General features: G+C 70.1%; 219 protein-coding genes, 4 tRNA genes and 6 pseudogenes (2 of these 229 cut by a window edge). 115 read left to right on the top strand and 114 right to left on the bottom strand.

Going from position 1 to position 229,408, the window contains the following annotated elements; translation table 11 throughout:
* A protein-coding gene (locus F4559_RS32670) for a TM0106 family RecB-like putative nuclease (RefSeq protein ID WP_184674922.1) crosses the window boundary here: on the top strand, window positions 1–169 show its final stretch. 1,469 nt of this gene lie to the left of the window's left edge; only the last 169 of its 1,638 coding nucleotides appear in the window; its start codon lies beyond the left edge, outside the window; it ends in the stop codon at window positions 167–169.
* A 64-nt stretch (window positions 170–233) separates the two neighbouring features.
* On the top strand, window positions 234–527 hold the full coding sequence (locus F4559_RS32675; protein ID WP_184674923.1) for a hypothetical protein: 294 nt from the start codon (window positions 234–236) through the stop codon (window positions 525–527).
* 159 nt (window positions 528–686) lie between these two features.
* Here F4559_RS32675 and F4559_RS32680 read toward each other — a convergent pair whose 3' ends face one another.
* From F4559_RS32680 to F4559_RS32690, 3 genes are all read right to left on the bottom strand, one after another.
* Entirely contained in the window at window positions 687–995 is a 309-nt protein-coding gene (locus F4559_RS32680) for a hypothetical protein (protein ID WP_184674924.1), read from the bottom strand.
* Window positions 992–1,288: a hypothetical protein gene (locus tag F4559_RS32685; RefSeq protein WP_184674925.1), complete on the bottom strand. Its 297-nt coding sequence runs from the start codon at window positions 1,286–1,288 to the stop codon at window positions 992–994. Before F4559_RS32685 ends, F4559_RS32680 begins: the two co-directional genes overlap by 4 nt.
* 313 nt (window positions 1,289–1,601) lie before the next feature.
* Window positions 1,602–2,351, bottom strand: a complete 750-nt coding sequence (locus F4559_RS32690) for an SDR family NAD(P)-dependent oxidoreductase (protein ID WP_184674926.1) — start codon at window positions 2,349–2,351, stop codon at window positions 1,602–1,604.
* A gap of 289 nt (window positions 2,352–2,640) precedes the next feature.
* Between F4559_RS32690 and F4559_RS32695 the strand changes: the two genes are divergently transcribed.
* The 6 genes from F4559_RS32695 (at window position 2,641) to F4559_RS32720 (ending at window position 8,652) form a co-directional block, all read left to right on the top strand.
* Complete coding sequence (locus F4559_RS32695) at window positions 2,641–3,933, top strand: UDP-glucose dehydrogenase family protein (protein ID WP_184674927.1); 1,293 nt, start codon at window positions 2,641–2,643, stop codon at window positions 3,931–3,933.
* 42 nt (window positions 3,934–3,975) lie between these two features.
* Window positions 3,976–5,760 carry a gamma-glutamyltransferase family protein gene (locus F4559_RS32700; protein ID WP_184674928.1) on the top strand — a complete coding sequence of 595 codons (1,785 nt, stop codon included), beginning with the start codon at window positions 3,976–3,978 and terminating at the stop codon, window positions 5,758–5,760.
* A 64-nt stretch (window positions 5,761–5,824) separates the two neighbouring features.
* Window positions 5,825–6,358, top strand: a complete 534-nt coding sequence (locus F4559_RS32705) for a hypothetical protein (protein ID WP_184674929.1) — start codon at window positions 5,825–5,827, stop codon at window positions 6,356–6,358.
* Window positions 6,359–6,386: 28 nt separating this feature from the next.
* The gene (locus F4559_RS32710; protein WP_184674930.1) at window positions 6,387–7,100 is read left to right on the top strand and encodes a YcnI family copper-binding membrane protein; all 714 of its coding nucleotides are present in this window, start codon (window positions 6,387–6,389) and stop codon (window positions 7,098–7,100) included.
* Complete coding sequence (locus F4559_RS32715; protein ID WP_184674931.1) at window positions 7,097–7,633, top strand: copper resistance CopC family protein; 537 nt, start codon at window positions 7,097–7,099, stop codon at window positions 7,631–7,633. The genes F4559_RS32710 and F4559_RS32715 overlap by 4 nt, the downstream gene beginning before the upstream one ends.
* Window positions 7,630–8,652 (top strand): CopD family protein, encoded by a 1,023-nt coding sequence (locus F4559_RS32720; protein ID WP_184674932.1) that lies wholly within the window; start codon window positions 7,630–7,632, stop codon window positions 8,650–8,652. Before F4559_RS32715 ends, F4559_RS32720 begins: the two co-directional genes overlap by 4 nt.
* A 71-nt stretch (window positions 8,653–8,723) precedes the next feature.
* Here the strand turns inward: F4559_RS32720 and F4559_RS32725 are convergent, their stop codons facing one another.
* The 3 genes from F4559_RS32725 to F4559_RS32735 all read right to left on the bottom strand — a co-directional run bounded on the left by F4559_RS32725 (window position 8,724) and on the right by F4559_RS32735 (window position 11,344).
* Entirely contained in the window at window positions 8,724–9,008 is a 285-nt protein-coding gene (locus F4559_RS32725; protein WP_312865933.1) for a hypothetical protein, read from the bottom strand.
* A gap of 105 nt (window positions 9,009–9,113) precedes the next feature.
* Window positions 9,114–10,022 carry an aminoglycoside phosphotransferase family protein gene (locus F4559_RS32730; protein ID WP_221447447.1) on the bottom strand — a complete coding sequence of 303 codons (909 nt, stop codon included), beginning with the start codon at window positions 10,020–10,022 and terminating at the stop codon, window positions 9,114–9,116.
* Entirely contained in the window at window positions 10,019–11,344 is a 1,326-nt protein-coding gene (locus F4559_RS32735) for a helix-turn-helix domain-containing protein (RefSeq protein WP_246446700.1), read from the bottom strand. The genes F4559_RS32730 and F4559_RS32735 overlap by 4 nt, the downstream gene beginning before the upstream one ends.
* Before the next feature lie 278 nt (window positions 11,345–11,622).
* Between F4559_RS32735 and F4559_RS32740 the strand changes: the two genes are divergently transcribed.
* From F4559_RS32740 to F4559_RS32750, 3 genes are all read left to right on the top strand, one after another.
* Window positions 11,623–11,943 (top strand): hypothetical protein, encoded by a 321-nt coding sequence (locus F4559_RS32740; RefSeq protein ID WP_184676571.1) that lies wholly within the window; start codon window positions 11,623–11,625, stop codon window positions 11,941–11,943.
* A gap of 13 nt (window positions 11,944–11,956) precedes the next feature.
* Window positions 11,957–12,322, top strand: coding sequence for a hypothetical protein (locus F4559_RS32745; RefSeq protein ID WP_184674934.1), 366 nt, complete (start codon window positions 11,957–11,959; stop codon window positions 12,320–12,322).
* A 493-nt stretch (window positions 12,323–12,815) separates the two neighbouring features.
* Window positions 12,816–13,430: a TetR/AcrR family transcriptional regulator gene (locus F4559_RS32750; RefSeq protein ID WP_312865934.1), complete on the top strand. Its 615-nt coding sequence runs from the start codon at window positions 12,816–12,818 to the stop codon at window positions 13,428–13,430.
* 3 nt (window positions 13,431–13,433) lie between these two features.
* On the opposite strand, the gene F4559_RS32755 is transcribed toward F4559_RS32750, so the two are convergent.
* Window positions 13,434–14,621: an alanine racemase gene (locus F4559_RS32755; protein WP_184674935.1), complete on the bottom strand. Its 1,188-nt coding sequence runs from the start codon at window positions 14,619–14,621 to the stop codon at window positions 13,434–13,436.
* A gap of 66 nt (window positions 14,622–14,687) precedes the next feature.
* Between F4559_RS32755 and F4559_RS32760 the strand changes: the two genes are divergently transcribed.
* The gene (locus F4559_RS32760; protein WP_184674936.1) at window positions 14,688–15,956 is read left to right on the top strand and encodes a D-arabinono-1,4-lactone oxidase; all 1,269 of its coding nucleotides are present in this window, start codon (window positions 14,688–14,690) and stop codon (window positions 15,954–15,956) included.
* Here the strand turns inward: F4559_RS32760 and F4559_RS32765 are convergent, their stop codons facing one another.
* Both F4559_RS32765 and F4559_RS32770 read right to left on the bottom strand, forming a co-directional pair.
* Complete coding sequence (locus F4559_RS32765) at window positions 15,957–16,571, bottom strand: hypothetical protein (RefSeq protein WP_184674937.1); 615 nt, start codon at window positions 16,569–16,571, stop codon at window positions 15,957–15,959.
* Between the two features lie 913 nt (window positions 16,572–17,484).
* Window positions 17,485–17,567: transfer RNA gene (locus tag F4559_RS32770), tRNA-Leu, on the bottom strand.
* 117 nt (window positions 17,568–17,684) lie between these two features.
* Here F4559_RS32770 and F4559_RS32775 point away from each other — a divergent pair.
* From F4559_RS32775 to pknB, 7 genes are all read left to right on the top strand, one after another.
* Window positions 17,685–18,890: an FHA domain-containing protein gene (locus F4559_RS32775; RefSeq protein ID WP_184674938.1), complete on the top strand. Its 1,206-nt coding sequence runs from the start codon at window positions 17,685–17,687 to the stop codon at window positions 18,888–18,890.
* Window positions 18,891–18,933: 43 nt separating this feature from the next.
* Entirely contained in the window at window positions 18,934–19,398 is a 465-nt protein-coding gene (locus tag F4559_RS32780) for an FHA domain-containing protein FhaB/FipA (RefSeq protein ID WP_184674939.1), read from the top strand.
* Window positions 19,395–20,792, top strand: a complete 1,398-nt coding sequence (locus F4559_RS32785) for a PP2C family protein-serine/threonine phosphatase (protein ID WP_184674940.1) — start codon at window positions 19,395–19,397, stop codon at window positions 20,790–20,792. Before F4559_RS32780 ends, F4559_RS32785 begins: the two co-directional genes overlap by 4 nt.
* A gap of 5 nt (window positions 20,793–20,797) precedes the next feature.
* Window positions 20,798–22,264, top strand: a complete 1,467-nt coding sequence (locus F4559_RS32790; RefSeq protein WP_184674941.1) for an FtsW/RodA/SpoVE family cell cycle protein — start codon at window positions 20,798–20,800, stop codon at window positions 22,262–22,264.
* Window positions 22,261–23,727 carry a peptidoglycan D,D-transpeptidase FtsI family protein gene (locus F4559_RS32795; protein ID WP_184674942.1) on the top strand — a complete coding sequence of 489 codons (1,467 nt, stop codon included), beginning with the start codon at window positions 22,261–22,263 and terminating at the stop codon, window positions 23,725–23,727. Before F4559_RS32790 ends, F4559_RS32795 begins: the two co-directional genes overlap by 4 nt.
* Window positions 23,727–25,082 (top strand): protein kinase domain-containing protein, encoded by a 1,356-nt coding sequence (locus F4559_RS32800; protein ID WP_246445379.1) that lies wholly within the window; start codon window positions 23,727–23,729, stop codon window positions 25,080–25,082. The genes F4559_RS32795 and F4559_RS32800 overlap by 1 nt, the downstream gene beginning before the upstream one ends.
* A 72-nt stretch (window positions 25,083–25,154) precedes the next feature.
* Window positions 25,155–27,152, top strand: a complete 1,998-nt coding sequence (gene pknB / locus F4559_RS32810; RefSeq protein WP_184674944.1) for a Stk1 family PASTA domain-containing Ser/Thr kinase — start codon at window positions 25,155–25,157, stop codon at window positions 27,150–27,152.
* Between the two features lie 136 nt (window positions 27,153–27,288).
* On the opposite strand, the gene F4559_RS32815 is transcribed toward pknB, so the two are convergent.
* Window positions 27,289–27,927 carry an aminodeoxychorismate/anthranilate synthase component II gene (locus F4559_RS32815; RefSeq protein ID WP_184674945.1) on the bottom strand — a complete coding sequence of 213 codons (639 nt, stop codon included), beginning with the start codon at window positions 27,925–27,927 and terminating at the stop codon, window positions 27,289–27,291.
* 65 nt (window positions 27,928–27,992) lie between these two features.
* Between F4559_RS32815 and F4559_RS32820 the strand changes: the two genes are divergently transcribed.
* Entirely contained in the window at window positions 27,993–29,330 is a 1,338-nt protein-coding gene (locus F4559_RS32820) for an FAD-dependent oxidoreductase (protein ID WP_184674946.1), read from the top strand.
* Between the two features lie 127 nt (window positions 29,331–29,457).
* Here F4559_RS32820 and F4559_RS32825 read toward each other — a convergent pair whose 3' ends face one another.
* The 3 genes from F4559_RS32825 to F4559_RS32835 are packed head-to-tail and all read right to left on the bottom strand — an operon-like array spanning window position 29,458 to window position 31,165.
* The gene (locus F4559_RS32825; protein WP_184674947.1) at window positions 29,458–29,847 is read right to left on the bottom strand and encodes a hypothetical protein; all 390 of its coding nucleotides are present in this window, start codon (window positions 29,845–29,847) and stop codon (window positions 29,458–29,460) included.
* 26 nt (window positions 29,848–29,873) lie between these two features.
* Entirely contained in the window at window positions 29,874–30,029 is a 156-nt protein-coding gene (locus F4559_RS32830; protein WP_184674948.1) for a hypothetical protein, read from the bottom strand.
* A complete protein-coding gene (locus F4559_RS32835; RefSeq protein ID WP_312865935.1) occupies window positions 30,029–31,165 on the bottom strand; it encodes a class E sortase in 1,137 nt (378 codons plus the stop codon). Before F4559_RS32835 ends, F4559_RS32830 begins: the two co-directional genes overlap by 1 nt.
* Window positions 31,166–31,302: 137 nt before the next feature.
* On the opposite strand from F4559_RS32835, the gene crgA reads away from it, so the two are divergent.
* Both crgA and F4559_RS32845 read left to right on the top strand, forming a co-directional pair.
* Complete coding sequence (gene crgA / locus F4559_RS32840; RefSeq protein WP_184674949.1) at window positions 31,303–31,569, top strand: cell division protein CrgA; 267 nt, start codon at window positions 31,303–31,305, stop codon at window positions 31,567–31,569.
* A 215-nt stretch (window positions 31,570–31,784) separates the two neighbouring features.
* On the top strand, window positions 31,785–32,192 hold the full coding sequence (locus tag F4559_RS32845; RefSeq protein WP_184674950.1) for a PH domain-containing protein: 408 nt from the start codon (window positions 31,785–31,787) through the stop codon (window positions 32,190–32,192).
* A gap of 7 nt (window positions 32,193–32,199) precedes the next feature.
* Here the strand turns inward: F4559_RS32845 and F4559_RS32850 are convergent, their stop codons facing one another.
* The gene (locus tag F4559_RS32850) at window positions 32,200–33,075 is read right to left on the bottom strand and encodes a rhomboid family intramembrane serine protease (RefSeq protein WP_312865936.1); all 876 of its coding nucleotides are present in this window, start codon (window positions 33,073–33,075) and stop codon (window positions 32,200–32,202) included.
* A gap of 8 nt (window positions 33,076–33,083) precedes the next feature.
* A complete protein-coding gene (locus F4559_RS32855; protein ID WP_312865937.1) occupies window positions 33,084–33,632 on the bottom strand; it encodes a peptidylprolyl isomerase in 549 nt (182 codons plus the stop codon).
* A gap of 94 nt (window positions 33,633–33,726) precedes the next feature.
* Between F4559_RS32855 and F4559_RS32860 the strand changes: the two genes are divergently transcribed.
* On the top strand, window positions 33,727–34,338 hold the full coding sequence (locus F4559_RS32860; protein WP_184674952.1) for a hypothetical protein: 612 nt from the start codon (window positions 33,727–33,729) through the stop codon (window positions 34,336–34,338).
* Window positions 34,339–34,380: 42 nt separating this feature from the next.
* Here F4559_RS32860 and F4559_RS32865 read toward each other — a convergent pair whose 3' ends face one another.
* On the bottom strand, window positions 34,381–34,938 hold the full coding sequence (locus F4559_RS32865) for a DUF2020 domain-containing protein (protein WP_246445381.1): 558 nt from the start codon (window positions 34,936–34,938) through the stop codon (window positions 34,381–34,383).
* Window positions 34,939–35,057: 119 nt separating this feature from the next.
* On the opposite strand from F4559_RS32865, the gene F4559_RS32870 reads away from it, so the two are divergent.
* Window positions 35,058–35,480, top strand: a complete 423-nt coding sequence (locus F4559_RS32870) for a DoxX family protein (protein WP_184674953.1) — start codon at window positions 35,058–35,060, stop codon at window positions 35,478–35,480.
* 362 nt (window positions 35,481–35,842) lie between these two features.
* Here the strand turns inward: F4559_RS32870 and F4559_RS32875 are convergent.
* The 11 genes and pseudogenes from F4559_RS32875 to dnaA form a co-directional block, all read right to left on the bottom strand.
* Window positions 35,843–35,915, bottom strand: a tRNA-Ala gene (locus F4559_RS32875).
* A gap of 43 nt (window positions 35,916–35,958) precedes the next feature.
* Window positions 35,959–36,075 (bottom strand): annotated as a pseudogene (locus F4559_RS34650) (DLW-39 family protein); the annotation flags it as partial.
* Window positions 36,076–36,109: 34 nt separating this feature from the next.
* A tRNA-Ile gene (locus F4559_RS32880) sits at window positions 36,110–36,183 on the bottom strand.
* Window positions 36,184–36,238: 55 nt separating this feature from the next.
* Window positions 36,239–37,087 carry a DUF3566 domain-containing protein gene (locus tag F4559_RS36650; RefSeq protein WP_184674954.1) on the bottom strand — a complete coding sequence of 283 codons (849 nt, stop codon included), beginning with the start codon at window positions 37,085–37,087 and terminating at the stop codon, window positions 36,239–36,241.
* Window positions 37,088–37,114: 27 nt separating this feature from the next.
* Window positions 37,115–40,636 (bottom strand): intein-containing DNA gyrase subunit A, encoded by a 3,522-nt coding sequence (gene gyrA, locus F4559_RS32890; RefSeq protein WP_184674955.1) that lies wholly within the window; start codon window positions 40,634–40,636, stop codon window positions 37,115–37,117.
* Between the two features lie 28 nt (window positions 40,637–40,664).
* Entirely contained in the window at window positions 40,665–42,635 is a 1,971-nt protein-coding gene (gene gyrB / locus F4559_RS32895) for a DNA topoisomerase (ATP-hydrolyzing) subunit B (protein WP_184674956.1), read from the bottom strand.
* Between the two features lie 237 nt (window positions 42,636–42,872).
* The gene (locus F4559_RS32900; RefSeq protein ID WP_221447449.1) at window positions 42,873–43,373 is read right to left on the bottom strand and encodes a DciA family protein; all 501 of its coding nucleotides are present in this window, start codon (window positions 43,371–43,373) and stop codon (window positions 42,873–42,875) included.
* A 118-nt stretch (window positions 43,374–43,491) separates the two neighbouring features.
* The gene (gene recF / locus F4559_RS32905) at window positions 43,492–44,607 is read right to left on the bottom strand and encodes a DNA replication/repair protein RecF (RefSeq protein ID WP_184674958.1); all 1,116 of its coding nucleotides are present in this window, start codon (window positions 44,605–44,607) and stop codon (window positions 43,492–43,494) included.
* Between the two features lie 4 nt (window positions 44,608–44,611).
* Window positions 44,612–45,526, bottom strand: a complete 915-nt coding sequence (gnd, locus tag F4559_RS32910) for a phosphogluconate dehydrogenase (NAD(+)-dependent, decarboxylating) (RefSeq protein WP_184674959.1) — start codon at window positions 45,524–45,526, stop codon at window positions 44,612–44,614.
* A 32-nt stretch (window positions 45,527–45,558) separates the two neighbouring features.
* Window positions 45,559–46,695, bottom strand: coding sequence for a DNA polymerase III subunit beta (gene dnaN / locus F4559_RS32915; RefSeq protein ID WP_184674960.1), 1,137 nt, complete (start codon window positions 46,693–46,695; stop codon window positions 45,559–45,561).
* A gap of 723 nt (window positions 46,696–47,418) precedes the next feature.
* Complete coding sequence (gene dnaA / locus F4559_RS32920; RefSeq protein ID WP_184674961.1) at window positions 47,419–48,990, bottom strand: chromosomal replication initiator protein DnaA; 1,572 nt, start codon at window positions 48,988–48,990, stop codon at window positions 47,419–47,421.
* Between the two features lie 457 nt (window positions 48,991–49,447).
* On the opposite strand from dnaA, the gene rpmH reads away from it, so the two are divergent.
* The 9 genes from rpmH to F4559_RS32965 all read left to right on the top strand — a co-directional run bounded on the left by rpmH (window position 49,448) and on the right by F4559_RS32965 (window position 55,121).
* Entirely contained in the window at window positions 49,448–49,591 is a 144-nt protein-coding gene (gene rpmH / locus F4559_RS32925) for a 50S ribosomal protein L34 (protein ID WP_081915316.1), read from the top strand.
* Between the two features lie 12 nt (window positions 49,592–49,603).
* Window positions 49,604–49,957 carry a ribonuclease P protein component gene (gene rnpA, locus F4559_RS32930; RefSeq protein ID WP_184674962.1) on the top strand — a complete coding sequence of 118 codons (354 nt, stop codon included), beginning with the start codon at window positions 49,604–49,606 and terminating at the stop codon, window positions 49,955–49,957.
* Complete coding sequence (gene yidD, locus F4559_RS32935; protein ID WP_184674963.1) at window positions 49,954–50,226, top strand: membrane protein insertion efficiency factor YidD; 273 nt, start codon at window positions 49,954–49,956, stop codon at window positions 50,224–50,226. Before rnpA ends, yidD begins: the two co-directional genes overlap by 4 nt.
* Window positions 50,227–50,229: 3 nt before the next feature.
* On the top strand, window positions 50,230–51,285 hold the full coding sequence (yidC, locus tag F4559_RS32940) for a membrane protein insertase YidC (RefSeq protein ID WP_184674964.1): 1,056 nt from the start codon (window positions 50,230–50,232) through the stop codon (window positions 51,283–51,285).
* Between the two features lie 18 nt (window positions 51,286–51,303).
* Window positions 51,304–51,843, top strand: a complete 540-nt coding sequence (locus F4559_RS32945; protein WP_184674965.1) for a Jag family protein — start codon at window positions 51,304–51,306, stop codon at window positions 51,841–51,843.
* A gap of 112 nt (window positions 51,844–51,955) precedes the next feature.
* Complete coding sequence (locus tag F4559_RS32950) at window positions 51,956–52,411, top strand: NUDIX hydrolase (protein ID WP_184674966.1); 456 nt, start codon at window positions 51,956–51,958, stop codon at window positions 52,409–52,411.
* A 117-nt stretch (window positions 52,412–52,528) separates the two neighbouring features.
* On the top strand, window positions 52,529–53,206 hold the full coding sequence (gene rsmG / locus F4559_RS32955) for a 16S rRNA (guanine(527)-N(7))-methyltransferase RsmG (RefSeq protein ID WP_184674967.1): 678 nt from the start codon (window positions 52,529–52,531) through the stop codon (window positions 53,204–53,206).
* A 74-nt stretch (window positions 53,207–53,280) separates the two neighbouring features.
* Entirely contained in the window at window positions 53,281–54,153 is an 873-nt protein-coding gene (locus F4559_RS32960) for a ParA family protein (protein ID WP_312865941.1), read from the top strand.
* Window positions 54,150–55,121 (top strand): ParB/RepB/Spo0J family partition protein, encoded by a 972-nt coding sequence (locus tag F4559_RS32965; protein WP_184674969.1) that lies wholly within the window; start codon window positions 54,150–54,152, stop codon window positions 55,119–55,121. The genes F4559_RS32960 and F4559_RS32965 overlap by 4 nt, the downstream gene beginning before the upstream one ends.
* 46 nt (window positions 55,122–55,167) lie before the next feature.
* On the opposite strand, the gene F4559_RS32970 is transcribed toward F4559_RS32965, so the two are convergent.
* Window positions 55,168–56,058 (bottom strand): LysR family transcriptional regulator, encoded by an 891-nt coding sequence (locus F4559_RS32970; RefSeq protein WP_184674970.1) that lies wholly within the window; start codon window positions 56,056–56,058, stop codon window positions 55,168–55,170.
* A 93-nt stretch (window positions 56,059–56,151) separates the two neighbouring features.
* Here F4559_RS32970 and F4559_RS32975 point away from each other — a divergent pair, with 93 nt between their 5' ends.
* Window positions 56,152–57,342, top strand: coding sequence for an MFS transporter (locus F4559_RS32975; RefSeq protein WP_312865942.1), 1,191 nt, complete (start codon window positions 56,152–56,154; stop codon window positions 57,340–57,342).
* On the opposite strand, the gene F4559_RS32980 is transcribed toward F4559_RS32975, so the two are convergent.
* Entirely contained in the window at window positions 57,317–58,276 is a 960-nt protein-coding gene (locus F4559_RS32980) for a D-alanine--D-alanine ligase family protein (protein ID WP_184674972.1), read from the bottom strand. The two genes, F4559_RS32975 and F4559_RS32980, sit on opposite strands and share 26 nt — an antisense overlap.
* A gap of 14 nt (window positions 58,277–58,290) precedes the next feature.
* Entirely contained in the window at window positions 58,291–59,607 is a 1,317-nt protein-coding gene (locus F4559_RS32985) for an aminotransferase-like domain-containing protein (protein WP_184674973.1), read from the bottom strand.
* Window positions 59,608–59,746: 139 nt separating this feature from the next.
* On the opposite strand from F4559_RS32985, the gene F4559_RS32990 reads away from it, so the two are divergent.
* Entirely contained in the window at window positions 59,747–60,379 is a 633-nt protein-coding gene (locus tag F4559_RS32990; RefSeq protein ID WP_184674974.1) for a GNAT family N-acetyltransferase, read from the top strand.
* Between the two features lies 1 nt (window position 60,380).
* Here F4559_RS32990 and F4559_RS32995 read toward each other — a convergent pair whose 3' ends face one another.
* The 15 genes and pseudogenes from F4559_RS32995 to F4559_RS33065 all read right to left on the bottom strand — a co-directional run bounded on the left by F4559_RS32995 (window position 60,381) and on the right by F4559_RS33065 (window position 75,008).
* Window positions 60,381–60,761, bottom strand: coding sequence for an Imm1 family immunity protein (locus F4559_RS32995; protein ID WP_184674975.1), 381 nt, complete (start codon window positions 60,759–60,761; stop codon window positions 60,381–60,383).
* Window positions 60,762–60,855: 94 nt separating this feature from the next.
* Window positions 60,856–61,452: pseudogene (locus tag F4559_RS36870) on the bottom strand (DddA-like double-stranded DNA deaminase toxin); the annotation flags it as partial.
* Between the two features lie 6 nt (window positions 61,453–61,458).
* The gene (locus F4559_RS33005) at window positions 61,459–61,686 is read right to left on the bottom strand and encodes a DUF397 domain-containing protein (protein ID WP_184674976.1); all 228 of its coding nucleotides are present in this window, start codon (window positions 61,684–61,686) and stop codon (window positions 61,459–61,461) included.
* Window positions 61,664–62,563, bottom strand: a complete 900-nt coding sequence (locus F4559_RS33010; protein WP_184674977.1) for a helix-turn-helix domain-containing protein — start codon at window positions 62,561–62,563, stop codon at window positions 61,664–61,666. The genes F4559_RS33005 and F4559_RS33010 overlap by 23 nt, the downstream gene beginning before the upstream one ends.
* A 95-nt stretch (window positions 62,564–62,658) precedes the next feature.
* Complete coding sequence (locus F4559_RS33015; protein ID WP_184674978.1) at window positions 62,659–63,288, bottom strand: RloB family protein; 630 nt, start codon at window positions 63,286–63,288, stop codon at window positions 62,659–62,661.
* Window positions 63,289–63,290: 2 nt separating this feature from the next.
* Window positions 63,291–64,517, bottom strand: a complete 1,227-nt coding sequence (locus F4559_RS33020) for an AAA family ATPase (RefSeq protein WP_184674979.1) — start codon at window positions 64,515–64,517, stop codon at window positions 63,291–63,293.
* A gap of 81 nt (window positions 64,518–64,598) precedes the next feature.
* Window positions 64,599–65,741: an N-acetylmuramoyl-L-alanine amidase gene (locus F4559_RS33025; RefSeq protein ID WP_184674980.1), complete on the bottom strand. Its 1,143-nt coding sequence runs from the start codon at window positions 65,739–65,741 to the stop codon at window positions 64,599–64,601.
* Window positions 65,742–65,910: 169 nt separating this feature from the next.
* Window positions 65,911–66,237, bottom strand: coding sequence for a thioredoxin (gene trxA, locus F4559_RS33030; RefSeq protein ID WP_184674981.1), 327 nt, complete (start codon window positions 66,235–66,237; stop codon window positions 65,911–65,913).
* Between the two features lie 29 nt (window positions 66,238–66,266).
* Window positions 66,267–67,238 (bottom strand): thioredoxin-disulfide reductase, encoded by a 972-nt coding sequence (gene trxB / locus F4559_RS33035; protein WP_184674982.1) that lies wholly within the window; start codon window positions 67,236–67,238, stop codon window positions 66,267–66,269.
* 117 nt (window positions 67,239–67,355) lie between these two features.
* Complete coding sequence (locus tag F4559_RS33040; RefSeq protein WP_184674983.1) at window positions 67,356–68,129, bottom strand: RsmA family anti-sigma factor; 774 nt, start codon at window positions 68,127–68,129, stop codon at window positions 67,356–67,358.
* On the bottom strand, window positions 68,126–68,743 hold the full coding sequence (gene sigM / locus F4559_RS33045; RefSeq protein WP_184674984.1) for an RNA polymerase sigma factor SigM: 618 nt from the start codon (window positions 68,741–68,743) through the stop codon (window positions 68,126–68,128). The genes F4559_RS33040 and sigM overlap by 4 nt, the downstream gene beginning before the upstream one ends.
* Window positions 68,744–69,027: 284 nt before the next feature.
* Entirely contained in the window at window positions 69,028–70,548 is a 1,521-nt protein-coding gene (locus tag F4559_RS33050; protein ID WP_184674985.1) for a protein kinase family protein, read from the bottom strand.
* A gap of 37 nt (window positions 70,549–70,585) precedes the next feature.
* Complete coding sequence (murJ, locus tag F4559_RS33055) at window positions 70,586–72,220, bottom strand: murein biosynthesis integral membrane protein MurJ (protein ID WP_281386422.1); 1,635 nt, start codon at window positions 72,218–72,220, stop codon at window positions 70,586–70,588.
* Window positions 72,217–74,487: a DUF6049 family protein gene (locus tag F4559_RS33060; RefSeq protein ID WP_184674986.1), complete on the bottom strand. Its 2,271-nt coding sequence runs from the start codon at window positions 74,485–74,487 to the stop codon at window positions 72,217–72,219. The genes murJ and F4559_RS33060 overlap by 4 nt, the downstream gene beginning before the upstream one ends.
* Window positions 74,484–75,008 (bottom strand): NUDIX hydrolase, encoded by a 525-nt coding sequence (locus F4559_RS33065; RefSeq protein WP_184674987.1) that lies wholly within the window; start codon window positions 75,006–75,008, stop codon window positions 74,484–74,486. The genes F4559_RS33060 and F4559_RS33065 overlap by 4 nt, the downstream gene beginning before the upstream one ends.
* 132 nt (window positions 75,009–75,140) lie before the next feature.
* On the opposite strand from F4559_RS33065, the gene F4559_RS33070 reads away from it, so the two are divergent.
* On the top strand, window positions 75,141–76,538 hold the full coding sequence (locus tag F4559_RS33070; protein ID WP_184674988.1) for a CCA tRNA nucleotidyltransferase: 1,398 nt from the start codon (window positions 75,141–75,143) through the stop codon (window positions 76,536–76,538).
* 96 nt (window positions 76,539–76,634) lie between these two features.
* Entirely contained in the window at window positions 76,635–76,907 is a 273-nt protein-coding gene (locus tag F4559_RS33075; RefSeq protein WP_184674989.1) for a response regulator transcription factor, read from the top strand.
* Here F4559_RS33075 and F4559_RS33080 read toward each other — a convergent pair.
* Window positions 76,878–78,197 (bottom strand): MFS transporter, encoded by a 1,320-nt coding sequence (locus F4559_RS33080; RefSeq protein WP_312865944.1) that lies wholly within the window; start codon window positions 78,195–78,197, stop codon window positions 76,878–76,880. The two genes, F4559_RS33075 and F4559_RS33080, sit on opposite strands and share 30 nt — an antisense overlap.
* Before the next feature lie 233 nt (window positions 78,198–78,430).
* On the opposite strand from F4559_RS33080, the pseudogene F4559_RS33085 reads away from it, so the two are divergent.
* Window positions 78,431–79,009, top strand: a pseudogene (locus tag F4559_RS33085) (YqgE/AlgH family protein); the annotation flags it as partial.
* On the opposite strand, the gene F4559_RS33090 reads toward F4559_RS33085, so the two are convergent.
* Complete coding sequence (locus tag F4559_RS33090) at window positions 79,006–79,407, bottom strand: SdpI family protein (protein WP_312865945.1); 402 nt, start codon at window positions 79,405–79,407, stop codon at window positions 79,006–79,008. The pseudogene F4559_RS33085 and the gene F4559_RS33090 sit on opposite strands and share 4 nt — an antisense overlap.
* A gap of 99 nt (window positions 79,408–79,506) precedes the next feature.
* Between F4559_RS33090 and F4559_RS33095 the strand changes: the two genes are divergently transcribed.
* Window positions 79,507–80,613 carry an esterase-like activity of phytase family protein gene (locus tag F4559_RS33095; protein ID WP_184674991.1) on the top strand — a complete coding sequence of 369 codons (1,107 nt, stop codon included), beginning with the start codon at window positions 79,507–79,509 and terminating at the stop codon, window positions 80,611–80,613.
* Between the two features lie 142 nt (window positions 80,614–80,755).
* The gene (gene leuS / locus F4559_RS33100) at window positions 80,756–83,524 is read left to right on the top strand and encodes a leucine--tRNA ligase (RefSeq protein WP_184674992.1); all 2,769 of its coding nucleotides are present in this window, start codon (window positions 80,756–80,758) and stop codon (window positions 83,522–83,524) included.
* Between the two features lie 39 nt (window positions 83,525–83,563).
* On the opposite strand, the gene F4559_RS33105 is transcribed toward leuS, so the two are convergent.
* From F4559_RS33105 to F4559_RS33120, 4 genes are all read right to left on the bottom strand, one after another.
* Complete coding sequence (locus tag F4559_RS33105; protein WP_184674993.1) at window positions 83,564–84,148, bottom strand: hypothetical protein; 585 nt, start codon at window positions 84,146–84,148, stop codon at window positions 83,564–83,566.
* Window positions 84,149–84,363: 215 nt separating this feature from the next.
* Complete coding sequence (locus F4559_RS33110; protein WP_184674994.1) at window positions 84,364–84,675, bottom strand: hypothetical protein; 312 nt, start codon at window positions 84,673–84,675, stop codon at window positions 84,364–84,366.
* A 7-nt stretch (window positions 84,676–84,682) separates the two neighbouring features.
* Window positions 84,683–85,324, bottom strand: coding sequence for an EndoU domain-containing protein (locus F4559_RS33115; RefSeq protein ID WP_184674995.1), 642 nt, complete (start codon window positions 85,322–85,324; stop codon window positions 84,683–84,685).
* Window positions 85,321–86,058: a TetR/AcrR family transcriptional regulator gene (locus tag F4559_RS33120; RefSeq protein WP_184674996.1), complete on the bottom strand. Its 738-nt coding sequence runs from the start codon at window positions 86,056–86,058 to the stop codon at window positions 85,321–85,323. The genes F4559_RS33115 and F4559_RS33120 overlap by 4 nt, the downstream gene beginning before the upstream one ends.
* Window positions 86,059–86,176: 118 nt before the next feature.
* Here F4559_RS33120 and F4559_RS33125 point away from each other — a divergent pair, with 118 nt between their 5' ends.
* Entirely contained in the window at window positions 86,177–88,279 is a 2,103-nt protein-coding gene (locus F4559_RS33125; protein WP_184674997.1) for an MMPL family transporter, read from the top strand.
* 150 nt (window positions 88,280–88,429) lie between these two features.
* Here F4559_RS33125 and F4559_RS33130 read toward each other — a convergent pair whose 3' ends face one another.
* Window positions 88,430–90,556, bottom strand: coding sequence for a DUF2339 domain-containing protein (locus F4559_RS33130; RefSeq protein ID WP_184674998.1), 2,127 nt, complete (start codon window positions 90,554–90,556; stop codon window positions 88,430–88,432).
* 99 nt (window positions 90,557–90,655) lie between these two features.
* On the opposite strand from F4559_RS33130, the gene F4559_RS33135 reads away from it, so the two are divergent.
* On the top strand, window positions 90,656–91,522 hold the full coding sequence (locus F4559_RS33135) for a ribokinase (protein ID WP_376774728.1): 867 nt from the start codon (window positions 90,656–90,658) through the stop codon (window positions 91,520–91,522).
* Here F4559_RS33135 and ptsP read toward each other — a convergent pair.
* The 8 genes from ptsP to macS form a co-directional block, all read right to left on the bottom strand.
* Window positions 91,470–93,101, bottom strand: a complete 1,632-nt coding sequence (ptsP, locus tag F4559_RS33140) for a phosphoenolpyruvate--protein phosphotransferase (RefSeq protein ID WP_184675000.1) — start codon at window positions 93,099–93,101, stop codon at window positions 91,470–91,472. The genes F4559_RS33135 and ptsP overlap by 53 nt on opposite strands.
* Before the next feature lie 388 nt (window positions 93,102–93,489).
* Window positions 93,490–94,356: a LysR family transcriptional regulator gene (locus F4559_RS33145; protein ID WP_184675001.1), complete on the bottom strand. Its 867-nt coding sequence runs from the start codon at window positions 94,354–94,356 to the stop codon at window positions 93,490–93,492.
* Window positions 94,357–94,364: 8 nt separating this feature from the next.
* Window positions 94,365–95,543, bottom strand: coding sequence for a glycine C-acetyltransferase (kbl, locus tag F4559_RS33150; RefSeq protein ID WP_184675002.1), 1,179 nt, complete (start codon window positions 95,541–95,543; stop codon window positions 94,365–94,367).
* Window positions 95,544–96,578, bottom strand: coding sequence for an L-threonine 3-dehydrogenase (gene tdh, locus F4559_RS33155; RefSeq protein ID WP_184675003.1), 1,035 nt, complete (start codon window positions 96,576–96,578; stop codon window positions 95,544–95,546).
* A 36-nt stretch (window positions 96,579–96,614) separates the two neighbouring features.
* On the bottom strand, window positions 96,615–98,078 hold the full coding sequence (locus tag F4559_RS33160) for an SDR family oxidoreductase (RefSeq protein ID WP_184675004.1): 1,464 nt from the start codon (window positions 98,076–98,078) through the stop codon (window positions 96,615–96,617).
* A gap of 58 nt (window positions 98,079–98,136) precedes the next feature.
* Window positions 98,137–98,718: a DUF1707 SHOCT-like domain-containing protein gene (locus F4559_RS33165; RefSeq protein WP_184675005.1), complete on the bottom strand. Its 582-nt coding sequence runs from the start codon at window positions 98,716–98,718 to the stop codon at window positions 98,137–98,139.
* Window positions 98,719–98,723: 5 nt separating this feature from the next.
* On the bottom strand, window positions 98,724–99,374 hold the full coding sequence (locus tag F4559_RS33170) for a response regulator (protein ID WP_184675006.1): 651 nt from the start codon (window positions 99,372–99,374) through the stop codon (window positions 98,724–98,726).
* A complete protein-coding gene (gene macS, locus F4559_RS33175; RefSeq protein ID WP_184675007.1) occupies window positions 99,371–100,513 on the bottom strand; it encodes a MacS family sensor histidine kinase in 1,143 nt (380 codons plus the stop codon). Before macS ends, F4559_RS33170 begins: the two co-directional genes overlap by 4 nt.
* A gap of 169 nt (window positions 100,514–100,682) precedes the next feature.
* Here macS and F4559_RS33180 point away from each other — a divergent pair, with 169 nt between their 5' ends.
* Window positions 100,683–101,879, top strand: a complete 1,197-nt coding sequence (locus tag F4559_RS33180; protein ID WP_184675008.1) for a GGDEF domain-containing protein — start codon at window positions 100,683–100,685, stop codon at window positions 101,877–101,879.
* 4 nt (window positions 101,880–101,883) lie between these two features.
* Here F4559_RS33180 and F4559_RS33185 read toward each other — a convergent pair whose 3' ends face one another.
* On the bottom strand, window positions 101,884–103,035 hold the full coding sequence (locus F4559_RS33185; protein WP_312865946.1) for an AI-2E family transporter: 1,152 nt from the start codon (window positions 103,033–103,035) through the stop codon (window positions 101,884–101,886).
* A gap of 90 nt (window positions 103,036–103,125) precedes the next feature.
* On the opposite strand from F4559_RS33185, the gene F4559_RS33190 reads away from it, so the two are divergent.
* The 3 genes from F4559_RS33190 (at window position 103,126) to F4559_RS33200 (ending at window position 109,412) form a co-directional block, all read left to right on the top strand.
* Entirely contained in the window at window positions 103,126–105,267 is a 2,142-nt protein-coding gene (locus F4559_RS33190; RefSeq protein ID WP_184675010.1) for a translocation/assembly module TamB domain-containing protein, read from the top strand.
* A gap of 176 nt (window positions 105,268–105,443) precedes the next feature.
* Entirely contained in the window at window positions 105,444–106,223 is a 780-nt protein-coding gene (locus F4559_RS33195; RefSeq protein WP_184675011.1) for a hypothetical protein, read from the top strand.
* Window positions 106,224–106,427: 204 nt separating this feature from the next.
* Entirely contained in the window at window positions 106,428–109,412 is a 2,985-nt protein-coding gene (locus F4559_RS33200) for a beta strand repeat-containing protein (RefSeq protein ID WP_184675012.1), read from the top strand.
* A gap of 182 nt (window positions 109,413–109,594) precedes the next feature.
* Here the strand turns inward: F4559_RS33200 and F4559_RS33205 are convergent, their stop codons facing one another.
* Window positions 109,595–110,434, bottom strand: a complete 840-nt coding sequence (locus tag F4559_RS33205) for an exonuclease domain-containing protein (RefSeq protein ID WP_246445383.1) — start codon at window positions 110,432–110,434, stop codon at window positions 109,595–109,597.
* Between the two features lie 19 nt (window positions 110,435–110,453).
* Window positions 110,454–111,011, bottom strand: a complete 558-nt coding sequence (locus F4559_RS33210) for a TetR/AcrR family transcriptional regulator (RefSeq protein WP_184675014.1) — start codon at window positions 111,009–111,011, stop codon at window positions 110,454–110,456.
* Between the two features lie 286 nt (window positions 111,012–111,297).
* Here F4559_RS33210 and F4559_RS33215 point away from each other — a divergent pair, with 286 nt between their 5' ends.
* Window positions 111,298–111,696: a hypothetical protein gene (locus F4559_RS33215; RefSeq protein WP_184675015.1), complete on the top strand. Its 399-nt coding sequence runs from the start codon at window positions 111,298–111,300 to the stop codon at window positions 111,694–111,696.
* Between the two features lie 97 nt (window positions 111,697–111,793).
* On the opposite strand, the gene F4559_RS33220 is transcribed toward F4559_RS33215, so the two are convergent.
* Window positions 111,794–112,474 (bottom strand): TetR/AcrR family transcriptional regulator, encoded by a 681-nt coding sequence (locus tag F4559_RS33220; protein WP_184675016.1) that lies wholly within the window; start codon window positions 112,472–112,474, stop codon window positions 111,794–111,796.
* A 40-nt stretch (window positions 112,475–112,514) separates the two neighbouring features.
* Here F4559_RS33220 and F4559_RS33225 point away from each other — a divergent pair, with 40 nt between their 5' ends.
* The gene (locus F4559_RS33225) at window positions 112,515–113,648 is read left to right on the top strand and encodes an FAD-dependent oxidoreductase (RefSeq protein WP_184675017.1); all 1,134 of its coding nucleotides are present in this window, start codon (window positions 112,515–112,517) and stop codon (window positions 113,646–113,648) included.
* A gap of 3 nt (window positions 113,649–113,651) precedes the next feature.
* On the opposite strand, the gene F4559_RS33230 is transcribed toward F4559_RS33225, so the two are convergent.
* Window positions 113,652–114,587: an alpha/beta fold hydrolase gene (locus F4559_RS33230; RefSeq protein ID WP_184675018.1), complete on the bottom strand. Its 936-nt coding sequence runs from the start codon at window positions 114,585–114,587 to the stop codon at window positions 113,652–113,654.
* A 63-nt stretch (window positions 114,588–114,650) separates the two neighbouring features.
* On the opposite strand from F4559_RS33230, the gene F4559_RS33235 reads away from it, so the two are divergent.
* Window positions 114,651–115,598: a helix-turn-helix transcriptional regulator gene (locus tag F4559_RS33235; RefSeq protein ID WP_312865947.1), complete on the top strand. Its 948-nt coding sequence runs from the start codon at window positions 114,651–114,653 to the stop codon at window positions 115,596–115,598.
* 31 nt (window positions 115,599–115,629) lie between these two features.
* On the opposite strand, the gene F4559_RS33240 is transcribed toward F4559_RS33235, so the two are convergent.
* From F4559_RS33240 to F4559_RS33270, 7 genes are all read right to left on the bottom strand, one after another.
* Window positions 115,630–117,057 (bottom strand): HEAT repeat domain-containing protein, encoded by a 1,428-nt coding sequence (locus F4559_RS33240; RefSeq protein ID WP_184675020.1) that lies wholly within the window; start codon window positions 117,055–117,057, stop codon window positions 115,630–115,632.
* A gap of 41 nt (window positions 117,058–117,098) precedes the next feature.
* Window positions 117,099–118,460, bottom strand: a complete 1,362-nt coding sequence (gene dnaB, locus F4559_RS33245) for a replicative DNA helicase (protein WP_425567935.1) — start codon at window positions 118,458–118,460, stop codon at window positions 117,099–117,101.
* A gap of 414 nt (window positions 118,461–118,874) precedes the next feature.
* Window positions 118,875–119,330, bottom strand: a complete 456-nt coding sequence (gene rplI, locus F4559_RS33250; RefSeq protein WP_184675021.1) for a 50S ribosomal protein L9 — start codon at window positions 119,328–119,330, stop codon at window positions 118,875–118,877.
* Window positions 119,331–119,346: 16 nt separating this feature from the next.
* Window positions 119,347–119,586: a 30S ribosomal protein S18 gene (gene rpsR, locus F4559_RS33255; protein WP_184675022.1), complete on the bottom strand. Its 240-nt coding sequence runs from the start codon at window positions 119,584–119,586 to the stop codon at window positions 119,347–119,349.
* Between the two features lie 48 nt (window positions 119,587–119,634).
* A complete protein-coding gene (locus F4559_RS33260) occupies window positions 119,635–120,135 on the bottom strand; it encodes a single-stranded DNA-binding protein (RefSeq protein WP_184675023.1) in 501 nt (166 codons plus the stop codon).
* Window positions 120,136–120,146: 11 nt separating this feature from the next.
* Window positions 120,147–120,467 carry a 30S ribosomal protein S6 gene (rpsF, locus tag F4559_RS33265; RefSeq protein WP_184675024.1) on the bottom strand — a complete coding sequence of 107 codons (321 nt, stop codon included), beginning with the start codon at window positions 120,465–120,467 and terminating at the stop codon, window positions 120,147–120,149.
* A 114-nt stretch (window positions 120,468–120,581) separates the two neighbouring features.
* Entirely contained in the window at window positions 120,582–121,403 is an 822-nt protein-coding gene (locus F4559_RS33270; protein WP_184675025.1) for a hypothetical protein, read from the bottom strand.
* Between the two features lie 111 nt (window positions 121,404–121,514).
* Between F4559_RS33270 and F4559_RS33275 the strand changes: the two genes are divergently transcribed.
* Both F4559_RS33275 and F4559_RS33280 read left to right on the top strand, forming a co-directional pair.
* Window positions 121,515–122,279 carry a deoxyribonuclease IV gene (locus F4559_RS33275; protein WP_184675026.1) on the top strand — a complete coding sequence of 255 codons (765 nt, stop codon included), beginning with the start codon at window positions 121,515–121,517 and terminating at the stop codon, window positions 122,277–122,279.
* Entirely contained in the window at window positions 122,276–123,694 is a 1,419-nt protein-coding gene (locus F4559_RS33280; protein ID WP_246445384.1) for a glycosyltransferase family 87 protein, read from the top strand. Before F4559_RS33275 ends, F4559_RS33280 begins: the two co-directional genes overlap by 4 nt.
* Before the next feature lie 25 nt (window positions 123,695–123,719).
* On the opposite strand, the gene F4559_RS33285 is transcribed toward F4559_RS33280, so the two are convergent.
* The 3 genes from F4559_RS33285 to F4559_RS33295 all read right to left on the bottom strand — a co-directional run bounded on the left by F4559_RS33285 (window position 123,720) and on the right by F4559_RS33295 (window position 128,782).
* Window positions 123,720–125,273 carry a glycosyltransferase family 87 protein gene (locus F4559_RS33285; protein WP_312865948.1) on the bottom strand — a complete coding sequence of 518 codons (1,554 nt, stop codon included), beginning with the start codon at window positions 125,271–125,273 and terminating at the stop codon, window positions 123,720–123,722.
* 94 nt (window positions 125,274–125,367) lie between these two features.
* Entirely contained in the window at window positions 125,368–128,283 is a 2,916-nt protein-coding gene (locus F4559_RS33290; protein ID WP_312865949.1) for a transglycosylase domain-containing protein, read from the bottom strand.
* Between the two features lie 94 nt (window positions 128,284–128,377).
* Window positions 128,378–128,782, bottom strand: coding sequence for a DUF5318 domain-containing protein (locus F4559_RS33295; RefSeq protein ID WP_184675027.1), 405 nt, complete (start codon window positions 128,780–128,782; stop codon window positions 128,378–128,380).
* Window positions 128,783–128,947: 165 nt separating this feature from the next.
* Here F4559_RS33295 and F4559_RS33300 point away from each other — a divergent pair, with 165 nt between their 5' ends.
* From F4559_RS33300 to F4559_RS33315, 4 genes are all read left to right on the top strand, one after another.
* Window positions 128,948–129,490 (top strand): PadR family transcriptional regulator, encoded by a 543-nt coding sequence (locus F4559_RS33300; RefSeq protein WP_184675028.1) that lies wholly within the window; start codon window positions 128,948–128,950, stop codon window positions 129,488–129,490.
* 41 nt (window positions 129,491–129,531) lie between these two features.
* Window positions 129,532–130,623, top strand: coding sequence for an inositol-3-phosphate synthase (locus F4559_RS33305; RefSeq protein ID WP_184675029.1), 1,092 nt, complete (start codon window positions 129,532–129,534; stop codon window positions 130,621–130,623).
* A 203-nt stretch (window positions 130,624–130,826) separates the two neighbouring features.
* A complete protein-coding gene (locus F4559_RS33310; RefSeq protein WP_345017845.1) occupies window positions 130,827–132,926 on the top strand; it encodes a PhoX family protein in 2,100 nt (699 codons plus the stop codon).
* 216 nt (window positions 132,927–133,142) lie between these two features.
* Complete coding sequence (locus tag F4559_RS33315) at window positions 133,143–133,829, top strand: SDR family oxidoreductase (RefSeq protein ID WP_184675031.1); 687 nt, start codon at window positions 133,143–133,145, stop codon at window positions 133,827–133,829.
* Here F4559_RS33315 and F4559_RS33320 read toward each other — a convergent pair.
* The 9 genes from F4559_RS33320 to F4559_RS33360 form a co-directional block, all read right to left on the bottom strand.
* Window positions 133,823–134,242: a pyridoxamine 5'-phosphate oxidase family protein gene (locus F4559_RS33320; protein WP_184675032.1), complete on the bottom strand. Its 420-nt coding sequence runs from the start codon at window positions 134,240–134,242 to the stop codon at window positions 133,823–133,825. The two genes, F4559_RS33315 and F4559_RS33320, sit on opposite strands and share 7 nt — an antisense overlap.
* A gap of 26 nt (window positions 134,243–134,268) precedes the next feature.
* Entirely contained in the window at window positions 134,269–135,570 is a 1,302-nt protein-coding gene (locus F4559_RS33325; protein ID WP_184675033.1) for an amidohydrolase family protein, read from the bottom strand.
* A gap of 189 nt (window positions 135,571–135,759) precedes the next feature.
* Window positions 135,760–136,923, bottom strand: a complete 1,164-nt coding sequence (locus F4559_RS33330) for a sensor histidine kinase (protein WP_184675034.1) — start codon at window positions 136,921–136,923, stop codon at window positions 135,760–135,762.
* Window positions 136,924–137,246: 323 nt separating this feature from the next.
* Complete coding sequence (gene trmB, locus F4559_RS33335; protein ID WP_221448732.1) at window positions 137,247–137,885, bottom strand: tRNA (guanosine(46)-N7)-methyltransferase TrmB; 639 nt, start codon at window positions 137,883–137,885, stop codon at window positions 137,247–137,249.
* Window positions 137,886–137,976: 91 nt separating this feature from the next.
* Complete coding sequence (locus F4559_RS33340) at window positions 137,977–138,558, bottom strand: hypothetical protein (protein ID WP_184675036.1); 582 nt, start codon at window positions 138,556–138,558, stop codon at window positions 137,977–137,979.
* A gap of 331 nt (window positions 138,559–138,889) precedes the next feature.
* Window positions 138,890–139,792, bottom strand: a complete 903-nt coding sequence (locus tag F4559_RS33345) for an ABC transporter ATP-binding protein (RefSeq protein ID WP_184675037.1) — start codon at window positions 139,790–139,792, stop codon at window positions 138,890–138,892.
* Window positions 139,793–139,917: 125 nt separating this feature from the next.
* Window positions 139,918–140,697, bottom strand: coding sequence for a hypothetical protein (locus tag F4559_RS33350; RefSeq protein ID WP_184675038.1), 780 nt, complete (start codon window positions 140,695–140,697; stop codon window positions 139,918–139,920).
* 2 nt (window positions 140,698–140,699) lie between these two features.
* Window positions 140,700–141,614 carry an ABC transporter ATP-binding protein gene (locus F4559_RS33355; RefSeq protein ID WP_184675039.1) on the bottom strand — a complete coding sequence of 305 codons (915 nt, stop codon included), beginning with the start codon at window positions 141,612–141,614 and terminating at the stop codon, window positions 140,700–140,702.
* Window positions 141,615–141,744: 130 nt separating this feature from the next.
* Window positions 141,745–142,539, bottom strand: a complete 795-nt coding sequence (locus F4559_RS33360; RefSeq protein ID WP_184675040.1) for an HAD family hydrolase — start codon at window positions 142,537–142,539, stop codon at window positions 141,745–141,747.
* Window positions 142,540–142,589: 50 nt separating this feature from the next.
* On the opposite strand from F4559_RS33360, the gene F4559_RS33365 reads away from it, so the two are divergent.
* On the top strand, window positions 142,590–143,159 hold the full coding sequence (locus F4559_RS33365) for a TetR/AcrR family transcriptional regulator (protein WP_184675041.1): 570 nt from the start codon (window positions 142,590–142,592) through the stop codon (window positions 143,157–143,159).
* Window positions 143,159–144,064, top strand: coding sequence for an SDR family oxidoreductase (locus tag F4559_RS33370; protein WP_184676514.1), 906 nt, complete (start codon window positions 143,159–143,161; stop codon window positions 144,062–144,064). Before F4559_RS33365 ends, F4559_RS33370 begins: the two co-directional genes overlap by 1 nt.
* Window positions 144,065–144,108: 44 nt before the next feature.
* Here F4559_RS33370 and F4559_RS33375 read toward each other — a convergent pair whose 3' ends face one another.
* From F4559_RS33375 to F4559_RS33385, 3 genes are all read right to left on the bottom strand, one after another.
* The gene (locus F4559_RS33375) at window positions 144,109–144,765 is read right to left on the bottom strand and encodes a response regulator (RefSeq protein WP_184675042.1); all 657 of its coding nucleotides are present in this window, start codon (window positions 144,763–144,765) and stop codon (window positions 144,109–144,111) included.
* Window positions 144,766–144,860: 95 nt separating this feature from the next.
* Window positions 144,861–146,018: a sensor histidine kinase gene (locus F4559_RS33380; protein ID WP_184676516.1), complete on the bottom strand. Its 1,158-nt coding sequence runs from the start codon at window positions 146,016–146,018 to the stop codon at window positions 144,861–144,863.
* Between the two features lie 95 nt (window positions 146,019–146,113).
* Window positions 146,114–146,566 (bottom strand): hypothetical protein, encoded by a 453-nt coding sequence (locus F4559_RS33385; protein ID WP_184675043.1) that lies wholly within the window; start codon window positions 146,564–146,566, stop codon window positions 146,114–146,116.
* Window positions 146,567–146,651: 85 nt separating this feature from the next.
* Here F4559_RS33385 and F4559_RS33390 point away from each other — a divergent pair, with 85 nt between their 5' ends.
* The 10 genes from F4559_RS33390 (at window position 146,652) to F4559_RS33430 (ending at window position 155,821) form a co-directional block, all read left to right on the top strand.
* On the top strand, window positions 146,652–148,166 hold the full coding sequence (locus tag F4559_RS33390) for a dynamin family protein (protein WP_312865950.1): 1,515 nt from the start codon (window positions 146,652–146,654) through the stop codon (window positions 148,164–148,166).
* Window positions 148,139–148,534, top strand: a complete 396-nt coding sequence (gene grpE / locus F4559_RS33395) for a nucleotide exchange factor GrpE (protein WP_246446724.1) — start codon at window positions 148,139–148,141, stop codon at window positions 148,532–148,534. The genes F4559_RS33390 and grpE (F4559_RS33395) overlap by 28 nt, the downstream gene beginning before the upstream one ends.
* Window positions 148,531–150,348, top strand: coding sequence for a dynamin family protein (locus tag F4559_RS33400; protein ID WP_184675046.1), 1,818 nt, complete (start codon window positions 148,531–148,533; stop codon window positions 150,346–150,348). Before grpE (F4559_RS33395) ends, F4559_RS33400 begins: the two co-directional genes overlap by 4 nt.
* A 73-nt stretch (window positions 150,349–150,421) precedes the next feature.
* On the top strand, window positions 150,422–150,865 hold the full coding sequence (locus F4559_RS33405) for a hypothetical protein (protein WP_184675047.1): 444 nt from the start codon (window positions 150,422–150,424) through the stop codon (window positions 150,863–150,865).
* A gap of 10 nt (window positions 150,866–150,875) precedes the next feature.
* Window positions 150,876–153,359: a M48 family metalloprotease gene (locus F4559_RS33410; RefSeq protein ID WP_184675048.1), complete on the top strand. Its 2,484-nt coding sequence runs from the start codon at window positions 150,876–150,878 to the stop codon at window positions 153,357–153,359.
* A 102-nt stretch (window positions 153,360–153,461) separates the two neighbouring features.
* Window positions 153,462–154,154 carry a pyridoxamine 5'-phosphate oxidase family protein gene (locus F4559_RS33415; protein WP_184675049.1) on the top strand — a complete coding sequence of 231 codons (693 nt, stop codon included), beginning with the start codon at window positions 153,462–153,464 and terminating at the stop codon, window positions 154,152–154,154.
* A gap of 160 nt (window positions 154,155–154,314) precedes the next feature.
* On the top strand, window positions 154,315–154,437 hold the full coding sequence (locus F4559_RS34655) for a helix-turn-helix domain-containing protein (RefSeq protein WP_221447452.1): 123 nt from the start codon (window positions 154,315–154,317) through the stop codon (window positions 154,435–154,437).
* 131 nt (window positions 154,438–154,568) lie between these two features.
* A complete protein-coding gene (locus F4559_RS33420; RefSeq protein WP_184675050.1) occupies window positions 154,569–155,045 on the top strand; it encodes a hypothetical protein in 477 nt (158 codons plus the stop codon).
* A 1-nt stretch (window position 155,046) separates the two neighbouring features.
* A complete protein-coding gene (locus F4559_RS33425; RefSeq protein ID WP_184675051.1) occupies window positions 155,047–155,499 on the top strand; it encodes a hypothetical protein in 453 nt (150 codons plus the stop codon).
* A 1-nt stretch (window position 155,500) separates the two neighbouring features.
* Complete coding sequence (locus F4559_RS33430) at window positions 155,501–155,821, top strand: winged helix-turn-helix domain-containing protein (protein WP_312865951.1); 321 nt, start codon at window positions 155,501–155,503, stop codon at window positions 155,819–155,821.
* On the opposite strand, the gene F4559_RS33435 is transcribed toward F4559_RS33430, so the two are convergent.
* Together F4559_RS33435 and F4559_RS33440 are read right to left on the bottom strand one after the other, a co-directional pair.
* Window positions 155,803–156,051, bottom strand: a complete 249-nt coding sequence (locus F4559_RS33435; RefSeq protein WP_184675053.1) for a DUF397 domain-containing protein — start codon at window positions 156,049–156,051, stop codon at window positions 155,803–155,805. The genes F4559_RS33430 and F4559_RS33435 overlap by 19 nt on opposite strands.
* On the bottom strand, window positions 156,048–156,914 hold the full coding sequence (locus F4559_RS33440; protein ID WP_184675054.1) for a helix-turn-helix domain-containing protein: 867 nt from the start codon (window positions 156,912–156,914) through the stop codon (window positions 156,048–156,050). The genes F4559_RS33435 and F4559_RS33440 overlap by 4 nt, the downstream gene beginning before the upstream one ends.
* A gap of 100 nt (window positions 156,915–157,014) precedes the next feature.
* Between F4559_RS33440 and F4559_RS33445 the strand changes: the two genes are divergently transcribed.
* From F4559_RS33445 to F4559_RS33470, 6 genes are all read left to right on the top strand, one after another.
* Window positions 157,015–157,299, top strand: a complete 285-nt coding sequence (locus tag F4559_RS33445; protein ID WP_184675055.1) for a hypothetical protein — start codon at window positions 157,015–157,017, stop codon at window positions 157,297–157,299.
* Between the two features lie 314 nt (window positions 157,300–157,613).
* Window positions 157,614–159,425: a phosphoenolpyruvate carboxykinase (GTP) gene (locus F4559_RS33450; protein ID WP_184675056.1), complete on the top strand. Its 1,812-nt coding sequence runs from the start codon at window positions 157,614–157,616 to the stop codon at window positions 159,423–159,425.
* Between the two features lie 96 nt (window positions 159,426–159,521).
* Window positions 159,522–160,670, top strand: a complete 1,149-nt coding sequence (locus F4559_RS33455; protein ID WP_184675057.1) for a GmrSD restriction endonuclease domain-containing protein — start codon at window positions 159,522–159,524, stop codon at window positions 160,668–160,670.
* Window positions 160,667–161,782, top strand: coding sequence for an AAA family ATPase (locus tag F4559_RS33460; protein WP_184675058.1), 1,116 nt, complete (start codon window positions 160,667–160,669; stop codon window positions 161,780–161,782). Before F4559_RS33455 ends, F4559_RS33460 begins: the two co-directional genes overlap by 4 nt.
* Window positions 161,760–162,722, top strand: a complete 963-nt coding sequence (locus tag F4559_RS33465; RefSeq protein WP_184675059.1) for a hypothetical protein — start codon at window positions 161,760–161,762, stop codon at window positions 162,720–162,722. Before F4559_RS33460 ends, F4559_RS33465 begins: the two co-directional genes overlap by 23 nt.
* Before the next feature lie 68 nt (window positions 162,723–162,790).
* Window positions 162,791–163,204, top strand: coding sequence for a hypothetical protein (locus tag F4559_RS33470; RefSeq protein WP_184675060.1), 414 nt, complete (start codon window positions 162,791–162,793; stop codon window positions 163,202–163,204).
* Between the two features lie 51 nt (window positions 163,205–163,255).
* On the opposite strand, the gene F4559_RS33475 is transcribed toward F4559_RS33470, so the two are convergent.
* A complete protein-coding gene (locus F4559_RS33475) occupies window positions 163,256–164,083 on the bottom strand; it encodes a septum formation family protein (protein WP_312865952.1) in 828 nt (275 codons plus the stop codon).
* 101 nt (window positions 164,084–164,184) lie between these two features.
* Between F4559_RS33475 and F4559_RS33480 the strand changes: the two genes are divergently transcribed.
* The 3 genes from F4559_RS33480 to mctP are packed head-to-tail and all read left to right on the top strand — an operon-like array spanning window position 164,185 to window position 166,751.
* Window positions 164,185–164,781: a GntR family transcriptional regulator gene (locus F4559_RS33480; RefSeq protein WP_184675061.1), complete on the top strand. Its 597-nt coding sequence runs from the start codon at window positions 164,185–164,187 to the stop codon at window positions 164,779–164,781.
* Between the two features lie 60 nt (window positions 164,782–164,841).
* Window positions 164,842–165,108, top strand: coding sequence for a DUF3311 domain-containing protein (locus F4559_RS33485; protein WP_184675062.1), 267 nt, complete (start codon window positions 164,842–164,844; stop codon window positions 165,106–165,108).
* Between the two features lie 2 nt (window positions 165,109–165,110).
* Window positions 165,111–166,751, top strand: coding sequence for a monocarboxylate uptake permease MctP (gene mctP / locus F4559_RS33490; protein WP_184675063.1), 1,641 nt, complete (start codon window positions 165,111–165,113; stop codon window positions 166,749–166,751).
* Here the strand turns inward: mctP and F4559_RS33495 are convergent.
* The 6 genes from F4559_RS33495 to F4559_RS33520 all read right to left on the bottom strand — a co-directional run bounded on the left by F4559_RS33495 (window position 166,726) and on the right by F4559_RS33520 (window position 173,940).
* Window positions 166,726–167,637, bottom strand: coding sequence for an ROK family protein (locus F4559_RS33495; protein ID WP_184675064.1), 912 nt, complete (start codon window positions 167,635–167,637; stop codon window positions 166,726–166,728). The two genes, mctP and F4559_RS33495, sit on opposite strands and share 26 nt — an antisense overlap.
* Entirely contained in the window at window positions 167,634–169,775 is a 2,142-nt protein-coding gene (locus tag F4559_RS33500; RefSeq protein ID WP_184675065.1) for a translocation/assembly module TamB domain-containing protein, read from the bottom strand. Before F4559_RS33500 ends, F4559_RS33495 begins: the two co-directional genes overlap by 4 nt.
* Before the next feature lie 39 nt (window positions 169,776–169,814).
* On the bottom strand, window positions 169,815–170,579 hold the full coding sequence (locus F4559_RS33505; protein ID WP_184675066.1) for an amino acid ABC transporter ATP-binding protein: 765 nt from the start codon (window positions 170,577–170,579) through the stop codon (window positions 169,815–169,817).
* Window positions 170,576–171,385, bottom strand: a complete 810-nt coding sequence (locus F4559_RS33510; protein ID WP_184675067.1) for an amino acid ABC transporter permease — start codon at window positions 171,383–171,385, stop codon at window positions 170,576–170,578. Before F4559_RS33510 ends, F4559_RS33505 begins: the two co-directional genes overlap by 4 nt.
* 65 nt (window positions 171,386–171,450) lie before the next feature.
* A complete protein-coding gene (locus F4559_RS33515) occupies window positions 171,451–172,269 on the bottom strand; it encodes an ABC transporter substrate-binding protein (protein ID WP_184675068.1) in 819 nt (272 codons plus the stop codon).
* 258 nt (window positions 172,270–172,527) lie between these two features.
* On the bottom strand, window positions 172,528–173,940 hold the full coding sequence (locus F4559_RS33520; protein ID WP_184675069.1) for a M20/M25/M40 family metallo-hydrolase: 1,413 nt from the start codon (window positions 173,938–173,940) through the stop codon (window positions 172,528–172,530).
* 635 nt (window positions 173,941–174,575) lie between these two features.
* Between F4559_RS33520 and pdhA the strand changes: the two genes are divergently transcribed.
* The 5 genes from pdhA to F4559_RS33545 all read left to right on the top strand — a co-directional run bounded on the left by pdhA (window position 174,576) and on the right by F4559_RS33545 (window position 180,348).
* Complete coding sequence (gene pdhA, locus F4559_RS33525; protein WP_184675070.1) at window positions 174,576–175,769, top strand: pyruvate dehydrogenase (acetyl-transferring) E1 component subunit alpha; 1,194 nt, start codon at window positions 174,576–174,578, stop codon at window positions 175,767–175,769.
* Window positions 175,769–176,791, top strand: coding sequence for an alpha-ketoacid dehydrogenase subunit beta (locus F4559_RS33530; RefSeq protein ID WP_184675071.1), 1,023 nt, complete (start codon window positions 175,769–175,771; stop codon window positions 176,789–176,791). The genes pdhA and F4559_RS33530 overlap by 1 nt, the downstream gene beginning before the upstream one ends.
* Before the next feature lie 11 nt (window positions 176,792–176,802).
* A complete protein-coding gene (locus tag F4559_RS33535) occupies window positions 176,803–178,176 on the top strand; it encodes a dihydrolipoamide acetyltransferase family protein (protein ID WP_184675072.1) in 1,374 nt (457 codons plus the stop codon).
* Window positions 178,177–178,471: 295 nt separating this feature from the next.
* Window positions 178,472–179,374 (top strand): helix-turn-helix domain-containing protein, encoded by a 903-nt coding sequence (locus F4559_RS33540; RefSeq protein WP_184675073.1) that lies wholly within the window; start codon window positions 178,472–178,474, stop codon window positions 179,372–179,374.
* Between the two features lie 74 nt (window positions 179,375–179,448).
* A complete protein-coding gene (locus tag F4559_RS33545) occupies window positions 179,449–180,348 on the top strand; it encodes a toll/interleukin-1 receptor domain-containing protein (protein ID WP_184675074.1) in 900 nt (299 codons plus the stop codon).
* A 45-nt stretch (window positions 180,349–180,393) separates the two neighbouring features.
* On the opposite strand, the gene F4559_RS33550 is transcribed toward F4559_RS33545, so the two are convergent.
* Window positions 180,394–181,029 carry a RhiA family protein gene (locus F4559_RS33550; protein ID WP_184675075.1) on the bottom strand — a complete coding sequence of 212 codons (636 nt, stop codon included), beginning with the start codon at window positions 181,027–181,029 and terminating at the stop codon, window positions 180,394–180,396.
* A gap of 351 nt (window positions 181,030–181,380) precedes the next feature.
* Between F4559_RS33550 and F4559_RS33555 the strand changes: the two genes are divergently transcribed.
* The 7 genes from F4559_RS33555 (at window position 181,381) to F4559_RS33585 (ending at window position 188,603) form a co-directional block, all read left to right on the top strand.
* The gene (locus F4559_RS33555; RefSeq protein ID WP_184675076.1) at window positions 181,381–183,282 is read left to right on the top strand and encodes an FAD/NAD(P)-binding protein; all 1,902 of its coding nucleotides are present in this window, start codon (window positions 181,381–181,383) and stop codon (window positions 183,280–183,282) included.
* Between the two features lies 1 nt (window position 183,283).
* A complete protein-coding gene (locus tag F4559_RS33560) occupies window positions 183,284–184,948 on the top strand; it encodes an AMP-binding protein (RefSeq protein WP_184675077.1) in 1,665 nt (554 codons plus the stop codon).
* Window positions 184,949–184,970: 22 nt separating this feature from the next.
* Window positions 184,971–185,381 carry a cupin domain-containing protein gene (locus tag F4559_RS33565; protein WP_184675078.1) on the top strand — a complete coding sequence of 137 codons (411 nt, stop codon included), beginning with the start codon at window positions 184,971–184,973 and terminating at the stop codon, window positions 185,379–185,381.
* Window positions 185,382–185,468: 87 nt separating this feature from the next.
* Window positions 185,469–186,749: an MFS transporter gene (locus tag F4559_RS33570; protein ID WP_184675079.1), complete on the top strand. Its 1,281-nt coding sequence runs from the start codon at window positions 185,469–185,471 to the stop codon at window positions 186,747–186,749.
* The gene (locus F4559_RS33575) at window positions 186,746–187,264 is read left to right on the top strand and encodes a CGNR zinc finger domain-containing protein (RefSeq protein WP_184675080.1); all 519 of its coding nucleotides are present in this window, start codon (window positions 186,746–186,748) and stop codon (window positions 187,262–187,264) included. The genes F4559_RS33570 and F4559_RS33575 overlap by 4 nt, the downstream gene beginning before the upstream one ends.
* A complete protein-coding gene (locus F4559_RS33580; RefSeq protein ID WP_184675081.1) occupies window positions 187,261–187,611 on the top strand; it encodes a PIN domain-containing protein in 351 nt (116 codons plus the stop codon). The genes F4559_RS33575 and F4559_RS33580 overlap by 4 nt, the downstream gene beginning before the upstream one ends.
* Window positions 187,612–187,700: 89 nt before the next feature.
* Entirely contained in the window at window positions 187,701–188,603 is a 903-nt protein-coding gene (locus F4559_RS33585) for a LysR family transcriptional regulator (protein ID WP_184675082.1), read from the top strand.
* A 15-nt stretch (window positions 188,604–188,618) separates the two neighbouring features.
* Here F4559_RS33585 and F4559_RS33590 read toward each other — a convergent pair whose 3' ends face one another.
* Window positions 188,619–189,233 carry an SIMPL domain-containing protein gene (locus F4559_RS33590; protein WP_184675083.1) on the bottom strand — a complete coding sequence of 205 codons (615 nt, stop codon included), beginning with the start codon at window positions 189,231–189,233 and terminating at the stop codon, window positions 188,619–188,621.
* Window positions 189,234–189,357: 124 nt separating this feature from the next.
* Here F4559_RS33590 and F4559_RS33595 point away from each other — a divergent pair, with 124 nt between their 5' ends.
* The 4 genes from F4559_RS33595 to F4559_RS33610 all read left to right on the top strand — a co-directional run bounded on the left by F4559_RS33595 (window position 189,358) and on the right by F4559_RS33610 (window position 192,070).
* Window positions 189,358–190,551: an ATP-binding protein gene (locus F4559_RS33595; protein ID WP_184675084.1), complete on the top strand. Its 1,194-nt coding sequence runs from the start codon at window positions 189,358–189,360 to the stop codon at window positions 190,549–190,551.
* A 168-nt stretch (window positions 190,552–190,719) separates the two neighbouring features.
* Window positions 190,720–190,866, top strand: coding sequence for a hypothetical protein (locus F4559_RS33600; protein WP_221447454.1), 147 nt, complete (start codon window positions 190,720–190,722; stop codon window positions 190,864–190,866).
* 398 nt (window positions 190,867–191,264) lie between these two features.
* Window positions 191,265–191,639, top strand: coding sequence for a PIN domain-containing protein (locus tag F4559_RS33605; protein ID WP_184675085.1), 375 nt, complete (start codon window positions 191,265–191,267; stop codon window positions 191,637–191,639).
* 5 nt (window positions 191,640–191,644) lie between these two features.
* The gene (locus tag F4559_RS33610; protein WP_184675086.1) at window positions 191,645–192,070 is read left to right on the top strand and encodes an Imm1 family immunity protein; all 426 of its coding nucleotides are present in this window, start codon (window positions 191,645–191,647) and stop codon (window positions 192,068–192,070) included.
* Window positions 192,071–192,077: 7 nt separating this feature from the next.
* Here F4559_RS33610 and F4559_RS33615 read toward each other — a convergent pair whose 3' ends face one another.
* Together F4559_RS33615 and F4559_RS33620 are read right to left on the bottom strand one after the other, a co-directional pair.
* Window positions 192,078–192,605: a VapC50 family PIN domain-containing toxin gene (locus tag F4559_RS33615; protein ID WP_312865953.1), complete on the bottom strand. Its 528-nt coding sequence runs from the start codon at window positions 192,603–192,605 to the stop codon at window positions 192,078–192,080.
* A 30-nt stretch (window positions 192,606–192,635) separates the two neighbouring features.
* Entirely contained in the window at window positions 192,636–193,115 is a 480-nt protein-coding gene (locus F4559_RS33620) for a helix-turn-helix domain-containing protein (RefSeq protein WP_184675088.1), read from the bottom strand.
* Window positions 193,116–193,236: 121 nt separating this feature from the next.
* Here F4559_RS33620 and F4559_RS33625 point away from each other — a divergent pair, with 121 nt between their 5' ends.
* From F4559_RS33625 to F4559_RS33640, 4 genes are all read left to right on the top strand, one after another.
* The gene (locus tag F4559_RS33625) at window positions 193,237–195,063 is read left to right on the top strand and encodes an NHL domain-containing thioredoxin family protein (RefSeq protein WP_312865954.1); all 1,827 of its coding nucleotides are present in this window, start codon (window positions 193,237–193,239) and stop codon (window positions 195,061–195,063) included.
* A gap of 52 nt (window positions 195,064–195,115) precedes the next feature.
* Window positions 195,116–195,409, top strand: a complete 294-nt coding sequence (locus tag F4559_RS33630) for a GroES family chaperonin (RefSeq protein ID WP_184676520.1) — start codon at window positions 195,116–195,118, stop codon at window positions 195,407–195,409.
* A gap of 604 nt (window positions 195,410–196,013) precedes the next feature.
* Complete coding sequence (locus tag F4559_RS33635; protein ID WP_246446736.1) at window positions 196,014–197,756, top strand: VanW family protein; 1,743 nt, start codon at window positions 196,014–196,016, stop codon at window positions 197,754–197,756.
* 47 nt (window positions 197,757–197,803) lie between these two features.
* Window positions 197,804–198,592, top strand: a complete 789-nt coding sequence (locus F4559_RS33640; RefSeq protein ID WP_312865955.1) for a DUF1206 domain-containing protein — start codon at window positions 197,804–197,806, stop codon at window positions 198,590–198,592.
* A 177-nt stretch (window positions 198,593–198,769) separates the two neighbouring features.
* On the opposite strand, the gene F4559_RS33645 is transcribed toward F4559_RS33640, so the two are convergent.
* The 3 genes from F4559_RS33645 to F4559_RS33655 form a co-directional block, all read right to left on the bottom strand.
* Entirely contained in the window at window positions 198,770–200,605 is a 1,836-nt protein-coding gene (locus F4559_RS33645) for an acyl-CoA dehydrogenase (protein WP_184675090.1), read from the bottom strand.
* Between the two features lie 109 nt (window positions 200,606–200,714).
* Window positions 200,715–201,317 (bottom strand): LysE family translocator, encoded by a 603-nt coding sequence (locus F4559_RS33650; RefSeq protein WP_184675091.1) that lies wholly within the window; start codon window positions 201,315–201,317, stop codon window positions 200,715–200,717.
* Window positions 201,314–201,970, bottom strand: coding sequence for a LuxR C-terminal-related transcriptional regulator (locus F4559_RS33655; protein WP_312865956.1), 657 nt, complete (start codon window positions 201,968–201,970; stop codon window positions 201,314–201,316). Before F4559_RS33655 ends, F4559_RS33650 begins: the two co-directional genes overlap by 4 nt.
* 134 nt (window positions 201,971–202,104) lie before the next feature.
* Here F4559_RS33655 and F4559_RS33660 point away from each other — a divergent pair, with 134 nt between their 5' ends.
* Window positions 202,105–202,473 (top strand): hypothetical protein, encoded by a 369-nt coding sequence (locus F4559_RS33660; protein WP_184675093.1) that lies wholly within the window; start codon window positions 202,105–202,107, stop codon window positions 202,471–202,473.
* A 247-nt stretch (window positions 202,474–202,720) separates the two neighbouring features.
* Here F4559_RS33660 and F4559_RS33665 read toward each other — a convergent pair whose 3' ends face one another.
* From F4559_RS33665 to F4559_RS33675, 3 genes are all read right to left on the bottom strand, one after another.
* Window positions 202,721–203,296 carry a PIN domain-containing protein gene (locus F4559_RS33665; protein ID WP_184675094.1) on the bottom strand — a complete coding sequence of 192 codons (576 nt, stop codon included), beginning with the start codon at window positions 203,294–203,296 and terminating at the stop codon, window positions 202,721–202,723.
* Window positions 203,296–203,754: a helix-turn-helix domain-containing protein gene (locus F4559_RS33670; protein WP_184675095.1), complete on the bottom strand. Its 459-nt coding sequence runs from the start codon at window positions 203,752–203,754 to the stop codon at window positions 203,296–203,298. The genes F4559_RS33665 and F4559_RS33670 overlap by 1 nt, the downstream gene beginning before the upstream one ends.
* A 159-nt stretch (window positions 203,755–203,913) precedes the next feature.
* Window positions 203,914–203,984 (bottom strand) — tRNA-Gly (locus tag F4559_RS33675).
* Between the two features lie 69 nt (window positions 203,985–204,053).
* Between F4559_RS33675 and dcd the strand changes: the two genes are divergently transcribed.
* Window positions 204,054–204,644, top strand: coding sequence for a dCTP deaminase (gene dcd / locus F4559_RS33680; RefSeq protein ID WP_184675096.1), 591 nt, complete (start codon window positions 204,054–204,056; stop codon window positions 204,642–204,644).
* Here dcd and F4559_RS33685 read toward each other — a convergent pair.
* Window positions 204,604–205,599, bottom strand: coding sequence for a cation diffusion facilitator family transporter (locus F4559_RS33685; protein ID WP_184675097.1), 996 nt, complete (start codon window positions 205,597–205,599; stop codon window positions 204,604–204,606). The two genes, dcd and F4559_RS33685, sit on opposite strands and share 41 nt — an antisense overlap.
* A 292-nt stretch (window positions 205,600–205,891) precedes the next feature.
* On the opposite strand from F4559_RS33685, the gene F4559_RS33690 reads away from it, so the two are divergent.
* The 6 genes and pseudogenes from F4559_RS33690 to F4559_RS33710 all read left to right on the top strand — a co-directional run bounded on the left by F4559_RS33690 (window position 205,892) and on the right by F4559_RS33710 (window position 210,264).
* Window positions 205,892–207,214: an SdrD B-like domain-containing protein gene (locus F4559_RS33690; protein ID WP_312866019.1), complete on the top strand. Its 1,323-nt coding sequence runs from the start codon at window positions 205,892–205,894 to the stop codon at window positions 207,212–207,214.
* A gap of 110 nt (window positions 207,215–207,324) precedes the next feature.
* Window positions 207,325–207,447: pseudogene (locus F4559_RS36940) on the top strand (helix-turn-helix domain-containing protein); the annotation flags it as partial.
* Between the two features lie 21 nt (window positions 207,448–207,468).
* Entirely contained in the window at window positions 207,469–207,792 is a 324-nt protein-coding gene (locus tag F4559_RS35720; RefSeq protein ID WP_246445261.1) for a helix-turn-helix domain-containing protein, read from the top strand.
* Between the two features lie 47 nt (window positions 207,793–207,839).
* On the top strand, window positions 207,840–208,643 hold the full coding sequence (locus F4559_RS33700; RefSeq protein ID WP_246446744.1) for an IS3 family transposase: 804 nt from the start codon (window positions 207,840–207,842) through the stop codon (window positions 208,641–208,643).
* A 111-nt stretch (window positions 208,644–208,754) separates the two neighbouring features.
* Window positions 208,755–209,129: a phage holin family protein gene (locus F4559_RS33705; RefSeq protein WP_184675099.1), complete on the top strand. Its 375-nt coding sequence runs from the start codon at window positions 208,755–208,757 to the stop codon at window positions 209,127–209,129.
* A 113-nt stretch (window positions 209,130–209,242) separates the two neighbouring features.
* Window positions 209,243–210,264, top strand: a pseudogene (locus tag F4559_RS33710) (IS5 family transposase).
* A 19-nt stretch (window positions 210,265–210,283) separates the two neighbouring features.
* Here F4559_RS33710 and F4559_RS33715 read toward each other — a convergent pair.
* A complete protein-coding gene (locus tag F4559_RS33715) occupies window positions 210,284–212,482 on the bottom strand; it encodes a (Fe-S)-binding protein (RefSeq protein ID WP_246445387.1) in 2,199 nt (732 codons plus the stop codon).
* Window positions 212,483–212,668: 186 nt separating this feature from the next.
* On the opposite strand from F4559_RS33715, the gene F4559_RS33720 reads away from it, so the two are divergent.
* The 6 genes from F4559_RS33720 (at window position 212,669) to F4559_RS33745 (ending at window position 218,555) form a co-directional block, all read left to right on the top strand.
* Window positions 212,669–213,208 carry a hypothetical protein gene (locus F4559_RS33720; protein ID WP_312865957.1) on the top strand — a complete coding sequence of 180 codons (540 nt, stop codon included), beginning with the start codon at window positions 212,669–212,671 and terminating at the stop codon, window positions 213,206–213,208.
* A 139-nt stretch (window positions 213,209–213,347) separates the two neighbouring features.
* A complete protein-coding gene (locus F4559_RS33725) occupies window positions 213,348–214,130 on the top strand; it encodes a DUF4097 family beta strand repeat-containing protein (RefSeq protein WP_184675101.1) in 783 nt (260 codons plus the stop codon).
* 240 nt (window positions 214,131–214,370) lie between these two features.
* Window positions 214,371–216,221 (top strand): molecular chaperone DnaK, encoded by a 1,851-nt coding sequence (dnaK, locus tag F4559_RS33730; RefSeq protein WP_184675102.1) that lies wholly within the window; start codon window positions 214,371–214,373, stop codon window positions 216,219–216,221.
* Window positions 216,218–216,850 (top strand): nucleotide exchange factor GrpE, encoded by a 633-nt coding sequence (gene grpE, locus F4559_RS33735; protein ID WP_184675103.1) that lies wholly within the window; start codon window positions 216,218–216,220, stop codon window positions 216,848–216,850. The genes dnaK and grpE (F4559_RS33735) overlap by 4 nt, the downstream gene beginning before the upstream one ends.
* 116 nt (window positions 216,851–216,966) lie before the next feature.
* Window positions 216,967–218,133 (top strand): molecular chaperone DnaJ, encoded by a 1,167-nt coding sequence (gene dnaJ, locus F4559_RS33740; protein WP_184675104.1) that lies wholly within the window; start codon window positions 216,967–216,969, stop codon window positions 218,131–218,133.
* Complete coding sequence (locus tag F4559_RS33745) at window positions 218,130–218,555, top strand: heat shock protein transcriptional repressor HspR (protein ID WP_184675105.1); 426 nt, start codon at window positions 218,130–218,132, stop codon at window positions 218,553–218,555. The genes dnaJ and F4559_RS33745 overlap by 4 nt, the downstream gene beginning before the upstream one ends.
* Before the next feature lie 27 nt (window positions 218,556–218,582).
* Here the strand turns inward: F4559_RS33745 and F4559_RS33750 are convergent, their stop codons facing one another.
* The 4 genes and pseudogenes from F4559_RS33750 to F4559_RS35730 form a co-directional block, all read right to left on the bottom strand.
* Window positions 218,583–218,852 carry a hypothetical protein gene (locus tag F4559_RS33750; RefSeq protein WP_184675106.1) on the bottom strand — a complete coding sequence of 90 codons (270 nt, stop codon included), beginning with the start codon at window positions 218,850–218,852 and terminating at the stop codon, window positions 218,583–218,585.
* Between the two features lie 50 nt (window positions 218,853–218,902).
* On the bottom strand, window positions 218,903–219,130 hold the full coding sequence (locus F4559_RS33755; RefSeq protein ID WP_184675107.1) for a hypothetical protein: 228 nt from the start codon (window positions 219,128–219,130) through the stop codon (window positions 218,903–218,905).
* A 108-nt stretch (window positions 219,131–219,238) separates the two neighbouring features.
* Window positions 219,239–219,697 carry a hypothetical protein gene (locus tag F4559_RS35725; protein WP_246446785.1) on the bottom strand — a complete coding sequence of 153 codons (459 nt, stop codon included), beginning with the start codon at window positions 219,695–219,697 and terminating at the stop codon, window positions 219,239–219,241.
* A 614-nt stretch (window positions 219,698–220,311) separates the two neighbouring features.
* Window positions 220,312–220,452: pseudogene (locus tag F4559_RS35730) on the bottom strand (helix-turn-helix domain-containing protein); the annotation flags it as partial.
* Window positions 220,453–220,538: 86 nt separating this feature from the next.
* Between F4559_RS35730 and F4559_RS33765 the strand changes: the two are divergent.
* Window positions 220,539–221,237 carry an HAD family hydrolase gene (locus F4559_RS33765; RefSeq protein ID WP_184675108.1) on the top strand — a complete coding sequence of 233 codons (699 nt, stop codon included), beginning with the start codon at window positions 220,539–220,541 and terminating at the stop codon, window positions 221,235–221,237.
* A 31-nt stretch (window positions 221,238–221,268) separates the two neighbouring features.
* On the opposite strand, the gene F4559_RS33770 is transcribed toward F4559_RS33765, so the two are convergent.
* Together F4559_RS33770 and F4559_RS33775 are read right to left on the bottom strand one after the other, a co-directional pair.
* Window positions 221,269–222,372, bottom strand: coding sequence for an FAD-binding oxidoreductase (locus F4559_RS33770; RefSeq protein ID WP_246446748.1), 1,104 nt, complete (start codon window positions 222,370–222,372; stop codon window positions 221,269–221,271).
* Window positions 222,373–222,857: 485 nt separating this feature from the next.
* Window positions 222,858–223,238 (bottom strand): VOC family protein, encoded by a 381-nt coding sequence (locus F4559_RS33775; RefSeq protein WP_184675110.1) that lies wholly within the window; start codon window positions 223,236–223,238, stop codon window positions 222,858–222,860.
* A gap of 177 nt (window positions 223,239–223,415) precedes the next feature.
* On the opposite strand from F4559_RS33775, the gene clpB reads away from it, so the two are divergent.
* The 4 genes from clpB to F4559_RS33795 all read left to right on the top strand — a co-directional run.
* A complete protein-coding gene (gene clpB, locus F4559_RS33780; RefSeq protein ID WP_184675111.1) occupies window positions 223,416–225,998 on the top strand; it encodes an ATP-dependent chaperone ClpB in 2,583 nt (860 codons plus the stop codon).
* A gap of 100 nt (window positions 225,999–226,098) precedes the next feature.
* On the top strand, window positions 226,099–227,439 hold the full coding sequence (locus tag F4559_RS33785) for a helix-turn-helix domain-containing protein (RefSeq protein ID WP_184675112.1): 1,341 nt from the start codon (window positions 226,099–226,101) through the stop codon (window positions 227,437–227,439).
* Window positions 227,440–227,449: 10 nt separating this feature from the next.
* Window positions 227,450–228,565 (top strand): XRE family transcriptional regulator, encoded by a 1,116-nt coding sequence (locus tag F4559_RS33790; protein ID WP_184675113.1) that lies wholly within the window; start codon window positions 227,450–227,452, stop codon window positions 228,563–228,565.
* 10 nt (window positions 228,566–228,575) lie between these two features.
* A protein-coding gene (locus F4559_RS33795) for an XRE family transcriptional regulator (protein ID WP_184675114.1) crosses the window boundary here: on the top strand, window positions 228,576–229,408 show its 5' portion. The gene runs 295 nt beyond the window's last position; the window shows 833 of its 1,128 coding nt (coding positions 1–833); it begins with the start codon at window positions 228,576–228,578; the stop codon falls past the right edge of the window.

A 229,408-nucleotide genomic window follows, 5' to 3' on the forward strand; every position in this document is an offset into this window, starting at 1 on the left:
GATGCGCTGGTACCGGGACGCGGTGGGCATGGACGGCCACCCGCCGGAGCCCGCGCAACGCCGTCGTTTGTTGGAGTACAACGAGGACGACGTGCGCGCCACGCACGCGTTGCGCACGTGGATGACATCCGACGCGATGGCCGACCTGCCGTTCGCGGGAGATCTCTGATCATGCGGTGACGGCATGACCGCGCCGGCTCGTTGGCGTCACCGGATCCCAGGAGGTCAGCGGGATGGACCGGACCGGGCAGAAGACGGCGTTACGCCGGTTCCTGGCGCTCGTGGTGTTCGCCTTCTTCGCGTACTGGTCGGTCATCCTCGCCGGCCTCCTCGGCTGGAGCACGACACCACGTGGTCCGCATCGCCTCACCGGGCACTGGCACCTGCCCCTGCTCGCGATCGGCGCCGGAGTCCTGGGAGTGGCCCTCGCGAGCCGTATCCTCGGCCGCCGCGTCCTGTCGCCGTGGCTGCTGCTCGCCGTGCTGCCTGCCGCCTATTTCATCCTGGTGGAGACCGGAGTCGTGTAGGCGGCATGAAGTCCTGCCGGCAGCCCTAACGGGGAGCCATGCGCAAAGCGTCGTCACAGGGGACGCATCGATCCCCGAGAGGCCACGTGGGATGCATCGCAGGCGAGCCTTGGTGGCGCAGCCCTCGCCGAGGCGCGTCCTATCGAAGCGCAGGCCGCTTCACGGGTGCGGTCCGATCGTCACAATCGTGATCTGATCTTCCTTGAGGCCGTAGATCCACCATATCCGCCAAGCTGAGGGAGTGTTGTTCTCGACGTAGGACTCCCACAGTTGAGTACCGTTCGGTCCCGGCACCGATTGGTACGGGTGCGAACGCAACGCCGGATAGCGCGGACCCAACGTCTCCAGTTGGGCCAGCGCTTTCCGGATCTTCTTGAGCTTCTTGGCGTACTGCTGCTTCCCCTGGAGTTCCGCCAGAACTGCTGAAACCTCGGCGGTGTACAGGAGTTCGTAGGGTGGAGCGCTCACTCGTCCTCTTCGTCGATCTCGACACCAGCGGTGACCCAGTCGAGCTTCTGCACCTTGCCCTCCGCAGCGTCCGCCAGGCCACGGAACAGCGATGCCCTCAGCTCATCGTTCTCCCAGACCATCAACTCGCGCTTCGGGATGCTGGCCAGCGGGGTGAGCAGGATCGCACCCTCGTCGTTGATCGACACAGCGTAGCGGTCGTCTTTGTGGACTCCGGCCTTGCCGAATGCGATACGCGAGCGCTCGTCGGCGGCTACTTCGGCGATCGGGCGGAATCCTTCGAGTGTCGTCATGGTGGGCCCCTCGATCAAGTTGCGAGCCGAGCTGAACGAGCCGTCACGGCTGTGACAGTGACGCGCTCGTGAAGCCCGGGATGCTACGGGACACGGCGTCTGACCGGCCCTCGTCACAGGTGGTGCGTCATGGTGTCGGCTGCGGTGGCCGGACGGGTCGGCGACTGTCCCCAGAGTAGCGACATATGGGCAAGTGGGCAATACCCCATCCTGTTGAGCACGGCACAACGCCGAGGGTGACGGACGGCTCCCGACGGTGTCGTCGACCTTGTGGCGGGGCGAGACCGGAGCGGGTGCAGACCAGCCGAGCGACCTAACGGGGAGCCATGCGCAGTGCCCCGTCCATCCGGATCACCTCGCCGTTGAGGTAGTCGTGCTCGACGATCGACACGGCGAGCTGCGCGTACTCCTCCGGCAGCGCAAGGCGCTTCGGGAACGGCACGCCCGCCGCCAGCCCGGCCCGGAACTCCTCCGACACGGTCGCCAGCATCGGCGTGTCCACGATGCCCGGCGCGATCGTCATGACCCGCACGCCCACCGACGACAGGTCACGCGCGGCCGGCAGCGTCATGCCGACGACGCCCGCCTTGGACGCCGCGTACGCCACCTGCCCGATCTGCCCGTCGTAGGCCGCGATCGACGCCGTGTTGACCACGACGCCACGTTGCCCGTCCGCCAACGGCTCGGTGCGGCCGATCGCGGCCGACGCCAGGCGCAGCACGTTGAACGTCCCGACCAGGTTCACGTCGATCACCCGGCGGTACAGGTCCAAGGGGTGGGGACCGGACTTGCCGACCGTGCGCGCGGACGGACCGATCCCCGCGCAGCTCACCGCGATCCGCAGCGGTGCACCCGACGCGGCGCGGTCGACGGCGGCCTGGACGTCGTCCTCCGACGTCACGTCCGCCGCCACGAACGTCACGCCCTCGACTTCGGGCGCGTTCTCCACCGAGATGTCCAACGCGAACACCGAGGCGCCCCGAGCGGCCAACGCCTTCGCCGTCGCCAGACCAAGCCCCGACGCGCCACCCGTGACGATCGCCGCGGTACCCGAGATCTCCATCGAACCCTCCTCGACCGGCACTACCCGGCCTGGAGGTTAACGGTCGTTCAGCCGCCTTCGCTCCGACAGGTGCAGCATCGCGACCAGCGGTACGGCCGCGAGTGCTGCCAGCCCCGCGAAGAGGGCCACGATGAGCAGCAGTTCCATACCTGAACCATGCTCCTGCGCCGGGTCCGCGCGCGTCCTCCGCAAGAAGTGTTCCCGCGTACACCCAGGGGACTACCGTTCTCACGCTCCGCATACAGCTCATGTTCGGCCTGCGGCAAACTTCGGCTGCGACCGTCGACCCATGTTCGTCCGGCGGATCGCGGTCGTGGGAACGGGTTACGTGGGCCTGACGACGGGGGCGTGCCTGGCCTCCCTCGGACATCGGGTCGTGTGCGCCGACGTCGACGCGCTGAAGGTGGCACGCCTCGAAGCCGGCCAGGTCGACATCCTCGAACCGGGACTGGCCGGGCTCGTCCGCGAGGGCGCGACGGCCGGGCGGCTCTCGTTCACGGTCGGTGCCCGCGACGCCGTGCGCGACGCCGAGGTCGTGTTCCTGTGCCTGCCCACGCCGATGGGTGCGGGTGGCGCGGCCGACCTGAGCGCCGTGGAGGACGTGGCCGCCGTGATCCGCGACGTGCTGCCTTACGGGTGCGTGGTCGTGTGCAAGTCCACGGTCCCCGTCGGCACGTCGACGCGCGTGGCCGCGTTGCTCGACCGCGAGGACGTGGCCGTGGTGTCCAACCCCGAGTTCCTGCGCGAGGGCAGCGCCGTCCGCGACTTCCTGCACCCGGACCGGATCGTGGTCGGCTCCGACTCGCCGCAGGCCGCCGAACGCGTCGCCGCGCTGTTCGCCAAGCTCGGTGCGCCGACCGTGCTGATGGACGCGGCCAGCGCCGAGATGGTCAAGTACGCGGCCAACTGCTTCCTGGCCATGAAGCTGTCCTACGTCAACGCGGTCGCCGAGCTGTGCGAGCTGGTCGGCGCGGACGTGACGGCCGTGACCGACGGCATGGGCTACGACAAGCGCATCGGCGGGTCGTTCCTCAAGCCCGGACCGGGCTGGGGCGGTTCGTGCCTGCCCAAGGACACGCACGCGATGGTCCGCATCGCCGAGGGCGTCGGCGTGGACTTCACGCTGGTCCAGGCCACGATCGACACCAACGTGCGGCAGCGGCAGCGCGTCGTCGACAAGCTGCGCGCGGCCGTCGGACCGCTGGCCGGCACCCGCATCGGCGTGCTGGGGCTGGCGTTCAAGGCCGGGACCAACGACCTGCGTGACTCGCCGGCGTTGGCCGTGGCCGAACTGCTCGCGTTCGAGGGCGCGGAACTCGTGGCGTACGACCCGGAGATCGACCGGCCGCTGGTGGGCATGACCGTGGTGGACGACCCGTACGTGGCGGTGTCCGGCGCGGCGGCCGTGGTGCTGCTGACCGAGTGGCCGCAGTTCCGGACGCTGGACTGGACGCGCGTGGCGTCGGTCATGAGCGGCACGACCGTGCTCGACACCCGCAACCACCTCGACCCCGACGCGCTGCGCCGGGCCGGGCTCACGTTGCGCGGCGTGGGACGGCCCGTGGAGGTCCCATTTAGTTAGCTCGTTTAACCAAAACGGGCCGGCACGCCGTAGTTTGTTGCGGTGTTCACGACCCGCCCGGAACTCGCCGGCACCCGCGGAATGGTCGCCTCGACGCACTGGCTCGCCTCCGGTGCGGGCATGGCCGTCCTGGAGGGCGGCGGCAACGCCTTCGACGCCGCCGTCACGGCCGGCTTCGTCCTCCAGGTCGTGGAACCGCACCTCAACGGGCCGGGCGGCGAGGTTCCCGTGATCTTCGCGGCGGCCGGCGCGGCACCCCGGGTGCTGTGCGGCCAGGGCGTGGCGCCGGCCGGGGCGACGGTCGCGCACTACCGGTCGCTCGGCCTTGACCTGGTGCCCGGCAGCGGCCTGCTCGCGGCGACCGTGCCCGGCGCGTGGGACGGGTGGTTGACGTTGCTGCGCGACTACGGGACCAAGACGTTGCGCGAGGTGCTCGACTACGCGATCGGCTACGCCCGCGACGGTTTCCCGCTGGTGGCGGGCGCGTCGCGGACGATCGCGACGGTCGCCGACCTGTTCCGGGACCGCTGGCCGACGTCGGCGGCGCTGTGGCTGCCGGGCGGTGTGCCGCCGCGGGCCGGCGGCGTGTTCCGCAACCCGCGCCTGGCCGACACGTGGGAATGGCTGCTGGCCGCCGCCGAGGCCGCCGGGTCCGACCGCGAGGCCCAGATCGAGGCCGCGCGCCGGGCGTGGTCGCAGGGGTTCGTCGCCGCACAGGTCGACGAGTTCTGCCGGCAGTCGTACTTCGACGACTCGGGCCGGGCGCACGCCGGGGTGCTGACCGGCGGCGACATGGCCGGGTGGCAGGCCACCTACGAGGACCCGGTGACCGCCGACTTCGGCGAGTGGACGGTCGCCAAGGCCGGTGCGTGGACCCAGGGACCCGTGCTGCTGCAACAACTCCGGCTGCTGGAGGGCTTCGCCGACCGACTGTCCTATGTGGATGGTCTGCCGACGGTCGACACCGTGCACCTGGCGGTCGAGTGCGCCAAGCTCGCCTTCGCCGACCGGGAAGCCTGGTACGGCGACGTGCCCGACGTGCCGCTCGACGTGCTCCTGTCCCGCGAGTACGCGCAAACCCGCCGCGGGTTGATCACGGACGAGGCGTCGCCGGACCTGCGTCCCGGATCGCCGAACGGGATCGCACCGCGGCTTTCCGGGCACGTCCTGTCCGGACCGTTCGCCGCCTCGGGGTCGAACGGCGCGCTGGGCGAACCGACCGTCGCGGCCGACACCGGCACGGTGCGCGGCGACACGGTGCACGTGGACGTCGTCGACCGCTGGGGCAACATGGTCTCCGCGACCCCGTCGGGAGGCTGGCTCCAGTCGTCGCCGACCATCCCGTCCCTGGGTTTCTGCCTGGGCAGCCGGGCCCAGATGTTCTGGCTGGACGAGGACCTGCCCAACACGCTCGCGCCGGGCAAGCGGCCCCGGATCACGCTGTCGCCGACCCTGGCCCTGCGCGACGGCGAGGCGGCGCTGGCCTTCGGCACGCCCGGCGGCGACCAGCAGGACCAGTGGCAGCTCGCGTTCTGGCTGGCGCACACCGCCGGGGGGCTGGACCTCCAGGCGGCCATCGACTCGCCGATGTGGCACACGAACGCGTTCCCCAGCTCGTTCTTCCCCCGCGACTGGACGCCGGGCGAGGTCCTGGTGGAGTCCCGGTTCCCCGGCATGGACGAGTTGCGGGCACGTGGGCACGTGGTCGTCGACGCCGGGCCGTGGACGCTCGGCCGCCTGTCGGCGGTGGCACGCGATCGACGGGCCGGACTGCTCCGGGCCGCCGCGAACCCGCGCGGTGGCCAGGGGTACGCCGTCGGCCGCTGAGCCGGACCAGCCACGACGGACCCCATGGTTTCTTCGGGCTTCCCTCACCTCTTACGCTCTGTCCGTGACCAGACGGCCGGCTACCACCCGCTTCGCGCGGGGTGCGTTGCTGGCCGTGACGTCCCTGGGACTCACGGTGGCCGCGCACGGACTGGCCGGCGGCGAGGTCGTCGACGCCGTCCCCGCGCTGCCGCTGACCCTGCTGATCGCGTTCGGCGGGACGGCGCTGTCCGAACGGCTGGGCCCCCGGTCCCTGCTCGGCGCCCTCGGCCTGGCCCAGTTCGCCCAGCACACCCTGTTGAGCCTGGGCTACCACCAGCCGATGACGGCCGTCGTCGACCCGGTGGCCATGACCGCCGCGCACGCCGTGGCCGCAGTGCTCACCGGACTGCTGCTGACCCGGGCCGACGCCGCCCTGTCCGCACTCGCCTCCGCGTTCCCGCGGCTGGTTCCCGTCCTCCCCACGCACCCACCCGTCGTGGGGCGGCTGTTCGTTCCCGTGCGATCGCCGGCGCCCGACCCGTTGGTCGGCGTGCTGTTGCGACGGGTGCACGGCCGGCGCGGGCCACCGCTTCTCCCGATCACCCAGGGCCATTGACCTTCCCTGCGATCAGGAGAACAACTTCATGTCCACCAAGCGATTCGCCCGCGGCGGCGCCGTGCTCGCCGCCGCCGGTTTCCTCGTCCTGTCCTCCGCCGGCATGGCGTCGGCGCACGTCACGGCCAACACCACCAAGGACCCCGTCCAGGGCGGCTACACCAAGGTCACGCTCCGCGTGCCCAACGAGCGCCCGGACGCGGGCACGGTCAAGCTCGAACTGAGCCTGCCCGCCGAGTACCCGCTGGCCTCGGTCAGCACCAAGCCCACCCCGGGCTGGAAGGTCGAGGCGGTCAAGGCCAAGCTCGACACCCCGGTCAAGGCGCACGGCCGCGAGGTCACCGAGGCCGTCCGCACGGTCGTGTGGACGGCCGAGCCCGGCGTCCGCATCGAGCCCGGCCAGTTCAACGAGTTCGACATCTCCATCGGCCCGCTGCCCGACAACACCGAGCAGCTCCTCCTGCCCACCAAGCAGACCTACTCCAGCGGCGAGGTCGTCGACTGGAACAAGCCGCCTGCCGCCGAAGGCGCCGAGGAGCCCGACAAGCCCGCCCCGGTGTTGAAGCTCGTCAAGAAGCCCGCGGGCACCGAGAGCGACCACCACGAAGCCGCCGCGACGGAGACCAAGGCCGCCGGCACCGACGACACCGCCCGCTGGCTGGGCGGCGTGGGCCTCGCCGTCGGCGCGCTCGGCCTGGGCTTCGGCGTCGGCGCGGTGCTGCGGTCACGGCGCAAGGCATGAGGCACGCCGTCTCCCTGCTGCTCGCGTTCCTGGTCGCGGGTGGCGTCGCGTTGGCGACGGCCGCGCCCGCGTCCGCGCACAACGTGCTGATCAGCAGCGATCCGAAGGACGGGGCGACGCTGGAGTCCGGCCCGAAGGAGATCACGCTGACCTTCGACCAGCCCGTCCAGGGCGGCGAGGGGTTCAACACGATCACCGTGAAGGCACCGGACGGCACCCAGTGGCAGGGTGACGGCCAGCCGACCGTAAAAGACAACTCGGTCAGGTTCCCGATCCGCACGCTGGGCGACGCGGCCGAGTACACGGTGACCTACCGCATCCTGTCGGCCGACGGGCACTCCGTGCCGGGTTCGCTGAAGTTCACCACGACGAAGGCCGGCGGCGGCACGCCCGCACCGGTCGAGACCGCGACCGGTGCGGAGTCGTCGGGGGGCATCCCGATCTGGGTGTGGATCGTCGGTGCGGTCGTGCTGCTGGGCGGCGGCGTGTTCTTCGCCCTGCGCGGCGGCACGCCGGAGGACGCCAGGCGATGACCGTGGACCGGACCACCGCACCCACCTCGCGCACGTGGGTCGTCGGCGGGTTGCTCGCCGGCGGCCTGGTCGGCGTGCTGCTCGGCCTCGACCTGTCGTCGACGCCCGCGGACGTCGGCGACGTCGAGGCCGGTGTGGTGGTCCGGTTCGCCCATCCCCTGGTGCGCACACTGCTCGACCTGGCGGCCACGGCCGCCGTCGGGCTGTCGCTGCTGCCGAAACTGCTCGGGTTCTCCCGGCCCGCGGCCACCGAACCCGTGCTGCGGGTGGCACGGCCCGCGGCCGTGATCGCGTCCACCGTGTGGGCGTTGACCGCGCTCGTGTCGATCGTCATCCGCGCCTACGAGACCCGGCCGGAGATGGCCGTGACGTTGTCGTCGGTCGTCGACTACGTCCAGCGTGTCGGCGCCGGGCAGGGCCTGCTGTTCAGCGCGGTGTGCGCGTTGGCGTCGGTGTGGATCGGCATCATGGCCGTGCGGCGCGGCGAGTCGGTGCCCGCCGAGCTGCGCATCCTCGTGACGATGTTCGGCCTGCTGCCGCTGCCGGTCACCGGGCACGCGTCGAACTGGAAGTACCACGACTACTCCATGATCTCGATGGAGCTGCACGTGCTGGGCGCCGCCGCGTGGACCGGCGGGCTGGCCGCGCTGGTCGTGCTCGTGGCGCACCGGAAGTCGTTGCTGGCCGAGGCGTTGCCGAAGTTCTCGAAGCTGGCCACGGTGGCGCTGGTGCTGGTCTCGGTCACCGGCCTGTTCAACGGCGTGCTCGAACTCGCGCTCAACCCGGTCGTGGCGCTGCCCGGTTCGCTGGTCACGACCTCGTACGGGCTCGTACTCATCGGCAAGACGGTGTGCGCGGGCCTGCTGGCGTTGCTCGGCGCGCACATCCGCTGGCGGTTGATGCCGCACATCGCCCGGCACCGGACGACGGCCGTCGTCGGGTGGGCCGCGGTCGAGGTGGCGGTGATGGGTGTGGCGTTCGGCCTGGCGGTCGTGCTGTCCCGCGCGCCCGTGGCGTGACCTGTCGACGAGTGGTCCGTTCAGTGCGGTGAACTGCGCCGAGCAGGCTAGCCGGCTGTGCGCCGGCTCACCTATTCGGCGGTCAGTCGAGCGGCCGACCCGGCCCGCAGGCGGTGCAGTTCCGTCATCACGAGGCCGCCCCGACGCTCCAGCTCACGGGCGTCGATCCAGCCACGCGCGTAGCCCCGGTAGGCACCGGCCAGCTTCACCAGTTCGGCCAGGTAGTCCGCGGACCGGCGTCGGCGTTCCTCGTCGAACGCGGCCAGTAGCGGCAACTGGGTGTCCACGACCTCGTCCAGCATCCGGGCGGACTTGAGCGCACCCCGGCGCTTGGCGTTGAGCCAGTACCCGATCACGGTCCACCTCGCCGTCGCCCCGACAGGTGGAATGCCACCCGTTCGCTGCGTGATTCGGATTCCACGGCCGGAGTGTTACGGGTTCGTTCCCCCACGTGGACCCGGTCAGCGGTACGGGCGCCACGGTGTGATGGTGTCGCCGTCACGCAGCGCGCGCAGCCGGCGACGAAGCTCGGCCCCGACATCGGGATGGCTGCGCAGGATCGGCAGGGCACTGGTCGTCAGCTTCAGCTCACGCACGTCTCTGAGCAGCGCGTATCCCGGACTGCGGGTCACGTCGAACCCGTACACGCGGGAAAGCTGCCGGTACCAGCGGGCCGGGTGCCCGAACCGGGCGACGCCGATCGGGAGGGTGCTCAGGTCCCACTCGCGCGGACCCACGCCGGTCGAGTCGAAGTCGCACAGCACCGGCCCGTCCACGCCCGGGATCAGGTTGCCCAGGTGCGCGTCGCCGTGCACCACGCCCAACGGCAACTCGGGCCGGTACGCGTCGAGCCGGAACGCCAACTCGGCGCACCGCTCCTCCAGGAACACCCGGTCGGTCGCGGTCAACTCCTCGGCGTCGGCGATCCGGTGGCGCACGTCGTCCAACGGCGCCCAACGCGGCAGCGGCACGTCCGGCGGCGGCAGGGAATGCATGCGCAGCAACAACCTGCCCAGGTCACGGCCGTCCACCGCACGCCCGGTCACCGGGACGGTGTGCCACACCGTCGCCACGTGGTCGCCCACGACGAGCGGCTGCGGCACCTCCTCGACCAACCGGACGGCGGGCACGCCGTGCGCCGCCAACCAGCGCGCCACGGCCACCACCTTGGGCGCCCGGTGCTGGAGACCCATCGAACCGACGATGCGCACGTGGACGCGTTCGGCGGGCAGGTCGAACACGGCGTTGGCGGTCAACTTCACCAACCGGGCGCCGCGGTGGTCGAGCCCCAGACCGGCGCACAACCGCTCCAGCACCGCGGTCAGCACGTCCGTCGTGAACCGCCCGTCGAGGCGTGCCGGGGCGGTCAAGCCGCGCTGTCGCCGCTGCCGGTGAACTGGGCCACGCGCTCGGCCAGTTCACGGGCCTCGGGATTGTTCTTGCGCTTGTCCGCCTCACGCTGGAGCGGGCGCATGCGGTCCTTGGTGCGCACGGACTTGAGAGCCTCGGACATGTCGATGGCCTGCCGGCCGATCCGCGCGCCGTGGTCGATGTCGCCTTCGAGCAGGTGGTTGATGGACAACGAGGTCAGGTTGAACGACCGGCTGCGGCTCATGTCGTCGCCGAACCCGCCGATGGCCTTCGACAACGCCGGGATCGCGGTGCGCGTGTACTTGGTGTCCACGGTCTGCGCCAGCTCCGTGTGCACGGTGCCGATCATCGACGACAGGTCGTTGGCGTCGAAGAACTTCGCCCACGCGGGCGCCTCGCCGATGTCGGCGCGCGCGAACTCGTCGCGGGCCCGGCCGAGCAGCTTCAACGCCTGGTCGTCGGACCCCATCTTCGCGTAGGCCCACGCCTCGTTGGCGCACAGGATGCCCACGGCCAGCTCCGAACCGGAGTTCTGCGCGGCGAGCTGACCGAGCTGGAAGACCTTCAACGCGTCGTCCGGCGCGTTCTGGTGCAGGTAGACGCGACCCATCCGGTACAGGATGTTCGCGACCAGCTCCTCCTTGCGGCCCTGCTTGGCCAGACCCAGGGCCTGGCCGAAGTGGTTGCGCGCCGAGTCGTACAGACCGGTGTCGAACGAGGTCCAGCCGGCCAGGTTGTGCAGGTCGGCGAGCGCCACGTAGAGCCGTTCGCGGACCAGCTCGGTGGCGTTGGCACCCAGCATCTGCTGGCCCCACGACAACTGGGCGACGACGGCGTCGCGGCACGAGCCACCGCCGTACTGGTAGTCGAGCGTGCGCAACGCCCGCGTCGCCGCCTCGACCTGTCGCACGTCGGTCATGCCGATGCGACCGGGAGCCGGCGTCTGCGCGGGCGACGCGGCCCACGACCCGGAGTCCGTACCGAACACGGCCGCGCCCACAGTGATGGCGGCGGCGTGCGCGAGGAACTTCCGTCGCTTCACCGACTCGTCCTCCTCCGAATGGGGTGAGTCCGCCGAGGCGGCCACCCGCACTGCCGTGGCCTCGTCGTAGGCGAGACCCATGTATCCCCTGGGGACACCCAGACCCTGGGCGATCCTCGCCAGGACGTCGTAGGCCATGACCTGGCGTCCCTTGAGGATCTCCGAGACCTCGGACTGCGATTGGCCCGTGAGCGCCGCGATCTGGCGCTGGGACACGCCGTGCCTCCGGAGCAGGCGGTAGACCGCGCTGATCTCACGCCTGGCAAGCGCGTCCCGCATCTCCTGCTGGTCCCAGACCTCGGGCGTAACAGGAGAGCTGTGCGAACCGATGGTGTTCAATTGCGCCCCCTCACAGTCCTTCCGGGCGTCAACGGCAGAGTAGGGGCACTACGCCGACGGCGAGAAGTACCGATCGGCGAGGCTGATCGGCCCTGCCGAACTCGGTCGACCGCTTACCGTGGAACGAGCACCGGCCAGCGCTGTGACGCCCCGATCCAGGTTGAATCATCGCAATCTGGGTTCCGGTAAGCGAGTGAACACGGAGAGGAAGTCGCATCGTGGACGTGATCGAGCGGACGGTGACCACCCCCGGTGGACCGGTGCGCGGCACGGACTCGAGCGCTCCCGCTCCGGCAACCCTGTCTATCCGGGAGTCGACCGACCTCGACCCCGGATGGCGCGGCTCGACCGGGCGACGTCGCACGTGGCGCATCGGCTGCGGTGACGTGGTCGACCGGGAACGCTGTCTCACCGTGATGGTCGACCGGGGCCGTGTGGTCCTGGTCGGGCCTCCGGGCGAGACGGCGGTGCTCTCGGCCGACCAACTCGTACAGCTCAGGGCTGCGCTACGCGAAGCCGCCGAGCAGGCGGAAAGGTGACGGTGACGTTTCGGTGGACGAGATCCTCGGACAAGTTCTTCGCAACGCGGTGTGGGAGCGTCTGGACCTGCTCACCGAGCTGGCCAACGAAGCCGACGCCCCGTCCCTCCTGTCGGTGGCACGATCCGAACTCCCCCGGCTGACCGAGGGATGGCGGGCACTGCTCGCCGCGCACGAACCGGACGAGAAGGGCAACTGCCCCGAGTGCTCCGGTCGCTGGCGGCAGCAGAAGAGCCCCTGTTCGGTGTGGCGCGCCGCGTACGAACACCTGGTCGCGGGCGGTCTCGCCCCGCGCCCGGCTCGACACCTGCGCTCGGCCCCGGTGACCCCTCCTGTCACCCGGAGTCGCCGAGCCGCGGCCGTGCTTCGAGCCCACTAACGGGCGGTACCGACCTGTCGTTCCCCCGACGCGACAGGCTCGACTACCCGCCTACTGGCCGGCGGTCCGGGCGTGCGAACCCCCGACCGCGACGATCCGGACCGCCGGCCGGCTACAACTCCAGACATCCGCGGGCCGGTGCCGTGCACCTTCCCTCCCCGACCGGCACCGGTCCGCGGGCACCACTTCGGCTCCCATGCCTGCCCCTCCCGCGCGGGCATGGGAGCCGTTTCCACTCCTCCGGCCGGTCGTATCACCGAGCGTCCGAACGCGTCATTTCCGCCGTCCGCGCATTTCCCGTCGGCGGAACTCCCGACCCCGGGGTCTGTGGGCGGGAGGCGACCAGCGGCGAACGGTCGATACCCGGATGGCTGAATTCGCGGTGCACCGCCGATTTCGTGTGCGGACCGCGTGCGTGTCGGAACGGACCGTGCGGTACGACGGTCGCCGACCGGGCACTATGGAGTCCCGCCAACCGATCGCAGGAGTCGCCGTGACCAGTTCGACCCCGCTGCGCCGCCAACCGGTGCAGCAGCGCAGCGCCAAGCGCGTCGAGCGGATGCTCGAAGCCTGTGCCTCGCTCGTCGAAGAGGTCGGCTACGACGGTGTGACGACGACGCTGATCGCGGAACGGGCCGGGGTCGCGGTCGGTTCGCTTTACCAGTTCTTCCCCGACAAGCGCGCGGTCGTCCAGGCGTTGACGATGCGCAACCTGGAACGCTTCATGCAGACCGTCGACGGCAAGTTCGGCACGTCGCAGCTCGAGCACTGGTGGGACGCCGTCGATTCGATCTTCGACGTGTACGTGACGATGCACCGCGACGTGCCGGCGTTCAGCAAGCTGCATTTCGGCGACGTGGTGGACATGCGCCTGCTCGACGACCGCAAGGACAACAACGCGGTCATCTCCGACCGGATCGCGGAGATGATCGCCGAGCGCTTCGGCATTCCGTTCGCGCAGATCCAACTGCCGATCTCGATCGCGGTCGAGGCGGCCGACAGCGTGCTGAACCTGGCGTTCCGCCGCGACGCGGCCGGCGACGCGACGATCCTGGGCGAGGCGAAGGTGCTGGTCCGGGGCTACCTGTCCACGCGCCTGCCGGACTAGGACCTAGCCGAAGCAGCGGCCCTCGCCCCGGTAGGTCGGCACGGTCTCCTCGACCGCCGTGCCGCGCACGCAGTGGTAGTGCGTGAACCGCTCGGCGGGTTCGCCCGCCTTGGCGTGCCGCAGCCACACCCGGTCGCCGACGGCCAGCGCGGCGGCGTCCGGTCCCACGACCGGGGTCTGCACCTCTCCGGCGCCTTCGAACGCCATGAGTTCCAGCCCGGCGGGCAGGTACGGGGTGGGCGCGCGGTCGTGACCGGTCGGCCCGGACGCGATGTAGCCGCCGGAGAACAACGTGGCCACGTCGCGGGTGGGACGGCGGACGACGGGCAGCGCGAACAGGACGGCCGGCTGCGGGAGGAACGCGCGGTAGCCGTCGAACAGGGTCGGTCCGACCAGTCCGGACCCGGCGGCGAGTTCGGTGACGGCCGCGTCGGTGCGGGTGGTCTCCAGGCTGCCGGTGCCGCCGCCGTTGACGAATTCCAGGTCCGCGTGGTCGCGCACGGCCGCGACGGCGGCGCCCCGGCGTGCGGCGAGTTCGGCGCCGGACCGCCGTCGCATCCAGCGGACGACGGCGCCGAGCGCGGGACGTCCGGGCGGCGCGTCGCCGAGTCCGGCGATCTGGCCCTCGTAGGCCATGACGCCGACGAGGCGGAAGCCGGGCCGGCGGGCGATCGCACGGGCCAGGATCGCGGCCTGGTGCGGGGTGTGGACGGGTGAACGGCGTGCGCCGACGTGCAGTCCGGGCAGGGGGCGCCAGGACACGTCGAGTTCGAGGCAGACGCGGATCTCGGGGTGGTCGGCGCCCAGTGCCCGGTCGACGAGGTCGAGGTGGGCGACGGAGTCGACGGTGAGCGTCACGCGGCGGCGTGCGGTGGCGTCGGCGGCCAGGGCGCGCAGCGCGGCGTGGTCGACGGTCGGGTAGGCGACGAGGAGGTCCTCGGCGGTGTCGGTGTCGGACAGCCAGAGGGCTTCGGGCAGCGAGTAGCACATGAGGCCCGCGTAGCCGGGCCGGCGCAGGACGCGGTCGAGCAGGGCACGCACCCGGACGGACTTGGTCGCGACCCGGATCGGCAGGCCGCCGGCACGCCGGACGAGGTCGTCCGCGTTGTGGTCGAACGCGTCCAGGTCGACGATCGCGAACGGCGGGTCGAACCCGCCCGTCGCGGCGTCGAGGCGGGCTCGGGAGTGCATGGCGCACACCGTACTTGAAAGGTGAATTCCTTTCACCTACGGTGCTTGGACCACGGGAGGTACGACATGTGGACGAACTGGGCACGCACGGCGTCCGCCACGCCGCACCGTGTCGCACGACCGACGAGCATCGACGGGATCGCCGCCGCGGTCACGTCCGCACCCGCCGTCCGCCCGCGCGGCAGCGGCCACTCGTTCACCGACATCGCGGTCGCACCCGGCGTGGCCCTGGACCTCGACCGCTGGACCGGTGTCGTCGAGGTGTCCGGCACCCTCGCCACGGTCCGCTCCGGCACCACCCTGCGCACCCTGGGCGCGGCCCTCGACACCGTCGGCCTCGCCCTGGAGAACCTCGGCGACATCGACGCCCAGACCGTCGCCGGCGCCCTGTCCACGGGCACCCACGGCACCGGTGCCCGGTTCGGCGGGCTCGCGACCCAGGTCGTGGCCCTCGAACTCGTGCTCGCCGACGGTTCGCACGTCCGCTGCTCGGCCGCCGAGAACCCGGCGCTGTTCGACGCGGCACGGATCGGCCTCGGCGCGCTCGGCGTGATCACCACCGTGACGCTGCGCTGCGTGCCCGCGTTCACGCTGCACGCCCGCGAGTACCCGGACCGGCTCGACGCCGTGCTCGACGGGTTCGACCACCTCACCGCCACCGAGGACCACGTGGAGTTCCACTGGTTCCCGCATGGCGACCGCGTGCTCGTCAAGCGCAACAACCGCGTCGACGGACCACCCGCACCGCTCTCGGCGGCACGCCGCTTCTACGAGTACGAGGTCGTCGAGAACGGCGCGTTCGGACTGATCTGCGGCATCGCCCGGCACCTCCCCCGGACCACGCGTCCGCTCGGCCGCCTGTGCGGCGTCCTGCTGTCCGGACGCGACTACCGCGACGTGTCCCACCGCGTGTTCGTCACGCCCCGGCGCGTGCGGTTCGTGGAGTCGGAGTACGCCGTGCCCCGCGAGTCGCTGCACGACGTGCTGCGGGAGCTGCGGACCGCCGTCGACCGCCTCGACCACGGGGTCATCGTGCCCGTGGAGGTGCGGGTGGCGGCCGGTGACGACATCTGGCTGTCCACCGCGTACGGGCGGGACACCGCCTACGTCGCGGTGCACCAGGCGTTGGGCATGCCCTACCGGCGGTACTTCGAGGCTTTCGCGAAGATCGCGGGCGCGGTCGGCGGGAGACCGCACTGGGGAAAGCTGCACGGTCTGACCGCACCCGACTTGCGGGAGCGCTATCCCAGGTTCGACGACTTCCGCCGGGTTCGCGCCGAGGTCGACCCCGGGGGCCGGTTCGGCAACGCGTACCTCGACCGCGTCCTGGGGTGATCAGGCGGTCGCGAGGACCTGTTCGTAGACCAGTTCGTTGACCCAGCGCGTGGTCGCGGTGTCCTCGACCGGGACGCTCTCGTTGCGACCGGCCACGTCGGTGGTCAGCTCCAGTTCCTCGTCGGCGAGCAGCACGGAGACGCCGTAGCGGCGCACGCGGGGCAGGCAGTTGGTCAGGTAGTCGTGCGTGAACGCCACCGACGACGGCAGCACGGCCGCCGCGTTGCCGAAGCGGGCGAACGGCACGGCGGAGGCGAGCGCGGTGCGCCAGTGCCGGGCCACGGCCAGGACGCCGACGATGCGCACGGCGGCGGGCGGCACGCGGCCGTCCATCTCGGGCCACACCCACGTGGAGACCGTGGTGCGGTCGACCTCGGGTGCCGCGCCCAGGCACACGCGTTCGGCGTGGGCATCGGCGAGCAGTTCGGCGACGACGACGATCCGGCGGCCCATCAACACCATCTCGGGCAGCACCACGCCGTGCCAGCCGAGGCGGGTCGCCGCCGCGGCGGCCAGCTCCTCCGCGGAGCCGGGCAGTTCGGGAACGGGAACCTCGATCGCCGCGAGCGACCGGGCGTCGTCGGTGTCCGCGATCCGTGCTGGTGTGCTGCTCACGCCAGGGCCTCCTCGGCAACCACGGCGGATGCGACCACCGCGTTTCGACTCGTGCTCTGGATAAGGCGTACCAGTCGGGCGCCCCGGATCCGGCCGCCCGACCGCCGCCCAGCGGTCGACGGCGTCGCCCGGTCGGTAACCGGTCGATCGCCCCTCCGAGGAGTTCAGCCCGGCGGTACTGCCGTCCGGGTGACAGCGAGGGGCGAGGTGGAGCAAAAACTGTGCTCAGAGTGTGCGATCCACGCCTGGAGGACGCCTGGAATTCCGCCGGCCCGGCCCACTGACAGGCCACTCACCGACCGCTCGCCGCAGCAGATCGACCGACGGGCTTGCGCCGACCGCGCGAACGCCGACCGCCGAGCGGCTGCCGAGCCTCGGATACCCGGCGCAGGGCCGGCGAATCCGGATCCGCCGCCATTGCGCCGTTCGAGGGACGGCGGGCGGGATCAAGATCGTCCGATGCCGCACGCACCGCCAGACGGGGCCGGTGCGCGCCGTTCCCCGTCACCGGAGCGGACCAACACCGGTCACGGACGGCAAACCCGATTCGTGCGGGACGCCCGACCCGTCGCCGGGGACCACGACACGAACGGCCCGCAGCCGACCAGGTCAACAACACTGGGCCAAAAGTGTGATCCTGCCCGTCACCCGCCCGAGTCAGGCAATGACGTAGGGCCACTCGGGTCCACCGAGGGACTTCAACCCCACCCTTACGAGACACCGAAGCGGAGTAACGCTAATCACACACCGTCGACCTTCGACACGCCGACCGAGATGTCCGCACACCACGCTCCCGCGCCCCCGGGCCGATCATCGACGGCCCCGGAACCGGACCGGCCGCGCGGCCGGACAAGGCCCCTCCAACGAGAAATCCCCCGTCCGCATTCGCGGCCGGGGGATTTCGATTTCGTTGTGGGCGAGGGGGGAGTTGAACCCCCACGTCCTTTCGGACACACGGACCTGAACCGTGCGCGTCTGCCATTCCGCCACTCGCCCGGAGCGACGGGTGAACCCTAGCACGAGGGCTCCCCCGGGTACCAAATCGCCCCGTGTACGCCCTCCCCGCCCCGGATACGATCGTCGGGACATGTCGACCGAGTCGGAGGGTTTGCCGTGGGCCTCGTACAGCGCTTCGAGCGCCGTCTCGAAGGCATAGTGGGCAACTCCTTCGCCCGGGTGTTCGGCGGCAACGTCCACCCGCAGGAAGTGGCCCAGGCGCTCCAGCGCGAGGCGGAGGGGAACATCCGCGAGCTGGCCGGCGGCCGGCTGCTCGCCCCCAACCACTACAAGGTCCTGCTGGGCCCGCAGGACCACGACCGGCTTGCCGGTGACGGCCAGGATGAACTACGCATCACCCAGCCACTGGAGGACTCCATCAGGGAGCACCTCGAAGAGAGCGGATGGGATACCTATGGTGACGTCGTAGTCTCCCTGGAGCGCTCCGACGCGCTGCACACCGGACAGTTCCACACCAGCTCGTCCGTCGACCCCGACGTGAAAGTTGCCAGCCGACGGTCAGCACCACCTCGCACCGCAGGAGACGGATCCATGAGCCAGCCTCCCGGCTACGGACAAGGACAGGGCCAGCCCGGCTACGACCCCTACGCGCAGGGCGGCTACGGCCAGCAGCAGCAACAGGGTTACGACCAGGGCTACGGCGGCCAGCAGCAGCAACAGGGCTACGGCCAGCAGGGCTACGACCAGGGCTACGGCCAAGGTGGCGGTGGTGGCTACGACCAGGGCTACGGCGGCCAGCAGCAGCAACAGGGCTACGGCCAGCAGGGCTACGACCAGGGCTACGGCGGCCAGCAGCAGCCGGGCTACGACCAGGGCTACGGCCAGCAGCAGCAGCCGGGCTACGGCCAGCAGGGTTACGACCAGGGCTACGGCGGCCAGCAGCAGGGCGGCTACGACCAGGGCTACGGCGGCCAGCAGCAGGGTTACGGCCAGCAGGGCTACGACCAGCAGGGTTACGGCCAGCAGCAGGGCGGCTACGACCAGGGCTACGGCCAGCAGGGCACCCCGCGCCAGCTCAACGCGACGCTGCACCTCGACGACGGGTCGAACCGCACCTACAACCTCAAGCAGGGCGGCAACGTGGTCGGCCGCGGCCAGGAGGCGGACTTCCGGCTGCCCGACACCGGCGTGTCCCGCAGGCACCTGGAGATCACCTGGGACGGGCAGGCTGCCATGCTTGCCGATCTCGGTTCGACAAACGGGACCACGGTGAACGGCACTCCGGTGCAGACTTGGCAGCTCGCGGAAGGCGACGTCGTCCGCATCGGCCACTCGTCCCTGGTGTTCCGCACCCAGGGTTGAGCCGAGGGCGTGACGGCACTCAAGTCAGGAGCGGGTACAACCGGTGCCAGAGCTGGTGATGCAGCTGACCAGGGCGGGATTCCTCATCCTGCTCTGGTTGTTCGTGTTGGCTGCGCTACGAGTGGTCCGCTCGGACCTGTACGCGGCGTCGGGACTGCGCGTTCCGACGCCGCGGTTCGGTAGGCGCGCGAAGAACAACGCCCGCGGCGGGGCGAAAGCGCCCCGGCAGCTCGTCGTCACGCACGGCGCGCTGACGGGCACGCGGATCTCCCTCGACGGCCGGCCGATCCTGATCGGCCGCGCGGACGACTCGACGCTCGTCCTGGACGACGACTTCGCCTCGACCAGACACGCACGGCTCTCGCTGCGCGGAACGGACTGGTACGTGGAGGATCTCGGCTCCACGAACGGCACATACCTCGACCGGGCGAAGGTCACGGCACCCCTCCGGGTCCCGCTCGGTTCCCCGATCCGCATCGGCAAAACCGTGATCGAGCTGCGCTCATGACCCTGGTTCTCCGTTACGCGGCCCGCAGCGACCGTGGCCTGGTCCGTTCCAACAACCAGGACTCCGTGTACGCGGGACCGCGCCTGCTCGCCCTCGCCGACGGCATGGGCGGCCACGCCGCCGGCGAGGTGGCCAGCAAGGTCGTCATCGCCGCCCTGGCACCGCTGGACGACGACGAGCCGGGCGACGACCTGCTCGGCCAGTTGCGCGACGCGGTGATCTCGGGCAACAGCGCGATCTCCGAGCTCGTGCAGAGCGACCCGGACCTCGACGGCATGGGCACCACGCTCACCGCCGTGCTGTTCGCGGGCTCCCGGCTCGGCATGGTGCACATCGGCGACTCCCGGGCGTACATGCTGCGCAACGGCGTGTTCACGCAGATCACGCACGACGACACGTTCGTCCAGTCGCTGATCGACGAGGGCCGGATCACCGAGGAGGAGGCCGCGACGCACCCGCAGCGCTCACTGCTGCTGCGCGCGTTGACCGGCCACGAGGTCGAACCGCGCCTGATGGTGCGCGAGGCCCGGCCGGGCGACCGGTACCTGCTGTGCTCGGACGGCCTGTCCGGCGTGGTCAGCATGGAGACGCTCGACGAGGCCATGCGCATCCCCGACCCGCAGGCGTGCGCGGACCGGATGATCGAGTTGGCGCTCAAGGGCGGTGGCCCGGACAACGTGACCGTGGTCATCGCGGACGTCGTCGACATCGACTTCGGCGAGGACGCGCCGATCGTGGGCGGTGCCGCCGGCGACGGCAGCGCCGACCCGCCGCCGCCGGACTCACCGGCGTCGCGGGCGAGTTCGATCACGGGCCCGCGGCCGGTGCCGCCACGCGTCGAGGCGCCTCCCCCGCCGCCGCCCCGCAAGCGCGGCGCGAAGGTCAAGGCGTTGGCGCTGGTCGTGTTCCTGCTGCTGGTCCTGGCCGCGGCCGGACTGGGCACGCGCTGGTACGTGATGCGCCAGTACTACGTCGGCACGACCGAGGACGGCCAGGTGTCGATCTTCCGGGGCGTGACCGGCAGCGTGTTCGGGATCAACCTGCACTCGTTCGTCGAGGGCTCGTGCCCGCCCGGCGCGCAGGCGTGCGAGCCGATCACCCTGGACGACCTGAAGGTGTCGACGCGCGACGTCGTGCGCAACGGCATCACCGAGGTCGACGGCCTGGAGGGTGCGCGCGAGGCGATCCGACGCCTGCGCACCGAGCAGACGTTGCCGTTCTGCCCGAAGAATCCGCCACCGGCCACCGTGCCCGCCACGACGACACCGGCCGCGCCGACCACGACCGCCGACCCGTCGGCGACCGGCCAGGCCACGCCACCGACCACGACGACGGGCATGCCGCTCACCACGTCCGTACCGAAGCCGGGCACGGACTGCCGGAAGGGTCAGTAATCACCATGGGTTCGCCGGTCACCGGCGCCGACGGCACGCCGCTCGCGACGGCGAACAGCACGTCGCCCGGCTTCAGGCCGAGCACGAAGAGGAACACCGCGGAACTCTTCATGCTCGCCTTCGCGTCCATCATCGTGACGGGCGCGCTGATCCTGGTGGAGGCCAACCAGGAGCAGGAGCTGACGATGGGCATCGTCTGGCTCGGCCTGTCGTTCATGGGCGTGATGACGGTGGCCCACCTGGCCGTGCGCCGATGGGCGCCCAACGCGGACCCGGTGCTGCTGCCGTGCGTCGGCCTGCTCAACGGCCTGGGCCTGGTCATGATCCACCGGATCGACCTGGCCATGGAGGACGTCAAGTTCCCCAACGGCACCACGTGGTCGGACGCCGCGCCCAAACAGGTCGCGTGGACGGCGATCTCGCTGCTGCTGTTCTGCGTGGCGTTGAAGTTCCTGTCCGACCACCGCACGCTCGCCCGCTACGGCTACACGTTCGGCTTCCTCGGTCTGATCGCCCTGGTGCTGCCCGGCGTGCTGCCCAGCTTCATCGCGCCGGAGATCAACGGTGCGAAGATCTGGCTGAGCTTCGGCGCGTTCTCCATCCAGCCGGGCGAGTTCGCCAAGATCCTGCTGATGGTCTTCTTCGCCTCGTTCCTGGTGCAGAAGCGCGAACTGTTCACCGCGGCCGGACGCCGGGTGCTGGGCCTGGACCTGCCGCGTGCCCGCGACCTCGGTCCGCTGGTCGCCGCGTGGGCGGTCGGCGTGAGCATCATGGTGCTCCAGAAGGACCTCGGCTCGTCACTGCTGTTCTTCGGCATCGTGCTGGTGCTGCTGTACGTGGCGACCGAGCGGGCCGCGTGGGTCGTGCTGGGCCTGACGATGTTCTGCGTCGGCGCGTTCGCGGGCTGGAAGGTGTTCTCGCACGTCCAGGTCCGCGTGCAGAACTGGCTGGACCCGTTCGCCGACCCGTCCGGTTCGGGTTACCAGATCGTGCAGTCGCTGTTCGGCCTGGGCACGGGCGGCCTGTTCGGCGCGGGCCTCGGCGGTGGGCGTCCCGACCAGATCCCCGAGGCGAACACGGACTTCATCGCGGCGGTGATCGGCGAGGAGCTCGGGTTCGTCGGGCTCGCGGCCGTGCTGCTGGTCTACATGGTGTTCGCGATGCGCGGGCTGCGTGCCGCGCTGTCCGTACGGGACACGTTCGGCAAGCTGCTCGGCGGCGGCCTGGCGTTCGCCGTGGCCTTCCAGCTCTTCATCATCGTCGGCGGGGTCACCAAGCTGATCCCGATGACCGGCATCACCGCGCCGTTCCTGTCCAAGGGCGGTTCGTCGCTGCTGGCCAACTACGTGCTCGTGGCGCTGCTGCTGCGCATCTCCGATGCCGCACGCGCGCCCAAGGCCGCACCGGCGCCCCGGCCCCAGCAGCCCGCGATCGCCGACCAGTTCACTGTGATGGTGGAGCGTCCGAAATGAACACACCGCTCCGCCGCGTCGGCATCGCCATGATGGCGATGTTCCTGCTGCTGCTGGCCAACGCCACCTACGTGCAGGTCATCAAGGCCGACGACTACCGCAAGGACCCGCTGAACCGGCGCGTCCTGCTCGACCAGTACTCGCGGGAGCGCGGGCGGATCATCGCCGCCGACGACACGCCGATCGCCGCCGTGGAGAAGACCACGGACCGGCTGCGGTTCCTGCGCACCTACGCCGACGGCCCGGCGTTCGCGCCGGTCACCGGCTACTTCTCCACGACCTACGGCACGGGCGGCCTGGAGCACGCCGAGGACGACCTGCTCAACGGGTCCGACGACCGGCTGTTCGCGCGCCGGGTGTCCGACCTGATCACGGGTCGCGACCCCAAGGGCGGCAGCATCCAGCTGACCATCGACCCGAAGCTGCAGAAGGCCGCGTTCGACGGGCTGGCCGGCGTCACCGGGTCCGTGGTGGCCATCCGCCCGTCGACCGGCGAGATCCTGGCCATGACCAGCACCCCGTCCTACGACCCGAACCGGTTGGCCAGCCACGACCCCGCCGTGCAGGAGGAGGCGTGGGAGGAGCTGAACGCGCCCGACTCCGGCGAGCCGATGCTCAACCGGTCGGTCGACGCGATCTACCCGCCGGGTTCGACGTTCAAGCTCGTGGTCGCGTCCGCCGCGCTCGCCGACGGCGCCACCAAGGACACCCAGGTCGACGGCCGGCCGACGATCAAGCCGCCGGGCACCGACGTCCCGCTGCCCAACTTCAACGACTCGATCTGCGGCAACGGCGTGACCGCCACCCTCCAGGAAGCGCTCGCCAAGTCGTGCAACACCGCGTTCGCGACGCTGGCCAACGACCTGGGCAAGGACAAGCTGAACAAGCAGGCGGCCAAGTTCGGGTTCGACGACAAGGACCTGGAGATCCCGCTGCCGGTCGCGACGTCGACGCTGGGTCCGATGGCGGACACGCCGGCGATCTACCAGACCGGCATCGGCCAGCGCGACGTGCGCGTGACGCCGCTGCTCAACTGCATGGTGGCCGCGACGATCGCGAACCGCGGTACGCGGATGGCCCCCCAGCTCGTGAAGAAGATCATCGCGCCGGACCTGAGCATCGTCGACGAGAACAAGCCCGACGAGGTCGACGAGGCCCTGGAGCCCGAACAGGCCGACACGCTGCGCGACATGATGGTGGAGTCGGAGAAGAACACCGCCGGCGGCGGCAAGCTCAACGGCGTCACCATCGCCTCCAAGACGGGCACCGCCGAGCACGGCACGAACGCCCGCGCGACCAAGCCGCACGCCTGGTACGTGGCGTTCGCGCCCGCCGAGAAGCCGGAGATCGCGGTCGCGGTCCTGGTGGAGAACGGCGGCGACGCGGGCCTGCAGGCCACCGGCGGCAAGGTCGCGGCACCGATCGGCCGCGCGGTCATCGGTGCCTTCCTCGGGGGCCGATGATGCTGACCTCGGGCCAGTTGCTCGCCGAGCGGTACCGCCTTGGCAGGCGGATCGCCGTCGGCGGCATGGGCGAGGTCTGGGAGGCCGACGACACCCGGCTCGACCGGCGGGTCGCGGTGAAGGTGCTCAAGGCGGAGCTGTCCGGCGACCCGCAGTTCCTCGACCGGTTCCGGATCGAGGCGCGCACGACCGCGTCGCTCAACCACCCGGGCATCGCGTCGGTGCACGACTACGGCGAGACCGCGTCCGTGCCCGACGGTCCCGAGGACACCGCGTACCTGGTCATGGAACTGGTCGAGGGCGAGCCGCTGGCCGCGGTCATCGCCCGCGGCCGGCTCACCGCCGACCGGACGTTGGACGTGCTGGAGCAGGCGGGCAACGCGTTGCAGGCCGCGCACGAACGCGGCCTGGTGCACCGGGACGTCAAGCCGGGCAACATCCTGGTGACCCCGACCGGCCAGGTGAAGATCACCGATTTCGGGATCGCGAAGGCGGCCGACGCGGCACCGGTGACGCACAACGGCATGGTCATGGGCACCGCGCACTACATCGCGCCGGAACAGGCCCTGGGGCACGCGGCCGAACCCGCGTCGGACGTGTACGCGCTCGCCGTGTGCGGCTACGAATGCCTCGCCGGGCACCGGCCGTTCCTGTCCGAGAACGCGGTGACCGTGGCGATGATGCACATCCGCGACCTGGCGCCGCCGCTGCCGCCGGACGTCCCGCCGGGTGCGCGGGCGCTGGTCGAGGCGACGCTGGTCAAGGACCCCCGGCAGCGGTACCGCAACGGCGGCGAGTTCGCGCAGGCGGTGAACGCCGTGCGGTCGGGACTGCCGCTGCCCGCGCCGTCCGGGTTCGCGATGGCCGTCGGCGCACCGCACCCGCCGTCGCCGCACCCCGGCCTGCCCGTGGTGAACCCCGGGCCTCCGGTGGCGCCGCAGCACACCGGGACGTTCGGCCGGCCGCCTGTCCAACCGGGGCGCAACAGGGCGGTGCTGTGGGTTATGGTCGCTGTGCTGGCGACCGTCCTCCTGGTCCTCGGCATCGTCATCGTGCGCGCGATCGCGAAGTCCGACACCGGACCGGGCGGGGCGAGCGGTACGGGCACCACGAGCGCCCGCGCCACGGCACCGGCCGACCCGACCCCCGATCAAGTCAAGATCGACACCGGCCGGTACGTCGGACGGTACGCGGACGAGGTCATGAACGAGCTGGCCGCGAAGAACCTGAAGCCGGAACTGCTCGACGTGGACGGCCTGCCCGTGCTCGACCGGGCGAACTGCCGGGTGGAGCGGATCGAGCCGGTCGAGGTCTCGATCGGCGAACAGGTCAGGGTGACCTGTGTACGGACATAGCGCGCGACGGGTACGAAAGCGAACGGCCGGCAGGATGGTGGGACCGTTGACGAGGAGCGGGACGAAGCACTGATGAGCACTCCGCGACTGCTCTCCAACCGCTACGAACTGGGTGAGACCCTCGGCTACGGCGGTATGTCGGAGGTTCACAAGGGCCGCGACGTGCGGCTCGGCCGGGACGTGGCGATCAAGGTGCTCCGTGCAGACCTCGCCCGCGACACCCAGTTCCAGGAACGGTTCCGCCGCGAGGCCCAGAACTCGGCGGCGTTGAACCACCCCGCGATCGTCGCCGTCTACGACACCGGCGAGACCCAGACCGACTACGGCCCGCTGCCCTACATCGTCATGGAGTTCGTCGACGGGCGGACGCTGCGCGACCTCGTGAAGACACAGGGACCGCTGGCCGGCAAGCGGGCCATGGAGATCATGGCCGACGTGTCCGCGGCCCTGGACTTCAGCCACCGGCACGGCATCGTGCACCGCGACGTGAAGCCCGCGAACGTGATGATCACGCGGTCCGGCGCGGTGAAGGTGATGGACTTCGGCATCGCGCGCGCGGTGCACGACGGGCAGGCGGCGGTCACCCAGACCGCGGCCGTGATCGGCACGGCGCAGTACCTGTCCCCCGAGCAGGCCCGCGGCGAGGCCGTCGACGGGCGTTCCGACGTGTACGCGTCGGGGTGCGTGCTGTTCGAACTGCTCACGGGCGAGCCGCCGTTCACCGGCGACTCGCCGGTGGCCGTGGCGTACCAGCACGTGCGGGAGGACCCGAAGCCGCCGTCGGCGCTCAACCCCAAGGTCACGCCCGCGCTGGACGCGATCGTGCTCAAGGCGATGGCGAAGGGACCGGCCAACCGGTACCAGTCGGCCGCCGAACTGCGTGCCGACCTCGTGCGCGTGTTGTCGGGCCAACGCCCGTCGGCACCGGCCGTGATGACGGCCGAGGACCGTACGGCGGTCATGAACCAGACGTCGTCCCCGCGCACCGAGGTGCAGTCGGGCGGCCGGCACCGGCCGTCGGCCGTGCGCGAGGAGCCGTCGGGCTACGACCCGTTGGACGACGAGGACCTGGAACGGCGGGCAAGGCGCAGGAAGGCCTTGATCGTCGGGCTCGTGGTGCTGCTGTGCATCGCCGTGCTGGCGATGGCCGCGTGGATCACGACGTCGTTGCTGGACAACGACGACCAGACCAAGAGCAACAAGGTGAAGGTCCCGTCCCTGGCCGGCCAGACGCAGACCGCGGCCCGTGCCGCGGTGGCCGGCGCGGGCCTGGTGTTCAAGATCGACCTGGTGCCGTGCCAACCCGGCGCCAACGGCGCACCCGCCCCGTGCGGCGCGGACGGCATCGACAAGGTCATCGACAGCGACCCGCCGGCCAACAGCGAGGTCGACCGCAACACGGACGTGCGCGTGCGGATCGGCAGCAGCCCGGAACAGATCGACGTGCCCGACCTGCGCGGCCTGGCACCCCAGGAAGCACAGGCGAAGCTGGGCAGCGACTTCACACTCGCACCCAACCAGGAAACCGTCGAGGTCGACGACGACACGAAGGTCGGCAAGGTCGCGGAGCAGACCCCGATGCCGGGCACGAAGGCCGCCAAGGGCAGCGCCATCACGATCCGCATCGGCAAGGCGCAGGACAAGGTCCAGCTGCCCGACGTGACCGAGACGGACGCCGCCGACGCGAAGGCCACGTTGGAAGGACTCGGCTTCAAGGTCCAGACGAAGGAAGTGGACGGCACCGCGAAGCAGGGCCTCGTCGTCTCCCAGGACCCACCGTCGAGCAGGCAGCCCAAGGGCACCGTCGTGACGTTGAACGTGTCACGCGGAAACCAGATCCTCATGCCCGACATCAGGAACATGTCCGAAACGCAGGCAAGGACCAAGCTGCAACAACTCGGCTGGACCGGCGACCTGCAGGAGAACGGGAAGACGGCGGTCAGCGACCCGTCGAAGGACAACAAGATCCAGACCCAGTCCGTCGACCCCCAGCAGCCGATCACCAAGAACCAGCGGATCACCGTGAGCGTGGGCGAGTTCCGCCCAGGCGGACCGACGACGACCAGGTAGCCACACACGGCACACGCACGCACTCAGGCACCAAGCACACACCCGCTTGGTGCCTGAGTGCGTATTTCACGGTGTCCGAACGCACAACTCGCGGTGTCTGAACGCATGACTCGCGCGTTCGGGAACGCAAAGAACCTCAACGAGCGGCAGCGGCCAACCGGCGCATTCCGGACTCCAGGGAAGCGACCACGTCCTCAGCCACCTCGAACCCGCAGACCCGCAACCAGTTGGCCAACATCCGATGCCCGCTGTCGGTCAACACCGACTCCGGGTGGAACTGCACACCCTCCACCGGCAGACTCCGGTGCCGCATGGCCATCACCACACCGGACTCCGTCGTCCCCGTGACCTCGAACTCCTCCGGAATCGTCTCCGGCACGACAGCCAACGAGTGGTACCGGGTCGCGGTGAACGGATCGGGCACCCCGGCCAACACCCCACCGCCCCGGTGGTGCACGACGCTCGTCTTGCCGTGCAACAACTCCGGAGCGAGGTCGACCGTCCCACCCCACACCGCACCGATCGCCTGATGTCCCAGGCAGACGCCGAACACCGGCACCCCGGAATCCGCGCACTCGCGGATGACGTCCATCGACCGCCCGGCCCGCTCGGGCGTCCCCGGCCCCGGGCTGATCAGCACGCCGCCGAACTGCCGCACCTCACCCAGGGGCACCTCGTCGTTGCGCCAGACCACGGACTCGACGCCGAGCTGGGCCAGGTACTGGACCAGGTTGTAGACGAAGCTGTCGTAGTTGTCGACGACGAGTACGCGCATGCCCCCAGGGTAACCGTGACGAACCTCTCCACAGAAGTGAACTTAGGCTCACCTAACCTAATGGTATGACACGTTCACTCCGCGTCGCCGTGGTCGGCGCAGGCCCGGCGGGCATCTACGCCGCCGACATCCTGACCAAGTCCGACGTCGAGGTGAGCGTCGACCTGTTCGAACGCATGCCCGCGCCCTACGGCCTGATCCGCTACGGCGTCGCACCCGACCACCCGCGGATCAAGGGGATCGTCAACGCCCTCCAGAAGATCCTCGACCGCGACGGCGTGCGGTTCTTCGGCAACGTCGAGTACGGCGTCGACCTCAAGCTCGACGACCTGCGTCACTTCTACGACGCCATCGTCTTCTCCACCGGTGCCGAGAAGGACCGCCCGCTGGACCTGCCCGGCATCGACCTGCCCGGCTCGTACGGTGCGGCCGACTTCGTCTCCTGGTACGACGGCCACCCGGACGTGCCGCGCACGTGGCCGCTCGACGCCCGCCAGGTCGCGGTCCTCGGCGTCGGCAACGTCGCACTCGACGTCGCCCGCGTGCTGGCCAAGACCGCCGACGAGCTGCTCACCACCGAGATCCCGGACAACGTCCACGCCGGCCTGAAGGCCAGCCCGGTCACGGACGTCCACGTGTTCGGCCGACGTGGACCGGCACAGGCCAAGTTCACGCCGCTGGAGCTGCGCGAACTCGACCACTCCCCCAACGTCGAGGTCATCGTGCACCCCGAGGGCATCGACTTCGACGCGGCGAGCATGGCCGCGATCCGCTCGAACAAGCAGGTCGAGATGGTCGTGAAGACCCTCCAGGAGTGGGCGATCCGCGACCCCGGAAGCCGTCCCCGCAGGCTGCACCTGCACTTCCTCGAGGCGCCCGTGGCGATCGAGGGCGAGAACAAGGTCGAACTGCTGCGCACCGAGCGCATGGAGCTGACCGGCGACGGGAACGTCCGCGGCACGGGCGAGTTCACCGACTGGCCGGTCCAGGCCGTCTACCGGGCGGTGGGCTACCTGTCGACGCACCTGTCCGACCTGCCGTTCGACCACGTCTCCGGCACGGTCCCGCACCAGGCCGGCCGCGTGCTCGACCTGGACGAGCAGCACATCCCCGGCGTCTATGTCACGGGTTGGATCAAGCGCGGCCCGATCGGGCTCATCGGCCACACCAAGGGCGACGCGCTGGAGACCGTGACCAGCCTGCTGGCCGACGCCGAACACCGGGCCACCGACGCCACACCCGAAGCCGTCGTCAGGTTCCTGGAGCAACGCGCGATCCCGTTCACCACGAACGAGGGCTGGCTCAAGCTCGACGCGCACGAAAAAGCCCTGGGCACCGCCCAGGGCCGCGACCGGATCAAGGTCGTCGACCGCGACGAGATGACCGGGATCTCCCGCTCCTGAGCCTCGATCCCCCCGGTCCGCCTTCCCGGACGACGACCTGGAAACTCGTTCTCACCGTGACGCACCGCCGGGCAACGGCGTTGTCGAATGTCCACTCCCGCCCCTTCCCCCGGGAACCCGAACCCGCTCAGTACCACCTGACCGCGGTCCATAAGTCGGGCGCGACCGTGGCGACCACGGTCGGCGCGACGGTGATCAGGACGGCGCTCACCCAGGACGCCGGACCTGACACCTTCAAAAGGCGTGCGGTCCAGAGGTTGACGGTGAAGAACAGCAATACGAAGAACACCAGCACCACGACGTCGAAGGCCACGGAGAACAGCACGCCGTCGGAGCCGAACTTGGTGTCGGGCTCGGCCCAGCCGAGCCCGACACCCACGGTGTTGGAGAGCAGGTCGACGAGCAGCAGGAGGGGCAACACACCGACGTAGCCCAGCACGGCGTTGATCACCGCCGCGCAGGACCGGCCGGCGAGGCGCCTCCACCACGCCCGCACCTCCAAGCCGGTGTCGTTCACATTCCTCCGTTGTGCCGAGTCCCCTGCTAGCCGGTCGTCACGTTGTTGAACGGCAGTTTCGGCTCCGCCCACGGGAACACGACGAACATCAGCAACGCCACCACCCCGGCCACGAGCACCAGCGCCTCCAGGATGCGCACGGGCAGCGGGCCGGGGAGGTGGCGCCAGATCCAGCCGTACATCACTGCTCCTTGAGTTCGTCCGGGATGAACCCGGGCTTCTTGTCGTACCCCTTCACGAACACCGCGTGCACGATCAGCCGCTGCTTGTCGGAGAAGCGCGGGTGGCACGTCGTCAGCGTCATCAGCGGCAGCTTGTCGCCCGCCGGGTCGCCGTCGACGTGCGGCACGGTGTTGATCACCTCGCCCTGGTGCGGTGTCACGATCTCCTGGCCGACGGTCCGCGAGTAGTCGCCCTGCAGCGGCGTCACGCCCGCGCACCGCGCCGACCTGCCCTTGCCCTCGGCCCACCCGGCGGCTTCCTTCGACGTGGGCAGCATGCGGTAGACGAACCACTGCGTCTGGGTCTCGACCACGATCGCGTCGCACGACGAGAGCAGGTCCAGGTCGTTGAACGGTGCGCCCTTGCCGACCCGGTGGCCGGCGACCGCGAAGTTGCCCGGCTGGCCGGGCAGGGCCGTGCCCACGTAGTGCCCCGGGCCGATCTGGAGATCCGGGTCCGTGGTGCCCTCGACGATGGAGAACTTGTAGTCGACGCCGAACACCGGGATGTACATCTTTGCGAACGCCTGGCCGCTGATCAGGTCGTACTGGGCCTGGCGCTGCGGGTCGGCCTCGACCGTGTTCGAGTCCCACTGCTGGTCGAGCGCCGTAGTGGCGTCCTCCTGCTTGCCCGCCGAGATCAGGTCGGTGACGTAGACCTCGTAGACGACGAACAGCAGGACCACGAGGCCCGCGGTGATGAGCAGTTCGCCAAAGGCGCGGATCGTCTTGCGCACGGGACCGTCCGGCGGTGGAGGCGGGGGCGACTCGTCGGAGGCCGCCGGGCTGACACCGTCATCGTCCACGGACTCGTCCTCGGTCGCCGCCGCGACGCGCGGGATGACCTCGGTCGGCGGCTCAGGGGGACGCCGTGGGCCGGCACGCGGCGGTACGGGGCGTTGCGGTGCAGGACGCGGTGACGCGGGCCGGGCCGGCGCCAGGTCGCCCGAGAACGCGTCGACGTACACGGTCGCTTCGGTGTCCCCGCCCACCGGGCCGATCCGCTGGGTGCGTTCGGCGTCCGACGGGGGACGGCCGCGCCGTTCGGGGCGCGGCCCCCGACCCGGTGTGCCGCCGCGGGGCGGGTCGTAGCTCACCGCGAAACCTCCCGGTCCGGACGGGCCCGGACTTCACACTGCTTTGGCGACCTGCCCGGTTACGTTAACGTGTTCATCCAGCAGTGGTCGTAGACACGCGCCACTGGAGGCTCATCCACCCGTCAGGCGAGGACAGCATGCCCAAGTCCAAGGTCCGCAAGAAGGCCGTTTACACGGCGCCGACCGATCGCCGTACCCCGGTGAAGGTCAAAGCGGCGGGGCCTTCGCACCCGGTGTACATCGCCATCATGCTCGGCCTGATGCTGCTGGGGCTGGCGTGGCTCGTGGTCAACTACATCGCGGGCGACAAGATCCCGGTGATGATGGACCTGGGCTCGTGGAACTTCGCCATCGGGTTCTCGCTGATGATCATCGGCCTGTTGATGACCATGAAGTGGCGCTGACGTCGCAAGACGCCCCGTGAGCGACGGCCCGGACGTGTTCCACGTCCGGGCCGTTCCACGTTCACCCGACGTTCGCCGCGTTCACCGTCCCGTCGCCGAAACACACCCCTGTAACTCATCCCCATTGGGGACAACTCCTGTGGATAACTTTGCGCGTTTTCGCACAAGCGCCGGTCGGGGGCCCGGTTTGTCCACAGGTACGGGACACTCGACGGGTGACACCCGCCCGGACCTGGTCCCCGAAACGCGCCATCGTCGTGGTCGACGCCGTACTCGTGGCGCTCGCCCTCGTGGCCGTCCCGTTCACCACCGACGCCACCGGCCGCGTGCTGCTGGTCGTCCTGGCCGCGCTCGGCGCGCTGTGGACGGCGCACTTCGCCGTCCGCCGGCTCACGGCCGACGACACCGGCCTGACGCTCGGCACGCTCACCGGTGCCAAGCACCTGCCGTGGCACGAGGTGAAGATCAAGCTCGTGCACACGCGCAGGCTGGGCCGCGAGGTCGCGACCCTGGAACTGGACTGGGCGCGCGGCGACGACGAGAAGCTCTATGTGCTGACGCCGTTCGACCTGGGCACGGACCCGGTCGAGGTGACCGACGTGCTGCACGCCCTGCGCCCCTGACCGGCCGTCACCAGAGCTGGGCGGTCCGCACGGCCGTCATCACCAGCAGCAGCACCACGGCTCCCCCGACGGCAAGCGTTTGCCACCGGGCCCGGTCGGCGGCCGGCGCGTACACGAACCCGGCCGTCACGGCGGCACCGATCACCAGGCCGCCCAGGTGCCCGAGCAGCGAGATGTCCGGCAGCGTCACGCTCAACACCAGGTTGAGACCGACCACGGACAGCGCGGGCACCAGGTTGAGCTTGAGCCTGAGCACCGCGACCAGCATGGCGCCCATCAACCCGTACACCGCGCCCGAAGCGCCGACGACCGGCACGTTGAGCTTCCCGAACAGGTACACGGCGACGCTGCCGCCGAGCAGCGACGTCAGGTAGAGCGCCAGGAACCGCACCCGGCCGAACGCCGGTTCGAGATCACGGCCCAGGATGTAGAGCGAGAGCATGTTCAGCGCCAGGTGCGTGACGCCCAGGTGCAGGAACCCCGAGGTCAGCAGCCGCCACCACTCACCGAGCATGACGGCGACCGGCAGCAGGTCGAGCTGTTGGTACGGCTCGGACAGGTCGTTGCGCGCGACGCTGCCCGCGAGCAGGGCCGAGCCCGCGAACAGCAGCACGTTGACCGCGATCAACGCCTGCGTCACGCGCGGGCGCGGGTCGAACTCGGCGCCGACGAACGTGACCGGCCGGCGCACCGAGCGCCGGCCGTCCGCCACGCAGTCGACGCACTGGTAGCCGACGGCGGCCTCCCGCAGGCATTCCGGGCACGCCGGGCGTTCGCAGCGCGTACACCGCAGCCCGGTGGCCCGGTCGGGGTGGCGGCTGCACGGGGGCAGGCTCGCCTCGACCGGGTCGCCGGGCCGCGGGTGGTTCGGCGGGGTCGCCACCGGGTCCGTCAGGAGCGCTCGATGGTGACCGACTCGATCACCACGTCGGTCAGCGGGCGGTCGCCACCGTCGGTCTCGGTCGCACCGATGGCGTCGACGACGTTGCGCGACTCCTGGTCGGCGACCTCGCCGAAGATCGTGTGCTTGAAGTTCAGCCACGTGGTCGCGCCGACCGTGATGAAGAACTGCGAGCCGTTCGTGTTCGCACCTGCGTTGGCCATGGCCAGCAGGTACGGCTTGTTGAACTGGAGTTCGGGGTGGAACTCGTCGGCGAACTTGTACCCGGGACCGCCGCGGCCGGTACCGGTCGGGTCGCCACCCTGGAGCATGAAGCCCGAGATGACGCGGTGGAAGATCGCGCCGTCGTAGAACGGGCCGGTCGGCTCGCCCTTCGCGTTCGGCTCGAAGTACTCCTTGGTGCCCTCGGCGAGCCCGACGAAGTTGCCCACGGTCTTGGGAGCGTGGTCGGGGAAGAGCGTGATCCGGATGTCGCCCCGCGACGTGCGCAGGGTTGCGGTCACCTTGGTCCCGACGAGCGATTCTTTGCTGTCCGTCACGCCCCCATCGTGCCATCCGGAGGCGACGTGGTTGGGAAAGGGGCAGGATGGGTATTGCCGAACTGTGACTGGCCGACAGCTTGTGGAGCGCGATATGGATGAGGTAGAGGCCATGACCCGGGCCGGCGAATCGGTCGGCAAGGCGGTGCGCGCCGTGCGGCGGCGTGCCGTCCAAGCGGGCCACGCCGGTGCGGACGCAGCCGTCCACCTGGCCGAACGCGGTCAGGGCAAGCTGGCCGAACGCGGCGTGACAGCCGATCACCTGCGCGGGATCGTCGCGGACAAGGCCGGCCTGCTCGTCGAGAAGGCCGAAGCCGCCGAGAAGTCGACCCGCCGCACCCGGCGCCAGCTCGCCAAGAAGGCCAAGGCGGTGCGCAAGGACCTGCTGAGGACGGCCGAACGCGCCCGCAAGGACGCGAAAGTGCGGACCAAGGAAATCCGCAAGGCCGCGAAACAGGCCCGAAAGGACTACGCCAAGTCCCGTCACCCGAAGGGGCGACGTTGGCCGTGGGTCGTCGGCATCCTCACCGCGGGTGTCGTGGCCGCCTACGTGGCACTGAGCCGCAAGCCAGAGGAGGTCCTCCTGGAGGACGACGCCTTCCTCGAGGACGAGGCCTTCCCCGAGCCGCGCGGACGGCACACCGACGACGCGACGTTGCGCGAGCAGGCACACTCCGCCCGCAACGGGCAGATCTCGGACCACTGAGTCCCGGGCCCGCCCACCCTCGTAGGTGGGCGGGCTTCCCGTTCACAACCCGAGGTTCGCGACGACGGTCTCCGCGATCCGCTTGGCCTTGATCGTCTGCTGCTGGTTGCTGGAGACGACGACGGCGGCACCGCCCTTGGCGACCGCGTAGACGGCGCCCTGGTCGTTCGAGACCGAACCGCCGTTCCACCCCTCGGGGGAAGATGCGGGGTTCGACGACGCGATCGGCGCGGCCCGGTCGACGACCGCCTTCGCCGTGGTCGGCTCGCCCTGGAACACCCAGACGCTCAACTGGACGTCGGTGGCGTCGGCGTAGAAGAAGCAGGCAGGGGTCGGGGCACCTTCGGACAACCGAACCTTCCGCACGAGCTGCCCGTTGGCCTGCGCGACGTCGGTCGACGGCAGGTAGGGGCACTCGCCGTCGGCCGACGGCTCGGGCGTGGGCGGCGGACCGGTCGGGGTCGCGGAGGTCGTTTCCGCAGTTTTCGTGGCACTTTGAGGGGCTTGGGCCCCCGGCGCGCTCGTGCCGGTACAGGCGACGAGAACACCCAATGACAGGACGGCTGACAGGGCAAGCAGCGGCACGCGGTTCATAGGCATGTCAGTCTTTCAGACGCCAGCCGTCTGAATCGAAACCCGTAACGGACTAGGCACACTGCGTTGCCCGGTCTACCGTGTTTTCACCCTGCCGGCCGCCCCTGCATGTGAAGGACAACCTCATGAACGTCCTTGACCGCGGTCGTGATCAAGCCCTGGCGCTGTTCCGCATCGTCATCGGCTTCCTGTTCGCGAACCACGGACTTCAATCCCTGTTCGGACTCTTCGGCAAGAGTGCCGTGTCGATCACCAGCTGGCCCGGCGGTCCTGCCGCCCTGATCGAGTTGGTGTGCGGGACCCTGGTGTGCGTCGGTCTGGCGACCCGGCCCGCGGCGATCCTCGCTTCGGGTGCCATGGCGTACGCGTACTTCGTGGTGCACCAGCCCGAAGGTCTGCTGCCGATCCAGAACCATGGTGAGGCCGCGGCCCTGTACAGCTGGGCCTTCGCTCTGTTGATCTTCACTGGGCCCGGAGCCTGGTCGTTGGACGGCTACATCGCCGCTCAGCGACAAAAGGACGCTTCCGCTGCCGCTCAGACTGTCTGAGTTTTCTTCGGGGCCCGTGTCTCAGCCGGAGGCACGGGCCCCTTCTCGTTCAAGCAGGTCGCGCTGCCGGTGACTTTGCATTCCCGAACGCGCGAGTTATGCGTTCAGACACCCTGAAATACGCGTTCAGACACTGCGAGTTGTGCGCTCAGGCACCCGACGTGTTGCCGATGCTTCACGAGTACCCCTCGACCGGCCGTCAGGCCCTTCCCCACTCAACCCACCACATGACCGTCGGCCGACGATGGGGGTCCGGGGGCTTGCCCCCGGCTGGGGGGTCTGGGGGGCTCGGCCCCCCAGAACAATGACGAGACGCGAAAAAGGCGAGCGCTCTCCGCGAGCACTCGCCCTCCAGCGTCGAGTGGAGACGAGGGGAATCGAACCCCTAACCCCCGCCTTGCAAAGGCGGTGCTCTGCCAATTGAGCTACGTCCCCCTTGCGAGGGGCGGCAGATTTACAGACCGCCCTCGCGGGTTCAGTCGGTCGGCGCCGTGGCCTCGCGCCACAGGTCCGCGTCGGCCTTGGCCGAGCGGCTGCGCTTGACGAAGAACAGGACCGCACCGGCGACGGCGACAAGTGCGATGATCTTCTTCACAGCAGTTCCCCTCTGCGATACTGCGAACTTCCGGTGGGCCTAGGAGGACTTGAACCTCCGACCTCTTCATTATCAGTGAAGCGCTCTAACCGCCTGAGCTATAGGCCCTCGGGGCAACGACGACAACAGTACAGCAAGTGCCGTCGTGGCCCCAAATCGGGGGTCAGTCCCGTTCCGACAGGGTGACTTCCAGCCCCCCGGCCAGATCCGCCGACACGTTGTAGACGAACGCGCCGACCGTCGCCAACGCCGTGAACAGCACGATGTTCACCGCGCCGACGATCGCCGACACGCCGAACACCCGACCCGCGCTGATCAGTGGATCACCGCTGGACTCGTTGCCCTGGAGCAGGTCGTTCGCCGTGTTGTTGATCTTGTCCCAGACGCCCATGCCGTCCAGCACGCCGTACAGCACGCCGACCGCGACCAGCCACACGAAGAACAACGCCACGCCCAGCACCAACGCCAGCTTCAGCACCGACCACGGGTCGACCCGCTTGATCTGGAGACTCGCGCGGCGCGGGCCGCGGCCCGGACGGCGGGCCGCCCCCGTCGTGGGACGGCCGCCGTTGGACGCGCCGAGGTTCACCGACGTGCGCGGTGCGCCGCCGGACAGGCCCGGCGGCACGGGGCGCGGGACGGCCACCGTGTCCGGATCGCTCGCCGGGTAGGCGGGCGACTCCAGGGCCACCGTCTGCTGCTCGGGCACGACCTCGTCGCCGGGACCCACCTGGGTGGCCTCGGCGTACGGGGCCTCGCTCGTCACTCGCTGCCAAGGCGGCGGCGTCGCCGACACCTCTTCGGTCTTGCCGCTCTCGACTTCGGTCTTGCCGGCGTCGACGCGGTCGGTCGGGGACTCCACCGTCCGAGTCTCCTCGGTTTCCGGCTTCGGCTCCTCGGCCGCGGGCGGCGTGTCGGGCTTCGCCGCCTTCTTCTTGGCCTCGGCACCCGGTCGGGTGATCACCGCGGTCTTGTCCGCGTCCTGTCCCGCCGGTTTCTCGGGTGGAGTCACGAGCTGTCCCTCAACCTCTCGTCCGCACTAGTTGGCAGGCTCGGCCTGGTCCTCGTCACCAGTGGTGACGTCCGTCGGCTCGTCGGCGTTGCGCGCGACCGCGATGAGAGTCGAGCCTTCGCCGAGGTTCATCAACCGGACGCCCTTCGTCTGGCGGCCTGCCTTGCGGATCTCCTCCGCGCTGGTCCGGATCACCCCGCCGACCGAGGTGATCGCGTACAGCTCGTCCTCGACGTCGACGATGAGCGCGCCGACCAGCCTCCCACGCCTGCGGTCGTGCTGGATGGTCAGCACGCCCTTGCCGCCCCGACCCTGGACCGGGTAGTCCTCGATCGGGGTGCGCTTGGCGTACCCACCGTCGGTGGCCACCAAAACAAACAGGCCCTCCTGCACGACGCCGATCGACAGCAGTTCGTCGTCGGTGTTGAACCGCATGCCCTGCACACCCGAAGTCGCACGGCCCATCGGGCGCAACACGTCGTCGTCGGCGTGGAAGCGGATCGACTGGCCGTCCTTCGACACCAGCAGCAGGTCGTCGTCGGCCGCGCACAGCACCGCGCCGACGAGTTCGTCGTCCTCGCGCAGGTTGATGCCGATGAGGCCGCCCGCGCGGTTGGAATCGAAGTCCGACAGGCGCGACTTCTTCACCAGACCCTTGCGGGTCGCGAGCACCAGGTACGGCGCGACCTCGTAGTTCTTGATCTGGATGACCTGGGCGATCTCCTCCTCCGGCTGGAACGCCAGGAGGTTGGCCACGTGTTGGCCGCGCGCGTTGCGGTTGGCCTCGGGCAGCTCGTACGCCTTCGTGCGGTAAACCCGGCCCTTGTTGGTGAAGAACAGGATCCAGTCGTGCGTGGAGCACACGAAGAAGTGCTGCACGATGTCGTCCTGCTTGAGCTGCGCGCCCTGCACGCCCTTGCCGCCGCGCTTCTGCGAGCGGTACAGGTCGGTCTTGGTGCGCTTCGCGTAGCCCGTGCGCGTGATCGTGACGACCACGTCCTCGACCGCGATCAGGTCTTCCATCGACACGTCGCCGTCGAACGGCACGATCTTCGTGCGCCGGTCGTCGCCGTGCTTCTCCACGATCGCGAGCAGCTCCTCGCGCACGATCGCGCGCTGCCGCTCGGGCCGGTCGAGGATGTCCTTGAGGTCCGCGATCTCCAGCTCGATCTCGGCCAACTGGTCGATGATCTTCTGCCGCTCCAGGGCGGCGAGCCGGCGCAACTGCATCTCCAGGATCGCGTTGGCCTGGATCTCGTCGATCGCGAGCAGCTCGACCAGGCCGGCACGCGCCGTGTCCGGCGTGTCCGAGCGGCGGATCAGCGCGATGACCTCGTCGAGCTGGTCGAGCGCCTTGACCAGGCCGCGCCAGATGTGTGCGCGCTCCTCGGCCTTGCGCAGCCGGAAGCGGGTGCGCCGGACGATGACCTCGATCTGGTGCTTCACGTAGTGCCGGATCATCTGTTCGAGGCGCAGCGTGCGCGGCACCCCGTCGACCAGGGACAGCATGTTCACACCGAACGAGTACTGGAGCTGGGTGTGCTTGTAGAGGTTGTTGAGCACGACCTTGGCCACGGCGTCGCGCTTGAGCGTCACCACGATCCGCATGCCGGAGCGGCGGTTGGACTCGTCGGCGATGTTCGCGATGCCGGTCAGCTTCTGGTCGCGGACCAGAGCCGCGATGTTCTCGACGAGGTTGTCCGGGTTGACCTGGTAGGGCAGCTCCGTGACCACGAGGATCGTACGGCCCTTGGCGTCCTCGTCGACCTCGACGACCGCGCGCATCTTCACCGAGCCGCGGCCCGTGCGGTACGCGTCCTCGATCCCGGCCGTGCCGAGGATCAGGCCGTAGGTCGGGAAGTCCGGCCCCTTGACCCGCTCGATCATCGCCTCGAGGGTCTCCTCGTCGGACGCCTCGGGGTTGTCGAGCGCCCACACCACGCCGTCCGCGACCTCGCGCAGGTTGTGCGGCGGGATGTTCGTCGCCATGCCGACCGCGATGCCCGACGAGCCGTTGATCAGCAGGTTCGGGACGCGCGACGGCAGGACCGTCGGCTCCTGGATGCGACCGTCGTAGTTGTCGCGGAAGTCGACCGTGTCTTCCTCGATGTCGGCCAGCATGTGCATGGCCAACGGCGTGAGGCGGCACTCGGTGTTGTGGCTGACGAACCCGTCGGTCACGAACGCGTGGTCGTCGGTGTCGACCCGGAGGCTGAACACCGGCTGGACGCCGGCGTCGGTGACCGACGCGACCTCGGCGTAGTGGAACCGGCCGTCGACCAGCGGCTCGACGACGTCCAACACCTCGCGGTCGGTCAACTGGTTGGTGCCGTGAACGCGGATGAACTCATCCACGAAGGGCACGTGGTCGCTGCAGGCATGGGGACTCTGGACCGGGTTCGCGGACAGGATCGCGGACAGCTTGTCCTGCTCGTGGTCCAGGCGACCGATCCGCTCCGCGAACAGACGAACATCGCGGTGGCTGGCGACGACGAGTTCGATCTCGCCATGCTCACCGTCCACCAGTGACGCGACGACACCGAATTCCAGCAGTAGTTGTTGCACTTCACGGGCAAGGACACGGCTCCGGGTCGAGCACCGAATGTCGACGGAGTCGGATGACGACACCGAACCGACGGCGGAGAACAAGTACGAGAGGAACGTCCGCTTGATCGCCGCACCGGACTGCCAAACGAACTCGGGTACCCGCTTGCCCGCATCGGACTGTCCGCCGTCGAAGCCCGCGCGACCGGCCGACACGAAACCTTCGCTGACGAAGGCGCCGGCGAGCAGGGCTTCGGCGTGTTCACGGCGGGACAGCGGTGCGAGTTCCTCCTGCGGCGTGCGCTGGAGGACGACGCGGTCGCCGGGGTGGATCTCCTCCAGCAGCTTCCACAGCAGGGTCGGCACGCCGCCCACGCTCACCAGGCAGAGCACCGGGTGGTTGTGGGTGCCGGTCAGCTCGAAGCCATTGCGCGTGCGCAACGTCAGCGTCGGGTGCTCGCCGGAGTGGAAGAGCATGTCCGCGCGGACCGGGTCGCCGTTGCGGTCGAGGACCTTCAGGTCGATCGGGTTGTCGCTGTTCGGCAGCGCGCCCGGGACGATGTCGCCGATGCGGGGGCTCGACCCGTCCGCCAGGCGGACCCGGGTGTCGGGCGTCACACAGTAGCGCATCGCGGCTGCCGGGTCGTTGCCCTGGCTGCCGAAGTTGCCCTGGCCGTCGATCAGCGGGTAGCGCAGCGCCCACGGCTGGGCCAGGCGCACGAGGGCGTCGTAGATCGCCGAGTCGCCGTGCGGGTGGTAGTTGCCCATCACGTCGCCGACCACGCGGGCGCACTTGTTGTAGCTGCGCTCGGGGCGGAAGCCCGAGTCGAACATGGAGTACAGCACGCGGACGTGGACGGGCTTCAGGCCGTCGCGCACGTCCGGCAGGGCCCGTCCCACGATCACGCTCATGGCGTAGTCGATGTACGAGTTCTGCATCTCGTGCTGGATGTCGACCGGCTCGGTGCGGTCTCCGCCGGTCGGGGGCAGCGTCGTCTCGCTCAAAGTTCTACTTCCTTAACCCGGGGAGGACTCAGACGTCGAGGAACCGCACGCCCTTGGCGTTGCGGGTGATGAACGACCGGCGGGCTTCCACGTCCTCGCCCATCAGCACGCTGAACAGCTCGTCGGCCGCCGCGGCGTCGTCCATCGTCACCTGGCGCAGGACCCGGTTGGCGGGGTCCATGGTGGTCTCCCACAGCTCTTCGGCGTTCATCTCGCCGAGGCCCTTGTAGCGCTGGATGTTGTCGTCCTTGCCGATCTTCTTGCCGGCGGCCAGGCCGCTCTCGATCAGGCCGTCGCGCTCGCGGTCGGAGTAGGCGTACTCCGGCTCGATGCGCTGCCACTTGATCTTGTACAGCGGCGGGTTCGCCAGGTACACGTGGCCGGCCTCGACCAGGCTGTGCATGAACCGGAACAGCAGGGTCAGCAGGAGCGTGCGGATGTGCTGGCCGTCGACGTCGGCGTCGGCCATCAGCACGATCTTGTGGTAGCGCAGCTTGGTGAGGTCGAAGTCCTCGTGGATGCCGGTGCCCAGCGCCGTGATGATCGACTGGACCTCGTTGTTCTTCAGCACGCGGTCGATGCGCGCCTTCTCCACGTTGATGATCTTGCCGCGGATCGGCAGGATCGCCTGGAACATGGAGTCCCGGCCTTCCTTGGCCGAACCGCCCGCGGAGTCGCCCTCCACGATGTAAAGCTCGCACTCCTCCGGGTTGGTGGAGCGGCAGTCCTTGAGCTTGCCGGGCAGGCCGCCGATCTCCAGCGCGCCCTTGCGGCGGACGAGTTCACGGGCTTTGCGCGCGGCGATGCGGGCCTGCGCCGACGAGACCGCCTTGGTGACGATCACCTTGGTCTCGTTGGGGTGCCGCTCGAACCAGTCGGCGAGGTGCTCGTTCGTCGCCTTCTGCACGAACGACTTGGCCTCGCTGTTGCCGAGCTTGGTCTTGGTCTGGCCCTCGAACTGCGGTTCCTTGAGCTTGACCGAGATGATCGCGGCCAGGCCCTCGCGGATGTCGTCGCCGGTGAGGTTGGAGTCCTTCTCCTTGAGGAGCTTCTTGTCGCGCGCGTACTCGTTGACGACGCGGGTCAGCGCGGCGCGGAAGCCTTCCTCGTGGGTGCCGCCCTCGTGCGTGTTGATCGTGTTGGCGAACGTGTGGACCGACGGCGTGTAGCCGGTGTTCCACTGCATCGCGACCTCGACCTCGAGGTCCTCGCCCTTGGCCTCGAACGCGACGACCTTCTCGTGCACGGCGTCCCGGCTGTGGTTGATGTGCCGGACGAAGTCCGCCAGACCGCCCGGGTAGTGGAAGACGCGCTCGCGCACGCGGGCGACGTGGCCCTCGGCGTCGGCTTCCTCGTCCTCGGCCTCCTGGACGCGCTCGTCGCGCAGGACGATCGTGAGGCCCTTGTTGAGGAAGGCCATCTCCTGGAGCCGCCGGGAGATGGTCTCGATGTTGTAGTCGGTGGTCTCGAAGATCTCCGGATCGGCCCAGTACGTGATCGTCGTACCGGTCTCCTCGGTCGCCTCGCCCTGGACCAGTTCACCGTGCGGCTTGGCCGCCTGGAACCGCTGGTTCCACGTGAAACCGTCCCGCTTGACCTCGACGTCGACCGCCGTGGACAGCGCGTTGACGACCGAGATGCCCACGCCGTGCAGGCCGCCGGACACCGCGTACGAGTCGCTGTCGAACTTGCCGCCGGCGTGCAGCTTGGTGAGGACGACCTCCAGCGTGGGCCGCTGCTCGACCGGGTGCATCTCGACCGGGATGCCGCGGCCGTCGTCGATCACCCGGATGCCGCCGTTGGCCAGCAGCGTCACGTCGACCTTGGTGGCGAAGCCCGCCATGGCCTCGTCGACGGAGTTGTCCACGACCTCCCAGATCAGGTGGTGCAGACCGCGCTCGCCGGTGGAGCCGATGTACATGCCGGGCCGCTTGCGGACCGCTTCCAGCCCCTCCAGGACGGTGATCGAGGACGCGCTGTACTCATTCTGGGCTGCCACGGGCCTGGTGTCTCCTCGGACTTCAAGCGACGGAACCGTCGCCGAGCGACGCTCGGGGTAACACTACCCCTCGATTCTACCGGGAGAGTCGCCCAGAAACCCACCAAGGACACCCCTGGTTCGCTCACAGAGGCCCGGAAGTGAACGCTCGGGAGTCCGATCGCTCGCCCCCCGCCGAGAAATCGACTGGTGAGCACTCATCGCGCCACAGGATCGCCGCTGCGGCCCGATCGTGGCTCACCCGTAGGTGTCACGCGGACCGCGACCGGGGACGTGCCTGGGGCCGTACCGCCAGCTGGGCGCGGCCGGCCCCTGCACCTTGAGCCGTTTCACGACGCCGTGGCCCACGCCCGCCGCGATGCGCTTGAGCAGCTCGCGCTGGAGCAGGCGCAGCTGCGTCGCCCACGCCGTGGAGTCGGCCTGCACGGTGAGTTCGCCGTCCTCCAGCGTCACGGGCCGCGCGTGCTCGGCGACGTCCTCGCCGACGAGCTTGGCCCAGCGCGCGAACACCTGGCCGCCGGTCAGCCGCTCGGTCCACCCGCGCTCGCCCGCGATCCGGGACGCGATGCGCCCCAGCGGCTGGGGGTCGCGGTCGTCCGGGCCGGGCCCCGACCACGAACGCCGGCGACGACGACCGCCCGTGCCCCGCACGCCCTTGCGCACGGTCCGCGCACCGCGTTCCTTCGCCGACGCGCGGGCCGCCTCCAGGGCGGCACGGGCGAGGTCCGCCCCCCTCAATCCACCCTCCGGAGTGGCGTGGGGTGTGGACAACCGGGTATCAGGGGGCAGGTTATCCACATTATCCACAGGGTTATCCCCAGATGTGGGTCCTTGCCCACCCGAACGGGGCACATCTTCACTCACGACGTACCTCCCCGTCGTCGACCACGAACCGCGCGCCGACCAACTCCTCCGGCACGTCCTCCGCGACGGCCGCCGTGATGAACACCTGTTCCGCCGCCGCCGCGACCTTCGCGAGCTGCGCCCGCCGGCCCCGGTCCAGCTCGGCGAACACGTCGTCGAGCACCAGCACCGGCTCGGTGCCCTCGGACCGCAGCAGCTCGTAGCCGCCCAGCCGCAACGCCAACGCGAACGACCACGACTCGCCATGGCTCGCATACCCCTTGGCGGGCAGTTCGCCCAAAGCCAGGTCGAGGTCGTCGCGGTGCGGTCCGATCAGGCACACGCCGCGTTCGATCTCCTGGCCGCGCAGCCGGTGCAGCTCGGCGAGCAACGCGTCCTCCAGCACCTCGCGGTCGTGCGAATCCGGGTACGCCTCGCCCAGCGACGACCGGTACGAGATCAGCGCCGGCCGCGACTCGGGCGCGACCTCCGCGTACGCCGCCGTCACGTGCGGCGCGATGTCCGCGACCAGGTCGAGCCGGGCCGCGAGCAGCTCGGCGCCGTGCCGGGCGAGGTGCCCGTCCCACACGTCCAACGTGCCGATGTCCGACGACCGCGTCGACCGCACGCTCTTGAGCAACGCCCCGCGCTGCTTGAGCACCCGTTCGTAGTCCGCGCGTACGCCCGCGTACCTGGGCGCGCGCGAGGTGAGCAGCTCGTCCAGGAACCGTCTTCGCTCGCCGGGATCGCCGCGCACCAGCGCCAGGTCCTCCGGCGCGAACAGCACGGTCCGCAGGATGCCGAGCACGTCGCGCGGCCGGGGCACCGGGCCGCGGTTGACGCGGGCCCGGTTCGCCTTGCCGGCCGTGATCTCCAGTTCCACCAGCAGTTCACGGCCGTCGTTGACGACTGCGGTGCGCACCACCGCGCGCGGTGCGCCGTGCCGGATCAGCGGCGCGTCGGTCGCGACCCGGTGCGAGCCGAGGGTGGCGACGTAGCCGAGCGCCTCGACCAGGTTCGTCTTGCCCTGGCCGTTGCGCCCGACCAGCACGCTGACCCCCGGCTCGAACGCCAGGTCGGCGTGCTCCCACGACCTGAAGTCCGCGACCTGGAGGTGCCGGACGTACAACGGGTCAGCTCTGGGTGCTGCCGGTGCCGGACGACGGTCCGGCGCTGACCACGGAGTGCCCGCCGAACTGGTTGCGCAACGCCGCGACGGCGCGCATCGCGGGCGAGTCGGGCTGGCGGGACGCGAACCGGGCGAACAGCGCGGCGGAGATCACCGGCGCCGGCACGGCGTGGTTGATCGCCTCCTCGACGGTCCACCGGCCCTCGCCGGAGTCCTCGACGTGGCCGCGCAGGTCGTCCAGCTCCGGGTCGGAGTCCAGGGCACGGACCAGCAGGTCGAGCAGCCACGAGCGGACGACCGTGCCGCGCTGCCACGCCTTGATCGTCTCCGGCACGTTCTCCACCAGGTCGGACGCCGCGAGCAGCTCGAAGCCCTCGGCGTACGCCTGCATCAGGCCGTACTCGATGCCGTTGTGCACCATCTTCGCGAAGTGGCCGGCGCCGACGGGACCGGCGTGCGCGAAGCCCTCCTCGCGCGGCCCCTCGGGGCGCAGCGCGTCGAAGATCGGCTGGGCCAGCTCTACGTCCTCGGCCGCGCCGCCGACCATCAGGCCGTAGCCGTTCTCCAGACCCCACACGCCGCCGGACACGCCCGCGTCGACGTAGCGGATCCCCTTCTCCCCCAACAGGTCCGCGTTCACCTTGTCGTCGGTGAAGCGCGAGTTGCCGCCCTCGATCACCAGGTCGCCGGCGGACAGCAGCCCGGACAGCTCGGTGATCGTGTTCCGGGTGATGTCGCCGGAGGGCACCATGACCCACACGACGCGCGGCGCTTCGAGCCGGTCGACGAGTTCGGCCAACGACGCCGTGTCGGTCACCTCGGGGTTGCGGTCGTAGCCGACCACCTCGTGACCCGCGCGGCGAATCCGCTCGCGCATGTTGAAGCCCATCTTGCCGAGTCCGACGAGTCCGAGCTGCACGGTCGTTCTCTCCCCTGGTTCGCTGGTGTGGATCAGCCGGGCAGGCGCACGGGCATCAGCAGGTAGAGGTAGCCCGGCGCCACGTTCCCATCTTCGTCCACGGGCTTGAGCAACGCGGGGCGACTCGGCGTAGTGAACGACAAGTGCGCCTTCGGCGTCTTCACGGCCTGGAGGCCCTCGTGCAGGTAGGTCGGGTTGAACGCGATGGTGACCGGGTCGCCCTCGTAGTCGACGGGCAGCTCTTCCTCGGCCGAGCCCTCGTCGTCGCCGCCGGCGGACAGCTTCAGGCCGGTGTCGCCGAACTCCAGGCGGACCTGCGTGCCGCGTTCGGCGACGAGCGAGACGCGCTTGATCGCCTGGACCAGGGCGTCGACCTCGATCACGGCGGCGGCCGAGTGCTCGCTGGGCAGGAGCTGGCGGTACTTGGGGAAGTCGGCGTCGAGCAGGCGGGCGGTCGTGCGGCGGCCGGAACCGGACAGGCCGAGCAGCCCGTCGCCCGCGGCCAGGGACAGCTCGACCTTGGCGCCGGACGCGCCGAGCGTCTTCGCCGAGTCGTTGAGCGTCTTGGCCGGCACGAGCACGGCCACGTCGCCGAGTTCGGAGTTGGGCTCCCACGGGAATTCGCGCATGGCGAGCCGGAACCGGTCGGTGGCGACCAGGGTCAGCTTGCCGTCGCCGATCTCCAGGCGGACGCCGGTGAGCATGGGCAGCGTGTCGTCACGACCGGCGGCCACGGCGACCTGGGCGACGGCCTCGCCGAACACCTCGCCGGGCAGTTCGCCCGCGAGCTGGGGCATGTTCGGCAGCTGCGGGTAGTCCTCGACGGGCATGGTCGGCAGCGAGAACTTGGCGCTGCCACAGGTGATCGACATGCGTGCGCCGTCGACGGAGATCTCGACGGGGTGGTTGGGCAGCGCCTTGGTGATGTCGGCGAGCAGTCGGCCGGACACCAGTGCACGGCCGCCGTCGGCGATGGTCGCGGGCACGCCGCACTGGGCGGACACCTCGTAGTCGAAGCCGGAGACGGTGAGCGCATCGCCCGACCCGTCCTCGGCTCCCGCGTCGAGCAGCACTCCACCGAGCACCGGGATCGACGGCCTGGACGGCAGGCTGCGTGCGACCCAGGCGACGGCATCGGCCAGGCCGTCACGCTCGACGCGGATCTTCATGAGGCGTCCTTTCCTCAAGTCGGCATGACCCACAACAGCTGGGTGTTGCGGTGGGGATGGGAGCCGCGTCCCTCGCCGGATGTCCGGAGCCTCGGCGCGGAGGTTCCCCACCGTAGAGCGTCCGATGCCCGTTCGTCATCTCGGGTGGTGCCCGGGTGCGGGCACCTGCCGAGGCGTTGTCCCCGGGTGCTGTTTTTTCTTTGTTCATCTCCTCGAAGGGAAAACAGCAACAGCAGTAGGGCCTGTGGATTGTGTGGACAACCCACGTCCGCCCAGTTCGCGCCCTTCGCGGGGGTGTGGACAGACGGGAGGATGCACCCGGGGACAACTCGGGGCACCCGGGGACAACTCCGCGGCCGTCCACAGCCATCCACAGATCCGCCGAGTTGTCCCCGGGTGCATCCCCGGGTGCGGGGCAGGTTGTCCCCGGGTGTTGCACAGGGCCGGAGTGGCCCGGATCTCCTCGAAGGTGTGCCGATTCCTGCCTGTGGACAGAATCTTTGAGCAGTCGGACCTGTGTGGACGGCCCGCCGCGGCCCTGGTCGGGCACCCCGCACCCGGGTGCGGGGACGCGGGACACCCGGGTGCGGACGAGAGCGCACCCGGGTGCGGCGGCGGGACCGTCCCCGGGTGCGCACCCGGGTGCGCGGCGGTCCGGAACGCGCGACGGGCGCCCTCCCCCCGCGGTCGGGGAAGAGCGCCCGTGGACGGTGCGCGGCGAGGTCAGGGCGTGTGGCGTGCCTGCTGCTTGATGCGGGACGTCAGTTCCTGGACCTGGTCGTAGATGCGCCGACGCTCGGCCATCTCCTTGCGGATCTTCTTGTCCGCGTGGATGACCGTGGTGTGGTCCCGGCCGCCGAACGTCTGCCCGATCTTGGGCAGCGACAGGTCGGTCAGCTCGCGGCACAGGTACATGGAGATCTGCCGGGCCTGCGCGAGGACGCGGGTCTTGCCCGGACCGCACAGGTCGTCGAGCGAGACGCCGAAGAACTCGGCGGTGACGGCCATGATCGTCGGGGCGGTGATCTCGGGCGCGTGCGAGTCCGGGATCAGGTCGCGGAGCACTATCTCGGCGAGCTGCACGTCCACCGGCTGGCGGTTGAGCGACGCGAACGCCGTGACGCGGATCAGCGCGCCTTCCAGCTCCCGGATGTTGCGCTCGATCCGGGCGGCGATGAACTCCAGCACCTCGGCGGGCGCGGCCAGCCGGTCCTGCGCGGCCTTCTTCCGCAGGATCGCGATCCGGGTCTCCAGCTCGGGCGGCTGGATGTCGGTGATCAGACCCCACTCGAACCGGGTGCGCAGCCGGTCCTCCAGCGTCTCCAGCCGCTTGGGCGGCCGGTCGGAGGAGACGACGATCTGCTTGTTGGAGTTGTGGAGCGTGTTGAACGTGTGGAAGAACTCCTCCTGGGTTCCTTCCTTGCCCTCCAGGAACTGGATGTCGTCGACGAGGAGCACGTCGATGTCCCGGTAGCGGCGCTGGAACGCGACCTTGCGGTCGTCGCGCAGGGAGTTGATGAAGTCGTTGGTGAACTCCTCCGTCGACACGTACCGCACGCGCATGCCGGGGAACAGCCGCTGGGCGTAGTGCCCGACCGCGTGCAGCAGGTGCGTCTTGCCCAGCCCCGACTCGCCCCAGATGAACATGGGGTTGTAGGCGCGGGCGGGCGCCTCGGCCACCGCGACGGCGGCGGCGTGCGCGAACCGGTTCGAGGCGCCGATGACGAAGGTGTCGAAGTTGTACTTCTCGTTGAGCCGGGTCTGGGACGACGCCGGGTTCGCCGGTCGGGTGAACGGCGTGCCGCTCGGCGCGGTGTTGCGGCTGAACGTCGGCCAGATCTCGGTGACGGCGGCGAGTTCCTCGGCCTGCTCGTCGACCTCCTCGCCCTCGGCCTCCCCCGTCGGACCCTCGGGCTCCGGCTTGTCGGGCAGCAGCGGGACGGGCCGCTCGATGCCGTTCACCGGCGGCGGTGTGATCGGGACCACGGGCGCGGGGAGCACGGGCAGCGGCGTCGTGGGCGGGTTCACGGGATCGGGCGAGTCGACCTTGACCGCCAGCGACACGGCCCGGCCCAGTCTGCGGGACAGGGCGGCGGTGATCGGGTCGCGCAGCGCGCGTTCGATCGCCTCCTTGGCGAACTCGCTCGGCGCGGCCAGCAGCGCGGTCCCGTCGAGCAGACCGATCGGCCGGGTGACGCGCATCCACGCGCGTTGCTGGGGGGACAGCGTGCTCGCGGCCAGTTCCTGGACGACCTGCTCCCATACCCGACCGAGATCGGACTGGTGATCGGACACCTCCGCGCCCCTCCCCTCTACGACGGTCCTCGTGGTCGGTCCGCGCGGATCGCCACGACGTGGACACGGAGAATAGAGGTATCCACAGAGTTATCCACAACTGTGCACGAACTCGGCTCGGGGACGGCGGGCACCCGGCGTGGGGCGGTGCGCGTGGCCTGGCCTGGCGTCGGCCCGCTGCTTCCCGCGGAGGGAGGACGCTAACAAGGTGCGGCGTCCACCACAAGACGCCGTTGGGCCCGGGTGCGCGGACCGTGTCGGCCGTTTGCGCCTGGGTGGCCCGTGACCTGCGACGGGACCGGATTCCCCCACCCCGATTTGAGCTGTCGGCACCGGCCTGCGTACCCTCGGGGGGTCTCCTGCTTGCGAGGGGCGCTTTTCGCGTGCGCCCGAAGAAAGATCGTGGGGGACGACCACAGACCTGCTTCTTTGTCAGTGATGCACCGGGAGTCCGACCGTGAGCAAGGGTAAGCGCACCTTCCAGCCCAACAACCGCCGCCGTGCCAAGACCCACGGCTTCCGGCTGCGCATGCGCACCCGTGCCGGTCGCGCCATCCTGGCCGCGCGCCGAGGCAAGGGTCGCAAAGAGCTGTCCGCCTGATCGCCGCACGCCGTGCTGCCCGCGGCCCATCGGCTGACCAGTGGCCAGGACTTCGGCCTGGTGGTCCGTCGAGGCCGTCGGGCCGGCCGGTCCAGGCTGGTCGTGCACGTGCTGTTGCCTTCGGCGACCGATGAGCAGCCCACCTTGGCTCCGTCCAAGGTGGGCTTCGTCGTGAGCAAAGCCGTGGGCAACTCGGTCGTCCGGCACCGTGTGTCGCGTCGGTTGCGGCACGTCCTGCGCGACCGGATCCTCCGGCTGCCCGAGGGGACGAGTCTGGTGGTGCGCGCACTGGCCCCGGCCGCGACCGCCTCCAGCGCCGACCTCGCCCAGGATTTCGACGCAGCGCTGCGCAAGGTATTGCGATGACGACCCGTTCGGTGGGTCCCGTGACACGGGTGCTCCTGTTCCCCGTCCACGTCTACCGGCGGTTCATCTCGCCCGCCCTGCCCCCCTCATGCCGCTTCCACCCGTCGTGCAGCGCGTACGCGGTCGAAGCCCTGACCGTCCACGGCCCCGCACGCGGCAGCTGGCTGACCATCCGCCGGCTGGGTCGCTGCGGACCCTGGCACCCTGGTGGCCTGGACCCGGTACCGCCACCGCGGACCGCCGTCCCCGACCTTCCTGCCGAGGAGTAGCTAGTGCTCAACTTCATCTACTACCCGGTGTCCTTCATTTTGTGGTGTTGGCACTGGGTGTTCGGCCACATCTTCGGCGAGTCGAGCGGGTTCGCGTGGGCGCTGTCCGTGGTGTTCCTCGTCTTCACGCTGCGTGCGCTGCTGTTCAAGCCGTTCGTCGGCCAGGTCCGCTCGATGCGCAAGATGCAGGAGTTCGCGCCCGAGCTGAAGAAGATCAAGGAGAAGTACGCCAACGACCGGCAGCGCCAGGCCCAGGAGATGCAGAAGCTCCAGGCCGAGCACGGCGTCAGCCCGCTGGGCGGCTGCCTGCCGATGCTGGTGCAGATCCCGGTCTTCATCGGCCTGTTCCACGTGCTGCGCTCGTTCAAGCCGGGCTGGGGCGAGGTCTACTTCTTCGACGCCCAGGGCGTGGAGTCGTTCGTCAACGCCAAGCTGTTCGGCGCGAACCTGTCGACGTTCATCACGATGCCCGCCGAGGAACTGGCGAAGTACGCCACCGAGCGGCCCGCCGTGCTCGCCGTGTCGATCCCGCTCATGATCGTGGCGTCCATCGCGACCCACTTCACCGCGCGGCACTCGGTCGCCCGCCAGACGCAGGCGCAGACCGACAACCCGCAGACGGCGATCATGAACAAGCTGACGCTGTACATCTTCCCGTTGGGCGTCCTGGTCGGTGGCCTGTTCTTCCCGATCGCGATCCTGCTCTACTGGCTGAGCAACAACGGCTGGACGCTGATGCAGCAGCGCCTCGTCTACACGCGGATCGACCGCGAGGAAGAGACGAAGAAGACCGAGGCGCTCGCGCAGCGCGCGGCCCTCGCGCCCAAGCCCGGCTCGAAGCCGCAGCCTGGTGCCAAGCCGCAGCCGGGCGCCAAGCCCAAGCCCGGTGCCAAGCGGACCACGCCCGTGCGCCTGCCTCCGGGCAAGAAGCCGGCCGCGCCCGCCGCCGAGAAGGCGATGCCCGCGGCCGATGCGGACGACACCCCGTCCACCGAGATTCCCGGTCTGGAACCAGGCCGATCCGCGAGCAGGAAACAGGGCAGCAAGAAGCGCCGCTGACCCTGGAGAGGAGACATCGTGTCGGAGACGTTGCAGGCGGCGGACACGGCCGACGCCGAGGGCGATGAGGCCCAGGCCCGGTCCGGGAATCCGGAGGACCTGCTCGTCCAGGAGGGCGACATCGCCGGGGACTACCTGGAGCGGTTGCTCGACCTCCTCGATTACGACGGTGACATCGACCTGGACGTCGAGGCCGGTCGGGCGATCGTGAGCATCGACGGCGGTGAGGACCTGGAGAAGCTCGTCGGTCAGCGCGGCAGCGTGCTGGAGTCCCTCCAGGAGCTGACCCGGCTGGCCGTCCAGCAGGAGACCGGCGTGCGCAGCCGGCTCATGCTGGACATCGCCGGGTGGCGTGCCGGGCGTCGGGCCGAGCTGGCCGAGCTGGGTCGGTCGACCGCCGAGAAGGTGGTGGCGTCCGGGGAGAAGGTGCGGCTGCACCCGATGACCCCGTTCGAGCGCAAGGTCGTGCACGACGCGGTCGCCGCCGTGGCGGGCGTGTTCAGCGAGAGCGAGGGCGAGGAGCCGCAGCGGCGAGTCGTGGTGCTGCCCAAGCCCTGAGCGTGACGACGTGACGAGTGCCCCGGTCCGGATCGGACCGGGGCACTCGTCGTTTCACCCGCGGTGTGGAATGTGACTTCCCCTGTCGTGTTCCACGTGAAACCGTCCGAGGATGACCGACAAACTCCGCAAGATGCGGGTCGCCGCGTACGCCGTGATCATCGACGAGGGACGCATCCTGCTGTCGCGGTGGTTGGGGCCGGACAAGCCGATGTGGATCCTGCCCGGCGGCGGGGTCGACCACGGCGAGGACCCGTACGACGCGGTGGTCCGCGAGGTGTTCGAGGAGACCGGCTACCGCGCGGCGGTCGACGCGCTGCTCGGCATCCAAAGCCTGCACGGTCCGCTCAACCGCGACGGTGTCGATCTCGACTACCACCGACTGCGCATCCTCTACGAGGCGCACGTGACAGGTGGCGAGCTGACCTTCGAGGTCGGCGGGTCGACGGACCAGGCGGCATGGTTCCCGCTCGACAAGATCCCCGAGGACCACGTGGAGTCTGTGGACGTCGCCCTCGAACTCCACCGCCTGCGTCCGGCTGATGGGCGCGCGCCGAGTTTCACGTGAAACAGCGACGATCTGGTCACGCGATTTGGCGTGTCGGCCCGATGATCCGTCATAGTGGTTCCGTTCAGCGGACGTCTCCGCGAACCCCCACCGGTTTCACGTGAAACGACGGAGCGCATGACCGCAGATCTCGAAGCCCGCGTCGAAGAGGTCTTCGGTGACCACGCCGATCGGGCGGTCGCGTTCACCGCGATGCTGACCGAGCACGGCGTCGAGCGGGGGCTCATCGGGCCGCGCGAGGTCGACCGGCTGTGGGACCGCCACGTGCTCAACTCGGCGGTCGTCTCCGTGCTCTTCCCGGAGAACAGCCGCGTGGTCGACGTCGGTTCGGGCGCGGGACTGCCGGGCATCCCCCTGGCGATCGCGCGTCCGGACCTCGACCTGACGTTGCTCGAACCGATGGAACGCCGGGTCGCGTGGCTGACCGAGGTCGTGGAGACGCTGGGCCTGAACGTGACCGTCGTGCGCGGCCGGGCTGAAGAAGGCCCGGTGCGACGCCGACTGGCCGACGCGGACGCCGTGACGGCCCGCGCGGTCGCCCCGTTGGAACGGCTCGCCCGTTGGTGCCTGCCGCTCGTGCGGCCCGGCGGTCGACTCGTCGCGCTCAAGGGTGAGAGCGCGGCGGACGAGGTGGAGCGCGATGCCGAGGCCGTGCGCAAGATCGGCGGCACCGACATCCGTGTGACGACGGTCGGCGGCGACGTCCTCGACGTGCCGACCACCGTCGTGCTTGTTCAACGTGCCGAGCGCGCGAGTCGTCGTGACGGCGCGCAGCGCAGCAGGAAGGATCGGTGAGCGTGAAACGCGGCCGTGTTTCACGTGAAACCGAGGAATCGAACCCCACCGCGGACCCCGCAGGAGACAACACCGTGTGGACCCCGATCGCGGAAGAAGCAGCACGTGCCACGCGCGTCCTGCACCCCGACACCTCCTCCCTCCCCAAGCCCACCCGCCGTCGCGTCTTCACCGTCGCGAACCAGAAGGGCGGCGTCGGCAAGACCACGACGACGGTCAACCTCGCCGCCGCGTTGGCGATCCACGGCCTCAAGGTGCTCGTGATCGACCTCGACCCGCAGGGCAACGCGAGCACCGCGCTCGCGGTCGAACACCGGTCCGGCACGCCCTCGGTGTACGAGGTCCTGATCGGCGAGATGTCCGTCGCCGAGGCCGCGCAGGTGAGCAACCAGTCCCCCAACCTCTACTGCGTGCCCGCGACGATCGACCTCGCCGGCGCCGAGATCGAACTCGTCTCCATGGTCGCCCGCGAGTCGCGCCTGAAGGAGGCGCTGAGCGCGGAGGCGTTGGAGGAGATCCAGCCCGACTACGTGTTCATCGACTGCCCGCCGTCGCTCGGTCTGCTGACCGTCAACGCGATGTGCGCGGCCCAGGAAGTGCTGATCCCGATCCAGTGCGAGTACTACGCCCTGGAGGGTCTGGGTCAGCTGCTGCGGAACATCGAGCTGGTCCAGGCGCACCTGAACCCGCACCTGAACGTCTCCACGATCCTGCTCACCATGTACGACGGCCGTACGAAGCTGGCCGACCAGGTGACCAGCGAGGTGCGCGGCCACTTCGGCGACACGGTCCTGCGGACCGTGATCCCCCGCAGCGTGAAGGTGTCCGAGGCACCAGGATTCGGTCAGACGGTGCTCACCTACGACCCCGGTTCGCGGGGCGCGATGAGCTACCTCGACGCGGCACGGGAGATCGCCGAGTACGGCGCGGAGATGGGGTCGGCATGACGGAACAGCGCAAGGGTGGCCTCGGTCGGGGACTCGCGGCACTCATCCCCAGCGGCCCACCGCCCGGCACGCCGACACCGGTCCGGGTCCTGCCGAGGAACGCCCCTGCGCCCACGTCCACCGCCGTCGAGGGCGGCGAGGTGGCCGGCGCGGTGTACCAGGAGCTGCCGGTCACCGCGATCCGCACGAACCCCAAGCAGCCGCGCCAGGTCTTCGACGAAGAGGCGTTGCGCGAGCTGGAGCACTCGATCCGCGAGTTCGGCCTGATGCAGCCGATCGTCGTGCGGGAGACCGGGGGCGACAAGTACGAGCTGGTGATGGGTGAACGCCGCTGGCGTGCCACCCAGCTCGCCGGGTTGAAGACGATCCCCGCGATCGTCCGGCACACGGCCGACGACGTGATGCTGCGGGACGCGCTGCTGGAGAACATCCACCGCGTCCAGCTCAACCCGTTGGAAGAGGCGGCGGCGTACCAGCAGCTGCTCCAGGAGTTCGGTGTCACCCACGAGGAACTCGCCGACCGCATCGGCCGCAGCCGTCCGGTCGTGACGAACACGATCCGCCTCCTGAAGCTCCCCCTCCCCGTGCAGCGGCGGGTGGCGGCGGGCGTGCTGTCGGCCGGTCACGCGCGCGCGTTGCTGGGTCTGGAGGACCCGGGGACGCAGGAGGAGTTGGCGACGAAGATCGTCGCCGAGGGCATGTCGGTCCGCGCGACCGAGGAGGCCGTGACGCTGGCGAAGGGCGCCGAGCCCGCGAAGGCGAAGGCCGTCCGGCGCAAGCCGATGCAGGCGCCGGGGTTGCAGGAGTTGGCCGAGCGGCTGTCGGACAGCTTCGACACCCGCGTGAAGGTCGAACTCGGGCAGCGGAAGGGTCGGATCGTGGTCGAATTCGGGTCCGTTGACGATCTTGAACGGATCATCCACCTCATGTCGCCGGATGCGACAATTCGGACACGTCAGGCGGACTAGGGATTACACCAGGCCGTTTCGTAACGGTGACGAATACTCTGGGTGCTCACTTTGTCGCTTGGAGTACTTGGTATGTGTGCTCACTCTTGATGAAGTGTGAGCGCAACGTCGTCAGTGCCGGGTGCCGGTTGTCCCGGTGCCACAGCAGCGAGTGCGGGTAGACCGGCGTCGGCTCGCGGAGCGCGATCCGACGCAACCCCCGATCGTCGATCCGGGTCCACTCCCCCACCAACGTCGCCGTGCCCGGCCGCGCCGCGAGCGCCACCGACAGCGTCTCGATGCCGAAGTGCGGACCGGCCGACTCGATCGTCACGCCGAACTCCGCGGCGAACGCGTCGTAGAACGCGGCCCACTCCGTGCCCGCCACCAGACCCGGCATCCACAACCGGTGCCCGGCCAGATCGGCCGGCCGCACCCACGGCTCGTCCGCCAACGGGTGCCCCGGACCGACCAGCAACTGGATCGGCTCATCGAACACCCGCACCGCCTCGATCCCATCCGGCAGCCGATCCGCCGCCCGCACCGACGCGTCCACCGAACCGGACCGCAGGGCGGCCACCGCCGCGTCGAGGTCGAAGTGCGTCACGACGTCCAACGCCACCGACGGGTGCGCCCGGTGGAACTCCCGGACGAGCGCCGCCGGCGCGAGCCGCGTGCCGATCACATCCACCCGCAACGCCCGGACCGGACGCACCGCGCCCCACGCCCGCGCCACGGCGGCCACCAGGTCCCGGGCGTGCGGAAGGAACGCCAGCCCGTCCGCGGTCAGCACCGCGCCCCGGGGCGTGCGGGTGAACAGCCGGACTCCGAGCGTGCGCTCCAACGCGGCGACCCGCTTCGACACCGCCTGCTGGGAGATCGACAACTCGTCGGCGGCCTCCTGGAACCGGCCGCCGTCGACCACCGCGACGAAGGTCCGCACGCCGTCGAGATCCACGGCGACCGACCCTAGTCCCCCAACTCCCGGTTGTGGCACGCCGAGCGCGCGGTTGTTTGCGGCGGCCGTCCGGCTCCGGGTTTGCTCTGCGGCGTGACCAGGTTCGGTTGGCTGTGGGCCTCCTACGCGGTGAGCACGTTCGGGACGTGGCTGGCGTTCGACGCGTTCACCTTGATCGCGATCCTCGTGCTGCACGCGGGACCCGTGCAGGTGTCGTTGTTGGCCGCGGTGGGCACGGCGGCGGGCGCGGTGCTGGCGTTGCCGCTGGGCCCGTGGATCGAGCACCGGCGCAAGCGGTCGGTGATGATCGGGACGGACCTCCTGCGGTGTGCGGCCCTGCTGAGCGTGGCCGCGGCGTTCGCGTTCGGGCTCCTGGGCTTCACCCAGTTGTTGATCGTCTCGGTCGTGGTCGCGGCGGCCGACATCGCCTTCGTGGCAGCGAGCGGCGCATACGTGAAATGGCTGGTGAAGCCCGAGGACCTGCTCGTGGCCAACGGGCGGTTCGAATCGACGATGTGGACCGCGACCGCGCTCGGACCGCCGCTGGGCGGTGCCCTGATCGGGGCGTTCGGGCCGATCACGACCGTGGTCCTGGACGCGGGGACCTACCTGCTGTCGGCCCTGGGCCTGCGGGCGATCAAGGCCCGCGAACCCCGTCCCTCGCTCCCCCGGACCCGGCCGGCGTGGAGCGATCTGTTGGACGGCCTGCGGCACATCATGGGTGATCCGGAGCTGAAGCCGTTGTTCCTCAACCAGATCGCGGTCAACGCGCTGATCATGGCCACGGCGCCGCCGCTGGCCGTGCTCATGCTCGGCGACCTGGGGTTCACGCCGTTGCAGTACGGGCTGGCGTTCGCCGTGCCGTGCCTGGGCGGTCTGGTCGGCTCACGGTGGTCGCGGCGGCTGGTCGCCCGGCACGGCGCCGACCGCGTGCTGCGCTTGTTCGGGGTGCTGCGGGCGTGCTGGCCGCTCGCCCTGGCTTTCGTCGGGCCGGGGATCGTCGGGCTGGTGTTCGTGATGGTCGTCGAGTTCGGGTTGATCACGTGCATGGGCGTCCACAACCCGATCCTCGCCACGCGGCGGCAGGAGCGGACCCCCGACGGCCTGGTGGCGCGCGTGTTGAGCACGTGGTCGGTCGGCAGCAAGATCTCGATCGCGGTGTTGACCGCGCTGTGGGGCGTGATCGCCGGGGTGGGAGGACCCCGGCTCTCGTTGCTGATTGCCGGGGTCCTGCTCCTGCTGACGCCGTTGTTGCTGGTCAGCCGCGTGCGGCAGAACGCGTGACGGCCCTCTCGACCAGGCCCGCGTAGATCTCGCCCAACGACTGGCCCGCCGCCTCGGCCGCCATCGGCACCAGCGACGTCTCGGTCAGGCCGGGCGAGACGGTGACCTCCAGGAACCACACCGTGCCGTCCGCCGAGACGATCGCGTCCGTGCGCGACACGTCCCGCAGCCCCAGCAGCTTGTGTGCGTTCACGGCCAGCTCGCCGACCGCCCGCGCGGCCTTCTCGTCCAGGCGCGCGGGCGCGTGGAAGACGGTGAGACCGGCCGTGTAGCGGGCCGTGTAGTCGTAGACGCCGTTCTCCGGCACGATCTCCACGGCCGGCAGCGCGTACGGGCCGTCCGGACCGTCGACGACCGTGACCGCGACCTCGACGCCCTCGACGTACCGCTCGGCCAGGACCGTGTCGCCGTACGCCAGGCAGCCGACCATCGCCGCCGGCAGGTCGGCCGCGTCCCGCACGACCTGGGCACCGAGCGCGCTGCCGCCCTGGTCGGGCTTGAGCATCAACGGCAGACCCAGCTTGGCGACCAGGGCGTCCAGCACGGGCTTCGCGCCCAGCTCGCGGAACGTGGCGTGCGGCAGGACTGCCCACTCCGGGGTCGCCAGCCCGACGCGTGCCAGCTCGGACTTCGCGGTCGGCTTGTCGTACGCCCGGCGGCACGCGTGCGAGTCCGTGCCGACGAACGGCACGCCGGCGAGTTCGAGCACGGCCTGGACCGCGCCGTTCTCGCCCTCGCCGCCGTGCAACGCGACCACCACGGCGTCCGGCCGGTGCTCCTTGAGGCGGGTGAGGAGCTGGGCGTCGGCGTCCCACTCCTCCACGACCAGGCCGGTCGAGCGCAGGGCGGCCGACAGGCGGCGGCCGGAGCGCAACGACACCTCCCGCTCGTGCGACAGTCCCCCGGACAGCACGGCGACCCAGCGGTTGGTCAACTCACTACTCCTGATCAGGCGGTGTCGGGCGCGGGTGTCTGCGGCCCGGTGACGGCGCGACCACTGGTCGCGCCGAAGGTCTCGTGCAGCTCCATCTCGTCCTTGATGACATTCGCGAGCCGCCGCACGCCCTCACGGATGCGCTCGGGCGTCGGGTAGCAGTACGAGATGCGGAGCTGGCGGCTGCCGAGCCCGTCGGCGTAGAAGCCGGTGCCCGACGCGTAGGCGACGCGCTGCGTGACGGCACGCGGAAGCATGGCCTTGGTGTCGATGCCTTCGGGCAGCGTGAGCCAGACGTAGAACCCGCCGTTGGGCTTGTTCCACGTGGAACCAAGCGGCATGTGCTGTTCGAGAGCCGAGATCGCGGCGTCCCGACGGTCGCGGTACGCCTCGCGGTAGACCTTGATCTGGCCCTTCCAGTCGTGTTTCGCCAGGTAGCGGGACACGATCAACTGGTTGAGCGTCGGCGGGCAGAGCGTGGCGGACTCGGCGGCCAGCACGAGCTTCTCGCGCACGGCGTGCGGCGCGAGCACCCAGCCGACCCGCAGACCGGCCGCGAACGTCTTCGAGAACGACCCCAGGTACACCACGTTGTCCGGGTCGGTCGAGCGCAGCGCCGGGTACGTGACACCGTCGAACCCGAGCAGCCCGTACGGGTTGTCCTCGACCACGAGGATGTTGTGGCGGCGGCAGATCTCCAACACCTCGGCACGGCGGTTCACCGCGAGCGTCACGCCGGCCGGGTTGTGGAAGTTCGGGATGGTGTAGAGGAATTTGATCCGTCGACCCGAAGATTCCACGGCCGCAATCGCTTGCCGCAGGTTTTCCGGCACGAGCCCGTCGGCGTCCATGCCGACGTGCACGACCTCGGCCTGGTAGGCGGCGAACGAGCCGAGCGCACCTACGTACGAGGGGCCCTCGGCCAGGACGACGTCGCCCGGGTCGCAGAAGATCCGCGTGACCATGTCCAGGCCCATCTGGGAACCCACGGTCACGACGACGTCGTCCGGGTGGCCGTGGATGCCTTCGAGGGCCATGACCTCGCAGATCTGCTCACGCAACGTGGGAACGCCGTGCGCCGAGCCGTACTGGAGGGCGACCAGTCCGTCCTGAGCGATCAGATCGCCGATCTCACCGCTGAGCGAGTCCATCGGAAGTGCCGCGAGGTGCGGCATCCCACCCGCGAGGGACACCACCTCGGGCCGGCTCGCCACCGCGAACAGTGCCCGGATCTCCGATGCCGTCATGCCTGCCGTCCGCGCCGCGTACCTGCGCAGATGGGGATCGAGGCTTCTGGCGCCCGGAGTGGGCGACTGTTCGGGAAGATTCACGGGAACTCCGACCTGAGTGCGGGTTTGTTCCCTGGTAAGTGTAACCGCCGTCCCGTTCGGGGCATCCGCCTTCCCGACCGGGGGCAGGGGCACCTATCCTTCGAGTGGGGTTTTTCACGGGGGTTATCGGGAGGTCGGGGTGTCGCGACGCGTTGTGGGCGTCACTCTGGACAACCTGGAGCACCTGTCCAAGCACAGCCGCACGTGCGTCTTCTGGGAACTCGCACCCCACCTGAAGGAACAGGCCGAGGAGTACGGCGACACCGAGTTCGAGAAGGAAGCCTGGGTCTCCAACGTCCTCCTCGAATGGGGCTCGTGCGGCAGGCTGATCTACTGCGACGGCATCCCCGCCGGCTCGGTCTTCTACGCACCTCCGGCCGCCGTGCCCAGGTCGCTGGCGTTCCCGACCTCCCCCGTCTCACCGGACGCGGTGCTGCTGACTTCCCTCGACGTCCTCCCCGAGTTCCGCGGCGGAGGCTTGGCGAGGGTCCTGGTGCAGGCCGTGGCCAAGGACCTGACCCGACGTGGCGTCAAGGCCGTCGAGGCGTTCGGCGACAACCAACCGGACGACGAGAAGCCGTCCTGCGTCATCCCCGCCGACTTCCTGCTGCAAGTCGGCTTCAAGACCGTTCGGCCCCACCCCCGCTGGCCGCGGCTGAGGCTGGAGCTGCGCAGCGCGTCGTCGTGGAAGGAAGACGTGGAGGCGGCGTTGGAGCAGCTGCTCAACACCGTCACGATCTCCACGGCCGAGCCGAGCTTCCGTCCGGCCTGACCTACACCGTTCGCCAGGTGATCGCCTCGGACGGCCGACCGGTGAGCAGGTCCAGGGTCGCGGTCCGGACGTCGGACAACGGGATTTCCGCGTAGGCGGGGATTTCCCGGACATTGCCCATGTAGTCGTACTCGACAGGCGTGGAATCCGGATCGTCGGTGGCGCTGATCGTGTCGTTGTACGTGATGAACCCACGCTGACGCTTCGCATCGACGCCGACGTAGGCGACGACATCGGCGAAGGACAACTCGACAAGCGGCGGGACGTCGAACGCCAGACTGTCCGAGACCATCCGGTCGAGCAGCGCGTCGACCTCGGCGGCAGTGGTGAGGATGGCCGGGTCGTCGGCCTCCACGTCGTACCAAGCTTCTAGCTCCACCACGGTCGGGCTCCTCCGGTGAACGTCTTGCGATAGCCGGGGCGTGCACGGTGAGCGAATAACCCGGTGGCAACACGATCGGCACGAGGGTTTCGCAGCCCAGACGTCCCTTGCAGGGGCGATTGTTCAGCACGAGCGTCAGGTGGCGCATCGAGGGATCGGACGTGCCCGCGCTGCGCATCCGGACCGCGACTTTCAGTTCGACGTCGACGGCCGTCGTGACCGGCACCCGAGGACAGCCTCCCAACGCGGTGAGTACCTGGTCGACCTGCGGTGTCGACTCGTCGCGACCACTGACCACCGACTCGACTGTGCCGTCGGCCTGTATGAGTCGGCCGTGAGTCTTTCGGCCCCTTCCCTGGACGAACGGCGGTGGCAAGTCACGCCGGAACTCGTCGATCCGGCCGGTCGGGGTTCTGGAGGAACCACCGATGGCGGCGAGGTAGGCGGTGAGCCGCTCGTCGGCGGCCGTCAGGCGGATGGAGAGTTGCTCGGCTCGCTGTCGGACCTCGGACAGAGTGACTTCGCACTGGATGCCGTCGGGATCGGCTGTGCCGGTGAGCGCCGAGGCCAGGAGGTCGATCGCGTCGGCGAGCAGGTCAGCGGCTTGTGCCAGCGCGGAACGGATCTCTTGGGACTTGTCCAGAACGGCATGCAGGAGGGCGATCACCGCGCCGAGTGTGGTCAGCCCCACCGCAGGTCAGCGCTGGTCGGCGAGGAAGGCCCGCCACTTGCCAGGTGGGAAAGCGATCACCGCCCCGGCCGGGTTCTTCGAGTCGCGCACCAGGATGCCGGGCGTCGTTGCGGCCACCTCGACACAGGTGGAACCTCCCTCACCGCTGTGACTGCTCCGCTGCCAAGCGACTTCGACGCAATCTGACCACTCTTCGCCGCTGTGGCTGCTCTTACGCCAGGTCAAAGCGTTCATCCTGGGGTTCCTCCCGGCGGTCGTAGACGTTCGCCCAGTAGGCGATCACCGCTTGGGACTGTTCGACGCTGAGCGCGAGCGAGTCCAGGGTCCGGTGCTTGAGTCGGTACCTCTCGATCGAGTTCGACTCCTCGCTGAACACGGTAGCGAAATCGGTCTCGGTGTAGGCGACCGGACTCAGCACCCTGGGGAAGGTCAGCAGCGTGTGCCCGTGACGAAGCGCGGGATGACCTGGCGCAACGAGTTCGCCGGGAGCCGCCAGCGGAATCACCCGGATGGTGAGGCCATTCCAGCCGCACATGAAGACCAGCCGAAGCAGTTGGTCGTGCATGACCTCGTGCCCGCCGATGCTGGTTCGCAGGGCGGTTTCATGGATGAAGATCGTGGTAGTGGTCGAGGAGAGGATCGACTGCCGGTTCATCCGCGCGCCGACCATCATGGCGCGGTCCTCCGGATCGAATTTGCCATCCGGGTCGATCACCGCGCGGGCATAGCGCTCGGTCTGGAGCAGGCCGGAAATCAACATCGGTTCGTACTTGTAGATGCCTGAAGCGGCCTGCTCGTGGATGGTCAGGCAGGTCAGACTATCGGCGATGCGGCCGTCATGAGTCCGCAGGAAGTAGCCGATGTCCGGCTCTTCTGCCAGCCGTCGAATCCGATCGCGAGTGGTCGGGTCGGCTTCGAGCCGTCCCAGAAGCGCCCCGAGGTCGAAGTCGCTCGTGCCCCGCGAACCGTGTTCCAGCCGACTGATCTTGCCCGCCGACCAACCCAGGGATTGCGAGAGCTTCTCGGCCCTGAGCTGGATTCGCTTGCGGGCGAGGCGGAGTTCCTCGCCCAGTTCGCGGCTTCGGATCGTGGTACCACGCTCGGTTCGCATGGCGTGGGAACGTAGTCGCCCGAAGGGGCGGATTTCCTTGCTTGGCTGGAAAATCCGCCCTATCGGATCACCTGGTCAGCGGGCTTGACCGGTGGTCAACGCGCAGTCGGCGGCGATTCGACGGTGGCCAGGAAGTCGACCATCGACGAAGACGGGTTGTCGTGCGGCGATGTCGTCCCGTCCCGACGGTGGCGTGCGGCCAACGTCGTCGCTCGGCGGGACGCCTCCTGTCTGAGTGGCAGGTACTTCGCGGCGTCGATGTGCTTGCCCTGGCGGCCGTCCAGTTTTCGGCTGAGGCGTTCGGCATCGGCCGTGTTCAGGTGGGCCGCCCAGTCTTTGAAGTGCAGGGCCAACCAGAGTTCGAAACACGGGTTCGAGATCGCGAGGCGGATGTTGTTTCGTTCGGCCAGGTCGACCGCCGATGCGAGGTTGGCGTGGTGCTGCGGCCACTCGACGTCGAACACGCACCAGCACTCGTCGACCTCGTCGTCCTCCGCTCTGGCGATCGCGAGTCGGACCAGCTTCAACGGGTCCGGGACGCCGGACTCCGGGTCGATCTCGATGCTGATCGCCGTGTTGCTCCGCACCTCCGGAAGGCGCTTGAGGCCGTTGATGTAGTCGGGTTCGGATGCGACGCCTTCGCAGAACACGACAATGGTCCGGCGTTCGGGCCTGGTCGCGGTCTTGCGGCGCAGGTTCCGGTCGATGGTGGTCCTGCGGGCCATGGTCAGCCGATCAACCCCAGCGCCCGGAGTACCTCGGTGCGGTCGACGTCCGGCAGTGCGCCGAAACGGCCGTGGAGGTAGGCGTTCTCCAGGTTCTGCGACTTCCGCACGCGTTCACCAGCGAACTCGGCCAACGCGCCGAGGCGGGTGGTGCCCTTTTCCGTCTTCTCCGTCAGCCACACCTCGTCGCGGTTGAGGTGGTTGAGCAGGCTGGTGTCGTGGGAGGTGAAGATCAACTGAGCGTTTCGGGGGTTCGTCGTCGGGTCCTGGAACAGGCGGATGAGCTGCGCGGACAGAGTCGGGTGGAGGCTCGCGTCCAACTCGTCGAACAACAACACGGTGCCCTTGCCGAGTGCGTTCAGGACCGGGCCGATGAGACGCAGCCACGTCCGGGTTCCCTGGGACTCGTCCTCCAGTTCGAAAGGTATGCGCTGGTCGATGCTGCGGTGCACCAGTCGGATGCGTCGGCCATGGGGTCCGGTCACGAACTCGACGTCGTCGATGCCGAGATCGGCCATCCTGAGCAGCGCCAACACCTGGTCGCGGCTCGGGTCCGGGGTGTCATCGAGGTCGGGGCCGAGGTCCAGTTTCATCTGGGCACTCGGGTGAAGGAATCCTTCCAACATCCGGCCGGCTTTGGGGTGTCGACGTCCCAACCCGAGCGTCGTGGTCCGGGTCAGTTGGAGGACGAAATCCCGGATGAGAGGCTCGTCGAAGCGTCGGGCGATGGACAACACGAGTGTTCGTGGAGTGAGGAGTTCCCGTGTGCCCGACAGCGCACCCAGACCGCGCTGGAACTTGAGCACCTCGCCTTCCCGCTCGAAGATGCGGCGGCGCTTCCGCTCCGGGTAGTGGAACAGCGCTTCGTAGTGGATCTTCTCCCGATCGAGTGTGACGACGTAGGCGAACCGGACTCCCCCGATGATCGACTCGACGACGAACTCGGACGGCTGCCCGGTCGCATCGTCGAACGCGCATGGCTCGACGGGGATCGTCTCGTCCCAGTAGCGCAGCGAAGAGCCGACGGCCGTGATCAGCCAGTCCAGGGCGGCGATGACGTTCGACTTGCCGGACGCGTTCGGGCCGAAGATCGCCGCGACCGGGAGGAGGCTCTCGTTGAGGTTCGGCTGCGGCCGTGCCTCCGGGCGGTCCCGGTCGACTGCCACCAGGGACAGTTCGACCGGGTCCAGGATCGAGCGGAAGTTCGCCACCTCGAACCGGATGAGCATGGCGACACCTCCTCCGTCGTCAGAGCCCCATTTTCGTCAAGTATGGACGAAAATGAACGGCTACTGACACTTGAGGCGCTCTTAGCGTGCCTGTCCGGTGGTCAACTCGTGGCGGACGAGGTCGCTGAGCGTGAACGTGCCCGTGGGCTGGTCGTCCTTGCCCAGCAGGTACAGGCGTTTGACGGCGACGAGGATGCCCTCGGCCACGACATCCCTGAACGACGGGTCGGCCAGGCGTTCGCGGTCTTCCCGGTTGGTCAGGTAGCCGACCTCGACGCGCACCGCGGTGCACCTGGTCATCCTGAGCATGTCCCACGACTTCGGGTGGGTGCCGCAGTCGCGCATGCCGGTCCGCGCCACGATCTCGCGCTGGATGAACCCGGCCAGGGCCTCGCCGACCGTGGACGACGTGCCGTTGCCCGTCCCGAAGTGGAAGCTGGCCAGGCCCGACGCCAGCGGCGAGCGGTTGCCATCGCTGTGCAGCGACAGGATCAGGTCCGCGCCCGCCTCGTTGGCGAACACGGCGCGCTGCCGCTCGTCGGGGCAGTGGTCGGGGCCGCGCGTGAGCATGGCCTCCATGCCCGTCGCGGCCATCTTGCCTTCGAGGAGCCTCGCGAGGTCGAGCATGACCTCGGACTCGGCGATCCCGTCGACCACGATGCCGCGGTCGGCACCGCCGTGACCGGGGTCGATGACGATGCGTTTGCCGCTCAGGCGCGGCCCGGCCCGGCGGACGTTCTCCTGCTCGCGCAGGAACACCGGCCGACCACCGCGCACCTTCGGCTGGAGCTGGCGCAGCGCGCGGACCGTGTTCGGGCCGCACATGCCGTCGACCATCAGACCGTAGTCACGCTGGAAGCTGCGCAGTGCCTGTTCGGTCTGCGCGCCGAACTCGCCCGTCGCGCGGCCGGCGTCGTAGCCGAGTTCGAGCAGGCGTTCCTGCAACGCGGACACGTCGTCGCCCGTCACCGGCTGCGAGACCATGTACGCCAACGGGCGGTCGCCCAGTCGGTACATGGCGTCACGCAGAGCGCGGTAGGTGGCCGGGCCGACGATGCCGTCGGTGATGAGGCCGCGCTGCTGCTGGAACGCTCGGACCGCTTGTTCGACCGGCAGGTCGAACACCTGCGACGGCTGCGGATCGGTCAGCAGCCCGAGCTTCGTCAGTGTGGCCCTGACCTCGGCGACGTCCGGTCCGAAAGCCCCGCGGCGGAGTAGCAGCATGCACCCCTCGCTCACTCAGGCGCCGGTCCCCCGGCGCTGTACTCGACGCCCCATTGTGCCTTGCTCGCCGAGGTGGTCCACGCAGGGCTACACGCGGTGGCGGCGTTCCCACAAAAGCGTGACCCGTCCGTCTACCGCGAGACGGACGGGTCACGGGTCGCGTTCGTGCTCAGAGCACGTCGGCCAGCTCGTTCAGCAGCACGGCCTTCGGCTTCGCGCCCTGGATCTCCTTCACCTTCCGCCCACCCTGGAACAGGATGAGGGTCGGCACGGACATGATCTTGTACTCCCGCGCGATCTCGGGGTTCGCGTCGATGTCCAGCTTCGCGATGGTGATCTTGTCGGAGTGCTCGGCGGCGATCTCCTCCAGCACCGGCGCGACCATCCGGCACGGGCCGCACCAGGTGGCCCAGAAGTCGACCAGGACCGGCTTGTCGCTGGTCAGGACGTCATCGGTGAACGACTTGTCGGACACGACCACGGTCGAGCCACTCATCTGCACTCCTTCTCGAAACGAAACTTCGCTCAGCCCGCGGTGACGGGCTCGGCACCCACGTGTTCGGCCTCGGACGCGTCGTGCTCGGCCAGCCAGCGCTCCGCGTCGATCGCGGCCGAGCAGCCGGACCCGGACGCGGTGATCGCCTGCCGGTACGTGTGGTCCACGAGGTCGCCGGCCGCGAAGACGCCGTCCAGGTTCGTGTACGTGGTCCGACCGACCACCCGCACGTAACCCTCGTCGTCCACGTCGACCTGGCCCCGGACCAGCTCGCTGCGCGGGTCGTGGCCGATCGCCAGGAAGAAACCGGTGAACGCGTGCTCGGACTCCTCGCCCGTGCGCGTGTCGCGGACCTTGATCCCGGACACGGAGTCTTCGCCGAGCACCTCCGTGACCTCGACGTTCAGCAGCCAGTGGATCTTCTCGTTCGCGCGGGCGCGTTCGAGCATGATCTTGGAAGCCCGGAACTCCTCACGCCGGTGGATGATCGTGACCGACCGGGCGAAGCGGGTGAGGAACGTGGCCTCCTCCATCGCCGAGTCGCCGCCGCCGACCACCGCGATGTCCTGGTCGCGGAAGAAGAAGCCGTCGCACGTGGCACACGCCGACACGCCGTGGCCGAGCAGCCGCTGCTCGCCGGGCACGTTCAGGTAGCGGGCCGCCGCGCCCATGGCCAGCACGACCGCGCGCGCCGCGTACCGGACGCCGTTGGCGGTGACGTACTTGACGTCACCCTCCAGCTCCAGCTTGTCGACGTCCTCCGCGCGCAGCTCCGCGCCGAACCGCTTGGCCTGCTCGCGCATCTGCTCCATGAGGTCGGGTCCCATGATGCCGTCGCGGAAACCCGGGTAGTTCTCGACCTCGGTCGTGGTCATCAGCGCGCCGCCGTACTGCGAACCCTCGAACACGAGCGGCTCCAGCTGGGCGCGCGCGGCGTAGACCCCCGCCGTGTACCCGGCGGGGCCCGATCCCACGACGATCAGGTTCCGTACGTCCGACACCTCTGGACCTCCGTCAGTCGGCGGCGGGCCCGGAGTTCCCGGCCCGCACTGTGCTCAACCGATGGTAGGCGTCAGTGATTCCGGCACGACGGGGTGAGGTGGACTACGGCGCGTACGTCAGGACGGGAACTTGCTGTTCGCAAGCACCCCGTTCGGGTTGTCGGGCCCGCACGTCGTCGGGTCCAGGACCACGATCCGGTACTGGCCGGGCTGACCTGTGCCACCGGGCAGGATCGCCATCACGGCCGACTTGCCGTCGAGCGTGATGGGACTGACGCCGATCGGGTCGCCACCGGGGACGTCCGCGCCGCGCAGGCACCCGGCGAGGGTGTCCTGGTTCTCCAACGGGCCGTAGTTCTGCGCCTTGAGCACGTCGCCGAACACCGGTCCGAAGTTGTTGCCCTTCACCGCGAGCGGCGCGCTGTCGGACGGCTTGTCGGTGAGCTTCCCCGGGACCGTCATGGGTGCCCTTGTCGTCGGCAGCGCCACGCCGTCGTTCGTCGGGGTGCTGCCGGGCGTCGTCAGCACGAACGCACCGACCGCGGCAGCCGCCGCGACCAGGACGCCGGAACCCCAGCCCAACGCCTTCTTCCTCGATCTGCGCGCGGCGAGGTCGACGACCGGTGCCCGGTACCGCGCGGCCTCGGCAGCCTCGGCGGCGAGCGCGGCGTCGATCCGCCCGGCAACGTGCGCCGGGATCGGGATGACCGGAAGATCCTTCAGGTCCGCCAGCGTCGCGTCGAGTGCGGCGAGTATCTCCCTGGCCTCGGGGTCGTTGTCCACGATGGGCCGCAACTCTGCCTCGGTCGCCGGATCGAGGACACCGGCGTGGAAGTCAGCGAGCAGATCGACGGACCACGGCGGCCCGAAGTGCCGCACATTGCCGGTCATCGTTCCTCCAACTGACGTCCCTGTTGCACCTGCACATCGTGGACTGGGACGTTCGCACTTGCACTCTGGTTCCGGAGGTGTCCGAGAACTTTGGCCAGCTTGGCGCGACCGCGTGCGCACCGTGACTTCACGGTGCCCTCGGCGATGCCCAGGAGCTGGGCGGTCTCGGCCACGGAATAGCCCTCGACATCGACCAGCACGATCGGTGCGCGCTGCTCCTCGGGCAACTCGTTCAGGGCGGCCTGGACGACCAACCGGGTCTCGCGCTCGGCCATCGCGTCACGCGGAGCAACCGGCTCGCCGGGGCCGGCTTCGGGCAGCGGAACAGTCGGCCGTGTCTGTCGCCGCCGCATCCGATCCAGGCAGGCGTTCACGACTATTCGGTGCAACCACGTCGTGACCTGCGATTCCGCCCGGAAACCGGCTGCGGCGCGGAACGCGGAGATGAACGCCTCCTGCAACGCGTCCGCCGCTTCCTCGGGATCGCGCAGCGTTCGCAACGCCACCGCCCACATCCGGTCCCGGTGGCGTTTGACCAGCTCGGAGAAGGCGTGCGGGTCGCCTGCGGCGTGCGCCGCGATGAGGTCTGCGTCCGAGCTGGCTGCGGCGGTCACACGAAGAGGGTATCGGCCCTTGTCCTTGGCTCTCGTCCAGCCCTTATGTCCCGGACGCCGGTACTTGGGGGTGGGGCGATCTGGGCCTTCATGCCCAGGTCGGCGATGGTTTTCGCGGTGATTCGCGGAAACTTTTCACTTTGTTTCGGGGGTACTCATGCCCCCGCCTCCCTTGGGGGCGTGCCCTGGTCCAGCCTGCTCCGCATGGGAATCAGCGCGGGCAGGTGGCGGGGTGCCTGCCGTGCTGCCAGGGGTCTGGCGGGGTGATCGGTCCGGGCCGGTGGCTACTTGGCGCGGGTGTAGACGAGTTCCGCGATCTCGGTCTTGTTGTCGCGACCGCTGCCGGCCAGTTTGGTGATCCAGATCAGCACGTGCTGGGTGGGCTCGTGGGCGTTCAGTTGGATCTGGGTGGGGCCGGCGGAGAGGGTGGCTGTGGCGATCACCTTGGTCTCTTGCAAGGGGACGCCGTCGGCTGATGCCGTTCTGATCTCCACGACCGTGCCGGCGCTGGGGGACGTGATGGTGATCGACGCGAGCTTCACCGGCTCGGCGAAGCCTGCCATCAGGCCGATTCCCGGCTTCAGCGCGGGGAACGGTTGGTAGTAGTTGTCGGTCTGCCACACGGTGGTCGGGTTGTTGTCCACCGCCCTGTTGGCCCGGTTGGCGTTGTCCGGCTGGTTCGTCACGTCGTAGACGCCGACCGACGCCGCCTGCACCGGGCCCGCCGGGGCTGGGGGTGCGGGGGCCGCGCTGTCGCCGGGTGCGTTCGACTGGCCGACGACGACCGTCGGGCCGCCGCCGGGGCCGCCGTCGTCGCTGAAGAAACCGACGATCTGGATGCCGAGCCACACGACCACGGCCAAAGTCGCGATCGCCAGGACCGCGACGCTGATCAGCAGTTTGCGTCGGTGCTCCCGGCCCGCCTTCGGGCGTTCGGTGGTCCACACCGCGCCGTCGTCGGACTCCCCCGGCACCGGGGACAGCAGGGCCGTCTGCGCTTCGGACGCGGACATGCGGTCGAGGACCTGGAGGATCGCGGCGCTGGTGCGGATTCCGCCGACGCTGGTGTCCTCCAGCGAACGCACTGCCACCGACGACAGTTCGTGCGGGACGTAAGGCTGCAACGCGCTGGGCGCGACGACCTTGCCGTCCGGGGCGGTCGGGGCGACCGGGACTTCGGGTGGGCCGCCGGGCAGGGCCCACTTGCCGGTGAGCAGCAGGTAGAGGACGGCGCCCAGGCCTTTGACGTCGTCGCGGGCGATCGCGTCGGGGCGGGGGCCGGGGAAGGCCAGTCGCAGCCTGCCGTCCGAGGCGACCCGGATGCGGTGCGGGTGGTCGGCTCCCAGCACCAGGCCCGCGTGGTGGGCGCCCTCGATCGCGGCGCCCAGCGGCTCCAGCAGGCGTGATGCCGCGCCGGCGGGCAGCGGGCCGTCGGTGAGCAGGTCGGCGAGGTCCGTGCCCTGCGTCCACTCGGCCACGACCATCGCCAGGATGCCCTCGTCCCAGCGGATTCCCGAACCCGGCGTCAGCACGTCGATCACCCGCGCCACGCCGGGGTGCGTGAACGACGACGAGTGCATCGCCCGCTCCGCGACCCGCTTGGCGCGTGCCAACTGCTGCTGTTCGCCGGGGTGCCCGACCATCACGGTCAGGGCCACGTCGCGGTTGAGTTGGCCGTCGCGGCCCCGCCACAGTTCGGCGGCGCACCGGTGGTCGACTCCCGAACGGGCCAGCAGGCGGTATCGGCCGTCGCCGATCACCCCGCCGGGCGTCAGCGAGGTGTTCTGGATCGGGCCGCCGCTCACGCGACCGAGGTTACGGGAACGATCGCTTCACGGCGGCTCATCGACGTCCCACCAATCGGAGAACCTTGTCCATCGCCGGTTTCACCTCGGGCACTCGGAACACCGCCAGGAGCCCGAAACTCAGTGGCAGGCCCACGACCGTCAGGACGACCAGGTCGATCCACGCCTCCGTCCGCACCGACTCCAGGCCCAGCGCGGCCGTCACCAGCCACGCCAGCCCCGCCGCCATGGCGAAGCCGATCGCCGACGCCACCACCGTCAGGCAGATCGTCCACGCCGTGTACCCGGTGCGCAGCCGCCCCAACCGCAGCCGCAGCCACACCTGGCCGACCACCGCGCCCGCGACGAAGCTCAACGACATCGCGATCGACACGGCCACCGCGAGCTTGTCCGTCGGCGAGATCTTCAGGAACAGCAACAACAACGCGATCCGGATCACGACGATGACACCCTGGATCAACGTCGGTGTCCGGGCGTCCTTCATCGCGTAGAAGACGCGGAGCTGAAGCAGCGTGATCGCGTAGGGCACCAGGCCGAATGCGGACAACGCCATCGCCACGCCGATCTCCGTGCCGCCCGCGATGCCCGACTCGCCGTGCGAGAACACCGCGAGGCCGATCGGCAGGCCGGCCACGGTGAGCAGCGCGGCGAACGGCATCAGCAGGATCGACGACATCCGGTTGCCGAACGACAGGTCGCCGACCAGCGAGCCGATGTCGTTCGCCGCTGCCGCGCGGGACATCTTCGGCATCAACGCGGTCAGCAGCGACACGCCCAGCACGCCGTAAGGCACCTGCGTGACCAGCCACTGGTAGTTGTAGACGGTGATCGCGCCCACGTCGTTCGTGGCGACGCGCGTCAGCACGACCATGCTCACGAACCCGAGGCCGACGTAGAGCAGGACCCACAAGGCCAGGCCGCCGAACTCGGCCAGCCGCCGGTCCCAGCCGAAGCGCCAGCGGAACCGGAAACCGGTGCGGCGCATGGCCGGGATCATCACGGCTGCCTGCACGGCCACGCCGAGCATCGTGCCCAAGCCCAGGACCAGCAGCTTCGGTTCGCCCATGCGGACCGGGTCCAGCGAGATCTCGCCGGGCAGCACCCAGTACACGCCCAGCACGACGATCATGACCACGTTGTTGAGCACCGGCGCCCACGTGGGCAGGCCGAAGATGTCGCGGGTGTTGAGGATCGCGCCCAGCAGGGCCGACAGGCCGTAGAACACGATGCCCGGCAGCACGAGGTACGCGAACGCCGTGACCAGTTCGGGGTTGGCCTTGTCGGACGAGCTGACGAACAGCGAGGTCAGCAGAGGTGCGGCGATGATCGCGACCACCGTGCCGATGCCCAGCAGCACGGCCGACATGGTGACCATCCACTGCGCGTACGACTCGCCGCCGTCGCCGTCCTCCTTCTCGGCGCGCACGAGCAGCGGGATCGCCACGCTGGTCAGCACGCCGCCGAGGAGCAGCTCGTTGATCATCGTCGGCAGCGTGGTCGCCACCTGGTAGGAGTCGTTCAACGCGGTCGCGCCGAGCAACGTGACCAGCAACAGCTTCGACAGCAGACCCGACGCCCGGCTCACCACCGTGGCGATGGCCATCGAACCGCTGGCCCGCGCGACGGACGGCGCCGCGTCCGATCTGTTCTCCTGCGTCACTGTCTCGCTCAACTCGCGCTCGACTTCTCGGGGGTGACGCCTTCGGCGTCGTCGGGTACCAGCACGGCCGCCGCCCGCACCGCGCGCACCCGCCGGTAGATCCGGCGGGACACGAGCAGCACCAGCAGACCGGCGGCCAGGCAGGTGATGACAAGGGTGATCGTCCCGTACGCGGACGACGAAACCTCCAGCCGGGCACGTTCGCCGAGTTCGACGCCACCGGGCGTGGTCAACCGCAGGTGCAGGCTGAACCGGCCCGACCGCAGCACCTCGACCGGCACGCTGATGAACCGCTCGCCGTGCGCGGGCAGGACCTGGTCGGGAAACTCCTTGGCCCGGATGCCCGGCGCGTCCTCCAGCACGATCCGGACGACCACGCGCACACCCAGGTTGTTGCGGATCGTGACCGGGATCGGACTGTCGCCCGACCCGAGCAGGATCGGGCTGTTCGGCTCGGTCACGGTGACCTGCCCGCGCAGCGCGTCGACCTCGGCCATGCCCGACACCAGCGTGGCCCGCGCGCCGCTCTCGTCCCCGCGCCACGCGCCGGACACCACGCGCAGCAGGTCGAGCCGCAGCGGGTCGACCAGGTCGGCGACCGGCGTGTCCGCGGCGTCGACCTGGCGCATGGCGTCGGCCATGCCCACGACCTCGCGGTACGAGTCGCCGACCGCGGCGGTGATCGTCGGCGACACCTCGCGCACACCCGCGTCGACCGGGTAGCCCAGCGTCGCGATCTGCTCGGGCGCGGGGCCGTCCAGGACGGTGGCCAGGCCGGTCGGCGTCGCGAACCCGCTCGCGACCAGGTTCTCCGTCACGTCCAGGAACGTGGTGATCTCCCCGGTCGGCGCGCTCCACCGGCGCGGCGGCGCGATCACGAGGTTGCGGCCGTCGCCCTGGAAGCCGGTCCGGTACGCCAACGCGGCCAGCGCGTTCTGCACGGACACGGGCGTGGGGCGGTCGCCGCCGAAGGTCTGGGCGGTGCCGCGCAACGCGTCCGACACCATCGCGTCGATGCGCACGGCCGTGGTGGGTGCCGCCGCGTCGCCGCCGCCCTGCTCGCCGAGGCGGACCGGGTTCGTGCCCGGCGCGTCGCCCACAGCGGACTGGTCGAGCACGAGGCGCCGCACGCCGCGCGTGGTCAGGTCGGTGAACGTCTGCTCGTCGACCACGCCGTCCTCGGGCCACACCAGGTCGGGCAGCGGCTGCACCTGGAGCGCCTCGCGCACCAGCTCGCCGCCGCCCAGGGCGAGCCCGGTCAGGTCGCCGAGGCCGGCGCGGGTCAACGCCACCAGGTCGGCGTCCGCGTCGGGCAACGCGATCACGCAGCGGCCCGCGACGGCCGCGCGCAACGCGCGCAACCACAGGTCGGCGTCGGTCCGCCCCTTGCCCTCGCCGAGGCCGCGGACCTGGTAGCCGCCGGCCATCGCGATCGCCGTGCGCAGCAGGTCCGGGTCGACGGCCAGGCACATCGCGGGTGCGAGCGGGCCCGTCACCGCCGACTCGTACGCCTTGAGCAGGCCGTACAGCCGGCCGCCCGGCGCGAACGAGGACGCGAGCTGGTCGTCGGTGAGCAGCGACTGCCCGTCGGACCCGACCCGGATCAGGCGGGGCCGGTCGGCCACGGGCCACAGCACGGTGATCTTCGCGGGCGTGGCGGGCGGTCCGGCGTCCTGGCCGCCGGGCACGGAGACGACCGGCAGCAGCGTGCTCAGCGCGGCCAGTCGGGCCCGGCCGCCGAAGTCGGGCCGGCCGTTGATGTTGGCCAGGATCGGGTAGATGCCCGGCTGGTCGATCCGCAGGGCGGTGTCGGCCGTGCCGCGCAGCGGGATCGTGAGGCTGAACTCGCGGGTCTCGTCGCGGGCCAGCTCGTCGGCGATCCGGGTGAACTCGGGCTGGACGAACTCGGCGTCGGCGGGTTCGCGCAACGCCTTGCGGACCTCGTCCTCGCTCTTGAGCGGTTCGCCGCGCTCGAGGCGGAACTCGATGTCGGAGATCTTGCGGTCGCCGACGTTGGTGATCTTCCCGGACACCGTGACCTCGGCCGGACCACCGGCCGTGACCACGCGCGGGGTGAGCTGCTCGACGTCGAGCCGCAGCCACGTCTGGGACTGGTCGCCGGGCTGGGCGGTCAGCGCGTCCAGTGTCGACCAGACCTGGGTCGCGGGTGCGGGCTTGATCGGCAGCGGACCCGGTTCGCTCGGCGCGGCACCGGCGGCCGGGCCGCCCGTGACGACGAGGACACCGGCCACCGCGAGCGCGGACAGCAGCCGTTTCACGCGGACTCAGCTCCGTCCCGCACCGGGTGCGACCCGGTGAGCAGGTCGACGGCCCGGCGCACCAGTCGGCGCTCGTCCGCGTAGGCGAGCCGTTCGTCCAGTTCGCCCAGGGGCACCCACGCCACCTCGGTGACCTCCACGTCTTCGTCGGAAAGCTCGCCGGCCACCGCTTCGAGCAGGAAGTGGTGGACGGTCTTGTGCACGCGCCGGTCCTCGGCGACGAACCAGTAGTCGATCGAGCCGAGCGGCCGGAGCACCCTGCTATGAATACCGGTTTCCTCGGCGACCTCGCGCACCGCGGTCTGCTCGGCCGTCTCACCAGGCTCGATGTGTCCCTTGGGCAGCGACCACAGCAGCCGCCCGCGCCGGTCGAGCCGGCCGATCACCGCCGCCCGGCCCCGTCCGGGGTCGAGCACCAGCCCGCCCGCCGAGGTCTCGTCGACCGTCGTCAGCCGCCGGCCGCGACGTCGACCGCGACGCCTCGGCTGGAGACCACCGGGATGGTCGGGCGACACGGGCATGGGGCCGATGGTAGTGCCGACCAGCGGCGGGCCGGTGTGGCGAAACGTGCCGGTGCCGTAATCGGGAGGTGGCGTGACCGGCGGAAATCCGGTGCGTGAAGACGGCTTGTCCCCCAAGTGGACAATGTCGCGGTGGAGTTGTCGAACACCTTCCCCGTCGCCACCGACCTCGCCGGCCGTTTCGCCGCGGCCGGACACCGCCTCTACCTGGTCGGGGGCAGCGTCCGCGACGCGTTCCTCGGCCGGCTGTCGGGCGACCTCGACTTCACGACGGACGCCCGGCCGCCGCAGGTCCTCGCCGTCCTCAAGGGCTGGGCGGACGCGATCTGGGACGTGGGCATCGCGTTCGGCACGGTCGGCGCGTCCAAGGACGGGCAGACCGTGGAGATCACCACGTTCCGGTCCGACGCCTACGACCGCGTGAGCCGCAACCCCGAGGTGACGTTCGGCGACACGGTCGAGGGCGACCTGGTCCGCCGCGACTTCACGGTCAACGCGATGGCCTACGACCTGCTCGAGCGCCGGCTGATCGACCCGACGGGCGGGCGCGCGGCCCTGGCGGCCGGCGTGCTGGACACGCCGGCGACGCCCGCCGAGTCGTTCGGCGACGACCCGCTGCGGATGCTGCGCGCGGCCCGGTTCGCCGCGCAACTCGGGTTCACCGTGGCGCCGCGCGTGTCCGAGGCGATGAAGGCCATGGCCGGCGAACTCGGTCGGATCACGGCCGAACGGGTACAGGTCGAACTGTCGAAACTGCTGCTGGGCGCGCACCCCCGGGCGGGCGTCGAGTTGGCGGTGTCGACTGGTCTGGCCGACGTCGTGCTGCCGGAACTGCCCGCGATGCGGCTGGAGATCGACGAGCACCACCAGCACAAGGACGTGTACTCGCACTCGTTGACCGTGCTCGAACAGGCGATCGACCTGGAGACCGACGGCCCGGACCTCACGTTGCGGCTGGCCGCGCTGCTGCACGACATCGGCAAGCCCGGCACGCGGCGGTTCGAGTCGGGCGGCGGGGTGTCGTTCCACCACCACGAGGTGGTCGGCGCCAAGCTCGTGCGCAAGCGCTTGCGGGCGTTGAAGTACGCCAAGGAGATCGTGGCGGACGTCGCCCAGCTCGTCTACCTGCACCTGCGGTTCCACGGCTACGGCGGCGGCGAGTGGACCGACTCGGCCGTGCGCCGCTACGCGACCGACGCCGAGCACCTGCTGACCCGGCTGCACAAGCTCGTCCGGGCGGACTGCACGACCCGCAACAAGCGCAAGGCCAACGCGCTCCAACGCACCTACGACGACCTCGAACGGCGGATCGAGCGCCTGGCCGCCGAGGAGGACCTGGCGCGCGTGCGCCCCGATCTGGACGGCAACGAGATCATGCGGCTGCTCGACCTGCCCCCGGGGCCGCAGGTGGGTCAGGCGTGGAAGTTCCTCAAGGAACTCCGCCTGGACCGCGGCCCGTTGGAGCACGACGAAGCCGTCTCGGAGCTGTTCGCGTGGGCCGAACGCGAGGGCATCCGGACCAGGGGGTAGCCCGGCGCGGGAAGCTTGTTAGCCAAGTGACAGGCAGTTGCGACACCATGACTGTGTGCGTAGTAGGACACGCACGACGCACAGGGGGTGGTGCGCATGACCGCTTGGGGATTGTCCACAGAGGGGGGCACCCGGGCGCGTGACCTGGCGGTGTTGAGCGATCAGCAGCGGGTGGTCCTGCGGTGTCTGGCCAGGGGGCTGGCCGACCACGAGATCGCGCGGGTGCTGGCGTTGAGCCAGCGGCAGGTCGCCTCGGTGGTGGCCGACATCCTGCGGGCGCTGGGCCTGCGGGACCGGATGGCGGCGGTCGTCTTCGCCCACGAGACGGGGATGATCCGGCTACCGGTCCCGAACGGACTGGCGGGATAGCAGCAGGTAGCCGGCCGCGCCGACGAGATAGGTCGCCGTCGCGGCGAGCACGAGGCCGGGCGACCGGCCGTCCAGGGGGACCAGTGCCGCCGCGATGGCGATGGCGACGACCTGCGTCGTGTTGAACAGGGTGTCGTAGAGGGCGAACACGCGACCGCGCGTCTCGTCGCCGATGTCGCTCTGCACGGCGGCGTCCACGCACAGCTTCACGACCTGGCCGCCCAGGGTCAGGAAGAACGCCGCGCACAGGACCGTCGGCAGCAGCACCGGCAGGCCGAGCACGAGTTCGATCACGGCCGCCAGGCCCTGTGCCGCCGCCGCGAGCCCGAGTGCGCACAGCACGGTCCGTCGGGCGCCGAGCCGGTCGACGACCCGGTCCGTGAAGATGCCCGCGAGCAGCACGCCGAGACCGCCGGACACGGCGACCTCGCCGAGTCCGGCGATGCCCGCCTTGAGCGGCCCGAAGTCCTGGAGCGTGTTGCGCATGAGCAACAACGTGAGCAGCAGCGAGATGCCGAACCCGACGCGGTGGGCGAGCAGGGCGAACAGCGCGGCGACCACGGACGGCGTGCGCGCGGCGGCCCGTGCGCCGTCGAGCAGGCCGCGTGCGATCGCGGCGAACGCCCCGCTGGGCTCGTCGACCTCGTCCGGTCCGAGCACGCCGCGCGCGAACCGGGACGCGATCGCCGCCGCGAGCAGCGACCCGACCACGGCCGTCGCGGTCGTCCACGACGAGCCGCCGTCGCCCGCGCCGAGCGCGACGCGCAGCCCGATCGCGCAGCCCGCGCCGAACACCGCCGTCAACGCGCCGAGCGTGGACACGAACGCGTTTGCCTCGACCAAGTGGTCCTCGGTGACCACGTGCGGCAGCGACGCCGACGAACCCGAGCCGACGAACCGGGACACGCCCGTGACGATCAGCGCCGCCGCGTAGAGCGGGACGCCCTCCAGCCCGGCACCCACGGCCATGGCCGTGAGCAGCACGAACACGCCGCGCACGAGGTTGGCCACGACCAACACCCGCCGCCGGTCCCACCGGTCGAGCAACGCGCCCGCGAACGGACCGACGATCGAGTACGGCAGCAGCAGCACGGCGAACCCGGCCGCGATGTCCAACGGGTCGGACTGCCGTTCGGGGTTGAACAGGACCGCGCCCGCGAGCCCGGCCTGGAACAGGCCGTCGCCCCACTGGGCGGCGAGCCGGGACAGCAGCAGCCGCCGGAAGTCGGCGATGCGCAGGAGTCTGCGGACGCCGAGGTGGTGCTTTTCCGTCGTCACGCCCCTGGTCACGACAGCAGCGTAGGCCTTGGCCGGGAGCCGGACCCCTGCGGACAGGGGTCCGGCTCGTCGGGTACCCAAGGTCGCCTCTCGGCGGCAGCGCCCGACGGCTCCGGCCGCACCGGTATTCCGCCGAGGCGGTTTGTGTTGGGCCCGGGGGACTCGAAGGCACCCGACGGTCCGTACAACGACCGTGACTCCCCGGATGTTCCACGCCGGGTGTAGCGGCCGTCGTCTGGGATCATGGCGACGTGCGCGATGAAGACGACGTCCAGCCGGGCTCCCTGCTGGTGGCTGCGACGGGTCTGACCGATCCCAACTTCCGCCGCACGGTGGTCTACGTGATCGACCACCGCGGCGAGGGGACGCTGGGCGTCGTGCTGAACCGACCGAGCGAGGTGGCGGTGCACGACGTGCTGCCCAACTGGGGTCCGCACGTGTCCCGGCCGCAGGCCGTGTACATCGGCGGGCCGGTCGAGCAGAAGACGGCGCTGTGCCTGGCGGCGTTGCGCGCGGGCGAGGACCACCAGTCGATCAAGGGCATGGTGGGCGTGCACGGCCCGGTCGCGCTCATCGACCTGGACTCCGACCCGGACGACCTCGTGCCCAAGGTGCGCGGGCTGCGGGTGTTCGCCGGGTACGCGGGGTGGAACGAGGGCCAGTTGGCCGGCGAGATCGAACGCGGCGACTGGCTCGTGTTCCCGGGTCTGCCCGACGACGTGCTCACGCCGCCGAACGTCGACCTGTGGGGTCGGGTGCTGCGCCGCCAGGGCATGCCGACGGCGTTGCTCGCGTCGTTCCCGGTGGACGTGCGGCGGAACTAGGCGCGGGTGAGCACGCCACACCCGCCGCCGGCGCATGCGCAGCCGCCGCACCCGGCGGGCGTCGGCTCGGGCATGGCCTCGGCGGCCCGGTGGCCCAGCACGCCGCCGGCACCGGCGATCACCAGCGTGCCGACCAGGCCGACCAGGCCGATGACGAGCGCGGTCTCCGGCTTCGCGGCGATGGCCGCGGCGGTCACCAGCGCGACCGCACCGGCCACGATCGTGGGAACACCGGCGATGCGGTTGGCCAGCGCAAACGTTTCATCGTCACGCAACGTGGCCTTGGTGCGGACACCGAAGAACCTGTTCCGGTGAAGCAGGCCCCGCAAGCCCAGCGCGCCGATCGCGACGAACGCGGCCCCGACCAGGGCCGATACCACCAGCAGCACGATGTTCACGCCCACGAGGGTAGGCCCGCGGGATTCCGAACCACGAACCGGGTTTCACCCGGACGAGCACTTCCCGTCGAGGTCCGATGATCGGAAGGCTGTGGGCACATGAGACTTCGCACCTGCGTCGCCGTGGTCGTCCTCGCGTTGGGCGTGACCGCGGTGCCGGCGACCGCCGCGCCGGCCGGTGTCCGCTACCTCGGACAGGCGGTCGTCCCGCACAAGCTCCAGTTCCGGGGCACGACCGTCGGTGGCCTGTCCGGCATCGACCGCGACCCGTTCACCGGCCGATACGTGCTGATCAGCGACGACCGCGGCTACACCGAGCCACCCCGGTTCTACACGGCGAACGTGCGGGTCACGACGTCCGGCGTCGACTCGGTGGAGATCACCGACGTGCGGACGTTGAAGCGGCCCGACGGCTCGACCTACCCCTCGCCCGCCGTCGACACCGCCAACGCGATCGACCCCGAGGAACTGCGCGTCGACCCGTGGACCGGCGGCTACTGGTGGGCACAGGAAGGCGACCGGCCCACCGGCAAGCCGCTCGTGCAGCCGTCCATCCGGCAGGCCGGGCGTGACGGGGCGCACGTGGCCGACTTCACCCTGCCGCGCAACTACGCCATCGAGCCGACCACCGGTCCGCGCCGCAACCAGGCGCTGGAGGCGTTGACGTTCTCCTCCGCCGGGTTCCTGGTGACCAGCGTCGTGGAGGGTCCGCTGCTCCAGGACGGCGACGTGCCGACCGTCGACCGGGGCGCGTTGACCAGGCTGACCGTGCAGACGCGCGGTGGCGACGTGGTCGCGCAGTACGCGTACCCGTTGGAGAAGCTGTTCGCGGTGCCCGAGCCGGGGCCGTGGGGACCGGACACGGGCGTGCCGGCGATCCTGGCCGACCCGTACACGCCCGGGAAGTACCTGACGCTGGAACGCCAGTGGGTGCCCGGCGCCGGGTACGACGTGCGGATCTTCGAGATCTCGGTCTTCGGCGCCACGGACGTGCGCAGGCTCGACACGTTGAACGCGAACGTGCGACCTGTGCACAAGAAGCTCGTGGCGAACCTGAAGGACCTTCCGCTGCCGGTGGTCGACAACGTCGAGGGCATCACGTGGGGCTCGGTCCTGCCCACCGGCGAACGCACCCTGCTGCTGGTCAGCGACGACAACTTCTCGGCCGAGGAGTTCACCCGGTTCATCGCGGTCGCGCTGCGCTGATACCGTGGTGACATGAGCAAGGCAAGCCTGCTTCTTGGCTAGCCGCGCGGACCGTCAGGATCGCGCGGCAACCCCTCACGCCCGTCGGGCTGGGGGGTTTCGTCGTGTCAGGGCAGGTATACCGATCGAGAGGGACATCCCGATGAGCACCGAGTCGGCGGAAACCCCGGCGTTCCGCTACACCGCCGGACTGGCGGGCGAGATCGAGCAGCGGTGGCAGAAGCACTGGGAGGAGCAGGGCACCTTCCACGCGCCCAACCCGGTCGGTCCGCTCGCCGGCGAGGTCCCGGCCGACAAGCTGTTCGTCCAGGACATGTTCCCGTACCCGTCGGGCGCCGGCCTGCACGTCGGCCACCCCCTGGGCTTCATCGGCACGGACGTGTTCGCCCGGTACCACCGGATGAACGGGCGCAACGTGCTGCACACGATGGGCTTCGACGCGTTCGGCCTGCCCGCCGAGCAGTACGCCGTGCAGACCGGGCAGCACCCCCGGCACACCACGGAGGAGAACATCCGGACCTACCTGCGGCAGATCCGCCGGCTGGGCCTGGGCCACGACGAGCGCCGGCGCATCTCCACGATCGACCCGGACTACTACCGGTGGACCCAGTGGATCTTCCTGCAGATCTTCGAGTCCTGGTACGACGCCGAGGCCGGGCGGGCGCGTCCGATCTCCGAGCTGGTCGCCCAGTTCGAGTCCGGTGAGCGCGAGGCGCCCGGCGGCTGGGCGGACCTGTCGAAGGCCGAGCGGGAGCGGGTGCTGGGCGAGTACCGCCTGGCCTACCTGTCCGAGGCGCCGGTCAACTGGTGCCCCGGCCTGGGGACCGTGCTGGCGAACGAGGAGGTCACCGCCGACGGGCGCAGCGAACGCGGCGACTTCCCCGTGTTCCGGCGCTCGCTGCGCCAGTGGATGATGCGGATCACCGCGTACGCCGACCGCCTGGTCGACGACCTGGACCGGCTGGACTGGCCGGACAAGGTCAAGGCCATGCAGCGCAACTGGATCGGGCGGTCGCAGGGCGCGCGCGTGCGGTTCGCCGTCGGCGGGTCCGCGATCGAGGTCTTCACGACCCGGCCCGACACGCTGTTCGGCGCGACATACCTGGTGCTGGCGCCCGAGCACCCGCTGGTGGACGCGATCACCACGGCCGACGCCGTCGACGCCGTCGCGGCCTACCGGCGTGAGGTCGGCCGGAAGTCCGAACTGGACCGACAGGAGAACAAGGAGAAGACAGGCGTCTTCACCGGATCTTTTGCGGTCAACCCGGTCAACGGCGCGAAGCTGCCGGTGTACGTCGCCGACTACGTGCTGATGGGCTACGGCACCGGCGCGATCATGGCCGTGCCCGGCCAGGACCAGCGCGACTGGGACTTCGCCAAGGCGTTCGACCTGCCCGTGATCCGGACCGTCCAGCCGCCCGCGGACTTCGACGGCGAGGCGTTCACCGGCACCGGCCCGGCCGTCAACTCCGGCTTCCTGGACGGCCTGGACGTGGCCGACGCCAAGAAGCGGATCATCGCCTGGCTGGAGGAGGAAGGCCACGGCGAAGGCACGGTCCAGTTCAAGCTGCGCGACTGGCTGTTCTCGCGCCAGCGCTACTGGGGCGAGCCGTTCCCGATCGTGTACGACGAGGACGGCACGCCCGTCGCCGTGCCCGAGTCGGCGCTGCCGATCGAACTGCCCGACATCGACGACTACTCGCCGCGGACGTTCGACCCCGAGGACGCGGACTCGCAGCCGTCGCCACCGCTGTCGCGCGCCGCGGAGTGGACGAAGGTCGTGCTGGACCTGGGCGACGGCCCGCGCGAGTACCGGCGCGAGGTCAACACCATGCCCAACTGGGCCGGATCGTGCTGGTACCAGTTGCGCTACGTGGACCCGACCGAGTCGTCGCGGTTCGTGAACGCGGAGAACGAGCGCTACTGGCTGGGCCCGCAGGCGTCCCGCGGCGCCTCGGACCCGGGTGGTGTCGACCTGTACATCGGCGGCGTCGAGCACGCCGTCCTGCACCTGCTGTACTCGCGGTTCTGGCAGAAGGTGCTGTTCGACCTGGGCCACCTGTCCGGCGACGAACCGTACCGGCGGCTGTTCAACCAGGGCATGGTCGAGGCTTACGCGTACCGCGACGCCCGTCGCGTGCCCGTCCCGGCCGAGCAGGTCGAGGAGCGTGACGGCAAGTACTTCTACGAAGGCGAAGAAGTCACCCGCGAGTACGGGAAGATGGGCAAGAGCCTGAAGAACGTCGTCACGCCGGACGAGATGTGCGACAAGTACGGCGCCGACACGTTCCGCCTGTACGAGATGTCCATGGGGCCCATGGACGTTTCGCGGCCTTGGGCGACCAAGGACGTCGTCGGCGCACAGCGGTTCTTGCAGCGGCTGTGGCGCAACCTGGTCGACGAGACGACGGGCGAGTTGCGTGTCGTCGACACGCCGGCGACCGAGGACGAGCTGCGCCTGCTGCACCGCACGATCGACGGCGTGCGCGACGACTACGCGAACCTGCGCTACAACACGGCGGGCGCGAAGTTGATCGAGCTGAACAACTACGTGACCAAGCACCACCCGTCCGGTGCCCCGCGTGACCTGGCCGTGCCGCTGGTCCTGATGCTGGCGCCGCTGAGCCCGCACGTGGCCGAGGAGCTGTGGTCGAAGCTGGGCAACGCCACGTCGCTGGCCCACGGCCCGTTCCCGGTGGCGGACGCGAAGTACCTGGTGGAGGACACGGCCGAGTACCCGATCCAGGTCAACGGCAAGGTGCGCGCGCGGGTGGTCGTGGCGGCGTCGGCTTCGCCGGACGAGGTGAAGGCGACGGCCCTGGCGGACGAGAAGGTCGTCGAACTGTTGGGCGGCAAGGAGCCGCGCAAGGTGATCGTCGTCCCCGGCCGGTTGGTGAACGTGGTGCTGTGAGTTCTCGTGGTGCCGGGACCTGCGGGTCCCGGCACCACCTCACGGCTTGGGTAGCTGGGCGGCCACCTCGGCGATCAGCTCCAGGGTCCCGACGTCGACGACGCCCGAGACGGACTCCGTCTCGGCGATGGTGATGTTGTCGGCTTTGGGGTCCGCCGAGTAGTGGTCACCGGTGAAGGCGATGTCGGCCAGGCCGAGGAGGGCGCTGCCCAACGGCCTGATGTCGCCACTCCCATGGACGTCCATCACCCGCTGGAAGTCGCGGACCTGCCCCCGGTTCGCGAACCCGACCCAGACCACCGAGACGACGGCGACGTTGCCCGCCCCGTCGTCGAGCGCGAAGACCGTCCGGTCGAGCGACCGGCACGGCGTCCGGACGAAGAACTCGCGGACCTGCCCGAACGATGCGGTGAGGCACTCCAGGTCACGCCGGTCGACCTTCCTGGTGACCCGGCGCCCCAGCCGGCTCCAGGCCGCGTCGCCATTGCCTTCGCGCGCCGACTTCTTGCTGTCGGCCTTACGCGCCGACAGGCTGTCGACGGGACCTCCTCCACCCGCACCGCCCCCGACGGCCGCTCCTCCGCCGACCCCGGCCAGGGCCACCACCGCGATCGCGGCCACCACCGCGCCACCCCCACCACTGCCCTTGTCCGATCCGCCGCCAGCCCCACCGATCCTGCGACTCACCGCGTACCCCCTGATCCGTCGGCGGACCAGAAGACACCACCGACCGGCTTTCCGGTCCGGAACGCGTCGGTATCACCTGATCGAGCGAGGGCGCTCGACGTCGCCGGTCGTCGTGGGAACTCGCCACCGGTACGCCTCGGGGAAGTGGGCGCTTACGGCTCGCGGACGTTGAGCGAGGCCACGACCTCGTCGCGGTCGTTGATGAAGTCGTGGCCGGTCGGCAGGGTGAACAGGCCGATCAGATCCACGAACACATCCCGCTCGGCCGGGGTGATCCCGATCCGGGAACGGTGGAGCAGCGCGCTCAACTCGTCGAAGAAGAAGCCCCACTCCCCGGCTTCGCCCAGCCCTTCGAGGCTGTCGAGATCGTCGTCGGAGATCCGTCCGGCCAATCCCGCCACGAGTGGCAACGCCTCCTCGTGGAAGCGGACGAGTCGGTCGTGGCGGGCGACTGGCTCACTCATCGTTCGGTCACCTCGTCGGATCGGTGGGGTTGCCGTACCTGTCGTTGTGGATCACGCCTCGTCCTCGACGGGGATAGCCGGTCCACACCGCGCCGTCCGGCCCGAGAATCACATCCATCACGACCCCCTCGCGTTCTCCTCGTACTTGCCAACTGTCGGGGTTCCATCTGGCCCGGGGTGGCGAGTCGGGGTTCCTGGCCACGTCGAGGATGGCCGAGATGATCTTTTCATCACTCCAGTGGGCCGGGAACTCTTTCTTGAACGGCATTCCGGTGCCTGGAGCGTGTCCGCCGTTCTCATCGTCCCCGTCGCCGTCGAGGATGTGGACTCGGCGGGCTTCCGTGACGTGGAACGTCGGTGGCGTCCTGCCCTCTTGGATAGCGTCCCACGCGGTGGGTGTGGAGGTCAGACCAAGTGAAGTCAGGTAATTCTCGACCAGGGCGGTGATGGCCCGCAGGTCGTCGACCGTCGCACGGATCGCCTTGGCCGTCGTGGCGAACGCGGTGTGCCTCGCATCGCCGAGCGTGGTCATGAGCAGGGCGTGTGCCTCGTCGACCAAGGTCGCGGCCTGCTCGTGGTGCGCGATCGCCTGCGCGACCAGGTCCAAGGCCCGCCGTAGCGATTTGCCCACCTCGCCGAGCGACGTCATGGTCGCGGGTCCACGCCCATCTCGCCCATGAGGTTGGTCAGCATCAGCTCGAACAGGGGCTCCGGGTTGGAGACCGCGAACGGGAAGGCGCCGAAGACCTCCAGGGCCACGTGGCCGTACAGGCGGACCCACGACTGGAGGATGTGGTAGATCGCGCCGAGGTGCAGCACGGTCTCGTCGACGACGACGCCGCGCTCCACCACGGTGTTGATCAGCACCTTCTGGAAGGCCGTCAGGTCGTTCCGCAGCGTTTCCGGCACGTCCGGCGGCACGGGTTTGCGGAACGGGTGGCTGGCGACGAGTTTGGCGGCGACCTCCAGGAACACCCGGCCGAACTGGTCGTCGGTGCGTCCGCCGGCGAGCATGTCGGCCCGGCGGTTGTCGGTCGACGCGAACACGAGCGCGAATTCATTCGGGTGGTCCAGCGCCCATCGCCTGAATGCCTTGCACACGGTGAACACGTGCACGGTGATGTCCTCGGACACGACCGGCTCCAGGGCTTTCGACAGCTCTCCGTCGAGGTCGACGCAGATGTCGTCGCACAGTCTGGCCAGCAGGTCTTCGCGCGAGTCGTAGTAGCGGTACAGCGCCGGAGCGGTGATGCCGAGTTCCCGGGCAATGGCACGCAGCGTGACCGCGTCACGGCCCTGTGCCGCCAGTAGGGCACGCGCCTGACGACGAATATCACGCTCGGTTTCGGCTCGGAGCCGCTCGCGTCGCGTGGCGTCGGTCATACCTCACTCCATTGGGTGGTAAACACTGTTCACCGGGCGTACCTTGACGACCAGTGAACGGTGTTTACCGAGTTCACGTCCTGTCGACAACCGTAGCTCACTCGTTCGAGGAGGACGCGTGTTCGCGAAGTGGGGAGCGCTGGCATACCGCCGCCGTTGGGTGGTGTTGATCGCGACGGTGGTGCTGGCGGTGGCCGGTGGCGTGTGGGGCCTCGGCGTGTTCGACCGCCTCAGCCAGGGCGGCTACGACGCGCCCGGCAGCGAGGCCGCCCGGGCGACCAAGACCGTCCAGGACACCTTCGGCCGCCAGGGCGGCGACGTGATCGTGGTCTACGACACGGCCGACCAGGCCAAGCTCAAGGAGGTCGGCGACCGCCTCGCCGACCTGCCGGACGACGTCGTCGCACCGGCCCAGCTCGTGCCGCAGCCGGCCGCGGGCAAGACGCTCGCGATCCTGACCCTGCGCGACGGCGACTCGAACGGCCAGATCAAGCAGTACGAGCAGATCAAGGACCGGCTCGCGGTCCCCGGCGTCGACCACCTGGTCGGCGGCCTGGTGCCGACGCAGAAGGAGATCAACGACATGTCGTCGTCCGATCTCGCGAGCGCCGAGGTCGTGTCGATGCCGATCGTCCTGCTGCTGCTGGTCGTGATCTTCGGCGGCCTGGTCGCAGCCTCGCTGCCGGTGATCGTCGGCGGCCTGGCCATCCTCGGGTCGCTCGGCGTGCTGCACGTCATCTCGCTGGGCCTGGAGGTGAACTCGTTCGCCGTCAACGTCGCCAGCCTGCTCGGCCTGGGCATGGCGATCGACTACGGCCTGTTCATGGTCGGCCGGTTCCGTGAGGAACTCGCCGCCGGCCGCACGAGCGCCGACGCCGTGCGCCGGACCGTGATGTCCGCCGGCCGCACGGTCGTGTTCTCGGCGACGCTGCTGGTCATCGCGCTGGCCGGGCTCCTGCTGTTCCCGCACGGGTTCCTCAAGTCCCTGGCCTACGGCGGCATGTCGGCCGTCGCGATCGCCGCCGTCGTGTCGCTCACGCTGCTCCCGGCGCTGCTCGGCGTGCTCGGCCACCGCGTCGACAAGCTGTCCGTGCCGTGGCGGCGCAAGGACCGGCAGCCGTCCGAACGCGGCTGGCGCCGGCTCGCGGCCGTGGTCATGAAGCGCCCGGTGCTGTTCGCGCTGCCGATCGTCGCCGTCCTGGTCGCGCTCGGCGCCCCGTTCCTGAACGTGAAGTTCGGCGAGATCACCGAGAAGGTGCTGCCCGAGGGCAACCAGGTCCGCGTCGCCGCCGAGACGATCAACCGCGACTTCGCGGGCATGACCAACAACGGCTTCAAGGTCGTGATCACCGGCGACCCGACGCCCGCCGAGGTGCAGGCGTTCGCCACCCGGATCGGTGAGGTTTCCGGCGTCGGCGAGGCCAAGCCGGGCGCCGAGCCCAAGAACGGCGTGTGGCTGCTCAACGCCTCCCTCGACCAGGCCCCGCTCAGCGAGAAGTCCAAGGAGGCGCTGCGCGAGGTCCGCGCGCTCGACGGTCCGGGCACCGAGGTGCTCGTCGGCGGCAGCACGGCCGTGGTGACCGACAGCGTCGACGCCATCTCCGACCGGTTGCCGCTGATGGCGGGGTTGCTGATCGGCGCGACGTTCGTGTTGATGTTCCTGGCGTTCGGCTCGGTGCTGCTGCCGATCAAGGCCGTGGTGATGAGCGCGCTGAGCCTGTCCGCCACGTTCGGCGTGCTGGTGTGGGTGTTCCAGGAGGGCCACGGCGCATCGTTGCTGGGTGTGACGCCGGGGCCGTTGGAATCCGGGATCGTCGTGCTGATGGCCGCCATGGTCTTCGGCCTGTCGACGGACTACGAGGTCTTCCTGCTGTCCCGCATGGTCGAGGCCCGCGGTCGCGGCGCGTCGACGGAGGAGGCCGTGGCGACCGGACTGGCGAAGACCGGCCGGGTGATCACGGCGGCGGCCCTGTTGCTGATCGTGGTGACGGGTGCGTTCGCGTTCTCGCGGATCGCCATGATGCGGTTCGTCGGCGTCGGCATGATCCTCGCGCTCGCGCTCGACGCGACCGTGGTGCGCGTGCTGCTCGTGCCCGCCGTGCTCAAGCTGCTCGGCAACGCCGTGTGGTGGGCGCCGGGTCCGCTGCGCCGCATCCAGGAACGCCTGGCCATCCACGAGGAGGCGCCGGTGGAGGACGAGCCGGTACCGGCACGGGTCTGACGACGGGCCGTACCGCCCTGCCGCCCGCGACGGCGGGGCGGGCGGCAGTCGCGGATGGTGTCCGGCGTCGGTCGCTCGGGGGGCGACACGGCCGACGCCGGACCCCTGCCGGTGCGGTGCACCGGTGGTCCGCGCTCCGGCGGAGCACACTCAGGTTGACGCGCCTCGCGTCGCTTCGGCTCCACCCTCCGGGGAATTCGCCCCGATTCGCCGCGTGGCCACCAGCTTGGCGTAACGCGTGCCCGCCGCGAGCAACACCAGCCCGGCACCCATGAACGCCAGCACGCGGGCGAACCCGTCCAGCGCGGCCATGTCGAACAGCACCAGCTTCGCCACCGCCGCGCCGACGAGGACGAGTCCGGCGACGCGCAGCCCACGCCGGTCGATCCCCTTGACCAGCAGCACGAGCGCCGCGATCGTCCACGACACGGTCACGATCGTGTGGCCGAACAGGAACCCGGTCGCGTCCTGCGACACGAGCAGCGCCGCGCACAACACCGCCGAAGCCGCGCTGTACAGCACGATCAGACCCATCAGGGACCACACGACCTGGTCACGTTCGATCACGTCCAGTCGCGTCGCGGCCCACGGCAGGACCACCGCGAGCGTGCCGAGCGCGAACGCGGTGACGATGCCCGCGACGAGATCACCGGGCGTGCGCGTCCACAGCGGTTCCTGCAACAGCAGCAGCGGCGGGATCGAGTCGGAGGTCGCCAGCAGTCCGCCGGCCGCGCCGAACACGGTCGCCCCGATCAGCGGTCCACGCGAGTTCGTCCGCCACGTGAGCACCGTGAGCACCAACGCCTCGCCGAGCACGACGGCGGGCAGCACGCTGCCGTCCAGCGCGAGCGCCGTGGCCAGGAACAGGGCGAACACCCCGACGCCGCCGACACCCGCCCGGAACGCCGACCGCCGGCCGAACACCCACACGCCGAGCGTGATCACCGAGACGAGCCCGGCGACGAACGCGCCCTCGTTGCGTTCGAGCAACACGGTCGTCAGCAGCGCGGGTGCCGGAGCACCCAGTGCGAGGCCGAGCGCGGTGTTGTCGCCGGGCCGGACCCGGTCGGTGAGGACGGCGCCCGCCAGGGTCACCACGAACGCGACCAGGCCCGTTCCGGCGAGCACCAACGGGTCGTCGGGCCGGCCGCCGAGCGCGAGCACCGAGGCGAGCAGCGGCGGGACGCCGGCCGTGACCGCGAGCCACGGCCAGTTCCGGCGCAGGTGCACCGGACCGGCGGCGATCTTGAGCACGAGCAGGAAGGCCACCAGCTCCACCGTGAACCCGCTGGTCAGGATCGGCGCGCACACCGCGCACGAGGCGACCACGTAGACCGCGAGCGTGACCGAGTCCCACTTCATCGCGAGCAGCAGGCCCAGGGCCGTGACCACGAGCCCGGCGACCAGGCCACCGCCGGTGTCCAGGAAGTCGTAGATCGACGTCGCGGCGACGACGTCGAGGTACAGCACGGCGACACCAGTCGCGACCAGGGCGAACGCACCCGTGCGCGTGGTCTCCGAGCGGTGCAGGCGCAGCCCGATGCCGGTGAGGACGAGGCCCAGCACGGCGCCCGCGATCACCCGCGGCAGCGGGCCCAGGTAGTCGCGCTGGACGGCGAGGACGAGCAGCAGCACGACGCCGAGCAACGTGACCGCGCCGCCGACCCAGGCGAGGATCCGGCTGCCGACACCGTCCTGCCCCAGGCGCTCGAACAGCGAGGGCCGTGCCACGGGGTGGGGCACCGGCATCGTGTGGACCGGTTGGTGCGGACCCCACGCCGTGTAGGGCCAGGCGTGCGGCGGGGGCGGACCTTGGCCGGGGACCGCCTGCGCGGCGACCTGCCCGTGCGGCACCGGAGTCCCTTGCGGGGGAACGTGAACCTGTGGCGGCACCGGGCTGCCGACCACCGGCGGCCGTCCCTGCGCCGGGATGTCCTGGGCCGGGATGTCCTGGACCGGGATGTCCTGGACCGGAATGCCTTGGGTCGGATCGCCCTGCGCCGAGGTGTCCTGGGTCGGAGCGTCGTGGTCGGGAGTGTTCCGGGCCCGGACGTCGTGGCCGGGACCGTCCAGAGTGGAATCTTCGCCGGCCGGGCCTTCGAGGTCAACGGCGTCCGGCGGCGTTGCGCTCTCACCCGTCGGAGTGGCGTCCTGTTCTGCCGGTGAGGTCCGGGCCGCCGCGCCCACGTTGCGCAACTCCGCGCCGACCTCGGCCAATCGCTGTCCGAGCGTGCCCAACTCTTCGGCGAGCCTTATGAGGGGGTCCTGTCCGGTCATGCACCCAGGGTGGCGCCATCACCCGATCGGCGAATCCGTACCTCTACTCATAGCCCGTGACGAAGTGGTCACGACGCCGGCAGAGTCCCGGTGGTGACGATCCTCGTGCTCGGCTCGGCCAACGCCGACCTGGTGGTCACCGTCCCGCACCGGCCGCGAGCGGGCGAGACGGTGCTCGGCGGCGACGTCCGTACCCTGCCCGGCGGCAAGGGCGCCAACACCGCCGTCGCGGCGGCCCGCCTCGGCGCACGGGTCGTGTTCGCGGGCGCGGTAGGCCGGGACGGTCACGGGGAACTGCTCAGGACGTCGCTGGCGGACGCGGGCGTCGACACCGCCCACCTGCGCACGTCGGACCGCCCGACCGGCACCGCCCACATCACCGTGACGCCCGACGGCGAGAACTCGATCGTGGTCTCCCCCGGCGCCAACGCCGACCTGCGCGAGTCCGACATCGACGCCCTGCCGTGGCAGGACGTGGCGACTTTGGTCTGCTCGCTGGAGATCCCGGTGCCGGTGGTCTGCCACGCCATCCGCACCGCGGCGGGCCACGGCGTCCGCGCGGTCCTCAACCTGTCGCCCGTGACCGACCTGCCCGACGACGTCCTCCCGCTCCTCGATCCGCTGGTGGTCAACGAGCAGGAGGCCGAAGCACTGGGCACGTCGGTCGACGTCCCGCGTGCCACCGTGATCACGCTCGGCGCGGACGGCGCACGCCTGGGCGATCGGCGATTCCCCGCGTCGCGGGTGCGCGCCGTGGACACGACCGGTGCCGGTGACGCGTTCACGGGAGCCCTGGTCCGGGAGTTGGACCAGGGCGTCACGTTGCCCGAGGCCGTGGGTTTCGCCATCCGGGCGGCGGCCTGGTCGGTCACCCGCGAAGGCGCCCAACCGTCCTACCCGGACCTGGCCGACCTCAGTGGGGAGCGCGGGCGGCCAGCCGTGCGGCGGCCGGGTCGTGGGCGTTGAGCGCGGAACGCGCCGCGAGCTGGCAGACGTCGAAGCTCGTCTCGGCGAGCTTGGCGCCGACGGCGGCCAGTGACGTGTGGTTCATCGACAGGCTCGTCACGCCCAGACCCACCAGCACGGTCGCGAGCAGCGGGTCGGCCGCGGCCTCGCCGCACACGCCGACGGGCTTGCCGGTCTGCGTCCCCGCTTCGCCGACCAGGGCGATCAGGCGCAGCAGCGCGGGCTGCCACGGGTCGTTGAGCGCGGCGACGGCGCCGACCTGGCGGTCCGCCGCGAACACGTACTGGGCCAGGTCGTTCGTGCCCAGGGACACGAAGTCCACCTCGGCGAGGATCTCGCGGGCGGTCAGTGCGGCGGCCGGGATCTCGATCATCACGCCGGCGCGGGCGATGCCGGCCGCGCGGGCGCGGGACACGAACCAGGCGGCCTCGGCGGCGGTCGCGACCATCGGCGCCATGACCGACACCTCGGCGCCGGAGTCGACGGCGGCGAGGGCGATGGCCGCGAGCTGGCGGTCCAGCACCTCCGGGCGGTCGACCGCGACGCGCAGGCCGCGCACGCCGAGCGCGGGGTTCGGCTCGGGCTCGGGGTCGAGGAAGGACAGCGGCTTGTCGGCGCCCGCGTCGAGCGTGCGCACCACGACGGGCTTGCCGGCGAACGGCTTGAGCACGGCGGCGTAGGCGGCCCGCTGCTCCTCGACCGTGGGTTCGGTCGACGCGGACAGGAAGCAGAACTCCGTGCGGAACAGGCCGACGCCCTCGGCGCCGCGCTCCGCGGCGGCGGTCGCGTCGGCGGGCGAGCCGACGTTGCCGACGACCTTGACCCGCAGGCCGTCGCGGAGCACGCCGACGCCGTTCCACTCGACCTTGGCGCCCGTGTCGGCGGCCCGCACCGTGCCGTCGGACTCGACGACCTCGCCGGTCGTGCCGTCGACCTCGAGCGCGGCGACGTCGGCGGCCAGCAGGCCGCGCACGGCGACCACGGCGGGGATGCCCAGGGACCGGGCGAGGATCGCGGTGTGCGACGTGGGGCCGCCCTCCTCGGTGACCAGGGCGAGGACCTTCGCCGGGTCGAGGCCGGCGGTGTCCGCGGGCGCGAGGTCGCGGGCGACCAGGACGCTCGGCGAGGCGAGTTCGGGCACGCCCGGAGCGGGGAGGCCGAGCAGTTCGGCGACCAGGCGGTCACGGACGTCCTGCACGTCGCGTGCTCGTTCGGCCATATAGCCGCCGGCCGCTTCCAGCGCCTTGATGAACCCGGCCGCGGCCTGGTGGACGGCGCGGGCGGCGGGGAGGTTGTCGGACTCGACGAGCTTGGCGGCCTGGCTCAGCAGCGACGGGTCGGCGGCCATCGCGGCGGTGGTCTCCAGGACCGCCTTGGCCTCGCCCTCGGCCTTGGCGGCGCGGGCGAACAGGTTGTCGGCGACCTTGGCCGCGGCGGGTTCGATGCGGGCGGCCTCGGCCGCCGGATCACTCGGTGCGGGACCGGCGGGCGGCTCCCCGAGGGGCTCCGCGACCCGCACGACAGGCCCACTGGCCCGACCGGAACTGACACCGACACCGCTCAGCCGCGTGCTCGACATGGTCTAGACCATACCCCTTCCCCGTCGTGCCGGTGAACCACCGCCCACCCGCCGGATTCGGGCAGTACCAGGGAAAAGCCCCGGTCCGGCCACCACCGCACGCCCCACCCGGTTCGGCATCTCCCGAACAGCCCACCAACCACCCGCACCCGAGCCTGACACGCCACCGCCCACCACGCCGCCCAACACCCCCACCGCGAGTCATGCACTCAGACACCGCGAGTCATGCACTCAGGCACCGCGAGTCATGCACTCAGGCACCGCGAGTTGTGCACTCAGGCACCGCGAGTTGTGCACTCGGACACCGCGAAACCTGCATTCAGACACCCCGAAACACGCACCCGGCCCCCGCGAGTCCTCCACTCAGGCACCCGAACCCCACACCGGGCTAAGCGACCATCCCCGTCAAGGCATCACGCACCAGCTTCACCAACGGGTGCTCCTCACTGCCCCGCCGCACCGCCGCGAACACCTGCCGCAACGGCGCCGTCCCCTGCACCGGGATGCCGGACACGGCGTGCCGAGGCGCCAAAGCCACCCCGGCACCCGCCGCCACAAGCGCGTCGATCGCGCGGAAGTCGTCCGACGTGTGGGTGATCCGCGGCGCGAACCCCGCGTTGGCGCAGGCCAGTTCCACCGCGTCACGCACCGGGTTGCCGGGCAGCGTCGTCACCCAGTCGTCGTCCGCCAACGCGGCGATCTCCACCGGCTGTCCGTGTAACGGGTGACCGGGCGGCAGGACCACGTCGAACGGCTCGGTGTACAGCGGGAACCTGGTCACGCGTCGGTCCCCCGCCCGCGGCCGGTACTCCTCGGTGATCGCCAGGTCGATCTCGCCGTCGAGCAGCAGCGGCATGCTCGCGTGCCCCTCGACATCGCGTACGCGCAACACCACCTCCGGCGCGACGATGCGCAACGCGGCCATGGCCGGCGCCACCACCTGGGTGATCGCCGACGCGAAGCTGCCGATCCGCACCTCACCCCGCGTGCCCGAAGCGAACGCGGCCAGGGTCGCCGACGCGCGTTCCAGCTCTGCCTCGATCACGACGGTGTGCCGCACGAGCAGTTCCCCCGCCGCGGTCAACGACACCCGTCTGCCGCGTCGACGCAACAACGCGTGCCCCACTTCCGCCTCCAGGGCGGCGAGCTGCTGGGACACGGCCGACGGCGTCAGGTGCAGGGCCGCCGCCGCGGCGGTCACGGTCCCGTGGTCCGCGAGGGCGCGCAGCACCCGCAGCCGGCGCGGGTCGATCACCGGCGGCGTCAGAGCCGGGAGCGGGCCGCGACGAACGCGTCCACCGCGCGGTGCACGTCGTCGGCCGAGTGCGCGGCCGAGAGCTGGGTCCGGATGCGCGCCTTGCCGTGCGGCACGACCGGGTACGAGAAGCCGATCACGTACACGCCCTGCTCCAGCAGCAGGTCCGCGAGCCGACTCGCCACGGCCGCGTCGCCGATCATCACCGGGATGATCGGGTGTTCGCCGGGCAGCAGGTCGAAGCCCTCGGCGGTCATCCGCTCGCGGAACAGCCGCGTGTTGTCGCGCAGCCTGGTCAACAGCGCGCCGGACGAGCTGAGCAGGTCCAGCGCCGCGATCGACGCGGCCGTGATCGACGGGGCGAGCGAGTTGGAGAACAGGTACGGCCGCGACCGCTGTCGCAGCATCTCCACGATCTCGCGTCGCCCGGACGTGTACCCGCCGCTGGCGCCGCCGAGCGCCTTGCCGAGCGTGCCCGTGACGACGTCCACCCGGTCCCGCACGCCGAACAGCTCGGGCGTGCCGCGTCCGGTCGGGCCGATGAAGCCGGCGGCGTGCGAGTCGTCGACCATGACCAGCGCGTCGTACTTCTCGGCGAGTTCGCAGATGCCGTCGAGCGGCGCGAGGTAGCCGTCCATCGAGAACACGCCGTCGGTCGCGATCAGCCGGTACCGCGCGTCGGCGGCGGCTTCGAGCTGCTTCTCCAGGTCTTCGAGGTCCCGGTTGCGGTAGCGGTACCGGCGGGCCTTGCACAGCCGGACGCCGTCGATGATCGACGCGTGGTTCAGCTCGTCGGAGATCACCGCGTCCTCGGGGCCGAGCAGCGTCTCGAACAGGCCACCGTTGGCGTCGAAGCACGAGCCGTACAGGATCGTGTCGTCGGTGCCGAGGAACCGGGACAACGCCGCTTCCAGCTCCTTGTGCGGTTCCTGCGTGCCGCAGATGAACCGCACGGACGCCATGCCGAAGCCCCAGCGGTCGAGCGCGTCCTTGGCGGCGTCGATCAGCTTCGGGTGGTCGGCCAGTCCCAGGTAGTTGTTGGCGCAGAAGTTGAGGACCTCGTCGCCCGACCCGACCCGGACGGCGGCGTTCTGCGGGGTGCCGATCACCCGTTCCGCCTTGTAGAGGCCCGCGTCGCGGATCTCGTCGAGGCTCGCCCGCAGGTGGTCGCGCAGTGCGCCGTACATCTAGGCTCCCGTCGTCCAGTCGAGGATGACCTTGCCGCACTTGCCTTCGCGTGCGGTGGCGAACGCTTCTTCGTACGCGGTGTAGCCGAACCGGTGCGTGATCACCGGGGTCAGGTCGAGACCGCGTTGGAGCAGCACGGACATGGAGTACCAGGTCTCGAACATCTCCCGGCCGTAGATGCCCTTGAGGTGCAGCATCTTCAGCACCACGGCGCCGAAGTCGACCGCGAACGGCTCGGCCGGGAGGCCGAGCATCGCGATACGACCGCCGTGCGCCATGTTGCGGATCATGTCACGCAGAGCGACCGGTTGTCCGGACATCTCCATGCCGATGTCGAAACCCTCTGTCATGCCGAGCTGTTTCTGGGCTTCCTCGATGGAGTGCCGCGACACGTCGAGGGCGACGTCCACGCCCACTTTCCGCGCCAGTTCGAGCCGGTGTTCGCTGATGTCGGTGATCACCACGTTGCGCGCACCCGCGTGCCGGGCGACGGCGGCGGCCATGATCCCGATCGGACCCGCACCGGTGACCAGCACGTCCTCCCCGATGACGGGGAACGACAACGCGGTGTGCACGGCGTTCCCGAACGGGTCGAAGATCGCGGCCACGTCCGGGTCGAGGTCCTTGCGGTGCACCCACGCGTTCTGCTCGGGCAGCACGACGTACTCGGCGAACGCGCCGTCGCTGTGCACGCCGAGGCCGCGCGTGTTGGCGCACAGGTGGCGGCGTCCGGCCTTGCAGTTGCGACACGTGCCGCAGACCAGGTGGCCCTCGCCGCTGACCAGGTCCCCGACCCGCACCCCGGTCACCGCCGGCCCGACCTCGACGACCTCGCCCGCGAACTCGTGCCCGAGGGTCAGCGGCGCCTTCACCGTGCTCGCGGCCCAGTCGTCCCACGACTCGATGTGCAGGTCGGTGCCGCAGATCCCGGCGCGCAGCACGCGGACGACGACGTCACCGGGTCCGGGCACGGGTTCCGGGACGTCGGTCAACGTGAGTCCCGGCCCGGCCTCGGACTTGACCAGAGCTTTCATGGCGGCAGTGTGCTCCCGTCCACTTTGTCCGGTCCATCAGGACTTTCTGTACTCGCTTGTTAGCTCCGCTTCACTGGTGATGTTGCGGACCATGCCGCCGAACACCAGCCCGTGGAACGGCCACACCAGCCACCAGTAGACGTGTCCGGCCAGGCCGCGCGGCACGAACACGGCCCGCTGCCGGTAAGTGGACCCGCCGCCGTCGGCCGCCGCCACCCGGAGTTCCAGCCACGCCAACCCGGGTACGCGCATCTCCGCGCGCAACCGCAGGAGCCGGCCGCGTTCCAACTCCTCGACCCGCCACCAGTCGAGCGCCTCGCCGACGTGCAGGCGCTTCGGGTCACGCCGCCCACGCCGCAGCCCGACGCCGCCGGCGAGCCGGTCGAACCACCCGCGCACGGCCCAGGCCAGGGGGAACGAGTACCAGCCGTGCTCGCCGCCGATGCCCTCGACGACCGACCACAGCCGGTCCGGCGGCGCGGCGGTGCGGTGCTCACGCACGTCGACGTACGACGAACCACCGGACCACTCCGGGTCCGACGGCAGCGGGTCGGCGGGCGCGCCGGGCACCGACGCGTTGGACCAGCGGGTCTCGACCTCGCCGTCCCGGATGCGGTCGATCGCGAGCCGGACGGCCCGGTCGTAGCCGGTCAGCGGTCCGGGCAGGGCTTCGCGCACGTCGTGCTCGCGGCACACGACCTCGTGCACGAGCGAGCCGATCAACGGCTTGGCGATGGACCGGGGCACGGGCGTGACGACGTTGACCCAGTGCGAGGAGAGCCTGGGCGTGAGGAAGGGGACGGGCAGCACGCGTCGCTTCCGCAGCCCCGCGACCCGCGCGTACCGCAGCATCATGTCCAGGTACGTCAGCACGTCCGGCCCGCCGATGTCGTACGTGCGGTTCACGTCCGCCGGCAGCCCGACCGCCTCGACCAGGTACCGCAGCACGTCCCGCACGGCGATCGGCTGGATGCGGTTGTGCACCCACTTCGGCGTGACCATCACCGGCAGCCGTTCTGTGAGGTAGCGCAACATCTCGAAACTGGCCGACCCGGACCCGATGACCACGGCGGCCTGGAACACGACGGCGGGTACGGAGGACCGCAGGAAGACGTCGCCGACCTCCTTGCGGGAGGCCAGGTGCGCCGAGAGCTGCCCGTGCGCGGGGTGGAGTCCGCCCAGGTAGACGATGCGCCCGACGCCCGCGTTCCCGGCGGCCCACGCCGTGTTCGCCGCGGCCACGCGGTCGGCGTCGACGAAGTCCGCGCTGTGCAACGAGTGGACGAGGTAGTGGACGACGTCGACGTCGCGCATGGCCGGTACGAGCGAGTCCCGGTCGGTGACGTCGCCCCGGACGACCTCGACCCGACCGGCCCACGGCACGTCCCGCAGTTTGCCCGGGTCGCGCACGAGACACCGCACCTCGTGCCCCTCGTCCAACAGCCGGGGCACCAGGCGCCCGCCGAGATACCCCGTGGCTCCGGTGACAAGACAGCGCATCACCCGATCCTGCGCCCGTACCCGCGAGTCCTCCACTCAGGCACCCCGAAATACGCACTCAGAACCGACTGCACTTCTTCCGCTTGATCTCCACGGACCCCATCCGCACGGCACCGTGCACCACGAAGTGCGGACGCCCGCCCTCGCCGAACCCGACCCTGTCCTTCAGCGACCCGGCCGAGATCTCGATGCCGTGCGCGTTCACGGTCGACCCCTCGGGCACCACGATCCGCACCGACCCCGCCGTCACATCCAGCTCCACGTCCACCACGGCGTGCGGGATCTTCGCGTCGCGGAAGTCCAGGTCCGTCGATCCCATGTGGCTGCGGACGACCAGGCGCGGCGGCACGACCCACTCGCCCTTGCGCCGCACCGACGACATCCGCGAGGTCAGCTCCGTGCGCTCGCCGAACACCTCCGGCGAGCCGGGCTCCGACACCGCACGCGAGTCGTGCGTCACGCCCGGCAGGTCCAGCAGCACGGCGTTGAGCTGGCCACGCGTCTTGGCCGCCAACGCCGTGTCGGTCCGCTCGGTGAACTCGTCCAACGTGAGCAGCCCTCGGCCGATCGCCTTCTGGAGCACGCCCACGACGTGCTCGCGTTCGGCGTCCGACACGCGCAGATCCCTCGGGTTCGTCACGACCCTCACCCCTCCGGCTCGACGTCGAGCCCGTGTTCGATCGCGTACCGCGCCAGCTCGACGCGGTTGTGCAGTTGGAGTTTGCGCAGCGTCGACTGCACGTGGTTCTCGACGGTCCGGTGCGAGATGACCAGCCGGGTGGCGATCTGCCGCGCGGTCAGCCCCTTGGCCACGAGCCGCAGCACCTCGGTCTCCCGGTCGGTGAGCTGCGGTTTGTCCTCGTCCGGGGTGGCGGCCATGCGCCGGTACTCGCCGAGCACCAGGCCCGCGAGCCCGGCGGTGAACACCGCGTCGCCCGCCGCCGTCCGGTTGACCGCCTCGACCAGCTCCTCGGCCGACGCCGACTTCACCAGGTAGCCCGACGCGCCGGCCTTGACCGCCTCCAGCACGTCGCTGTGCTCGCCGCTGGCGGACAGCACGAGCACGCGCGTGCGCGACAGCGACCCGGTGATCATCGTGGTCGCCTCGACGCCGGTCTGCTCGCCCAGGTTGAGGTCCATCAGCACGACGTCGGGCCGCACCGCGCGGGCGATCCGCACGGCCGACGCCGCGTCGCCCGCCGTCGCCACCACGTCGAAACCGCGTTCGGCGAGGTCGCGCGCGACACCGTCACGCCACAGCGGGTGGTCGTCCACCACCATCACCGACACGCTCATCTGAACACCCGCATCTCCCACTCCGTGCCCTCGCCCGGCCCGGTCACCAGCTCAAGCGTGCCACGCAACGCCTCGACCCGGCCGCGGATGGACTTGGCGACGCCCATGCGCCCCTCTGCCTCAGCAGAGGCGAGTCGGCCCTCGGGGATACCGGGACCGTCGTCCCGGACGCTGATCACCACCTCCGCACCGAGGTCCTCCAGGAGCACCCACGCCTTCGCGGCGGGTCCGACGTGCTTGTCCACATTGGACAGTGCCTCGCGCACGACGGCGGTCAGCTCGAACGCGGTCGCGGTCGGCAGCATCACCTGGGTCGCGGGCGTCGACACCTGGAACCTGGGCGTGGCCAGCAGTTGCAGCGCGGGACGCAGGTCGGCGTCGCCGTCCATCGTGGATTCGGTCGGCGCGGCGGCGACCAGCGAGCGCAGCGCGATCTCCTGCTCGCCGGCGAGTTCGGCCAGCTCCGCGGCCTCGCCGCCCAGCTCGGACCCGCGCTTGCGGACGCGGGCCAGGACCTGGAGCACGCCGTCGTGGATCGACCGGGCGAGCCGCTCGCGTTCGGCCGTCGCCGCCTCGGTGCGCAACGCCTGGGCCAGCCGGACGGATGCCCGCTTGGCGGTCGTCGAGGCCATGCCGACGACGAACCCCGCGCCGGTGAGCAGCACGACGTCGCGCACCAGGTCGACACTGATCATGCCCCGGTTGAGGTAGGTGGACAGGCCGATCGCGAACCCGCCCACCGCGCCCGCGACCTGGCCGCCGAGCGCGCCGGCCGCGACCGCGGGGCCGCACGCCCAGATGGTCGTGATCAGCGGGATGTTGAGCAGGAACTGGACGTCGGACATGATCAACGGCGACATCGACATGAGCGCGCACGTGACGACCAGGTCGGCCACGACCACCCACGGCCGGCGTCCGCGCCGCCTGCTGTACGCCTGGATCGTGAACACGGACCACACGGCCATCGTGGCGATGACGGCACCGGCGAGCCATTGCCGGCGGTAGTCGTCGTACTGGATGACGGCGTTGCCCAAGGCGAACAAGAATGTGACTATGCGTAGTGCAACGGTTCCCCGCCAGAGGTGGGCAACCGGGTCGGCCGGCCCTGATGGCCCCCGTTCGGCAGGCTTTGTGTGCACGGTGTGCTCCCTTCGACGTCAATTCTGCCGTGCCCGAGTGGCGCAGCTAACCCCCAGGTGGCCGTCTGTTCGGCCCAGCGTCGGTGTGAAAAGCTGAAGGTTGTTACCGCCCGTGATTCGGTGGAGGGCCGCCGCGTCTTCGCCGAACCCGGCGGGGGGAGGGCTGAGGGTGCGAGTTTGGCCACTGTGGACGCTGCGCCGACCGGCGCTGGTCTACTGGCTGGCAGTCGATCTCGCCGCACTCGCAGTGATTTCGTACATCATCATCTCGTCGCAGCCGCCGACCGCCGCGGAAATCGGCACGTTCGGCGCGATCGGCGGCACCGCCGGATTCGTGATAATCGGGAGTTCCATCTACAGCCACCGGATCGGTGAGGACGAGCGGAACCCGTGGGCCGCGCATCTTTGTTATCTCACCGCCGGGATGGTCGCGCTTCCGTGCAATCTGATGGTGTTGCTGCTGTTCGGTCCGGCCCTGCACGGAGTGTTGTCACATCGCCTTGAATCACACCGTTGGGTGTTCACGCTTTCGGCGACCGCGCTGGCCCTGTTCGGCACACGTTCGATCATCGGCTGGGAAGAACCGCGCACCGGCATAGCCACCATGGTGTTCGCGTCGACCGTGCTGCTCGTCCTGCGCGCCGCGCTGATCGCGATCGGCCTCAAGCTGCGCAGCCCCGCCGCGCACCGGGACGAGGTCGTCGGCGAACCCATCGACGCGGTCCTGGGCGTCGTCGCGGTCAGCATCGGCGGGCTGATGGGGTTCGTGGCCACCGCGATGCCGGTCCACGTGCTCATGGCCGCCGCGCCGATGGCGTTGCTCGAACGCGCCGCACAACTGCCGCAGTGGCGCCGGTCCGCCCAGCGCGACGCGAAGACCGGCCTGGCCAACGCCGTGCACTGGGACGGCCGCGCCCGCTACGAGCTGTCCAAGGCCCGTCCGCGCAGCCGCCCGATGGCCGTGATGCTGCTCGACCTCGACCACTTCAAACGCGTCAACGACCGGGTCGGCCACCTCGCCGGCGACGCCGCGCTGTCCGCCATCGCGCTCCTGCTCACCGGCACGGTCCGGCGCGGCGACCTCGTCGGCCGGTTCGGCGGCGAGGAGTTCGTGGTGCTGCTGCCCGACGCCGAACCCGCCGTCGCCCGGTCCGTCGCGCAACGCGTGCGCCTGGCCGTCGCCGACCTGAGCGTCGACACCGTCGACACCGGCGGCCGGGAGCACCGGCTCACCGGCCTGACCGTCAGCATCGGCGTGTCGACGACCCAGCGGTTCGGCTACGAACTGCCCGACCTGCTCGTGGCCGCCGACTCCGCGTTGCTCGCGGCCAAGGGCTACGGCCGCAACGTGGTCGAGATGGCCTGATGGCCTAGACGTCCTCGACGCGTTCCCCGCCGGTGTCCTTCGGACCGGTCTCCTGCGGCTCGTGCACGTCGACGTCCTTCGGTTCGACCTCCTTGTCCGAGTCCGACAGCAACGACCGGATGCCCGAGTTCAGCACGGCCAGCAGCGGGACGGACAGCAGCGCGCCGGAGATGCCGCCGACGACCAGGCCGGCGGTGATCGCCAGCACCACGGCCAGCGGGTGCAGCTTGACCGCGCGGCCCAGCAGCAGCGGCTGGAGCACGTGGCTTTCCAGCTGCATCACGCCGATCAGCACGCCGAGCACCACGAGCCCGGCCACCGGACCGTTCGCGACCAGCGCGATCAGCACCGCGACCGCGCCCGTGATCACCGCGCCGACGATCGGGATGAACGCGCCGAGGAACACCAGCGCCGACAGCGGCACGATCAGCGGCACGCCGACCGCCCACAGCCCGATGCCCACGCCGACCGCGTCGACGACCGCCACCGCCGCCGTCGCCCGCACGTAGCTGACCAGCGACGCGAACCCGCGCCGGCCCGCGACGTCGGCGCGGTCGCGCACGTCGCCGGGCACGATCCGGATGATGAACCGCCAGATCCCGTCGCCGTCGTGCAGGAAGAAGATGAGGGTGAACAGGGCGAGGATGAACCCGGTCAGCAGCTCGCCGACGGTCGCGGCGGTGGTGAGCGCGCCGGAGGTGATCTCGGCCTGGTTGTCCTTGATCGTCTGGAGCACCTTGTCCAGGTACTGCTGCAACTGCACGTCGCTCAGGTGCAGCGGGCCGTGCTTGAGCCAGGTCTGGATGGTGTCGAGGCTCGTGCTGACCTGGGTCTGGAGGTCCGGCAGGCCCTTGGAGAACTCCGTGATCACGAACGTCAGCACGCCGCCGACCACGGCCAGCCCGCCGACCAGCACCAGGCCGGTGGCCAGGCCGCGCGGCACGCCCACCCTGGTGAGCTGCGACACCGCCGGCGACAGCAGTGCCGCGAGCAGCAGCGCGATCCCGGCCGGGATCATGATCGTGGCCAGGAACCCGACCACCTGGGCGACGACGTACAAGGCCGCGACGACCGCGACGAACCGCCAGCTCAACGCCGCGCTCACGCGCAGCAGCCGGGGCACCCTGGCACTGGACTCCGAGTCGATCCCGCTCACCCCGCCACCGTAACCGGCCGACCTGGTCATGCATGCGACAAAACACGCGAACCCTTCTCACGAGGGGTGCGCGGATGATCGGATCGACGCGTGACCGACGTCGAGAACGCCGTCCGCGCCGCCTTCGCCACCGGAACCCCGTTGCCGCTCGACGCGCCCGTGTCGGGCGACCTGCTCGCCGATCTGCTCACGTCCACGCCGCGTGGCCGGTCCGCGTTGCGCCTCCAGGGTGCCCGGATCACCGGTCCGTTCGCGTTGGCCGGTGCCCGCGTGCGGCACGTCGTCGACCTCGAGGACTGCACGTTCGACGAGGCACCCGACCTGCGCATGGCCCGGATGACCGGGTTGCGGCTGCGCGGCTGCCGCGTGCCGGGGCTGCTCGGCCGCAACCTGCGCGTGGGCAGCGACCTGGCCCTGGACCTGGGTTTCACCAGCGACGGCGTCGTGGACCTCACGGACTCGACCGTCGACGGCACGTTCCACCTCGCGGGCGCGGTGCTGCGCGGCGACGGTGAGCACGCGCTGCTCGCGGCCCGCATCCGGCTGTCCGGCTCGATGCAGGCGGTGGCGTTGCGCGCGGACGGCGAGGTGCGGCTGCGCGGTGCGAACGTCGGCGGCAGCGTGCACCTGGGCGGCGCGAGCCTGGTCAACGCGGACCAGGACGTGCTCGACGCGTCCGGCGTGACGATCTCGGGGAACCTGTTCTGCGACGCGGAAGGCGGCCGGTTCACCGCCGAGGGGCGCATCCTGCTCGACGGGTCGCGCATCGGCGGCGACGTGGTCTTCAGCGGTGCGCGCCTGCGCGCGGGCGTGGTCGACCGGCCGGTGCTGGTGATCCCGCGCGGCACGGCCGACGAGTCGGCGTCGCTGGTGTGCGACCGGCTCCGGGTCGACGGCAACGTGGAACTCGACGACGGGTTCACCTCCTCCGGTACGGTCCGGCTGTCCAACGCGGAGATCGGCGGCTACCTGCGCCTGTCCGGCGCGGTGATCGGCCGACGGCAGCCCGTGGAGGACGGTGACGCGCAGGAACGCATCCCTGTGGCGTTGCATGCCGACGGCATCCGTGTGCAAGGCGACCTCGAAGCGCGTGGTGCGGTCAACGGCGGGTTCGTGGGCGATGGCGTGCGCAAGACCGCGTTGCGGGTGTACGGCCAGGTCCGTCTCGTCGACGCGGAGGTGCGCGGCAGCGCCAGCCTGTCCGGGGTGAAGCTGCACGCGCCCGGGTTCGACGTGCTGTTCGCGGACCGGCTGACCGTCGGCGGCACGCTGTTCCTGCGCGACCTGCGCGCGGAAGGGTCGTTGCGGCTCCAGAACGCGCACATCGGGTCCACGCTCGACCTCTCCGGCGCGAAGTTGCGCAACCCCCGGCGCAGACCGGACGGCACCGTGAAGCCGTCGATCGACGCGCGCGTGGCCACGGTGGGCAAGGACCTCTTGTGCAGCCAGGGCTTCGAGGCGGCCGGCGGCGTGCGCGTCCGGTTGGCGGAGATCGGCACGATGGCCACGTTCGCGCACGCCAGGCTGGGCGGGCCGGGCAGCGAGGTGGGGCTCAACGCGCACGGGCTGAAGACGCGGGTGTTGCGGCTGCCCGAGGAGCACGTGCCGGAGGGGCGCGTGATCCTGACGCGGGCCGAGGTGTCCGCGGTGACCGACAGCGAGGCGTTGTGGCAGGCGACCGGCGGCGTCGAGGTGGAGGACTTCACCTTCGACTCGATCACCGCGAACCCGGCCGTGGACGTGCGCACGCGGTTGGCGTGGCTGCGCAAGGTGCAGCCAGACTTCGTCCCCGGTCCTTATGAACAGCTCGCCGCCATGTACCGGGACGGCGGGGAAGAGGAGTTGGCGCAGCAGGTCCAGTTGGAGAAGCAGCACCGCCGGTACTCCGAGCTGGGCCGGGCCGGGCAGGTGTGGGGTCTCCTCCAGCGCTGGACGGTCGGCTACGGGTACCGGCCGTGGCTGGCGATCGCCTGGCTGGGTGCGTTCTGGCTGGCCGGTGCGCTGTGGTTCCTCGGCCACGAGATGGTGCGGCTCAACGACGACGAGTCGCCGGTGTGGAACCCGTGGCTGTTGTCGATGGACCTGCTGCTGCCGATCGTCGACCTGGGCCAGGACGGCAAGTGGCGGTTCGTCGGCGCCTCGCAGTGGATCTCGGGGACGCTCGTGGCGGTCGGCTGGATCCTGGCCTCGACGGCCGCGGCGGGCGCGACCCGGGTGCTCAAGCGGACCTGACCTGGGTGACTACTCCCGGTGATGTGTTACAGCACACAGTGTCGATCACACGATCCGGGGAACAGCCCGCGAAGTTGATGCGAACGCCCCTCGCCGACTGGCAATCTCGTCGCCGTCGGACCGGTGGTGATCACCTCGCCGACAAGACCCCAGTCCTTTCAGGTGGAGGTACCGCGTTGTCCGCAGTCGACCGGCACACGGGAGCGAGCCGCATTCGGCGGCTGCTCACCCGTGCGCTGCTCGTCGCGGGCGGCACGTTGGCGGGCACCACCGCCGCCTGGGCGTTGTCCGACGCGTCCGCGTCCGCGCTGCCCCTCGACCAGGACCTGGTCCCGGTCGTCGGCGAGGCGCCGACCCTGGAGTCGGTCGACCTCACGCCCGTCGGGGACGCCGTGCGCGCCCTCGACTCGGTCGTGCAGGTGCCCGACGCTCCCGCGCCGAAGCTCGACCGCGTCGCCGAGCAGGTCCGCGACACGGTCACCACCTGGCTCGTCCCGCACGAGGCGGTCGCACCGGTCGTCGACACCTTCAAGGTCGCCGTACCGTCCGCCCCGTCGCGCGTCGACTCCCGCCCCACCGCCACCGCCGTGCCGGTCGAAGAAGCCGGCACCCCGGAGGCGCACGAGGCGGACCACGCGGTCGCCCCGACCGTCCCGTCGACCCGCTCGTTCGCGGCCGGGTCGGAGGCGGCGGCGGTCGAGGCGTCCGCGGCGTCGGCGTCCGCGCCGACGTACCCCGCCGGTCTTCCGTCCAAGCCGTTCTCGCCCCCCGCGGGCGTGCCGGTCCACTGCACCTGCGGTGGCGACGGTTCCGGCAACTCCTACCAGGGCAACGCGCTGTCTTCCGGCGCGTTCGCCTTCTCCGGCGACGAGTCCGCCATGACCGGCGCGGCACTGCCCGCCGGCCGGCGACCAGCCGTGTCCCCGGGCAAACAGCCCGGCGTCACGCCGGACTGATCCCACACCGCGCGGTCCGCGGCGGCCCTTCCGGCCCGCCCCGGTGATCGACCGTCGCGCGGTGCACCACGCGCATCGAGAACGGTCGGGATGCCGCGTCCCCAGAACCACCTCTCAACCCGGGCGGCCGTCGAGCCCCGACGTGTGCGCACGTCCGCCCCCACACCAAATCCCCCTCCGCAGGGACATCACTAAGGAGACCTCATGAGCACCTGGGCCAAGCGCGGCATCAAGACCGCACTTGTCACCGGTGGTTTGCTGATGCTCGGCACGGGCATCGCGTCCGCGCAGGACGCCAGCCCCGACGCGCAGCCGAAGGGCGTGGACGCCACCAACGTCCTCGACGTCAAGGCCAAGGTGCCGGTCGTCGTCGACCAGAACAAGGTCGGCCTGCTCAACGGCACGCAGGACGCCCCCGAGTTCAACCGCACGATCGAGACCCCGAGCGTCAACGAGGTCCTCGGCGGTCGCTCCAACCCGCTGTTCCGCGGCGTGCAGGGCACGCTGAGCCGCGCCGAGACCGGCACGGCGATCGGCGGCAACAAGGTCGTCGGCGACGTCGTCGCACCGGTCACGGTGTGCGGCAACGCCATCGCGGCCGGCGGCAACGCCAGCGTCCAGGGCGCCGAGTGCGACCAGTCCGTGGAGAGCACCCGCACCACCGAGACGACCGGCGAGCGCGGCACGATCGCGGGCAACGTCGTCTCCGTCGCCGCCGCCGAGTCGGCCCAGGCGACCGGCAACGCGATCGCGGTGGTCGGCAACGCCGACGCGAGCACCACCGCCTCCCAGGACGCCACCGCCGGTGGCGACGTCACCACCAACGGCGAGCGCGGCACGATCGCGGGCAACATCGTCGCCGTCCAGAACGCGACTCCGGTCCAGGTCACCAACAACGCGATCTCCGGCGTCGGCAACGCCCGCAGCGAGTCGACCGCCGACAACACCGCGACCGCGCCCGGCTCGTTCCTGACCGACGGCGACCGCGGCGCCATCGCGGGCAACGTGATCGCCAGCCCGACCGCGCCGATCGCCGCCCTGAACGGCAACGGCATCGCGGGCGTCGGCAACGTCGAGACGTCGGCCGAGAACACGGCAACCGCCGACGCCGGTACCACGCACCCCGGCATGAACGGCATCGAGAGCTGGCTGGAGACCTCCGGCCACGACGCCGTGCTCGGGGGCAACGCGGTCCAGCCGCAGGTCTCCGGTCCGGTGTCGGTCGACGACAACGCCGGCGGCGTGCTGGGCAACTCCGACGTGATCAGCTCGACCGAGAACTACTCCGAGGTCGGCGGGTTCACCAGCACGCGGGGCACGGACTCGGTGCTGTCGGGCAACCTCGGCGACGCGCCCGTGGCGCTGCCGTCGTCCGTCGGCGGCAACGCGGCCGGCGTGCTGGGCAACACCTCGGCCGACCACACCAACGACGTCACCTCGGTGGCGGGCAGCGGCACCTTCACCGACGGCGACGGGTCGGTGCTGGGCGCCAACCAGGTCGTCGCCCCGGTCGGCGGCGCGATCGACCAGTGCGGCTCGGGTGTCACGGCCGCCGGCGTCGCGGACGCGGTGTGCAGCAACAACGTCCTCAACGAGGTCGGCGGCTACAACGGCACCCGCGGCAACGACAGCGTGGGCGCGGGCAACGTCGGCCAGATCCCGATCATGGTTCCGGGCGAGAGCTTCGGCAACAGCCTCGCCGTCGGCGGCAACGCCTCCGGCACCACGGTCGAGGAGAAGGGCGTCCAGGTCGGCGGGGACACCAACACCCGCGACGACAACGGCGTGATCTCCAGCAACGCCGCCCAGATCCCGGCCGTGCTGGGCGCCCAGGCGTTCGGCAACTCGCCGGCCGTGGTCGGCAACTCCAACTCGGCGGCCGACGCGCAGACCACGCTGAACGCGGGTGGCGACGCCGTCGCGAACGGCGACCACGGCTCGCTGTCGGGCAACATCCTCCACGCGCCGACCACCAACCCGGTCCAGGCGTACGGCAACACCCCGATCGTGATCGGCAACGGCTCGTCCACCGCGTCGAACGTGCTGGACGCGACCTCGGGCGGCAAGTCCACCACCTCGGGCACGAACGGGGCGGGCGCGGGCAATGTGATTGCGATTCCGCAGGGCACCTCCCCCACGGCGGCCGGCCACTCGGCGGGCGTGCTGGCCAACACCGAGTCGCAGATCGACAACACGTTCTCCGGTGTGTCCGGCGGCGACATCGCCACGAACGGCGACGGCGGCGCGCTGTCCGGCAACGGGATCACCGCGCAGTCGGCGACGCCGTCCCAGGCGTTCGGCGACGGTGTCGCGGTCGGCGGCAACTCGGACGCGTCGTCGGTGAACGACTCGACGCTGGTGTCCGGCGGCAACAACGAGACGTCGGGTGAGGACGCCTCGGTGTCCGGCAACCTGATCACGGTGCCCGCCACCACGCAGCCCAGCGCCCACGGCGACTCCGTGGCCGCGCTTGGCAACGCCGACTCGGAGGTCGTGAGCACGGCCCTGTCGCAGGCCGGCGGCGAGAGCACCACGCAGGGCAGCGGTTCGCTGGCGGGCAACCACCTGCTGAACGTGCCGGCGAACGTCGTGGCCCGCGCCTACGACCAGCCGGTCGAGGTCCTCGGCCAGGCCGACACGGACGTGGCCGACGAGAACACCCTGATCACCGGCACGAAGCAGAGCTCCGACGGCAAGAGCATCATGCTCCCGGCCGAGCTGGACAGCCTGATGGGTGCCACCGACGTGCCGAGCCTGGACAACCTGCGCACCATGCCGCGCGTGGACACGCTGCGCGACGAGCGCTCGTTCCACGGCACGCTGCCGACCGAGGGCGTGCCCGGCCTGGACATCGTGCCCGGCCTGGCCGGCGTGCCGGGTCTCGACGGCGTGCCCGGCCTGGACGGCGTCGGCCTGCCGATCGGCCGCACCCAGCGCAACATGGGCACCCTGCCGGTCGTGATCCCGGGCCTGCCCCTGGTCCTCCCGGTCCCGGGCGTGGCCCAGCCCCGCACCCTGACCCCGAGCCTGCCCACCCCGGCCCTGAACGGCCTGACCGTGGACCCGCTGGCCGGCGCCCTGGCCCCGATCCGCGGTGAGCGCACCGCCGCCCCCGCCCTGGCCAACCTGGACACCCTGAGCATGTTCGGCGACCTGGACGACACCACCGTCCTCCCCCGCCTGTCCTGACAAGCCGCTTCACCCTCCCAACGGGAAAGCCCCCGGCCCCACGCGGCCGGGGGCTTTCCCTCTGGCACGGACATCGGTCCTGCCGGGGCCGTGTGCTGCCAGGCGCTACCGCCGTGGTGGACCTGGGTCAGGACCCTGATGCACCGCCTCCACCGGCATCTCCGGGATTCCGCACCGACCCGCTATACGAGTTCCTCCGGACCGGCGGCGTGCAGGAGTGCGGCGAAGTCGTCCTCCGACACGATCGGTACCCCGTACTGCCGGGCGCGGCGTGCCTTGGTCGACAACGAGAACGGGTCGGCGGCGACGACCACGCTGGTCGTCCGCGTGACGTACCCGTGGTTCACCCGCAGGCCCGCGGCGCACGCGCGATCCACCCACACCTCACGGTCTTCGCGCATGCGGCCGGTGAACACCACGAGATCGCCGGGGGTCAGCGTCACCGACACGGATTCGCGCGTGAGGCGACCCTGGCCGCGTCGCACTTCGGCGACGTCGGAAGGCATTCGCGGCCAAGGCACGGTCACGCCGCCCAGCGGGCCGCGCCGCAGGTAGTAAGCGAGCAAGGACGCCGTGGCGCGCGCGTCGGCCAAAGCCTCATGTGCGCTGCCGAGAGGCACTCCCGCTGCGGCGCAACAGGCTTCGAGCGATCGCGCCCCCGGCAGGAAACGCGACGCGAGGCGCATCGTGCACAGGCCGTCGACGTCGAGGTCCGTGCCGAGGCGCGCGAATTCGGTGCGCAGGAACCGCGCGTCGAACGCCAGGTTGTGGGCGACAAGCACATGTCCTTCAAGCCGTTCGGCCACGGCGCCCGCGGCCTGTTCGAACGTCGGCGCGTCCCACACGTCGGCCGCGCTGATGCGGTGCACGTGCTGCGGACCGAGATCGCGTCCGGGGTTGAGCAGCGTGCACCACTCGTCGGTTACGCGGCCCGCATCGTCCAGCCGCACGACCGCGATCTCGATGACCCGGTCCAGCCTGGTGAACCCGGTCGTCTCCACGTCGACCACGGCGTACCCCATGATCGACGAAGGGTACCGATCACCGGAACGCGCCCAGTGCGACATCGACCAGCGTTTCGACGAAGTCCGGGGTCAACGGGGCCGTTCGCAGCAACCACCGCTGGTACAACGGACCCAGCAGCAGTTCGACGGCCATCCCGAGGTCGAGATCGCGCCGCACCTCGCCCAACCGCCGCGCCACCGCGAGCCGTTCCTCCACCGCGACCCGCCGCGGCGCGAGCAGGAGCATCACCAGATCGGTCCGCCCTTCGTGCACCAACGCCCGGCACACCTGGTCGAACCGCCGTTCGCACACCTCGGCCACGGCGGCGAGCAGCTCGTCGGTCAGGTCGTCGACCACCTCGCCCCGCCGCACCCCGCCCACGACGGCCACCGGCCCCAACTCGACGAAGGCGTCGAACAGCAACGCCCCCTTGGACTCCCACCACCGGTAGATCGTCTGCTTGCCGACCCCGGCGCGGGACGCGACGGCCTCGACCGTCAGCCGCCCGTACCCGACCGCCACGACCAGTTCCAAAGCGGCTTCCAGCACGGCAAGCCGCGACCGCTCACTACGCCGCGCCGCGTCGGGAGGCATCTCTTGATCGTAAGCGCGGTCAAGTGGTCGTTTACACAAAAACCTGGTCCGAGCTGCTGCGGAAGGCCGCGTCGGTAAGTCGCCCGAAGGGGGTCATCCGACGATCGGGCCACCGTTCTGTCCTTTGTGGACAATCCAATCCTCCTATCCCACAAGGGGGATCGGTTGGCAAGGGCGCCCAGATGTGATCATCGACGCCCCCGGACGGCGGTAGGTGGTGTGAGGCGTGCTCGGTCAGGCTGACGAGGTCCAGACCAATAACGGAGTGGGGGCTCTCATGCGTGGCTTGATCGAAAGCAAGCGCGTCGTCCGGACTTTCGCCGTCGTGGCCGCAGCCGCCGGCGCGCTCGCCATCACCGCCGGCCCGGCATCCGCCGCGCCGGAGACCACGGGTTGCACCGCGAGCAACCTGATCACCTCGCCGTCGACCCGGCAGGTGGGGTGGACGGTGGACTGCACCGACCGCCGCTACGTCTTCGCGGACATCACCGTGTTCTCGGGCGGCTCGGTGAGCAGCAACCCGCAGGACACCAAGTGGGTCAACGCCGGTGACAGCTGGCAGAACCTGAACACCTACGCGCAGACGAACCCGGCGATCGACCACCTCTGCGTCCACCTGGTGACGTACGTGGACCCGACCAACCCGTTCGACCAGCCCGTGGTCATCGGTCACCAGTGCGTCTGATCCGCTGATCACGTCGGTGTGAACGGCCTCGGCCGTCCCGCTTCGGGGCGGCCGAGGTCTTTTGTCGACAAAGGGACATCGGAACCGCGAAGGCGCGTCAGTCCGGGATGCGTGCGGCGATGCCGTCGAGCAGGAAGTCCAGGCCCGCCTGGAAGGTCTGTTCCGCGTCCAGGTGGGGGCCGTCGTGGACGACCTTGGCCAACGCGGGGAAGCGGCCGGTCGCGAAGGTCCGGTTCAAGTACGGGCCGTAGGTCGTCTGCCATTGCTCCCGGTCCATGCCGGAGGCCCGTTCGGCACGCCTTTCGGTGATCTCCCGGCGTACCGCGCCGATCACGTACGCGTTGACCGCGGCGATCGCGGGCACGGCCACGTGCAGACCGACGTCGCCCATTCCCGCCGCCGCGGCCTCACCGCAGGCCAGCGTGTTCGGGCCCAGTTGGGGACGCCCGCCGAGCAGGTCCGCCAGCCACTCGTGCCGGTACGCGGTCCGGCGGACGGTTTCGGCCAGGGAGCGCAGCACCTCCCGCCAGTCGTCCCCGGTCGCCCTGATCTCCGCGTGGACGGCGTCGACCATCAGGTCGAGCAGTTCCTCCTTGGTGGCGATGTAGCCGTACAGCCGCATCGGTCCGACGTCGAGCGTCGCGGCGACCTTGCGCAGCGACACCGCGTCCAGGCCGTCCGCGTCGGCCAGGCGGATCGCCGCCCGGACGATCCGCTCCCGGCTCAGCGCGGCCGGCACCGGTCGGTCCGGCGGCTCCGGTCGTTCCCACACCACCATGGCGAGGACAGTACATCGGCTCGTGCGATACGCTGTATCGATGAATACAGTGTATCGGGACAAGGTCATCGCCATCGTCGGAGCCGGGCTGGGCGGCTTGACCCTGGCGCGGGTGCTGCACGTCAACGGCATCGAAGCCGTCGTCTACGAACGTGAGTCGGCGCGCGACGCGCGCGATCAGGGCAGCATGCTCGACATCCACTCCGGGCAGCGGGCGTTGCGCGAGGCCGGACTGATCGACGGGTTCCACGCCGTCGCCCGCGGCGCCGGGCAGGACATGCGGCTCCTCGAACCCGACGGAACCCTCCTGCTCCAGGAGGACACGCCCGACGACGCCCCGCTCCTGCGACCCGAGGTGGACCGCGCCGACCTGCGCGGCTTACTGCTCGACTCCCTTCCGGAGCACACGGTGCGCTGGGGGCACGCGTTCGAGTCCGCCGCCGCCGGCGAGGTGCGCTTCGCCGACGGCGGCCGAGCGACGTACGACCTGCTGGTCGGCGCCGACGGTGCGAACTCCCGGGTCCGCGCGTTGCTCACCGACACTCGGCCTGCGCACCTCGGCCACAACGGCGTCGAACTCCGCATCCCCGACGTCGAGCGCACCCACCCCGACCTCGCGGCGATGGTCGGGCGCGGCAACCTCTGGGTGCTCGGCGACGGGAAATCCCTGGCGGCGCAACGCAACGGCGACGGCAGCGTGCGCGTCGGCGTCAGCTTCTACAACACCGACGAGCACTGGTTCACCGGCAGCGGCATCCCGTTCGACGACCCGGCCGCCGCCCGTGCCCGCCTGATCGAACTGCTCGCGGGTTGGCACCCGCGGTTCATCGCGCTGATCGCGGCGTGCGACGACATGATCGTGCCGCGCTCGCTCGCCGCCCTCCCGGTCGGTTTCACCTGGCCGTCGGCGCCGGACGTCACGCTGCTCGGCGACGCCGCGCACCTGATGCCGCCGGTGGGCGAGGGCGCCAACATGGCACTGCTCGACGGCGCCCGGCTCGCTCTCGCCCTGGTCGCGCACCCGGACGACTTCCCCGCCGCCATCGCGGAGTACGAACGCGAGATGTTCGAACGCACCGCCGCCGCGGCCCGGATGTCCGCACGGATGCAGGACCTGCTGATGTCGCCGGACGCCGCGCAGCGGATGCTCGAGTTCTTCCGACCCGGCGCGTAGGCGTCAGGCGCCTTCGTGGCGTGCCAGCCAGTCCAGGATCACCCGGTTGGTCTCCGCCGGCAGCTCCTGCTGGATCCAATGGCCGCAGTCCAGCGAGACGACCTCCACCTCCGGCACGAACTCCGCCAGCCGGTCGGACTTCGCGACCAGGTCCCGATCGCCGTAGATCATGAGTGCGGGTCGCCGGATGACCGGGTCCGCGTCGGCCAGCAGGTGCCAGTTGCGGTCCAGGTTCCGGTACCAGTCGACGCTGCCGGTGAACCCGGTCGCCTTGAAGGAGGAGACGAAGACGTCCAGTTCGTCCTCGCTCATCAGGGGCTCGCCGAGAGGTTCTTCGGCCCTGGCGAGGTCGATCAACGCCATTCCCGGCTGGGGCGCCCTGGGGGGCTCGTTCTTCCGGTACAGGTTGCGGAGGAACCGGTACGGGTTCTCGTCGAACACGGCCTCCGCGACGCCCGGCTGCCGGTTGAAGTGGACGAAGTAGAAGTCGCCGCCGAACACCGCCTCCATGAACTCGATCCAGGGCAGTTCGCCACGTTCCTGGTAGGGCAGGCTCAGGTTGATCACCTGGCTCACCCGGTCCGGGTGCAGCAGGGCCAGTCCCCAGACGACGAACGCGCCCCAGTCGTGGCCGACGAACGTGGCGTCCGCGTAGCCGTAGTGGTCGAGAAGCGCGACGAGATCGCCCGTCAGGTGCGCGATGTCGTAGTCCGTCACCTCGGTCGGACGCGACGAGTTCCCGTATCCCCGCTGGTTGGGGACGATCACGTGGTAGCCGGCCGCGACGAGGGCGGGCACCTGGTGGCGCCAGGAGAAGGCGTGCTCCGGCCAGCCGTGGCAGAGCACGATCGGCTTTCCGGGCCGACCCGCCTCGAAGACTTCGAGTTCCACGCCGTTGACCGGCACGACGGTGGGTTTCGGGAAATCGGTGGTGGTCATGGCGCCATGGTGCGGACTGAAACCGGTCACCTCATGACCGGTTTTCGTGGCAATGTCGTCGGCGTGCGAACCGATCGGTTGGTGGCCGTCCTGCTCCTGCTGCAACGACGTGGGCAGGTGACGGCGGCCGAGGTCGCCCGTGAGCTGGAGGTCGCCGAACGCACCGCCCGCCGCGACCTCGACGCCCTGGCCATGGCCGGGGTGCCGGTGTACTCCGTGCAGGGTCGGGGCGGCGGCTGGCGACTCGTAGGCGGCGCCCGCACCGACCTGTCCGGGTTGACCGCGAGCGAGGCCCGTGCATTGTTCCTGGTCGCCGGCCCTGCCTCGGCCGCCACGCCGCCGGTGAAAGCGGCGCTGCGCAAGCTCGTCCACGCCCTGCCGGAGCCCTTCCGGGGCGAGGCCGAGGCAGCGGCGTCGTCGCTGGTCACGGACCCGAACCGGTGGGGGTCGAGTCGGGTCGGACCCAGACCGCCCCGCTTCCTCGACGACCTCCAGGACGCGGTGATCCGCGGCGTCCAGGTGCGGCTGCGCTACGTCGACCGCGCGGGCGCCGAGACCGAGCGGACCGTCCACCCGCTCGGCATCGTCGCCAAAGGTCCGTCCTGGTACCTCGTCGCCGGGACCGAGGCCGGTCGCCGGACCTTCCGGGTCGACCGCGTGTCGGCCGCCGACCCGACCGGCGAACCCGTGCACCGACCCGAGGACTTCGACCTCGCCGAGAGCTGGCGCGAGATCGCCGACGAGGTCGACCGCAGGCGGATGCCCCTGGAGATCCAGGCGGTGTGCACGCCCGGCGGGATGGGCATCCTCCGGCTGGCGCTGGGCGGCCGGCTCGACGTGGGTGGCACGACGGCCGACGGCCGCATCGAGGTCGTGATCCGGGGTCAGGACGAGTACGTGGTCGCCGGCGAGCTGTCCGGGCTGGTCGAATGGGTCGAGGTGACCGGTCCGCCGAGCGTGCGGGACCGCCTGGCGTCGATCGGCACCGCGCTGGTCGAGCGCTACGGCTGAGACCGCTGTGGACGTGAGGTCGGCCGGGTGTCTACAAAGGACGGTTGGTGGCCCGCAGTGCCGCCGAGGCGGCGGATCGGACGGCCGGGTGCGGGTCGACCAGGGCGTCGGCGAGGAGGGAACGCAGGCCCTCCGGGGCCGTTCTGCCCAGAGCGGTCGCGGCGTTGGCCCGGACGCGCGGCCTGGGGTCGCGCAGGGCCTCGGTCAGCGGCGGGAGCGTCTTCTCGTGGGTGATCCGCCCCAGCGCCGCGGCGGCGCGGGACCGGACGATTTCGTCCTCGTCCTTGAGTGCGTTGGTCAACGACCACAGTCTGTTCGAGTCGGCATGGTGGCCGAGGACCCAGACGACGGCGCGGCGGACCACAGGGTCTGGATGGCGGCCGAACAGAGACGGCGGCCTCCCGGCGCGGGCGAGGATTCGGCCGGCGAGCTTGCGGACCCGCCGCTCGTCGGTGGTCTGCAGCACCCGCTCCGCGGTGGGAACGATCGAGTCGTCGGGCAAGCGGGCCAGGCCGGTGAGGGCGGCGTGGACGTGCGGACCGTCGCAGGCGGCGGCCAACCGGCCGACCGCGCGGTGGTCGCCATGCCTGGCCAGCACACGGACGGCCTGTGCCCGGACGTCGGGGTGGACGTCGTCGGTGGCTTCGAGGGCGGCCGAAGCCACCAGCGGCCCGCCGATCCGGTTCAGGGCCGAGAGGGCGCACTCGCGAACGTGGGGCGAAGCGTGGCCCAGGAGTGGCACGATCGCCGGCGCGGCCTCCAATGCCTTGAGCTTGCCCAATGCTTCCACCACGGGTAGCGCCTGGGTGCCGTCGGACTCGCGCAGGACCTCGACGAGCGGTCCGGTCGCCTCGACGACCCGCAGCTCGCCGAGCACTTTCGCGGCGGCGAAGCGACCCGGGCGACGGTGGTGCAGGTGCCCGATCAGGGCCGGCACGACCCGCGGGTCGCCGGCCCGGATCAGCGCCTCGGCGATGTCGTGCTCTGTGCCGTAATGGACGTCCCCCAGTGTGTCGGCGAGGATGTCCAGCCGTCTCGGGTCGCTCGACTCGGCGATGCGCCGGGCGGCGTGGCGGACGACCCAGAGCCGACTCCGATCCGTCTTGTCCAGCAGCGTGACCAGCAGGTCGAACACCGTGTCCGACGACTGCGGGGTCAGACCCTCCAATGCGGCTTCGACGACGCTGACGTCGGGGTCGGACAGCGCTCGGACGAGAATCGGCTGAGCGGCGGGATCGCGGCCGGAGCCGAGCGTGCGGACCGCGATGGTGCGGACCCAGTGGTCCGGGTGTGCCGCCATGGTGGCCAACCAGACCGCACCTGCCTGGTCGACCACGACCGCGCGTGCGTGGCGGTAGAGCGCTTCGTACGCTTCGGTGCGCTTTGCCCGGGTCGGTTCGAGGGCGACCAACCGTGCGACCAAGGCGTCCCCGGTGGCGATATCCGAATGGTTGTGCACGACGTCCACTGTGCCTGGCCGAACCGACGGGGAAGCGGGGATCAGGACTGGGCCAGGTCGGCGAAGCGGCTGTAGTGGAGCTGGTGCGCCACGGTGATCGTGGCCGTCGGACCGGCACGGTGCTTGGCCAGGATCAGGTCGGCCTCGCCCGCGCGGGGGTCGTCGCGTTCCCACGCGTCCGGGCGGTTGATCAGGATGACCATGTCGGCGTCCTGTTCCAGCGAACCCGACTCACGCAGGTCCGACAGCATCGGGCGCTTGTCGGTGCGTTGTTCCGGACCTCGGTTCAGCTGGCTGATCGCGATCACCGGAACCTCCAGTTCCTTGGCGATCAGCTTCAGGTTCCGGGAGAACTCCGACACCTCCTGCTGGCGGGACTCGGTGCGCTTGCCCGACGACATCAGCTGGAGGTAGTCGACGACGACCAGGCGCAGGTCGTGCCGCTGCTTGAGCCGCCGGGCCTTGGCCCGGATCTCCATCATGGTCAGGTTCGGCGAGTCGTCCACGAACAGCGGTGCCTCGCTGATCTCGCTCATCCGCCGTGCCAGCCGGGTCCAGTCGTCGTCGCTCATCCGGCCGCTGCGCATGTCGCCGAGCCGGATCTTGGCCTCGGCCGAGAGCATGCGCATGACGATCTCGGTGCGGCTCATTTCCAGCGAGAAGATCGCGCTGGTCAGGCCGTGCTTCACCGAGCACGACCGGGCGAAGTCCAGGCCCAGGGTCGACTTGCCGACGCCGGGACGGGCGGCGACGATGATCATCTGGCCGGGGTGCAGGCCGTTGGTCAGCTCGTCGAGGTCCGCGAAGCCGGTCGGGATGCCCAGCGACGAGCCGCCGCGCGACGCGATGGCGTCGATCTCGTCCATGGTCGGCTGGAGCAGTTCCTCCAGCACGACGTAGTCCTCGGTGGTGCGCCGCTCGGTGACCTCGTAGATCGCGGCCTGTGCCCGGTCGACCACCTCGTCCACGTCGGCGCCCTCGGCACCGTTGTAGCCGAGCTGCACGATGCGCGTCCCGGCTTCGACGAGCCGCCGCAGCACCGCCTTCTCGGCCACGATCTCCGCGTAGTACGACGCGTTCGCGGCCGTCGGCACGGTCGCGATCAGCGTGTGCAGGTACGGCGCCCCGCCCACCCGCAGCAGCTCGCCGCGCCGCTCCAGCTCGGCGGAGACCGTGATCGGGTCGGCCGGCTCGCCCCGGCCATACAGGTCGAGCACGCAGTCGTACACGGCCTGGTGCGCGGGCCGGTAGAAGTCGTTCGGCGCGAGCACCTCGACGACGTCCGCGATCGCGTCCTTGCTCAGCAGCATGCCGCCCAGCACGGACTGCTCGGCGGCGAGGTCCTGCGGCGGCTGCCGTTCGAACCCGGGCTCGGCCATGCCCCGGTCGTCCACCAACGCCACCGCGAACTCACCTCCGGACTCGTCCAGCTTCGTTCTACCCCGGGGGTACGACATTTTCCGCACGCCACGCTCGGGGGACGGTCGGACGCTAGAGCCACCCGGATGGCGCAGGCAAACGCGCCTGTGGACAAACCCGTGGACAGCCTGGGGATGGTTGCCCACAGTCGGGCACAGAGCTGGGGATAGCTGTGGACAACCTGGGGACAACTTGCGCTCTGGCGGAAGTCATCGCAGGTCAGACCCTGTGGATGAATTTGTGGACAAATCCTTTGTCACAACTTCGGCGTGTCGCGTGTAACCGGTCCTACGGCGTGTCGCACACAAGGTGTCACAGCCCATTGTCCACAGTCGGTGACGCGAAAACGCCGCCCGACCAGAACACCTGGTCGAACGGCGTTTCCGAGGTGCGTGGACTCAGCCCGCGGCCGAGACCTCGACGGCCAGCGCCACGGTGACCTCCGGGTGCAGCCGCACCGACACCGAGTGCTTGCCGAGGGTCTTGATGTGGCCGGCCAGCTCGACGGCGCGCTTGTCCAGCGACGGGCCACCGGCCGCGCGGACGGCGGACACGACGTCGGACGAGGTGACCGAGCCGAACAGCTTCTTGGAGCCGGCGGCGGCCTTGGCCTTCAGCGTGACGGCACCGAGGCCCTCCAGCGACGCCTTGACCTCCTTGGCGTGGTCCAGGTCGCGGATGCGCCGGGTCTCCTGCGCACGCCGGATGACCTCGACCTGCTTCGCCGCACCCTTGGTGGCGAGGATCGCCAGGCCGCGGGGCAGCAGGTAGTTGCGGCCGTAGCCGTCCTTGACCTCGACGATGTCGCCGGGGCCCCCGAGGCCGCTCACGTCAGCGGTGAGGATGAGCTTCACGGTTTCTGCCCCCTTCTCAGCGAGCGGTCGAGGTGTAGGGCAGCAGAGCGACCTCGCGGGCGTTCTTCACCGCGACGGCGACGTCGCGCTGGTGCTGGCTGCAGTTGCCGGTGACGCGACGCGCGCGGATCTTGCCGCGGTCCGAGATGAACTTCCGGAGCAGCGTCGTGTCCTTGTAGTCGATCGAGTTCGCGTTGCGGTCCTTGCAGAACGCGCAGACCTTCTTCTTGGGCTTGCGCACAGGCGGCTTGGCCATGTGTGTACTCCTGGGCGTTGCGATGAAGTGTGGGAAGACCGCTGTGGTCTAGAAGGGGGGCTCGTCGGCGAACCCGCCGCCGGAACCCGCCGGGGGCGCGGAGCCCCACGGGTCGTCGGCCGGGGCACCGCCGCCACCGCCACCGCGGGGAGCGCCGCCGCCGAAGCCGCCGCTGCCGTCACCCCGCTGGACCTTGTTGACCTTCGCGGTCGCGTAGCGCAGAGACGGGCCGATCTCGTCGACTTCGAGTTCGACGACGGTCCGCTTCTCGCCTTCCTTCGTCTCGAAGGAACGCTGGCGCAGGCGCCCGGTCACGATGACGCGGGCACCGCGGGTCAGGGACTCGGCCACGTTCTCCGCGACCTGCCGCCACACGTTGCACCGCAGGAACAGCGCTTCGCCGTCCTTCCACTCGCCGCTCTGGCGGTCGAAGGTCCGGGGCGTGGAGGCGACCGTGAAGCTCGCCACCGCGGCACCGGACTGGGTGAAGCGCAGTTCGGGATCGGCGGTCAGGTTCCCGACCACCGTGATCGTCGTCTCGCCGGCCATGTCCGGGGCTCCTAAGCCTTGGTCGCCGCCGCCTTGGGCGCCTTCGGGGGCTCGCGGCGCAGGACCTTGGTCCGCAGCACCGTCTCCTGGAGGCTGAGCTGGCGGTCCAGCTCCTTGACCGCGTCGGGAGTCGAGGTCAGGTCGAGGACGGCGTAGATGCCCTCCGCCTGCTTCTTGATCTCGAAGCTCAACCGGCGCTTGCCCCAGACGTCGACCTTCTCCACGTTTCCGCCCGTGGTGCGGATGACGTTGAGGAACTGGTCGAGGGACGGCGCGATCGTGCGCTCGTCGAGACTCGGGTCGAGGATGACCATCACTTCGTAATGACGCATGAAGACCACTCACCTCCTGTGGGCTCGGCGGCCACGGACGTTCCGTGGCAGGAGGGTCGTCGCGTCAGCAACGCCGGACAGCTTAACAGCGCGCGTCCGGACGTCCGCACCGGGTCAGGTCGGGCGCCTGGCCACCCACGCCCGCACCAGCGCACCGGCCGCAGCCGAGGCTGCGAGCACGGCCAGCAGCAGGGGCAGCGTCACGCCGCCCAGCCGGAACCCGTCCGGGATCGCCCTGGCCCGCCCGGCGGTGTCGGCCGAGCTGACGAACGCCCGGTCGAACGCCCGCCCGCCGGCGGTGTGCGCGTCGGGCGCCGCGGCCGGGACGGTGTCCGCCGACGAGGTCGACGTGGTGCTCGTGGTGGCGGGCGGCACGACGGGGACGGTCGTCGTCGGGCCGTCGTCGGGCGGCGCGACCCGGGACGTCGGTGCCGGCGCGGTCGTGGGCGTGCCCGTCGGCGTGGGCAGCAGGTCGTCGATGACCTCGGGCACGGGCTCGACCAGCGAGTTCACGCCCTCGACCACGACACCGCACACCGCCGACACAGTCGACCGCACGCCGTCGGTCACCGGACCGACGACCGGCCCCACGACCGGCAGCGTGGCCACCTGGGCGGCGACCTTCGCCGCGATCTCGCCGCCGCTGATCGTGGCCGTCCCGACCGGGATCGTGCCGATCGGGATCGGCGGCAACGCGCCGAACGCGACCCGCACCGGTTCGGCCAGCGTCGGCCCGAGTACGGGCACGCGCGACACGGCGTCGACCACCGGCGTCGTCACCGCACCGGCCGCGAGCGACACCGGTGTGCCCGGTTCACCTTTCACAGTCGTCGCGCAACTGCCGAGCACCACGGGTTGCGCCGCGTGCGCCGGGGTCGTCGCCGACAGCCCGACCAGGGCCGTCACCGCCACTGTCGCGCCGAGCCGGGTGCGCATGGCCTCGGTCCTCCTCGTCGGGTTCCTACCGCCGGGTAGGTGCAGCTACCGCCATTTTTCCATCGACGGCGGTGGCCATGGCGTTGCAAGTCCCCACTACGCTGCTCACTCATGCGCATCGGGGCCCACGTCCGGGACGACGACCCGCTGGCCGCAGCCGCCGAACGCGGAGCGGAAGTGGTCCAGTTCTTCCTCACGGACCCGCAAGGGTGGAAAGCGCCCAAGGCGCACCCGCAGGCCGACGCGATCCTGGCCGGCGACGTGGACGTGTTCGTCCACGCCCCCTACCTGGTCAACGTCGCCTCGCTGAACAACAAGATCCGCATCCCCTCGCGCAAGATGGTGGTCCAGCACGCGGACGGCGCGGCCAAGCTCGGCGCCAAGGGCCTGATCGTGCACGGCGGCCACGTCACCAAGGGCGAGGACCCCGCCGACGGCATCGCGAACTGGCGCAAACTCTTCGAACGGCAGGACGGCGGCTTCGCGGTCCCGATCCTGATCGAGAACACCGCGGGCGGCGAGAACGCCATGGCCCGCACGTTCGACATGCTCGGCAGGCTCTGGGACGCGGTCGGCGAGTTCGACGCCGGGTTCTGCCTCGACACGTGCCACGCGTTCGCGTCCGGCGAGGACCTGGTCGGCATCGTCGACCGGGTCAAGGCGATCACCGGCCGCATCGACCTGGTGCACCTGAACAGCTCGCGGGACGAGTTCGGCTCCGCCCGCGACCGGCACGCCAACATCGCGTCCGGGACCATCGAGCCGCAGCAGCTCGTCGACGTCGTCTCGGCCGCCGGGTGCCCGGTCGTGGTCGAGACACCCGACGAAGGACAAGCGGAGGACATCGCCTTCCTCCGCGAGCACCTGGGTCGATGAGCGTGACACGCGAGGCGGCGCCCCCGACGCCCGCCGACACCGGACCGGCGCCCGAGCGCTTCGGCTTCGCGGCAGCCGCCGTGGTCGTGATCCTCTGCGGGCTCACGCTGTTCCTCGGCTTCCTGAACAAGGACCGCTGCACCGGCCCCGAGTTCGACCCGTGGGGCCGCAGCACGCCGAACTACGAGGAACGCAACAAGGGCGACGTCTGCTACTCGGACATCCAGCACCTGTGGATCGGCCGCGACATCGACCGGCACGTGTTCCCGTACGTCGACGGCGGCATCACCGAGCAGGGCGCGCTGGTCGGCGGCACGGTCGAGTACCCCGTGCTCACCGGTGTGCTGATCTGGTTGGGCGCGATCTTCGCCGACACCGACGCCGAGTTCCTGCTCTTCTCGTCGATCCTGATGATCCCGTTCGGCATCGGCGCCGCGTACATGCTCGGCAAGCTGAGCCGGTGGCGCGCGCTGATCTGGGCCATCGGACCGCCGATCGTGCTGTACGCGTTCCACAACTGGGACCTGCCCGTGGTGGCCAGCGCCGTCGCGGCCGTCTACGTGATGGCCCGCGGCTGGGGCCGGACGCCGCGCACGTTCCAGCAGCGCGCGGTCGTCGCCTCGGTGTTCCTGGGCATCGGGTTCGCGTTCAAGCTCTACCCGGCGGTGTTCGTGCTGCCGCTCGCGCTGATGGCGTTGACCGGCGGCGAGGACGGCCGCGAGCTGCCCGCCGACCGGAAGTACGACTGGGTGGCGGCCTCGCGGGTCGCGCTGGCCGCGATCGTCACCGCGATCCTGGTCAACCTGCCGTTCGCGCTGGTCGGCTTCGAGGGCTGGCGGGCGTCGTTCACGTTCCAGCAGTTGCGCAACGTCGACATCACCACGAACTCGATCTGGTTCTGGGGCCTGCGGCCGTTCATGTCCGACGAGGCGTTGCAGTCGATCTCGGACGTGGCGTCGCCGCTGACCATGCTGCTGTCGTTCGCGTTGGCGTGCTGGCTGGGTTGGCGCCGCTTCCAGCGCACGGGCACGTACCCGTGGGTGCAGGTGTCGGGCGCGATGCTGTGCGGGTTCCTGCTGCTGCACAAGGTGCACTCGCCGCAGTACACGCTGTGGCTCGTGCCCATGTTCGTGCTGATCAGGGTGCACTGGGGGTGGGTGGCCGCGTACTTCACCGCCGACCTCGCGATGGGCATCGGCATCTTCCGCTGGTACTACGCCATCCAGTTCGGACACCCGTCGGGCATCTACGACGGACTGTCCGCGCAGGCCGTGGTGATCGGCGTGTGGGGCCGTGCCGCCCTGCTGGCCGCGCTGTTCTTCGTGTTCATCAAGTCCGAGGTGACGTTCGACGTCGCCAAGTACCTGCCCGGAAAAGACCGGCACCGGAAGGAGAAAGCGCCCTCGCCGGTGTGACGAGAGCGCTTCCCCGGTCGGCCGATCAGGCCGCCACGGTGGCCTTCCGGCGCGGCAGCCGCAGCACGAACCGGTCCGGTGCGCCGTCGATGAAGCCGCCGCACGGGTCGTCGTCGCCGGCCTGCCGCACGAGGTCCTTGGCCGGGTCGTAGATCTCCCGGACGATGAGCACGCACAGCACGATCACGGCGATGTCGCGCGCCACGACCGCGCCGAGGAACCAGTCGATCGGCAGGCCCTTGTTGTCCACGCCCAGGTAGAAGTACATCCGGGGCGCCCACACGAACGCGTCGACGGCCATCCACGCCAGCAGCAGTCGCCAGCGCGGAATCGCCAGCACGGCCAGCGGCACGAGCCACAGCGAGTACTGCGGGCTCCACACCTTGTTGGTGAGCAGGAACGCGGCCACGACCAGGAACGAGAGCTGCGCGAACCGGGGCCGGGTCGGTGCGGTCATGGCGATGAACCCGACACCCGCGCAGCACACCAGGAACAGGGCGGCGCTGACCGTGTTGAGGACCTCGGGCGCCTGGCCGTAGGGCAGGCCCGGGTCGAAGCCCTCCCAGCCGGTCCACTGGATCACGACGTTGTACAGCGAGTCCGGGTCGACGCCGCGTTCGGTGTTGAGCCGGAAGAACTCGCGCCAGCCGTCGGGGTAGCGCAGGAAGATCGGCAGGTTCACCGCGGCCCACGTGGCGAGCGTGGCGATCAGCGTCGCCAGGCCCTCCTTGAGCCGGTTCGACCGCCAGCACAGCAGCAGCAACGGCCCGAGCAGGAACAGCGGGTACAGCTTGGCCGCGCCGCCCAGGCCCAGCAGGATGCCCGCGACCAGCGGCTTCTTGCGCGCCCACGCGAGCATCGCGGCCGTCGCGAACGCCGTGGCCAACGTGTCGAAGTTGGTGAACGCGTGCACCACGACCAGCGGTGACACCGCCACGAGCGCCGCGTCCCACGGCCTGCGCCGCGCGATCCGCAGCGCCGCCCACGTCGTCACCAGCCACGCCAGCGCGAGCCAGAACGCGGTGATGTTGAAGTAGGTGATCACGGTCATCGGCTTGGGCAGGAAGCCGGACTCGGCGATCACCGTCCAGCCCTGCGCCATACGCGCGTTGACCCACTGGAAAACGCCCGTGAGCACCGGGTACTCCATGTACCGGACGTGCTCCGTCGGCTTGCCCTGGTCGTCGACCCAGGACGTCTTGTACGGGAACATGTCCGGCTGGTCGAGGCGCTCGGCCGTGTACAGCGGCACGGTGTCCGAGTAGCACATGGCGACGAACTGCCGGCTTTCCCGCCAGTCGAGCTGGACCTGGCCGTTGCCGTCCACGTACTGCTGGATGCACGGCGACTTCTGGAACCAGGAGAGCACGAGCGTCAGGACCGACAGCAGCAGGACGACGCGCAACGGGGTCCAGAACCACTGCCGGCCCACGGTCGCGTGCCGGCCGGCCGGACCGCCGAACGGTCTGCTCCCCGACTGGGCCAGTGGTTCGGTCCACGTCGGGTACGCCCGCTCTTCGGGCGTCAGCGAATCCGTGTCGTCGGCGTTCGCCTGCTTGAGCTGCGGAGGGCTTGCCACGTGCCGGATGCTACGGGCAGCGGCGGACATCGGTGTGAAGTGGCGCACGGGGAAGGCCCCGGCACCTTTCGGTGTCCGGGGCCTTCGGGTCGCGCTACTCGTCTTCTCTTCGACCGTTGCCGATCGGATCGGTCGGCTCGAGTGTCGGTTTGGTCGGCTGGGTCGTACCGGTCGGGCACAGCGGCGGCATGCACGGACGCGTCGGCTTGGTGCCGGTCGGCCGGTCGGTGGTCTCCTCCGGCTCCGACGTGGTCGTCGGGGTTTGCGAGGTGCGTTCCGGCGTCGTCGTCTTCGGCGCCGTGGTCGACGGGACGACCGGTGCCGCGCTGAGCTTGCCGATCGGGTTCGGCTTGGCGAACGGCTCGCTGGGCTTGTCGGCCAGTGCCTGGTCGATGAAGTCGCGCCAGATCTGACCGGGCAGGCCCGAACCGTAGACGTCCTCGCCCTTGGCGTTCTTGATCGCGTCCTTGCCCGACTCGCTGCCCATGTAGACGCCGACGGAGAGGCTCGGCGTGTAGCCGACCATCCAGGCGCGGGTGTTCTCGCTGGAGCCTTCCTTTTCGTGCGTACCGGTCTTGCCGGCGCACGCCCGCTTGGCCGAGCAGGTGGTGTTCTTGCTCCTGCCCGGGATGTCCTTGAGGACGTCGGTGACGTTGTCCGCGATGTCCTCGCTCTTCTTCTGGTCGGCGTCGAACGCCGGCTTGGACTTGTCCACGTGGGTGTAGACCGTGTCGCCCGCGGCGTCGGTGATCTTCGAGATGAAGAACGGCTCGCGGTACACGCCCCGGGACGCGAACGACGCGTACGCCGCGGTCATGTCGAACGGGCGGACCCGCGTCGTGCCACCGCCGATCGAGATGTTGGCGTCGGTGACGCCGCCGTCCTTCTCGTCGGCCGCCAGCAGCTTGTGGGGCCCGTCGGCCAGTTCGACCTCCTTCGGGATGCCCGCGCCGAAGGCGGAGTCCGCGACGGCCTGCGGGCCGTACTTCGTGGCCACCATGTCGAAGAAGACAGTGTTGACGGACCTCACCATCGCCTCGCGCACACTGCAATGCTTGGGTACCTCGCAGGCGACATTGGGCGAGTTGAACACCGCGTTGCGGCCGGTTCGACCGGGGAACTCGCGTGGCGAGCTGCCGTCGTACACCTCCCCGGCGCCTTCGCCCTGCTTGAGCGCTGCCACGAAGTCGAACGGCTTGAACGACGAGCCTGGTTCTTGGAGCGTGCCGGTCTGGTAGTCGATGTTCAGGTCGGTGCCGGCCCAGTAAACCCGGACCGCGCCGGTCGTCGGATCTATCGCGGACATCGAGTACCGCAGGTTCTCCGGTTGGCCCTTCATCACGTTCTTGATGACGGCGTCGGCCTTGTCCTGCATCACCGGGTCGATCGTGGTGTGGATCGTGATGCCGGAGCGCAGCGCCTCGCTCTCGGTGAAGCCGCCCTTCGCCTCCAGCTCGGCCATGACCATCGTGCGGATGAACAGGTCCGTGCCGTCGAGGCCGTGCTGCTGGAGTTCCTCCAGCGGCTTGGGCGCGGGGTAGGTCTGGGAGTCGAAGTACGCCTGGTCGATCCACTTGAACTTCAGCATCTGCCGCATCGTGTACTCCCAGCGGTCCTTGGAGTACTGCGTGTTCTCGGACTTGCTGGGGTTCTGGATCATGCCCGCGAGCAGCGCCGCCTCGGACGGCGTCAGCTCCTTCAGGTCGTTCTTGCCGAAGTACATGTACGCGGCGGTCTTGATGCCGTACGCCGAGCGGCCGAAGTAGATGGTGTTCAGGTAGGCGGTGAGGATCTCCTCCTTGCCCTGCTGCTTCGACATCTTGTACGCCTTGACGATCTCCGTGAACTTGCGGCTCAGCGTGGGCGCGTCGTTCTCGGTCGCCTTCTTGACGTACTGCTGGGTCAGACCCGAGCCACCGCTGTCGCGGCCGGTGACCTGGTACCAGCCGGCGCGCGCGAGCGCGGTGAAGTCGAAGCCGGGGTTGGTCTCGAAGGTCGGGTCCTCGGCCGCGTAGATCGCCTGCTTGACGTGTTCGGGCAGGTCCTCGTACTTGATCATGGTGCGGTTCGCGCCGTTGGGCGCGATCTTCGTCATGACATCGCCGTTGGCGTAGAGGATGGTGACGGCCTTGTTCTGGTTGGCCGCGACCTCCTCGGGCACCGGGACGGTCACGACCTGGTACGCGATCGCGAACGCGACCACCGGCCCCAGGATCATCAGGCCGAGCAGGACGTACGAGGTACGCCGGACCCGGCGCCAGATCTTCTTCCGGCGCTGCTTGCGCTGCTCCTCGTCGGTCAACTCGTCGTCGTCCTCGTACTCCTCGTCGTCGTCCACCGGGTCCACGAGCAGCTCGTCCTCGCGGTGGGTGAGGAGTTCGGGCTCGCGCCGGGACGACTGGTGCGCGGACGGCAGCAGTTCGGTCGGCTCCTCGCCGGGCCGCCGGTCGGGGCCGGGGCCGCCGGGGCGCCGCGGGCCGCCGGGACCGCGACCGCCGGGCGGGACGGGACCGCCCGGACCCATGGGCCGGCGGACGCCGCCGGGCGGCGCCGGCCGCTGGGGCGGGGTGTCCATGCGCTGGGTGCCCTGGCCGCCGTTGGGGCCGGGACCGCTGTGGGGGCCGGGACCGCCGGGAACCGGGCCGGGGCCGTTCGGACCCGGACCACCGGGACCGTTGGGACCGGGTCGGGGACCGTTCGGACCGCCCTGACCCGCGGGGCCGGGACGTCCGCCGGTGCGCGGACCGGGGCCGCCCTGGTCGCCGGGACCGGGGCCTCGTGAACCGTTCGGACCGGGCGCGGCCGGTCGGCGCTGCCCGCCGGGGCCGCCGTCCTGACCGGGCGCGGGACCGCCGCGTGGTCGGTCGAAGCCGCCGGGCGGGGTGCCCTGACGTGGACCGGGGCCGCCGCGGGGCCGGTCGTCGGGACGCTGGGCGCCCCCGTCCGGGTCCTCGCCGGTCGGCCACTGCGGCTCGCCGCCACGTTGCCTGTCGTCGTACTGGTCGTTCACGAAAGGGCCTCCAGGACCGGCGTGCTCGTGCACGCGGTTCGGTGGTCGTACGTCGCCTCCACTGGCAGCGGAAACGCCCATGGGCCGCGCGCGCTCACTCCGCCGCGGTCCTCCTGCGCGGCTTCTGCGAATCCACTCCGCGCTTTCCCAGGACGTACGACTGCACCAGGTGGTTCCAACTACATGTGCGGCAGACCTCGACCACGTACACGGTGAACTCCTCGAAGAGGTTCGCCATGCGGGCCAGTTCATCGGCCGTGCGCGCGGACCCGGCGGCGTGCTTCAGCTCGTCGCCGTAGACCCAGGACACGTGGGTGAGCGGTTCACGGCGGCAGACCGGGCAGGTCACGTCGCTCGGTTCCCCGTGGAACTTCGCGGCACGCACCAGGTACGGGCTCGCGTCGCACACCTCCATGGTCCCGACCCGGCCCGCGTAGACCTCCGCCAGCAGCGCACGGCGCTGTAGCGCGTAGTCAACGACTTGGCGTTGGGTCGACACGCGACCAGAGTACGTGGCGGTCCGACACCGGCGATGGGCCGTTCAGATCAGCACGGCCCCGACGCGTCCCATGCTGTGCGACATCACACAACGGCAGGTACGAGCGGATGTATCGCACCGATATACTGGCCGGACCCATCGGCGCACACTGCGGGGAGGTACCTCGTGCTCGAGTTCGCGATCCTCGGGCTGTTGCACGAGGCGCCCATGCACGGCTACGAGCTGCGCAAGCGCTTGCATGAGCTGCTGGGCGCGTTCCGCGCGTTCTCATATGGAAGCCTGTACCCCACGTTGCGCCGATTGCAACGTGACGGACTCATCGTCGAGGAAGTCCCCGACGACAACCGGTCGTGGGGCCGCCGCGCGCGCAAGGTCTACAAGCTCACCGCCGAGGGCAAGGAGCGGTTCGCCGACCTCCTGGCCAACGCGGGCCCGCAGACGTGGGACGACGACTCGTTCGGCGTCCACCTGGCGTTCTTCTCCCGCACGCCCGCCGAGATCCGGATGCGGATCCTGGAAGGGCGTAGGCGGCGGGTGGAAGAACGGCGCGAGGGCCTGCGTTCCTCGTTATCAGCCACCAGTGAACGGATCGACCGGTACACCCGTGAACTGCACCGGATGGGTCTGGACAGCACGGAGCGCGAGGTGCGGTGGCTCAACGAGCTGATCGCGCACGAGCAGGCCGAGCAGCGCGAGCGGGACGAATAGCCCCTATGGGCACTGACGGAGAACAAGAAGGAGGACTCGGCATGGGCGACAACCGCCGCACTGTTCGGGTGGCCATTGTCGGGGTCGGCAACTGCGCGGCGTCGCTGGTGCAAGGTGTCCACTACTACCGCGACGCCGACCCGGCCACCCCGGTGCCCGGTCTCATGCACGTCGAGTTCGGCGAGTACCACGTGCGCGACATCGAGTTCGTCGCCGCCTTCGACGTGGACGCGAAGAAGGTCGGCACCGACCTGTCCGACGCGATCGGCGCGAGCGAGAACAACACGATCAAGATCGCGGACGTGCCGTCGCTGGGCGTGACCGTGCAGCGCGGCCACACGTTCGACGGGCTCGGCCGCTTCTACCGCGAGACGATCGAGGAGTCGCACGAGCAGCCGGTCGACGTGGTCGCCGCCCTGCGTGACGCCGAGGCCGACGTGCTGGTGTCCTATCTGCCGGTCGGCTCCGAGGAGGCGGACCGGTTCTACGCGCAGGCCGCGATCGACGCGGGCGTGGCGTTCGTCAACGCGCTGCCCGTGTTCATCGCCTCCGACCCGGTGTGGGCCGAGAAGTTCCGCGCGGCCGGCGTGCCGATCGTCGGCGACGACATCAAGTCCCAGGTCGGCGCGACCATCACGCACCGCGTGCTGGCCAAGCTGTTCGAGGACCGGGGCGTCCGGCTCGACCGTACGATGCAGCTCAACGTCGGCGGCAACATGGACTTCCTCAACATGAAGGAACTGGAGCGCCTGGAGTCCAAGAAGGTCTCCAAGACCCAGGCCGTGACGTCGCAGGTCGACCGCGACCTCGGCGCCCGCAACGTCCACATCGGACCGTCGGACTACGTGGCGTGGCTCGACGACCGCAAGTGGGCGTACGTGCGGCTGGAGGGCCGGGCGTTCGGCGACGTGCCGCTGAACCTGGAGTACAAGCTGGAGGTCTGGGACTCCCCGAACTCCGCGGGCATCATCATCGACGCGGTCCGGGCCGCGAAGATCGCCCTCGACCGGGGCATCGGCGGTCCGATCCTGTCGGCGTCGTCGTACTTCATGAAGTCCCCGCCGGTGCAGTACTCGGACTCCGAGGCGCACGAGGCCGTTGAGGCGTTCATCCGCGGCGACGTCGAGCGCTGACCTCGCCGGATCCGAAACCCCCTCGTTCCACGACGAGGGGGTTTCGGCTTTTCCGGTGACGTTTCGGCGACGGTCGGCATACGTGCGGTGACCAGGCGGTTCCGGGTGAGGAGTTTCCCCGCCGTTCACTTCGAATAGGCGTGGAGTAGGGATGGCGCACCTACGGTCGCCGAGTTCCCACCATGCGACTTGCGGAGGTCCGCGTGTCCTCATCCACCGAGCCGGGCCGGCGCCTGCTGCCCCTGCTGCCCAACCACCCCCTGGGTCGGTCGGCGATCACGTGCAAGTACCGCTGCGGCGACGCCTGCGCGCACGAGGCCCCGAACACGTCCGGCAACGCCTACTTCGGCGACGTCGTCGGCGAGGTCGTCCGGCGGCGCGGCCTGCTCAAGGCCGGTGCGGTGCTCGCCGTCGCGGGTGCCGGCGTCGGGCTCGTCGGCGCGGGGACGGCCGCCGCCGCGCCGTCGGCGCAGGCCCCGGTGCAGGACGCGGACGTCGAGATCGCCGGCGGTCGTCGTCGCGACGGCCTCAACTTCAAGGCCGTCGCGCCCAACACCGAGGACCGGGTCGTCGTGGCCGACGGCTACGAGCACTCCGTCGTGATCCGGTGGGGCGACCCGGTCATCCCGGGCGCGCCCGCGTTCGACTTCGAGCAGCAGACGGCCGCCGCGCAGGCGCAGCAGTTCGGCTTCAACAACGACTTCTGCGGTCTCGTGCCGCTGCCGGGCCGCGCCAACCGGTGGCTCATGGTCAGCAACCACGAGTACACGACCGAAGAGTTCATGTTCCGCGACTGGGACGCCGCCAACCCCAAGCGCGAGCACGTCGAGATCGCCTGGGCCGCGCACGGCCTGTCCGTCGTCGTGGTGGAACGCGACCGGCGCAGCGGCAAGCTCCTGCCCCGGCTCGACCGGCACTACAACCGCCGCATCACGCTGACCACGCCGTTCAAGGTCACCGGCCCGGCCGCCGGGTCGAAGTACCTCAAGACCAGCGTCGACCCGACCGGCACCAAGGTGCTCGGCACGCAGAACAACTGCGCGGGCGGCGTCACGCCGTGGGGCACGATCCTGTCCGGCGAGGAGAACTTCAACCAGTACTTCGCCAACGGCAACACGGTCACCGACCCGGCCACCAAGGAGCGGCTGACCCGCTACGGCCTGGCGTCGGGCACGTCCACCCGCAAGTGGGAGCGCTTCGACAAGCGCTTCGACGTGGCGCAGGAGCCCAACGAGGTCAACCGGTTCGGCTGGATCGTCGAGATCGACCCGCTCGACCCGACCTCGACGCCGGTCAAGCACACGGCGCTGGGCCGCTTCAAGCACGAGGGCGCGAACGTGATCATCGCCCGCGACGGCCGCGTGGTCGCGTACATGGGCGACGACGAGCGCTTCGATTACATGTACAAGTTCGTCTCGGACGAGAAGTACAAGCCGGGCAACAGCCGTTTCGCCCGTGAGCACAACAAGAAGCTGCTCGACAAGGGCACGCTCTACGTCGCCAAGTTCACCGGCGACAGCCCGGCCGCCGAGATCGACGGCACCGGCAAGCTCCCGGCCGACGGCGAGTTCGACGGCACCGGCGAGTGGATCCCGCTGGCGCGCAACGACAAGTCGTTCGTGCCCGGCTTCACCGCCGAGGAGGTCTACGTCTTCACGCGCCTGGCCGCCGACAAGGTCGGCCCGACGAAGATGGACCGCCCCGAGGACGTCGAGCCCAACCCGCGCAACCGCCGCGTGTACGCCGCGCTCACCAACAACACCGACCGCGGCAAGGCCGGCAAGGAGGGCGCGACCGAGATCAACCCCCGGCTGGGCAACAAGCACGGCCACGTGCTCGAGCTGGAGGAGCGCCGCGGCGACAACACGGCCACGACGTTCACGTGGAAGCTGCTGCTGGTCTGCGGCGACCCGACCTCGGCCGACACGTACTTCGGCGGCTACGACAAGACCCAGGTCTCGCCGATCTCGTGCCCGGACAACGTGGCGTTCGACTCGCACGGCAACCTGTGGATCTCCACGGACGGCAACGCCCTGAAGTCCAACGACGGCCTGTTCGCCGTCCCGGTCGAGGGCAGGTACCGCGGCCACGTGAAGCAGTTCCTGACCGTGCCCAAGGGGGCCGAGACCTGCGGCCCGTGGATCGAGGACGACTTCGTGCTCGTGTCGGTGCAGCACCCGGGCGAGATCGACGGCGCCTCGGCGAACAACCCGCTGTCGCACTGGCCCGACGGCGGCACCTCCCAGCCCCGTCCCGCCGTGGTCGTGAGCTGGCGCAAGGACCGCGGCCGAGTCTGCGGCTGAGCACTTCCCGGCCGTGCCCGAAACACGGCCACGCGAGGTCCCCGGGCCGGGCGAAGACCGCCCGGCCCGGAGGCCGTCCCATCCCCACGAACACCCGACTCCGCCGCGGCGCAGAACGCGCGCCCTTCCTCCTCGGCGGCCTGCCCGGCGGCGAGCGCCGCTTTTGATCTCTTGACCCGACAGGGAATTCCGGACGCCCGTTAAGGTCCCCCCCCCATGACCCGCCCCGTCGCCCTGATCACCGGCGCTTCCCGCGGCATCGGCGCGGCCGTGGCCCGCGCCCTGGCCCCGACGCACGACCTGCTCCTCGGTGGCCGCGACCTCACCGCGTTGACCACCCTCGCGAACGAACTGCCCGGCGCCCGCCCGTGGCCGGTCGAACTGACCGACACCGAAGCGCTCGAAGCCGCGGTGTTCATGGTCGACCGCCTGGACGTGCTGGTGCACAGCGCCGGCATCGCCGAACTGGGCCCACTCGCCTCCGCGTCCGCCGAGACCTGGCGCCGAACGCTGGAGATCAACGTCGTGGCGGTCGCCGACCTGACCCGCCTGGTACTCCCGAAACTCCGCGAGTCCGCCGGCGACGTAGTGCTGATCAACTCCGGCGCCGGCCTCCAGGCCAACCCCGGCTGGGGCGTGTACGCGGCGAGCAAGTTCGCGCTGAGGGCGTTCGGAGACGCGTTGCGTGCCGAAGAGCCCAAGATCCGCGTGACGTCCGTCCACCCCGGCCGCACCGCCACCGACATGCAACGCGACGTGCGGGCCCAGGAAGGCGCCGAGTACGAGCCGGAGAACTACATCGACCCGGCCTCCGTCGCGGACGCCGTGAAGACCGCCGTCCTGGCCGGACCGGACGCCCACGTGACGCAGGTGGTCGTCCGGTCACGACCACGCGCTCAGTAACGCCTGAACTCCTCGACGGCCAGACCCGGCCGCCACAACCGGATGAGCAGGTGCTTGCCGTCCTCGCCGAGGGCCGTGTGCACGACCTCGGCGAGGTCGAAGCGGAACAGGTGACTGTCCCCTTCGGCGAGCAGTTCGACGGCGACGCCGGAGATCTTGGCGTCGCCGCCTTCTGCGGGCGTGGAGTGCAGCGCGAAACGACCGTCCCGCGCCAAGTCCTGCGCTTTGCGCGCCCCGAGCATGGACCCGAACGTCAGGTCCGCGCCCTGGAACGCCACCTCGACACCGCTGACCCGGGGCGAACCGTCCCGGCGCAGCGTGGCCAGGACGTGGCCGCGCGACGCCAGGAAGATCCGCCTGACCTCGGTCGCCAACCCGCCGGCCTCGTCCTCGAAGCGCTGCCAAGTAGCCATCGGGTCAGCATGCCGCGCGGGGTCGGTCAGCGAAGGCGCTTCGCCACTTCCCGCACGCCCGCCTGCGCCTCGTGCCGGTCGACGCGCGTGGTCTCGCCCGCCTCGACGACCTGCTCGCCCGCGACCCAGACGTCCTTGACCCGGCGCGTTCCGGTCGCCCAGAGGAGGTTGGCCAGGAGCTGGTCGTCGGAGGCGTCCAGGCCGGTGGCGAACGCCGGGTCGTCCACGTCGACGTGCACGATGTCCGCCCAGCGGCCGGGTTCCAGGGCGCCGAGGTCGTCACGGCCCAACGCGGCGGCGCCGCCCCGCGTGGCCAGCAGCAGGGCGTCGGCGGCACGCATGGCCGTCGCGTCGAGCGTCGTGACGCGGGACAGCAGCGCGGCGAGCCGGGCCTCCTCGAACAGGTCGAGGTCGTCGTTGGACGCCGGACCGTCCGTGCCCAGGCCGACGGCGACGCCCGCGTCCAGGTAGCTGCGCAGCGGCGCGATGCCGGACGCGAGCTTGGTGTTCGAGCCGGGGCAGTGCGCGATGCCGACGCCGTGCTTCGCGTAGATCCGCACGTCCTCGGGCGTGAGGTGGACCGAGTGCGCGGACAGCACGCGTCCGCCCAGCACTCCGGCCGCCTCCAGCAGCCTGGGCACCGAGCCGTGCGATTCGCGCTGGGCCAGGTCCTCCTCGGGCGACTCGGCGACGTGGATCTGGAGCAGGGCGCCCCGGTCCCGGGCCTCGTCGGCGACCTCGCCCAGCGCTTCGGGCGTGAGGATGTACGCGGAGTGCGGGCCGTAGCTCAGCTCGATGCGCTCGTGCGGTCCGAACCGCAGGCCGTCGGCGTCGATCCAGCGGGTGATCTCGTCGGTCATCGGCCGCCAGGGCAGGCCGGGCAGGTCCATGATCGCCGCGCCGAACAGGACGCGGGAACCGGCCGCGAGCACGGCGTCGACGAGCTGTTCGCCGTGGAAGTACATCTCGGCGCTGGTGGTCACGCCGTTGCGCAGCATCTCGACGGCGCCGAGGAGCTGGCCGGTCCGGATGTCCGCGGGCTTGAGCTTGGCCTCGGCCGGCCACATGGCCTCGCGCAGCCAGCGCAGCAGCGGCAGGTCGCCGCCGAGTCCGCGCATCAGCACCATCGGGCTGTGCGCGTGGGTGTTGACCAGGCCGGGCAGGAGGATGCCGGTGACCTCGCGGACCTCGCCTGCGAACTCCGGCGCGTCCGCCCTGGGCCCGACGTGGGCGATCCGCCCGTCGACGACGTCGACGACCGCGTCGCGCAGGACCGAGCACTCGGGATCGCAGGGCAGGACAAGGGGGGCGTGGAGGCGCAGCAGCATGATCCCGATACTGCCCGGCTTCCCCCGGCCTCGCGAGTCTTTACTCGCCCGAGTGCGTGTTCCGGTGGCGCCTGAACGCACAACTCGCGGTGTCTGAGTGCACAACTCGCGGTGTCCCAACGCATAACTCGCGCGTTCACGGGCGCGACGTCACTCGACCGTGGGTGCCTGAGTGGAGGACTCGCGCGATCAGGTGGTGAGGGGGAGGGCGGCGCGGACCTCCCAGCCGCCGGCGGGACGGGGTCCGGCGTGGAACGTGCCGCCCAGCAACGCCACGCGTTCGCGCATGCCGACCAGGCCGTAGCCGCCGGACCCGCCGACGGGCGCGGAGCGTTGCGCACGCCCGTCGTCCAGCACGACCACGTGCACGACGTCGTCCACCAAGGTGACCGAAACCTCCACAGTGGACACAGACTCGGCGTGCTTGCGCGTGTTGGTCAAGGACTCCTGGACCAGCCGCAGCACCGAGCGCCCCAACGAGGGCGACACCACCGCGGGCAGGTCCACGTGCAACCGCGCCGGTTGCCCGGACGACGACACCACCTCCCGCACGTCGGCGGCCAGGTCGCTGGTCGCGGCCGGCGCGTCCGCCTCGGTGCCGCGCAACGTCCCCACGAGCCGGCGCATCGCGGTCAACGCCTCGTTCCCGCTGCTGACGATCACCGGCAGCACCCGTGGCGCGGCGTCGGGCACCGCCTGCGCCGCCTGGGCGTGGACCACGATCCCGGTCACGTAGTGCGCCACGACGTCGTGCAACTCGCGGGCCAATGCCATCCGCTCCGCGTTCTGCGCCGCCGCCACCTCCGCGCGCACGGCCGTCGCCCGTTCCCGGTCGCGGGCGCGGAAGTACAGGCCGGTGCCGACGGCGATCAGGAGCATGAGCCCGCTGGCGGTGAGTTCCTGCCACAACGCGGGCCCGTCGTACTCGTACCGCTCGTAGTAGCGCGCCCAGTAGTCGGGGCGCAGCCACGTCGTCGCCACGACCGCGGCCACCACCGCCGCCGTGCCGAGCACCGCGCGCACCGGCCGGGCCGACCGCACCAAGATCGCGATCACGGCCATCGCCGCACCGCCCTCGGTCACCACGATCCGGCCGATCAACGGCGGCGAGGCGACGTCGTCGACGACCCGCAGCAGCAACGAGGACGCCACCAGCGCCGACGCGACGGCCAGCGCCGCGTCGAACGGCCGCCGGGGCGCGATCACGGCGATCGCGCACGCGACCAGCGACCCGGGCAACTGCCACCAGCTCGCCTCGCTGACGGTCTCGCCGCCGAGGAAGAAGAGCAGGGCGAGGACGAGCGGCCACTGCCGGCGGGCCAGGGTGCGCCAGTCGAGGTCGGTGCTCTCCACGACAGGTCACGGTAGGTCCTCGGGGATGACGCGTCGTCCGACCGGGGTACCGAGTTCGGGTCAACCCGAGGGAGGACCCGAACGCCGTGCGATACACCCCGCCGGCCGATGTCCGACGACCCGACGCGGAGCGACTCTGGAGTCACGTCGGAGAACGGAAGGAGAACGCCATGGTGACGCAGGTGGTGACGTGGGCCGGAGCGGTGCTCGGCCTGCTCGTCCTGGTGCTGATGGCGCTGTCGGGCGTGTTCGTGGACTCGCAGCGCTAGTGGTCCCCGCGGTCGCCGTCGGGGAAGCGGCGGACCGCTCCTCCCGGGTCGGGGTCAGCCCTCGACCCGGGTGAACATCAGGTCGTGGCTCACGCGGTCCTCCTCGACCGCGCGCTGCTCGAATTTCGTCACGGGCCGCCAGTCGGGTCGCGGTGCCCAGCCGTCGTGCAGGTTGCGCAGCAGCGGTTCGGCCGAGCACACGGCGAGCATCTGGTCGGCGTAGTGCTCCCAGTCGGTGGCCAGGTGCAGCGTGCCGCCGACCCGCAGCCGGCCGGCGAGCAGCCGCACGAACCCGGGCTGCACGAGCCGGCGCTTGTGGTGCTTCTTCTTGGGCCACGGGTCGGGGAAGAAGATCCGCACCCCGTCGAGCGTGCCGGGTTCGACGTGCTCGGTGAGCAGGTCGACGGCGTCACCGCGCAGGACGCGCAGGTTCGTCGCCTCCAGCGCCTCGGCGCGCATGAGGAGCTGCGCCAGGCCGGGCTTGTAGACCTCGACGGCCACGTAGTTGAGTTCCGGCGCGGCGGCGACGAGCCGCGACGTGGTCTCGCCCATGCCGGAGCCGATCTCCAGCAGCACGGGCGCCTCGCGCCCGAACCACGCCGCGAAGTCGACGGGACCGTCCGGGAGCGCCTTGACCTCACGGCCCAGGCGCTCCCAGTGACGGTCCCAGGCCCGCTCCTGGCCCACCGTCATGCGTTCGCCGCGTTGCACGTAGCTGACGACGGAACGGTGGAAGGGCGGGGTCTGCCGGCTGGACGTCACGGGCGTACAGCCTAAATGGTGGTTAAGCGATGTTCTCCACGTCCTCGATCCGCTCGCGCAGGAGGTCCGGGGTGAACTCGATCGGCTGACGTGTGCCGCTGCCCCGGTGCGTGGGCAGCAGGTCGACCCACCCGGTGTGCCGGTCGGTGAACTGCACGGTCGTGGGCTCGGCCGGGCCGTACACGCCGCTCTCGGACGGCACGAACTCCCAGTAGCCGACCTCGCCGTCGTCGGCCCACGGCACGAACACCCAGCCGGGTCGTTCGGCCAACAGGGTGGTGACCTCGTCTTCGACCGCGAACGCGGCCGAGCGCGAGGCGATCCGGCCCCGGTCGAGCGCGCGCAGCCACCACGGTGCGGGCGCGTGCGCGCCGATCGCGCGGAACATCGCGAGTACCTGGGACTCGTCCGCGCGGTGAATCCACGCGCGTCGTCCGGTCGCCGGCGATTCGACGATTCCGGGGACGCCCGCGGGCTCGATGGCGTTGGACCACTCCAATGCCAGGGTGGGTTCGACGCGCAGGACGCGGTCACGTTGCCGCGGCAGCTTCTTCGACCCGGTGGTCTGTTGTCCTGCGTTCACGTCAGGATCAAGCACCGTCACGGGTTCACCTCCGGTGGGTTCCTTGACGGGGTACCCGAATTCGTGTGCGACCACGCGCCGCCTCACGATTCGGTACTTTCCATCTGACCGGGTTCAGAAGCCCTTGTCATGCTCCTGTGCGTGAGTTCACGGGTTCGTTACCCGGCTCTTACTCCCTTTGCCCGGAAGTCTCGTCCGGAAACACCAAAGCCGTGAAATTCTCATGTGAGGTCGATCACGGACCGTGCCCGGACTGATCGACAATGGTTTCGTCGGTCACCGACATACCGCCGCGCGACGGCATCCCACGACCATCCCTGTCCTTCTCGTGGGGAATTCCCACCGGGTCGAGTCATTCTCCGGCGTGGTACTCCACGGATTCCCGCGTGAGTCGCATGAACGCTTCTTCGAGCGATCCGCGCTGGGGGCTCAACTCGTGCAGGGTGATTCCATTCGACGCGGCAAGTTCGCCGATCCGGCCGGCCTGGAGACCGTGCACGACGACCGCGCCGTCCAGCTCGACGACCCGTGCGGACTCGCCCGTGAGCAGGGGCAACAGCCGGTCGACGTGCGGCGAACGCACACGGACGGTGTCCTCGGTCGCGTCTCGAATGACCTGCTCGGTGCTCGTCTGGGCGATCAGCCGGCCCTTGCCGATCACGACGAGTTCGTGCGCGGTCTGCGCCATCTCGGACAGCAGGTGCGAGGACACGAACACGGTCCGGCCCTCGTCGGCCAGCCGGTGCAGCAGCCGCCGGATCCAGAGGATGCCCTCGGGGTCCAGGCCGTTGACCGGCTCGTCGAACAGCAGGATCTTCGGGTCGCCGAGCAGGGCGCCGGCGATGCCGAGCCGTTGCTGCATGCCCAGCGAGTAGCCGCCCGCGCGGCGCTTGGCCGGCCCGGTCAGGCCGACGAGGTCGAGCACCTCGTCCACGCGCCGCGCCGGCAGCCCGTTCGACCGCGCGAGCCAGCGCAGGTGCGCGTGCCCCGACCGGTTCGGGTGCACCCACTTCGCGTCGAGCAGGGCACCGATCTCGACCAGCGGCCGGTGCAGGTCCCGGTAGTCCCGGCCGTCGATCAGCACGCGGCCGGCGGTGGGCCGGTCCAGGCCGAGGATCATCCGCATGGTCGTCGACTTGCCCGCGCCGTTGGGTCCCAGGAACCCGGTGACCCGGCCGGGCGCGACGGTGAACGACAGGTCGTCCACCGCGACGGTCTTCCCGTAGCGCTTGGTGAGTCCGGTCGCCTCGATCACGGCTCTCCCTCCACGGAACACCGGAAACGGCAAAGGAGCCCGGGCCACCCCCGTGGTGTCCCAGGCTCCTCCCTCCCCCCGCGTCCCGCCAGGGCGGCCCCGATTCCGCCGGGCGGGTGCGTCTTCTAGGCGTCGCGCCGCTTCGCCACCACGAGCGAGATCACGTAGATCACGACCGCGATGCCGGCGAAGTAGGCGAACGACCCCCACGGGCTCAGCTCACCGATGGCCGGCGGCCCGGCGGCCTCCATCTGCCCCTCGGCGCCCGGCAGACCCATGGGGTCGGTGTCGCCGAAGATGAACTTGGTCGCCACGGTGAACGGCATCCACTCGCGGATGTCGTCGCCGATGTTCGGGATCAGCGACACCAGGCCCTCGATGACCAGGGCGAACACCAGGATGATCGACACCGCGCCGGCGGTCTGGCGCACCAGCGTGCCCACGCCCAGCGCCAGGACCGCGCCCGCCGCGTACAGCAGGCCGACGCCCGCGATGTGCCGCCAGTCGTTGGCCGACTCGATGGCGAGCTGCGAGTGGTCGGAGGTGAGCAGCCACGACATGCTCCACGACCCGAACGCGGCGATCTCGCCGACCAGCCCGGCGAGTACGGCCACCACGACGGCCTTGGCCAGCAGTGCCGACGTCCGGTCGGGCACGGCCTGGAACAGCGACTTGATCGTCCCGAAGCGGTACTCGGTGGTCACCGCGAGCGTGGCCATCACCATGGTCACGTACAGCCCGAGCGTGTGCACGAACACCGCGCCCACGACGGGCATCGGCGAGTTGTTCCAGTTCGCCGCGATGATCGACGTGATGCCGATCGTCGCGCCGAACGCGAGCAGCATGCACCACCACGGCGAGCGGGTGGAGAAGAGCTTGATCCGTTCGACGGCCAGCAGGGCCATGATCACTCCCCCGTTCCGGTGGCGTGGTACTCGACGGCGTCACCGGTGAGCTGCATGAACGCCTCCTCCAGCGAACCGCGCTGCGGGCTCAGCTCGTGCAGCACGACGTTCTGCGAGGCGGCGATCTCGCCGATCTCCTCGCTGGACGCGCCCAGGACGGTGAGTGCCCCGTCGGCGTCGGCCTTCACGGTGAAACCCTTGTCCACCAGCATGGCACCGAGCTTGTCCGCGTGCGGGCTGCGCACCAGGACCGTGCCCTCGGTCGACCGGTCGACGAACTCGGCCGTGGTCGACTGCGAGATCAGCTTGCCGCGGCCGATGACCACCAGGTCCTGCGCGGTCAGCGCCATCTCCGAGAGCAGGTGCGACGACACCAGCACGGTGCGCCCCTCGGCGGCCAGGTTCTGCATGAACCGGCGGATCCAGAGGATGCCCTCGGGGTCGAGGCCGTTGACCGGCTCGTCGAACAGCAGCACCTGCGGGTCGCCGAGCAGGGCGCCGGCGATGCCCAGCCGCTGCTTCATGCCCAGCGAGTAGCCGCCCGCGCGGCGCTTGGCCACGCCGGAGAGCCCGACCATCTCCAGGACGTCGTCGACGCGCTGGTCCGGCAGGCCGTTGGACTTGGCCAGCCACCGCAGGTGCGCGTGCGCGGACCGGTTCGGGTGCACCCAGTTCGCGTCGAGCAGCGCACCGATCTTGGTCAACGGCCGGTGCAGCTTCGCGTACGGCTGCCCGTCGATGAGGACCTGTCCGGACGTCGGGTTGTCCAGGCCGAGGATCATCCGCATCGTGGTGGACTTGCCGGCGCCGTTGGGACCGAGGAAGCCGGTGACCCGGCCCGGCTCGACCGTGAACGACAGGTCGTCGACGGCAACGGTCTTCCCGTAGCGCTTGGTGAGGCTGATCGCCTCGATCATGGGTAACTCCCCGCTGTATGGCTTCCCCCCTGATGGGAGTCCACTGTGCTCTCGTCCGGACAACTGCGCATCGGCCAGGAGTCGACGGAAGGGTACGACTTCGGTCGTTCGTCCCCCTGGGTGATGACCCTTAGGGGGCGAACCAGCGGTCGAGTTCGAGCGCCGCACCGTCCTCCAGCACGGTGGCCGTGACCGCGTCGGCGACCGCGTGGACCGTGGCCGGTGCCTGACCCATGGCCACGCCGCGCGCGGCCCAGCGCAGCATCGCCTCGTCATTGTGCCCGTCGCCGATGGCGAGCGTGTCGCTTTCGGACACGCCCAGGCGGGCGCGCAGCCGTTCCAGCGCCGAGCCTTTCGTCACGCCGGGAGCGGTCAGGGTCAGCCACGCGACGCCGTGGTCGATCGACGGCGTCACACCCGGCAGGTCGAGGTCGAGCAGTTGCAGCGCGAGCTGTTCGGGCGTGCGGTCGAGCCAGCGGACGACCAGGCGCGAGGTCGGGTGCGCGGCCAGCGCGGCGAAGTCGACCTGGTGGACCTCGCCCCACAGGTCGCCGTCGGGGAACGTGCCGACGGCGATGTTGCCCACGCCGGTGACCTCGCTCGCGTAGACCCCGCCGGGCAGTTCGCGCCGCAGGACGTCGAGCACGGGTGCGGTGTCGAACACGTCCCGGTGCACGACCTCGCGGCTGTCGGTGTCCCACCACACGGCGCCGTTGGAACAGATCGCCGTCGTGCCGCGCAGGCCGAGGTCGTCGGCGATCGGCGTGGTGCCGATCAGGCTGCGACCGGTCGACAGGACGACGGTCGCGCCGTGGTCGACCGCGCGTCCGACGGCCGCCCGTACGGCGGGCGAGATGGTTTCGGTGCCTTCACGGGTGAGCGTGCCGTCGATGTCCAGGGCGATCAGGCGTGGTTTCCAGGTCACTGGCACCAGGTTAGTGGCGCACCATTAATGAACTGTGGTTCAATAACCGGGTGCCACGTCCTCGTTCCATCACCGACGAGCGCCTGCTCGTCGCGGCGGCGCAGGTCGTCGGCCGCCGCGGACCGGAGTTCACGATCGCCGACGTCGCCGCCGAGGCCGGGGTGTCGGTCGGCACGGTCTCCGGGCGGTTCGGCTCCAAGAGCGGCCTGCTTCAGGAGCTGACCCGACGCGAGACCGCGCGCATCCCGGAACTGATGCGCGCGGCGGCCGAAGGGCTTGACCCGGTCGCCGGTCTGCGCGCCGGTCTGCGCTCGTGGATCGACCGGCTCGGCGACCCGGAGACGGCGGGCAACAACCTCGCCCAGCTCGGCGTCGACCTGATCGACCCCGAACTGCGCGGCCTGCTCGCCCTGCTCCACGAGGCGACGGAACGCGGCGTGCGCGACCTGGTCGAACGCGCCGACCTGCCCCGCGGACCGGGGCTGGCACGGGCGGCGCGGGTGCTGACCGGGCTGCTCTACGGCGTGGCGATGGACTGGTCGATCCGGCCCGCCGGCGCGTTGACCGACCGGCTGGACGAGGACGTGGACGCGGTGTTGGACGCGTGGAAGGGGAGCTGATGTCGTTGCGGGGCAAGGTCGCGGCCGTCACGGGTGCGACGAGGGGAGCGGGCCGGGCCATCGCGGTCGAGCTGGGCGCGGCGGGCGCCACGGTGTTCGTGGGCGGTCGCACGACGCGCGAGCACCGGTCGCCGATCGGCCGGTCCGAGACGATCGAGGAGACCGCCGAGCTGGTCACGGCGGCCGGCGGGCAGGGCGTCGCGGTGCGCTGCGACTTCACCCGGCCGTCCGATGCGGACGAATTCCGGGCGCGGATCGAGGAGCACGGCCAGGGCTTGGACGTCCTGGTCGACGACGTGTGGGGCGGTGAACTCGACTCCGAGTTCGGTCCGTTCTGGACGCTGGACCTGGAGAAGCAGTTGCGGCTGTGGGACAACAGCGTCCGCGCGCACCTGGTCACGCTGCACCGCCTGCTGCCGCTGCTGACCGCGAAACCCGGCGGCCTGCTGGTCGAGGTCACCGACGGGGACGACGACGAGTTCTACGCGGAGTCGCTGGCCTACGACTCGGTCAAGGTCGCGATCCGCCGGTTCGGCAAGGTCCTGGCCCGCGAGCTGGAACCGCACGGCGGCACGTCGGTCGCGATCACGCCCGGTTTCCTGCGGTCCGAGCAGATGCTGGAGCACTTCGGCGTCACCGAGGAGAACTGGCGGGACGCCATCGCACAGGAACCGCACTACGCCATGTCCGAGACGCCGCACTACGTCGGCCGCGCCGTGGCCGCGCTGGCCGCCGACCCCGACCGGCACCGGTTCACCGGGCGGGCGCTGGCGTCGTGGACGTTGATGCGCGAGTACGGCTTCACCGACCTCGACGGCTCGAAGCCGGACTGGGGCCGCTGGTTCGAGGAGGTCTTCAAAGCAGGCGTCGACCCGAAGACCGCCGACGCCTCGAAATACCGCTAGCCCTCACCCTTTTCGGCGCCTCACCCTTTTCGGCCACGCCCGGTCTACACGTCGCCGGGCCGCACCAGACCCGTCTCGTAGGCCAGCACCACGGCCTGCACGCGGTCGCGCAGTTCGAGCTTGGCGAGGATGCGGCCGACGTGCGTCTTGACCGTGGCCTCGGACAGGAACAGCTTCCGGGCGATCTCGGTGTTGGACAGTCCTTTGGCGATCAGCACGAGGACCTCGCGCTCGCGCTCGGTGAGCACGTCCAGCACCGAGGCGTCCCGGAGTTCGCCGCCGTGGTCGCCGAGGAACCGGGACAACAGCCGCTTGGTCACGCTGGGCGAGACGACCGCGTCGCCCGAGGCGACCGCGCGCAACGCCGAGACCAGGTCGCCGGGCGGGGTGTCCTTGAGCAGGAAGCCGCTGGCGCCGTTGCGCAACGCCGACAGCGCGTACTCGTCCATGTCGAACGTGGTCATGACCAGGACGCGCGCCGTGCCCGCCTCGGTGATCCGCTTGGTCGCCTCGACGCCGTCGAGCACGGGCATGCGCACGTCCATGAGCACGACGTCGGGCCGCAGGCTGTCCGCCAGGTGCACGGCGTCGAGCCCGTCGCCCGCCTCGCCGACCACGTCGATGTCGTCCTGCGCGCCGAGCACCATCCGGAACCCCATGCGCATCAGTTCCTGGTCGTCGACCAGCAGTACCCGAATCACACCGCCACCCTAGTTCCCACCCCAAGCCCGCGAGTTATACGTTCAGACACCGCGAGTCGTGCGTTCAGACACCGCGAAACATGCACTCGGGCCCCTCAAGAAGGCACGATCGGCAACATGGCCCGCACCCGCCACCCGCCACCCGGGTTGGGCCCGGCGTCCAACATGCCCCCCAGCACCCCGGCCCGCTCCCGCATCCCGATCAACCCGTTGCCCCCCGACACCGACACCAGGTCGTGCGGCGTGCCGAACCCGTCGTCGGCCACCTCGACCTCCACCCGGTCCTCGTGCCGCACGACGCGCACCATGGCCGTCGCACCGGACCCGGCGTGCTTCAACGTGTTGGTCAACGCCTCCTGCACGATCCGGTACACGCCCAACCCCAGACCGGTCGGCACGGTCAGGTCCCCGTAGGTCTCCAACCGCACGGGCAGCCCGGCCGCCCGCACGTTCTCGGCCAGCTCGGACAGGTCCTCCAGTCCGGGCTGCGGCGCCCACTGCGTGTCGGACCCGTCCTCGGACCGCAGCACGCCCAGCAGCCGCCGCAGTTCGGTCAACGCCTGCCGCCCGGTGTCCGAGATGGTCCGCACCGCCGCGGCGGCCAGCTCCGGGTCGGACCTGATGGCGTACCCCGCGCCGTCGGCCTGCACGACCATCACGCTCACCGCGTGCGCCACGACGTCGTGCAGCTCCCTCGCGATCCGCGACCGCTCCTCGCCGACGGCGATCCGGGCCTGCTGGTCGCGTTCGGTCTCCAGCAGCTTGAGCCGTTGTTCGAGTTCGGCGTGGTACGCCCGCCGTGCGCCGACGAACTCGCCCAACGCCCACGAGAACGCGAAGATCACGAAGACGAACAGGGTGACGAACGCGGCCTCGGTCGAGGCGCCCATCCGCCACAGCGCCCAGACGAACGTCCCGAGCACCAGGAACGCCGTGTAGATCAGGCCCTGTCTGCGCCCGGAGTACGCGACGACGGTGTACAGCGTCACGGCCAGCGTGAAGTCCGACGGCCGCAGCGCCAGCCCGTCGACCAGGTCGCCGTGGGTGAACAGCTGCAACGCACCGCCGGCCAGCACGACGTAGGCGCTGGCCAGCGGGTACCGCCGGCGGAACACCACCGGCACGATCATCATCAGCCCGACGAGGACGAGGACCGGGCGGGGCACGCCGTCGGCCTCGATCATCAGCGGGACGTCGCCCATGAGGAGCACCCCGGCGATCAGGGAGTCCCCGAACACCGGGTGAGCACGCATCCACAGGCTCAGCCGTCGCACACGGTCAAGGTTAGGGACGCCTCGGGCCGTGCGCGTCGCGCCGTGGTCTGACCGGGGTCAGACCATGGTCTGAATCAGCGGACCTTGGGGTCGACCGGCTCCGGCCGGGTGACGACCGGCTCCGCCCGGACCTCCTGGGTGGGTACGGCCCGCTGCGTTTCGAACTGCCGGTGCTCCTCGGCCATCTCGTCGGCGAGCTGCTGCTGGATCTGCCGGTCGCGGATGCGGCCGAGGATCACCATCGTCACCGCGTGCACGAGGGCGAGCAGCAGGAGCACGACACCGAGCTTGACCACCACGTTCTTGACCGGGTCGCCGGTCTCGACGTCGAACGTGGACACGATCGACAGCAGGCCGAGCACGACGAGGTGGAACAGCACGGTGGCCAGGCCGGTCATCGACTTGGCCGCCTCCGGATCGCCGTAGGCCCGGTTCATGTAGCCCCGGCCGCTCCGGTAGATCAGCTGGCCGTCGATGAGCACGAGGACCACTCCGAGCAGCAGGAACACCGCGTAACCGTCATCCATGACAACGACCTCCTCCTGCGCGTTGCGGTACCCCGGGTGTGCCGTACGCAAACCGCGCGCCACCCGCACGTGGCACGATTCCGGCGTGACCGCGCCCGCCCCACCGCCCGGCCCGCTGTCGGCCGCCGTGGCGAACCTGTGCGCGGGTCTGCGACCGCAGGTGTCCCCCGCGACCGCCGCCGGCTTCACCGAGGTGTTGCGCCGACTGTCCGCACCGTTGCAGGTGGCGGTGGCGGGAAGGATCAAGTCCGGCAAGTCCACGCTGGTCAATGCCCTGATCGGCCGCCGGGTCGCGCCCACCGACGTCGGCGAGTGCACGCGCCTGGTGACCCGGTTCCAGTACGGGACGGTCGACCGGATCGAGGTCGTGTTCACCGACGGCCGCAAGCAGGTGCTCCCGTTCGACCAGGACGGCATGATCCCGGCGTCGCTGGGCGTGGACGTCGACCGCGTCTCGCACGTCGAGGCCTACCTGACCAACGCCGTGCTCCAGGACCTGACCGTGATCGACACGCCGGGGCTGGGCTCGCTCGACGCCGCGTCCGTGGCCCGCACGGAGGCGTTGCTCGGCGGCGATCTCGACCCCGTGTCGCGCAGCGCGGTCGCGGGTGCCGAGGCCGTGCTTTACGTCGTCACGCAGGGCGTGCGGTACGACGACCAGCAGGCGCTGGCCGCGTTCACCGCCGCCACGGCCGGTCGCGAGGCCGGACCGGTCAACGCGATCGCCGTGCTGAACAAGGCCGACACGATCGCCGCCGAGACGGTCGAGGGCGCGGACGGCGACACGTGGAAGGCCGCGATGATCCTCGCCGAGCGCCAGGCCGACACGTTGCGACCACGCGTCGCCGACGTGCTGCCGGTGATCGGCCTGCTCGCCGAGTCCGCCGAGTCCGGCGGTTTCACCTCGTCCGACGCCGACGGCCTGCGCCGCCTCGCAGAGCTGGACGAGGCGACGCGCGAGACGATCCTGCTCTCCGCGGACCTGTTCACGACCTGGGAGTGCGACGTCCCCATCGGCACCCGCACGCGGCTGCTGGAAAAGCTGGACCTGCACGGCGTCCGCGTCGCCCTCGCCGCGATCGACGCCGAACCCGCCATCACCGCCGGTGCTCTACGCCGGTGCCTGCTCGACGCGTCCGGATTGGACGCCGTGCGCGGCAAACTCAATTCGGTGTTCCGGTCACGGGCGGACGGGATCAAGGCCGCCGCCGCGCTCGCGTCCGTGACCGCGCTCGCCGCCGCGTCCGGCGACCCGAACGAACGCCGCCGCGTGCACGACGCCATCGAGGTCCTGCTCACCAAGCCCGAGGCGCACCAGCTCCGGCTGCTGGAGGCGTTGACGCTCGTCGCGTCCGGCGCCGTGGCCATGCCGCTCGACCTGGTCGAGGAGGTGCTGCGGTTCGGCAGCTCGCCCGACCCCGGCGAGCAGCTCGGCCTGCGCGGCAGACCCCACCCCGAACTCCTGGCCTACGCGTTGGAGCGCGCCGGGTGGTGGCGCTCCTTCGCCTCGTTCGGCGCCACGCCCGCGCAGAGCCGGGTCGCGCACGTGGTGCACCGGGCGTACTTCCTGATCTGGCAACAACTCCGGGGGCGGCGATGACCTTTGGAACTGAACCCGTCGGGTCCGCGTCCGAGACCGACGTGGAGACGACGACCATTGCCGAAGAGCTGCTCGACCAGGCACTGGCCGAACGACGTGCGCTCGTGCGGCTGTGCCTGTACGCGCTTGACCGCGCCCGCAGCTCCGGCGTGGTCGAGCGGATCGAGGAAGGTCTCGCGGACGTCGGCGTGACCGCGGTCCGCCCGGACGGCGAGCGGTTCGACCCGTCCCGGCACGAGGCGGGCGGCACGGTGCCGACCGACGACGCCGCGTTGGCCGGTCTGGTCGCCGAGACCGAGGTGGTCGGCTTCGTCGACCGGGGCCGGACCCTGCGCGCGCCGATCGTGACGGTGTACACCGCCCGATGAGCACCCTTCCCCAGACCGTCCGGCAGACCCGGGAGAAGCTGACCGCGCTGGTCCGCTCGCTCGATCCGGAGGCGGCGGCGTTCGTCGAGGGCACCCGCGGCGGCGCGGCCTCGGTCGTGGTCGTCGGCGAGACGAACCGGGGCAAGTCCTCGCTGGTCAACGCCCTGCTGGCAACGCCGGGCCTGTCGCCGGTCGACGCCGAGGTGGCGACCGCGACGTACCTGGTGTTCCGGCACGCGCCGGAGTGGTCCGCACGCGCCTGCTACGCGGGGTCGATGTCGTCGGTGTCGTTCGACCGCGAGCAACTCGTGAACTGGGTGTCGGCGGCGCACGAGCTGCCGGAGGGGATGTTGCCGCCGCGCTACGTCGAGGTCGACGCGCCCGTGCCGCTGCTGGAACGACTGTCCCTTGTGGACACTCCCGGTGTCGGCGGGCTCGACTCCGTGCACGGTGAGCTGGCCGCCGAAGCGGCGGCGTCGGCGACCGCGCTGCTGTTCGTGGTGGACGCGTCCGCACCGTTCACGCGCGGGGAACTGGACTTCCTGCGCACGGTGGGCGAACGCGTCGAGACCGTCGTGTTCGCACTGACCAAGGTGGACCAGTTCCGGGGCTGGCGGCAGGTGCTCGAAGCCGACCAGGCGCTGCTGGCCGAGCACGCGCCGAGGTTCGCCGACGCCGTGTTCTGGCCGGTGTCGTCACGCCTGTTCGAGCTGTCGTTCAAGGCGCCCAACCCGGACGCGGCGGGCATGCTGCGCGAGCGTTCCGGCATCGGCGACCTGCAAGGCGCCTTGCAGGAGCTGGTCGTCGGGCGGGCCGCGATGCTCGGGGAGGCCAACGGGTTGCGCGCGCTGGCCACGGTGCTGGACGAGCTGCTGGCCCGGTCCGAGGCGGACAAGCGCGCGTTGTCGTCCGGCGAGGAGGAGGCCGAGGCGCTGCGCTCGCGGCGTGACGAGCTGAACGCCCAACGCCGCTCGTCGACCAGGAGCTGGCAACTGCGGCTGCGCGGCGAGGTCCAGCGCGCCCGCGTCGAGGGCTCGCACGAGGTGTCCCGGCAGATGCGCGACGTGCAGTCGTGGTTCCGCACCGCCATCGACTCGGCGTCCCGCGAGACGTTGGCCGGGCTGCCGCAGCAGGTCGACGCCGCGTTGCAGATGGTGTCCGGCCGGATCAGCGCGGGCCTGGGCATCCGGTTGTCCCGCCTGACCGACGCCGCGCTGTCGGACCTGTTCTCGCCCGAGGAGCTGGCGGTGATCCGCGGCCAGTTCGCCCGGGGCGCCACGCCGCCGGTCGTGCTGCGGCCACCGGAGAAGCGCGCGCCGACCGCCGAGGACAAGCTGTTGGTGTTCATGGGCGTGTCCGGTGGTCTGGGCGCGGGTCGGCTGGCCGCGATGCCGTTGGCGGGCCTCGGCGTCGCCGCGCTGAACCCGGTCGTGCTGCCGGTGACGATCGTGCTTGGTCTGGGCGCGGGCTGGTGGATGGCGCGGACCCGGCGGCACTCGGCGGACAAGCAGCACCTCAAGCAGTGGCTGTCGGACGCGATCGCCGACGCGCGCTCCACCGTGGACCAGCTCGTCGCGGAGCAGTTGATCGAGGCCGAGCAGCAGTTGTCGCTGGCGCTGGACGAGGCGTTGGGCCGCCGGGTCGACGCGATCGAGGCGGAACTGCGCGAGGTCGACAAGGCGTTGCGCATGGAGGCCGGCGAACGCACCCGCGCGTTGCAGTCCGTCACCCGCAAGATCGCAGAGTTGTCATCCGGACGGAGCAAGGTCGATGACCTCCTCGGCCGGATCAGGGCCTTGCGGGACCGGTCCTGAGGGCCCCTCATCCGTTCGTGGGTCGCCTTGACGGCCGAGTGACATCGTTGTCCGGCCGCACGAACATCGAGCGATGGATCACGATGACTTCGTGGCACCCGCCGCCCGCGCGGTCGTCGCCACCCTGGCACCGGACGAACTCGCGCTCTTCGAGCCGATCAGCCGTGCCTACCGGCGCGACCCGAAGAAGGTGTTGGCACAGCGCGACCGGCCGGGCGAGATCCTCGGTTCCGGCATCGACGTCGCCGTGGCCCTGCTGTCCCCGGTCGCGCTCGCGGTCGCCAAGGCCGTCTTCGACCGGCTGACCGACCGGGCCGGCGAGGCTGTCGTCAGCGGCGGCGGGAAGCTGTGGAAGCGGTTGCGGCGCAAGGACACGAGCGAGGTCGCGATCACCGCCGAGCAGCTCGACGGCCTGCACGCGCTCGCCGTCGAGCGGGCCTTGGAACTCGGCCTTCCGCAAGAACGGGCGGAGCAGGTGGCCGACGCGCTGAGAGCCCACCTCGAACGTGAAGGCTGATCACCCCCGAGTGCCGACCGGCACGACGCTGCGCTTCACCACGTTCGCCCTGCTGGCCGCCGCGACCACGCTGTACGTCTTCGGCATCTACGCCTCGGTCTGGCCCACCACCGCCGGGCAGGAGGGCCTGCGCTGCCAGGTGCGGTCGGGCCTCTACCTGACCGCGTCCTCCTCGGTCGACCCCGACGAGGGCAAGTGGTCCCGTTATCGGGAGTGCATGTCCGCGATGCTCGGCGCACGGGCGGCGTGGCTGCTCGGCGGACTGCTCCTGCTGTTCGTCGTGGCGCTGGTGATCTACCTGGTCCGGCCGGCGTGGCGGATTCGCCGGTCCCGCCTGGTGCCGCTGGAGGGTGCGCTCGCGGACGAACTGCGGGACACGCTCGCCGCGCTGGTCGCGGAGGCGGGGCTCCGCACGGCCCCCGAGTTCGTGCTCGACCCGGCCCGGTTCCGGGCCGGCGGGGTCGCGTTCGGCAACCACCGGCGCAAGGTCGTGTGCCTGGACGCGGGACTCGTCGCACTGCACCGCCGGGACCCGGAGTCGTTCCGCGCGTTGGTGCTGCACGAGTTGGCGCACGTGCGCAGCGACGTGACGACGACATACGCCACCCTCGCGGTCTGGCGGTCTTTCCTGGCCGTGACGCTGGTGCCGTTCGTGCTGATCTCGCTCGACCCGATGCTGCTGTCCCGCACTCCTTGGCGGCTCGCCCTGGACTTCTCACTGCCGAGCGGAGCGGTCGGGGCGCGGTTGGCGGCTCTGGTGCTGCTCGTCTTCCTGTCCCGGATCGCGGTGTTGCGCTCCCGCGAGAAGTACGCGGACGCGATGGTCGCGCGGTGGACCGGGACGGACGACCCCTACCGGAACCTGCGGCCGACCAGGAGCATCCGCCGATGGCTCGCCGTCCACCCGACCCGTGCCGGCCGGCTGGCGGCCATGCGCGACCCGGACTCGTTGTCGCGTCCCGGTTTCCTGGAGACTTTCACGAGCGCGCTGGCGGTGCAGATCGCGTGGTGGCACACGGTGTCGGGACTCCAGGACCTCACCTGGTACCACGCGGACAACGCGTCGATGCCCGTGATGCGGATCGTGTGGGCCATCGGTGCGGCGGTGTTGGTCGGGACGGTGGCGTGGCGTGGCGCCGCGTACCTGCGCACCGCCGGGCAGTCGCGCCGGGGCGTGTTCGCGCTGCCGGGCTTGGCGCTCGGACTCGGGTTCGCGTGCGGTCGTTTCGCCTCCGCCTGGGGCGTCGGGCCGGTCAAGCCGGCGGGTGTCGTCGCGTCGATACCGCTGGTGTGCGTCGCGCTGCTGGTGTGCTGCTGGGTCGGGCACTGCGCGACGCTCGCCCGGACCCGTGTCCACGGCGTGTTGATCGGGATCGCCGCGGTGGTGGTCTGCTTCGTGACGCTCGGCTGGTTCTCCGAACTCCAGGCCGCGGACAAGTTCTGGCGTGGCTACATGGTCCCCTATTTGGACCTGCTCCACGGCTATGCCACGTCCGACGTCGAGACCGTGGTGCTGGATGTCGTGGTGGTGCCGTTCCTGCTCAACCACAACCGGGTGCCGACGGTGGCGGCCCTCGTCCTGGTGTGGCTGGTGCCCTTGGCCCTGCGTCGCGAACTGCCGCGACCGGCCGTGGGGCTCGGGCTCGTGGGTGCGGTCGTGGCCTCGACGGCGATCCTGCTGCTCGGCTCGTCGGACGACCCGCCCCAGGCCCTGGTGTTGACGGCGTGGGGAGTGCTGCTCGTCGTAGGGGTGCAGCTTGCGGTCGCGATCGTCGTCGCGCGGCGGTCCGGTCGTGTCGCCGCGCTGCTCGCCACGTGGCTGATCGGCTTGGTGGCGACGGTGGCGCTCTGGTTCGCACACCTGGACGGGACCGTGGTGGACAGCGTGGTGGCCGCCCGCCCGCACCAGGTGCTGCCGGTGCTGGGCACGATCGCCGGTCTGGTCGGCGGCCTGGCCGCCGGGGGTGGCGGTAGGCGGACCGGGCAGGCCCGACCGGTGCGGGTCGCGCTGATCGCGGTTGTGTCGGTGGGGCTCGCCTCGTGGTGGCCGCACTCGGACGGGAAGGCGCCGCTGGAGGCGTCCCCGGCGGTCTGGGAGATCGACTACGACTTCGCGGTCGCCGTCTGGGCGCAGGGTGGCGGCTGGGACCAGTTCACGTCGGTCGTCCAGGGCAACAGCAGGTTCGCCACCGCGCTCGACTCCGGGAACGACACCGCGGTCGCCGATACGTGCGAGGCCCAGTCGGCGGTCCTGCGCGACGCCCGGGAGTTCCCGCCGCCGCCGGAGGACCACGTCCGCGACGAGTGGATCGACGCGCTCGACACGTTGGCGAACGCCACCCAAGCGTGCCTCAGGGTGTTGCGCGAAGGGGACACGGACGTCGACGGCATGCTGGCGCAGTTCCTGCGGGGACTCGACCGGTTGAAGGCCGCGCAAGAGCTGATCTTGGCTGCGCGGGAGCGCGCGCTCGCGAATCCCCCGGACATCGGGTAGCCGGCCGGACGCCCTCCGTGAGGAGGGTCGTGTCGGGTTTGCCCGGGAACCGGCACGGCATACGGTGAGTCGTATCCCTTACCGAGCAGGAGGGTGGGAGCCGTGTACATCGACGAACCGGGTGGCACCGAGGGTGAGCTGAAGGTCACCGTCGAGGACGAGGAGTACACCGTCGAGATCGGGTACGACCTCGATCACGACGGGGTCGACGAGAGTGCCGTCGTGGAGTTGGACGACGGTGGGCACGTCGCCTTCAGCGACGTCGACCACGACGGTGACGCCGACGTCATGACCCGGTTCGACCGTGCCGGCGAGGTCGTCGGCCAGGCGCGGTTCGACGAGGAGTCCGGCGAGTGGATCTCCACCAAGCCCGCAGCCGAGGACGAGAAGACCAACACCAACGCGGGTAAGTCGATCATCGTCGAGACCGAGGACGGCAACCGCGACGTCGGTCCGGCGACCAAGGACACCGACGGCGACGGCCGGGCCGACACGGCGGCCGTGGTCGACGAGGACGGCGACCTCTGGCTGTTCACCGACGCCGACGGCGACGGGGTGGCCGACGTGGCGACCGAGTTCGCCGCCGACGGCGAGGTCACCATGTCCAAGCACGTCGACGGTGGCGAGTGGGTCGAGGTGGAGCACGGTCGGCTCGACGAGCACGGCAAGATCGTGCCCGACACGGACGACCTGGCCTCCGACGTCGCGTGGGGCACGTCCGGCGAGCAGAAGGTCACCGTCTCCGGCGTGGTCCGGATCGACTCCGTGACCGGCCAGTGGATCAGCCCCAACTGACCCCTCCGCGAGTCCTCCACTCGGACACCCCGAAATACGCACTCAGGCACCCTGAACTACGCACTCGGACACTCCGAGCCGCAGGTTCTTACCCTGTCTGACCTGCGAGGTTTCTCGGACGAGCTAACACTAGGGTAGCGATTCCGCCACCCTAGTGTTCATGCCTGAGTCGAGCGTGCGAGAGGCCGCCCAGCGTCTGGGCGTGAACCAGGCGCGTGTTCGCGCCCTGTCGAGCACCGGCAAGCTCGCCGGCCGACGTATCGGATCGCACACGTCCGCCTGAACCGGCATTCCCCGAGCGACTCCTGGTCGTCGCGGTGGATCTGCTGACACCCGGTCGCCACGTCTGTCAGGGGGCGAAGGGGTTGCCGGCGATCGTGGTGGAAAGTACTTTCCAAAGGGAAAGGGGGGACGATGGACGAGGGTGAACGTGCGTTGGCCAAGGTGGGTCGGCAGCGCAAGGCGATGGCGGCCCGGATCAGGATGCCGGTGTGGTTCCGCGTGGTGTTCGCGTTGGCGTGGAGCGGGTTCCTGGCCGCACCGGCGTTGATGTTGGAGCACGAGCGTCTCGGGCTGGGCGACTTTCCTTATCTACCGGTGTCCTTCTTGGGGCTGGCGGTCGCGGTGATGGGCTTCCGGCACATGTCCGCCTTGGGGCAGTCCTCGCTGGTGCCCGACTACCCGTCTTTGCGGCGTTTGGGGCCGCAGACGGCGGCGTTGTTCCTCGGCGGCGCGGCATTCGCGTGGGTGCCGGCGGTGGCCGGGTTGCCGTACGTCGCGATCGTGATCGCGTTGGTGGTGGGCGGTTTGGCGTCGGCGCAGGCTTGTCGGCTGAACGCGGCCATCCGGCACGACGTGGCGAACGGCTTCCCCGTACCGGAAGGGCACTGACGTGGTCGAGCGGGCGTTGGCCGAGGTTCGGCGACAGCGGGAGGCGATGGCGGCCCGGATCGGGCTGCCGGTGTGGTTCCGCCTGGTGCTGTGGGTGGCCTGGGGTGGGCTGCTGGCCGCACCGGTGGTGGCCACCGAGCGGGAACGGCTCGGGGTGGCGGCCTTCCCGTACGTGCCGGTCGCCGTCGTGGTGTCGATGGTGGTGCTGGTGATGTACCGGCGGCGGTCGGGTATGTGGACCGCCGTTCGCGGGCGGGATTACCCGGGGTTGCGGGCGTTGGTGCCGTCGACCGCGTTGGTGTTCGGCGGGAGTGCCTGCGTCGTATGGGGATTGGCGTTGGCGGGGTTGCCCTACCTGGCGTTGAGCTGCGTCCCGCTGCTCGCGGGGCTGTCGGTCGTGCAGGCTTGGCGGGTGAATGCCGCTGTTCGGCTCGATGTCCTGGAAGGTCGTTGACGTGGACGGGTCCGATCTCGGGCTTGACCCGGTGGTGCACCCGTTGCCCCGGCTGTCGTTGTGCGCGGCGTTGGCGGCGGGGCCGGGGTGGGTGGAGTTCGCGGTGGTGCGGGAGACGACGGGGTTGAGCGACTCCGCCGTCTCCAAGCACTCGCGGGCGTTGGAGGGGGGCGGGTACGTCGAGATCAAGAAGGGCGCGGTCGGCCGGAAACCCCGGACGTGGTTGCGGTTGACGCCGATGGGCCGTGCCCGGCTGGCCGGGCACGTGGCCGCGCTTCAGCGACTGGCCGCGCCCGCGAACGTTCAGGTCGAGACGAGCTGACCCACGAACGCCGCCCAGGCCCGACCGGTGACCTCCAGCCGGGGACCGGTCGGGTTCTTGGAGTCGCGGATGCCGACGGCGGTCTCGGCGAAGCGCACCTCGACGCAGGTGTTGCTGCCGCCGGAGCTGTGGCTGCTCTTGGACCAGTCGGTGAAGCGGACCTCTACGCAGGTGTTGCTGCCTGCGGAGCTGTGGCTACTCCTGAACCAACCTGTGTCATGGGCGCTCATAGGCCCTCCTTCACGAGATCTGCCAGCAGCGCTTGGCTGTCATCCCGGCTGAGTGCCAACTCTTCGACCCGCTGGAAGAGCCGCTGCATGGGCTCGATGTCTTGAAGTTGATCGTAGTAGGTGGCCGGACCGTGGAGTACCGACACGAAGCCGATCGTCGAGGATCCGGAGAAGTCGAGGAGTACCTCACCTCCGCCCAAGGCTGGGTTGTCGACGGTCGTCGTCGGCACGATCCGGATGTCGAGGAGTGGGTGCCGCTCCATCAGTTGGAGCATGTGCAGGACCTGGCCTCGCATCACCGAGGTGCCGCCGATCGGGTGGTGGAGGCTGTCCTCGGTGAAGATCACTGCCAGTTGCTTCGGTTCGCCGGTCTCCAGCACGCGTCGGTGGTGCTCCAGGCGGAACGCGATCCGTTCTTCGGTCTCTTCCTCAGAGGTGTCCCAGTAGATGCCGTTCCCCAACGCCATGATCGTTCGCACGTAGTCGGGCGACTGGACCAGGCCGGGGATGATGCCGCACTCGTACCAACTGATCCGAGCTGCCGATGCCTGCATGTCTACGACGCGCTTGAACGGCTCCGGGAGATTGTCGACATATCCCCTTCGGGGGGAGCGCTTGCGCGACGCCACGCCGAGGGCGAGCACGGTCTGCCGTTCCTCCCCCCGGACGCCGTAGAAGTCGAGCAGTCTGAGCAACTCCTCCGGGCCGAGGCCGCCCCTGCCGTTCTCGACCTGGCTGAGCCGCCCGGCGGTCCGGCTGATGACGGCGGCGGCCTCGCCCTGCGACTTGCGGGCGTCCGTCCGTAGTCGGCTCAGGGTGAGGCCGAGCTGGATGCGCTCGACAGTCGGTCGGGCCAGCGCCATATGTTCACTCCAACGTGTAAATGCTCAAGTCTAAATCCAGCTCTAAGCTTTAACCTGTCACTCAGAGCTTCCAGCCATATACAACCAGCTAGGAGACGTCGTGCCGCAGGTGGACCTGGTGAACAGCGAGCGGGACTGGTTCGTGGAGTGCGAGAAGTTCGACGGCGCCGCCGCCGAGTGCTTGATCACCGTCGCGGACGGGACGGTGGAGGTCTACGGCCCGTCCGGGGAGTTCTGCTTCGCGCTCGACGAGACCGCGATCGCCGACTACCGGGCCGCGTTCGACGAGGCCCTCTCGCTCGCCGGGCGGGATCGTCGGGAGCGAGTTTCGGTTTCTTGGGCGCAAACCGGGGATTCGGGCGGGAATTCTTCCCTGAACGGGTGAGAGCGCTCTCACATCGTCACCGATCGGACACCTTTACGTGTGGTCACCGCCGCACCTCGCGTCTCTTGCTTTCCTGGAACTAAAGCCCAGGTCACACCCTGTTTTGAGGTGATCGGGTGCTGAATCGATTCCAGAATCGGTTTTGTGAGGGAGCCGACAGGTCGGGCATGCGTTACCGGGGATTCATCCGGCTAACCTCCGTCCATCCCCTCGACAACGCCCGGCAGCGGGCGTGCGGAGCCATTCCCTCTAGACGTCCCACCCGGACAACGGCGTCCACCGTGGGCTGGCGCTCACCTAGGAGACGAGACGAGATGACGGCAGTGACCATTCCCGGTCTCGACCAGGCACCCACCAACCACGCGACCCTGCTGGCCTGGGTGCGCGAGGTCGCCGAGCTGACCTGCCCGGACGAGGTCGTCTGGGCCGACGGTTCCCAGGACGAATGGGACAGGCTGACCGCGAAACTCGTCGAGGCGGGCACCTTCGTGCCCCTCAAGAAGAAGCCCAACTCGTTCTGGGCCGCCTCGGACCCCACCGACGTCGCCCGCGTCGAGGAACGCACCTACATCTGTTCGGTCGACGAAGCCGACGCGGGCCCGACCAACAACTGGATGGCGCCGGCCGAGATGAAGGCCACGCTGACCGAGTTGTACCGCGGCTCGATGCGCGGTCGCACGATGTACGTGATCCCGTTCTGCATGGGTCCGCTCGACGCGGAGAAGCCGATGCTCGGTGTCGAGATCACCGACTCGGAGTACGTCGTCGTCTCCATGCACATCATGACGCGCATGGGCACGAAGGCGCTGAACCGTTTCGGCACGGACGCCGATTTCGTGAAGGCGCTGCACTCCATCGGCGCACCGCTGGAGCCGGGCCAGGCCGACGTGCCGTGGCCGTGCAACGACACGAAGTACATCACCCACTTCCCCGAGGAACGGACGATCTGGTCGTTCGGCTCGGGTTACGGCGGCAACGCCCTGCTGGGCAAGAAGTGCTACTCGCTGCGCATCGCCTCGGTGATGGCGCGGGACGAGGGCTGGCTCGCCGAGCACATGCTGATCCTCAAGCTGACCTCGCCCGAGGCCAAGGTCTACTACATCGCGGCGGCGTTCCCGAGCGCGTGCGGCAAGACCAACCTCGCGATGCTGGAGCCGACCATCCCGGGCTGGAAGGTCGAGACGCTCGGCGACGACATCGCGTGGATGCGCTTCGGCAAGGACGGCCGCCTGTACGCGGTCAACCCGGAGAACGGCTTCTTCGGCGTCGCGCCGGGCACCGACTACCACACCAACCCCAACGCGATGCGCACGATCGAGAAGGGCAACTCGCTCTTCACCAACGTGGCGCTGACCGACGACGGCGACGTGTGGTGGGAGGGCATGGGCGAGCCCCCGGCCCACCTGACCTCGTGGAAGAAGCAGGACTGGACGCCGGACTCGACCGAGCTGTCCTCGCACCCGAACTCGCGCTACTGCACGCCGATCGCGCAGTGCGACATCAAGGCGCCGGAGTGGGAGGACCCGAACGGCGTGCCGATCTCGGCGATCTTCTTCGGCGGCCGGCGTGCCACGACGGTCCCGCTGATCACCGAGTCGCGCGACTGGCAGCACGGCGTGTTCATGGGCGCCACGCTGTCGAGCGAGACCACCGCGGCGGCCGTCGGCCAGGTCGGCGTCGTGCGCCGCGACCCGATGGCGATGCTGCCGTTCATCGGCTACAACGCCGGCGACTACTTCCAGCACTGGATCGACACGGGCAAGTCGGCCGACGCCGACAAGCTGCCCAAGATCTTCTACGTGAACTGGTTCCGCCGGGGCGACGACAAGCGCTTCCTGTGGCCCGGGTTCGGCGAGAACTCGCGCGTGCTGAAGTGGGCCATCGAGCGCATCGAGGGCAAGGCCGCCGCGCAGGAGACGCCGATCGGCCACGTCCCGACCGCCGACGAGCTGGACCTGTCGGAGCTGGACGCGTCGCGCGCGGACATCGAGGCCGCGCTGGACTTCGACGCGGACGAGTGGCGTGCCGAGATCCCGCTGATCGAGGAGTGGTTCGCCAAGATCGGCGAGAAGGTGCCGACCTCGCTGCGTGACGAGCTGGCCGCGCTCAAGCAGCGCCTCGGCTGATCCACCCGGAACACGAAGGCCCGGCGGACCCACGTCCGCCGGGCCTTCGTGCATCGTCGCTAGGCTCCCTGGCGGAACCAAAGGGTGGGAGCGCGCGTGAGCGATTTCGATCTCAAAGAGATCCGTGAGGAGCACTTCGAGGACGAGCCGACCGGTATCGAGGTCGAGCACGACGAAGAACCTCGTGCGACGCGGGCGTCGGACCGGGAGGAGATCAGGGTCTCCACCAAGCAGTTCTCGATCCGCCAGGTGATGGACCAGATCGACGACGGCGACCTGGAACTCGCTCCGGACTTCCAGCGCAACCAGGTGTGGAAGCCCTGGCAGAAGTCGGGGCTGGTCGAGTCGATCCTGTTGCAGATCCCGCTGCCGGCGTTCTACTTCGCCGAGACGCCCGAGGGTCTGCTCCGCGTCGTGGACGGTCTCCAACGGCTCTCCACCGTGCACTCGTTCATGCGGCAGGAGGGGTTCGCCCTCACCGGGCTGGAGTACCTGGAGTCCGAGGTCGGTGGGAAGACCTTCAGGGAACTGGAGCTGCCCTGGCGGCGACGGATGGACAACACCCAGATCTTCGCCCACGTGATCGACCCCAAGACGCCCGCCCGGGTGACCTACGACATCTTCAAGCGGATCAACACCGGTGGCACCCCGCTCAAGCCGCAGGAGATCCGGCACAGCATGAGCGCACAGCGCAGCCGCGACTTCCTCAAGAGCTGCACGGCACTGCCCGAGTTCCACAGGGCCACTTGGGGGAGCCTGCGCAACAGTGCACGGATGGACGACCGCGAGGTCGTGCTCAGGTTCTGCGCCTTCCGACTGCTCGGCGTCGACGGCTACCTCGAATCGACCCGCAGGTCGACCGAGGCATTCCTGCTGGAAGCGACCAAGTGGCTGGACGACCCGCAGATGGTCGACGACGCGGCGCTGCACGGTCTGCGGCAGGACTTCAGTCGGGCGATGATCAACGCCCAGCTCGTCTTCGGCTCGTATGCCTTCCGCAAGTGGCCGGAGGGGAACGAGGCGCACAGCCCGATCAACAAGGCTTTGTTCGAGAGCTGGTCGTTCGCGCTCTCGCAGCTCACTCCGGAACAGGCGACGAAGCGCGGGCCGCAGATCGTGGCCGCCGCGAGGAAGCTCATGACGGACGACACCAAGTACCTGGCCGCCGTCACTGTGAGCACCGGTGATCCTGCCAAGGTCGAACTCCGCTTCCGGGTGGCCACCGTCCTGGTGGCCGCCGCATGATCGACCTCGTCGAGATCCTGAACTTCAAGCGGTTCCGCTCGGCTGAAGTCGCATTGCGGCCCTTGACGCTGTTGACCGGTTTGAACGGCACGGGGAAGAGCACCCTGCTCCAAGCCGTGCTGCTGGCCAAGCAGGTCGCGGAGATCGGGCCGTCGGGGTCTGTACTGCTCAACGACGTGCACGGCCTCGCGCTCGGCGAGGCACAGGATGTGCTGCACCCGTTGGCCGAGGACCAGGAGATCGACATCCGCTTGACCTGCGGGTCCGAGCGGTTGCACGTCGTCTTCGAGGTCCCGGTACGCCGGTCGCTGAACCTGGCGTTCGAGGTCGACGGTGGTGTACCGGCGTCGTTGGCCCTGGTCTCGGGCCGTCGGTTCGCCTACCTCAACGCCGAACGGCTGGGACCGCGTGACCAGCACGCCATGACCGGTGCCGACATCGACAGCCTCGGCGTGGGTGAACGCGGTCAGTTCACCGCCCAGGTCCTGGCCGCCCACGAGACCAGCCTGGTCGCCGATGGTCTTCTGCACCCCGACACCGAGTCCCGGGCGCGAGGGGTGCGGACTCTTCGGACGCAGGTCGAACTGTGGGCGTCGGAGATCATCCGACCGATCGAGATCACCGCCGCCTGGCGACCCGGCTTGAGCACCAGCACGATCCGCTTCCGGGAGCCCGGCCTGTTCGGTGGTGAGATCCGGCCGGGGAACACCGGGTTCGGGATCTCCTACGCGTTGCCGATCATCGTCGCGGGCCTGCGCATGGAGCCGGGCGGCGTTCTCATCGTCGAGAACCCCGAAGCACACCTCCACCCGGCAGGGCAGTCGCGGATCGGTCGGTTCCTGGCGTTGCTCGCGTTCAACGGCGTGCAGGTCGTGGTCGAGACCCACAGTGACCACGTGCTCAACGGGGTGCGACTCGCGGTCGCGGAAGGGCGATGCGTGCCCCACCACGACGTCCTCGTCCACTACTTCTCTTTCGACGACGCCGACTCGACGCCGACGTCGATCGGGATGACCGAACGCGGTTCGCTCGACGTGTGGCCCAAGGGGTTCTTCGACCAGTTGGACGTGGACCTCGGGGGGTTGTCCCGTGCGGGACGCGACCGTCGCTGACCTCCACCGCCTGGTGCTCGACGAGTCGAGCTTCGACCTGCGCGGTCACTCGCGGGAACAGGTGGTGGACGCGGTCGAGAAGTTCGGCGATCTCCTTGCCGACCTTCGTCATCGCGACCAGTCGATCGCCGTGTGGTCGGCTCTGTACGAGGTGGAGTGCGACACCGGTCTCCTGCTTCACGACCTGCTGTTCGATGCGGAGCGTTCCCCGCTTCCGCGCGATGTGAGGGCACGGTTGGCGAGCGCCTTGACCAAACTCCCCGCATGGGACGACACCGCACCGGCCGACGTCCCGTTGGACGTCGAGATCGACGGCGGCGATCCGGTATTCGCCCCGACCATCGGCTATGCGGTGCTTGCCGCCGCCCGACGCCATGGTGTCGCGTGCGCGGTGCTCCCTCTGGCCCGGGTGTGTGGCCAGGTCAAGGTCGCGACCGCCGCCGGTACCACCGAGATCCACTTCTTCGCCGAAGCCGCGGAACTGACCGCCTTCTGGCGCACGACGATGGTGGCGGAACGGATCACCGAGACCGAGTACTTCCGTCGCTGGGCTCTGGCCTTTCCCTCCCTGGTCCGGCACGACTCCCTCTCGTTCTCGGCCTTCGACGGCGACTTCGCCGCGTTGTGCGCACCGGTGACCACAGCGCTCAGTGCGATCAACGATCAGTTCGTGACCGCGCTGGCGGATGCCAAAGGGCAACCACACGAGGTCGAGAGGGTGCTGAGGACGCATGGTGTAGTGGCTACGCGGGAGAGCGTGAAGACGCGGGGCAGCCCCAGGCACATGGCGATGCGGGACGTCGAACACGCGGGGCGCATCGTTCGCTGCGAATGGCACGCGAAGCTCGAACCTCATCGCAACCGCATCCACTTCTCGCTGCCGTTGGAGGGTGGGCGGGTGCTCATCGGGTTGTTCGTCGAGCACCTGGCCACTGCCTGATCACCTGGTCGGGTGGACCCGGCGGGCGACGCGTGGACGCCGTGGCGCGGACCGGTATTCAAGGGGGCGTGGACGAACTGCCCGGTGGTCTGTCGTTCGACCGCTCCCGTGCCGAAGCCGTGCGCTACTACCCGGAGCGGTCCGCCGAGCGGCGGTCCGGGTGGGTCGCCGGGGTGTTCTCGGGACTGGCCGGCGCGGTGCTCGTGCTGGGGCTCGCGGTCGTCGGCGTCGACCGGCTCGGGGACTCGCGGTGGTTCGCGCTCGGGGCGTTGGGACTCGCGGGACTCGTGTTGGGGTTGTTGTGCCTGGGGCGCTTGTCCCCAGCCGCGCCCCTTGTGGCGGGTGTGGTGCTGTTGATCGCCGCCGGGGTGTCCGAGGTGCGGCACGAGTGGGTGTCGGTGCAGCTCAAGGTCGTTTTCGCGAGCGGGGTGCCGGTCGGGCTGGGCGTGCTGTTGGTCGTCGTGGGCGCGGCTCGGCGCTGAGTTGTCCACAGGTTGTGGATGAATCTGTGCACAGGGTGTGGACGTCGCCGTTCAGCCCGGGAGGGGTTTGGTGCCGATGCCCCAGAGCGTTCCGGTGAACGGGCGAGTGGCCTCCGCGTAGCAGATCGCGGTGGTGAATCCCTCCGACCAACCCTGGCTGCCGTAGGTGCGCCACGACGCGAAGACGTCGCCCCGGTCGGCGCCGACGTAGCCCTTCACCGCGGTCACGCAGTGCTGCCGCGCCTTCTCGTCCACGAAGTCCCGCGACGGGCTCGGGTCGGTCGGCTTGCCCAGCTCCAGCACGCCCGGCACGGCCTCGGCGAGGTGGGGGCCGTCGCACGCGGTGAACCTCGGCCGTTCCTCCTTGGCGGGCGAGCCCTCGGCGCAGAGCTGGACCGTGGCGAACCCGGCGGCCTTGAGCAGGTCTTTCGTCGGCGAGGTCCGCTTTTTGGGCGTGCCGTCGGGGGCGAGTTCGGTGACCGCGCACAGGCGCCAGCGGTCGCCCCTGGCCAGGCCCTCGGCGCTCGGCCAGAACGCCCGGACCTGGAGCCTGGTCGCGTCGTGGTCGGTGCTGCCCAGATGCCTGGTCAAAGCCGTGCGGCACGCGGGCAGCGCGGCCCGGCGCAGGTCGCGTTCGGTGGGCTCGGCCGCGGTGAGGTCGAGCGTGCCCACCTCGGTGACCTCGGCGTCGTGCGGCTCGGTGCATGCGATCACCTCGACGCCGCTGTCCGTGCACTGGCCGGGGGCGGGCAGCGCGTCCGCCGCCGGCGTGAGTACCGGGCTGACGACCTCGGCGTCCGGCGTGCCCGGGACGTGCGAGGTGCAGGCGGCGGCCGTCAGCGCCACCATCACCACCACCGTGATCACCCGGTTCCGCACAGTGATCAGCCTACTGCGACGCGGGTCACGTCCGGCCAGTCCGGAGGATCACCTCATCGGGCGACGATTGGATTGTTGAACGTTTTGTAGGGTCGGCGGGCATGGGCGACTGGACCGGACTCCGCGGCGACATCGACCGATCGAGCACGGCCGAGCGGGTGGCCGCCGCGTTGCGCGCGAAGATCCTCGCCGGCGACATCGGCGCCGGGCGGCAGCTCAACGAGAAGGCGCTCGGCGAAGCCCTGACCGTCTCCCGCAACACGCTGCGTGAAGCCTTCCGCCTTTTGACCCACGAACGGCTCCTCGTCCACTCGTACAGTCGAGGCGTGTTCGTGCGGAAGCCGGACGAAAGGGACGTCCACGATCTCATCACGGCCCGTCAAGTGATCGAACTCGGAGCGCTCCACCACCACGCCACGGCCGACGACGCCGCCCGGCAGGCACTTCGGGACGCCGACGCACACGACCTCCTCCACCGCCGGCTCGTCGCCCTCACCGGCAGCACCCGGCTGGTCGCCGAGTCCGACCGCCTGCTCGCCGAGCAACGCCTGGTGCTGCGCGGCGGCGTGCCGCCCGAGGTCCACGACCTGGCCGCCCTGCTCGACCGCGCCGACCTGCGGGAGGCCGAACGCAGGTTGACCGGGTACTTCGACCTCTGCCGCGAGTCCGGACTGCGTGCGGTCGGGAGGGTGGATTAGTCCTCGCCACGGGCCTAGCATCGCGCGACACACCGTCACCGGGTAGGTACGGAGGGGCACATGCCGTCGTCACGACAACCCAGCCTGCGCTGGAGCAACTGGAACCTGCTCCTGCTGGTACCGCTGCTCATGCTCGTCACGCCGTGGTTCAACTTCGACCGGCCCCGGCTGCTCGGACTGCCCTTCTTCTACTGGTACCAGTTCGGCTGGGTGCTGGTGGGCGTCGTCTGCGTCGGCCTCGTGTACGTGAAGACCCGCGGCGAACCCGTCGGGACGGACAAACCCGACCTCCTCGGCGTCGACGACCTGGACGAGGGGGCGAAGTAGTCATGCACTGGACCGAGCTGGTGGTGTTCTCGTCCCTGTTCCTGCTGGTCACGGTACTGGGCTTCGTGGCTGCCCGGTGGCAGCGCGGCAGCACGCTCGACCACCTCGACGAATGGGGCCTGGGCGGGCGGAAGTTCGGCTCGTGGATCACGTGGTTCCTGGTCGGCGGCGACATCTACACCGCCTACACGTTCGTCGCCGTGCCAGCGTTGGTGTTCGGCGCCGGTGCGTTGGGCTTCTACGCGTTGCCTTACACCATCGTGCTGTACCCGATCGTCTTCCTTCCGTTGGTACGCATGTGGTCGGTGTCGCGTGTGCACGGCTATGTGACGCCGGCGGACTTCGTGCGCGGCCGGTACGGGTCGCACTGGTTGGCGTTGATCGTGGCGCTGACCGGGATCGTGGCGACGATGCCTTACATCGCGCTCCAGCTCGTGGGGCTCGAAGCCGTGCTGCGGACCATGGGGCTCAACGGGTCCGGCATCCTCGGGCACGCGCCGCTGTTCATCGCCTTCGTGATCCTCGCGCTGTACACGTACCAGTCCGGGCTGCGGGCGCCCGCGTTGATCGCGTTCGTCAAGGACATCCTGATCTACGTGGTCATCCTGGTCGCCGTGATCTACCTGCCCGCGAAGTTCGGCGGGTGGGGCTCGGTCGTGGACAGCGCGCAGGAGAAGTTCGCGGCCACGCCCAACCCCAACGACGGCGTGCTGCTCAGTGCGAACAACCAGCTCCAGTACGCCACGTTGGCGCTCGGGTCGGCGTTGGCGCTGTTCCTGTACCCGCACTCGCTCACCGGCATCCTCGCGTCGCGCGGGCGTGGCGTGATCAAGCGGAACATGGTGGCGCTGCCCGCGTACTCGCTGCTGCTGGGCCTGCTGGCGCTGATCGGGTTCGTGGCGATCCCGGCCGGGGTCAAGGCGATCACCAACCAGGCCACCGGCCAGCCGGACACGAACACGATCGTGCCGGTGCTGTTCGCGCAGGAGTTCCCGTCGTGGTTCGCCGGGATCGCGTTCGCGGCGATCGGCATCGGCGCGCTGGTGCCCGCCGCGATCATGTCCATCGCGGCGGCGAACCTGTGGACGCGCAACATCTACAAGGAGTACGTGAACCGCAAGGCCACGCCCGCGCAGGAGGCCAAGCAGGCGAAGATCGCTTCGCTGGTGGTGAAGTTCGGCGCGGTGGCGTTCATCGTGCTCATCGACCCGGCGTTCTCGATCGACCTCCAGCTCATGGGCGGCGTGATGATCCTCCAGACGCTGCCCGCCGTGGCGATCGCGCTCTACACGCGGTGGTTCCACGTGTGGGGCCTGATCACGGGCTGGCTCGTCGGCATGACGTGGGGGATCTCCCTGCTGTACTCGATCCCCGGCGCGGACAAGGTCAAGAAGCCGCACTTCGGCGGGTCGGCGTTGGCGCTGGACAAGGTGTCGCTGCTCGGCTGGCACCCGTTCGCCGGGTCGACCGTGCAGATCTACGTCGGCGCGGTGGCGTTGATCGCGAACCTGCTGGTTGCCGCGGCGGTGACGGTGGTGGCGAAGCGGCTGCGCGCCAACAACGGCACCGACCGGACCAACCCGGAGGACTACCACGCGGACGAGGACGCGAAGCACCTCAAGCCCGTGGCGGCGCCGCACTGAGCACCAGCGCGGCGGCGCCGACCAGGCCCGCCCGGTTCCCCAACCGGGCGGGCGCCACCCGGAGTGAGTCCAAATAGGACAGTCCGGCGTGGTCGGCGACGGCGGCGCGCACCGGGTCGAGGAGGAGGTCCCCGGCCTGGGCCACGCCGCCGCCGACCACGGCCAGGTCCAGGTCGCACACGGCGGCCGTGGCGACGATCGCCAGTCCGACCGCGCGCCCGGCCCGGTCGAAGGCGGCCTTCGGCAGCTCCTCACCGGCCAACGCGGCGGCGGCGAGCAGGGCGGCGTCCGCGTTCTCCGGCGCCTGCCAGCCTTTCCGCCGCGCCCAGTCGACCATGCGGGGGCCGCCGGCGACCGTCTCCACGCAGCCACGCCCGCCGCACGCGCACGGCTCGCCGTCCGGTTCGACGACGACATGGCCGACATGACCGGCGTTGCCCGTGCGTCCGCCGTAAGGACGGCCGTCGAGCACCAAGCCGCCGCCCACGCCCGTGGAAACGACCAGTCCGAGCAGGAACCGGCTGTCCCCGGCGCCGAACCGGTGCTCGCCCAGGGCCATGCACGCGCCGTCACCCGCGAGTTCCACCGGGACGTCGGGCACCAGTGCGCGGACCTGGTCGCGCAGCGGGAACCGTTGCCACGCGGTCACGTTGATCGGGCTCGCGGTACCGGCCGTCGTGTCGACCGGACCGGCGCACGCGATGCCGACACCGGACACCGACGTGCCGTCCAGCGTCTCCTCGACGACCTCGGCCACGACCGGCCAGACGTCCACCGCGGGAGTGGACCGGCGGACGAACCGCCGGGTCGCGCCCGCGCCGTCGACCAGCGCACCCGCGATCTTCGTACCGCCGACGTCCAGCGCCAGCACGACCTCGCCCGTCAACGCTTGAGCATCCGCGTCATGCCGGCGGCCACGGTCGTGGCCAGCACCCAGCCCATGACGATCAGGCCGGACGCGATCCACTGCGAGGCGCCCGGCGTCTGCCAGCGGTTCTTGTTGCCGAAGTCCACGATGGGCACGACCAGGTCGATCGTGAACAGCCACGCGTTCCACGGCAGCGTGTCGTCGGAGTTGATCTCGTCGAGCGGGTCGTGGAACTGGAACCACAGGCTGCCCAGCACCCACAGCACCACCAGCCACGCCAACGCCCGTGCCGGGCGGTAGCCGTAACCGACCATGGACCGCTGCAACCAACTCCAGACGAGCACGAGCGGTTTGAGCGGCTTACGGCCCTCGGCCACCGCGCGGTACCGCAGGCGCTGCTTCTCGACCAGCACCAAGGCCGCGTGCTCGTCGTTGCCGCCCGCGCGCAACATGGCCGCGAACTGGTCGTAAGGGCCGGGCCGGTACGTGCGGCGCATCGCCGACCGCAGCCAGCGCAGGCGGCGCAGCACCTCCTCGTCGTCGCGCAGGTCGATGGGGTGGCGCAACGAGTCGTAGCCGAACTCCTCCAGGTCGATCCAACCGGTGGCGTTCCAGAACTGCTCGTTGTCGTCCAACGACGTGCAGCGGACCTGCCGCAACGTCACGTCGCCGCGCGGCGGGCTGATCACGGTCAGCACCAGCTCCTGAACCTGCATGCCCAACGCGTTGAGCGCGTGGCTGTCGAGCTTGTCGCCGAGCACGGCGCCCGCGAACGTCGCCATCCGGCCGACCTGCGCCCGCCGTGCCCGCACGCCGCCGTGCGCGACGAACTCCTTGGGACCGCGTGCGCAGATCAGGTCGCGGCCGATCACCGCGCCGCCCAGGTCGAGCGACGGCTTTCCCGCCGGCTGGTGGCGGTAGCGGCCGGGGCTGGTGATCCGGCTGCCGCGCAGGTCGAGGTTCGCGCCGACGGTCACGCCACGCACCTCGATGCCGCCGGCGACCTCGACCTCGCGCAACGTCAGGTTGCTGCCGATCCGGGAGCGGTTGCCCAGCACGGCGTCCGCGCGCGGGTTGTCGATCGTGGACCCGTCGAGCGTGAGGCTGCCCTTGACCGCGATGTCGACCATGCGCACCTGGCCGCGCAGGTACGCCTGGCGGCCGATGATGTCGCCGCCGATCTGGGCGCCGTCCAGGTGCAGGGCCCGGCCGTAGCCGACCGGGTCGTTGGTCGGCGCGCTCTTCACCGCGTCGAACCGGCCGCCGGACAGGGTGAGCGTGCCGCCGAGCCCGGCGTTGACCATGCGGACCGTGCCCGCGCTGTCGAAGCCCTGGTCGAGCTGGACGTCGCCGGTCACCGTGATGCGGTCGAGCACGAGCGGCGCGGCCGGGTCGCCGTGCGGGTCCGCCGCGCTCTCCGGGTCCACGCGGCCGTCGGCCAGGGCCGTGCCGCGCAGCGTCAGCTTCGAGCTGACGCGGGCACTGGAGAGCTGGACCGTGCCCAGGACGGTGCTCTCGGACAGGACCAGGCTACCGCCGACCTCCAGGCCGGTGCCGTTCACCGAGTGGAATGTCGGATTGTTCAATAGGCTGTGCGAGAAGTTGCAGTTGCCGCCGATCCGGGCACCGGCCAGGCGCAACTCGCCCTCCACGGTCACCCGCCGGGCCAGCAGCGCACCCGCGAGCTTGAGCCGGTCGGCGTGCAGGGCCAGTTCGCCCACGTGGCACAGCGTCGCGTCCTGGAGGTCGAGCGAGCCCTGCACGTCCGCGTCGGTCAGGTCCACGCAGCCCTCGACCGTGCTGTGCGCGAGCGACACCTCGTTCGCGCAGCTCAGGTTGCGGCCGAGCAGTCCGGGCAGCCGGCAGCCGGTGAACGCGATGCCCGCGAGATTGCCTTGTCGCAGGTCAGGGGCGTACTCGAAGCGGCAGCGGACGAACTCCAGCAGGTACGGGAAGTCGACCGCGCGCAGGTCGAGCACGCCCGTGACGAACCGGTCGACGACCTTGATCACGGGTGCCTTGTCGGGTTTGCGCAACGGCAGCCGCCACGACCCGTCGTCGCCGACACCGCGCACGATGTCGGCCGCGGCGAGACGGAATTCGCGTGGCGGGCTGGGGTCGAACACGTCCAGCCCGCGCACGCCGTTCTCCGTCATGTGATCGACAATGCGTCCGCCCGCACCGGAACGCAAGGTTCAGGCGGGCGGTTGTTCCCAGTGGACCGGGTCCAGCACGCGGGCCAGGAACGTCTTCGTCCGCTCCTGCGTCGGCGTGCCGATGACCTGCTCGGCCGGGCCTTCCTCGACCACGACGCCGCCGTCCATGAACAGCACCCGGTCGGCCACCTCGCGGGCGAACTGCATCTCGTGCGTGACCACGAGCATGGTCATGCCCTCGTCGGCGAGCTGGCGCATCACCGTGAGCACGTCGCCGACCAGCTCGGGGTCGAGCGCCGACGTCGGCTCGTCGAACAGCATCACCGACGGGTCCATCGACAGCGCCCGTGCGATCGCCACCCGCTGCTGCTGCCCGCCGGAGAGCTGGGCGGGCATGGCGCCGATCTTGTCGGACAGGCCGACGCGCTCCAGGTTGCGCCGGGCGATCCCGGTGGCCTCGGCCGCGGACCGCCCGAGCACCTTGCGCTGGGCGACCGTGAGGTTGTTGAGCACGTTGAGGTGCGAGAACAGGTTGAAGCCCTGGAACACCATGCCGATGCCGGTGCGCGCCTTGTCGATGTCGGCGTCCGGGTCGGTCAGCTCGACGTCGTTGACGACGACCTTGCCGGCCGTGGGCTCCTCCAGCAGGTTCACGCACCGCAGCAACGTGGACTTGCCCGAACCGGACGGGCCGATGATGCACACGACGTTGCCGCGCTCGACCGTGAGGTCGATGCCCCTGAGCACCTCAAGATCGCCGAAAGCCTTCTTCAACCCGGTGATCTCGACCGCGATGTCGGTCATGACACCCCTCCGTCGACGCTGATCTTCTTGCCGCCGGTCCGCCGTTCCAGGCGCCGGGACAGGTGGCCCAGCGGCAGCGTGATGATCAGGTAGCTCAGGCCCGCGACGACCAGCGGGGTGATCGACGGCGAGCGGCTGAGCGCCTCGCGGCCGAACTTGGTCAGCTCGTACTGGTCGCGGGCCACGCCCAGCAGGTAGATCAGCGAGGAGTCCTTGGTCAACAGGATCAGCTCGTTGGTCAGTGGCGGCAGGACGATCCGGAACGCCTGCGGGATCACGACCGTCAGGTTGGTGCGCAACGGGGACATGCCCAGCGACCGGGCCGCCTCGATCTGCCCCTTCGGCACGGCCTGGATGCCCGCGCGGATCGTCTCGGCCATGTACGCCGCGCCGACGCCGCCGAGCGCGATCATCACCGTGGACAGCAGGTCGAACTGGATCTGGAACGCGATCGGGGCGCCGAAGTAGACGGCGATGAACACCAGCAGCGCGGGGACGCCGCGCATGATCTCGATGTAGACGATCGCGATCCACCGGTACGGCGCGACCGACGACAGCCGCATCAGTGCCAGGAGCAGGCCCAGCAGCAGGCCGAAGCCGAAGCCGACGGCCGTGTAGACGACCGTGTTCTTCAACGCCACGGTGATGACCTCCGGGAACATCGACTTGATGCTCTCGGTGTTGAAGAACGCCTTGCGCAACTGTCCCCAGTCGGCGATCGCCGCGGCCACGACGACGACCAGCACGAGCACGCCGTACTGGCCACCGCGCAGGTAGCGGGCGCGCTGACGCTTGGAAAGAGCCATGGTGTGGATTCCTCGCGGGAGGAGAGAGCGGGGCCGGAGGTCGTCCGGCCCCGGTGGTCAGCCGGTCACTTGTTCGCCGGCTTCTTGCCGAACCACTTCTCGTAGAGCTTGTCGTACTCGCCGCTGGTCTTGGCCTTCTTGAGGACGTCGTTCACCTTGGTCAGCAGCGCGGTGTTGCCCTTGCGCACGGCGATGCCGTACTCCTCGCCGGTGTCGAACTCCTTGGTGACCTCGGTCTCCGGGAACTCCTTGGCGTAGTCGAACAGCACGCCGTTGTCGTTGATGGCCGCGTCGACCGCGCCGGTGCGCACGGCGGCCTCCATCAGCGGGAGGTCCTCGAACTGGATCACGGTGTAGCCGTGGGTCGCGGCGTTGTCGTTGGCGTACTTCTCGCCGGTCGTGTCCTGCTGGACGCCGATCTTCTTGCCCTTCAGCCCGGACAGGTCGGTGATGCCCGACCCCTTCTTGACCAGGAGGGCCTGCGAGGCGTCGAAGTACGGCTCGGAGAAGTCGATCACGGCGGCGCGTTCGGCCGTGATGGTCATGCCGGCCGCCGCGACGTCGCACTTGTTGGTGCTGAACGTCGTGCCGGACGTGATCGTCTCGAACGGGGTGTCGAAGATCTTCTGCGTGACGCCGAGTTCCTTGGCGACCAGATTGACCAGGTCGACGTCGAAGCCGACTGTCTTGTCGCCCTCGCTGTACTGGAACGGCTTGTACGACAGGTGCGTGCAGGTGGTCAGCTTGCCCGCTTCGACCAGCTTGATGCCGGCGGCCGGGTCGACCGGGGCCGTGTCGAGCTTGGTCGCACAGGCCGCGAGCGACGCGGTGAGGGCGAGCACCGGGATCAGGGCGAACGCGGTGTGCCTGGTTCGACGGGCCACAGGGCGTCACTCCTCGTAACTATGGTTGGCGAGTGGCTCGGATAGTGCCACCCGGAGGTGGTGATGCACAGCACGTGCGTGTTACAGGCCGTTCAGTCCTGCGAATAGTGCGTCACACGCCCCGTTCGGGCGCAATTCGTCCTCTCATTTGGTTTGCGTCACACTGCGTGACCACTCTGATCACTGTTGACGTGAAGTTCTGTCACTGTGAGCGAAAGCCGAGGTTCCACGTGGAACCTCGGCTTTCGGTGACCTTCGTCAGCGCTCTGCGTGTGCGGCCAGCACCAGTGCCACCGCTTCGGTGACGCGCGCGGCGTGCGCGAGGTGCAACCACTCGTCGGGCACGTGGCAGTTGCTGTCCGGACCGACCGCGCCGGTCACCAGGAACTGGGCGGCCGGGTACGCCTCGTGCAGCAGGCCCATGAACGGGATCGAGCCGCCCAGCGACACCGTCCGCCACGGCCCGCCGAAGATCTCCTCGCCCGCGCGGTCCAACGTCGAGCGCAGCCACGGCGCGAGGTCGGGCGCGTTCCAGCCGGCCGCGTGCTCGACCCGGCTCAGCGTGACCTCGGCGCCGTAGGGCACGTCCTCGGTCAGCGTGCGGCGGACGGCGTCGAGCGCCTTCTCCGAGTCGACCGTCGGCGGCAGGCGGAAGCTCAGCACCAGGGTCGTGAACGGGCGCAGCACGTTGCCCGCGTCGTCCGGCGCGGGCAGGCCGTCGGCGCCGGTGATCGACAGCGTCGGCCGCCAGCCGGCGTTGAGGGCCAGTTCCAGCTCGTCGTCGACGACCGGGCGGGTGTCGCCCGCCCACGGGACGGTGGCGGTCTGCGCGCCCGGCGCGCTGGCCACGGCGTCCCGGGCCTCGGCGATCCGGTGCTCGGGGATCGCGGCGTGCAGCTCGGGCAGCAGGACCCGCCCGGTCGCGGAGTCCTCCAGCCGGTCGAGCAGTTGCCGGGCGATCCGGAACGAGCTGGGCACGACGCCGCTGGCCATGCCCGAGTGCAGGCCGCCGTGCACGACGCGCACGGTCAGCGTGACCTGGGTCAGCCCGCGCAACGACGTGGTCAGCCACATCCGGTCGTAGTCGTTGCCGCCCGAGTCAAGGCACACGACCAGCGAGACGTCGCCCAGGCGCGGCTTGAGGTGCTCCAGGTAGGCGGGCAGGTCCGGGCTGCCGGACTCCTCGCCGGTCTCCAGCAGGACCACGGCCCGCGAGTGCGTGCCGCCGGCCGCGCGGACGGCCTCGATCGCGGCCACGGCCGCGTACCCGGAGTAGCCGTCGTCGGCCGAGCCGCGGCCGTAGAGGCGGCCGTCGCGGACGACCGGCTGCCACGGGCCAAGGCCCTCGCCCCAGTTCGCCACCGGCGGCTGCTTGTCCAGGTGGCCGTAGAGCAGGACGGTGTCGGTCGTGCCGGCGGTGGCCGGGATGTCGACCAGCAGGACGGGCGTGCGTCCGGGCAGCCGGACGACCTCGACGGTCGCGCCGGGCAGGTCGCGACCGGCCAGCCAGGCGCGGACGTGCTCGATCGCCGCGTCGAGGTGGCCGTGCTCCTGCCACGCCGGGTCGAACGCGGGCGAGATCGCGGGTACCGCGATCAGCTCGGACAGGCTGGGCACGATGTCGGCGTCCCAGAGGTCACGGACGGTACGGGTCAGCGCAGATCGGTCCACGCGCCGATCCTGTCACGCCGATCCGCCCGGACCGACCCGCCGACCGGCCTGCTCGGACGTCCGACTGTCGAACGACCTACGCCGGTGTGGCTGGGGAATGGGCGCAGTGGAGAACCGTGCGGTGGAGTGTGCGTGCGGGCGGTGGCCGACCGTGGTGGGGTGACCGAAGGTTTTCGGCCGCGGTCGGATGTCGGAGGCGTCGTCGTGTTCGGTGGGTGGGAGCGGTCCGCGAGTGGACCGCCTTCTGGAACGCACAGTGCCGCCGATGGTCGGGCGTCCACGGTTACGCCGTCCGCCGACGTGGGAATTCCCCTCGGGAAGGCACTGTCCCGTGTACACGGAGCGTCGTTAACGATCGGTAACCGGGACACCGGCGTCCGCTGGACGAACGGCCTACTCGGGCCACCGAAGATAGGCCGTCCAACCGTTATGCCTGTTCAGACGGTTGCGGGCTGTGTTACGAAGTGGGACGGGGCTCACCATTCCGGGTGATGCCATGTCAGGATGTGGATGAGAACACCGCCAGCGCCGACGGTTTGCCGACCCCCTCACGAGGGTGGCGGCGACTGGCGGTGCCGCCGCGCACGATCGTCACGAGCGATCGGGCCGGCGTCGTAGACGAGGAGCCAAGGCGCATGTCGTCCCCAGAACAATGGACGGGCAGCGGGCCGGAATCCGCACCGGCCGCGACCGCCGCCCCCACGGCCGAACAGGTGATCGCAGGCTTGCGAGCGACAGACGAGGGCGGCGCCGACCTGGTGCAGCTGCTCACCCCCGAGGGCGAGCGCGTCCGGCATCCCGACTTCGACATCGACATCACGCCCGAGGAACTGCGCGGCCTGTATCGGGACATGGTCCTGGTCCGCCGCGTCGACCGCGAGGCCAACGCGTTGCAGCGCAAGGGACAGCTCGGCCTCTGGGTGCCGCTGCTGGGCCAGGAGGCCGCGCAGATCGGCGCCGGTCGTGCGCTCAAGCCCCAGGACCAGGTCTTCCCGAGCTACCGCGAGCACGGCGTCGCCTGGTGTCGGGACATCCCGCCGGTCGACCTGCTGAGCATCTTCCGCGGCACGGACAACTGCGCCTGGGACCCGATCAAGCACAAGTTCCACCCGTACACGATCGTCATCGGCAACCAGGTCCTCAACGCGACCGGGTACGCCATGGGCCAGCGGTTCGACGGCAAGGTCGGCGACCCCGACGGCGAGGCGACGATCTGCTTCTTCGGCGACGGCGCCACCAGCCAGGGCGACGTGCACGAGGGCTTCGTGTGGGCGGCGGTCTACGACGCGCCGGTGGTGTTCTACTGCCAGAACAACCAGTGGGCGATCTCCGAGCCCACCGAGCGCCAGTCCCGACTGCCGCTCTACCACCGCGCGCGCGGCTACGGCTTCCCCGGCATCCGGGTCGACGGCAACGACGTGCTCGCGTGCCTCGCGGTCTCGCGTTGGGCGCTGGAGGAGTGCCGCAACGGCAACGGCCCGGTGCTCATCGAGGCGTTCACCTACCGCATGGACGCCCACACCACGTCCGACGACCCCTCCCGCTACCGGCTCTCCGAGGAGCTGGAGGTGTGGAAGCTCAAGGACCCGATCGAGCGGGTCAAGGTCCACCTGGTCAAGCAGCAGTGGGCGGACCAGGACTTCTTCGACTCCGTCGAAGCGGAGTCGGAGCAGGTCGCGATCGAACTGCGCGACAAGTGCGTGAACCTGCCCGACCCGAGCGCGGAGAGCATCTTCGGCAACGTCTACGCCGAGGGCAACCCCGTCCTCGAAGCGCAGCGCGACGAGTTCCTGGCGTACCACGCCGGTTTCGCGGGAGGCGAGCACTGATGGCCGCACCGACGGTGGACCGTCCGACCGACGCCGGACCGGCGGCCGTGCGGACGTTGACCCTGGCCAAGGCCCTGAACACGGGTCTGCGCACGGCGATGGAGAACAACCCCAAGGTCATCGTCATGGGCGAGGACGTCGGCAAGCTCGGCGGCGTCTTCCGAATTACCGACGGTCTCCAGAAGGACTTCGGCGAACAGCGCGTGCTGGACACGCCGCTGGCCGAGTCGGGCATCATCGGCACGGCGGTCGGCCTCGCGATCCGGGGCTACCGACCGGTGTGCGAGATCCAGTTCGACGGCTTCATCTTCCCCGGCTTCGACCAGATCGTGAGCCAGGTCGCGAAGCTGCACTACCGCACGTCGGGCCGGGTCAAGCTGCCGCTGGTCATCCGCGTGCCCTTCGGCGGCGGCATCGGCGCGGTCGAGCACCACTCCGAGTCGCCCGAGTCGTACTTCGCGCACACCGCCGGCCTCAAGGTCGTCTCGTGCTCGAACCCGTCGGACGCCTACTGGATGATCCAGCAGGCCATCGACTGCGACGACCCGGTGCTGTTCTTCGAACCCAAGCGCCGGTACTACGAGAAGGGCGAGGTCGACACCGCATCGACCACCACGCCGCTGTTCTCGTCGCGTGTGCTGCGTGAAGGTACGGACGCCACGCTCGTCGCGTACGGGCCGATGGTCCGTACGGCGCTGGAAGCCGCGTCGGCCGCCGCGGAGGAAGGGCACAGCCTCTCCGTGATCGACCTGCGGTCCCTGTCGCCGTTGGACCTGGGACCGGTGTACGAGTCGGTGCGGCGCACGGGACGCCTGGTCGTCGTGACCGAGGCGCCGAGCGAATCGTCGATCTCCGGCGAGATCGCCACGAGGGTGCAGCAGGAGTGCTTCTACTCGTTGCAGGCACCGGTGTTGCGGGTGACGGGCTTCGACACGCCGTACCCGCCGTCGAAGTTGGAGGAGGAGTACCTCCCCGACCTCGACCGGGTCCTGCACGCCGTAGACCGCTCGCTGGCCTTCTAAGGGGAACGACCGTGCCGCAGTACCAGCAATTCCCCCTGCCCGACACGGCCGAGGGGCTCACCGAGGCGGAGATCCTGACCTGGCACGTGAAGCCGGGTGACACGGTCCGCGTCAACGACGTGTTCGTGGAGATCGAGACGGCGAAGGCCGCCGTGGAGTTGCCCTGTCCCTGGGACGGGGTGGTGACCGAACTGCTTGTGCAGGTCGGTCAGACGGTCGAGGTCGGTACGCCGATCATCACGATCGACGTGGATCCGGCGGGGGCCGCGGCTGTCGCCGCCCCGGCCGCCCCGGCTCCCGCGGTGAACGGGGCGGCGCCCGAGGCTGCCGCGCCGGTCGAGGAGCGGGTCGCGAACCTTGTCGGGTACGGGCCGCGTACGGGAGCGGCCAAGCGTCGGGCGCGCAAGGATGCCCCGGCTGCCGCTTCGGTGGCTGCTCCGGTTGTGCCGGCTGTTGTCGAGCCGCCTCGGGTCGAGGCGCCGGTGGTCACGCAGCACGTGGTCGTGGAGCCGGTGTCCGGTGGTTACGTGCCGTTGGCCAAGCCGCCGGTGCGGAAGTTGGCCAAGGACCTCGGGGTCGACCTGTACGGGATCACCGGGTCCGGGCCGGGTGGCGTGATCACCCGTGAGGATGTCGAGCAGGCGTTGACGGCTCCGGCTCCCGCGTCGGTCGAGGTCGTGGCCGGTGCCCGTGAGCGGCGGGTGCCGATCAAGGGTGTGCGCAAGGCCACGGCGCAGGCGATGGTCGACAGCGCGTTCACCGCGCCGCACGTGACCGAGTTCCTGACGGTCGACGTGACCCCGATGATGGAGTTGCGGGCCCGGTTGAAGAACTCGCCGGAGTTCCGGGACGTGAAGTTGACGCCGTTGGCGTTCGCGGCCAAGGCCGTGGTGTTGGCGGCTCGGCGCACGCCGGACGTGAACGCGGCGTGGGACGCGGCGGCGCAGGAGATCGTCTACAAGGACTACGTGCACCTGGGTATCGCGGCTGCGACGCCGCGTGGGCTGGTGGTGCCCAAGGTTCGTGACGCCGATCGGTTGTCGTTGCGGGAGTTGGCCATCGCGTTGGACGAGTTGGCGACCGTCGCGCGGAACGGGAAGACGACGCCGGCGGACATGGTCGGCGGGACGATCACCATCACGAACGTGGGTGTGTTCGGGGTGGACACGGGGACGCCGATCATCAACCCCGGTGAGGTGGCGATCCTCGCGTTCGGGGCGATCCGGGACATGCCCTGGGTGGTGGACGGGCAGGTCGTGCCGCGCAAGGTCTGCCAGTTGGCGTTGAGCTTCGACCACCGGGTGGTGGACGGGCAGCAGGGGTCGCGGTTCCTGGCCGACGTCGGTGCTCTTCTCGCCGATCCCGGGGTGGCCCTGACGTACTGAGGTTCGGGCCCGCCCGGCAACACCGGGCGGGCCGCCGCCAAAGCGGACCACCAGTCACCTTCAACCACCCCCTCCGCACACCCGCGAGTTATACGTTCAGACACCGCGAGTCGTGCGTTCGGACACCGCGAAATGTGCACTCAGGCACCCCGTTCGGGTGATCGGTGATCCTCTTCCCCCGTTGCGCGAGTCCTCCACTCAGGCACCCCGAGTTACGCGCTCAGGCACCGACGATGGGCGTGGCAGCGTTATCGCACTTGAATCTCCAGTCACTGGAAGGTCCAGGGTGGGTCCCGTGGCGCACTACTCGATCGGCGAACTGGCGCGATTGGCCGGGTTGTCCACCAGGACCGTCCGGTTCTACTCCGACGCGGGGCTTGTCCCACTCGCGGGCAGGACCTCGGGCGGGTTTCGCACCTACGACGTCGACGGGTTGGCGCGGCTCAAGTTGGTGCGCACGTTGCGTGATCTCGGTGTCGACCTGCCGACCACGCGGCGTGTGCTGGCTCGCGAGGTGTCCGTCGCCGAAGTGGCACGGGCGCACGCGGAGGCCGTCGACGCGCAGATGCGCACGTTGCGGTTGCGGCGGGCGGTGTTGCGGGTCGTGGCCCGACACGGGGAGGTGGAGATGGTGCACGAGTTGGCGCGGCTCTCGGAAGAGGAGCGGCAGGCGATCCTGGACGACTTCTTCGACGAGGTGTTCGGGGGGTTCGACCTCGATCCCGGGTTCTCGCAGACCATGCGGTCCGTCCGGGTCGAGTTGCCGGACGATCCGAGCGCCGAGCAGTTGGAGGCGTGGATCGAACTGGCCAACCTGGTGCGCGACCCGGACTTCCGGGAGTCGATCAAGACCATGTCGCGGCGGCACGCGGAGTTGCGTGCGGCCGGTGAGGACATGAGTGGTGGTGGGCAGGCGCAGCGTGCGGCGTTCGAGTTCGCCATGGGCAAGGCCCGGGAGGCGCTCGACGCCGGGGTCGACCCCGCGTCCGAGCGGGCTGCCACCGTGGTGTCCGAGATCGACCGGCGGTGGAGCGAGACGCTCGGTCTTCCGGTCGGGCCGGAGTTGGCGGCGCGGTTGGCAGAGTTCGGCGATCCACGCGCCGAGCGGTACTGGGTGTTGTTGGCCCGGATCAACGGGTGGCCTCCGGTGCCCGACACGAGTGCCGAGCGGGCCTGGCTCGCTTCGGCCGCACGGTGAGCGAAGGGCGGACCCCGGGCGGGTCCGCCCTTCGGCGGTTACAGGGGTCCTCCGTACGCCCTAGCGTCTTCCGCATGGCCCGCGTGTTCGTCAGTTACGCCATGAAAGACCGATTCGTCGCCCGTGACATCGCCGACCGGCTGACGCGGCTGGGCACGGACGTGTGGACGTCCGACCAGCTCGAGATCGGGGACGACCTGTCGTCGAAGATCGAGCAGGAGTTGGCCGCCGCGAGCGTGCTGGTCGTCCTCATCACGCGGGACAGCCTGCGGTCCCACTGGGTCACCAGCGAGTGGACGCGGGCGATGGCCGACGCCAAGCGCGTGATCCCGGTGCTCTACGAGGTCTCGTTCGACGAGTTGCCCCCCGGCCTTGCCACGCGTCAGGGGCTGAAGGTCGAGAACGGCGACATCGACGGTGTGGCGCGCAGCATCCACGAGGTCGTCTCGCGGATGTCGTCGGCGCCGGCGCCGAAGCTGGCCGAGGACAGCCGGGCACTGGTCGTCCGGGCCGCCGTGGAAGAGGTACTGGCCGATCTCGGCTACCGGCCGGGCGTGCCCAAGGTCGAGGAGGGGCCGGTCGTGGACGACAAGTTGGTCTTCGTGGTCATCTCGTACGAGGAGAAGATGGAGCCGGTCTACGAGGCGATCGAGGCCGCCGCCTCGGCTGTCGGCCTGAAAGCGTTGCGGCTCAAGGACGTGCACGACGACTTCCGGATCACCGAGCAGATGTTGAAGATGATCCGCGAGGCCCGGTTCGTCGTCGCCGACCTGACCGACGAGAAGCAGAACGTCTACTTCGAACTCGGGTACGCGCGGGGGCTGGGCAAGAAGGTCATCACCATCGCCCACCAGCAGACGAAGATCCACTTCGACGTCTACGACTGGGTCTACATCCCGTACCTGGACTCGCGGCCGTTGGAGCGCAAGCTCGTCGACCGGTTCAGGATCGAGTTGGAGCGGGACGCGACCTGACCGGCCCCGGGGCGGCGCGGTGCCCCAAGGCCGGTCCGCGGTCCGCTAGTACTCGATCGACCAGGACGAGCCGTCGAAGGCCGCCTGTGCGTGGTCGACGCCGGCGGGGAAGGTCAGCGCGGCCTTGGTGTTGATGCCCATCGTGCTCATCATCTGACCCTGTTCGAACGTGCCCGTGCCGATCCACAGCTGCGGCGCGTAGCCGAAACCCTGCTGCGTGCTGGGCTGCACGTTGGTGATGAACGTGCCCAGGCCGTCGATGCCGACGCCGACGTTGCCGGAGAACGGCGGCAGGTCGTCGTCCTGCCGGATGAGCAGCGTCCCGGGCGGGCCGGGGCGGGCGTCGACGAGCTGGAGGTGCCCGTCGACCAGTGCCAGCGTGATCTGGTTGGACACGCCGGGCACGGCGTCGAGGATCTGCACCGGGTCGTAGTTCTCGCCCGGTCCGAGCTGTCCCTGCGCGCCGAGCACGAAGTTCAGCGTGTAGGTCCAGCCGAACGAGATCGCCTGCTGCGGCACGAGTCGAAGCGACCGCCACACCAGGGTCGTGACGGGCTGTCCGCCGCCCATCGAGGCGAAGAGCATGACGTTGATCTCGGCGGTCGAATCGTTGGAGACGGCGAGGTTGAACTGCTGACCGATCGGCGGTGCGACCGCGGCACTCGATTCCACAGTGGACATGACAATGCCCTCTCTCCCGCTGGAGCCGGTCGCGGAACCGCGACCGACGACGACGCTAGTCCGATATGGACAGTCCGGAAACACCTGTCGCCCGACCGTGCGACACGGCCGCGCGAACGGCGGCAGTGGGCGGGTGGTTGGACGCCGTAACGTATCGGGAATTCCATATCAAATCCTTCTATGGGATGATGTGAATCCCTGATCGGGTGACAAAGTCTGGGGCATCCACATCTTCGATTCAGACATCGACGATGTCGTCCGGCGCGATCTTGTCGCCGTTCTCCCGTCGGAATAGTTTTCTCCACGAGCCGGTACCGATGGCCGGAGGGAATTCCCGACGAAAGGATTGTCGTGTCTCGTGCTGCCCTGGGCGCGGAACTGGACGTGGCGGTGGTCGGCGCCGGTCCGCGCGGGCTTTCCGTCCTGGAGAGGATCGTGGTCCGGTCCGCCGGACGCGCAGGTCGCGTGCGGATCTGGCTGTTCGAGCCGGGCGAGGCCGGTGCCGGTCGGATCTGGCGCACCGACCAGAGCGACCTGTTCCTGATGAACACCGCCGCCGGCGAGGTGAGCGCGTTCTCGGCCGCCGCCGACGACGGTCCGGTGCGGGCCGGATTCGGCCCGTCGTTCGCGGAATGGCTCGCCGCGCACCCGGACCGATCTGATCTCGGGCCGAATGATTACGCGCCGCGTCCCGTTTACGGCGAATACCTCAAATACGCGTACGAAGCCATTGTCCGGAACGCTCCCGCCCACGTCACCGTGCACCACGTGACCGAATCGGCGATCCGCCTGCACCGGCGCGACGGCCGTTCGGTCGTGGTCGGCGCGTACGGCACCGAGGTCGTCGCGGACAAGGTCGTGCTCACGACCGGCCACCCCGGCAACCGGCCCGACGAGACCGAGGTGGAGTTCCTCGACTTCGCCGCCGCGACCGGCACGCGCTACCTGCGCGGCGACTCGGCCGCCGACCTCGACCTCGACGCGATCGGGCCGGGCGAGCAGGTCGGCGTGATCGGCCTGGGACTCACGTTCTTCGACGTCATGGCCGCGGTGACGATCGGGCGCGGCGGCCGGTTCACCGCCGACGGCTACCTGGCCAGTGGTCGGGAACCGCACCTGGTCGCCGGGTCGCGCAGCGGCTTGGTCATGCTCGCCCGCGGTCGCAACCAGAAACCGCCGGACTACCGCTACCGCCCGGCGATAGCCACTCCCGAGGCGATCGTGGCGGCCCGACGTGCGGCGCAACGCGTCGACGGCTCGGCCCAGCTCGACTTCCGCGAGCAGGTGTTGCCCCTGCTGCGGCTGGAGGTCGACCACGTCTACTACACCGGCCACGTAAGGCTGAGGTACGGCGCCCAGGCCGCGCGGCTGTTCGCCGAACGACACCGCGCACTGCGCGCCACCACACCGGAACTGCTCGCCGAGTACGGGGTCGCCGACGTCGAACCCGTCGACCTCGCGGCGCTCGCCCGCCCGTTCGGCGACCGCGCGTTCACCGGGCCCGACCACTTCCACGCCGAGCTGCTCGACCTGCTCGGCCGCGACATCGCGCACGCCCACCGGGGCAACGTGGACGACCCGCTCAAGGCCGCCCTCGACATCCTGCGCGACATCCGCGGCAGCGTCCGCCAGGCCGTCGACTTCGCCGGGCTGCGTCCCCGGTCCCACCAGGACTTCCTCACGTGGTTCAACCCGATCAACACCATGGTCTCGGCCGGTCCGCCCGCGGTGCGCGTGGCCCAGGCGTGCGCGTTGATCCGGGCCGGCGTGCTGACGGTCATCGGTCCGGGCACCCGGATCACGACCGGCGCGGACGCGTTCGAGCTGTACTCGCCGCAGGTCGCCGGGTCGCGGCGGGTGGTCACCACGCTCGTCGACGCCCGCATCCCGCGTCCGGACCTGCGCGCCAACGCCGACCCGCTGATGGGCCGGCTGCTGTCCGACGGCCTGGTCACCGACCTGGTCAACACCGACCCGGTCAGCGGCGACCGGTTCACCGGCGGGGGGCTGGCCGTGACCCGCGCGCCGTTCCACGTGATCGACGCGAACGGCGTGCCCGACCCCGACCTGTACGCGCTGGGCGTGCCGACCGAGGACACCCGGTGGTTCACCCAGATCGGCAACGGGCGACCCGGCCCGTTGACCGGTTTCCACGCGGACGCCGACGCGTTGGCGGTCGACGTGCTCGACACCGGCCGCGCGGTCGTCGTGCTCACCGCGTGGACCCGCACCTTCGCCGACACCAGGAGCTGACATGGGCAACACCGAACGCTTCCGCCGCGCCCGTGACCTGCTGCTCGACCTCGGGCACGACCACGACGCCGCGTACGCGGAGTTCCGCTGGCCGGAGTTCACGGAGTTCAACTGGGCGTTGGACTGGTTCGACGCCATAGCCGCGGACAACCACCGCACGGCGTTGCACGTGGTTTCCGGCGACACCGGCGAGCGACTGTCCTATGTGGAGTTATCGCGACGGTCCAGCGTGGTGGCCAACGGTTTGCGCGCGCTGGGTGTCGAACGTGGCGACGCGCTGCTGGTCATGCTCGACAACCAGGTCGCGGTCTGGGAGACGATGATCGCGGCGATCAAGCTCGGCGCCGTGGTGATCCCGACGTTCACCACGGTGTCGGCCGCGGACCTGCGCGACCGCGTGACCCGCGCCGACGTCCGCCACCTGGTCACCACCTCCGACCTGGCCCGCTCGCTCGACCTCCCGCCGCACGTCACGCGGATCGCGGTCGGCGAACCGGTACCCGGCTGGCGGTCCTACGCGGACCTCGACGGCGCCGACGAGTTCGTGCCCGACGGTCCGACCAGGGCCGACGACCCGCTGTTCCTGTACTTCACCTCCGGCACGACCTCGCGCCCGAAGCTGGTCCGGCACACCCACGTCAGCTACCCGGTCGGCCACCTCAGCGGCATGTACTGGAACGGCGTGCGCCCCGGCGACGTGCACCTCAACGTGTCCGCGCCGGGCTGGGCCAAGCACGCGTGGAGCAGCTTCTTCGTGCCGTTCAACGCCGAGGCCACGCTGCTGTCGGCGAGCGCGGCCGACCCGGTCGAGCTGCTCGACCACCTGGTGGCGTACGAGGTCACGACGTTCTGCGCGCCGCCGACCGTGTGGCGCATGCTCATCCAGCACGACCTGCGACGGTGGTCGGTCCGGCTGCGCGAGGCGGGCAGCGTGGGCGAGCCGCTCAACCCCGAGGTGGTCGACCGGGTGCGGGCCGCGTGGGGCCTGACCGTGCGCGACGGCTACGGCCAGACCGAGACCACCGCGCAGATCGGCAACAGCCCGGCGTCGCGGGTGAAGCCCGGCTCGATGGGCAAACCGCTGCCCGGCTACGAGATCGTGCTCGTCGACCCGCACACCGGGCAGGTCGGCGACGAGGGCGAGATCTGCGTGGCGCTCGACCCGGTGCGGCCGGTGGGCGTGATGACCGGGTACGTGGACGACGACGAGAAGAACGCGCGGACGTTCGCCGACAACCGTTACCACACCGGGGACATCGGCCGGCGCGACGAGGACGGCCACCTGCACTACGTGGGCCGCACCGACGACGTGTTCAAGTCCTACGACCACCGGATCTCGCCCTTCGAGCTGGAGAGCGTGCTGCTGGCGCACGAGGCGGTCGCGGAGGCGGCCGTGGTGCCCGCGCCCGACCCGGTCGGGCTGGTGGTGCCGAAGGCGTTCGTGGCCCTGGCCGCCGGGTTCGAGCCGTCCGAGGAGACCGCGCGCCGGATTCTCGACCACACGCGCGAAAATCTCGCGCCGCACCAGTGGATTCGACGACTCGAATTCGCCGGACTGCCCAAGACGACCTCCGGGAAGATCCGCCGCGCGGAACTGCGCACGCGTACCGGCGGTGTCGAGTACCTGGCCGACCTGCCCGCCGGTGCCGCACCCGGTATCGGCTGACAAATCACACCGAGGAGAGATCATGCGTGACGTCAAGGTCTACCACTCCCTTTTCGGCGAGGGTCTGCGCAACGGCCAGATCAAATGGGCGGAATACGTGCAGCCGGGCCGCAACGCGGTCGACGTCGAGTGGCTCTACACGCAGGACGAGACCGGGCCGACCGGCGCGGAGGCGTACATCGCGCACTTCAAGCCCGGCTCGCACGGCGATCTGCACGAGCACCTGGGCTACGAGGTGCTGCTGATCCTGGAGGGCGAGCTGCACAACGACAACGGCGACCGCTACCCGGCGGGCACGCTGTTCGTCGAGAAGCCGGAGAGCGTGCACCAGGTGTCCAGCCCGAGCGGCTGCTTCGCGCTGGTCATCCGGGAGAAGGGCACCCGGCGCATCGAGGTGCCCGAGCCCGCCGGCCGGGCCGCCGCCTCCCGCTGACCCACCCGCCGGCCGGCACCGCCCTTGTCGCGGTGCCGGCCGGCCGCCATCATGTAACGCCTTGAACCCATTACACCGGGAGGGACGATGTCCCAGACGCTCGCGCATCCGACCACCGCCGACGTGGTCGTCGGTCGAACGGGCAAACGCCACTCCGCCAACTACCGCTGGGGCATCCTGGGCATCGGGGTCTTCGCCCAGGCCGCCTTCAGCGCCACCTTCCAGGGCATCCCCACCTCCGGCTCGATCCTCGCCGCCGCGTACGGCTACTCGTACTCCCAGCTCGGCCTGGTCCTGGCCGCCGTCACCGCGGGCATCTTCCTGACCGAGGTGTTCTGGGGCGTGCTGTCCGACCGGATCGGCGAACGCATCGTGCTGATGGTCGGCCTCGGCGGCACCACGCTCTCCCTCGCCGCCGTCACGGTGTTCCTGGTCCCGACCGCGAGCGCGGCACCGGCCGCGTGGGCCTTGGCCGTCGTGCTCTTCCTGTCCGGCGCGCTCGGCGGCTGCGTCAACGGCGCGTCCGGCCGCGCGGTCATGGGCTGGTTCCCGGCCAACCGGCGCGGGTTCGCCATCAGCCTGCGGGTCGCGGCCGTGCCGCTCGGCGGCGCGCTGGGCGCGGCGATCATGCCCCCGCTCGCGGTGAACGTCGGCTTCCGCTGGGTGTTCGCGTTCCTGACGATCTTCATGGCCGCCGCGACCGTCGCCGTCGTCTTATGGCTGGACGAGCCGCCGTTGGCCCGCACCAAGGCGTCCGACGGCGTGGCCGCCACGACGACCCGCAGCCCGCTCGTGCGGTGGGACATCTGGCGCGTCGCGCTCGTCGCGTTCCTGCTCGACCTGCCCCAGTTCACCGTACTGACGTTCGGGTCGGTGTTCCTGTCCCAGGTCATGGGTCTGGACCTGGGCGGCGTGGTGATCGCGATCGTGGTCGTGCAGGTGCTCGGCGGCGTGTCGCGCGTGGTCAGCGGGCGGTGGACCGACCAGGTCGGCGGCCGGCACCGGCGCACGCTCGTGCGGGTCTACAGCTGGCTGATCGCGCTGGCGTTCCTCGGCGTGGCCGCGTACCAGGTGGCGCCGACGTGGCTGGTGGTCGGCTTGTTCGTGGCGGCCGGCTTCCTGGCGTGCGGCTGGCACGGCGTGCACTACGCGGAGATCGCCACCATGGCCGGCGCGGAGCGGTCCGGCACGGCGCTCGGCCTGGAGAACACCATGGTGTTCGGCGGCGCGTTCGTGACGCCGCTGCTGATCCCGGTCGTGCTGGACCTGTCGTCGTGGCCGGTCGTGATGCTGCTGATCGGCGTCGTGCCGGCAGTAGCCTCGGCGGTGCTCATGCCCCGCGAAGCCCGACCGGGAGTGACAGCTTGACCAGACCGGGTCTCGACCTCGTCGCGACGGTGCGCAGCCGACTCGGCGGCGTGCCGTGCGACGGTGTGACCACGCCGGACACCCTCGCCGCCTGGCTGTCCGCCCAGGGCCACACCGTCGCCGAGCGGCCGGACGAGGCGCACGTCCGCGAGTTCCGGGCGTTGCGCGAGGCCGCCTACCGGCTGCTGGGTGCCGCGGTCGACGGCACGACACCGGCACGCGTCGACGTCGACCTGGTCAACCGGTGCGCCCGGCAGCCGGCACCGGCCGTCGTGCTGTCGCCGGACCTGGCCGCCGTCCGCGAACGGCCGACCGTCGCACAGGTGCTCGGCGTGCTGGCGCGCGATGTCGTCGACCTGCTCACCGGCCCCGACCGGGACCGGCTGCACCAGTGCGAGGCGGAGGTGTGCGGGTCGTACTTCGTGGACACCTCCCGTGCCGGTCGTCGTCGGTGGTGCTCCTCGGCCACCTGCGGCAACCGGGTCCGGGTCGCGGCGCACCGGAGCCGCGCGTGATCTACCTGCACAGCACGGCCGCCTGGCGCGTCGACGCGCTCGTCGGCGTCGGCCTGGCCGCGTCCAGCTCCCTGACCAGGGACGAGACCGACGTCGACCTGTTCACCGATCCCCGGGTCGTCGAGGTGCGGGTGTCCGACCTGGTGCTCGACCTGGCCGCCAGCGTGCACGGCGTCGACCCCTCGGGCGCCGTGCACCTGGCCACCGCGCTCCTGCTCGGCCCGTCCGTGACCGGGTTCGCCTGCGCCGACCACCACCTGCGCGCCGCCGCGCGGGCGAACGGCCTCCGCGCCATCGGAATTCCGCACTTGTCACTGGTTTTCGAATCCCGGCAGACCGTCGAATGAGATTGATCCGGACGGCCTACCGGGTGGCCGCCGGACGTGGATACCATCGGGTACCGGACACGAATTCACAGATTCCTGGGGGAATGGCTGTGGACGTCAGGCAATTGGTCGCCTTCCGTGCGGTCGCGGAAACCCGGAGCATCACGCGGGCCGCGACGGCGCTGGGTTATTCGCAATCCGCCGTCACCGCGCAGATCAAGAACCTCGAATCGGTCGTGCGCGCGAGGTTGTTCGAACGCCGGCGTGACGGCGTTCGACTCACGTCGAGCGGCGAACGCTTTCTGCCCTACGTGACACGGCTCCTGCGCCTGACCGAGGAGGCCCGGTCCGCGGTCGCACCCGAGGCCGAACCGCGCGGCACGCTCACCATCGGCGCGAGCGAGGCCATCACCACCTACCGGCTGCCGGACGTGGTGTGGCGGTTCCACGCCCGGCACCCCGACGTCCGGCTGGCGCTGCACACGTTCCACGAGGGCCCGCAGTCGCTGGTCACGGCGCTGGAGCGGGGCGAGATCGACGTCGCCCTGCTGCACTCGACCGGGCCGGTCGGCCCGGCGTCGCGGCGGCTGGCCGTCGAGGAGCTGGTGCTCGTGGCCGCGCCCACGCACTCGCTCGTCGGGCGGGACGTGGTGACGGTCGACGACCTGCGCGAGCAGTCGACGCTGATCGTGCAGTCCGCGTGCGTGTACGACGCGGTGATGCGCGCCGAACTCGGCCACCGGCCCGTGCCGCCGCTGGAGTACGGGACGATCGAGGGCGCGAAGATCGCGGCGGTGGCCGGGCACGGCGTGGCGCTGCTGCCGCGCGTGTGCGTGCGGTCGACGCTCGACGAGGGGCGGCTGGTGGCGTTGCCGTGGATGCCGGTGACGACCGTGGCGGGCTACCTGGTGTGGGACGACGCCCAGTGCGACCCGGCGACCCTGGCCGCGTTGGACGCCGTGCTCACCCGCGCGGTCGCGGACTGGGAACGTCCACGCGCCACCGCCGCGTGAGTCCACTGTGGACGTTCAGTCGAGCAGTGTCCAGGCGGCCGTGCACCGGACCGCGACGGTGATCTCCTGCGCGGTCAGGTTGAGCTGGTCGACCTGCGGCGTGCCAGGCGAGCCGCCGTAGCCCGCGAACGCGACACGCTCGTTGCCCCACGTCTCGGCATCGCCGTCGGTGAGCTTCTGGAGCGCGCCGAGACGGGCGCCGAGCGCGTCGGCGTAGCCCGCTGCCCGGCGGCGGGCGTCGGCGACGGCCTCGCGCTGGGCCTCGCGGACCGCGTCGGCGTCGTCGCGCAACTGCCAGTTCGGACCGTTGAGCCATGCGGGTTCCGCGGCGACGAGCGCGCCGAGCAGTTCGTCGAGCAGGGCCAGGTCGTCCACACGCAACAGGTACTGCTGCATGGCCCGCGCGCCGGAGCGGCGGTTGCGGTGCCAGTTGGTGTGCACGTCGAGACGACGCGAACGCACGTCGACGCTGGTGCGCGCGAGCAGCGCCTCGACCTCGGCGACCCGCCGGGTGAGCGCGTCGACCGCCTCGGCGCGGCTCGACCCGGTCGTCTCGAAGCTCACCGTCACCTCGGCGCGGTCGGCCGTGCGCTCGACCTTGCCGACGCCCTTCGTCACCACGTCCGCCATGGCCGCCAGACAACCCGTTCGAGACAGGCTTGGCAACTATCACTCTGTCTAGCTCTGGCACTAGATAGCTGTATGCGGTGTCATTATTGGTCGTGCGCTAGAGACCCGGATACGGTCCGATGCCATGGACCCGGTGCGCAACCCGTTCGCCCCCGGAGCCGGTCAACGGCCCCCTGAGCTGGCCGGACGCGACAAGGAGCTGGCCGCGTTCGAGGTCGTGCTGGAACGGGTCGCGCGCGGACGACCCGAGCGCGGCCTCGTGCTGACCGGCCTGCGCGGCGTCGGCAAGACCGTGCTGCTGGGCGAACTGCGGTCGATGGCGGTCAAGCGCGGGTGGGGCGCCGGCAAGGTCGAGGCCCGACCGGACGCCGGGCTGCGCCGCCCGTTGTCGGCCGCGCTGCACCGGGCCGTGCGCGATCTCGCGGTGCGCCACCGCGCGCCCGAACGGGTCGAGGCGGTGCTGGGCGTGCTGAAGGCGTTCGCACTGCGGTCCAACCCCGCGGACGCCAAGCTGCGCGACCGGTGGCAGCCGGGCATCGACGTGCCGGCCGCGGTCGGGCGGGCGGACTCCGGCGACATCGAGATCGACCTGGTGGAGCTGTTCACCGACGTCGCCGAGCTGGCGCAGGACGTGGGCACGGGCGTGGCGCTGCTCATCGACGAGATGCAGGACGTGCGGCCGGACGACGTGTCGGCGCTGTGCGCGGCGTGCCACGAGCTGTCCCAGTCCGGTGCGCCTTTGGTCGTGGTCGGTGCGGGGCTGCCGCACCTGCCGGCCGTGCTGTCGGCGGCCAAGTCGTACTCCGAGCGGTTGTTCCGGTACGTGCGGATCGACCGGCTGTCCCGTGAGGACGCGGACCGCGCGGTGCTCGCGCCCGTCGCGCGTGAGGACGCGGGGATCGACGTGGAGGCGCTCGACGCGCTGTTCGACGCGTCCGGCGGCTACCCGTACTTCATCCAGGCGTACGGGAAGGCGGCGTGGGACGCGGCGCCGTCCGACCCGATCACGGCGGTGGACGTGGCCGTGGCGGCACCCGAGGCGGACGCCGAGCTGGCCGTGGGGTTCTTCGGGTCGAGGTACGAGCGGGCGACACCCGCCGAGCGCGAGTACCTGCGGGCCATGGCCGGGACCGGGGACGGGCGGGACGCGGGCGTGCCGACGTCCGCCGTCGCGGAACACCTGGGGCGCAAGCCTTCGTCGTTGTCGCCGGCGCGGGACAGCCTGATCAAGAAGGGGCTCGTGTACTCGGCCGAGCGCGGGCTGATCGCGTTCACCGTGCCGCACTTCGGACGGTTCCTGCTCGCTCACGGCGAGTGACACTGTCAACTGTGACAGACAGATGAATCGACGGTGTCGTCCAGGTCACTGCCGATGAATCGCCGGTTTGTGCGCCACCTCACCGGATAAACGGGTGCGCGTGCGGGGGTCTCGGGTGCATACTTGAGGCACACCACCCGAGGAAACGCCGAGAGGGATGAGATCGCGATGAACATCGCTGCGAAGCTCCGCGCCCGCCGTGTCGACGCTCGCAACCGCAAGGCCGTCGCACGTGCGCTCGAGCAGGCGCCGACCCCGGCCATGCGCCACGAACTGATGGCCATCGCCCAGGCTCAGGTGACCACCCTCCGCTGAACCGTCAGGCGCGCGTGGCGACAACCCGCATCGACACCGGGTACACGCCCCGTCGTCCCGCGCGCCGGGTCAAGGAGTGGGGATACGACGAGGCCCCTGCCGCACCTCCCGCGCGGCAGGGGCCTCGTTCCATCTCTTTCAGTGCCCGATGGGTGCTGTAACAGTCCCCGAACGTGTCTCGATGACACTCATGACCCCGCGATGCTGTCGGACCCCCGACCTGGCAGCACCGCGGGGTTTCCCATCGGTCAAGCCGTCGGCGAGCCGGTCCACGTGTCGTTGGACGGCGTTCTGCGCGCACGACTGTTCATCACTTACCCCCTGAGATGTGCTTGTCCCCCATGGACCACTCCATGGTGCCACCGGGGTACGACACTTCGGCTTGAGAGCATGGTCCGATGGGCTCAGCGATCGTCGTCGTGGACGCCGCGAATGTCGTGGGTTCGGTGCCCGATGGCTGGTGGAAGGACAGGTGGGGTGCGACCGAGCGCCTCCGGGATTCACTGATTCCGCTCGTGGCGAACGGTCTACCCGGCTTCGCGTCCGGACCGCTCGAAGTGGTGCTGGTGGTCGAAGGACGCGTCCGCGATCTGCCGTCGGTGCCCGGAGTCCGAGTGGTCGGTGCCCCGGGATCGGGCGACGACACGATCGTCTCGGTCGTCCGGGACCTTCGGGGAAGGCGTTGTGCCGTCGTCACGGCGGACCGCGAGTTGCGCCGCCGCGTGACCGGGTTGGGCGCCGAAGTGCTCGGTCCGCATTCCGTGCGAGGCTGAAACCCATGAGCTTCACCGCCCACTGGCACGTCTACCGCCCGGACGAACTCCCCGCCGAGGAGACGCTGGTGGTCGAAACCCCGGCGGACGTCGACCACCTCGTGGCCCGCCTGTCCGATCCGGACTCCTCACCCGCCATGGTCTTCCACTCGGCCCGGCCGGAGATCGTGTCGGAGTGGAGCGGCGAGACCGTGGACGACCACCTGCTGTGGGCGTTGGTGCACAAAGGTTTCGGGTACCTGGACTTCCACAGCCCGGAGCACGTGTCGTGTGCCCTCGTCGGCGACCCGGCGTCGGAGGGCTACCACTACGACTACGTCGACTACGACCCTGGCAGCGGTGTCGCCTTGGACCTGTTCACGCGGGCGTTGAAGGAATTCCTCCGCACAGCGGAACGTCCTACGTGTGCGGAGTGGCGGGACACGGACTGACCACCGCTCATACGACGAGCCGCCGACACTCGTCGGCGAACTTCCCGCAACGGTGACCGTCGTTGCCCAGGATGTCGAGCAACTCCCCGACGCACCCCGGCGGCCGGCGGTAGCGCGACACCTGGGTCCGCAGTGCCCGGTGCACGGTGTGGGGCGAGAGGTCCAACTGATCGAGCAGGAACCCGTCCTGGTGGACGATCTCGATGTCGTAAGGCTGGACGGACGACGCGGGGAAGTCCTTGAGGTTCTCGGTCACCAGGACCTCCGCCCCGCCTCGGATCGCGGCAGCGAGGACGTGGCGGTCTTTCGGGTCGTTCGTCATCACGTCGATCAGATCGGCGTAGCCGGTGACCTCCGCCTCCGGGAACGTGCTTCCCATCTGTTCACGGAGATGGTGGACCTGTTGTGCGGTCGCGCCGCGCTTGCGCAAGTTGCGATCGAGTTCCTCCATGACGTCCGTCGACCACAACGGTCTGTAGAGGCCCTGCTCGGCGATGCTCAGGATCGTGTCGCGCAAGTACGGCTTGAACAGCACGCAGGTGTCGGAGAACGCTGGGAACAAAGCTCACCCGTCGACCGGCAGTCGCTCGACCGGTTCGTCGAGCGGGAGGTCGTAGAGTCCACCTTCTTCCCCGTCCCGCACCATTTGGTCCAGACCGGCGGAACGGGCCCGGCGCATGCGCTCCTGGTGGGCGAGCAGATCCGCGAGCTTGACCCGGCGGTGGCGGTTGGGCTTGTCGTATGGGATTTCGCCGGCTTCGAGCATGCGCACCAGCGTCGGGCGGGACACTCCTAGGAGGTTCGCCGCCTCGCTGGTCGTAAGCACGGTGTGCTGGGGCGCGACCGTGATCGCGAGTCCCTGGGACAGGGCGGTCACCACGTCCCGCAGTACCTCGAAGACCTCGACGGGAAGCGGCAACCGGCTTCCGTCGGGGCCGATGAGCACCGCAGTCTCCCCGGTCGACCGCGAAAGGGCCGCCACCCACGCCGAGAGGCTCTCCGGGCTCTCGGGGGGAAGCACTGTTCGCTCTTCGACTGTGGTCATACCTGCAAGTCTAACTTAAAACGAACAAAACGAAACCGGCGGAAACGGCATCGACCACCGTCGGTCGCCCACATGGTGGACAGCGGAACGCCCGCCCCTTGACCCGGTGTTCAATCCGTGCGTGACGACCCCACGCCGCCGAGCCCGTGTCCGCGCCCCCGAACTGGTGGGCCGCGGCTGGCTCAACACCGGCGACCAGCAGCTCCGTCTCGCCGACCTGCGCGGCAAGGTCGTGCTCTTGGATTTCTGGACCTTCTGCTGCATCAACTGCCTGCACGTCCTGGACGAACTCCGCCCTCTGGAGGCCGAGTTCGCGGACGTCCTGGTCACGGTCGGCGTCCACTCGCCCAAGTTCGTCCACGAAGCCGACCCCGACGCGCTCAAGGCCGCGGTCGAGCGGTACGGCGTCCACCACCCCGTGCTGGACGACCCGGACCTGACCACGTGGACCAACTACGCCGTGAAGGCATGGCCGACGCTCGTCCTCGTCGACCCCGAGGGGTACGTCGTGCACGTCGCCTCCGGCGAAGGGCACCACGACGCCCTGCGCCAGGTGATCACCGAGCTGATCGCCGAGCACGAAGCCAAAGGCACGGTGCACCGCGGCGACGGCCCGTACGTCGCCCCCGTCGACGAGCACACCGAGCTGCGCTTTCCGGCCAAGGCGGTGCGCGCCGGCGACACCCTGCTGGTCAGCGATTCCGCGCACCACGCCGTGGTCGAACTCGACCTCGACGGCGAGACCGTCCTGCGCCGCTTCGGCACGGGCGCGCGTGGCCGCACCGACGGCACCGCGCCGACCTTCTCCGAACCCGCCGGCCTCGCGCTGCTGCCCGACGACGTCGCCCGCCGCGTCGGCTACCACGTCGTCGTCGCGGACACCGTCAACCACCTCCTGCGCGGCCTGAACCTCGACACCGGCGAGGTCAGCACCGTCGCCGGCACCGGCGAGCAGTGGCGCGACGGCGAGACCGACGGCCCGGCCGACAAGATCCCGCTCACCAGCCCGTGGGACGTCGCGTGGTGGGAACCGGCCGGCGGCGTGGCCATCGCGCTCGCGGGCAACCACACGCTCGGCCTCTTCAAGCCCGAGGACCACCGCCTCGAACGGCTCGCGGGCACCACTGTGGAGGGTCTGCACGACGGCCCCGCGCTCGACTCGTTCTTCGCGCAGACGTCCGGTCTCGCGGCCGACGGCGACCGGCTGTGGCTGGTCGACTCCGAGACGTCCGCGCTGCGGTGGCTCGACGCCGACCGGACCGTCCACACCGCCGTCGGCAAGGGCCTGTTCCACTTCGGACACCACGACGGCCCGGCCGACGAGGCGTTGTTCCAGCACCCGCTCGGCGTGACCGTCCTGCCCGACCACACCGTCGCGGTCTCCGACACCTACAACGGCGCGATCCGCCGCTACGACCCGGAAACCGGCGAGGTGTCGACGCTCGCCACCGACATCGCCGAACCGTCGGACGCGGTCGTGGTCGACGGCGAACTCGTCGTCGTGGCCAGCGCCGCGCACCGGCTCGAACGCCCGGTGGCACCCGGCGCGCGACTGGTCAGCGGCCGGGCACACGAGGTCCGCCGCCCGCCGTCGGAGATCGCGCCCGGCGAGTTCGAGCTCGTCGTCGTGTTCACGCCGCCCACCGGGCAGAAGCTCGACGACCGCTACGGGCCGTCGACCCGGCTGGAGATCACGAGTTCGCCGCCCGGTCTGATCGTCGAGGGCGCGGGCGTCGGCACGGACCTGGTCCGCACGCTGCGGATCGCGGACGGTGTCACGGAAGGCGTGCTGCACGTCGTCGCGCAGGCCGCGAGTTGCACCGACGACCCGGCCGTCGAACACCCCGTGTGCAAGCTGACCAGGCAGGACTGGGGCGTGCCCGTGATCGTGCGGTCCGCCGCCCCGCACCGGCTGCCCCTGATGATGGGCGGGCTCGACGAGGGCTGACCGCCGGTGCACGTAGACTCCGCGAGTGCCCGATGTCAAGCTTGAGATCCAGATGCTGCACGACCGGATCATGGTGCGGATCTCGCCGGAGGACGGCGAACGTCGCAGCAGCGGCGGCATCGTGATCCCGGCGACCGCGCAGATGGCTCGGCGGCTGGCATGGGGCGACGTCCACGGCGTCGGCACCAGTGTGCGCCACGTCAAGGTGGGCGACCGTGTCCTCTTCAACCCCGAGGACCAGTTCGAGGTCGAGGTCCAGGGCCAGACCTACCTGGTGATGCGGGAGCGTGACGTGCACGCGACCGCGACGGAGAGAACGGATCACGGGACCGGGCTGTACCTGTAGTGCCGTGACCTGCGCGTGACGGCGGTCGGGTAAGCAGTCCCAGCACCTTGCGGAGAGGCCAGGAGGGGAAGCGGTGCCGGAGAACCAGCGACCGGAGTCCGACGCGGAGCGGACCACGGCCATGCGGCCGGTCCGCGCGTCGGAAACCGCTTCCGAGCGCACGACCGTGATAGCCGCGTCGGCGATCCAGGCCCAGGACGCGGTCTGGCCCGACGAGGAGCCGGACGCCGAACCCGAAGCGCCACAAGGGGTCGACGCGACTGTCCGGAACATGGCGCCTTCGGGCGTCACCCGAGCTTTGTCCGGTTCGTCCCCCGCAGAAGAGACGCAGATCACGTCGCCCGTCGTGCCCGCGTCGGAGGACGCCACGACGACCGTGTCCCTGGGCTCCGGCGACGCCGAGGCGACCACGTTCACGACGCCGGTCCGGCCCGCCGCCGACGGGATCCGGCAGCCCGTCCCCGAGGACGAGCCGACGCGCAGCCTCACGCCGCCGGACGAGTCCACCCGCGATTTCTCGTCCTACACGGCGTCCGAGGAGACCACGGTCTTCGCCGCACCCGTGCTGCCCGAACCACCGGACGCCACCGTGCTCGGCCCGATCATGGTCGACGAGCGGGCGGACGCCGAGGAGCAGGCCGCCAAGCGGAAGCGCGGTCGCAAGGCGTTGCTCGTCGCCGCGGGCGTGCTCGGCGTGCTGGTCGTGCTGTGGGGCGTGGACATCCTGGTGTCCGGTGGCAACGTGCCGCGCGGCGTCACGGTCGCGGGCGTGGACATCGGCGGCCTGGGCCACGACGAGGCCGAGGCCAAGCTGCGCAGGGAACTCGGCCCGCGCCTGGAGCAGCCGGTCAAGGCCCGCGCCGGCGACGTCGAGACCCAGCTCGACCCGAAGGCCGCCGGGCTGACCCTGGACTGGGAGGCCACGCTCGAACGCGCCGGCAGCCAGCCGTTGTCCCCGGTGACCCGCGTGACGTCGTTCTTCACCTCGCGTGAGGTCGGGTTCGCGACCACGGCCGACAACGGCAAGCTGACCGCCGCGCTGGAAGGTCTGCGTCCCACCACCGACCACGACCCGGCCGAGGGCACGATCAAGTTCGAGGGCGCCAAGGCCGTCGCGGTCGACCCGCGTCAGGGCCAGAAGCTCGACGCGGCCGGTGCGACCGACAAGCTGCTCGCGGACTGGGCCGACGGCGGCACGGTCGAGCTGCCGGTGAGCACCACGCCGGTGAAGACGACGAAAGAAGGCGTGGCGCAGACCCTCAAGGAGGTCGCCGAGCCCGCCGTCGCGTCGCCCGTCGTGATCAAGGGCGAGGGCAAGGACGCGACGCTCAAGCCCGAGCAGCTCGGCGCCGTGCTGGTGTTCGAGCCGGGCGAGAACGGCGCGCTGAACGCCAAGGTGGACAACAACAAGGTCGTCGAGGCCGCCGGTCCGCAGCTCAAGGAGACCGAGAAGGAGGGCAAGGACGCCCAGATCGTCTTCGAGGGCGGCCGACCCGTGGTCAAGGAGTCGGTGGACGGCCGCGGCGTCGACTGGGACAAGTCGTTGGCGACCTTCATCGACGTGCTCAAGAGCGCGGACAAGCGCGAGGTCAAGGCCGAGTACAAGCACACGCCCGCCAAGGTGACCACCGAGCAGGCCAACAAGATGGGCATCAAGGAGGTCATCGGCGAGTTCAGCACCGGTGGCTTCGCGGGCGACTCGGGCACGAACATCCGCGTGGTGGCCGAGAAGGTCAACGGCGCGATCGTGAAGCCGGGCGAGACGTTCTCGCTCAACGCGTACACGGGTCCGCGCGGCGTCGGCCAGGGCTACGTCGAGGCGGGCATCATCAACGACGGCATTCCTGGCCGCGCGGTCGGCGGCGGCATCTCGCAGTTCGCCACGACGCTGTACAACGCCGGGTACTACGCGGGCATGAAGGACGCGGGCCACACCGAGCACAGCTACTGGATCTCCCGGTACCCGGCGGGCCGCGAGGCCACGGTGTTCATGGACACCGCGGGCAACTCGATCATCGACATCGCGTTCACCAACCCGGACCAGACCGGCGTCGCGATCCAGACGATCTGGACCCCGTCGTCGATCAAGATCGTGCTGTGGGGCACCAAGAACTACGACGTCACCGGTTCGACGAGCGGCCACTTCAACGTGACCACGCCGACCGAGCGCAAGGTGACGACCAAGCCGTGCTCGCCCAGCAACGGTGCCGAGGGCTTCTCGGTGACCGACACGCGCACGGTCACCGACCGGCGCACGGGCCAGAGCCGCTCGGAGAGCCGCACGGTCAAGTACGACGCCCAGTTCAAGATCGTCTGTGAGGCCCCGCCGGCGCCGTCGGGAGGTTGACCGACGCCACGACCGGGTATCACCCGGTTGTGGCTACCGCAGGTGAGGTGCGCAGACACCCGACGATCCAGGTGCTCGGCCGGGCGGGAATGGTGTGCTACGGGGTCGTGCACGTCCTGTTGGCCGTACTGACGGCGCAGGTCGTGTTCGGCGACGCGGGGGAGCAGACGGACCAGAAGGGCGCCGTGGCCCTGGTCGCCCAGACCCCCTTCGGACCCGTGCTGCTGTGGGTGCTCGCGATCGGGCTGTTCGCGTTCGCCGTGTGGCAGGCCGGCCTCGCGGTGTCCGGCTACACGTGGGTGCCGGACGAGAAGAAGCGGTGGCTGCGCCGCATCGGCGCGGGTACCCGCGCCGTGACGGGTGTGGCGATCGGCATCGCCGCGATCACCTACGCGGTGGGCAGTTCGTCGTCCTCGTCGGACGAGCAGCAGCAGACCCTGACCGGGCGCCTGCTCGAACTCCCCGCCGGGCCGTTCCTGGTCGGCGCCGTCGGCCTGGCCGTGATCGGCATCGGGTTCGCCGTGGCGCGCAAGGGCGTGAAGAAGAAGTTCGAGGACGACCTCGACATGGGCGAACTGCCCATCGGTGCCCGCCGCTGGGTCGAGCGCTCGGGTCAGGTGGGCTGGGTGGGCAAGGGCATCGCATACGGGGTCATCGGCGTCCTGGTCGGCCTGGCCGCCGTCACCCACGACCCGAGCCAGTCCGGTGGCATGGACAAGGCCCTTCACACGTTGGCCGCGCAGCCTTACGGCGTCTTCGTCCTGGCTGTCGTCGCGTTGGGCTTCCTCGGCTTCGCCGTCTTCTCGTTCGCCGCCGCCAAGGCCCACCACTCCTGACCCGCGCGAGTCCTCCACTCAGGCACCCCGAAATACGCACTCAGGCACCCTCGATCAGGTGATCACCTCGCGAGTTGTGCACTCGGACACCGCGAGTTGTGCACTCGGACACCGCGAGTTGTGCGTTCACGCATCGAGCCCGGCCCCACACGGGGACCGGGCTCGACGTCGTCCGACTCAGAACGCGGCTTCGTCCACGTCCATCAACGAGTTGTCGGTGGTCTCCGCGACCTTCCGACGCGCGGTCAGCTCGGGCAGCACGTTCTTCGCGAAGAAGCCCGCCACGGCGACCTTGCCCTCGTAGAACGCCTTGTCCCGCGCCGACACCGTGCCGCCGAGCTTGGCCGCCGCCACCTCGGCCTGACGCAGCAGCAGCCACCCGACCAGCACGTCACCGGCCGTCAGCAGCAACCGCACGGTGTTCTGGCCGACCTTGTACAGGTTGCGCACGTCCTCCTGTGACGACGTCAGGAAGCCGACCATCGCGCCGAGCATGCCCTGGAGGTCCTGCAACGCCTGGCCCAGCAGCTTCCGCGCGTCGGCCAGCCGTTCGTCGCCCGGTGCGTCGAGGAACTTCTGGATCTCGTTGTTGAGGAAGCCGAGTGCCTGGCCCTTGTCGCGGATGATCTTCCGGAAGAAGAAGTCCAGCGACTGGATCGCGGTCGTGCCCTCGTACAGGGAGTCGATCTTGGAATCCCGGATGTACTGCTCGATCGGGTAGTCCTGGAGGAAGCCCGAGCCGCCGAGCGTCTGCAACGACTGCGCGAGCTGCTCGTAAGCCCGCTCCGACCCGACGCCCTTCACGACCGGCAGCAGCAGGTCGTTGACCTTCTCGGCCAGCTCGCGGCCCTCGCCGCCCAGGGCGATCTTGTCCTGGAACGTCGCCGTGTACAGGTACACGGCACGCAGGCCCTCGGCGTACGCCTTCTGCAACATCAGGCTGCGCCGCACGTCGGGGTGGTGGGTGATCGGCACGCGCGGCGCGGTCTTGTCCGTCATGCGGGTCAGGTCGGCGCTCTGCACGCGTTCCTTGGCGTACGCCAACGCGTTCAGGTACCCGGTGGACAGCGTGCCGATGGCCTTGGTGCCGACCATCATCCGGGCGTACTCGATGACCTGGAACATCTGCGCGATGCCGTCGTGCACGTCGCCGAGCAGCCAGCCCTTGGCCGGGACGCCGTGCTGGCCGAACGTCAACTCGCACGTCGTCGAGACCTTCAGGCCCATCTTGTGCTCGACGTTGGTCACGAACGCGCCGTTGCGCTCGCCCGTCGACTCGCCGGTCTGCCCGTCGAAGTGCCACTTCGGCACGAGGAACAGCGACAGGCCCTTGGTACCGGGCCGGGACTCGATGCCGGGACCCTCGGGGCGGGCCAGCACGAGGTGCATGATGTTCTCGGTCAGGTCCTGGTCGCCGGACGTGATGAACCGCTTCACGCCGTCGAGGTGCCACGAGCCGTCGTCCTGGAGAACGGCCTTCGTGCGGCCGGCGCCGACGTCGGAACCGGCGTCGGGCTCGGTGAGGACCATGGTGGCGCCCCAGCCGCGTTCGACCATCAGCTCGGCCCACCGCTGCTGCGCCGCGGTGCCGTTGCGCCGGATCACCGTCGCGAAGTTGGGGCCGGCCAGGTACATGTACACGGCGGGGTTGGCGCCGAGGATCAGCTCGGACGCGGCCCACTGGACCGTGGGCGGGATGCCGAAGCCGCCGAGCTCCTCGGGCAGGGACAGCCGGTACCACTCGCCGTCCCAGATCGCCTGGTAGGACTTCTTGAACGACTCGGGCAGCGTCACCGAGTGGGTGGCGGGGTCGAAGATCGGGGGGTGGCGGTCGGCGTCGACGAACGAGTCGGCCAACGGGCCGGTCGCGAGATTGTCCAACTCGGCGAGCACGCCGCGGGCGGTGTCCTCGTCCGCCTGTTCGAACGGGCCCGTGCCGAGGTGGTCCTGCACGTTGAAGACCTCGAAGAGGTTGAATTCGAGGTCCCGGACGTTGCTCTTGTAGTGACCCATCTCGTTCGCTCACTCCGTCAAGGTCGGGCAGAAAGCCTACTGACCGGTAACAGCCAGGGTATTACCCTGCGGTAACAACGGCAAGGTCGAGTCACCCGGTTGTGGGGTATCAGACGGCCGAGCGAGTGAGCGTGAGCATGCGCACCCCGAGCACCACCAGCGCGAACCCCGTCAGCCGGTCGAGGGCACGACGCACGGCCGGGCGGTCCAGGAACCGGCGCACGGTGTGCACGGCCAACACCACGAGCGAGTAGTACGAGAAGCTGATCGCCATCTGCACGACCGCGAGCGTCGCCGTGTCGGCGAACGTGCCGCCGTCGGCGGGCAGGAACTGCGGGAACAACGCGAGGTAGAGCGCGGCGGCCTTCGGGTTGGTCACGTTGGCGACCACACCCGCGCGGAACGAGCCCTTGCGCTCCGCGGCGGGCTTGACCCGGCCGGCACGGCGGAAAGCCTGCACGCCCAACCAGCACAGGTAGACCGCGCCGACGACCTTGAGCACCAGGAACGCGACCTGCGACGTGCGCACGAGCACGGTCAGGCCGAGCGTCGACGCGGCGGCCCAGAACACCAGACCCACGGTGTTCCCCGCGACCGCGGCGAGCCCGGCCGAACGTCCGGCGCGCAGCGACTGGTCGATCACGACGGCGAGCGTCTGACCCGGCGACAGCGAGACGGCGAGGCACGTGAGGACGAAGGCTGCGCTGATCACGCCCTCAGATTGCCGGTCAGGAGGCCGGACTGGTAGGCCAGGGACACGGCATGGGTGCGATCCCGGGCACGCAACTTGCGCAGGATGTTCTTCACGTGGGTGCGCACGGTCTCCACGGAGACGTACAGCTCGGTCGCGACGGCCTGGTTCTCCAGCCCGTCGGCGATGAGCTGGAGGACCTCGTACTCGCGCCGCGAAAGGGAACGTCGAGTGCCCGCCTCGACCGTCGGCGTGAACCCGGCGGCGAGCGGCGCCAACGTCGGGTCGAGGTGGATGCGCTCGTGGAAGGAGCGCATGATCGCCTGGATCACCTCGACGATCTCCCCGTCACGGGGGACGAGACCGCGCACGCCCGCCGCCAACGCCGCACGCACGTACTTCGCCGTCCGGTGCGGTTCCCGCACCAGGGAGACGACGGCGAGCCGCGGGTCGGTCTCGGTGAGCAACGTGGCGAGGTGCCCCTGCGGGTCCAGCACCGAGTCGACCAGCATCACGTCCGGGTGCAGCCGCTCGTGCAGCCGGACCGCGGTGTGCAGCTGGCCCGTCGCGCCGAGCCAATGCAGACCCGGCGTGCGCCGGACCACCGCCTGAAGTCCTTCGCGGAACAACGGAACCGGGTCGACCAGCGCGATGCCGGGTCTACCGGAGTTCACCCCTGTGCCCATGTGGTGTTGAGTCACCAGCCGCTCACCCATGACGGTGATTCGGGAAAAAACTTGAACCGGTTCACCCGTGAGGCTCGTCTCCTCACGGGCGCGTCCGACCGGCGGCAGGCGCACAGTGCCCCATGACCACTTGGCGACCGGCCGACGAGCACGAGTCGACAGCCGGATGGCACCTGTGGCTGAGCTTGAGCACACCCCTCTGGCCGGGGCCGGCGTGGGACGGCACGGCCGCGTCGGCGATGGCGGGGCTGGGCACGGTGCTGTCCGCCTGCGCCCGTTTGGAGTGCACGGGGCCGTTGTCCGACCTGCTGCACTCCGCGGTGTTCGTGGGCAGCCTGCCCCATGAACTGTGGAGTACCGACCTGGAGCCGTTGGATGGCGAGCGGTTGGCGTTGCTGCACGCCGACTTGTCGGGCGTGGCCGACCACTTCTCCCACCTGCGCACCGTGCTGGCGACAGGCGGCGGCTGGGCCGAACTGGAATCCCGGTGAACGACGTCGGCCGGGTCCGCGGACCCGGCCGATGATCGAGAGCGGGTGACGGGAATCGAACCCGCCTCTACAGCTTGGGAACCCGACCTGGTTCTTCCGGTGAAGGTGACGACCTGCGTCTGAGCCGGATCATCGGTAGCCGCGAGTGGCTCTTGTCGACCACTGCTTGTCGCACACGTATCGCACGAAGCACTATGTTTCAGGTGAGCGACGGGACCCGCTCACCGGCCGACTCGATGGGACGGGATCAGAGGCGCTGTCGCCATCGGGCTTGCAGTACAGGAGTACGCACTTCCTTGACGAAGTCGGGAACGACCTTCGCCAAGCGGTCCAGGAACTCTTCCGGTGTGACCGTCGGCTTGTTGTACGCGCAGATCTGGTCGTTGATGCACTCAACCGTGCGGTCGGGGTACAGGTCGAATTGATCGAGTAGGAAGTCGTCCGGGTGCACGGCACTCAGGTCGTACGGCGTCAATGCCGCTACAGGGAAGTCGTCGATGTTGGCGGTCACGATCACAGCGGCGCCACCGTAGGCAGCGGCGGCGAGCACGTGCCGATCCTTCGGATCGTTGGTCATCACCTGTGTCAACGACTCGTAACCGGTTACCAGGGCATCGGGGAACACCCACCGGATGGTGTCGACGAACTTCCGCGCACTCTCCGGTGTGCGGTGCCCTACGCGAGGGAGGTTGCGCTCGACTTCGTCGAGCACCTCGTCGGACCAGAGCGGGCGGTAGGTGTTCGCTTCCGCGAGCCTCAGCAACAGGTCTGCCAGGCGGTACGGGATGAGCACGCAGGCGTCGAGGAATGTGGGAAAGGGCACTAGCGGGTCCGGGGAAAGTGGTCCACGGCGTCGTAGGAACCGTCTTCGACAGCTTCACGCGCCAGCTCGTTCAGCGCGGTACGGCGGTGAACGCGAGCATGCTCCTGGTAGTCCAGCAGATCGGTCAACCGGACCCGTCGGTGACGTCCACGCATCTCGAACGGGATTTGGCCCTCTTCCAGGAGCCGTACCAGAGTCGGGCGCGAGATGTTGAGCATGTCCGCAGCCTGTTGTGTAGTCAGCTGCGTCGTCTGAGGTGCGATCGTGATCGCGAGTCCGTTCGACAGGGCCTCGACCACTTCGCGCAGTGCGGCGAACACCTCGCCGGGCAGTTTGATCTCCGTGCCGTCCGGGCCTACGAGTCTGGTATGGCCGTGCAGAGCCTCGGCCGCGTACGCCAAGTCGTCCTGGCTGTCACCAGGAGGGAACAGGGTGTGCCGCCGCAGTGTTGCCGCCATCATCGTTCCTTCCGGGTCTTGACCTACCCCAGTCTATCCGAAAAAAACGAAAGTGTCTTGAGGGGGTGGCGGGCGGCTCGTGACTGGCGGCGCGCGCGGACACACCGCACCCGAAGACGACAGAGGCCCGGGTCCGTGTGGACCCGGGCCTCTGTCGAGAGCGGGTGACGGGAATCGAACCCGCCTCTACAGCTTGGGAAGCTGTCGTTCTACCAATGAACTACACCCGCATTGCCCCGCCGATCATACACGGACGGGCTGGGGGCGTGGCCCTGCGGGGTTGGTTCTACGCTGTCCCTGTGTTGTTGAGTGATCGTGATCTGCGCAAAGAGGTCGACGGTGGGCGTTTGGTGCTCGAACCGTTCGACGACGTCATGGTGCAGCCGTCCAGCATCGACGTCCGGCTCGACCGGTTCTTCCGGGTCTTCAACAACACCCGCTACACGCACATCGACCCCTCGGTGCGGCAGGACGACCTGACCTCGTTGGTCGAGGCCGCGGACGACGAGCCGTTCGTCCTGCACCCCGGCGAGTTCGTGCTCGGCTCGACCTTCGAGCTGGTCACGTTGCCGAACGATCTCGCCGGCCGGTTGGAGGGCAAGTCCTCGTTGGGGCGGCTCGGGTTGCTCACGCACTCGACCGCCGGGTTCATCGACCCCGGCTTCTCCGGCCACATCACGCTCGAGCTGTCCAACGTCGCCAACCTGCCGATCACGCTCTGGCCGGGCATGAAGATCGGGCAGCTGTGCATCTTCCGGCTCAGCAGCGAAGCCGAGTTCCCGTACGGCTCGGCCTCGACCGGGTCGCGGTACCAGGGGCAGCGCGGTCCCACGCCGTCGCGTGCCTACCTCAACTTCCACCGGACCGAAACGCGTCGCCATAGCGATTGAGGACGCGTGACCTCAGCTCCGGATCGGTGCGCGGCACGGGCTCGATGAACACCTCGTCCAGTTCCGGGAACCTCGTCCGCAGCTCGGCGGACACCCGCACGCACGCCCGTTCCAGGTCGGCCGCGCCCAACGCGTCGTCGAAGTCGACCCGCACGCACAGCAGCACGCGGTCCGTGCCGACGGCCATCGTCAGCAGGTCGACCACCTCCTCGATCTCCGGCACGCCCGACCGCAGGTACGTCCACACCCCGCGCACCAGCTTCGGGTCCGCCTGCCGGCCGATCAACAGCCCCCGGTTCGTCGACGCCAGCACGTACGCCGCGAACGCCAGCAGCACGCCGATCGCCAGCGACGCCACGCCGTCCCACACCGACGACCCGGTGAGGTGGTGCAACCCCAGGCCGCCGAACGCCAGCAGCAGGCCCACCAACGCCGCCGAGTCCTCCAGGAACACCGTCTTCACGGTCGGGTCGTCGGACAGGCGCAGGTAGACGAGGACCGGCCGCCCTTCCTCCCGAGCCTCGCGCCGCACCTGGCGCACGGCCTGCGACCACGACACGCCCTCCAGTACGAACGCGATCGCCAGCACCACGTACCCGACCACCGGGCTGCTCTGCTCCTCCGGCGTCCCGAACACCGTCCGGAACCCTTCGTAGAACGCGAACACCGCGCCCGACACGAAGATCGACACCGCGGCGAGCAGCGACCAGAAGTACCGCTCCTTGCCGTAGCCGAACGGGTGCCGGCGGTCGGCCGGGCGGTCGGAGCGGCGCAACGCGGTCAGCAGCAGGCCCTCTGTCAACGTGTCGGCCACGGAGTGCGCGGCCTCCGACATCATCGCCGCCGACCCCGTGACCACGCCCGCGACCGCCTTCATGACCGCGATCGCGAGGTTCACCGCCAGGGCCAGCAGCACCGTCACCGTGCTCTCGCCGCCGCCTTTGACCTCAGCCATGGGTCGACCGTACGCCTTCCGAAACGTTATCGCGCTTCGGTGCAACCTTGGGAACGTCTACGCGTCCTCTTGCTTCGGGTAAAATCCAGAGATATTCCGGTAACGGGAGATCGAGGTTCGGATAACTTTTCGGCAACCTGGTGCATCTGGCCCGTGTGACGCTGTTTTGCCTGGTGAACGAGTATGTGCTGGGCCGTTCGGATGTGCGGAACTCGGCTTTTCAGGGGTGGCCGGAGCGGTTGGAAAAAGTTTTGGCGGGGCGCGCAACCGCCTTGGCGGGTGGGCGTCTTTGGTGGTGGAAACGCCAAGGGGGCCGAAATTGAAGCGGGGGATTGAAATGAAGAAGATTGCATTCGGTGCGGCGCTTTTCGCATTGGCTTCCACCACGGTGATGACCATTCCGGCCAACGCGGACGAGGTCGCCAAGGGTGCGATCGAGGTGACGACGTTCGCCGACCACGACGGCAACGGCGTCCAGAACGGTGACGAGGGCGGCTACACGCCGGTCACCGCGGACATCAAGAACATCGCGACCGGCGCGACCACCCGGGTGCAGACCTGGAACGGTGCCTCGGTGGTGGCGGACGGCCTGGCGGTCGGGACGTACGAGGTCAGTACGCCCGAGGTGGCGGACTTCATCGGCACGACCCCGCGCAAGCTGACGATCGAGGTGACCGCGGACTCGACGGTCCCGGCCAAGTTCGGCTACCAGGGCGGCACGGTCGTCGGATCCACCTGGATCGACGAGAACGGCGACGGCCTCCGTCAGGCCGCCGAGCCCCCGGCCGACTCGGTCAGCTTCGTGCTGCTCGACCCGGCCGGGGTCGTCATCGACGGAGCCATGTCCGACTCGGACGGCAAGTTCGCGTTCCGGGGACTTCGCGGAGGCGAGTACCGGGTGCAGCGTTCCTCTGACGACCCGCTGTTGCCTTACGCGGTGGGGGGCGGCGATTCGGCCGTCGACCCGACGACGGGCCTCACCGGCCTCATCCCGGTCAAGCCGGGTGCCACCACCGAACCGGTCGTGATCGGTTTCCGGAAGGCGATCGTCAACCGCACGATGAACGAGATGACGATCGCCGGCACGCCGGTCGTGGGTGGCCAGTTCACCATGTTCTTCTCGGCCACCAACAACGGTACGGTGCCGACCGATCTCACCGGCGGGGTCGTGCTGCCCGACGGGTTGGTCGCGATGGCCGCCGAGGGTCCGAACGTCGAGACCGACGGCCGGGTGATCACGTTCGGTGGCGACGAGGTCCTGTTCGCGCCCGGTGAGTCGGTGTCGGTGTGGGTGAGGGTCCGCGTCGACCGGATGGTCGCCTACCCCGAGATCAGCTTCGGGGTGAACCAGAAGGACGAGAAGCAGTCCGACGTCGGCGACAACCACCGGCTCGTCATGATCGACATCGCTGCCGCCCCGACCTCCGCCGCCCCGACCACCACGGTCGCCGCTCCGGCCGCCGGTGCGCCCCAGGCGGTCGTGCCGGTCGCGCAGACCAAGGAGACGGGCTCGCTCGCGAGCACCGGTGCCTCCCCGCTGATCCCGCTCGCCCTCGGCGGTGTGCTGCTCCTCGGCGGTACGGGTGCGCTGATCGCCGCCCGCCGCAACAACTGACACCCTGACCGACGAAGGGGCCGTGCGCACAGTGAACCGCTCCCCGGAAGTTGGACTGGGAATCCAGTTCCGACTGTCCGGGGAGCGGTTCGTTGCATCCACGCAGTTCGTTGTCAGAGGAGCAGCGGGAGTCCGCTGTCGTGTTGTTCGAGGCCGGGTGGGGCAGGGACGCTGTCGCGACCCGGCTGGGTGTGCCCGCGACAGCGGTGCGACGCTTGCATGATCGTTGGAGGCTGCGGGGCGCGGGAGCGTTGATGGCCAAACAGGGCAGGCGGTCGTTCACGTTCGAGTTCAAGCTGGAGGTCGTGCGCCGGTTCGTCGACGGTGGGGCGTCCGCGCTGGAGCTGGCGCGTGAGCATGACCTGGCCTCGCCGAAACAGGTCGAGACCTGGGCCAGGTTGTACCGGCGTGACGGCGAGGACGCGCTGCGGCCCAAGCCGAAAGGCCGGCCTGCCAAGCCCGCCGGCACCACCGGGCTCAGCGAGCTGGAACGGTTGCGGCAGGAGAACCTGGAGCTGTCCGCGAAGGTGGCGTACCTGGAAAAACTGCGGGCCTTGAAGGAGCAGGGGCGAGACTGAAGACCCAGGTCGTCGCCACCCTCAAGGCTCAGTATCCGCTCGCGGCGCTGCTCAAGGCCGCGGGCCTTGCCCGCTCGACGTTCTTCTACCAGCAGGCCCGCCTGGCCCGGCCCGACCCGCACGCCGAACTCAAGACCGCGATCACCGAGGAGTTCGAGGCCGCCCATGGCCGTTACGGGCATCGGCGGGTTCACCTGGTGCCGAGCCGCAAGGGCCGGCGGGTGGCCAGGAAGACGGTGCTGAAGCTGATGAACACCCTCGGCCTGGTCTGCAAGGTCCGCAGGCCACGCCGCCACCGGTCCTGGCAGGGGCAGACCGGCACCACCGCCGGGAACCTGCTCAACCGCGAGTTCGGCGCCTCGTCTCCGGACACGAAATGGGTCACCGACGTCACCGAGTTCCGCGTTGGTGACCGCAAGATCCATCTGTCGCCGGTGATCGACCTGTTCGACCGGTCCGTGATCGCCTACAGCTGCGGCCTGTCCCCGTCGCTGGAGCTGACGAACTCCTCACTGCGCGCCGCGATCGCCACCCTGCCCGCCGCGGCCAGACCACTGGTGCACCCCGACCAGGGCTTCCACTACCAGCACGTCACCTGGCGCAGGCTACTGGCCGATGCCGGTCTGACCCAGTCGATGTCCCGGCGGGGCAACTGCCTGGACAACGCGGTCGCCGAGAACTTCTTCGGACATCTGAAGGAAGAACTGTTCCACCACACCACGTTCGACACCGTCGAGGAGTTCACCGCGGCACTGCACGAGTACATCGACTGGTACAACACCACCCGCATCTCCACCACGCTCAAGGGCCTGAGCCCGGTCCAATACCGAGCCCAGGCCCTCGCGGCCTAACCTTCAGTTAGCCAGTCCAACTTTCGGGGAGCGGTTCAACAGCACGGCCCTTCCGTCCGTTCCGGACAGTCGCCCTCTGGCCGGGCTTGATCGGCGCGGTTAGCCTGCCGCATGGGCATTTTGGTGCACGTGGTGCTGACCGCCGTCGCGGTGTGGATCTCCACGGTGATCCCCGGCATCGACCTCGAAGGCGCCTCGGTGCCCGGCAAGATCGGCACGCTGGTCGGGGTCGCGTTGCTGTTCGGCCTGGTCAACGCCGTGGTCAAGCCGGTGGTCAAGTTCTTCGGGTGCGTGTTCTACCTGGTCACCCTCGGCCTGATCGGGCTGGTCGTGAACGGCCTGCTGTTCTGGCTCACGGGGTGGCTCGCGGGCGAGCTGGGCCTGCCGTTCACGGTCACCGGGTTCTGGCCCGCGTTCTTCGGCGCGCTGGTCGTCGCGCTCACGAGCTGGGTGCTCAACCTGGTCTACGACCGGATCGCCGACTGAGCGAACGGCCCCGGCGCCACGCCGGGGCCATCCACAGTGGACTAGCGGAGCTGTTTGAAGTTCGGATCTAGGTGGGCCCGGTGGTGTGCTGGTTGGGCTGGTAGAACACGGATGTGGCGCGTTTTGATCTGACCGATGCCGAGTGGGCGTTGATCGAGCCGCATATGCCGGTGGCGGCCACCGGGCCGTTGCCACGTCGGGTGCGGGAGCAGTTCAACGGGATCCTGTGGCGGTTCCGCACCGGGTCAGGCTGGCGTGACGTGCCCGAACGGTACGGTCCCTGGTCCACCGTCTACTCCCGGTTCAACACCTGGGCGAAGACCGGAGTGTTCCAGACGCTGATGGAGGCGCTGATCGCCGAGGCCGCCTCCCGCGGACAGGTCGACCTGGAACTGGTGAGCGTGGACTCCACGATCGTGCGGGCACACCACGAATCGGCCGGACTCGCGGTGACCGGGGAGACCCTTGACGCGCTGGAACAGGCGTTGACCGGGGAAAAAGGGGCTCCGTTGCCCGTCCAGCGGAGCGTGCTGCGGGTGGTGCGTCGCGGTCCGCGCCGGACACGACCGACGCGGGCACATCTGCCGGTCGGGACCGTGCCGCCCGTAGGCGCCGTCGGAAGGCGCGGGCTGCGGCGGCCGGGCTCGGCCGGTCCCGGGGCGGGCTGAGCAGCAAGGTCCACACCGCGGTCGACGCCGCCGGGCTGCCGTTGGCGTTCGTGCTCACCCCTGGCCAGGCCGGGGACAGCCCGCAATTCCGGACGGTGCTGGACCGGATCCGGGTTCCCGGCCCGGTCGGAAGGCCGCGCACCCGTCCGGACGCGGTGGCCGCGGACAAGGCGTACTCCTCCAAAGCCAACCGGGCCTACCTACGCCGCCGCCGGATCACGGCTGTGATCCCGGAGAAGACCGACCAGCGGGCCAACCGCAGGAACAAGGGCTCCGCCGGCGGGCGGCCTGTGTCCTTCGATCCCGTGCGCTACCGGCGGCGCAACACCGTCGAACGCCTCTTCCAGAAGATCAAGACATGGCGCGGACTGGCCACCCGCTACGACAAGACACCACAAAGCTACGAGGCCGGACTGCATCTACGAGGAGCCATCATGTGGTTGAAGACCCTTACCCCAACCACATGATCCCAACCCCAAACAGCTCCTAGCGGGCCTGGCCGCGGCGCACCGCGGTCAGCAGCAGTTGCGCCACGTCCACGACCTCGACGTGGGACGCCGCCGCCTTCTCGTTCTGCCGCGCGGTCACGCCGTCGGTCAGCATGACCCGGCAGAACGGGCAGCCGGTGGCGATCTTGGACGGCGCCGTGCCCAGCGCCTCGTCCACGCGGTCGACGTTGATGCGCTTGCCGATCCGCTCTTCCATCCACATGCGCGCACCGCCCGCGCCGCAGCACATCGACCGGTCGCCGTGCCGGGGCATCTCGCGCAGGTTCGCGCCCGCCGCGCCGACCAGTTCACGCGGCGCCTCGTAGACCTTGTTGTGCCGACCGAGGTAGCACGGGTCGTGGTAGGTCACGTCCTCGGCGATCTCGGCGACCGGCACGAGGCGGCGTTCGCGGACCAGGCGGTTGAGCAGCTGGGTGTGGTGCACGACCTCGTACGTGCCGCCGACCTGCGGGTACTCGTTGGCCAGCGTGTTGAAGCAGTGCGCGCACGTCACGACGATCTTGCGCCGACCGGGCTCGCGGCCCTCGAAGACCGTGTTGAGCACCTCGACGTTCTGCTGCGCCAGCATCTGGAACAGGAACTCGTTGCCCGCGCGCCGTGCCGGGTCGCCGGTGCACGTCTCCTCCGGCCCGAGCACCACGTAGGAGACCCCGGCGGTGTGCAGGAGTTCGGCCACGGCCCGGGTCGTCTTCTTCGCCCGGTCCTCGAACGCGCCCGCGCAGCCGACCCAGAACAGGTACTCGGCGTCGCCGAGTTCGCCGTCGAACACCGGCACCTCGAAGTCCAGCTCGTCGGTCCACGCGAGGCGGTCCTTGGCGTTCTGGCCCCAGGGGTTGCCCTTGTTCTCCAGGTTCTTGAACATGCCGCCGAGTTCCGACGGGAAGTTCGACTCGATCAGCACCTGGTAGCGCCGCATGTCGACGATGTGGTCCACGTGCTCGATGTCCACCGGGCACTGCTCGACGCAGGCGCCGCAGGTCGTGCACGACCACAGCACGTCCGGGTCGATCACGCCGAGTTCGTCGGCGCCGCCGATCAGCGGCCGTTCGGACTCGGCCAGCGCCAGCACGTCGATGGACTCCAGGCGCTTCTTGTAGTCCTCGTACTTGTCCTCGACCAGGCCGACCTCGTCGCCCGCCATGTCGCGCTTGCCGCCCGCGAGCAGGTAGGGCGCCTTGGCGAACGCGTGGTCGCGCAGCTGGGTGATCACGAGCTTCGGCGACAGCGGCTTGCCCGTGTTCCACGCGGGGCACTGCGACTGGCAGCGCCCGCACTCGGTGCACGTGCTGAAGTCCAGCCAACCCTTCCACGTGAAGTCCTCGACCTTGCCGACGCCGAACGTGTCCGTGTCCGGGTCGGCCTCTTCGAGGTCGAGCACCTTGCCGCCGCTCATCATCGGCCGCAGCGCGCCCAACGCCACGCCGCCGTCGTCCTCGCGCTTGAAGTAGATGTTGAAGAACGCGCTGAACCGGTGCCACGCCACGCCCATGGTCAGGTTCTTCGAGACCACGATCAGCCAGATCATGCCCGAGAGCAGCTTGACGACCGCCATGACCGAGACCCAGTCCGGCGAGGCGGGCAGGACTTCGCCCAGCGGCGCCGTGACGAAGGACGACCACAGCGGCGGGTCCTCCAGGCCGGACGCCTGCTTGAACGCCTTCACCCCGAGGATGCCGAGGCCCTCGATGATCACGACGGCTTCGACGAAGTACGCGGCCTTGAAGTCCGAACCGGCGAACCGGGACAGCCGGTCGGCCCGGCGCGGGTGGTTGAGCTGCCGGATCACGGCGAGCGCCACGCCACCGGCCACGGTGCCGATGCCGAGCAGTTCGACCAGCAGCGACCACAGCGACCACGTGCCGATCACCGGCCAGTGGAAGCCCGGCGAGAACACTTCGCCGTACGCCTCGAACAACACGGCCGAGCCGATGAGGAAGCCCCACATCACCAGCCAGTGCCAGGGCGCGACCTTGCGGAACTTCGCCATGCGGGTGTGCGCGGCGAACTCCACGATCAACGTGCGCAGTCGCGGCACGAACGGTCCGTTGCGCGTCGCGTCCGGTTGGCCCAGCCTGATGATCTTGATCATCCGGACCACTCCGGCGACGAACAGCCCCCACGCGAAAACGCTGACGGCGACGCCTACGGCGCCGAGGCTGAGCTGAAGGGCTCCCATGTCGCGGTGGCCTTTCCTCGTCGTTCTCCTGGTCGGGCACCCTACGCCCGACTACTGATGGGTAACCACTTGGTGGTGATCGTCCGCCCATTCAAGCGGTCGTCCGTGTCGGTTCCGATGCCTCAGTGTTGACCTTCACGCTGGACAATGAGGTGCATGGGATTCGCGTCTCGTGAGTCTTGGCAGGTGTCCCACACGACCAACCGCGCGGTGGACTGCGTCCTGTTCCTCCGCGACACCCTGGCGCTGTCCGTCGAGACCGTGCCCGAACTGCCCGGCCTCGACCCGTCCGTGCCGGTGGTGGTGCCGCCCGGCGTGGACCGCGCCGCCGCGGCCGACGAGTGGCTCGGCTGGTGGGCCGACGTGCTCGACCACGCCCGCGACGCCTCGCCCGGCCGGTCGCCGATCGACCCCGACGGGCCATCGCTTGCCGGACGTCCCGCGTCGCGCGCGGCCCTGCGCGCGCTCCTGCCCGCGTTCGCCGAGTACTCGGCACGCCGGCCACGCCGGGCCGGTGCGCTGCCCGTCGCCGAGGTCGTGCGCGGCGTCCGGTACCGGCTCGGTCGGCCGGTCAAGCCGTTTCGGCTGGTCATCACGGTCGTGGCCGTGCGCGGCCTGGTGTGGGAGCGGACGACCGCGACCCACGTGATCGCGTCCGAGCACTTCCTGGACGACCCCGGCCGGGGCGCGCCGGCGCTGCGCGCGATCGTGGAGACGCTCGCCTGACCTGCGCCTGGCGCCCGGCACCGGGGTAGGGACAACCCCCGTACGGGTTCGGGGGTTCCCCCGGTGTGCCCGACCCTCCCGGCGCCCTAGCGTTGACCGTGGCATCGAAGACCGGCAGGCAGGTTTCGAGGGGGCAGTCGTGGTGAAGCGGATCGTGGCGGCCGTCGCCGTGGTCACGGTGGCGATGGGACTGACGTCGTGCGTCAAGTTCGTCCAGGAGACCCTCCGGGACGAGCACACGATCAAGGACCAGATCGCGACCGTGCGCGTGCAGAACGGTTCGGGCGACGCCTTCGTGCGCTCCTCGGACCAGGCGACCGAGGTCAGGATCGTCCGGACGTTCAACTTCTCCAAGAGCATGGACGCGCCGCCGAAGGACACCTACCGGACCGAGGGCTCGACCCTGGTCCTGGAGGGCTGCGGCAACCAGTGCTCCGTGGACTACGAGGTCGTCGTGCCGGCCAAGGACGTCAAGATCGTCGGTGAGAACAGCTCCGGCGACGTCCGGTTCGAGGACCTCGCGTCGGTCGAGATCGACCTCGGGTCCGGCAACGCGACCCTGAAGGGGATCTCCGGCGCGGTGCGCCTGGAGAACAACTCGGGCGACGTGAACGCCACCGACGTGGGCGGCGACTTCACCGGGCAGTTGGGCTCGGGCAATGCGACGCTGACCGGCATGCGCGGTGCCGTGTCGGTCGACAACAACTCCGGCGACCTCATCGTGAAGATGGCCCAGGTCAAGCCGGTCCGGGCCGAGGCCGGCTCGGGCAACGTGGACGTCCGCGTGCCGGCCGGCGCGTACAAGGTCGAGGCCGGGTCGGGGTCGGGCAACACCGACGTGTCGGTCAAGAGCGACCCGGCGGCCACTGTGGACCTGGTGTTGCGGGCCAACAGCGGCGACGTGACGCTGCACGCCGCGTAGTCGCGAGGTCGTACGGCCGGTCGGACCTGTCCAGGTCCGGCCGGCCGACGGCGTTTCCGGGCGTTCCGGCTACCCGCAGTGGTCCGGATCACTCGCTCGCGGGAACCCGGACGGCTGGTCGCTCGTTGGGTCAGTCAGAAAGGTTGAGTCGGGTGGACTCAAGTCCGGGGTTCCTGGCAAACTTGAGTCGGCGCCGCTCAATGCGGGGCTCTCACAAAGGCACTACCAGGAGGTTTCCAAATGGCGCGAGCGGTCGGCATCGACCTGGGGACGACCAACTCCGTCGTCGCGGTTCTCGAAGGTGGCGAGCCGACGGTCATCGCCAACTCCGAGGGGTCGCGGACCACCCCGTCCATCGTGGCCTTCGCCAAGAACGGCGAGGTGCTCACCGGTCAGCCCGCCAAGAACCAGGCGGTGACCAACGTCGACCGGACGATCCGGTCGGTCAAGCGACACGTCGGCACCGAGTGGACCACCGAGGTCGACGACAAGAAGTACACGCCGCAGGAGATCTCCGCGCGCGTGCTGATGAAGCTCAAGCGCGACGCCGAGGCGTACCTGGGCGAGCCGGTCACCGACGCGGTGATCACCGTCCCCGCGTACTTCGAGGACGCGCAGCGCCAGGCCACCAAGGAGGCCGGCCAGATCGCGGGCCTCAACGTCCTGCGCATCGTCAACGAGCCCACCTCGGCCGCGCTCGCCTACGGCCTGGACAAGGGCGAGACCGAGCAGACCATCCTGGTCTTCGACCTCGGCGGCGGCACGTTCGACGTCTCGCTGCTGGAACTCGGCGACGGCGTCGTCGAGGTCCGCGCGACCTCGGGTGACAACCACCTCGGCGGCGACGACTGGGACCAGCGCGTCGTCGACTGGCTGGTCGACCGGTTCAAGCAGTCCAACGGCATCGACCTGACCAAGGACAAGATGGCGTTGCAGCGCATCCGCGAGGCCGCCGAGAAGGCGAAGATCGAGCTGTCCAGCTCGTCCACCGCCACGATCAACCTGCCCTACATCACGGTCGACGCGGACAAGAACCCGTTGTTCCTCGACGAGACGCTGTCCCGGGCCGAGTTCCAGCGCATCACCAACGACCTGCTGGAGCGCACCCGCGCGCCGTTCAACAACGTGATCAAGGACGCGGGCATCTCGGTCGGCGCGATCGACCACGTGGTGCTCGTCGGCGGCTCGACCCGCATGCCCGCCGTGGCCGAGCTGGTCAAGGAGCTGACCGGCGGCCGTGAGCCGAACAAGGGCGTGAACCCGGACGAGGTCGTCGCCGTCGGCGCGGCGCTCCAGGCCGGTGTCCTCAAGGGCGAGGTCAAGGACGTCCTGCTGCTCGACGTCACCCCGCTGTCCCTGGGCATCGAGACCAAGGGCGGCGTGATGACCAAGCTCATCGAGCGCAACACCACGATCCCGACCAAGAAGTCCGAGACCTTCACGACGGCCGACGACAACCAGCCGTCCGTGCAGATCCAGGTCTTCCAGGGCGAGCGCGACTTCGCCGCGGACAACAAGAAGCTCGGCATGTTCGAGCTGACCGGTCTGCCGCCGGCGCCGCGCGGCGTCCCGCAGATCGAGGTCACCTTCGACATCGACGCCAACGGCATCGTGCACGTGTCCGCCAAGGACAAGGGCACCGGCAAGGAGCAGTCGATGACCATCTCCGGCGGCTCCGCGCTGCCGAAGGAGGACATCGAGCGCATGGTCCGCGACGCCGAGGCGCACGCCGAGGAGGACAAGCGCCGGCGTGACGAGGCCGAGGTCCGCAACCAGGCCGAGACGCTGGTCTACCAGACCGAGAAGGTCGTCAAGGAGAACGACGAGAAGATCCCGGCCGAGGTCAAGGAGAAGGTCAACGCGGCCCTCGCCGAGACCACCGAGGCGCTCAAGGGCACCGACATCGCGGCCGTGCGCTCCGCCGTGGAGAAGCTCGCCACCGAGTCGCAGGCCATCGGCCAGTCGCTCTACGCCAACACGGGTGCCCCGACCGACGCCGCCGCCGGTGGCGCGGCCGGTGCGGCGGCCGGCGACGCCCAGGCCGACGACGTGGTGGACGCCGAGATCGTCGACGAGGACGAGAAGAAGTGACCGCACCCGACGAGCACCCGCCGGTGGTCGTGACCGACCGCCGGCGGGTCGACCCCGAGACCGGACAGGTGCGCACGCCCGAGGCCGGGACCGACGTCGACCAGCCCGAGCCGGTCGACGCCGAGGTGGTCGACGCCGCACCGGTCGAGCCCGACCCGGCCGCCGAGCTGAAGGCCCAGCTCGACGAGCGGACGTCCGACCTCCAGCGGCTGACCGCCGAGTACGCCAACTACCGCAAGCGCGTCGAGCGCGACCGGGAGCTGGTCGTGGCCACGGCCAAGGCGCAGGTGGCGAACGAACTGCTCGGCGTGCTCGACGACGTGGAGCGCGCGGAAGCCCACGGCGACCTGACCGGCGCGTTCAAGGCGGTGGCGGACAAGCTGACCGCCGCGCTGCGCGGGTCCGGGCTGGAGTCGTTCGGGCACGACGGCGAGGCGTTCGACCCGTCCGTGCACGAGGCCGTCCAGCACGGCACGTCCCCGGACGTGAGCGGGCCGACCGTGACGGCCGTGCTGCGGCGCGGCTACCGCTTCGGCGAGCGCGTCCTGCGTCCCGCGCTGGTGGCGGTGACCGACTACGAGGCTCCGGCTTCGGAGTCGCCCGCACCGGCAGAGGAATCGGGCGACTGACAACCGACCACACGCGAGGCGGCGTCCGGCCGCACCCGGGTCCCTCCCGGGTGCGACCGGACCGCGCTGCCCCGCCGCCCCTGTGAGGAGGGGCGAACGACCACAGGGGCGTCCGGGTGAGCGCTAGGGACTGGATCGAGAAGGACTTCTACCGCGAGCTGGGCGTCTCGTCCGATGCGTCGGCCGACGAGATCAAGCGGGCGTACCGGAAGCTGGCTCGGGAACTGCACCCGGACGCCAATCCCGGCGACACCAAGGCCGAGGCGCGGTTCAAGGCCGTGTCGGAGGCCTATGGCGTGCTGTCGGACGCGTCCAAGCGCAAGCAGTACGACGAGGCCCGGCGGCTGTTCGCCGGTGGCGGTGGCTTCCCCGGCGGTTTCGGCACGGGTGGCGGCTTCGACGTCGGCGACCTGTTCGGCCGTCAGGGCGGTGCCGCCGGTGGTGGCGCCGGCGGTCTGGGCGACCTGCTCGGCGGGCTGTTCAACCGCCAGCGCGGCGGCGGTGGCGGCAACCGGCCCCGGCGCGGCGAGGACGTGGAGACCGACGTCCGCATCGACTTCACCGAGGCCGTGCGCGGCGCGACCGTGCCGCTGCGGCTGTCGTCGCCCTCGACCTGTGGCACGTGCGCCGGTTCGGGCGCGCGTCCCGGCACGACCCCGCGCACCTGCCCGGCCTGTGCCGGCGCCGGTCTGGTCAACCGCAACCAGGGCGCGTTCGCGTTCTCCGAGCCGTGCCGCGACTGCCGCGGCACCGGCCGGCTGATCGACGACCCGTGCCCGGAGTGCGCGGGCGAGGGCGTCAGCACCAAGACCCGCACGTTGACGATCCGCATCCCGGCCGGCGTCGACGACGGCCAGCGCATCCGCCTGGCCGGCCAGGGCGAACCCGGCCGCAACAACGGCCCGGCGGGCGACCTGTACGTGCGCGTGCACGTCAACCCGCACGCGGTGTTCGGCCGGTCGGGCAACGACCTGACGGTCGCAGTGCCGGTCACGTTCCCCGAACTGGCCCTCGGCACGACGTTGACCGTGCCGACCTTGGACGGCAAGGTGACTTTGAAGGTCCCCGCCGGCACCGCGACCGGTCGCGTCCTGCGGGCGAAGGGCAAGGGCATCGCCCGTCGCGACGGCCAGGCGGGCGACCTGCTGATCACGCTGCAGGTGGCCGTTCCGAACAACATGGACGCCGCCGCCCGCGACGCCCTGGAGGCGTACGCGAAGGCGACGGCACAGCACGACCCGCGACCCGAGCTGAACGCGTTGGTGGAGAAGAGGTCGACATGACCTTCCCGTTCCCGCCCGGTACGGACGAGGACACCCCGTTTTTCGTGATCTCGGTGGCCGCCCAGCTCTCCGGGCTGCACGCGCAGACTTTGCGCTCGTACGACCGCATGGGCCTGGTGTCACCGGGCCGCACGTCGGGCGGCGGCCGTCGTTACTCGATGCGCGACATCGTGGTGCTGCGCGAGGTACAACGCCTGTCCCAGGAGGAAGGCGTCAACCTGGCGGGCATCAAGCGCATCATCGAACTGGAGAACGAAGTCGGCGCCCTACGCGCCCACGTGCAGGAACTGACCGAGCAACTGGCTTCGGCCCTGGCCGCCGCGGACGCCGCAGCGGCATCCGTGCACGCGAGCTACCGCCGAGACCTCGTGCCGGTGAGGCACGAGACCGCACTGGTCGTCTGGAAACCCCGCCAACGCTGAGCGCCACCCGGGCCTCCCACGCTGTGATCACTCCAAGGCTGACAGGTCGGCGATCCTGTCGATCGGCGGCTTTGCCGAGTCGATGGTTCCGGCGTCCGCGGTTGCCGTGCGCTTCAGCAGTTCGTTCGAGACGTCTTCGAAGGCGGCGGTCAGCGCGAGGAAGGCTCCTGGTGTGAGCAACAAGTCGGCCTCGCGGTCGAAGGTGATCTCCACGGTGTCATCCGCGGCGATGCGAGCAGCGATCTCGACGTGGTCGGTAAGGGACAGGTAGACGCTTGTCCTGAGTGCGGTGGACATGGTGATGCCTTTCTATGGGTGATAGGTCGGTTGGTCCGGTGACAACGTCGTCATGGACGTGCCTGTATCCGGGGTATCAGAGGTAGTGACTTGTGTTGCCGCGCGGCATCGCGAATTTTGCGGAGAGCCCTGTCGGCTGCGTTGACCTTCACCTGGTCGGCTGCCGAGGTCACCGTCACGGCGACATGGCTCATCGCCGCCAACTCGGAGACGGTCAACTTCACGGTCAGGGACACAAGTTCTGCCTGCCGCTTGTCTTCCTGCCCGGCTTCGTTCATGTCGGACTTTCAACCCCTCGGACGACCGTGGATGAGCACGCGGCGACGGTAGAGGGATTACCGGCGAGTAACCCTAGCCGGTGGTTCGGGTTGTCCCAGGGTCGGGAATCAGAGCGGAACCCCGACGCGGGTGGCCATGCGTGCGGCTTCGGCGGCGACGGTTCGACGTCCACGTCGGACCAAAGTGTCCAGGAGACCACGAGCAGCCGGGCGGTGGCGCATGTCCTCGGGAGCTTCCCGTTCGGCCATGGTCAGCATGACGAGGGCGCTCGCGTAGTCACGGCGTTGCTCATGGCCTTTGGCCTGGTCGATCAAGAAGGCCACCCGGCGTTCGAGTGAAGGGGAGTGGTGGTGATCGATTTGTTCTGCCAGTCGGAGGGCTTCGGCGGCGGCACCGGCTTCCACCGCGACCGCGACCGCGAACATCTTGACGTTGGTCGGCCCGAAGGCAGTCCAGAGCGTGTTGCGTTCACCGGTTCGTCGAGCCACGGGTTCGACGGATCGCACCCTGTCCTGTGCGGTCCACCGCTCGCCTTTGCGTGCGGCGGCCATCGCGGCCAGGAGCATGAGCGAACCGTGGAGAGCCAAGGCATCGAGACTGCCGCGTTCGACTTCCGGACCAAGCTCTCGGACGGCGTGGAGCGCGGTGTCTTCGGCTCCATCGGCTTGCCCGTCGGCCAACAGTACTGGGCCAGGTTCCACCGGGCCGCAGCCAGCCTGAGTGGATCATCGGCTGTTTCCGCAGCCCGGAGCGAACGGTCTGCGGCCACGAGTGACAGGTCCATTCGCTCGACCCGCTTGGCCACCGAGCGTACGAGACCGTACAGGTCGGCGGCCTGGCGCTCAGCCGCCCGACGTCGATGCGCACTGTCGTCGCCGCGGTGCAGGCGGACCGCTCGATCCGTGTCGACGATGAGGGCGGGAAGCGTCGCGCAAAGCGCGGTGTAGCGCATGGGTGAGGTCTGCCAGGTCCGCCATGCGTCACCCACCGCCCGGGCAAGATCGGATGCGTTCGCCAAGTCGGCCGTATTGCCTTCGGCAGGACTGGTCATCGCACGGTAGAGGTTGCTTGAAGAGGCAGGCGACAGCTTGGAGGGCGAGGCTGGCGGAGTGGCAGCCAACAATGCCTCCACGCCTACCCCGAGTGCCTCGGCCAATGCCAGGACCACCGGTACCGTGGGCACTTTCAAGCCGCGTTCGATCTGATAGAGGTAGTCGTCCGAGATTCCTGCCAACCCTGCGATGACCACTTTGGTCTGCCGTGCGGCGACGCGGTGGAAGCGGACACGTTCTCCGATTCGGCGAGCGATTTGCTGATTCATGCCGCCTCGACTGATTCCCGGGAACTGGCCCAGCCGAGACTACGCCCGACGATATGACGGATCGACCGGGTGACAGACTGGTACTCATGATCACGCCTCGGGCGCTCGTGCTCTGGGACATCGACCACACCCTTCTCCAGTCTCGTGGGGTGGGGCGTGAGATGTACGAGCGCGCGATGCCCGAGGCGTTCGGGTTGGCGTTCGAGCGGCTCGCGGAGGTGAGCGGGCGGACCGAGCCGGACATCATCTCGGAAACCCTCGCGCTGCACGGGGTCGAGCCGACGGTCGAGCACGTCGACCGGCTGGCACGGGCCTTGGTGGCGGCTTACGAGTCAGGTCGTGGAGAACTGGCCGCGCGTGGGCGGGTGCTGCCGGGCGCGCGGGAAGCGCTGGCTGCACTGTCCCGGGAAAAGTCGGTGCACCAAGGGGTGCTGACCGGAAACCTGAGGGCCGTCGCCCGCGTGAAGTTGGCGGTGTTCGCTCTCGACCGGTATGTCGATCTCGAAACGAGCGCTTACGGGGACGACCACCGGGATCGGGCCGAATTGGTCGACATCGCGCGGGCACGGGCCTGGGCGCGAGTCGGAGTCGACTTCGGTGGACTCAGGACGGTGTTGATCGGTGACACGCGGCGAGACGTCGAAGCGGCCAGTGCGGCGGGTGCGCGGGTGATCGGGGTCGCGAGCGGGAACACCGGCGCGGACGAACTGCGGGAAGCGGGAGCCGACGAGGTGTTGGCGGACCTGCGCGATCCGCAAGCCTTGAAGGGCCTGCTGATCGGCTGACCGGCGTTCGTCGTCGCCCGCCGCCCGGGCCTCAGTCCAGCGTGAACGGGTCGTACTTGATGTGGTCCAGGGGTGTGCCGGCCACCAGCATGCGGCTCACGGTCGCGCGGATCATCCCCGGAGATCCGCAGACCAGGACGTCGCGCTCCTCCCAGGCCCCGTACCGGGTCACCACGTCGGCCAACGTCCCCTGCTCCACCCCGCGCACCCCGGGATCGGACTCCAACACCGGCACGACCGTCAGCCAGGGGTTGTGCGCCGCGACCCGCTGAAGGTTGTCCAGGTCGTACAGGTCCTCACGCGTCCGTCCGCCCACGAACAGGTGCACCCGCGGGTTGTGCCCCCACTGCGCCATCTCGTCGATGATCGCGTGCATCGGCGCCACCCCGGTGCCACCGGCGATCATCAGGACGTCCCGTCCCGACTCGCGGTCGACCCCCAACCGCCCCATCGGCGGTCCGATCCGCCAGACGTCGCCCGGCGCCGTGTGCCCCACGACCGACCGGCTGACCCAGCCGCCCTCCACCGATCTGACGTGGAATTCGATGATGCCGTCCTCGCGCGGCGCGTTCGCCGGCGAGAAATAGCGCCACATCCGCGACCGGCCGGGTGTCTCCACGCTCACGTACTGGCCGGCGCGGTAGCCGATGGGGTGGTCGGGCTGGAGGCGGACCACGGCCAGGTCCCAGCCGACGCGCTGGTGCTCCAGGACCGTGGCGTGCCAGTACGCCGGACCGTCGTCGGCCGCCGCGGCCTCCTGCATGGTGCGGGCCATGATCGTGTACGCCTCGGCCCAGGCCATCTCGACCTCGGGTGTCCACGCCGGCCCCGCGTGCTTCTTGATCGCGGCCAGCATCGCCATGCCCACCGACTCGTAGTGCGAGTTGACCACGCCGAACTTGCGGTGGTCGCGGCCGAGTTGGCGCAGGAACGGGAGGAGGTCGTCCGGGCGGTCGACCATCTGGACGACGTGGACCAGCGCGCGCAACAGGCGGCTGCGCTGGACCTCCATGTTGGCCGGGAACATCTCGCGGGTGGCCGGCGCGAGGCTGAAGAGCATGCCGTAGAAGTACTTGGCGACTTCTTCGGAACGCGGTTCCACCACCGCCCAGCTTTCCCGGATCAACCGCATCATGGCGGTCACACCCGGTGGCGGTTCCCGGTGCGAGGGGCTGGGGATGGGGCTCAGCACAGCGTTGGCAGTCATGGTCCGGCCGCAGTCTCCATGTTTCCGGCAGCACGCCGCAAGGCGCTACGTTCTGGTCATTCCCACCCCGACCAGGCGACAGTAACCCGTCAACTGGCCGGTCGACCCCTTGATGCCACCTTTGAGTGCTGGGTGATCACTCGGAGTGACTAACCCCTGCCCCCGGCGGGTGGTATCACGAGGTCTTCCGCACGGTAATTCCCTCGATAGTGTCCGTTAGTCACTCGTTCATGTGAATAAGCAACTCGAACCTCATGGTGCCATGAATCCGAGTGACGCTCCGTCACTCCATCGGTGGATGGTGCACAGCGCGTCAACTGTGAATCGGGGTCGCCTGTGGATTCCCACCTGCGGATTGTGGACAACTCCACTGCCCCTGTGGACAACGAGTTGGTACGTGTGGGTGACCACGCTCAGGAAGTCTTGGCCTTCTCGGCTGCGCTGCGCTCAACGCAGAACTCGTTGCCCTCCGGATCGGTCAGCACGACCCACCCGGTCCCGTCCGGGCGGCGCTGGTCGTCGAACAGCTTCGCGCCGAGGCCGATCAACCGCTCGACCTCCTCCTCACGCGTCGTGCTCGGCTGGAGGTCGAGGTGCACCCGGTTCTTCACGGTCTTGCCCTCGGGCACGCGCAGGAACAGCAGGCTCGGCCCGCCGGACAGGGCGATGATCGCTTCGTCGTCGCCGGGCTTGTCGTCGTCGGACAGCGGTCGGTCGACGACCTTGGACCAGAACGACGCCAGCTCGTAGGGGTTCCCGGTGTCGAACGTGATGTTGTGGACGAGAGAGGTCATCCACCGATCCTCGTGCGCGCGAAGCGCCCTCGCATCGGGGTTTCGGGTCGACGTGGTCCACACCACATCGCCGGCCAGGGTTGAGTGGAACTGACTCAACTTTTCTGACGTTGAGCCAAGCGAAGGCTGGTGCGGGACCCTGGCACCCACGCGTTGGCACACCGACCGAGGTGAGGAATGGACGCTTTCAACCCGACCACGAAGACCCAGCAGGCGGTGTCCGCGGCCGTGCAGGCCGCGACCGTCGCGGGCAACCCCGACGTCAGCTCGGTCCATCTCCTCGGCGCGTTGCTCGCCCAAGGCGACGGTATCGCGTCCCCGCTGCTCACGGCCGTGGGCGCCGACCCGAGCCGGGTGCACGCCGACCTGGACCGGCTGGCCCGCGCGCTGCCCGCCGCGAGCGGCTCGTCCGTCTCCGCGCCGCAGCTCTCGCGTGATGCGTTGCGCGTGCTGACCAAGGCCCAGGAACTGGCCACGGGCATGGGCGACGAGTACGTGTCGACCGAGCACCTGCTGGTCGGCCTCGCCGAGCACGGCGGCCAGGTCGCCGACCTGTTGCGCGGCCACGGCGCCACGCCGGACGCCCTGCGTGAGGCGTTCGGCCGTGTGCGCGGTTCGGCACGCGTGACCAGCCCCGACCCCGAAGGTACGTACAAGGCGCTGGAGAAGTACGGCGTCGACCTCACCGAACGCGCGCGCAAGGGCGAACTCGACCCGGTCATCGGCCGCGACACCGAGATCCGCCGCGTCGTCCAGGTGCTGTCCCGGCGCACCAAGAACAACCCGGTGCTGATCGGCGAGCCGGGCGTGGGCAAGACCGCGATCGTCGAGGGCCTGGCCCAGCGGATCGTCGCCGGCGACGTGCCCGAGTCCCTCAAGGGCAAGCGGGTCGTGGCCCTGGACCTCGGCGCCATGGTCGCCGGCGCCAAGTACCGGGGCGAGTTCGAGGAACGCCTCAAGGCCGTGCTCAAGGAGATCACCGACTCGGCCGGCCAGGTGATCACGTTCATCGACGAGCTGCACACCATCGTCGGCGCGGGCGCGACCGGCGACTCGGCCATGGACGCGGGCAACATGATCAAGCCCATGCTCGCCCGCGGCGAGCTGCGCATGGTCGGCGCCACCACGCTCGACGAGTACCGCGAACACGTCGAGAAGGACCCCGCGCTGGAACGCCGCTTCCAGCAGGTCGTCGTCGGCGAGCCCTCCGTCGCGGACACGGTCGGCATCCTGCGCGGCCTCAAGGACCGCTACGAGGTGCACCACGGCGTACGGATCACCGACGCCGCGCTGGTCGCCGCCGCCACGCTGTCCGACCGCTACATCACCGCGCGCTTCCTGCCGGACAAGGCGATCGACCTGGTCGACGAGTCCGCGTCCCGGCTGCGCATGGAGATCGACTCCCGGCCGGTCGAGATCGACGAGGTCGAACGGGCCGTGCGCCGGTTGGAGATCGAGGAGATGGCGCTGGCCAAGGAGTCCGACGCGGCCTCCGTCGAACGCCTCGCCGCGCTGCGCGCCGAACTCGCCGAGAAGCGCGAGACCCTGTCCGGCCTGACCGCGCGCTGGCAGAACGAGAAGGGCTCGATCGAGAAGGTCCGCGAACTGAAGGAGCAGTTGGAGACGCTGCGCGGCGAGTCCGAGCGCGCCGAGCGCGACGGTGACCTCGGCCGGGCCGCCGAGCTGCGCTACGGCCGCATCCCGGCGTTGGAGAAGGAGTTGGACGAGGCGGCCCGCACCACGCAGGACGCGGCCGTGATGCTCAAGGAGGAGGTCGGCCCGGACGACATCGCCGACGTGGTCGCGGCGTGGACCGGCATCCCGGCGGGTCGCCTGCTCGAAGGCGAGACGGCCAAGCTCCTGCGCATGGAGGAGGAACTGGGCCACCGCGTCGTGGGCCAGGCCGAGGCCGTGCGCGTGGTGTCGGACGCGGTCCGGCGCACCCGCGCGGGCGTCGCCGACCCGGACCGGCCCACCGGTTCGTTCCTGTTCCTCGGCCCGACCGGCGTCGGCAAGACCGAGCTGGCCAAGGCGTTGGCCGGGTTCCTGTTCGACGACGAGCGGGCCATGATCCGCATCGACATGAGCGAGTACTCCGAGAAGCACTCGGTGGCCCGGCTCGTCGGTGCGCCGCCCGGGTACGTCGGCTACGACCAGGGCGGGCAGCTCACCGAGTCGGTGCGGCGGCGGCCGTACAGCGTGGTGCTGCTCGACGAGGTAGAGAAGGCCCACCCGGACGTGTTCGACGTGCTGCTCCAGGTGCTCGACGACGGCCGGCTCACCGACGGGCAGGGGCGGACGGTCGACTTCCGCAACACGATCCTCGTGCTGACCTCGAACCTGGGGTCGCAGGTCATCGCCGATGCGGCGTTGGACGAGCGCGGTCGCCGGGACGCGGTCATGACCGTGGTGCGGTCGCACTTCAAGCCCGAGTTCCTCAACCGGCTCGACGACGTCGTGGTGTTCCGCGCGTTGGAGACCGAGGAGCTGACGTCGATCGTCGACATCCAGGTCGACCGGCTCGGCGGGCGGCTGGCGCAGCGGCGGCTGACGCTGGAGGTCACGCCCGCGGCCCGGGAGTGGCTGGCGCTCAACGGCTTCGACCCGGTGTACGGCGCGCGGCCGTTGCGGCGGCTGGTGCAGTCGTCGATCGGTGACCAACTGGCGAAGGAGTTGCTGGCCGGGGAGGTGCGGGACGGGGACACGGTCAAGGTGGACGTGATCCCGGACCAGTCCGGGCTGATCGTCGGACGCGGCTGAGTACGACGCCCCGCCGCTCCGTTGCGTGGACGCAACGGAGCGGCGCGGGTCGGCCGACACCTCGGTGACCTGCGGTGATCGTGCCGCTACGGTGTGCGTCATGGGGAAGCGCCAGGGACTGACCCGCGCCCGGAAAGCGGCGGGGTTCACTCAGGAGTCGTTCGCGGAGGCGATGGGGGTCGACCGCTCGGCGGTGGTCCGTTGGGAGGCCGGGAGCCGCTCGCCGCACCCTCACCAGCGGAGCAGGCTCTCGACCCTGCTCGGCATCACGATGGGTGAACTCGACCAACTGCTGGACGTCCCGCTCCCCGCCATGCCGGTCGTTCCGGCGCCGATGCCGGAGGCGACTGTCGCGGCTGACCAGGAACGTTGGCGCGAGCAGCGGTCGGTGCTGATCCGCGACCGCACCGCACTCGCTTGGCGGGCCCGCGCGCTTTACGACCAGGCATGGCATCTGCCCGACGCGCCGGTGCTCGCGTTGCCCGGCTGGATTCCCGTCGAGCCGATTCCGCTGACAGAGGTCGTGCTCGACTGGCGGGACGCCCCGCCGCCGATGATCACCGGCACGGCGGCCGAACTCCGGCCGGTGCTGCCGCTGCGGTCCCCCGGACGTGCCTTCACCCGGTACAGCACCGCTGTCCGGTACCTGGCCCCTCCTCGCTTGTTCGAGAACCGGCCCTCCTACCGGCTGCTCGACGTCGAACCAGGAGCCCGTCGGCTGACGTTCGGCGCGATGACGTTCTTCGACAAGTACGACGTGTCAGAGGCGCTGACCCACGAACTCGCGGTCGCACCGGTCGGCGAGGGGTGGTCCGCTCTGCCGTTCCGTTCCCGATTGGCCCGGCCGTTCGACCTGGATACGAGGCCGGTCGGCACTTCGATCGCCACCCTCACCATTCGGCGCGGCGACCCGCCCACGTTCCTCATGCTCCACCGCGATCCGGCGCGGGTGGCGTCCGGTGGAGGTCAGTACGGGGTGGTGCCGGCGGGGGAGTTCCAGCCGGCGGGGATCGCGTCGGAGAGCTTGCGGGCCGATCTCGACCTGTGGCGGAACACGGTCCGGGAGTACAGCGAGGAGCTGCTGGGCGAGCCCGAGCACGACGGGACCACTGGTCGTCCGCTCGATTACGAGGTCTGGCCGTTCCACCGCGACCTGACCGCCGCCCGGGACTCGGGTGGACTGTCCGCGCAGGTCCTGGGGGTAGTGCTCAGTGCTCCGGGCCTCAACGCCGCGATCTGCACTGCCGTCGTGTTCGAACCCGAGGTGTTCGACCGGTTGTTCCGCGATCGGGTCGCGGACAACGCGGAGGGGCGGGTCGTCGAGGCGCTCGCGTTCGACGAGCCGACCGTTCGCCGCTTCCTCGATCGGGAGCCGTTGGGGGCGACCAATGCGGCCTGCTTGGCGCTCGCCTGGGCGCATCGGGAACGACTGGTCGGTTGAGGGAGGCGTCGTGTCGGGTGCGATCGGTCCGATCGTGGAGGCGGCTGTGGCGGCCGACCAGGAACGGTGGCGGAAGCAGCGGTCAGTGCTGGTCCGCGACCTGACCGCGCTCGAACGGCGGGCCGTCGACCGCTACGCCCCGGCGTGGCGCGTGCCCGACACGTCGGTGCTCGCCGCGCCCGGTTGGATTCCTGCCGAGCCGATTCCGCTGACGGAGGTCGTGCTCGATTGGCGGGACGTTCCGCCGCCGGTGATCACGGGAACGGAAGCCGAGTTGCGGGCGGTCCTGCCGTTGCGCTCCCCCGGGCGCGCCTTCTCCAGGTACAGCGCCGCGTTCCGGTATCTGGCGCCGCCGCGTCTGTTCGAGAACCGGCCCTCCTATCGGCTGCTCGACGTCGGACCCGGCGCCGGGCGGCTGACGTTCGGTTCGACGATGTACTTCGACGTGCTCGACGTTTCGGAGGCGCTGGGCCACGAGTTCGCCGTCGAGCCGCACGGGGTGCTGCCGTTCCGTTCCCTGGTAGGCGACCCGTTCGACCTGGGGCGGCGTGCTGTCGGGACCTCGATCGGGACCCTGACGATTCGGCGCGGCGACCCGCCGACATTCCTCATGCTCTATCGCGATCCGACTCGGGTGGCGTCCGGTGGCGGGCAGTACGGGGTGGTACCGGCGGGTGAGTTCCAGCCGGCCGGGATCGCGTCGGAGAGCCTGCGGGCCGATCTCGATCTGTGGCGGAACACGGTCCGCGAGTACAGCGAGGAGCTGCTGGGCGAGCCCGAGCACGACGGGACCACCGGTCGTCCGCTCGACTACGACGTCTGGCCGTTCCACCGCGACCTCACCACCGCCCGGGACGAGGGCGGGCTGTCCGCGCACCTCACCGGCGTCGTCCTCAACGCGCTCACCCTGCACACCACGGTCTGCACGGTCGTCGTGTTCGAGCCCGAGGTGTTCGACCGGTTGTTCCGGGATCGGGTCGTCGACAACAGCGAAGGGCGGGTCGTCGAGGCGCTTGCGTTCGACGAGCCGACCGTTCGCCGCTTCTTGGACCGGGAGCCGCAGGGGGCGACCAGTGCGGCTTGTCTCGCGCTTGCCTGGGCGCATCGCGAGCGGCTGGTCGGCTGAGGGAGGCGTCGTGTCGGGTGCGATCGTTCCGATCCCGGAGGCGGCTGTGGCGGCCGACCAGGAGCGGTGGCGTGAGCAGCGGTCGGTGCTGGTCCGCGACCGCACCGCCCTCGCTTGGCGGGCGCGCGCGTTCTACGACTCGGCATGGCACCTGCCCGACGCGCCCGCGCTCGCGTTGCCCGGCTGGCTCCCCGACGAGCCGATCCCGTTGACCGAGGTCGTGCTCGATTGGCGGGACGCCCCGCCGCCGGTGATCACGGGGACGGAAGCCGAGTTGCGGCCGGTGCTGCCGTTGCGTGCCCCTGGCCGTGCCTTCTCCCGGTACAGCGCCGCGTTCCGCCGGCCGGCACCGCCGCGTCTGTTCGAGAACCGGCCCTCCTATCGGCTGCTCGACGTCGGACCCGGTGCCCGGCGGCTGACGTTCGTCTCGACCATGTACTTCGACAAGTTGGACGTGTCGGCCGCTCTGGAACACGAGTTCGCCGCCTCGGACGACCCGGCGCCGCCGTTCCGTTCTCTGGTCGGAGACCCGTTCGACCTCGGGCGCCGTGCCGTCGGGGCCTCGATCGGCACCCTGACGATCCGGCGTGGCGACCCGCCGACGTTCTTCCTGCTTTTCCGCGACCCGGCGCGGGTGGCGTCGGGCGGTGACCAGTACGGGGTTCTCCCCGGAGGCGAGTTCCAGCCGGCCGGGAGCCTGCGCGCTGATCTTGACCTGTGGCGGAACACGGTTCGGGAGTACAGCGAGGAGTTGCTGGGCGAGCCCGAGCACGACGGGACCACGGGTCGTCCGCTCGACTACGACGCCTGGCCGTTCTACCGCGACCTGACCGCGGCGCGCGT

Origin of the sequence: Saccharothrix violaceirubra (assembly GCF_014203755.1) — a bacterium.
GTDB lineage: Bacteria > Actinomycetota > Actinomycetes > Mycobacteriales > Pseudonocardiaceae > Actinosynnema > Actinosynnema violaceirubrum.

Bases quoted from the DNA above. Each gene is read 5' to 3' on its own strand.
- F4559_RS32675 (WP_184674923.1), top strand. From the start codon at position 234: ATGGACCGGACCGGGCAGAAGACGGCGTTACGCCGGTTCCTGGCGCTC.
- F4559_RS32685 (WP_184674925.1), bottom strand. From the start codon at position 1,288: ATGACGACACTCGAAGGATTCCGCCCGATCGCCGAAGTAGCCGCCGAC.
- F4559_RS32690 (WP_184674926.1), bottom strand. From the start codon at position 2,351: ATGGAGATCTCGGGTACCGCGGCGATCGTCACGGGTGGCGCGTCGGGG.
- F4559_RS32695 (WP_184674927.1), top strand. From the start codon at position 2,641: ATGTTCGTCCGGCGGATCGCGGTCGTGGGAACGGGTTACGTGGGCCTG.
- F4559_RS32710 (WP_184674930.1), top strand. From the start codon at position 6,387: ATGTCCACCAAGCGATTCGCCCGCGGCGGCGCCGTGCTCGCCGCCGCC.
- F4559_RS32715 (WP_184674931.1), top strand. From the start codon at position 7,097: ATGAGGCACGCCGTCTCCCTGCTGCTCGCGTTCCTGGTCGCGGGTGGC.
- F4559_RS32720 (WP_184674932.1), top strand. From the start codon at position 7,630: ATGACCGTGGACCGGACCACCGCACCCACCTCGCGCACGTGGGTCGTC.
- F4559_RS32735 (WP_246446700.1), bottom strand. From the start codon at position 11,344: ATGCGGGACGCGCTTGCCAGGCGTGAGATCAGCGCGGTCTACCGCCTG.
- F4559_RS32755 (WP_184674935.1), bottom strand. From the start codon at position 14,621: ATGCACTCCCGAGCCCGCCTCGACGCCGCGACGGGCGGGTTCGACCCG.
- F4559_RS32760 (WP_184674936.1), top strand. From the start codon at position 14,688: ATGTGGACGAACTGGGCACGCACGGCGTCCGCCACGCCGCACCGTGTC.
- F4559_RS32785 (WP_184674940.1), top strand. From the start codon at position 19,395: ATGACCCTGGTTCTCCGTTACGCGGCCCGCAGCGACCGTGGCCTGGTC.
- F4559_RS32790 (WP_184674941.1), top strand. From the start codon at position 20,798: ATGGGTTCGCCGGTCACCGGCGCCGACGGCACGCCGCTCGCGACGGCG.
- F4559_RS32795 (WP_184674942.1), top strand. From the start codon at position 22,261: ATGAACACACCGCTCCGCCGCGTCGGCATCGCCATGATGGCGATGTTC.
- F4559_RS32800 (WP_246445379.1), top strand. From the start codon at position 23,727: ATGCTGACCTCGGGCCAGTTGCTCGCCGAGCGGTACCGCCTTGGCAGG.
- pknB (WP_184674944.1), top strand. From the start codon at position 25,155: ATGAGCACTCCGCGACTGCTCTCCAACCGCTACGAACTGGGTGAGACC.
- F4559_RS32815 (WP_184674945.1), bottom strand. From the start codon at position 27,927: ATGCGCGTACTCGTCGTCGACAACTACGACAGCTTCGTCTACAACCTG.
- F4559_RS32820 (WP_184674946.1), top strand. From the start codon at position 27,993: ATGACACGTTCACTCCGCGTCGCCGTGGTCGGCGCAGGCCCGGCGGGC.
- F4559_RS32830 (WP_184674948.1), bottom strand. From the start codon at position 30,029: ATGTACGGCTGGATCTGGCGCCACCTCCCCGGCCCGCTGCCCGTGCGC.
- crgA (WP_184674949.1), top strand. From the start codon at position 31,303: ATGCCCAAGTCCAAGGTCCGCAAGAAGGCCGTTTACACGGCGCCGACC.
- F4559_RS32860 (WP_184674952.1), top strand. From the start codon at position 33,727: ATGGATGAGGTAGAGGCCATGACCCGGGCCGGCGAATCGGTCGGCAAG.
- F4559_RS32865 (WP_246445381.1), bottom strand. From the start codon at position 34,938: ATGCCTATGAACCGCGTGCCGCTGCTTGCCCTGTCAGCCGTCCTGTCA.
- F4559_RS32870 (WP_184674953.1), top strand. From the start codon at position 35,058: ATGAACGTCCTTGACCGCGGTCGTGATCAAGCCCTGGCGCTGTTCCGC.
- dnaN (WP_184674960.1), bottom strand. From the start codon at position 46,695: ATGAAGATCCGCGTCGAGCGTGACGGCCTGGCCGATGCCGTCGCCTGG.
- yidD (WP_184674963.1), top strand. From the start codon at position 49,954: ATGACGACCCGTTCGGTGGGTCCCGTGACACGGGTGCTCCTGTTCCCC.
- F4559_RS32950 (WP_184674966.1), top strand. From the start codon at position 51,956: ATGACCGACAAACTCCGCAAGATGCGGGTCGCCGCGTACGCCGTGATC.
- rsmG (WP_184674967.1), top strand. From the start codon at position 52,529: ATGACCGCAGATCTCGAAGCCCGCGTCGAAGAGGTCTTCGGTGACCAC.
- F4559_RS32965 (WP_184674969.1), top strand. From the start codon at position 54,150: ATGACGGAACAGCGCAAGGGTGGCCTCGGTCGGGGACTCGCGGCACTC.
- F4559_RS33005 (WP_184674976.1), bottom strand. From the start codon at position 61,686: ATGAACGCTTTGACCTGGCGTAAGAGCAGCCACAGCGGCGAAGAGTGG.
- F4559_RS33010 (WP_184674977.1), bottom strand. From the start codon at position 62,563: ATGCGAACCGAGCGTGGTACCACGATCCGAAGCCGCGAACTGGGCGAG.
- F4559_RS33015 (WP_184674978.1), bottom strand. From the start codon at position 63,288: ATGGCCCGCAGGACCACCATCGACCGGAACCTGCGCCGCAAGACCGCG.
- F4559_RS33020 (WP_184674979.1), bottom strand. From the start codon at position 64,517: ATGCTCATCCGGTTCGAGGTGGCGAACTTCCGCTCGATCCTGGACCCG.
- F4559_RS33025 (WP_184674980.1), bottom strand. From the start codon at position 65,741: ATGCTGCTACTCCGCCGCGGGGCTTTCGGACCGGACGTCGCCGAGGTC.
- trxA (WP_184674981.1), bottom strand. From the start codon at position 66,237: ATGAGTGGCTCGACCGTGGTCGTGTCCGACAAGTCGTTCACCGATGAC.
- F4559_RS33040 (WP_184674983.1), bottom strand. From the start codon at position 68,129: ATGACCGGCAATGTGCGGCACTTCGGGCCGCCGTGGTCCGTCGATCTG.
- F4559_RS33065 (WP_184674987.1), bottom strand. From the start codon at position 75,008: ATGCCCGTGTCGCCCGACCATCCCGGTGGTCTCCAGCCGAGGCGTCGC.
- F4559_RS33075 (WP_184674989.1), top strand. From the start codon at position 76,635: ATGACCGCTTGGGGATTGTCCACAGAGGGGGGCACCCGGGCGCGTGAC.
- F4559_RS33095 (WP_184674991.1), top strand. From the start codon at position 79,507: ATGAGACTTCGCACCTGCGTCGCCGTGGTCGTCCTCGCGTTGGGCGTG.
- leuS (WP_184674992.1), top strand. From the start codon at position 80,756: ATGAGCACCGAGTCGGCGGAAACCCCGGCGTTCCGCTACACCGCCGGA.
- F4559_RS33110 (WP_184674994.1), bottom strand. From the start codon at position 84,675: ATGAGTGAGCCAGTCGCCCGCCACGACCGACTCGTCCGCTTCCACGAG.
- F4559_RS33115 (WP_184674995.1), bottom strand. From the start codon at position 85,324: ATGACGTCGCTCGGCGAGGTGGGCAAATCGCTACGGCGGGCCTTGGAC.
- F4559_RS33120 (WP_184674996.1), bottom strand. From the start codon at position 86,058: ATGACCGACGCCACGCGACGCGAGCGGCTCCGAGCCGAAACCGAGCGT.
- F4559_RS33130 (WP_184674998.1), bottom strand. From the start codon at position 90,556: ATGACCGGACAGGACCCCCTCATAAGGCTCGCCGAAGAGTTGGGCACG.
- ptsP (WP_184675000.1), bottom strand. From the start codon at position 93,101: ATGTCGAGCACGCGGCTGAGCGGTGTCGGTGTCAGTTCCGGTCGGGCC.
- kbl (WP_184675002.1), bottom strand. From the start codon at position 95,543: ATGTACGGCGCACTGCGCGACCACCTGCGGGCGAGCCTCGACGAGATC.
- tdh (WP_184675003.1), bottom strand. From the start codon at position 96,578: ATGAAAGCTCTGGTCAAGTCCGAGGCCGGGCCGGGACTCACGTTGACC.
- F4559_RS33160 (WP_184675004.1), bottom strand. From the start codon at position 98,078: ATGCGCTGTCTTGTCACCGGAGCCACGGGGTATCTCGGCGGGCGCCTG.
- F4559_RS33170 (WP_184675006.1), bottom strand. From the start codon at position 99,374: ATGAGCGTGTCGGTGATGGTGGTGGACGACCACCCGCTGTGGCGTGAC.
- F4559_RS33200 (WP_184675012.1), top strand. From the start codon at position 106,428: ATGAGCACCTGGGCCAAGCGCGGCATCAAGACCGCACTTGTCACCGGT.
- F4559_RS33205 (WP_246445383.1), bottom strand. From the start codon at position 110,434: ATGGGGTACGCCGTGGTCGACGTGGAGACGACCGGGTTCACCAGGCTG.
- F4559_RS33210 (WP_184675014.1), bottom strand. From the start codon at position 111,011: ATGCCTCCCGACGCGGCGCGGCGTAGTGAGCGGTCGCGGCTTGCCGTG.
- F4559_RS33220 (WP_184675016.1), bottom strand. From the start codon at position 112,474: ATGGTGGTGTGGGAACGACCGGAGCCGCCGGACCGACCGGTGCCGGCC.
- F4559_RS33225 (WP_184675017.1), top strand. From the start codon at position 112,515: ATGAATACAGTGTATCGGGACAAGGTCATCGCCATCGTCGGAGCCGGG.
- F4559_RS33230 (WP_184675018.1), bottom strand. From the start codon at position 114,587: ATGACCACCACCGATTTCCCGAAACCCACCGTCGTGCCGGTCAACGGC.
- rpsR (WP_184675022.1), bottom strand. From the start codon at position 119,586: ATGGCCAAGCCGCCTGTGCGCAAGCCCAAGAAGAAGGTCTGCGCGTTC.
- F4559_RS33260 (WP_184675023.1), bottom strand. From the start codon at position 120,135: ATGGCCGGCGAGACGACGATCACGGTGGTCGGGAACCTGACCGCCGAT.
- rpsF (WP_184675024.1), bottom strand. From the start codon at position 120,467: ATGCGTCATTACGAAGTGATGGTCATCCTCGACCCGAGTCTCGACGAG.
- F4559_RS33270 (WP_184675025.1), bottom strand. From the start codon at position 121,403: ATGCGCACCCGGCTCGGCGCGACAGTGGCGGTGACGGCCCTGGTCGGG.
- F4559_RS33275 (WP_184675026.1), top strand. From the start codon at position 121,515: ATGCGCATCGGGGCCCACGTCCGGGACGACGACCCGCTGGCCGCAGCC.
- F4559_RS33280 (WP_246445384.1), top strand. From the start codon at position 122,276: ATGAGCGTGACACGCGAGGCGGCGCCCCCGACGCCCGCCGACACCGGA.
- F4559_RS33305 (WP_184675029.1), top strand. From the start codon at position 129,532: ATGGGCGACAACCGCCGCACTGTTCGGGTGGCCATTGTCGGGGTCGGC.
- F4559_RS33315 (WP_184675031.1), top strand. From the start codon at position 133,143: ATGACCCGCCCCGTCGCCCTGATCACCGGCGCTTCCCGCGGCATCGGC.
- F4559_RS33320 (WP_184675032.1), bottom strand. From the start codon at position 134,242: ATGGCTACTTGGCAGCGCTTCGAGGACGAGGCCGGCGGGTTGGCGACC.
- F4559_RS33325 (WP_184675033.1), bottom strand. From the start codon at position 135,570: ATGCTGCTGCGCCTCCACGCCCCCCTTGTCCTGCCCTGCGATCCCGAG.
- trmB (WP_221448732.1), bottom strand. From the start codon at position 137,885: ATGACGGTGGGCCAGGAGCGGGCCTGGGACCGTCACTGGGAGCGCCTG.
- F4559_RS33350 (WP_184675038.1), bottom strand. From the start codon at position 140,697: ATGGCCCTGCTGGCCGTCGAACGGATCAAGCTCTTCTCCACCCGCTCG.
- F4559_RS33355 (WP_184675039.1), bottom strand. From the start codon at position 141,614: ATGATCGAGGCGATCAGCCTCACCAAGCGCTACGGGAAGACCGTTGCC.
- F4559_RS33370 (WP_184676514.1), top strand. From the start codon at position 143,159: ATGTCGTTGCGGGGCAAGGTCGCGGCCGTCACGGGTGCGACGAGGGGA.
- F4559_RS33380 (WP_184676516.1), bottom strand. From the start codon at position 146,018: ATGCGTGCTCACCCGGTGTTCGGGGACTCCCTGATCGCCGGGGTGCTC.
- F4559_RS33385 (WP_184675043.1), bottom strand. From the start codon at position 146,566: ATGGATGACGGTTACGCGGTGTTCCTGCTGCTCGGAGTGGTCCTCGTG.
- F4559_RS33400 (WP_184675046.1), top strand. From the start codon at position 148,531: ATGAGCACCCTTCCCCAGACCGTCCGGCAGACCCGGGAGAAGCTGACC.
- F4559_RS33405 (WP_184675047.1), top strand. From the start codon at position 150,422: ATGGATCACGATGACTTCGTGGCACCCGCCGCCCGCGCGGTCGTCGCC.
- F4559_RS34655 (WP_221447452.1), top strand. From the start codon at position 154,315: ATGCCTGAGTCGAGCGTGCGAGAGGCCGCCCAGCGTCTGGGCGTGAAC.
- F4559_RS33420 (WP_184675050.1), top strand. From the start codon at position 154,569: ATGGACGAGGGTGAACGTGCGTTGGCCAAGGTGGGTCGGCAGCGCAAG.
- F4559_RS33435 (WP_184675053.1), bottom strand. From the start codon at position 156,051: ATGAGCGCCCATGACACAGGTTGGTTCAGGAGTAGCCACAGCTCCGCA.
- F4559_RS33440 (WP_184675054.1), bottom strand. From the start codon at position 156,914: ATGGCGCTGGCCCGACCGACTGTCGAGCGCATCCAGCTCGGCCTCACC.
- F4559_RS33450 (WP_184675056.1), top strand. From the start codon at position 157,614: ATGACGGCAGTGACCATTCCCGGTCTCGACCAGGCACCCACCAACCAC.
- F4559_RS33460 (WP_184675058.1), top strand. From the start codon at position 160,667: ATGATCGACCTCGTCGAGATCCTGAACTTCAAGCGGTTCCGCTCGGCT.
- F4559_RS33480 (WP_184675061.1), top strand. From the start codon at position 164,185: ATGGGCGACTGGACCGGACTCCGCGGCGACATCGACCGATCGAGCACG.
- F4559_RS33485 (WP_184675062.1), top strand. From the start codon at position 164,842: ATGCCGTCGTCACGACAACCCAGCCTGCGCTGGAGCAACTGGAACCTG.
- mctP (WP_184675063.1), top strand. From the start codon at position 165,111: ATGCACTGGACCGAGCTGGTGGTGTTCTCGTCCCTGTTCCTGCTGGTC.
- F4559_RS33500 (WP_184675065.1), bottom strand. From the start codon at position 169,775: ATGACGGAGAACGGCGTGCGCGGGCTGGACGTGTTCGACCCCAGCCCG.
- F4559_RS33505 (WP_184675066.1), bottom strand. From the start codon at position 170,579: ATGACCGACATCGCGGTCGAGATCACCGGGTTGAAGAAGGCTTTCGGC.
- F4559_RS33510 (WP_184675067.1), bottom strand. From the start codon at position 171,385: ATGGCTCTTTCCAAGCGTCAGCGCGCCCGCTACCTGCGCGGTGGCCAG.
- pdhA (WP_184675070.1), top strand. From the start codon at position 174,576: ATGTCGTCCCCAGAACAATGGACGGGCAGCGGGCCGGAATCCGCACCG.
- F4559_RS33530 (WP_184675071.1), top strand. From the start codon at position 175,769: ATGGCCGCACCGACGGTGGACCGTCCGACCGACGCCGGACCGGCGGCC.
- F4559_RS33545 (WP_184675074.1), top strand. From the start codon at position 179,449: ATGGCCCGCGTGTTCGTCAGTTACGCCATGAAAGACCGATTCGTCGCC.
- F4559_RS33550 (WP_184675075.1), bottom strand. From the start codon at position 181,029: ATGTCCACTGTGGAATCGAGTGCCGCGGTCGCACCGCCGATCGGTCAG.
- F4559_RS33560 (WP_184675077.1), top strand. From the start codon at position 183,284: ATGGGCAACACCGAACGCTTCCGCCGCGCCCGTGACCTGCTGCTCGAC.
- F4559_RS33565 (WP_184675078.1), top strand. From the start codon at position 184,971: ATGCGTGACGTCAAGGTCTACCACTCCCTTTTCGGCGAGGGTCTGCGC.
- F4559_RS33570 (WP_184675079.1), top strand. From the start codon at position 185,469: ATGTCCCAGACGCTCGCGCATCCGACCACCGCCGACGTGGTCGTCGGT.
- F4559_RS33590 (WP_184675083.1), bottom strand. From the start codon at position 189,233: ATGGCGGACGTGGTGACGAAGGGCGTCGGCAAGGTCGAGCGCACGGCC.
- F4559_RS33595 (WP_184675084.1), top strand. From the start codon at position 189,358: ATGGACCCGGTGCGCAACCCGTTCGCCCCCGGAGCCGGTCAACGGCCC.
- F4559_RS33600 (WP_221447454.1), top strand. From the start codon at position 190,720: ATGAACATCGCTGCGAAGCTCCGCGCCCGCCGTGTCGACGCTCGCAAC.
- F4559_RS33605 (WP_184675085.1), top strand. From the start codon at position 191,265: ATGGGCTCAGCGATCGTCGTCGTGGACGCCGCGAATGTCGTGGGTTCG.
- F4559_RS33610 (WP_184675086.1), top strand. From the start codon at position 191,645: ATGAGCTTCACCGCCCACTGGCACGTCTACCGCCCGGACGAACTCCCC.
- F4559_RS33620 (WP_184675088.1), bottom strand. From the start codon at position 193,115: ATGACCACAGTCGAAGAGCGAACAGTGCTTCCCCCCGAGAGCCCGGAG.
- F4559_RS33630 (WP_184676520.1), top strand. From the start codon at position 195,116: ATGCTGCACGACCGGATCATGGTGCGGATCTCGCCGGAGGACGGCGAA.
- F4559_RS33635 (WP_246446736.1), top strand. From the start codon at position 196,014: ATGGTCGACGAGCGGGCGGACGCCGAGGAGCAGGCCGCCAAGCGGAAG.
- F4559_RS33645 (WP_184675090.1), bottom strand. From the start codon at position 200,605: ATGGGTCACTACAAGAGCAACGTCCGGGACCTCGAATTCAACCTCTTC.
- F4559_RS33660 (WP_184675093.1), top strand. From the start codon at position 202,105: ATGACCACTTGGCGACCGGCCGACGAGCACGAGTCGACAGCCGGATGG.
- F4559_RS33670 (WP_184675095.1), bottom strand. From the start codon at position 203,754: ATGGCGGCAACACTGCGGCGGCACACCCTGTTCCCTCCTGGTGACAGC.
- F4559_RS33685 (WP_184675097.1), bottom strand. From the start codon at position 205,599: ATGGCTGAGGTCAAAGGCGGCGGCGAGAGCACGGTGACGGTGCTGCTG.
- F4559_RS35720 (WP_246445261.1), top strand. From the start codon at position 207,469: ATGGCCAAACAGGGCAGGCGGTCGTTCACGTTCGAGTTCAAGCTGGAG.
- F4559_RS33705 (WP_184675099.1), top strand. From the start codon at position 208,755: ATGGGCATTTTGGTGCACGTGGTGCTGACCGCCGTCGCGGTGTGGATC.
- F4559_RS33715 (WP_246445387.1), bottom strand. From the start codon at position 212,482: ATGGGAGCCCTTCAGCTCAGCCTCGGCGCCGTAGGCGTCGCCGTCAGC.
- dnaK (WP_184675102.1), top strand. From the start codon at position 214,371: ATGGCGCGAGCGGTCGGCATCGACCTGGGGACGACCAACTCCGTCGTC.
- F4559_RS33745 (WP_184675105.1), top strand. From the start codon at position 218,130: ATGACCTTCCCGTTCCCGCCCGGTACGGACGAGGACACCCCGTTTTTC.
- F4559_RS33750 (WP_184675106.1), bottom strand. From the start codon at position 218,852: ATGTCCACCGCACTCAGGACAAGCGTCTACCTGTCCCTTACCGACCAC.
- F4559_RS33755 (WP_184675107.1), bottom strand. From the start codon at position 219,130: ATGAACGAAGCCGGGCAGGAAGACAAGCGGCAGGCAGAACTTGTGTCC.
- F4559_RS35725 (WP_246446785.1), bottom strand. From the start codon at position 219,697: ATGCTCCTGGCCGCGATGGCCGCCGCACGCAAAGGCGAGCGGTGGACC.
- F4559_RS33765 (WP_184675108.1), top strand. From the start codon at position 220,539: ATGATCACGCCTCGGGCGCTCGTGCTCTGGGACATCGACCACACCCTT.
- F4559_RS33770 (WP_246446748.1), bottom strand. From the start codon at position 222,372: ATGATGCGGTTGATCCGGGAAAGCTGGGCGGTGGTGGAACCGCGTTCC.
- F4559_RS33775 (WP_184675110.1), bottom strand. From the start codon at position 223,238: ATGACCTCTCTCGTCCACAACATCACGTTCGACACCGGGAACCCCTAC.
- clpB (WP_184675111.1), top strand. From the start codon at position 223,416: ATGGACGCTTTCAACCCGACCACGAAGACCCAGCAGGCGGTGTCCGCG.
- F4559_RS33785 (WP_184675112.1), top strand. From the start codon at position 226,099: ATGGGGAAGCGCCAGGGACTGACCCGCGCCCGGAAAGCGGCGGGGTTC.